The following is a 230,686-nucleotide window of genomic DNA, read 5'->3' on the forward strand; positions in this document are numbered from 1 at the left end:
CGAAGAGGCAGCATGATCTGGGTTACCTGGCGGCACCATCGAACGACGATCCTCGCCGCGGTCGGGTCCGTCCTGCTGCTCACTGTCGTGGCGGCGCTCTGCGGGCTGGTCGACCGGCGTTTCGACGGTCCGACGCCGTACGGCACCTTCTTCGGATGCGGCGTGCCGGGCGGAGGTTCGAAGGGGTGCTGGGCGGAGTCGACACTGACGGCGATCAGCCTGATCACCGTGTTCCTGCCGGTCCTGCTGGGACTGCTGGTCGGCGTCACGGTGTTCTCACGGGACATCGAACGGGGCACGCATGTGCTGGGACTGTCCCAGTCCGTGAGCCGCGCCCGTTGGTACTGGACCCGGGTGTTGGTCGTGTTCGTCCCGGTCACCGCCGCCGTGACGGTTCTCGGTTCCGTGCTCGAGTGGACGCGGTCGGCGGGAATTGCGCCGAACCTCGCCGGCGGCGGCTACGGCGGGTACTCGCCGCTGACCTTCCCGGTGTTCCAGTCGACCGGCCTCGTCGCCGGCGCCTACACATTTCTCGCACTGATCCTGGGCAGTTGCGCTGCACTGGTGCTGCGCAACACAATCGGCGCGATGGTGGTGACGCTGGTCGCGATGTCGGCGGTACTCATCGGGTTCCACGTGGCTGCACGCCCGCACTACGCGACGGCCACCGTCGAGGTGCGGCCCCTCGATCTGTCGAACCAGTTCCTCGCCTACCCGCAAGACACCGCCAACCTGACGTCCTGGCTGCTGGACACGGGCTACGTCGACGCCGAGGGCAGGGCCGTGGCGATCGACTACTCCCGGTGCGCAACAGTCGGCTCCAGCGCAGGCTGGGACCAACGACCCGAGGAGACGTTCGCCCAGTACGAGATCCGCCGGGATGCCCTAGTGGTGGTGGAGCAACGCGAGCACGCCGACTGCCTCCGCGCACAGGGTGCGGACCGCTTCGAGATCAGGTTCCACCCCGACACCCTGCTTCAGCGTTTCCAGCTGACCGAAGCCGCTCTGGCACTGGCACTCTCGGTCGTCCTGTTCGTTCCGTCGTTGTGGGCCCTGCGCAGACTTCGCCCCTGACGCGCACCGTAGGGCCGTCTCGGCGGCACTGCGCCGAGTCGACACACCACCGGATTCGGACGATCATCGTCCGCACCAGTTGCAGGCAGGAGAACCGCATGCGCACCACCCGCATCACGACCAATCTTCGCGTGGCCGACGTCGACGCGGCGAGGTCCTTCTACACCGACTACCTCGGGCTGAGCACCGAGGAGTTCAACATGGGATGGGTCGCCCGCTACACCTCGCCCGAGACGGGGGCGCACGTCCAACTCGTGACTCGCGACGCCAGTGCGCCGGAGGACTCGGTCGTCTCGGTCCACACCGACGACGTCGACGGTGCGTACCGGGAAGCACAGGAACTCGGCTACGAGATCGTGCACCCGCTGACCACGGAGCCGTGGGGCGTGCGGCGGTTCTTCGTCCGGGCACCGGACGGCAACGTCCTCAACATCGTCAGCCACAAGGACTGAACCCCGCGCCGGGCGAGGTTCCCGGATCGCTCGCGCGCGGATTCCGCCTGAAATGTGTGTGAACAGCTGGCGACTTTCGGCCCCGCACAGTTGAACGGACGTCCATCTTCGGGTTTGCTCTTGTCAACGCCCGCCCATTTCGAGACGAACGAGGACACGATGACGGAGTTCCACGGAATCGACCGACGCCGATTCCTGGCCGGTGCGGCGGCCGCAGGTGCCGTCGTCCCCCTCGCCGCGATGACGCCGGCACTCGCCGGAGCGACCGGGGCCACCGCCGGACCGGACAAGTTCCCGTTCCCGACCGATTCCTCGCTGCGGGTCCTCCTCACCGGCGACGCGGGGACCGGCACCCCCGCGCAGTGGGCGGTGACCGACGCGATCCGCGACCTGCACGGCCGCGCTCCCCTGTCGATGGCGCTCGGTCTCGGCGACAACATCTACGAACTCGGCCCCAACGGCGACGACGACGTCCAGTTCAAGACGAAGTTCGAGGACCCGAACCACGGGCTCGACTTCCCGTGGGTGATGGCCCTCGGCAACCACGACAACAGCGCGATCTTCCCCGGCGACGGCGGTTGGCTGCTGCGCGGCGACGACGAGGTCGACTACCACCAGCGTTCCCGCAAGTGGTGGATGCCCAGCCGGTTCTACTCGGTGCGCGTGCCCGAGCAGAATCCGGTAGTCGAGTTCTTCGTCCTCGACCTCAACCCGCTCGCCGCCTACCTCCCGCCGTTGCTCGCCCCGTACTGGGCTCCCGACGGGCAGTTCATGAACGAGCAGCGCGCCTGGCTGGACGCGGCGCTGGCGTCGTCGACGGCGAAGTGGAAGATCGCGGTCACCCACCACCCGTACCTCAGCAACGGGTCCCACGGCGACGCCGGCAAGTACGACGGGATCCCGCTCGAGCCGATGAACGGCGTCCACGCGAAGCGGTTCTACGAGGACCACGTCGTCGGCCGATGCCAGTTCATCCTGTCCGGGCACGATCATTCGCTGCAGATCCTCGAGCCGACGACGGCCTCCAAGGGCACCCGGCAGATCGTGTCCGGGGCTGCGGGCAAGAACAGCCACGGCAAGGCCGGTGCCGAGGTCGGTCGCAACAACCTCTTCCAGAACCACACCGACGTCGGATTCATGGTGATGGACCTCGACCGGGATGCCGTCACCATCCGCGTGTACACCGTCGACATCCCCACCGCGAAGGCGACGGTGGCGTTCGAGCGCCGACTGGCCTGACCGGAACCGGCGACGCCGACGTGATCCTCGGCGCTCGTCACGCCACGCCGAGGACCCGTCCGGTGCGGTCGACGTCCAGGTCGACGGCGTCGGGGTCGGTGTCGGCCCCGCCCCCGACGCCCGGCATGAGCGCCAGGAGTGTCGGCGCCCAGCCCTGGTGGCGGGCCGGGAAGCAGCCGGCCAGCAGATCGAGCATCACGGACGGGGCGATCGAGGCACCGGGTGACGCACCGAGCAGTCCGGCGATGGTCCCGTCGGCGCCGGTGACCAGCTCGGTCCCGAAGGTCAGGACGCCGATCTTGCGGGGGTGCGGTTTGATCAACTGAGCGCGTTGACCGGCCTGGACCAGCTCCCAGTCCGCCGGGTCGGCGCCGGGGTAGAAACGCCTCAGCTGTGCGAACTTCCGTTTCCGCGACGCCAGCAACTCACCGATCAGGTAGCGCACGAGCGGCAGGTTCTGCACGCCGACGGCGAGTAGCGGCGCGATGTTGTGCAGCCGGACGGTGGTGAACAGGTCGACGAGGCGGCCACGCCGCAGAAGGCGGGTGCTGAACGTGGCGTAGGGGCCGAACATCAGCGCGGGGTTGCCCTCCACGACGCGCCTGTCGAGGTGGGGCACCGACATCGGCGGGGCACCGACGGAAGCCTGGCTGTAGACCTTCGCGTCGTGCCGCGCGACGACGTCGGGGTTGCCGGTGCGCAGGAACTGCGCGCCGAGGGGGAAGACCGCGTAGCCGCGGACCTCCGGGACCCTGGCCTTCTGCAGGAGCTTGAGGGCGTACCCGCCCGCGCCGACGAAAACGAACCGGGACCTGATCCCGAAGCGGTCACCGCAGCCGCGGTCGCGGCCCGTCACGGTCCACAGACCGTCGGCTCCCCGGGAGAGCCCGGTGACCTCGTGTCGCAGGCGGACCTGCGCCCCGCGGGCCGTCATCGCGGCGGTCAGGGCGTGGGTCAGCGCGCCGAAGTCGACGTCGGTTCCGCCGGCGTACCGGGTCGCGGCCATCGACTCGGTGCCGGCGCGGCCGTCCATGAGCAACGGTGCCCATCGGCGGATCGTCTCGGGATCCTCGGTGTACTCCATCGCCGAGAACAGCGGCGAGCGCCGCAGGGTGGCGAACCGGCGGCGCAGGTAGTCGACGTCGCGGTCGCCGAAGACGACGTCCATGTGCGGCGTCGGGCTGATGAACGATGCGGGCGCCGGCAGGTCACCGCCCTCGACGAGCGAGGCCCAGAACTGGCGCGAAAGGTGGAACTGACGGCCGATGTCCTCGGCCTTCGCCGAGTCGCCGGGGTCGGGCATGTAGTTGAGCTCGCACAACCCGGCGTGGCCGGTGCCGGCGTTGCTCCACGGACCCGAACTCTCGCCCGCGAGTTCGTCGAGGCGCTCGAGCATGACGATCGACCAGTCGGGCTGCAGCCTGGCGAGCAGTGCTCCCAGCGTCGCGGACATTATGCCCCCGCCGACCAGGACGACGTCGACCACGTCGCGGTCGACACCTGTTCCCGCGCTTACCGATTCACTGTGGTCCATGGGATCGAACTCCTTGTCGCCGACGGTGGACCTCAGGGTGCTCCCCCACAACTCATCCGTCCAATGATCAAATCAAGGTCTTATGATCCGAATATGGATCGGTTCCTGTCGGATGAGGCCGCGGCCACGGTGCCGCTGCTCGCGGCCTTCGACGCCGCCGCCCGCGAGGGCCACATCACCCGCGCGGCGGGCCTGCTCGGCGTGCCACAGTCGTCGCTGAGCCGGCGCCTCAGGGCGTTGGAACAGACGGTCGGCGTGCCCCTGTTCCAGCAGGTCGGCCGCGGGGTCTCCCTCACCACCGCGGGCCGCGAACTCCACGAGCGCACCCGAGACATGGTGTGGGCACTCGACGACGCCGTGAGCGCGGTGCGCAGCAACGCCGACCCCGACAGCGGACTCGTGCGTTTCGGGTTTCCCCACACCCTCGGACCGGTGAGCGTCCCCTCGCTGCTCGCCGAGTTCCACCAGGATGCGCCGAAGATCCGACTGCACCTCGTGCAGGCGCATGGCGAAGCGCTCGCCGGGATGGTGCGCGACGGCCGCCTCGATCTCGCGGTGATGATCCCGCCGCCCGACGACCTTCCCGTGACCGTCCTGGGACACCAGCGCATCCTGCTCCACGTCGCCCGCACCCACCCGCTGGCCGGACGCACACAGGTGGACCTCGCGGAACTCGCACCGGAGCACTTCATCGCCAGTCCGCCGTCGTACCACCTTCGCCAGATACTCGACTCGTCTTGCACCGAAGCAGGATTCACCCCGCACGTGACGTTCGAGATCAGCGACCTGGAAACGATCCGGGCCCTCGTCGGGCACGGCCTCGGCATCGCCGTGCTGCCGACCGCGGAAACCCCGCACCCCGATCTCGTGAGCGTCCCGCTATCCGGGGTGAGCGACCGGGCCATCGGACTCGCCACGGGCAATCACCTGGCGACCGCGGCCGTGGCGCGGCTGCGCGGCCACATCGTCAGCCGAGCAAGCGAATTCATCGCAAACACCGCGGGGCCCGCCACCTGACGATCAGTCGCGCGTGGCGGCACTCCCGAATTCGGTTGTGCGCGTAGGGTCCGGTTCGCGCGATTTGTAACAACTCCGTGCGTCGACTCGATGGACGGGGTACGCGGCGGACGCCTCCGTTCGCGCGGAAATCGGATCAAAAGGGGAGTGATCATGAGTAATCGACCGCTGCGCCGAATGGGCGCCACGGCACTCGCCACCATTGCGCTGGGGACCGCGATGGTGGCCGGAGGGGGCGCCGTCGCCAGCGCGGCGCCCGCGCCGCCGACGTCGACGAACATGACGTGCACGAGCGCGAATCCCCTCTTCTGGGCACCGTCGTTCACCTGGAACATCAACGCCGCGTCCGGGGAGTCGCTGCGTCCCGGCGGAGCCGCACTGGAGCCGGCCATCCTGCTCAGCGGCGGAAACGAACTGCCCGCGCCGCCTCCCGGCCTCCTGCCGAGCTTCGGCGTGAACTGGTACGGCACGCGGGTGCTGGTCGACTGGACCAACAAGACGACAGGTCAGTCCGGCCGCAGCGTCAGCGATGAGCCGGCCCTGCAGCAGAAGCCCGGGATCCCGATCAACCGGACCTGGACCGGAACCGGCGAGGTCGACTTCACCGTCACCGTCCAGACCGGCGGGGGCTGGTGGTTCGTCAACCCGCAGAACGCCGTCTGCAAGGGAACGATCTCCGTGGTGCCCGGACGACCCTGATCGGCCCACAGTCCGGGCCGCCGGCCGCGCGTGTTCACCGCCGGCGGCCCGGATCGCGCCGCGACGGCCGGGCGCTCAGCGGGGCGTGAGGTGCCGGCCCAGCAGGACCCCGAGCTGGGCCTTTGCATCGTCGAACGGCTGGCTCGACTCGAGCGCACGGGCCTGCACGATGGCACCCTCGATCACCGACAACAGCAGCCCCGCCATCGAGCGCGCGGCCGCGGGCTCGATGCCGGCCGCGACCATGCCGTCGGCGAGCCGGGCGGTCCAGTCGGTGAACGCCTGCCCGGCGGCGGACTGCACCGCCGGGTCCAGCTCGTCCAGTGCGGCCGCCATCATGAACGAGCCCAGCCGGTACTCGCTGGACTCGAGCGGTTCGACCCAGAAGGCGAACAGCTCGTCGAGCCACTGCTCCACCGACGGCGCGCTCGCCAGCTTCTCCGCCATCACACTCAGGTGTGAATGAACCACCCTTGACACGATCCGGGTCGCGGTCTCCACGAGCTGACCCTTGCCGGACGGGAAGTGCTGATACAGCGAATTGCGTGACGCATTGCTGCGTTTGAGCAGCTCGCTCAGGCCAGCCGCGTTCACCCCGAGCTCCTGCACCATGGTGATGGTGCTCGACAGGAGTCGAGCTCGCGGTCGTGCCGTGGTCATGCAGGCCCCTTCCGACCTTGTGTGAACCGATTGGTTCATGTTAGATCTCAACAGTATGAACCGATCGGTTCACGTGGAGAGGATCGCCGTGCCCGCCCGTATTGCCACCGCCAACCCCGTCACCCATGCGGCCCTGCTGGGCCTCGGGGTGTACCGGCCCCGCCGCGTCGTCCCCAACGCCGAGATCGTCGACCGCATCGACTCCACCGACGAGTGGATCCAGACCCGGTCCGGCATCAAGGCCCGCCGCTGGGCGGACGCCGACGAGTCCATCGTCTCGATGAGCGTCGCGGCCGCCAACGACGCGCTCGCCGCCGCGGGCCTCGCGGCCGAGCAGATCGACGCCGTCGTGCTCGCCACCTCGTCACAGATGGTGCTGGGACCGTCCGCCGGGGCGATTGTCGCCACCGAGCTCGGCATGCACGACACCGCGGCCTACGACATCTCCGCCGGTTGCGCGGGCTTCTGCTACGCACTCGGCAACGCCGCAAGCCTCGTGCGCGCCGGGCAGGCCCGCCACGTGCTGGTCATCGGTGTGGAGCGGCTGTCCGACCTCCTCGACCCGAGCGACCGGACCTGCGCGTTCATCTTCGCCGACGGCGCCGGCGCGGTCGTGGTCGGTCCCTCCGACACCGAGGGCATCGGCCCGGTCGCGTGGGGCTCGGACGGCAGCCAGACCACCGCGATCAAGCAGGACAAAGACTTCAAGCAGTACTTCGCCGAGGTCGAGGCCGTCGAGGCGGGCGGCGACGCCCCGGAGCGGCCCTACATCCGGATGAACGGCCAGGCGGTGTTCCGGTGGGCGGTGACCTTCCTGGAGAAGGCGTGCCGCGACGCCCTGGAGAAGTCCGGCGTCACGGTGGACGACCTGGATGCCTTCGTGCCGCACCAGGCCAACAGCCGCATCACCGACGCACTGATCCGGACGCTGGGACTGCCCGACGACGTCGCGGTCGCCCGCGACATCGTCGAAACCGGCAACACCAGCGCGGCGTCGATCCCGATGGCCATGGAGCAGCTCATCCGGTCCGGCGGCGCCAAGCCCGGCGACACCGCGTTGCTGCTCGGCTTCGGCGCCGGACTGGCCTACGCCGGACAGGTCGTCCAGCTCCCCGTGATCGCGTGAACCACCGGGCCTGACGGGCCCCCACTGTCATCGCGCGGAGAGCACGACCCGCGATCCGGCCGGCGCTACCCGTCGGCCGGATCGGCGATGGCACGGATCGGGGCTCGAGCCCGGCGGCAGCCCGTCCGGACGTCCCGTTTCATCCGGTGCCCAACCAGTCGATCAGGTTGTCGGTGAGCAGTTCGCCGTCGCCGGCGAGGTCCCCGCCGATCGCACCGAGGTCGAGCAGGCGGACGCTGCGCCGATCCCGCCCGTGGTGCCGCATGAAGAGGCCGCGTCCACCGCTGTCGTCGCCGACCAGCATCCAGTCGGGTGCGTACCGTCGCACCTCGAACGTCTCGTTGCGCTCCTGGATCTGGTGCGGTCCGTACAGGAGCACCCCGTCATCGCGCAGGACGCCGGGCGTCGAGCGCCACAGCGCGGCGATCGTCGGGTTCGGGCCGTCCCGGAGCCCGCGGGCGAGGGCGTCCCGCACCGCGAGGAACCCCGCGAAGGTCTCCGCGACGGGGTACTCGGCGCCGTCGAACCGGTCGCGGCGCACCACGGGCCACTCGCCGTCGGCGCCGCGCCGATCGAGCGCGAAGTGGTGCTCGTCGCCGTCCTCCTCCGTGTGGAAGCACAGCCGGGGCCCCGCCGACCGCCACCCGGCGGTGATCGCCTCGTCGGACTCCTCGGGCGCCACCGTCGCAATGGGGGCACCGCCGAGCCACCCGGCTCCGTACTCGCCGAGCCACCACCGGTAGGACGGGGGCAGCGGACCGAGGCGGGTCTGCGCATTCTCGATCCGGTCCCGCGACGCCGGCCCGGCCGGGCGTTTCGTCAACCCGGGCGACGCGTCGAGCAGGGAGCGCAGCTGTTCGAGATCCGGTCTCACCGGGGCAGCCTATCCGGGGCGTCGGTGCCCTCTCCTACGCTCGGACGGGTGGACTGGGCGAGAGTGGAAGCGGCCGTGCGGGATCAGATCGTCGCGTTCGTGCGCCGGATGCGGGTGGAGCACCCCGGCGATCGGATCTACGGCGCCGCCGTGCACGAGTTCTATGCCGAGGCCGGCGGCATGATCGCCTGGCCGATGATCGGGGTCGTCAGCGAGGAGTCCCTCGCGTCGGCCGCGACCGACCGCCACGATGCCGACGCGTTGCGATGGAGCCCGGCGGACTGGCCGTGGCAGCTCGACCCGGGCGACGCGGAGGACCGCTTGGCCGAGCGCATCGAGGCAGCCGCGACGGCCGATGACGGCGAGCGCTGGCATGCCGTCCACCACCGATTCGAGCGCACTGTCGCCAAGGCCTGTAAGGCGGCGCGCCGCACACTGATCGACGAGAAGATCGTCGGCCGGGAGTTCGTCGCGGTGGCCATGGACGAGGCGTGGGAACTGATTCCGCTGAGCCTGACCAGGACCCAGGTGCGCAGGCACTTCCCCGAACTCGACGAGGAGAAGCGGGCGCTCGACCGGCTCGCCGCGCTGCCGCCCGCGCAGAGGGTGATCGAGTTGATCGCGATCGCCGACTCCCCCGTCCACGCGCCTCCCGGTACCGAACGCGCACGCGCCTGGCTCCGTGAGCTGGGAACCGACGCGGTGTCCGCGATACTGGAACATCTTCCGGTGGCCCGCGAGAAGTGGTTGTGGGCGAAGCTGCTCGGTGAACTCGGCATCCCCACAACGGAAGTGGTCGCAGCACTGGATGCGATCGTGGGCAACCGTCGACTGGGGGAACCCGATCGAGCCTGGGCAGCGGCGGCGCTCTCCCGTCTTGGCCGGATGGATCTGGTGACGGCCCGGCTCGATCGGCTGCCCCGGGAGGTCGCCGTCCGCGGGCTCACCGCCCCGTACACGTCCTTCCGAGATGTCGGCGTCCACCAGCCGTTGGACTACGGCCCCTTGGAGGCTGCGCTGACCGAGCATCCCGCGCTGCACGACGCGGTGTGTGACCGATTGGCTCCCGGCAGCGGGTACTGCACCATCGACACGGACGAGGTCGAGGCGGCGTTCGCGGGGCTCGCCTCGCCGTGGGCGGCGATCCGGCGACACGCCGTGTTCGTGCTCTCGGACACGCCACTGACCCCGAACCAGCGCGAGGGGTACCACGCCGAACTGCACCGGCTGGCGACGGACCCGAACACCCTCGTCCGCGATGCCATCGCCGTGGTCGGCGAACTCGGTACCCCCACAACGGAGGCGGTCAGCCCCGGCGCGGACGGCGCAGGCGGAGCCGGCTGTAGGTGAAGACTGCGAGCACGCAACTGATGAGCACCAGCATGGCGATGCTGAGCAGCCACCACGATGCGGTGTGCTGCCACAGCGTGTCCGGCTCGGTGCCGGTGGCATTCGTGACCAGGTCCACCGTCGAGGCCGCGGCCGAGAACCCCCAGCGGGACGGGAAGAGCCACGCGAACTGTTCGAGTACGGCGCGTCCGGTGATCGTGATCAACCCTCCGCACATCACCAGCTGCGCCATGATCGTGACCACCAGCATCGGCAGTACCTGCTCGTTCGAGCGCGCCACCGACGACAACGCCAATCCGACCAGCACGCAGGAGCAGGTGGTGACGGCGATGTCCACGATCAGTTCGACGGAGCCGGACGGGATCATGCTGCCGTGACCAGGGAAACCCTTGCCCACGAAGACGATCAGCACCATGATCACCGACTGCACGATCGCGGCGGCGCAGAACACGACGATCTTCGCCGTCAGGTAGGCGGACGGCAGCAGCCCGGCGGCACGTTCGCGCTGATAGACCATGCGCTCTCCGACCAGGTCGCGGATGGTCAGTGAGCAGCCCATGAAGGCGGCGCCGAGAATCAGCACCACCAGGATCTGGGTGAGTTCGCCGGATACGTCGGCACCAGACGGCCCGAACCCGGTGTCGCCCGGCACGAGCAGGGCCAAGCCGCCGAGCACGAAGGGCAGCAGCGACAGGAAGATCAGGTAGCCCCGGTCGGCGCGGATCAGCCGAACCTGGCGGCGGGCGACGGTGCTCAACTGTTTGCGCCCCGAGGTGTGCGCGGGAGAGCCGAGCGGCCCGGGCGGGGTCGGGGGTGGCGCCTCCACCACCGGGCGGGTGGCGCGGTACTCGGCGAACACCCCGTCGGGGTCGGATGCGACGCGGGCGAAGATGTCGGCCCAGTCGGTGCTGCCGAGCGCGGCCCCCACCCGGTCCGGCGGGCCGACGTAGGCGGTCTTGCCACCCGGTGCCAGGAGCAGCACCTGATCGCACATCTCGAGGTACGACAACGAATGCGTGACGATGACGACGATGCGGCCCGAATCGGCGAGGCGGCGCAAGGTCGCCATGATCTGCCGGTCGAGCGCGGGGTCGAGACCCGAGGTCGGTTCGTCGAGGATGAGTAGCGATGGACCCGTCAGCAACTCCAGCGCGACGGATGCACGTTTGCGCTGTCCGCCGGACAGGCGGTCGACCCTGGTGGCGGCGTGTTCGGTCAGCTGCAGCTCGTCGAGCACCGTCGCGATCACCTCCTCGCGGTCGGCCCGGCTCGTGTCCGGCGGCAGCCTCAGTTCGGCGGCATAACCGAGCGCCTGCGAGATGGTCAGCTGCCGGTGCACGACGTCGTCCTGGGGGACCATCCCGATGCGAGAACGCAGCACCTGGTAGTCGACGTGCACGCTGCGGCCCTCGAACTCGACCACGCCTTCCGTTGGTCTTTCCGAACCGGAGATGATCTTGGCGACGGTGGTCTTTCCCGCTCCGGAGGGGCCGATCACTGCGGTGAGACTCCCCGGTTGGGCAGCGAAAGTGACGTCCTCGAGCAGCCGCCGCCCGCCTTCGATGGTGAGTCCGACGCCGTCCACACGCAGACCGCCCGCGGTCGGGGTCGTCGCCCGCCGTGGAACGAGTCGGCCTTCCTGCACGCTGAAATCGGTGTTGCCGATCGTGACGACGTCGCCGTCGGTCAGCTGAGCGCGCGACACCCGGGCGCCGCCGACGAACGTTCCGTTGACGCTCCCCAGGTCGTCGATCTCGAGGCCGGACGGCACGTTGTGGACGATGGCGTGATGGCGTGAGGCCAGCACGTCTCGGACGACGATGTCGCTGTCGGGCGACCGCCCCACCGTGAGGGATCCCACCGGGACCGCCTCGTGCGGTGTCGGGGGCGGGGCGCTCGAGGCCCCTACCTCGATCGTGGACTCGTCCCATCGACCGCCCACGTCCTGTCGCGTCGCGTCGGGATCTTCGATCGAGATCCGCACGACGGGCCCCTCGACCGCGTCACCCAGGCGGACGAGGACGTGGCTCGTGACGGGGACCTTTTCTCGGCGCTCGCCGTCGACATAGATCCCGTTCTTGCTGCCGGAGTCGACGAGCTGCCATCCCTCGTCCCACCTGAGCCGTGCATGCTCGCGCGACACCACCGGATCGGCAATCGTGATCTCCAGTTGCGGATCCCGGCCGATGCGTACGGCTTTGCCCGCGCTGTAGCTTGCCCGGCCGTGTTCGGTCTCGACCACGACCCGCGCGTGCTCATTGTTCGCCCGGTCGTCCATCGCCACGGCCTCCGATCAGCGTCGTCGGGTGTAGAGCGTCGGACTCCTCCATGGTCGCACCGGGCTGCCGCGAGCGGTACCGCACCGAACTACACCGACTGGCGACGGACCCGGACGCCCTCGTCCGCGATGCCGTGGCCTCGGCCCGGTGACGTTCGCGGGCGCAGGCTCACACCACCGGACCTTGCCACAGGCGCACCGTTCCCGAAGGCCAGTCACAGCTCGCGCACAATCCGTCGATGCCACCGACGAGACGAGCGTCCGAACCCAGACCGGCCGGCGGATCGAGCTGCCTCCAGGATCCCAGATCCGCTGCGCCGGAAACGAACATCTGATTCTCGTCGTCGCCGACGCACACGACGAGTCGATCCTCGGAACCAACCGCCCAGTGGAAGGGCACGAACTCTTCGATGCCGGAATCGATGTCCCCAGAACGTATCGACACGAACGAATCCGAGTCCACGGTCGACCGCACGCGCATGACATCCGACTCGTGCGTCAGCGTCACGATCGAATCGAACCGGCCGACGTCGAGAACGACCTCTTCGTCGTACACGATCGGATCGAGATCGTTGCCGAGTCGCATCGGGTCGATCCAGTAGACCGCACAGCCGTCCTGCCCTGCGCCGACAGAGAGCCCGAGATGCCCTCTGGGGGTGCGGTAGACGAATGAACCTCCCGCGGTCAGCTCGGTGAGTTCAACGGATGCCACCATCTCTCCGGCACGGACAAGACACCAGCGATCACTATCGTGACCCGGCTCGGTGAACGCGAGCGTCTCGCTGACCGAATCCCAATACGCGGAACCGGTTCCCCACTCCGGCCAACCGTCGTGGACGTGCTCCCACACGATCGATCCGTCGGGCCTGCGCAGCTGCGCCCGGTCCCGAAGGCTGACCGCCGCGTAGTCGAGTGCGTCGGACACCGTCGAAGCACCGCATCCTTCGAATGCCGCCGAAAGCAGCGACCGACCGAAAGTCGAATCGAACACCTCCAACCCTTCGGGCGACGATACGAGCCAGCCGGCCGGATGCGAGGTGACCGTGCTCCGCTCCGGCATCATCAACTCGGCGCCCACAGGCGTCAGGAATCCGTTCGACATGGGCGCAGCCTACAAACACTCGAACCCGGCGCCTGCCCCCGACGGTGGTTGTCGTAGCGGCGAAGTCGACGGGTTCGCCACTCGGCCCGGCCGAGCTCAGCTCAACGCCCTGAGGCTTTCCAACCTGTTCAGGATCGGCGCCCTCCATGCCTCGAGATCCTCCGGCCCGTTCTCGGCCCACAGCTCGTGGAGCTCCGAGGTGTCGCTGTCGGCAATTGCGCGCTCGAGCGTCGTGAGGATCCGCGCGCGCTGCGCCGGGGTCAGGGATTCGGTGTACGCGGCGGCGTCGAAGCCGTCGAGCTGCGGGGGCGCAGGCCGGAGTCCGTGGGCCACCGCGACGACCTCCGCGAGCGCGACCGCTGCCTGCGCGTCGTCCGCCTCGAGGTACTCCTCGCTGACGTGCGCTAGGTAGTCGTCGATGTCGGGGTCGCCGGCCCTGAGCGCCGCGAGCAGGTCGCCCGCCCCGTCGTTTTCGAACGGTCCGTAACCCCAGGTCCCCATTCCCCGCACCTCCCGATCCGCGGGCCGCTCAGCCCGTCGCGCCGACTCTACGATCGACCACCGACGGTCCGCACAGGCGGGCGGCGCTCAGCCCGGGTCGTACTGCTTCAACGGTCTCGTCCCCCCGAGGTACGAGAAGGTTCACTTTGCGTTTGGTCGGGCCTAGACTCGGACGCGATCGGCTACTCGACCAGCCAAAGCTTCTGCGCGAATCCGACGATGGGCGATGCGATGGAGCAAACAAGACACAGCCCGCGGAGCACACCGTGAGCGCCGAAGTCCCCCTCCCCGAACAACCCAGCCCTGCCGCATTCGATGCGCTGTACCGCGGCGACTTCGAGACCTTCAGGCGCGCCGCGCCGCCGTCCGACACCGCGCGGTACACCGAGTTCCAGTTCGACCGCGTGCCGTGGGACATCGGCGAAGCCCAGCCGGTGGTCCGCGATCTGGAGGCCGACGGCCAGATCGCCAGCGAAGTCCTCGACATCGGCTGCGGGCCCGGCGAGAACGCAATCTTCCTCGCCGGCCGCGGATACCAGGTGTGCGGACTCGACGCCGCACCCGCGGCCATCGCCATCGCACGCGAACGCGCCCGGCAGCGCGGGCTCGGGGAGGCCGTCGCCTTCGACGTCGCCGACGCCACCACCATGACCGACTACACCGACCGCTTCACGACCGTCGTCGACAGCGCGCTCTACCACTGCTTCCCCGAGGGCCAGCGCCACGGCTACGTCGCGGCCCTGCACCGTGCCGCCCGCCCGCACGCCCGGCTGCACGTGCTGTGTTTCTCCGACCGGGTCCCCGACGAGTTCCCCGGACCCTTCCGGATCAGCGAGGACAACCTTCGTGGCACGCTCGCCGACGCGGGCTGGGTGGTCCGACGGCTCGAGGCCGCCACCTACACCACCGCGTTCACCCGAGCCGACCTGGCGCAACAGCCCACGTCGTCGCTGGCGGCCGTCGCCTCCGGACTCGGCTTCGACTCCGACGACCGCCTCCTCGCCCCGGCCTGGCTGGCCACGGCCGAACGTTCTTGACCGCGATGAACACGGTGGCACTGGAGTTGGTGCCGTCCGAGCTGCGGGCAGGCGTGGGCCGGGCCGTCGAGGAGGCTCACGCGGCGGCAGAACTCGGCGTCCGCCACGGGCTGGCCGACCGCGTCGGACACGTGATGATCCCGGGGATCATCTCCGAGGACTCGGATCGTCCCGTGGCGCTGACGCCGCGGATGGACGTGCTGGACTTCTGGGAGGCGGCGCGACCGTCGCTCGGCGCCGTCGCCGGCCTGTGCACCCAGGTGACCGTGTTCCAGGACGGGCCGCACCTGGCCGGACGCGTCCGGCGGTTGCGTGACGCCGGCATGGACGGCATCACCTTCGTCGGCAAGCCGCACGGGCTGCCCGCCGCCGACGCTCCCGGCGTGACCCCCGACGAGGCCCTCGTTCGCTGCCGCGATCTGATCCCGCACCGCGGCGTGGTGCTGATCCCCACGCGGCGAGGCGAACACGACAGGTTCGCGGTCAAGTGCGCCAGCGGGGCGACCTTCGCCCTGACCCAGTTGCTGTACTCCGAACGGGTCGTGGGATTCCTGCGTGAGTTCGCGACCCGTTCCGAGCACCGCCCCGAGATCCTGCTGTCGTTCGGGTTCGTCCCCGAGATGGAACACCAGGTGCGACTGATCGACTGGCTCATCCGCGATCCTGGGAACGAGTCGGTCCGTCGGGAGCAGGAGTTTGTCGCAAGCACCGCGACCGGCTCCCCGAAGCAGCGTCGACGCGACCTGCTGGATCTGTACCGCCGTGTCGTCGACGACATGCGCGATCTCGAATTTCCGCTGAGCGTGCATCTCGAGGCGCCCTACGGAATCTCCGGGGCCGCGTGCGAGACCTTCGCCGTGATGCTCGACTACTGGTCACCGCGCGGGGCGGCGGGTCGGTGACGAGACACCCGGTGGCGCGGTGTGCGGCCGGGCACGGCGTTCACCGCACGGCCGAGCGCCGCGCGGGCGGCTGCGGCTCGAAGTCGGCGTCCCGAAGTCGGCGGGTGGCCAACCGGTAGGCAAACGTGAATCCCGGCCAGTTGTTGGTGTTTCGGCCCGAGTCCGTCGTGTACCAGCTGGTGCAGCCGCGATCCCACACCGTGGCACTGATGCGCCGCTGCACCACCGCATTCGACTCGCGCTGGGTCTCGGCACGGACGTCGAGCCGCCGCACCTCACCGCCCGACAGTCGGCCGACTGCCTGCATCACGTAGCGGATCTGCGACTCGAGCATGAACACGATGGAACTGTGCCCGAGGTTCGTGTTCGGTCCGTAGAGCAGGAAGAGGTTCGGGAAGCCGGACACCGTGATGCCCAGATGCGCCTCGGCTCCCTCGGCCCACTGCTCGTGCAGTCCGCGACCGTCGAGTCCGGTGATGTCCATCGGGGCCAGGAAGTCCGTTGCGGCGAAACCGGTCCCGAGGATGATCGCGTCCACCCGGTGCCGCGTACCGTCCCCGGTGACCAGGCCGTCGGGCATGATGGTCGCGATGGCGTCGGTGACGACCTCGACATTCAGTCGGGTCACCGCGTCGTAGAAATCGCTGGACAGCAGGATCCGTTTGCAACCGATCGGGTCGGTCGGTGTGAGCCGGGCGCGCACGTCGGCGTCCCCGACTCCGCGGCGCAGGTGACGCCGGAACCGAAGATCGACCGCGGCCATCAGCCGCGGGACGCGGGTGAACGCGATGGCCCGCGCCTCGAACGTCCAGTAGGTGAACCAGCGCGAGAGCCGTTGCAGGGCAGGAACCCTCGCGAATGCCGCCAGCACGGCCGCAGGATAGGGGTAGTCCGCCTTGGGCAGCACGTGCGCCGCCCCACGCTGGAAGAGCCGGAGTTGGTGCACCCGCGGCGCGATCTGCGGCACGAACTGGATCGCCGAGGCGCCGGTGCCGATCACCGCCACGTCCTTGTCGTCGAGGTCGTACTCGTGATTCCAGTTGGCCGAGTGGAAGATCTCGCCCTCGAATGACTCGATGCCGGGAATCCGCGGCCACGCCGGGCGGCTGAGCTGCCCGCAGGCCGACACCAGGACATCGGTGCGATGGACGGTGCCGTCGGCCAGTCTCACGTCCCAACGGTTGTCCTCGGCGTCGAAGCGCGCGCCGGCAACCTCGGAGCGAAACCGGATGTGCCGCAACACGTCATACTTGGTCGCGCAGTGCCGCAGGTAGTCCAGGATCTCGCGTTGCGGGGCAAACCGGCGGGACCAGTCCGACTTGGGCTCGAAGGAGTACGAGTACAGGTGCGACGGGACATCGCAGGCCGCACCCGGATAGGTGTTCTCCCGCCAGCAGCCGCCGAGGTCGTCGGCCTTCTCGAAGACGGTGATGTCCTCGATGCCGGCCTTCCGCAGGGCGATCGCCATGCCCAGGCCGCCGAATCCACTGCCGATGATCGTCACGGACGGTCTGTGTGATCCCAATTCCCTGCCCCCGTTCGTCCTCGTTCCAGGTATGACGCCATGGGCGCAGCCGCGTGAGCGCTACCACCGGTGCTCCCCGGCCGAGAAGTTACCGGATTCGGCAATGCATGGATCGGCGACGGCGAGGGAGAGGTCCCCGCTCATGCTGCTTGCACAGTCACCGGAAGTGCGACCATCATTCAAAGATGACGGAACTCTCGGCTGCCGATCTGGCTCTCGAGCAGGTGGATGCCGTACGAGAACGACCCGCGAAGCGTCTCGAACTGCTCGCACGGACCTATCACGGCCCGCACGGGCGGGCGCCCGACCACTTGCCCTTCCGCCGTGCTGCTCTCGCGTTCATGCGCTGGGAACTGGCGCGGGGTGTGCTCGCGTCGCTGCACACGACTCCGGCGGGCAGCCCGTGGTGGCGCGCCGTCAACGAGCGCTTGCTGCGGGACGGCTGCGAGGCGGTTGCCCGGAGCGCCGGACTTGGGGGCGCGCCGTCGTCCCCGGTGATACGCCTGTGGATGTCCTTTGTCGCGGATCCTCGTGGCCGGACCTGGTACCGGGCACACAACGCGAGCATCGTTGCCGCCTACCTGGAAAACCGTGGCCTCGCCGAGCAGGAGAACGCGGCCGAGCGCTTCTTCCTCAATGTGATGTTGCTGCGGATGCTCTATGCGCATGCACTGGTGTCCGCGCCCCGGCTGGCCCTGCGGCGATTGAGCGGAATCGGTCCGGCACTGGGCGATCCCACCGTCGCCGTGACCGGAGTCTTCCTCTCCCTCGCTCGCATCGTGCCGGACAGGTATCCGCTGGAGCGCGACGTTCACGAGTACATCGCCGACGAGAACCCCCTGGGCCGGATGCTGGACTACGGGATCATCCAACCCCGATTGCAGCGTCTGTACGAGTGGTCTGCGGAAGAATTGCGCGAACCCGGAGTACTCGGGCTGGTGCGTGACGGAAATCCTGTCTACGCCTGGCCTTTCGAGGACCGGGACGTGTGGGAGCCGGTGCGGCCGACCCGGACCGTCCGCACGCTCCGGCGCCTGCTCCCGGCCGACTGATCACGACCGGACCCGATCGCGGACCGTCCCACAACTTGGACCACCGTCCAGCTCCGGCCGGTCGGCGGGCCCGGCAACACCTAGGCTGGCGCATCGTCCCCAACCGAAGGGAAGTACCGGTGCCTGCAAATCGCCCCGCCTGGCTCGCAACACTCGCAATGAGCGTGCTGGTGATCGCGCAGGCCGCCGCGGATCCGAGCGGCCTGCTGAGTCTGCTCGGCTGGACGGGGGCTCACCTCTGGCCGATCCGGGCGCCCTGGCAGATCGCGCCCTTCGTCGTCTACCTGCCGGTGCTGCTCGGACTCACGTGGTGGACGGTGCGGACGATCGCCGGCTCCCGCTGGCTGTTCGCGGCCACCGCCTCGGGTGTCGTGCTCGCGGTGCTGCTGGCCAAGTTCGCGATGTCACTGGTGGCGGCGGGAAACCTCGCGGCCGCGGCGTGGGGCAGCGGTTTCGCCCTCGCCAAGGCGATTCCGGCCGCATTGATCGTCGCGGGCGTCGTCGCGGTGGCCGGCCGACGGCGCCAGGTCCCCGACCCGCTCCCGCAGGCGCCATCGGTCTGGGTCGGGGCCTTGGCCTTCGGCGACCTCGCCCCCGTCCTGGCGGGACAGTGGTGGGCCGGCGCCCCGTACGACCGGTGGATGCCCGCACCCAACACCCTCAACGGGGCGTTCGCCACGATCGGCGGCGTCGTCGTGCTCGCCCTCGGGGCGATCGGCTGCCAGCGAGTGCTCGGTCGCCGGGTGACGGGCGGGCCTGCCGCGACCTTCCTCGCCGGGTGGTTCGCGGCGATGTGGGCCGGCGCGCTGCTCGCCCTGGCCGCGACGCTCGTCGGACTGCTCTCCGACGACAGCTTCGCCGGTGACCTCTGGCCGCTGATGGCCACCTACATCCGGCTCGCGGACGGCGTCTCCTACGGCGCCTGCACCGGCTGGATCGTCGGGCTCGCGGCCGTGTGGGCCCGGCGTCGTTCGGCGCAGCACGACGCCGAGCAGTCGGCGCCCGATCCGGCCCGCCGCCAATTGGTGCCCGTCGGCGCGGTCGTGCTCGCCGCGATCGTGGTCGCGGTGCCGCTCCTGGCCACTGCGGACGCCGAGCCCGCGCCGCCCGCCACGGCCGACGCGATCGCCGCCGCCGAGACCGGCACCCTTCTCCCCCTGCGTGTCTCGGGTGACACGATCACCGACACCGCGGACCGCGAGGTCCTTCTGCGCGGCGTCAACGTCAACCAGCTCGTCGACTTCTACGCGCCCCGCCCGGAGGTCCCGCCGACCTTGCCGCTGACCGAGCAGGACTTCGCGGGCATCGCCGCGGACGGGTTCAACGTGGTGCGGCTCGGCCTGTCCTGGTCGGCCCTCGAGCCGGACCGCGGCCGTTACGACGAGGCGTACGTCGACCGGATCCGGGGCGCCGTCGCGCAGGCCAAGGCGCACGGCCTCTACACCGTGCTCGACATGCACCAGGACGGCTGGTCGAACGCGCCGTCGCCCGACGACGTCAGCTGCCGGCCTGGCGCCTCGCCGATGTGGGGCTACGACGGCGCCCCCGATTGGGCCACGATCACCGACGGCGCACCGCGCTGCCAGTTCACCGGCCGCGACATCTCCCCGGCGGGCGGCCGCGCGTTCAACAACTTCTACTACGACACCGACGGCGTGCAGGACCGGCTGGTGCAGGCCTGGGCGATGCTCGCGGGCGAGTTCAAGGACGAGCCGGCCGTCGCGGGGTACGACCTGCTGAACGAGCCGAACTTCGGCGAGACCGCGCCGCTCACCTCGTCGCTGCTGCTCGGCCGCTTCTACGACCGGACCATCGATGCCATCCGGGAGGCCGGCGCCGAGCAGATCGTCTACTTCGAGCCGAGCATCCTGTGGTCCGGCCTCGGGTTCGACAGCGGCCCTCCGCCCGGCTTCACCGACGACCGCAACATCGTCTTCTCCCCGCACCTGTACGCGGAGTCGATCACCGTGGACGCCTCGCTGGGCCTGCCGACGATCGTCAGCATCGAACGGGGCTTCACCCTCGCCGACCGGGTGGCCCGCATGTACGGCGTCCCGTACTGGAGCGGCGAGTACGGCTTCTGGGGCGACGATCTCGTCGAGAAGGCCACCCGCTTCGCGACGGCGCAGGACGCGCACGCCCAGGGCGGCGCCTACTGGGTGTGGCGGCAGGCCTGCGGGGACCCGCAGAACGGCATCCAGGAACTGGGCGACGGGCTGATGCCCGTCCTGTGCAGCACCGGGGCCGACGCCCCGCGGAACACCGCCCTGCTCGACCAGCTCACCCGCGCCTACCCGCGATTCGCGCCCGGGCGGATCACCCACCTCGCGGCCGACGGCGACCGACTGGAGCTGACCGGCCGCGCCGGTGAAGGTAGTTGCCGACTCGAGGTCTGGTTCCCCGGCGAGCTCGGCGGCGGCGCCTCGGCCGTCGACACGGTCGGGATCGAGGGCGTCGAGATCGCCCCGGCCGGCGGCGGAATGCTGCTCACCGGTTGCGCCACCGGGGATTACGAGTTGCGGACCGGCGCGACGGGAAGCTGACTAGCGGGCGCCGATCTCGGCGCGGTCCACGGTGACCAGCAGGGCCAACGAGTCGGCGGTACGGGCGCAGAAGGCGTCGGCGTCTGCGAGCCCGCTGGTGAGGCCTCGCATTGTGGTGGCCGCCATCAACAGGTCGAATACGGCCTCGGAGACCGCGGCGTTGGCGTCGCCGGAACGTTCCGGGAAGGCCGCGGCCACCCGCGCGGTCAGCGCGGCGCGGGCGGGGTGCTCGGATCGTGTGACCAGGCGCTCGTAGACACCCTCGTCGGAACGATAGGCGGACAGCAGCCCCGGGATCGCCGCGCGGGTGGCGGGTTCCGCGATCCGCACCAGGAACATCCGGGTCCACGTGAGCAGGTCCGCGTGCAGGTCGTCGGTGACCTCGGGCAGGGCGACGTCCTGCATACCGAAGATCGCGTCCTCGATGAGCGACTCCCGGGTCGCCCAGCGCCGATAGATCGCGGCGGTGCCCAGCTTCGCCCGGCGGGCGATCGCGGTGATGGTGGTCTTCTGGTAGCCGCATTCGACCAGCAATTCCCTGGTGGCGGCGAGGATGGCCTCGTCGACCTGCGGATCGCGAGGTCGTCCCACTCCGGCGGTGCCGGTCCGGCGATCTCTGCGTTCATCCACAACCGCGGACAGTACCGGACGTCTTTCGGCGAAACCAATACGTTGCGGAGCGCTCCGCAATAGATTGTCGTCAGGCATCCATCGACGAAAGGGCAGGCCATGATCACCCCGCACGACGAATTGCTCATCCACCAGCTCCCCACGACCCTCGATCACGTCTCGCAGAGCGACCTGCGCTGGACCGAGCGCATCGTGATGTACGGCTTCGACAAGTCCGGCGAGATCAGCATCATGACCGGCCTGGCGAAGTACCCGAACCGCAACGTCCTCGACGCCTACGCCATGGTCACCCGCAAGGGCGAGCAGGCCCGCGTGGTGCGCATGTCCACCGAGCTGAACCCGCAGACCGGTGCCCTGAACGCGTTCAGCGTCGGGCCGTACACGTACGAGATCGTCGAGCCGCTACGCAAGGTGCGCTCCACCGTCGAGTCCAACGAGCACGGGCTGAGCCTGCAGCTCGACTTCACCGGCGACTTCCCGGTCTACGAGCAGACCGCGGCCTTCCACCGCAGCCGCGGACGGGTCCGCGAGGACGCCCGCCGCTTCTACCAGAACGGCACCATCACCGGCTGGATCGAGATCGACGGCGAGCGCATCGAGATCGACCCCGACAACTGGTGGTTCGGCCGCGACCACTCGTGGGGCGTGCGCCACGGCGGCGGCGGCGGCAGCCTGTCCGAGGGAGGGAACATGCAGCCCTCCGAGGTGCCCGCCGGCGTCCTCTACTACATGGGCATCTTCCAGTTCGAGGACGAGGTGGTGCATTTCGCGCAGCGCGAGACCCACACCGGGGAGCGCTGGCAGTTCGAGGGCGAGGTGCTCTTCCCGATCGACTCCGGCAAGGAGCCGCTGCCGATCATCGACGTCGAGCACGACCTGGACTTCCGCGACGACCTCCGCGTCGTCAAGTCCGGCACGTTCACCGTGCACCGCGCGGACCGCTCGACCGACGTCATCGAGGTCAAGCCGGTGTGCGACTTCTGGCCGGGCCTGGCCGGGTACGACGAGTACAACGGCTACGCGTCGGGCATGTACCGCGGCAAGGACTTCAGCGACAGCTTCGACGTGGACATCACCGACGTCGACGAGATCCGCAAGGTGAGCATGCTCAGCGAGACGCTCTGCGAGGTCCGGATGGGCGACAAGGTCGGGCACGGGCTGGTGGAGATGGTGTTCATGGGCGTGAACCCGCGCTACGGCTACACCGACTGGAGCGCCAACCGATCCGGCGCGGACAATGGCTGAGCGGGTCGCGCCGGAAGACCTGGCGGCAGCCCTCGAACCAATTGTCCAGCAGCGTATTCCGGGTGCACAGAACGCGAAGATCGTCGACTGGAAGCGCACCGAACGCGGGTTCTCCACCGAGACCTACCTGTTCAACCTCGAGGGTGCCGAGCACGAGTCGGCCGGGTACGTCTTCCGCCGGCCGCCCGAGGTCTCGCTGTTCCCGGACTACGACCTGCGGCGCCAGTACCTGGTCTCGGAGCGGCTCGCGACGACCGACCTCCCGGTCCCCAGCGTCCAGTGGATCGACGCGGACGACAACCCGCTCGGCACTCCGTACTACGTGATGGACCGCATCGGTAATGCCGAGGCGCCCAGCGACTTCCCGTCCTACCACACCGCCGGCAACTACTTCGAGGCCGACGAGCAGGGTCGGGCGAAGATGTGGTGGGAGTGCGTGGAGACGATGGCGCAGGTGCATCTCCTCGACCCCGAGGAGCTGCGGCTCGGGTTCCTGGCGATGCCCAAGTTCGGGGACAAGCCGGTCGAGCAGATCGTGAACTACCTCGACTGGGCCGTGCGCTGGGCGGCGCCGGAGCTGCCCCCGGTGATGGAGAAGGCCCTGACCTGGCTCAAGGGCAACCTCTACGAGCCGGAGCACGTGACGCTGGTTTGGGGCGACGCCCGCATGTCGAACATCCTGTACACGCCGGAGCTGTCCGTCGCCGGCGTACTCGACTGGGAGATGGCGTATCTGGGCGACCACGAGGCCGACCTGGCCTGGGTGCTGTTCCTGGACTGGGCGTGCAGCGAGTACGAGGGACACCCGACCCTGCCCGGCACCCCGACGCGGGAGGAGACCATCGCCCGCTACGAGGAACTGACCGGCTGGAAGGTGCAGAACCTGCTGTTCAACGAGGTGCTCGGCGCGGTGCTGCTCTCGGTTCCGCTGCTGCGCCTGTCCACCCATCTGAACCTCGGTGACAACGTCAGCATCAGCGGGTTCTGCATGGCGCGACTCGAACAACTCCTGGGCGAGGCCTAGAAGTTGTTCACCCCCCCGGCGAACTGGATGGAGTTCGCCGGGGGCATGGGCCTCGGGTGTCGGTGTGGGTCGGAAGACACACACCGACACCAGGGGCCTTTCTCACGTGCGCCGAGGGCGGCGACGGCAGCGCCCTACGATGATCACGCGGCGACGATGAGAGACAATCCTGGCCTCCGAGAGGTGATATCGGCCGGCGCTTGTACAGGTGGTAGCCGGGGCTGCTGACCCCGAGCAGACGGCAACAGATCTTGACCGGGTGCCCGGCATCGACAAGTGAATCGATCACCGGGTGAACCCTTTTGGGGCGGGAAGGCTCTCCCCGAGCAGCTTCGAGGCTTCAAGGAGGATCTCGACCTCGGCCTCGAGTTGTCGGATGCGTTTGTTGCTCGAACTTCACACCGAGTTGGGTAAGAAACCTTGGGGTAGGTCATCTCAACCAAACCGGGGGACAGTCCCTTTCAAACTGACCTCAGTCCCTGTGCACTGCCAACCTGCGATGTGTAACAAACCATCGACGCCAACCTATTGTCAGGTCGTGAGCATTCCTAACTATCTCGACGACGCCGCCCGGTTTCGGGTTCGCACCGCACTCGCCTGCTCGATGGCGGTCGTGGGGCTTGCCGCGTCGGCGCCGGCCGCGACGGCCGCACCCGTATCGAGTGCACCCGCCGACTGCGTCCCCTTCGGCACCGCGCAGGTGCCGCCCGGTCTGCCATCGTTCGGAGCCAGGGATGGGTTGGCGGGCCTGCCGGAGTTTGCGGGGTCGGGCGCCCCGGCGAGCGTCGAACTGCGTACCCAGACCACACAGTTCAACAAGTTCTGGGACTACGCACTTGCCGGGAACGCGCTGCTCACCCGGCCCCGGGTGTGGAATGGCGCCAACCCCGAGCCGTGGCGATACGCCCCGCTGCCGACATGTCTGCGCGAGCGCCTAGTCGGGATCTCGGTGGACGACGACGAGTTGGTCGCGGTCGACGAGGACGGATGGATCTACACCATGGACAACGCCTCACAGGCCCCGGTCTTCTGGAACTGGACTTCCTCGTTCGGGGCGCCGCTGTGGACCGGCAAGGGCAAGCAGTTGCCCGGCGGCGACCCCGGAACCTGGGCGTTGAGCGTCGGATCACCCTGGGACAACCAGACTTACGCGGACGTCGCGGGCCGGATCCACTTCTTCGGGCTCGCGAAGATGACAATGGTGCCCGCGCTGACCGGTGACGGCAGCCGGATCACCTACGCGGACCCGTGGCTGCCCGACGACGACAGCTACGAGATCGGCGGACCCGTCGGCGGGCGCTTCCAGTCGATCGCGCTGTCCTCCTCGGCCTCGACAACCTTCGTGATGAACAAGTACGGCGACATGTACACCCGCAACTACGACATCGACGGTACCGGAGGGGATTCGGTGTTCTTCCGCTACAGCTGGGACGATCAGACCGGCAAACCCACCGCGCCGAACTCCGCCTTCGAAGCGTGGTTCAAGAACTACGCCGCGATCCAACTGCCCGCGCAGGACTGGGTGCACCAGCCCAAGATCCCGGGCGAGATCACCTCGGCGATCAGCGTGCACTCCACCGGTGTGGGCCCGGACCGCCGGGAGCTGCGCGTGGCCGGCAAGAGGGACGGACGCACCGGATTCTGGCGCAAGGACCTGACCGCCCCGGTGTGGGAGTTCACACCCACCGGCGCGCCGCTTCCCGGCACCTCAGTGCGGAACTCGCAGGCGGACCGATCCTCGGACACCCTTGCGCCCCCGGCTCCGTGGAACCTGTCTGCGCCGCTGCCCGGCCGCGACACCGTCGTCGACGCGCAGTTGCTCGTCGACTGGCAGGTCCCGTATTCGATCCTCGATCCCCGCCTGCTCGACGAGGCCGGCCTGAAGGCGGGGCCGTCCGGGTACCGGCTGTCCGTCGAGCATTTCGATCCGGCCGCGACCACCCGGCCCGCCACGGTGACTGCACCCGACGGGAAGACGTTCCCGGTACTCCTGCACACCGCGGACGGCCTGCGCCTGGGGCCGCGCGGCGCAGGCCTCGACGATCAGCCCAGGCACCTCGTCGGCGCCATCGAGGTACCCCGCGCCGCCTTCGACGCGCGGGGCGCGGATCCGACCCTCGACGCGTTCGTGCGGGACTGGTCGCGGGGCAAGCGCGTGGCACCCATCACCCTCAGCGCCACCGATCACGACCTGGTCGTGCGATAGCCACGCACGCTCCTTCCGATGATCGCGGATCCACAAAGGGCGCTCTGCCCGAAGCTGACGTCCGCTAGTCGGCCGGCAGGAATGTGATCGATCGGGCCGGCCAGCGTGGCGGCAGCCGGATCGCCGTGCCGCCTCGCCCCGGTTTGATCCGGGGCGAGGCGGATCGCTACATGTACAGCGCGTTGAACACGTCACCGTACTTCTCGTGCACGGCGCGCCTCTTGATCTTCAGGCTTGCGGTGAGCTCCCCGCCTTCCGGTGTCCACTCGGTCGGCAGCACCCGGTAGCGCTTGACCTGTTCCACTCGCGCGAGGTCCTCGTTGGCGAGCTCGACCGCGCGGTCGATCTCCGCGATCACGTCGGGATGCGTCGCGAGGTCCGGCGGCGACGCGACGTCGATGCCCTGCGCGGCAGCCCACGCCGTCACCGCCTCCTGGTCGAGCACGATCAGTGCCACCACGTACGGCCGGCGGTCGCCGTAGGCCAGCGCCTGACCGACCAGGGGGTGCTTGGTCAGCAGCGCCTCCACCGCAGCCGGCGCGATGTTCTTGCCGCCCGACGTGATGATCAGGTCCTTCTTGCGGTCGATGATGTAGAGGTGTCCGTCCTCGTCGACCCGACCGACATCGCCCGAGTGCATCCAGCCCTCGTCGTCGGTCACGGAGACGACGGATCCGTCCTCCTGGAGGTACCCGGCCGCCACGATCGGGCCGCGCACCAGGATCTCGCCGTCCTCGAGCAGCCTGATCTCGGTGCCCGGGATCGGGGTGCCGACCGAACCGAACCGGAAGTCCGTCTCGCTCGTCGAGGTGGCCACTCCGGTGGTCTCGGTCATCCCCCAGGCCTCGACGATCGCGATGCCCTGCTCCCGGAAGTACTCCTGCACGTCCACCGGCAGCGGCGCGGCGGCGCTGCACGCCCAGGTGACCTGGTCGAGTCCGACGTCCGCGAGCGACGAACCCGGTCGCGACCGCAGCGCCGCGGCGAGCTTCTCCCAGATCCGGGGGACGCCGAAGACACTCGTGGGGCGCGTCTGGCGGAGCACCCCGACCAACTGACCCGGATCGGGGCAGAACGTCACGTGGCCGGCCTTGTGGATGGCCATGTAGACCGACACCATGCGTTCGGCGATGTGCGCCAACGGCAGGTAGCAGACACTGCGGAAGTGCTGGGGCGTCGGCGCCGCCGCATCCCTGGCCTCGGCATTGGCGATCACGTTGCGGTGGGTGAGCAGCACGCCCTTGGGCACGCCGGTGGTACCGGAGGTGTAGATCAGCGTCACAGGATCGACCTCGTCGATCTCCCGCCAGGCGGCCTCGAACGCGTCGAGGTCGGTCTCCTCCGTCACCACGTCCGACCACCTGACGAAGCGTTCGTCGTCGGCCACGCACGCCTCGGGATCCAGCACGACCACGCGCTCGAGGTCGGGCAACTGGTCCAGCACCGGCAGCCAGCGTTCGACCTCGGCGGTGCCCTCGAGCACCGCCACCCTGGCCCGGCTGTGCTGGGCGAGGTACGCGATCTGGGAGGACGGCATCGTGCCGTAGACCGTCGCCGGGAGCGCACCGAGATGCACGACCGCCTGGTCCGTCAGCCAGTGTTCGGGACGGCTGGACATCATGATCGCGACGCGATCACCCTTGTGCACGCCCAGGCGGGAGAGCCCCAGCGCGATCCTGGCGATGCCCGTCCGGGTCTCGCTCCAGGTCAGGACATGACCGTCGTGGGACAACGCGGGCATGTCGCCGTACTGCTCGGCGTTGCGGTGGAGTAACTCAGGAATCGTCGACATTGCAGAGCCTTTCACTGAAGTGCGGCCGGAGCCCGGTCGGGTCGGATCGAAGTCCGGAGATGGTGCGTCAGCCGACGGTCACGGACGGCTGGGTGGATCTGGTGCCGGCCTGGCGGCGGTAGTCGGCGCGGCGAAGGAATCGGGTGCGCACCCAGTACGACAACGTCGACTTGGGCCACAGCAGCGTGTTGCGCCCGGTGACGGGATCCTGGTACCAGCTCTTGCATCCACCGGCCTGCCAGACGGTCGAGGAGAGCCTCCCCTGCAGGAACTGGTTGAAGCGGTCCTGGGCGTCCCGCCGAACCTCGATCACGCCGCCGCGTCCCGCGTACCGCAGGCACTTGGCCATGTATCGGGCCTGGGCCTCGATCATGAAGACCTGTGAGTTGTGCCCCAGGCCCGTGTTCGGGCCGCACAGCAGGAAGAGGTTCGGGAACCCCGCCACGGTCGTCCCCAGGTACGCCTCCGGACCCGACTCCCACTGCGAACCGAGGGCCACGCCGTCGCGGCCCCGGATCGGGACCCGGCTGAGGCTGTTCTGGGCGTCGAAGCCGGTGCCGAAGATGAGGACGTCGGCGTCGTATTCGGTTCCATCGGTGGCGACCACGGACTGTGCACGGACCTCCTCGACGCCGGCGGTGACGACGTCAACGTGCGGCTTGGCGAGGGCCGGGTAGTAGTCACTGGAGATGAGCAGTCGCTTGCAGCCGATCTCGTAGTCCGGCGTGAGCTTTGCCCTCAGCTCGGGATCGCGGATCTGCCGCTGGAGGTGCCCCGAGGCGAGGGCCTTCGTGGGACCCATCTTGGACGTGTCCGAGACGAATCCCTTGGCCCGCTTCTCGTGAATCCAGAACAGGCGCGCGCGGCGATTCCATCGCTTGATCGGGTTGCGGCGCATCTCTTCCCGTTCGTCCTCACTGAACGCGCGATTGACCTTGGGAACGATCCACGGGGCGGTCCGCTGGAAAAGCGCGAGCTTGGCGGTCCGGTCGACGATGGCGGGAACGAACTGGATCGCGCTCGCACCGGTGCCCACGACGGCCACCCGCTTGCCGTCGAGGTCGCACGAGTGATCCCAGTGCGCGGAATGGAACACCGGGCCCTGGAAGTTCTCGATGCCAGACAGCTTCGGGTAGGAGGCGTGGTGCAGGACCCCCATCGCGGACACCAGGAATCGTGCCCGGAAGACCGCGCCGTCCTCCGTGTCGACCCTCCAGGACCCGTCCTGCTCGTCCCAGTCGGCACCGGTGACCTTGGTGCCGAAGCGAATACGCTCGGTGATCCGAAGTTCCGCGCTGGTGTCGCGGAGGTACTCCAGGATCTCCTGCTGCGGCGCGAAGAGGTGTCGCCAACCCGGGTTCTGCCGGAAGGAGAACGAGTAGAGCGGCGACGGGATGTCGCAGGCACACCCGGGGTAGGTGTTCTCGCGCCACGCACCGCCCACGTCGTCGCCCTGCTCGAGGAGCAGGTAGTCGAGCCCGCCCGCGCGGGAGATCGTCGCGGCCGCCGCGAGGCCGGAGAAGCCGGCGCCGAGAATGAGCACGTCTGTCCATGTCGAATCATCTTGTGCGTTGGGAGAAGTCATCGTTGATCCTGTTCGATTTGCGGCTCCGGTGGCGCCGGCGGCGGCGGGACGGACTGGCCGAGTGAGCGGTAGATGGCATCTACGAGGGCCCGTCCGCGCTCATTGAGCAGCGTCCCCGGGCCCTGCTTGTTCATGGTGTAGCCGACGCTGAGGCCGAGCTCGGGGTCCGCGAACCCGATCGAGCCGCCCGACCCGCAGTGGCCGAAGGCACGGCTTCCGATCCGCATGCTGTGTCCGTCGCCGAGGTGCGCGCCGTTGTCCATCGACAGCATGAACCCGCCGCGGAACCTGGTCCGCATCAGCAGGGTCGCGTCCAAGCCGTCGGACACCGGCATCGAGTGCGCCAGAGCCGATTCGAGACCTCCGAGGCTTCCCACGACGGGACCACGAAGGACGTTCGCGTACATCTGCGCGAGTCCTCGCCCGTTCGTGACACCGTTCGCCGCGGGGATCTCCGCGGCCCGGCCGGCGCGGGTGTTCACGCCCACGCGAGACCAGTCCCCCGAGTTGAACACGAAAAGATTCGGGATCGAACCACGCTGGTGGAGTGCGGCATCGATGAAGGGCGTGGTGGTCACCTCGCCGGCGATCCCCTTGACGATCGGAGCGACGCGCGGCTCGATCTCCGGCGGCAGGCCGATCCAGAAGTCGAGCCCCTGCGGACCGGCGATCTCCGACGCGAAGAACCCGCCGATCGACGAGCCGGTGACGCGACGCACCACCTCACCGAGCACAAACCCGAAGGTCACCGGGTGGTAGCCGTGCCGCTCGCCCGGCCGCCAGAACGGCGCCTGGTCCGCGATCCGGCCGACCATGTACTCCCAGTCCTCGAGCATGCCGGATCCGAGCGGCTCGCTGAGCACGGGGATCCCTGCCGAGTGATTGAGCAACATGCCTATCGTGATGTCGCCCTTGCCGTTCGCACCGAACTGCGGCCACACCTGCGTCACCGGCATGTCCTCGCGGATCTCGCAAGACGCCAGGAGCAGGTGGACGCAGAGCGCGACCGCGGCCTTGGTGCACGAGAACACGACACCGACCGTGTCCTGTTCCCATGGCCGGCCTGTCTCGGGGTCGGCGACACCGCCCCACAGGTCCACCACCGGCCTGCCGTCCACCAGCACGTGCAGGGACGCTCCCGCCTCGCCGCGCGCGGTGAAGTTCCGGTCGAACTCCTCTGCCACCGCGGCGAAGGCCGGGTCGACCACGCCACTCACCGGCGCTGCGGCTCCTGCTCGATCGCAATTCGTCATTGCGACAGCTCCTTTCATGAGCGACGAGGAAAGGCGGGTCAGCGGTAGAGGCCCTGGGTGTTGATCCCCGCGCCCCCGTCGACCCGCAAGGACTGGCCGGTGATGGCGCCGGCCCCGGACGACATCAGGAACAACACCGACGCCACCACCTCGTCCACCTCGACCAGGCGCTTCATCGCGACGTTCCGCAGCACCCGGTCCCGGGTCTCGTCCGGCATCGAGAGGACCTTGGGGGTGGCGACCAGCCCGGGGACGATCGCGTTGACCCTGATGCCTGCATCGGCCCACTCGGCCGCCAGCGTGCGGACCAGTCCGAGCACTCCCGCTTTGGCGGCCCCGTACGACACCTGACCGGGCAGACCGTCCAGGGCCCCTGTCGAGGAGAACAGGACCAGATTCGCGCGGCTGCTCTCGGCCAGCGCGGCGTAGGCGGCCTGCGCGGTCCAGAACTGGGACATCAGATTCGACTCGATGTCCTGACGGAAGACGCTCGGGGAGAACGACTTGGCGCGGTGGACGGTCGCGACGCTGGCGGCGGCGCCGATCAGGCAGTCCAGCCCCCCGAGGCGGGACACCGCGCCTTCCACCGCGCCCGCCGCGGCCGTCTCGTCCGCGAGGTCGGCCTCGAAGAGCGGGATCGACGCGAGGTCGCCCGGCAGGGCCGTTCCCGGGCGGTCGATTCCGGCGACCTCGCAGCCGAGTGCCGCGAGGGCCCCGATCAGCGCGGCGCCGATCCCGCCGGCCGCACCCGTGACGATGACCTTCACGCCGGGACCCGGGCCCGTTGCGGGACCAACTGATGACAACTCCATGGCGGACAACCGCCTTCCTGTGTACATCGACCTACTGGATGATGTTTGCGCCCAACGGCATTGGGTCGATCAAACGATCGACCGCTCGAATGCGCATCAAGTTACCCACGTCACTGCGACTCCGTCAATGGGGCACGGAGGGGGTAGACAACCACCCCGACCCAAAGCTAAAGTGAATTCAGTTTACCAACGAGAGGTGGAACATGTACGAGACTTTGATCTACTCCGTCGCAGGCCCCGTGGCCACGATCACGTTCAACCGCCCGGATCGCCTGAACACCATCGTTCCGCCGATGCCCGACGAGCTCCAGGACGCGATGACGAAGGCGAATCGCGACCCGGAGGTCAAGGTGGTTGTCGTCCGCGGCGCCGGCCGATCATTCTGTGCTGGTTACGATTTCAGTGGCGGATTCAAGCACTGGGACGACCAGCTGACGACCGACGGCAAGTGGGACGCCGGCAAGGACTTCGTGATGGCGACCGCGCAGTCGGAGTCCCCGACCCAGAAGTTCATGAGCATCTGGCGTAGCCCCAAGCCGGTGATCGCCCAGATCCACGGCTGGTGCATCGGCGGCGGCAGCGAGATGGCCCTCGGCGCCGACATCGTCATCGCCTCCGAGGACGCCCGGATCGGCACCCCGTACGCGCGAATGTGGGGCTGCCACCTCTCCGGCATGTGGATCTACCGACTCGGGCTGGCGAAGGCCAAGGAGTACGCTCTGACCGGCAAGCCGGTCTCGGGCGTGGAGGCAGCGGAGATCGGACTCATCAACAAGGCGGTGCCGTTTGCGGAACTCGAGGCCGAGGTTGCACGGCAGGCCGCGCAGCTCGCCAGCATTCCCGTCTCCCAGCTCTCCGCGATGAAGCTCATCGTGAACCAGGCGTACGAGAACATGGGCCTGGCCAGCACCCAGATGCTCGGACCGATCCTCGACGGCCTGATGCGCAACACCCCCGAGGCGCTGGAGTTCATCGAGCTCGCCGAGAACCAGGGTGTCGGCGCTGTCACCACCCTGCGGGACACGCCGTTCGGGGACTACAGCACCGCACCCAAGGAAGAGCAGCCGGACCCGAACAATGTCATCATCCCCTGACAGATCCCCCCACGCGCTGACGGCCCGAGGTGGCGCCACTCGGTTGCGCCTCATCGAGGCCGCCCGCGCGGAACTGCTGGAGACCGGCGGCACCCTGGAGGTGGCCAAGGTCGCGGCTCGCGCCGAGGCCTCTCCGGGGCTGCTCTACCGGTACTTCGGCGCAAAGGACGGCCTGGTCGCGGCCGTCGTCCACGCCTTCTACGACGCCTATGACGACGCGGTGTTCGCCGTCCCGGTGTCCGCGGACCTGGGCTGGATCGAGCGGGAGCGGCTGCGGTTGTCCAGGGAGATCGACTTCCTGCGCGAGGATCCGCTCGCCCCGATCGTCGTGGGCAGGCGACTGCGCGAGCCGTCGGCCTCCCAGGCCGACGCCGAGCGGCTCGCGACCCAGATCGACATGGCCGCGCGCAACATCGCGCACGCACAACGCAGCGGCGAGGTCGATCCCGCGGTCGACGCACGACTGGCCGCGGCCGCGTTCCTCGGCGCGTTCCGCGAACTCATGGCCGAGGCCATGAGCCGCGAGGTCACCCCCTCACGGCAGGACCTGCTGGACACCATCTGGCGCCTCGGCACCAGCATCATCCCGGGCACCTGAACAACCCGGCGCCTGTAAGGCCCAAAATTTGTCGTGCACAGTCGATTCCATCGGGAACCGACTGTGCACGACGACTATGTGGCTCACCAATCGGTGCTGCCGCCGAACAGCCACGTCCCGGTCATTCGACACCGCCGCACGAGCCATGCCCGCTCGCGTGCGGCCACAGGAGACAAACATGGGAAACCTCGCACTCAACCTCGCGGCCAGCGCCGCGAACACCCCGCATGCGCCGGCCCTCCGACTGGGCGACCTCACGCTGGACTACGCGGCCGTCGATGCCGCCGCCGCACGGGTCGCCGGACTGCTCCGGGACCGGGGAATCCGGCCGGGCGACGTCGTCGGGATCTGCCTGCCGAACGTGCCGTCCTTCGCCATCTGCTACTACGGCGTGCTCAGGGCCGGCGGTGTCGTCGTCCCGCTCAATCCGCTCCTGAAGGAGCGTGAACTGACGTACCATCTCGCCGACTCGGGCGCCAAGGTGCTCTTCGCGTGGGAGGACGTCGCGGAAACTGCCCAGGCCAGTGCCGCCGCCACCGGAACAGAACCGATCATCGTGACCGCCAACGGGTTCGACGAGCTCCTGGCACTGGCCGCGCCCGCGCCCGGGTACGAGGAACGCGACGACGACGACACCGCCGTCATCCTCTACACCTCCGGCACGACGGGCAGGCCCAAGGGCGCCGAGCTGACCCACGCGAACCTCTTGGCCAACTGCGACGTCGTGGCCGAGGTCCTGCTCAACCTCTCGCCGAGCGACGTGGTCCTGGGCGCACTCCCGCTGTTCCACGTCTTCGGCCAGACCTTTGCGTTGAACACGGTCGTCAAGGTCGGTGCCCTCCTCACGATGTTGCCTCGGTTCGACCCGACGGCGGCTCTCGAGGTGCTGGAACGAGACGGCGTCACCGTGTTCGAGGGTGTCCCGACGATGTACACCGCGTTGCTGAACCATCCCGACGGCAAGTCGTTCGACCTGTCCGGTCTGCGGTTGTGCGTGTCCGGTGGTTCGGCGATGCCGGTCGAGGTGATGCGCGGTTTCGAGCAGGCCTTCGGCTGCACCGTGCTCGAAGGGTACGGCCTGTCGGAGACCAGCCCGGTGGTCTCGTTCAACCTCCCCGATCGCGAACGCAAGGCCGGCTCGATCGGACTGCCGGTACCCGGCGTAGAAATGCGCCTGGTCGACGACGCCGGCCTCGAGGTGGGCGGCGACGAGGTCGGCGAGATCGCCATCCGCGGACACAACGTGATGAAGGGGTACTGGGGCAACCCGTCCGCGACCGCCGCGGCGATCCCTGACGGCTGGTTCCGCACGGGCGATCTGGCCCGCCGCGACAGCGACGGCTACTACTTCATCGTCGACCGGAAGAAGGACCTCGTCATCCGGGGCGGGTACAACGTCTACCCCCGCGAGATCGAGGAGGTGCTCTACGAGCACGAGGACGTCGCGGAGGTCGCCGTCATCGGCGTTCCCGACGCGAGACTCGGCGAGGAGGTCTGCGCCGTCGTGGCCCTCAAGCCCGGCGGCACCGCGACTGCCCAGGACCTGGTCGAGCACGCGAAGCACCGGATTGCCGCCTACAAGTACCCACGTCACGTGGTACTCGTCGACGCCCTGCCGAAGGGCGCGACCGGGAAGATCCTCAAGCGGGAGATCGTGGTGCCGTCCGACCTCGGAAGCGATCTGTCCGGCATCCGCTGAGTCTGGCGAATGCCGACCGGTTCCAGGCGTCGGTCGTCCTGCTAGATTTTTTCCTGCAAGACGCCTGGAACCGGTTGGTGGTTCACGTCGGAGGTGAAAGTGGCGAGAAACCTTGGCCTCGAGGCCGGTGTCGACGTGGCCGGGCAGATCAGAGTCGGGGCGGCTCGGCTCTTCCACCAACGTGGGTACGGCACAACCACGATCCGCGAGATCGCCGAGTCCGCGGGAATCTCGTCGTCGACGATGTACCACCACTATCGGAACAAGCAGGATGTGCTGTTCGCGATATCCCGGCAGTTCATGATCGACTTCAACGACGCGCTCCTCCCGGTGCTCGGCGACTCGACGCGTCCGCCACGTGATCGACTCGACGAGGCGATCACGCTCCATCTGAAGATCAGCAGCGCGCGGCGCACCGAACTGCTCACCATTCGGGGCAACCGCGGTGCCCTCTCCCCCGACCAGTTGGAAACCGTCGTCGGTCTGCAGGCCACCTACCAGCGGGCGGTTCGCGACACCGTCGCCGCCATCCGCGGACCGAAGGCCGGCGGAGGCGATGTCGAGATCACCACCCTGGCACTGATGGATCTGATAAACGGGGTGTGCCAGTGGTTCGACCCGTCCGGGCGCCTGTCGATCGACGAGGTCGCGGACCGCTACCGGCACATCGCCCGATCACTGGTGATCGGTGCGGCCCCCTAGCCGGAGGACGGCGCCCGTCCCGGCCGCGGTGACGTAGAACTCCCCCGAACCGGTTGCACCACAACAGATGTTGGTGGGCATGCTGCCCGCGGGCAGACGGTAACTCGCCTCGTGGGCACCCCCGGGACCAATCACGTCGATGCGGTCACCACTGGTGGTCGCGACCCAGAGTCGACCGCCGGCGTCGACGGCGAGCCCGTCGGGATGCCCGTCGGCCACCGTGCCCACAACCTCTCGACTCACGAGACGACCCTGTTTCACATCATATTTCGCTATCTGGCCGCTGACTGTCTCGGTCAGGTAGAGCCGGTCACCGTCAAAGGCGATCCCGTTGACGAAGACCGGACCCTCGAGCTGCAGTTCTGCTTCGCCGCTGTCGATGTCGACCGCCCAGACGCGCCCGGGCAGCGCGCTCTCCGGGTGGGCAAAGTCGACCTCCTCCCGCGAGTCGGTGACCCACAACCGCCCGTCCGGCCCGAAGACCAGGTCGTTGGGCGCGTCCATCCCCGTCGCGAGGTAGGACACCATCCCGTCGCGGATGACCTGGATTCCCGGCTCGGCCGGGCCCTGCGCCGCCCAGATGCCACCGTTCTGGGCGACATAGAGCGCGCCGTCGGGACCGAGAGCGAGACCGTTGGGACCGCCGCCCACCCGGTGCTCGACCGCGACTGTTCCGTCGAGGTCGAGGACGAGCACCGAGCCACGGCTCATCGACACCACGGCGATCCTGTTGCCGGGCAGGACGATCGGCCCCTCGGTGAAGCCGAGGCCATCCGTGAGCAGGGTGACGTCCATGTCAGCGCGGCAGGCCGAGCACGCGCTGGGCGATGACGTTGAGCTGGATCTCGATGGTCCCGCCGCCGATCAGCACCGCCGGGACGCCCAGGTAGTCCTGGACGTACGGCTGCTCAGGGCTGCCGACCAGGCCCAGCGGCCCGAGCAGCCGGATCAGTGCATCGGATCCCTCGCGCTGGGCGATTGCGTGGAAGACCTTCTGCACGCTGGTAGCCGACCCGGTGGCGTCCTCGGTGCCGTGCAGTCGGTGCAGCACGGTCTTCAGGTTCATCGCGCCCACCGAGAGCTCGCGTGCGGTGTTGCGGCCGAGCACCCGGACCACCTCGTCGCGGGTGGCGCCGTATTCACCGCCGTCGAGCAGCTGCCGCACCGTCGCCGCCGCGCCGTGCCCGAACTTTGCCGTGCCCATCTTCAGCCGCTCGTTCGACAGGGTGGTGACGGCCAGGCGCCAGCCGTCACCGGGGCCGGCGACGACGCAGTCGTCGGGCACGAACACCTCGTCGAGGAACACCTCGTTGAACTCCCAGACCCCGGTGGCCTGCTGCAGTGGCCGCACGTCCACACCCGGCGAGGCCATCTCGATCAGGAAGTACGTCAGGCCCTTGTGCTTCGGTGCGTCCGCGTCGGTCCGCGCCAGGCACACGCCCCAGTCTGCCTCCCGCGCTTGCGAGTTCCACACCTTCTGCCCGGTGAGCACCCAGCCGCCGTCGACCCTGCGTGCCTTGGTGGACAGACCCGCGAGGTCCGATCCGGCACCGGGCTCGGAGAACAACTGGCACCAGATGAGCTCGCCGCGCAGCGTCGCGGACACGAACCGGTCCCGCTGCTCGACGGTGCCGTGCGTGATGAGTGTGGGCAGCACCCACTCGGCGATACCCGTGTTGGGCTGGTCGAGGCCGCGGCGCGTGAACTCGTCGGCGATCACCGCCTGCTCCACCGCGCCCGCGTCCTGCCCGTAGGGCAACGGGTAGTGGGGCGCGGCCAGGCCCTCCGCCGCAAGCCGGGCCCGCCGCGCGCCGCCGCGGGTCGGTGCCCAGCCCTCCGTCGCGATCTCGTCGTCGGGAAGAGCAAGAACGTCGTCGAGCACCGCGGCGACCCGCGCCCGCAGCTGCGGCAAGGTGTCCTCGTCGATGAACGAGAAGTCGCGCTGGGTGTGCAGGGCCGCCTCGCCCAGCCGGGTCGACCAGGCGTCCTCGGTGCCCACCGCGGAGGCGACGGCAACCGCCCGCCGCCAGTACAGGTGTGCGTCGTGCTCCCAGGTGAATCCGATACCGCCGAGCATGCTGATGCAGTCGAGCGCCTGGTCGACGCCGGCCGGCGCCGCAGTGAGTGCCGCCTGCGCCGCGACGAGTCGCTGCTGGTCGGAGGCGTCGTCGGCCGCACGGGCCGCGTCCCATACTGCGGCGCAGGCGATCTCCGACCGGACCAGCATCAGTGCGGCCTTGTGCTGGACCGCCTGGAAGCTGCCGACCGGGCGTCCGAACTGGTGCCGGGTGCGCACGTAGTCGACGGCGGTCTCCACACACCACGCCGCGATCCCGCTGGCCTCCGCCCCCAGGAGCGAGGTGACGATCAGGTCGACCCGGGCCGGATCGACCCCGGCCAGCGCCCGGTCGTGCGGAATCGGGTGACCGGCGAGCTCGAGCCGCCCCACCGACCTGGTCGGGTCGAGCGCCTCGCAGGGCGTCACCTTCGCGGTCGTACCGGGCCCGTCGAACTCGGCGCGGTCGAGCCAGAACCACAGGTCCCCGCCGGGCGTGTCCGCCAGTGCGGCACGTACGAGAACCCGTTCGGCACCGGGCAGTCCGAGACTCGGGTCGGAGGTCCCCTTGACCTCCCAGCCGCCGGCCGCCGGCCGCGCCGTCAGCCGGTTCCCGGCGACGAGTGCACCGGTGGCGCCGCCGTCGAAGGCGACGAGCAGACCGTCGGCGCCGTTCGATGCGGTCGCGGCAACGGCACTCGCGAGCACCGTGGGGAGATAAGGACCCGGGAACATGGCCATACCGAGCTGCTCGACCACCACCGCGAGCGCCGGCAGCCCACACTCCGAGCCGCCCACGGCCTCTGGCAGGTGCATGTTGTGCAGGCCTTGACGCACCACTGCGTCCCACACCGGGTCGGGGCCGGTACCGGCGGACAGGGCGTCGAACTGGATGCGGGTCTGCGCGATCGGCGCGCTCCGGCGGGCGAAGGCCGCGACGGAATCCGCGAGCGCCCGCTCGTCCTCGGTCATCGGTAGAGCCATGGGGTCCTCCTAGTGCACGTGGGTGGTCAGCCTGGTGGACAACTCCCACAGGGCTGAGGCGGTCGAGGGGTCGGTGGCGTGGTCGCTGGCCGCGCCGACTCCGCAGTCGGCAAGGTAGGCGCCGCCGACCGCGTCTAGCTCGGGCGCGGTCGCTCCCCACGCCGTCGTCGCCGCGGCGGCGGCGGGGATGGATTTCAGCTTCGTCAACACGTTCGGGGTGCCGGCCGACATCCGCTTCATCTCCGCCATGTCGCCGGAGGACATGTGGCGTGCGAGTCCGGTGGCGCACACCCCCGGATGAACCGAGAAGGCATGCACGCCATGTTCTCCGGTCCGTCGCTCGAGTTCGACGGTCATCAGGACGTTCGCGGACTTCGACTGGCCGTAGGCGACGAACTTGTCGTAGGCGCGGCTCTCGAAGTTCGGATCGACGAGATCGACGGGGTGAGCCCGGTGCGCGTCCGAGGACAGCGTGACCACCCGAGCCGGGACTCCGGATCGGTCGGCGGCGGCCGTCAGCATCGGCAGTAGCAGCGTGGTCAGCGCGAAGTGGCCGAGGTGGTTGGTGCCGAACTGCAGCTCGAACCCGTCCCGGGTGCGTTCGAACGACGTGTACATCACCCCGGCGTTGTTGATCAGGATGTCCACCGACAGCCGCCTCTCGGACAGCCGAACCGCCAGGGCACGAATGCTTTCCAGGTTCGTGAGGTCGACTCCGAACACGTCTGGTTCGGCGGCGGGGTGCGCTTCGCGGATCGCGGACGCCACGGCGCCGGCCGCGGCGGTGTCGCGGGCGGTGAGGACGACGTGTGCGCCCGCGCCGGCGAGCGCCCTGGCCGTCTCGCCGCCCAGACCGCTCGTCACCCCGGTGACGAGGACGGTGCGACCGCTCAGGTCGACTCCGGCGAGGACGTCGTCCGTGGTGAGCGCGGCGCCAGTGGAGCGCTGGGCATCCGGGGTGGTCGCCGTGCGCTCGGTGGGCCGCGTCATGCCGGCGCGACCTCCCGCCACTGCGTGGACAGTCGCGAGGTCCACCGGGGGGCACGACGCTCCGTGAACGCGCGAACGCCCTCGGCGGCATCGGGTTTGCCCATCACCCGCAGGTGCAGCTCCGTCTCGAGGGCCGCCACCTGCTCCGGCCCGTACCCGCGCCGGACGGTCTGCCACAGCAACCTCTTCGACAGCGCGGCCGACATCGGTGCCACATTCACCGCGATGTCACGAGCGATGTCCAGTGCGGCGGGCAGCACTTCGTCCGCCGGCAGGCTACGGCTCGCCAGGCCCAGCCGGACCGCCTCGGCGCCGTCGAAGGTGCGACCCGTCAGCAGGATGTCCGCCGCGGCCGCCATGCCGGCGATGTGCGGAACGGTCCAGTGCGACATGGCATCCGGGATCACCCCGCGGCGGACCTGGGGGATCGAGTACTTGGCGTCGGTGGCGAAGATCCGGATGTCGGCCTGCATCGCGAGCGTCAGCCCGATGCCGATGGCGTGCCCGTTCACCGCGGCGACGACGGGCTTGCGCAGGTCGAAGGCCGGCGGATTGACGGGCGAGGCCGTGAACGTGTCGCTGTCGGGTGCGGCGAAGGTGCCGTCCCCGCCGGCCAGGTCGGCGCCCGCGCAGAACGCCGGGGGCGCGCCGGTGAGGACGATCGCCCGGACGTCGTCGTCGTCGTCGAGTGTCCGATATGCCTCCCCCAGCGCCCGGCCCATCTCCTTGGTGAACGCGTTGCGCCGCTCGGGCCGGTCGAGGGTCACCACCGCGACCCCCTGCTCGACAGTGACGGACACCCCGGTCGTCATCGAGCCGCCTTCACGGCCGAGATCATCTCTGCGACATGCGCATCCGATACCGGATAGCCGGGGAAGTAGCAGCACACCCGGTCCGCGTGGTCGCCGAAGCGGGCAACGATCTGCGCCGCGCACTGCTCGGGTGTGCCGTGCACCGCGAGGGTGCCGAGCATGTCGTCGTCGATCAGCTCCGTCATCGCGGCGAACTCGCCGCGCTTGGACAGCGCGTTGAGTTCCGGCTGCACGTCCGCCCAGCCCTCCACCTCGAGCACCGGCCGGTAGGCCGGGGTGGATCCGTAGAACCCGAGCAGGCCCCGCACACCCCGGGCCGCGGCGGCGAGCTCATCCGGCGTCCGGCCGACACCCACGATCACCTGGGGGTAGATCGAGAGGTCCGATCGCGACCGTCCGCCGCGCTCGAGTCCCTCCTCGATGGCCGGCACGGTCCGCTCGCGGAAGTGCCGAACGCTGTTGAACGGCATCACGAGCAGCCCGTCCGCAACCTCGGCTGCCGCCCGCGTCATCAACGGCCCCAGTGCGCCGAGGCAGATCTCCGGGGGACCGTAGGGATTGGGTCCGGGGTTGAAAGTGGGCGGCATCAGGGTGTGCGTGCTGAACTCGCCCTGAAACTTCAGCGGCGCCTGGCCTTCCCAGGCCGCGAAGATCGCCTTGATCGCGAGCACCGTCTCGCGCATGCGGGCGGCGGGCTTGGACCACTGTGCGCCGTATCGCTTCTCGATGTGCGGCCGGATCTGCGAGCCGAGGCCCAGCCGGAACCGCCCGCGGCTCAGTGTCTGCAGGTCATAGGCGGTGTGGGCCAGGTGCAGGGGGCTTCGAGGCAGTGCGATCGCCACGTTCGTCATCAGGTCCGCCGAGGTCACGGTCGACGCCGCGACGAGCGGGACGAACACGTCGTGGGCGCCCTCGAAGGTGAACAACCCGTCCGCACCCAGCGCGACGAGTTCACGCGCCCGCACGGCCGCGTCCTCGGGGCGGCCGTTCAACTGCACGTCGATCTTCACCGGTGGACCGCCTTGGTGTCCGCCGCCTCGGCCGCGTGCGCGGCCAGGACGTACAGGGCGCCGGCGAGCGAATCGACGAAGCTCGCCTCGTCCGCCGCTCCCCGGGTGAGGCCACGCATCGTCGTGGCGCCGGAGAGCAGGTCGAACAGGAACATCGCATCCGCCCCGGCGTCGATCTCCCCGCGGGCGACGGCGCGGTCCAGCAGGTCCCGGAACGCCTGGCGCACCGGCCCCCCGATGGCGAGCAGGCGCTGGCGCGCCTCCTCGGACTGGGAATCGGCAAGCAGGCCTGGCACCCCGGCGCGCGCGGCGGGACGCGCGGCCCGGACCAGGAAGACCCGTACCCACGTCGCGAGGTCGGCGCGCAGATCTCCGGACTCCTCGGGCAACGGATGCCCGCCCGTGCCGTGCACGGCTTCCTCGATCAATGCCTCACGGGTCGGCCACCGCCGGTAGATGGCCGGTGTGTTCACCTCGGCCATCCGGGCAATTGCGGCCACCGTCGTCTGCTGGTACCCCACCTCTGCCAGCAGGCGACGCGTGGCGGCCAGTACCGCCTGGTCTTTGCTCAGGTCACGTGGACGCCCAGTGCGGGCCGATGTCTCAGGCTTCACCATTACATATTAACCCGTTACATTAGTCGTGACGGACGCTTCGCAGGAATACGAACCGAGACCGACGCAAGACGGTGGATACACCGAGGAGACACGATGAACGACGACCTCGCGGACAAGGTCCCGCCTTCCCGTCGGAACGGACGCTCGTCGAGGAGGCCCGTCGACATCCCCTGCGCCGGCTCGGGCGTCACGCAATCCGGACGAACTCGCCCACTACCGCAGCCCGACCCGTGGCAGACGGGCTCGGCCCTGAGGTGCGTCAACCCCGCAACCCTCGAGCAGATCGGAACCGTCGCGGTCACCACCGCCGATCAGCTCGACGGCATGCTCACGCGAGCGCACCACGCGTTCGCCGGCTGGCGCATCGACCGCGAGGCGCGGCAGCGGTATCTCGCCGACTGCGCCCGCGAGCTCCTGCAGGCCGTCGACACCCTCGCGCCCCTGCTGACCATGGAACAGGGCAAGCCCCTCCGCGAATCCGAGGGCGAGATCCGACTCGCCGCCCAGTGCCTGGCCGATGCCGCCAATATCGGCTGGGACGACGATGCCCTCGCCCACCGCTACGACGGACGCACCGCCGTGGTGGAATACCGGCCGGTCGGGGTCGTCGCCGTACTCGTCCCTTGGGACCTGCCGATCCTCCGCATGGCTGTAAAGGTCGGCCCCGCCCTCGCCGCCGGTAACGCCGTCGTCGTCGAGCCGCCGCCCACCGTTGCGCTCTCGGTCACGCGGACCGTCGAACTCCTGGGCGCAGTGCTCCCGGCCGGAGTCCTCGACGTCTCGGTCGGCACCCGCAGGGCAAGCAGTGCCCTGGTTGCCCACCCGAAGGTTCGCCTGGTCTCCTACGGCGGCTCCCGCGACGGTGCGCAGCGGATCGCCCGCCAGGCGGCTCAGCACCTCACACCGGCGACGGTGACCACGGCCTCCGGCGCGGCCGCACTACTGCTCTGCGACGCACCCGCCGACGACGCAGCAATCGCACTGGCCCGGAGCGCCTTTGCCAACTCGGGGCAGACACTGGACGCCCCCAAGAGTGCCTACGTCCCTGCCGATCTGGTGGACGACTTCTGCGACGCGTTCGTCGAGGCCGTCCGGCCGCTGACCGTCGGCGACGGCATGACCGCCGGCATCACGGTCGGCCCACTGCACAGCGCCGGGCAGCTGGCCGTCACCGAAGACCGTCTCCGCCAGTCCATCGCGTCCGGCGGGGTGCTCGTCACGGGCGGTGGCCGCGGCACCAACCTACCGGGACACTTCCTGGAGCCAACCCTGTTGCAGGACAGGGACGGATCGGCCATCCCCGAGACAGCGAACAGCGGCCCGGTATTCACTGTCATCGGCTACCACGACCTCGACCAGACACTCGACCGCATCAACGAGCCCTCGTATGTCCTCAGCACCTCTGTGTGGGGGTCCGACCTCGACCGAGCCGCCAAGGTTGCCGAGCGCATCGACGCCGAATTCGTGTCGGTCGGCCGGCGCGAAACCACCGGTACGGCATGGCCGTTCGAGGCCTACGCCGACCGCGCCGTCGCCGAGTTCCTGCGCCGCCGCGTCATCACGCACTGACCCGCGGCCCCTGCCCCCATCGCCACCACCAGACCCAACCCACCACAGGAGGAACAACATGCACGACGCCGTCATCGTCGACGCCGTTCGAACGCCCATCGGAAAGCGCGGCGGGTCCCTGTCCGACCTGCACCCGGCCGACCTGTCCGCCCACGTCCTGGCGGCCCTCACCGGCCGCGTCGGCATCGACCCCGCCGAGATCGAGGACGTCATCTGGGGATGCGTCGTCCAGGCCGGTGAGCAGGCGGGCAACATCGCCCGCACCGCCGCGCTGGCAGCCGGCTGGCCCGAGTCCGTCCCGGGTACCACCGTCAACCGTGCCTGCGGCTCGAGCCAGCAGGCGTTGAGCTTCGCCGCCGCATCGGTGATCGCCGGGCACGCGGACTTCGTCGTCGCCGGTGGCGTCGAGTCCATGAGCCGGGTGCCGATGGGCAGCGCGGCAAAGGAGGGCAGTTCGGCCACGCCGCCGAGCGTGCAGGCGCGCTACGGCGTGGACAGCTTCAGCCAGGGCCTGGGTGCCGAGATGATGGCCGAGCGCTGGAACCTCGACCGCCGTACCCTCGACGAGTACGCGCTGCGCTCGCACGAGCTCACCGCCCAGGCCATCGACACTGGCGCCTTCGACTCGCAGCTCGCGCCGGTAGAGGGCCGGCTCGCCGTCGACGAGGGGCTGCGCCGCGGCGGTTCGATCGACAAGCTCGCGACGCTGAAGACCCCGTTCAAGGAGGACGGGGTCATCCACGCGGGCAACGCATCCCAGATCTCCGACGGGGCGGCGGCACTGCTGGTCACGACCGGCAAGATCGCCGCGGACCGCGGCCTGTCCCCCATCGCCCGCATCCACACCGTCGCGGTCACCGGCGACGACCCGGTGATGATGCTCAGCGGCCCCATCTCCGCCACCGCGAAGGCGCTCTCCCGCTCGGGCCTGTCCATCGAGGACATCGGCGCGTTCGAGGTCAACGAGGCCTTCGCCCCCGTGCCGCTCGCCTGGCTGGCCGAGACCGGCGCCGACGAGAAGCGCCTGAATCCGCTCGGCGGCGCCATCGCCGTCGGACACCCGCTCGGTGGTTCCGGCGCGATCCTCATGACCCGGCTCGTCCACCACATGCGCGACAACGGAATCCGTTACGGACTCCAGACCATGTGCGAGGCCGGCGGCATGGCCAACGCGACCATCGTCGAACTTCTCTGACCTCGAAGGACTCTCGCATCATGGAACTCAAGGGAATCTCCGTCGCCGTCACCGGCGGCGCCTCCGGGCTCGGCAACGCGACAGCGAGGCGGCTGATCGACGCCGGCGCCATCGTGACCCTCGTCGACCTGCCGACCTCCGACGGCGACGCCGCCGCACGGGATCTCGGCCCGAACGCACGCTTCGCACCCGCCGACATCACCGACGCGGAACAGTTCGCCGCCGCGCTCGACGCGGCGACCGAGGACGGCGAACTCCGCGGCCTCGTCCACTGCGCGGGCAGCGGCCGCGGCATGCGGATCCTCGACAAGCACGGCAACGCCGGCTCGCTCGAGGACTTCGAGCACGTCATCAAGCTCAACCTGGTCGGATCGTTCAATGCACTGCGTCTTGGCGCCGAGCGCATCGCGAAGACCGACGAGGTCGACGGCGAACGCGGGGCGATCGTGATGACCGCGTCCGTCGCGGCCTTCGAGGGGCAGATCGGCCAGATCAACTACACCGCGTCCAAGGCCGGGATCGTCGGCATGACCCTGACCGCCGCCCGCGACCTGGCGACCCGGCGCATCCGGGTGTGCACTATCGCGCCGGGAATCATGGACACGCCGTTGCTGTCCGGGATGCCCGACGCGATGCGCGCCGGCCTCGAGGCCTCGGTGCCCAACCCGTCGCGACTGGGGCGTGCGGACGAATTCGGCCAGCTCGCGGTGTCGATCCTCGAGAACCGCTACCTCAACGGCGAGACCATCCGGCTCGACGGAGGAATCCGCATGGCGCCCCGGTGACCTGCTGACGCACAAAAACACGCGATCGGTTCCTGCCGCTGGCAGGAACCGATCGCGTGGAAGATCTTCAAGTTGCGCCGATCGCCGGCGCCGCCGGGATCAGCCGGTGATGTTGCTCGCCTGGTTGCTCCAGGCGGTCTGGCTGAAGAGTTCGCCGGTGCCGGAGACGAAGGCGCCGTGCGCGTACTCGTCGCCTTGCAGCTTGTCCATGTTCCAGGCGGTGAGGACACCGAGGAACCCCTGCACGCCGCTGACGCAGCCCGGGTCGTTCGGGGGGCAGCCGGGCTGGCCCTGAATGTCGTTGTGGTTCGGGCCGTTCAGCGTGGCCATCGCCTTCTGCACCGAATCCGGAGTGGCTGCAAAGTAGCCCTGCGCGGACTGGGGGCCGATCTGCTCCAACGGAAGCGGCTGGGTGGACGGCGAGATGGGGCTGCCGGAGCCGTTGACGTAGAGGACGGAGCCGGTGGTGAGTTTCGTGGGATCCGCGCACACGGTCATCGCCGGTTCCAGCTTCGGCATGTTGAGCGTGCACATGAACTGCCCGGGGAGCTCGATCGGGACCGCGGTCTTGATGGCGCCGCCGGAAGTGATGGCGGCGTTCAGGGTGCCGACCGCGCCCTGGGAGTGGCCCATTGCGCCGATGTTGTCGGTGTCCAGCGTCTGGTAGAAGACGCTCGACGGGTCATCGTTCTGACCCTCGAGGAAGTCCACCGCCTGCAACATCTCCTGGCCGGAACCCGTATTGGTGTTGTCGGGTGCGATCACCACGAAACCCCAGGACGCCAGGTGCGAGAGCAGGTAGTCGTACTGGAAGGGATGCGCCCAGGTGCCGTCACCCCAGGTGATGATCGGGTGCTCGGTGCCGTCCGCACCGAGGTCGGTGGGGTACCAGACGTCGAACTTGTGGCCGGAGGAGTCGCAGCAGCCGAACCCCTGCTGCTTGGTCACCTCCCACGGTCCACGTTCGGAGTACGTGGCTTCGACGGACTTCGTCGGCGCGGCGCCCGGCGCGGGTGCACCGGCCTGCGCCGTGGCCCCGGACCCCAGCAGAGCCAGGGTTACCGCGGCGAGGAGCACTACACCTCTACTCAAGCGACTTTTCATACGCCCGAGACTAGCCACCACACCTAACGCCCCTTAGGTCTTGTTATAAAATCGTTATGAAGTCCGGGCCGCCGCAGGTCGCCGCGCCGGAGCGTCCCCCTCGTCGTTAGGCTCGCCTTGTGACTGAGCGACAGCGGGGCGGACGAGCAGCCAAGGCGGAAGCCAGGCGCGAGGCCATCCTCGACGCCGCGATGGCCGAGATCGCGGAGAGCGGGTATCGTGCCACCACGCTCGCCGCGGTGGCCGCGCGCGTCGGACTGACGCAGCCGGGCATTCTGCACTATTTCCCCAGCAAGAAGCACCTGCTGATCGGCGTGCTCGAGGCCCGCGACCAGTGGGACACCGCGGCCATTCTCTCGAGATCGACGGACGTGAAGCTGTCCCACCTCGAACAGATCGTGGAGTTCAATGCGGAACGCCCTGGCGTTGTCCAGACGTACACGGCACTGGCTGCGGAGAGTGCGACGGGACAGCATCCGGCACGCGAGTTCTTCACCGAGCGGTACGCCGCGGCCCGCGCCGCCTTCACCGGCTTCCTGCACCAGGAGTTCGGCGACCGCATGCCGGGCGGACTCACCCCCGAGCAGGCGGCACCGCTGCTCATCGCCGTACTCGACGGCATTCAGATCCAGTGGCTGCTGGCCCCGGACGAGGTGGACATGCCCGCGGCCTTCCGCAACCTCGTCACCCTGCTCACCGCGGCCGAGCGGGCGGAGGACCCGGCCGACCTGCGCTAGCCGAGGCCTCCACTCGATCCGCATCGATAACTTTTTCATAACGACGCCTAATGAATGTTAGGTAAAATGTAGCCTGGCTGTATCGCCGGTCCGGCGGACCCGCGCCCGCGCCCGCGGCGTCGTGGTCGCACCACGAAGGAGTTCACGATGGAAGACGAAGCGATCCGCGAGGCCGTCGAATCGGCGCTCGCCAAGCTGGATCTGGACGCGAAGGCGCGGCTGCTCCAGGGGCAGGACATCTGGACGCTGCCGCCGCTCCCCGAGATCGGTCTCGGCTCCGTCGTGATGTCCGACGGCCCGGTCGGCGTGCGCGGGGCCAGCTGGGGTCCGGAGGACCCGTCGGTCCTGCTGCCCTCCCCGACCGCGATGGCCGCGTCCTGGGATCCCGAACTGATCGCCCGGGCGGGGACGCTGCTCGCGCAGGAAGCGCGCCGCAAGGGTGTGCACCTGCTGCTCGCCCCCACCGTGAACATGCACCGCACCCCCGTCGGCGGCCGGCACTTCGAGGCGTACTCCGAGGACCCGCTGCTCACCGGCGCCATCGGCTCCGGCTTCGTCCGCGGCGTGCAGTCCGGCGGCGTCGGCGCCACCGTCAAGCACTTCGTCGCCAACGACGCCGAGACCGACCGCATGTTCGTCGACAACATCGTCTCCCCCGAGGCCCTGCGCGAGATCTACCTCGCCCCGTTCGAGGCGATCGTCCGCGACGCCGGCCCGTGGGCCATCATGTCCGCCTACAACAGCGTCAACGGCACCACGATGAGCGAGCACGCGGAGCTGCTGCGCGGCGTCCTCCGCGACGAGTGGGGCTTCGACGGCATCGTGGTCTCCGACTGGATGGGTACGCGTTCCACGGTGGGCGCGATCCTCGGCGGCCTCGACGTCGCGATGCCCGGCCCGGTGTCCGTCTACGGCGAGCTCCTGGTCAAGGCGGTCCAGGACGGCGAGGTCGACGAGGCCGTGGTGGACGAGGCCGTGCGCCACGTCCTGCTGCTCGCGGCGCGCGTCGGCCTGCTCGAGGGCGCCCCGGCCGCGGTCTCCGAGCTCCCCGCCAAGGTCGACGGACGCGAGATCGCGCGTGAGGTCGCCCGGCGCTCCTTCGTGCTCGCCCGCAACGCCGAGGTCGACGGCGCCGCCGTGCTGCCGATCGCCCCCGCCGAGACCACCGTCGCCCTCATCGGCCTCGCCGCACGCGAAGCCCGGGTGCTCGGCGGCGGCTCCGCCATGGTCTTCCCCGAGACCGTCGTCTCCCCGCTCGACGGGCTGACGGCCGCGCTGCCCGAGGGCACGCTGAGCTACAACGTCGGCACGGTGCTCAGCGAAGAGATGGGCGTCGCCGACCGCGGGTTCGACCTGCGCGCACGCTGCCTCACCGCGGACGGCTCGCTGCAGCGCGAGCTCCCGCTGGCGGACGGCAACATCATGTGGATGGGCGATCTCCCCGAGGGCATCGACTACCCGTCGCTGCAGACCATCGAGATCCTCGGCACCTTCACGCCGGAGCTGTCCGGCCCGCACCGCTTCGGTACCAAGGGCATCGGCCAGTTCACCCTGTCCGTCGACGGCGAGACCGTGTTCGAGGGCGAGCAGGCCCTGGAGAGCTTCGACCCGTTCGAGATGTTCTTCGGCTCGCCGAAGGACCGCGCTGTCGTCGAGCTCGAGGCGGGGCGGCCCGTCGAGGTCTCCCTGCGGTACGACCCGATGAAGATGGAGGGCGCACCCATCGCCGTCGTCAGCTTCGCCCTGGGCCATCTCGAGCCGCAGCGCGATCCCGAGGAGCTGATGGCCGAGGCCGAGGCCGCCGCGGCCCAGGCCGATGTGGCCGTCGTCGTCGTCGCGACCACCGACAAGGTGGAGTCGGAGGGCTTCGACCGCACCACCCTCGCGCTGCCCGGACGCCAGGACGAGCTGGTCGCCCGCGTCGTCGCGGCGAACCCGCGCACCGTGGTGGTCGTCAACTCCGGCGCCCCCGTGGAGATGCCGTGGCGCGACGACGTCGCCGCGGTGCTGCTGAGCTGGTTCCCCGGCCAGGAGGCGGGCTCGGCGCTGGCCGAGGTGCTCACCGGCGCTGCCGAGCCCGGCGGCCGGCTGCCCACCACCTGGCCCGCCACCCTCGCGGACTGCCCGGTCACCGAGGTCACCCCGACCGACGGCAAGCTCGCCTACACCGAGGACCTGTTCATCGGCTACCGCGCCTGGGACCGGTCCGGCGTCGCGCCCGCGTACTCGTTCGGGCACGGCCTCGGCTACACCACCTGGGAGTACGAGGACGTCGAGTGGGACGGCGAGACCGTCACGGTCCGGGTCCGCAACACCGGATCCCGGCCGGGACGCGAGGTCGTGCAGGTCTACCTCGCCCCGGTCGACGGCGACCCGTCCCGGCCCGTCCGCGCGCTGGTCGGCTTCGCGGGCGTCGAGGCGGCTGCCGGCGAAACCGTGACGGCGACCGTCACCCTGCCGCAGCGCGCCTTCGAGGCATGGGACGAGACGAGCCGGAAATGGGCCTACCGCCCCGGCGCTTATGACCTGATGGTCGGCGGCTCCTCCGCCGACTGCCCCCTCGCCCTGCCCATCGAAGCGGCCGTCTGACAGCTCAGCTGTCGAGCACGGCCCGAGATCGTGCCGGCCCACCGTCCCTCGCGGTGGGCCGGCCTGTGGACCATCCCCGGCACACCGTCCCTCGCGGTAGGACGGGCATGGTCAGGAAATGCCCCGTCCCCGAGCCCGCTGCCTGAAATGGCGCGGGCTCGGTGACGGGGCATTCTTTCGAATCGGGCATCGCATTGAACACTTTGGCGTAATTTGTTCAACATGCTCAGCGGGAACGACGGGGCAGGGATCGCCGACCCACCCCTCGAACTGGTTCGTGTCGCCGCAGAATGCGTGCGGCGCAACGGGGTTCGAGGATTCCGCCTGAGCGAGGTCGCCACCTCGGCCGGGGTGTCCCGGGGGACGGTGTACAACGCCTTCGGTGACAAACAGGCGGCCATCAACGCCGGACTCGCCTACCTCTGCAGCGCCTTCATCGATGGGCTGGCCGCCGCCGTGACGCCCAAGGAGACGCTGCGAAGCCAGGTCGGGGAGGCGGCCGCCCTCATCTACCAACACGCCACCACCCCGCAGGCCCTGGTCCCGCCGCTGCGCACCGAGAGCATCATCGCGACGCTGCTCGAGCACTACGGCGACCAACTCTGCCGCACCTGGGCCGCCTTCTGGGCCACGCTTGTCGCCGACGCCCAGCGGCGCGGCGAGGTGGACGCCGGCCTGGACACGATGCACGCCGGCGACCTGATCGTGCGGGTCCTCCTGAGCCTGGAGATCCTGCCGTTCTCGGTGGCCGGATTCAGCAGCGCGGACGACGCACGGACGCGCATCGGCGACCTCATGCTCGACGGGCTGGCACCACGTCACTGACGACCAACAGGAATGAGTTGGCATGACACACGAGTACGTCGACGTCGCCGTCATCGGCGCCGGGCCGGGCGGCATCACCGCCGCGCACCACCTGCAGAAGGCCGGCATCGAGGACTTCGTCATCCTCGAACGCAGCGACGACTTCGGGGGCAGTTGGCGCGACAACGTCTACCCCGGCCTGTCCGTGGACGTGCCGACGCTGTTCTACCAGTTCCCCTTCGCGCGCAAGCCCGACTGGTCGCGTCTCTTCCCGACGGGCCCGGAGATCCAGGAGTACAACCGGAGGGTCGCCGGCGACCTGAACCTGCACAAGTACTTTCGCGGAAACTGCACCGTCCGCCGAGAGGTGTGGGACGAGTCGGAGCGGCTGTGGGTGCTGCACATCGAGGACGATGCCCCCGTGCGCGCGCGGTTCGTCATCAACGCCGTGGGCGGCTACGTGAACGCCAAGTCCGCGAACGACATCGAGGGACTCGGAGAGTTCGCCGGAACCGTCCTGCGCCCGAACGCCTGGGACCCCCACTACGACTGGTCCGGCAAACGGGTCGCGGTGATCGGCACCGGCTCGAGTTCAGTGCAGATCGTCCCGGCCATCTACCAGCAGGCCCGCAGCGTCGAGATCTACCAGCGGACACCGTCCTGGATCCTGCCCAAGCCCGACGTCGCGCTGTCCGCACGGGCCCACCGCCTCCTCTCGATCCCCGGCGCCGGCGCCGTCGTCAACGGGTCCGCGCTGGCCGCCATGGAACTGCCGATGCAGTTCCTCTGCAACGTGCTGCCACTGCTGCCACGCAAGTTCCTCGCCGCGGTCATGCCGCAGTACGACCGGATCTGGCAGTCGATCTACCGATCCCTGTTGCGGCGCAACGTCACCGACGATGGCATTCGCGATGCTCTGGTTCCCGACTACGGCATCCTCGCCAAGCGGCCGGTGCTGTCGAGCAGCTTCTTCCCCGCGCTCGCGGATCCGTCCGTGTCGCTGGTCGTCGACCCGATCGAACGGGTCACCGCCGACGGCATCCGCACCTCGGACGGCACCGAGCGCCCGTACGACCTGATCGTCGCGGCCACCGGATACGAGTTGTTCACCGACCCGGAGACGTACCTCAGCGGCGCCGTCGTCGGCCCCCACGGGTTCGACCTGGCCGACGACTACCGCCGCAACGGGCTGCGTAGCTACGGCGGCAGCGCGCACCCGGGCCTGCCGAACCGCTGGTCGCTGGTCGCCCCGCAGGGGTACGTCGGCATCGCGTGGCACACATTCGTGGACCTGACCGCGCGGCACGCCGTGCGGGTGATCACCGAGACCGGACGGAGGGGTGCGACGGTGGCACAGGTACGCACCGAGGCGTTCGCCCGGTGGGTGCGCAAGATGCACCGCCACGGCAAGGCAATCAGCGCCTACACCGTGGACAGCAACCCCGGCCTGCGCACCTACTTCGTCAACTCGCAGGGCGAGGCCCTCTACTACCGGCCGCAGACCATCAGCGGTGCCTTCTGGTTCAGCCGGTTCTCATCGTTCGACGACTACGCATTCGACTACACACTCACGGAGGTTCAGACATGAGCTCACTCGCAGGGAAAGTCGCCTATGTGACGGGAGCGGCTCGGGGACAGGGCCGTTCGCATGCGGTTCGAATGGCGCAGGCGGGGGCGGACATCGTGGCCGTCGACGTCTGCGAACAGGTCGCCGAGTTCAGCGGCTACCCGATGGCCGAGCCCGCCGATCTCGAGGAGACCGCGCGGTTGATCGAGTCCGAGGGACGCAAGGTCCTGACCCGGCAGGTCGACGTGCGGGACCTGGCGGGCCAGCAGGCGGTGGTGGCCGACACGATCGAGACCTTCGGCCGTCTCGACGTCGTGGTCGCCAACGCGGGTGTGTGCAACTGGGGCCGAATCTGGGAGATCTCGGCCGAGCAGTTCCAGGAGACCGTGGACGTCAACCTGACCGGGGTGTGGAACACGATCAAGGCGACGGTGCCGGCGATGATCGAGGCCGGCAACGGCGGGTCCATCATCACGGTCGGCTCGTCGGCGAGCGTGAAGGCGCCTCCCGGCTGCGGCCACTACGCCGCGGCCAAGTTCGGGGTCGTCGGCCTGACCAAGGCCCTGGCGGTGGAACTGGGCGAGTTCGGCATTCGCGCGAATTGCGTTCTGCCGTACGGCACCAACACGGCGCTGGGCAACGACACCTCGATGTACAAGCTCTTCGAGCAGTACCCCACGTACGTCTACAGCTACCCGCCCAACCTGCTCGAGACCGACGCTCTGGTGGAGCCGGCGGAGATCTCGGAGGCCGTCGTGTGGCTCGCCGACGACGCCTCGGCCGTGATCACCGGCGCGCAGATACCGGTGGACAAGGGGTTCCTCGCGCGCTGACCGAACCGGGTTCACCCGGTGGGGTCGGCACCGTGCCGACCCCACCGGCACTTCACATGAGCACGAGCTGGCGTACCGACTCGGGCGGCGGGGTGCCCCCGGCCACCCAGGGTGCGGGCACCGGCTCACCGGCGACCGTCCGCAGCGGGACCACGCCGGCCCATCCGCCGGAGTCCGTCGACGGCGCGGGCGGCGGCGCGTCGCGCACCTTGACCGTCCAGCATCCGGGTTCGATGGGCAGGGCCATCGCCAGCGTCGCCGCGAGCTCCTTCTTCAGGTTCGTACGCACCTCCGCGCTACGACCGGGGATCAGCGAATCGGACAGCAGGTCGAGGGCGCTCACCGCCTCGTCTCCGCTGAAGCCGGTCAGGCAACCGCGTACGACGGCCGACCGGTAGTTGGCCGTGGAGTCGAAAAGCGTGTCCGCCACCACGATTCCGTCGAGCATCGTGACGGAGAACGCGGAGGGCGCACCGGCCGCGACGTGTCGCAGTGCACCCGCGCCCGTCGAGCCGTGCAGCACGATGCGGTCGCCGTCGCGGGCGTAGAGCATGGGCACCACCCACGGCATTCCGTCCACCACCGTCGCGAGGGTGCCGACCGCCGCCGCGTCGAGCACCGCGTCGAGGTCGGCCCGGTGGCCACTGGCGAGTTCTGGGTATCTCCTGATCCGGTCCATGCACCGAATCGTGCAGGGTTTCCGGACTGCTCAACAGGTCCAGAACTACACCAAACAGCCAGACCACTAAGTTGGCAGACATGTCCCGTCACTCCCCCGACCTGAACCTCGCGTTGCGACTGCCGGTCAGCGCGTCGCCGCTGCGGCACCGCATCGCGGAGGCGATCGTCGAGCAGGTCCGGCTGGGCCGGCTCGGCCCCGGGGACGCGCTCCCGTCGACGCGCACGCTGGCCGCCGACCTCGCGGTGTCCAGGTCCTCCGTGGTCGACGCCTACGACGAGCTCGTCGCCGCCGGCTACGTCGTCGCGCGTCCGGGTTCCGGCACCCGGATCGCGGAAGGCGCAGACTCCGCGGCCACCGCGGGGGCCGCCTCACACGTCCCGACGACGGCCGCCGTGACCGCGTCGGCGCACCCGCCGCGTCGGCCCCCGCCGACGTGGGATCTCACCCCGGGCCATCCCGACGCCTCCCTCGTCTCGACCACGGACTGGCGCCGGGCCTGGCGGGCGGCCGCCGCCGCACCCGTGCAGTTCACCCCGCCGGGTCCCGGCGGCCACGCCGAGCTCCGGCTCGCCCTGGCCGGACACCTGCGCCGCACCCGCGGCATCGTCGCGGACCCGGACGACCTGGTCATCGTGCCGGGTGTGGCATCGGCCCTGCGCGCCATCACCGTGGCGGCCGGGCTCGCGGGACGCGATGTCGCGTTCGAGGAGCCAGGCTATGTCGACGCCCGCCGGGCGCTCCAGATGTCCGGCGCCCGAACGCGTTCCGTCGAGGTGGACGGCGACGGCCTCGACCCTCGGTCGCTACTCGAGACCGATGCGGCCGTGTACTGCACGCCCGCACACCAGTACCCGCTCGGCGCCCGCCTCCCCGCACCCCGTCGTGCCCGACTGGTCGAATGGGGCGCCGCGACCGGGAGGCTGCTCATCGAGGACGACTACGACGGCGAGTTCCGGTACGACGTGTCCGCGCTGCCGGCGCTGCGCAGCCTGGACGGCGGCCGCGAGTGCGTGACCTACATCGGCACCGCCTCCAAGGTCCTCACCCCGTCGCTGCGGCTGGCCTGGATGCTGCCGCCGCGAGCGCTGCGGGACCCGGTCTCCGAGGCGCTCGCACTCAGCGGCGAAACCGCCTGCGCCGTCACCGGACTGGCGTTCGCCCGGTTCATCGAGTCGGGTGCCCTCACCCGGCACCTCGCGCGGGCGTCACGCACCTACTCCGCACGCCGGACGGCCCTGGTCACCGCGCTCCGGCGGCACGGCACGGGCGTCCGCCTGGACGGCGTCGAGGCGGGGCTGCACCTGGTGCTCCGACTGCCGGACGGATGCGACGACGACGCGATCGCCGCGGCGCTGAGTCGCCGCGGGATCACGGTGCCGCCGCTTTCCGCGTACCTCGCCGACCGGGGCACCTCCCGGGGGCTGGTGTGCGGCTACGCGCGTCTCCCGGAAACCCAGGCGGACACCGTGGCGGCGGTCATCGCCGACGTGGTGCGGCGGCACCTCTGCCGACCGGACAGCTGACGGCCGCGCACCCACCGGCGCAGGTCAGGTCAGGTCGAACCGGTCCAGGTTCATCACCTTGTCCCACGCGGAGACGAAGTCCGCCACGAACTTCGGCTGCGCGTCGTCGCTCGCGTACACCTCGGCGAGCGCCCGCAACTGCGAGTTCGACCCGAAGACGAGATCGACGGCGGTCGCCGTCCACCTGGCCTCGCCCGTGCCGCGAGCGCTGCCCTCGTACACGTTCTCCGACTCGGCGGACGCCTTCCACTCCGTGCCCATGTCGAGCAGGTTCACGAAGAAATCGGTGGTCAGCGCCTCGGGCCGGTCGGTCAGGATGCCGTGGGCGGACTGTCCGTAGTTGACATTCAGAGCGCGCATCCCGCCGACAAGCACCGTCATCTCCGGGGCCGTCAGCGTCAGCAGGTTCGCCTTGTCCACCAGCAGTCGCTCGGCGGGCGTCTTCTCCCCGGCGCGCAGGTAGTTGCGGAACCCGTCCGCCCGGGGCTCGAGCACCTCGAACGCCTCCACATCGGTCTGCTCCTGGGCGGCGTCGGTGCGACCCGGTGCGAACGGGACCGTGACGTCGTGCCCGGCGTTTCTCGCCGCCTGCTCGACGGCCGCGCATCCCGCCAGGACGATCAGATCGGCCAACGAGATCCTGATGCCGTCGGACCGCGCGCCGTCGAAGTCGGCGCGTATCCGTTCGAGGGTCGCCAGCGTCTCCGCCAGCGCGGCCGGGTCGTTGGACTCCCAGTCCTTCTGCGGCGCGAGGCGGATCCGTGCCCCGTTGGCGCCGCCGCGGTTGTCGGTGCCGCGGAAGGTGGCCGCCGACGCCCACGCGACCCCCACCAACCGGGAGACGGACAGCCCCGAGGCGAGGACCGTGGCCTTGAGCGCGGCGATCTCGTCCGGCCCGACCAGGTCGTGGTCGACCGCGGGGACGGGGTCCTGCCACAGCTGCGGCTCCGGCACCCACGGACCGAGATAGCGCGTCACCGGCCCCATGTCACGGTGCAGCAGCTTGTACCAGGCCTTGGCGAACTCGTCGGCCAACTCCTCCGGGTGGTCCAGCCAGCGCCGGGTGATCGGACCGTACGCCGGGTCGAGCCGCAGCGAGAGGTCCGTGACCAGCATCGTCGGGGCCCGCCCCGCCGACGCATCGAACGGGTCGGGAATCGTGCCCGCACCGGCACCGTCCTTGGCCGTGAACTGCCACGCACCCGCCGGGCTCTTGGTCAGCTCCCATTCGTAGCCGTACAGGAGCTCCAGGAAGGTGTTGTCCCACTTCGTCGGCGTGGGCGTCCACACGACCTCGAGGCCACTGGTGATCGCGTCCTTGCCCACGCCGGTGCCGAAGGCACTCTTCCAGCCCAGTCCCTGCTGCTCGATCGGCGCGGCCTCGGGTTCGGGTCCGACGAGGTCGGCCGGGCCCGCGCCGTGGGTCTTGCCGAAGGTGTGACCGCCGGCGATCAGTGCGGCGGTCTCCACGTCGTTCATCGCCATCCGGCGGAAGGTCTCCCGGATGTCGACGGCCGCGGCGATCGGATCCGGCCTTCCGTTGGGCCCTTCCGGATTCACGTAGATCAAGCCCATCTGCACGGCGCCGAAGGGACCGGTGAGTTCCCGGTCGCCGGTGTAGCGCTCGTCGCCGAGCCAGGTGTCCTCCGGCCCCCAGAACACCTCGTCCGGCTCCCAGATGTCGTCACGGCCGAAGCCGAAGCCGAACGTCTTGAACCCCATCGACTCCATCGCGCAGTTGCCCGCGAAGACCAGCAGGTCCGCCCAGGAGAGCTTGCGGCCGTACTTCTGCTTGACCGGCCAGAGCAACCGGCGTGCCTTGTCCAGGCTCGCGTTGTCGGGCCAACTGTTGACGGGGGCGAACCGCTGGGCGCCCTCGCCGGCGCCGCCCCGGCCGTCCGCGATGCGGTAGGTGCCGGCCGCGTGCCAGCTCATCCGGATGAACAGCGGCCCGTAGTGGCCGTAGTCCGCCGGCCACCAGTCCTGCGACGACGTCATCAGCTCGATGACGTCCCGCTTCAACGCTTCCACGTCGAGCGTCTCGAACGCCGCCGCGTAGCTGTAGTCCTCGCCCATGGGATCGGCCAGCGGCGAGGGCTGGCGCAGCGCCTGCAGGTCCACTTGGTTGGGCCACCAGTCCCGGTTGGTCCTGGGCTGGTGTTCCTGCGGCGACGGGGAGTCCATTGCCGGGCATTCGCTTTCACTGTTGGACACGGCGAACCTTCCTTCCGGGAGTGCGTGAATCGGTAGTCACCGACGTGGTCGCGAATCCAGTGATGTCGACTCCGCAGGAGTGGCGGACGAGACGACGGTGGGCCCCGGCACGGGGCTTCTGCCGCGAGACGGTGCCGACGGGTGGACGGTCGCGCACAGCCTCTGGTCGCGCGGCCCGCGGGCGGGTCGCGCGCAGCTCGATCAGACGCAGCGGCGCTGCGTAATCCCCCGTCGAGGGCACACCTACACAATGGCGCGTTTTTCCGGAGTGAGTCAAGAGTTCGGGCGACCGTGGTCGCCCGGCGTCCGCGATTCGAAGGAAGGCAGTTCGAACGGGAGGACGCGGCGGGGACGCGATCGAATCGACGCCCCGCCGCTCACCGCCAGTCCGGGTGCGTCAGGCGGACTCGACCACCGACTGTCCCGCCGGCGTCCGCACGGTCTTCGACGTGGTCACCCCGGCGTTCGGGTTCAGCTTGTCGACGGACCGGAACTGGAATCGCGCCTCGCCAGCGTCGGCCTCGAGCACCCCGTAGCCGTGACTGACCATGTCGACGTGCTTGACGTGCGGGTTCTTGGCCCGTCGGCTGAGCTCCTCGGCCCGCGCGCCGTCGGGGTCGGAGCTGCCGGTGGCGCCGCCGTCACCGGTGTTTCCGGAGGTGACCGACGGGACGACGAACTCGACGCCAGCGCGGCGGGTGCCGGCGGTGTTCCCCTGCGCGCCGCTGACCGTGCCGGGCGCAAATCCGGTGTCCCACAGCTCGCCGGCCCACCCGTCGTGGTCGTCACCGGTGACCAGGACCATGTTCTCGATCGACTGGGCCGCGGTGGACAGGATCTCGTTCCGCTCGGCGCCGTACCCGTCCCAGGTGTCGTAGTAGCCGCGGGCGCCGTCGTCCTCGGTCACCATGCCCATCATCATGCTGGCGTTCGCCACGACCTTCCACCGCGCGTCCGACCCGGTCATGCCGTCGAGCAGCCAGTTCTTCTGAGTCGCGCCCAGCATGGTCCGGCCCGGAGCATCGGCGTCCGGGCAGACGGTGTGGTCCACGTCGCCGCCCGGCTGCACGTCGCGGTACTGCCGGCTGTCCGGCGCGAACAGCTCCACCGTCTTGCCCACCCGAAGCGAGCGGTAGGTCCGCAGCGGGTCGTCGGCGAACCGCGGCACCGGCATGTGCTCGAACCACGACTGCCACGCCCACTGCTTCTTCTGCTGGAATCCGACCGCGCTGTCGATTGGCGCGACCACCGGGAAGGTCCAGCCGTCCTTGCTGTAGTTGTTGCGGAACTCGTGGTCGTCCCAGATCGGGATGAAGGCGTGCTGGCTGTGCATCAGCCGCAGGTCGGCGTCCGCGCGGTACTTGCGGTACTTCGCGCGCATGCCCTCGATGGTCTGCGGGAAGGGGTTGGTGTCAAGGCCCCGGACGCCCGGCTTGGTGAACTCGTACACGTAGTCGCCGAGACACACGACGAAGTCGAGGTCCTCCTCGGCGAGGTGCCGGTGCGCGCCGTAGTAGCCCTCTTCGAAGCCCTGGCAGGTGAACCAGCCGATGCGGACCGGCTCGTTGGAGTCGGCGGGCCGCAGCGTCCGGAACCGACCGACCTCCGACTCACCCCCGTTGCCCCGGAACTGGTAGTAGTAGGACTCCCCCGGAGCCAGCCCGTTCACGTCGAAATGCACTGTGCCATCGTCTTCTTCGCGAACCTGAACCCGCTCGGCGAGCACCGGGCTGGACAGGTCCTCACGCTTGGACACGATCAGGGCCAGCTCGCCGCCCGCCGCGCTGCTGCCGCTGCTACCGGCGCTGCCGGCCCCCAGGCTGCCGGGATCGATGCTGCCGGTCCCCAGGCTGCCGCTGCCGCCCGCGCCACCGACCCGCGTCCACAAGGTCGCCCCATCGGTGCGCGGCACCCCGGCCATGACGCCGTTGCCGAACTCCGGGTTGCGGATCAGCCCCGCCCCTGCGTCCGGGGCCTGGCGCAGCACCGGCGTGGCGCTCGCATTGGCGGGCAGCAGACTCGCGCCGGCGAGCGCGGACAGGCCGGTCAGGAGGGTGCGACGGGAGACGTTGCGGGGCGAAAGAGACACGAGCCACCTCAGGGATGTAGGAGGGTAGACGCTCAGACCCTAATCCCTGATTCACAGTTTGTTGGTCAATTGTTCACCGAACGCGGGTAGCGCCTGGACGAATCCGCCGCGCCTGTGTCGCCGACGGCAACGTCGGGGCAACGGCCCTGACCAGTGCCGTTCCATGGACGACCTCCGCACGTCACGAACGAGCCAGTGAGTTGGTGGTCCAGAGCATCAACGCATGTCAGGACACGACCGCACCCGAGGACACCGCACAGGGCAGAATACCGACCACCATGCTCACCACCGGACCCGTTCCGACGCTCGCCGGCGGGGCGTTGAGGAACGCGAAGCCCTGGGACCCGGTGGTCATGTTGGTCCACTGGACGACGGCACCGTTCCACTTCGACTGCGGCGCCGTGGTGGTGTAGTTGATCCGGTCGGGCGCCACCCGGTCGGCGGTGAACGTGAGCCACTCACCAGGTGCGCAACTCGATATCGAGGACGGCAGGAAGGGGGCGGGAGCAGCCGACGCAGCGGCAGGAACCGCCAGCGAGAGCGCTCCGGCCGCCGCGATCAGGGCCGCCGTTCGACCAAAAGCTTTGCGGGTGAACATTGGAATTCCTTTCGTCGAACCCGGGTTCGCCTGCTCCAGTTCGCGAATCCGCATCACCTAGAGTGGCCGTCGTCCTTCTTCCCGTGGTCCGCAGAGAAGCAAGCGAAGACAATCGTATCCCCGGCCGAACCAGTTGCCGCCCAGCCAAACCCGACCATCCACCTGTACACCGTCGAAACTCACCACATCGAAGCGCCGCGTCCTCCAGCCGAGGAGCGGGCGATGCCGACATGATTGGCCGATGAACCGGAACACGGATCCACGACGGGTCGGTGCGCTGTACACCGTCGAAATTCTCCTCGAGGCAATCTCCGAGTGTGATCGCTGGTCGATTGCGCGCCGGGCAACCGGACCACTGCTGGGACAACTTCTCGCGGCCGAAGGCTCCGGAGGTTCGCACCCGCGCCCGCACCTGCTGGGGGCGCCGCGACTGAGCCTGACCGCACACCCTCTCGCGGTCGTCGACGACGACGTGGCCGTGGTGATCGGCGCCGTGACCGAGGGGACCCGGCCCGACCCGACACCGCTCGTCGCCGTCTTGATCCGCTCGACCATAGATCCGCGGCACTGGCTCGTCGCGGCACTCGAGACCACCGCCGAGATCGCCCAGGACACCCGCCGAGCGGTCGCCCGCGGCGAATACACCGAGTCGGCCGACGCCGCGACCATCGCCGCGCACGGCCCCCTCGACCCGACTGCGACTGCGGTCGACTGGGCCGACCCCACCGCGGTACTGCGCAACCATGCGAACGGAACGGTCACCGTCGCGGACACCCTCGCCCAACTTGCCAACTACGACCGGTCGGCCTGGCCGTCGCTCGCAGACGAGGCAATTACGTTCTGCGGCCAGTACCTTCGCGCCCGGCATCCCGAGCTGGTCCGCGAGTACTGACTCTGGAACCAGTCCGAAGGCAACAACGGGTCAGCTGAGGTCGGTGAGCTTGCGCCGCAGCACTTCCCGCTCACGTTCGTTGCCGCACAACCGAACCGCCCGCTCCAGTTCGGCGCGGGCCTCACCGGTCCGTCCCAGCCGGGTGAGCAGCTCGCCGCGAACCGTCGGCAGCAGGTGCGAGGTCGACAGCGCCCCGGCAGCCGCCAGTTCGTCCACGATCCGCAGCGCCGCCGTCGGCCCCTGCGCCATCGACACCGCCACCGCCCGGTTGAGGTCGACCACCGGCGACGGCGCGAGCCGGCCGAGCGCCTCGTAGAGGAGCACGATCCGCTCCCAGTCCGTCGCCGCGACCGACGTTGCGACGGAATGACATTCGGCGATCGCCGCCTGCAGCCCGTAGGCACCGAGGCCCCGGCCGACCTGCTCTGCCCGGACCAGGGCGGCGCGTCCCCGGCGGATCGCGGCCCGGTCCCAGCGGTGGCGGTCCTGGTGCTCGAGCAGCACCGGCTCACCGTCCGCACCGGTGCGGGCGGGGAAGCGCGCCGCGGTCAGCTCGAGCAGCGCCAGCAGTCCGTGGGCCTCCGGTTCGTTCGGCACCAGCCGAGCCAACACCCTGGCGAGCCGCCGCGCCTCGCTCGCGAGGTCGAACCGGATCAGTTCGCCACCTGAGCTGGCCGAGGACCCCTCGGTGAAGATCAGGTAGACCACACTGAGCACCGAGCCGAGCCGCTCGGCGCGCTCGGGCGCCGGCGGCACCTCGAACGGCACCCGCGCCGCACCGAGGGTCTTCTTCGCCCGGGTGATCCGGGCCTGCACGGTGGCGGTCGGGACGAGGAACGCCCGGGCGATCTCGTCGCTGGTCAGGCCGCCGATCACCCGCAGAGTGAGCGCCACCCTCGCCTCCTTCGACAGCACCGGGTGGCAGGAGACGAACATCAGCGCGAGCACGTCGTCGTCGATCTGGTCCGGATCCCACAGCACGTCCCCCGCGCCGCGGGCGGGATCGGCGGGTGCGCCGCCCGCGACGACGCCGCCCTCGCCCAGGTCGTGGGCGAGAGCGGCGTACCTCTCGTCGAGGGCGGAGCGACGGCGGAACGCGTCGATCGCGCGACGCCGGCCGACGGTGAGCAGCCACCCCGCGGGGTTACGGGGCACGCCGTCGCGAGGCCAGGTCACCAGCGCTTCGGCGAGCGCCTCCTGGGCGAGGTCCTCGGACAGCGCGAAGTCGCCGGTGTACCGCGCGAGCGCACCGACGATTCGCGCGGACTCGATCCGCCAGACGGCGGCGACGGCCTCACGGCCGGTGGGGTCGGCCATCGCCTGCCGGTCCGCTCAGAGCTGGCCGGTGGCTTCGCGCCACGCCCGCTCCTTCTGGATCCACTCGTTGTCCTGCGGGAACTCGTCGACGGACGGGACCCGGCGGATCTCGGTCTTGAAGCCCGGCCCCGCCGACGGGACCCGCTTGGCCCACTCGACCGCCTCCTCCTTCGACGCCACCTCGAGGATGTAGAAGCCGCCGAACAGTTCCTTGGTCTCGCCGTACGGGCCGTCGGTGACCACCGGCGGGTCGGAGGAGTAGTCGACAACCACGCCCTCGGCGGCGTCGTCGAGCCCCTCCGCTGCCACCAGCACGCCCGCCCGGATCAGCTCGTCGTTGAACCGGCCGACGGTCTCGAGCATCTCGTTCATGTCGGCGTTCGCCATCCCCGCGTAGGCCTCGTCCGTCGCGCGCATGATCAGCATGTACTTCATGGTTCTTCTCTCCCTCGGTTGCCGGGCCCTCCCTCGGACCCTCTCACCCATAGGTCGAACGGGAAATGCCGTGGATCGACACCCCCGTCGATCTTCTTTCCCCGTCGAAGCCCGGCCCGGTCGCGACACGCGCGGCGGCCGATAGATTTGGGCCATGGACCTGCGCCAGATGGAGTACTTCCTCGCGGTCGTCGACTTCGGTGGGGTGACCCGCGCCGCCGCGCAGTTGCGGGTGGCGCAGCCGTCGCTCTCGCAGGCGGTGCGCAAGCTCGAGAAGGACCTGGGTACCGAGTTGTTCCACCGCGTCGGCCGCGGGCTCGTCCTCTCCCCCGCCGGTGAGGCGCTCGTGGGTCCCGCCCGCGCCATCCTGCGCGACGTGGAATCGGCGGAGAACGCCGTGCGCGACGTCGGCGCGATGCGCGGCGGCCGCATCGACATCGCCTCGCTGTCCGACCTGTCCTCCGACCCGCTGTCGGTGTGGGTCGCCAAGTTCCGGCAGCAGTACCCGAACGTGCGCTTCCACATCGAGGAGCGCGACGAGACCGCCGACGTGGTCTCGCTCGTCCGGTCCGGTGCCTGCGAGCTGGGCATCCTGTCGCTGCCCCTGCCGACCGACGAACTGGTGGGCGAGGAGCTGATCGACCAGCAGCTGGTGCTGGTGTGCCCGCCGGGCACCGAATCGCGCTGGCCCGACCCGGTGCCGATCAAGGAGCTCTCGCGCGTCCCGTTCGTCATGGGCGAGCGCGGCACCGCGACCCGGGACTTCATCGACCGGTCGCTGCGGATGCACGGCGTCGAGCCGGACGTCGCGGTGGAGGTGCGCCAGCGTGGCGCCGTGCTGCCGATCGTCCTGGCCGGCGGTGGGGTGTCGATCGTCGCGCTCCGCACCGGGCTCGACGCGCTGCCGCGCGGCGGAGTGGTGCGTGAACTCATGCCGCGGCTGACCCGCCGGATGGGTGTGGTCCGTCGGCCCGGGCGGACGTCCGCGGCCTCGACGGCGTTCCTGGCGTGCGCCCGGGACTCGTTCGGGGAGTTCGCCGAGTCCGTCGTCGGCCATATGACCCTCGGCCGGTCGTTGGTCGAGGCCGCGAGGCTGACCCGGGACGCCGGCGACCGCCAGATGCGCGAGCACAATGCCCGGGCCGACCTCGATTCATAGGCAATTGCAGTATTTCTGCAACATTTTTTGTCTTTGACCCAATCGGTCGCTGCACTTTCAATGGTGTGTACCCGATCACACCGCCGCGGCGCGACTGACGATCCACACAGGCAGTCACCTTCCGGTCCTGGCCCACATGCACGCCGCCGGTGTCCCCATCGTTTCCTCCGAAGGGACCACCATGACTCAAACCACCGCGCCGCCGATCGCCGCGACGTCACCACCGAAGCCGACGAACAAGCGGCGTGCCTGGATCGTCGTCGGCCTCCTGGTCCTCTTCATGCTCATCAACCACGCCGACAAATCCGTCATCGCGTTCGCCGGTGTCCAGATCCAGCAGGACCTGGGGCTGAGCTCGCAGCAGTTCGGCCTCCTGCAGAGCAGCTTCTTCTGGCTGTTCGCGGCCGGCGCGCTGTTCTTCGGCTGGCTCTCCTCGCGGGTGAACCTCCGCTGGCTGCTCGCCGGCCTGATGCTGACCTGGGTCGCCACCATGATCCCGCTGCTCGGCACGGTCAGCTTCGGCGTCCTCATCGCCTGCCGGGTGATCCTCGGATTCGCCGAGGGTCCCGCGTTCGCACTGGCCAACCACGCCGCGCACTCCTGGTTCCCACCGGAGAAGCGGGCGATGGCCGGCGGCTTCGTCTCCTCGGGCGCCTCGATCGGCACCCTGATCGCCGCACCGACCCTCACCTTCATCATCTCCAGGTGGAGCTGGCACGCCGCGTTCTACGTGCTGATCGCGATGGGCATCCTGTGGGCGGTGGCCTGGCTGATTTTCGGCCGCACCGCCGGTGACGACGGCGAGGCCCCGGTCTCGACGGTCGTGGTCGAGACGGTCGATGCCCCGTACAAGGCGATTCTCAAGACCGGCACCGTCGTCGGCATCGCCATCCTGATGTTCAGCTCGTACTGGTCGACCACGCTGAAGATCGCCTGGCTGCCCGTCTACCTCCAGGAAGGCCTGGGCTACGACACGGCCACCACCGGTCAGCTGATGATGCTGCCCTACGGGCTCGCCGCCATCGGCGCCATCGCCGCCGGCTGGTTCTCCGGACGGCTGGTCGCGCGGGGCGTCTCCCGCCGGATCGCCCGCGGCTACCTCAGCGCGGTGCTCGTCGCCGGCGCCGGCCTGTCGATGGCCGGGTTCACCTTCCTCCAGCAGGGTATGCCGCAGCTGATCCTGATCGCCCTCGCGTTCTCGCTGAACACCGCGGCCTTCGGCGTCGCACTCTCGGCGATCGCCGACGTGGTCCAGGCAAAGAAGCGCGGGATGGTGCTCGGCATGCTCTCGGCCGTCGCGAGCATCTCCGGGATGGTGGCACCGCTGGTGCTCGGCTTCGCCGTCGGCTCGTCCGTCGACAAGATCACCGGTTACGCGATCGGATTCCAGTCCAGCGGCGCCCTGATGATCGTCGGCGCGGTGATCGCCGTGTTCCTGGTCAACCCCGAGCGCGACATCGCCGTCATCCGCCGCCGCGTCGAACAAGCCGCACGGCCCAGTGTCGAGGAGACAGCATGATCGTCAACAAGCCCCTGGACGGCGTTCGCGTCGTCGACTTCGGACAGTTCATCGCTGCCCCGGCCGCGACCCAGATTCTCGTCGACCTCGGCGCCGACGTGATCAAGGTCGAGCCGCTACACGGCGAGTCCGCCCGCGGCATCGGTCCGGCCGGCGAGGCCATGCTGCAGAACTACAACCGCGGCAAGCGGGCCATCGCGCTTGACCTGAAGGACCCGAAGGCACAGGAGATCGCCCGGAAGCTGATCGCCGGCGCCGACATCGTGGTGCAGAACCTGCGCCCGGGCGTCATGGAGTCGTTCGGGCTCGGCGCCGAGGATGTCCTGGCGGCCCACCCGTGGATGGTCTACGCCACCGTCAGCGGATTCGGCCTGCACGGACCGTCGAAGTACCGGCCCGGGCTCGATATCGCGGCGCAGGCCGAGAGCGGCATGATGTGGGTCACCGGCGAGGCCGACAGCGAGCCGCAGAAGGTCGGCTCCCAGATCGTCGACGCGGCTTCGGGTTACGTCTGCGCGCAGGCGATCCTCGCGGCCTACGTGCGCCGGCTCCGCACCGGCGAGGGCGACACCGTCGAGGTCTCGCTGCTCGAGGTCGCGATCCACCTGCAGGGCACGAACTGGGGCCAGTACCTGATAACCGGCGAGGAGCCCGTGCGCAAGGGCAACGGACAGCCCAGCATCGCCCCCGCCGCGGACGTGATGACGACCAAGGACGGCAGCCTCGTCCTGTCCGCCTACTCCGACGGGCACTTCAGCCGGCTGTGCCGCCTCATCGGGCGTCCCGACGTGGCCGAGGACCCGCGCTTCGCGAGCAACACACTGCGGGTGGCGAACCGGAAGGCGATGCTCGTCGAACTGCGCGGCGCGTTCGGGGCGATGACGAGCGACGAGGCCATGGAGCTCCTGACCACCAACGGCGTTGTCGCGGGCAGGATCAACACCTACCCCGAGGCCATGCGGAGCGCCGATGTCGAGGCGTCCGGGTTGTTCATCGAGGTCAGCGGAACCGACGGGGTGTCGAACACCGCCCTCGGTTCGCCCTGGCACCTGGGCAGCATGCCCAAGCTCTCGACCGAGGGCGACCCGGATCTCGGCCAGCACAGCGCCGAACTGCTCACCGAGCTCGGCTACCCCGCCGACGAGGTCGACGCACTCGTCGCCGACAAGGTCGTCGGCATCCGCTGACCACCGGCACCCACCTGCCGCCATCCACACTTTCGAAGAGGGAAACACCATGCAGCGCAGCATCTTCACCGAAGAACACGACGCCTTCCGCGACTCCGTCCGCCAGTTCATCGCCAAGGAGATCACCCCGAACCTGCCCGACTGGGAGGCCGCCGGTTCCATCCCCCGCGACTTCTACAAGAAGACGGCGGAGATCGGCATCAACGGCCTGCAGGTGCCCGAGCAGTACGGCGGCGGCGGCATCGACAGCTTCCTGTTCAACACCGTCGTCTACGAGGAGATCGGTTACGCCGCAGCCTCTCTCGGCGGGTTCCAGGTGCACCTGAACACCGTGCTGCCGTACTTCCTCGAGTACGCCAACGAGGAGCAGCGCGACCGCTGGTTCCCCGGCTTCGCCGACGGCGGCCTGGTCAGCGCGATCGCCATGACCGAGCCCGGCATCGGTTCCGACCTGGCCGGCGTCACCACCACCGCCGTCCGCGACGGCGACGACTTCATCCTCAACGGCAACAAGACCTTCATCACCGGCGGCATCAACGCCGACCTGGTGATCGTGGTGGCGCGCACCTCGAAGGATCCCGAGAACCGCCGCAAGGGCCTGTCGCTGCTGGTCGTCGAGGGTGACATGCCCGGCTTCATCCGCGGTCGCAACCTGCACAAGATCGGCATGAAGTCGTCCGACACCGCCGAGCTGACGTTCGACAACGTCCGCGTGCCGGCCCGGAACCTGCTCGGCGAGGAGGGCAAGGCGTTCGGCATGCTCGCCCACAACCTGCCGCAGGAGCGACTCTCGATCGCGATCACCGGCCTGGCCACCGCCACCGCCGCCGTGAACCTCGCCATCTACTACGCCAAGGAGCGCCTGGTGTTCGGCAAGCCGCTGGCCGACTTCCAGAACACCAAGTTCGTGCTCGCCGAGTGTGCGACGGAACTGCAGGCCGGGCAGGCGCTGGTCGACCAGGCGCTGATCGCGCTGGACGCCGGCACCCTCACCCCCGCCGACGCCGCCAAGGTGAAGCTGTTCTGCACGGAGATGCAGGCCCGGGTCATCGACAAGTGCCTGCAGGTGCACGGTGGCTACGGCTACATGAGCGAGTACCCGATCGCACGCCTGTACGCCGACGCCCGGGTCACCCGGATCTTCGGCGGCACCAGCGAGGTCATGAAGAGCGTCATCTCGAAGTCGATGGGCCTGTAGGCATCCCATCCGGCCCCGGCGGGCCACACCCCGTTCCCATCCCGGACGCCCCGCGCCCGGACCGCATCGAAGGATCATCGACATGCAGATCAAGGACACCAACGCCGTAATCACGGGCGGCGCATCCGGACTCGGACTGGCCACCGCAACCCGCCTGGTCGAGGCGGGCGCCACCGTCACCCTGCTCGACCTCCCCGGCTCGGCCGGGGCCGAGCAGGCCGCGGCGCTGGGCCCGGCCGCGAAGTTCGTCCCGACCGACGTGACCGACTCCGACGCGGTCGCCGCGGCGTTCGCCGCCGCCGCCGAGCGCGGCCCGGTGCGATCCGTCGTGCACTGCGCCGGTCGCGGCCGGCCCATGCGCATCCTCGACAAGGCCGGCAAGGCCACCGACCTCGAGCCGTTCGAGTCGGTCATCCGGCTCAACGTCATCGGCACGTTCAACGTGCTGCGGTTCGCGGCCGAGGCGATGGCGAAGAACGAACTCCTCGACGGCGACCGGGGCGCGATTGTGCTGACCGCCTCCGTCGCCGCCTACGAGGGGCAGATCGGGCAGATCAACTACGCCACCTCCAAGGCCGGTGTGGTGGGCATGACGCTGCCGGCGGCCCGCGACCTCGCCGGCGTCGCGATCCGGGTGTGCACCATCGCGCCCGGCGTCTTCGCGACGCCCCTGCTTCTCAACGCCCGCGACGACATCCGTGACGCGCTGGCCGCCTCGGTACCGCACCCGCAGCGGCTCGGCGAGCCCTCCGAGTTCGCCGCGCTGGCCGCGCACATCATCGAGAACGGCATGCTCAACGGCGAGACGATCCGCCTCGACGGCGCGATCCGGATGGCCCCGCGGTGACCGACGCGGTACCCGCACCGGTCGTGTTGACCGCGCGGGTGGGACCGGTCCTGGTGATCACGCTCAACCGCCCGCAGGCCCGCAACGCGGTCGACCGTGAGGTCGCACAGGCGGTCGCCGCGGCGGTCGACCTGCTCGACACCGACCCGGGCCTGCGGGTCGGCGTGCTCACCGGATCGGGCGGAAACTTCTGCGCCGGAATGGATCTCAAGGCCTTCCTGCGGGGGGAAAGTCCCCGCATCGAGGGTCGAGGATTCGCCGGACTGGTCGAGGCCCCGCCGAGCAAGCCGCTCATCGCGGCCGTCGAGGGAAGCGCCCTCGCCGGCGGCTTCGAGATCGTGCTGGCCGCCGACCTCGTCGTCGCCGCTCCGACCGCGACGTTCGGCCTGCCCGAGGTCCGGCGCGGCCTGGTGGCCGCGGCGGGCGGGCTCACCCGGCTGCCGGCGCGACTGCCCCGGGCCATCGCGCTGGAGATGGTGCTCACCGGCAAGGCGATGACCGCCGCGCAGCTGCACCCGCTCGGCCTGGTCAACCGCCTCGCCCCCGAGTCCGCGGTGCTGGCGGCCGCGATCGAGCTCGCCGAGGAGATCGCCGCCAACGGACCGCTCGCGGTCCAGGCCAGCAAGCGGGTCGTCGACGAGTCCCCGGCCTGGCCGGTTGCGGAGCACTTCGAACGGACCCGGCAGATCGTGATGCCGGTGTTCGGCTCCAACGACGCGCGGGAGGGGGCGGCCGCGTTCACCGAACGCCGCGCCCCGATCTGGACCGCGACGTGATCACCGAGAACGACAGAACAGGAACACACCATGCGTGATGCAGTCATTGTCGAAGCCGTCCGGAGCCCCGTCGGGCGCCGCAAGGGCGGCCTGGCGGAGGTCCACCCCGTCGACCTGTCCGCGACCGTCCTGAACGCGCTGCTCGACCGGGCGGGCGTCGACGCCGGTCTGGTCGACGACGTCGTGTGGGGCTGCGTCGGCCAGGTCGGCGAGCAGGCCGGCAACATCGCCCGCAACGCCGTCCTCGCCGCGAACTGGCCGGAGTCGGTGCCGGGCACCACGATCGAGCGCCAGTGCGGCTCCAGCCAGCAGGCACTGCACTTCGCCGCCGCGGGCGTGATCTCCGGCCAGTACGACATCGCGGTCGCGGGCGGCGTCGAGTCGATGACCCGGATCCCGATGGGATCGGCGCGACGCGTCGGCCTCGGCGACGCCAACAGCGACGCGATCAAGCAGCGCTACGGCGGAATCGAGTTCAACCAGATTCGCGGCGCCGAGTCCCTCGCCACCAAGTACGAGCTGAGCCGCACCTGGCTCGACGAGTACGCCCTGCGCTCACACCAGCGGGCGGCCCGCGCCGTCGACGAGGGGCGTTTCACCGACGAGATCGAACCGATGACGCTCCCGGACGGAACGAAGCTCGAGTCCGACGAGGGACTTCGCCGCGCCTCGACCCTCGAGAAGCTGGGCCAGCTGGACCCGATCTTCCCCGAGGACGGCCGCATCACCGCGGGCAACGCATCGCAGATCTCCGACGGCGCGGCCGCGCTGCTGGTGATGTCCGGCGAGCGGGCCCGTCAGTTGGGGCTCACCCCGATCGCCCGGGTGCACACCGCGACGGTGGTCGGCGACGACCCCGTCACGATGCTGGCCGGTCCGATCCCCGCCACCGCGCGGGTGCTCGAGCGCGCCGGGCTGACCCTCGACGACATCGGCGCGTTCGAGGTCAACGAGGCGTTTGCCAGCGTCGTCGGCGCGTGGCTGCGAGCCACCGGGGCGCCCGAGGACCGGGTGAACCCCCTCGGCGGCGCGATCGCGCTCGGCCATCCGCTCGGCGGGTCGGGTGCCCGTCTGGCCACCACCCTCGTCCACCACATGCGCGCCGAGGGTGTGCGCTACGGACTGCAGACCATGTGTGAAGGCGGCGGCATGGCCAACGCCACCATCTTCGAGAACCTGGCCGTAGCCAACTGACCCGGTGTCCCGCGCGGGCGTGCCCTCCGCGCGGGACACCACCCCCGGCATCGACGGTCGCGCGGTTGACACCAGTTGTCCTGCTGCCCCTTACTTGTCGAGTGGCAGCGGGACGACTGGACGGACGGGTGGCACTGGTGGCCGGGGCCACCCGCGGCTGTGGGCGGGCGATCGCGGTCGAGCTGGCCCGGGCGGGCGCGCACGTGTACGCGACCGGGCGCAGCAGCAGGGACCACGGCCGCTCCGAGATCGACCGGCCGGAGACCATCGAGGGAACCGGCGACCTCATCGCGGCCGCCGGCGGCAGCGGCACCGCGTTGCGCGTCGACCACCTGGACGTGGACCAGGTCGAGGCGCTGATCGACCGGATCCGGACCGAACGGGAACGCCTGGACGTCCTGGTCAACGACATCTTCGGCGGCGACCGTTACGCCGAGTGGAACAAGCCGATCTGGCAGCACGACCTCGCCGGCGGTCTGCGCATGCTGGAGATGGGCGTGCACACCCACCTGATCACCCTGGCCCGGGCGATGCCGCTGGTCCTGGAGACCGGCGCCGGCCTCGTCGTGGAGATGACCGACGGCACCCACGAGTACAACCAGAACTACCGGCAGCTGGTCGGCCCCTACTACGACCTCGTCAAGGCCAACGTCGAGCGGATCATGACGGGCATGACCGTCGAACTCGCCGACACCGACACCACCTGTGTCGCGGTCACTCCCGGCTGGATCCGGTCGGAGGCAATGCTCGAGATCTACCGGGTGACCGAGCCGACCTGGCGCGACGCCCTCGTCGCGGAACCCGGCTTCGCCATCTCCGAGTCGCCCGCCTTCGTGGCCCGCGGTGTCGCCGCGCTCGCCGCCGATCCCGATCGCCGCCGGTTTGCCGGGCAGGTGCTCACCTCGCACGGGCTGGCAGTCACCTACGGCCACACCGACGTCGACGGCAGTCGGCCGGACTGCTGGGGCCACATGGCCGCCGGCAGCCCCGAACCCGTCGACGACTGGCGCTGAGCGGGCTGGTCCTCGTGATGGGGGTGAGTGGCCCCCCCCGGCTACAGCGGCGCACCGACTGGTCCGGCGGGTGACGCTACGGCCGCAGCCCGCGCCGGAGCATCCACCACGCCCGCGCCGCGACCTCGCGGCGGGTCGGCTCGTCCGCCTCGATCAGGATGGCCGCGAACATCGCCAACGCCAGGACGAAGTCGCCCGCGTCCACGTCCGCATGGACCGCGCCGTCGCGGCGCGCACCGTCGAGCTTGCCGGCCAGCAGTGCGGTCAGCCGCCCGCTGACCTCGATGATGCGGGGATCGTCGGTGCCGATCGGGCGCACCATCGCGATGAACGCGGTCGAGGTGGTGACCTGCTCGACCAGCGCGTCGAGCAGGTCGTCGAGGGTCGAATCGGGCCGGAGTGCCAGCTCCTCGACGACGGCGATGTTCTCCTCGAACACCGCGAGGACGACGCTGTCCCGGCTCGGGAAGTGCCGGTAGAGGCTGCCCTGGCCGACCCCGGCGGTGCGTGCGATCAGGCTCATCGGCACGTCGAAGCCGTGCTCGGCGAACACTTCCCTCGCGGCGGCGACGATCGCGGCGCGGTTCTCCGCGGCGGCCTTGGGTCCTCGGTTGACCCGACGCACAGAGTTCACGCCCACCAGCGTAATGACGCCGAGCACGCGGTCGATGACCGAGGCCGTCGTCGTGGCGGCGAAGCGGGGCCCGGCCCACACTATTGACTCCACGACCCGGTGTGACGCACACTGCATTTCCATCCGGACAGAGGTGTCCGGTTTGAGGGGAATCGAAACGTGAAGTCCTTGAACGCCGTTCGCGCGGTCGCCGGCGCGGCCGCACTGGCGCTGCTGCTACCCGTCGTCAGCGACGCCGCCGCACCCGGACCCGACACCGCCGGGGTGGTGATCGAGTCGCACGAGGTCGGCCGCAGCGTGGCCGCGCCGGCGGACTGCGGGCCCGGCTCACGACCGGAGACGGGCATGCAGGGCGACGTGCCCGCGGCCGACCGGGACAGCGGGCGCAGCACCGAGGGCTACAACTGCAACATCTCCCGGGTCGGCGGGTTCGCCGGCCGCGGCGCCGGCATCGTCTCGGCCAGCTTCGACCACTGCGCCTACCTGGGCACCATCTTCCCCGGCGACCTGCTCGGGCCCGCCCCGGGCGTGCAGGTCCTCGACGTCTCCGACCCCGCCAACCCGGTGCCCACCGTGAATCTGACCGAGCCTGCCATGCTCGCCGGCACGTGGGAGAGCCTGAAGGTCCACTCCGGGCGGAAGCTGTTGGTGGGCACCGGTGTTCCGGCGCTCACCGGCTCCGGCCTGCTCTCGGTGTACGACATCTCCGACTGCGCACACCCACGGCTGCTCAACCCGGGGACCGGCACCAACCTGCAGATGCCCTTGCCCATCACCTCCCACGAGGGCGGGTTCTCGCCCGACGGCATGACCTACTGGTCTGCGGGAGTTGTCCCGGGACTCGTCAGCGCGGTCGACCTGACCGATCCGTCGAATCCGCGGGTGATCTGGCAGGGCCTGTCCGGCCCGTCGTCGCACGGCTTCGGCATGAGACCCGACGGCAACCGCATGTACCTGGCGGACAACGCCGGCGGACTCAGGATCCTCGACACCAGCGCGGTGCAGCGCCGTGACCCGAATCCGCAGGTGCCCGTGCTGGCCCAGATGGCGTGGACCGACGGATTCGCCACCCAGCACAGCGTCCCGGCGACCTACGACGGCCACCCGTACATCTTCACCGTCGACGAGGGCGCGTCCGGCGGCGTCAAACTGATCGACGTGGCCGACGACGCCAACCCGAAGATCGTCGGCGGCATCAAGCTCGAAATCAACCTCCCCGAGAACATCGACAGCCAGATGGCGTCGGCCTCGGGTGGATCGGCGTTCGCCTACGACTCGCACTACTGCACGGCGGACCGGCCGGCGGACCCGACGGCACTCGCTTGCGGCTGGGCATCCTCGGGCATCCGGGTGTTCGACGTGCGGGATCCGTTCGCGGCGAAGGAGATCGGCTACTTCAATCCGCCGGCGATGAAGGGCCGCAACCTGGAGCGCTGGAACTCGCCGCACGCGTTGGCGTCGATCCTCGGATACCCGGCGCTCGCCGGACTCGCCGTGCCGGCAGCCAAGGAGCGCGGAGAGTTCGATCCCGCCCAGGCAGAGAGCCCGCGCACCGGCATGACCCTCGGCGGCGACCTGTCCACCGACTGGTGCATGTCGCCGCCGGAGTGGCGCGGCAACGACCTCTGGGTCACCTGCTCCGACAACGGCTTCCTCGCCCTGCACCTCGACGAGGACGTCTACACCCCGCCGGCGAACCAGCGGTCGACCCTCGGGTCATGACGAGGTCCACCCTCGTGCGCGGGGTCGCGTTCGCGTCGCTGGCAGTGCTGCTGCTGGTGATCGGCGCGGCCCTGCGGCCGTTGGTCGCCCCCGCGGACCCGCCCGCCGCCGACCCGGTGCTCAGCGCCACCGAGATCGGCTTCGTTCAGGACATGGCCGCCCACCACCAGCAGGCCATGCAGATGGCACAGCGCCTCGATTCGGGCGTCGACCCGGGGATCGCCGCGCTGGCCCGACAGATCCACGACAGCCAGTCCGTGGAGATCGGCATGCTCCTCGGCTGGCTTCGCCTCGCCGACGCGTCGCCCACCAACCGGCAGCCCATGTCCTGGATGACGGCGGATGCCGCTGGCGCACACCATCATCCGGAACCCTCGGCCGCATCTGACCCCTCGTCGGGTCTCATGCCCGGCATGGCGACCATGGCCGAACTCGACGCCCTCTCCGCCGCGCGTGGCCGCGACGCCGAGGTGCTGTTCCTCCAGTTGATGTACCGCCACCACCTGGGCGGCGTCGCGATGGCACAGGCCGCCGACGCGATGCTCACCGGCGGACCGGTCAAGCAGGCGGCTCGCGACATGATGGCGACCCAGCGACAGGAGGCCGGGCTGATGAGCGTCCTCCTGGCCCAGCGCGGCGGGCAACCGCTCCCCTAGGTGCTCCGGCCGGCGGATCGGAGTCAGGGGCGACGCGCCGCCCAGGCGGTGCGGCTGCCCCGGACCGTCAGGTCGCCGCGACGCAGGAGCGAGCCGGGGTTCTCGTCGTCCAGGAGGTGGTCGAGCGCGGCCAGGTCGTCGGCGTCCAACTGGCCGTCGAGGAAGGCACGGATGCGGGCGAAGTAGGCGCGCGCATAGAGCCCCGTGCGCGGCGGTGCCGGGTTCGCGTCGACGGCGAAGCTGCGTTGCTCGGCGACCTCGAAGCCGGCCCGGCCGAGGTGCGGCCGCCAGTCCGGGTGTGCGTTCCAGTCCGCCTCGGCCAGCAGCTCGTGGCAGCGTGTCTCCAGCCCGGGCGTGCCCGTCCCCAGGTCGTCCGGCAGGAAGCGCGGCAGCGCGTCCATCTCGACGACCACCAGCAGGCCGCCCGGGTTCAGTGCGTCGTGGATCTCGCGCAGCACCCGGTCGGGGTCGGCGACCTCGTGCAGCGACGAGGCCGCCCAGGCGAGGTCCACCCCACCGACTGCGGCGGGCCAGCCGAGGTCGAGGTCGGCCTGCACGACGCGCATCCGCTCGGCCACGCCCTGCCCGCGGGCGGCCGCCAGGACTCGGTCGAGCATCACCGGCGACCGGTCGATCGCGATCACTTCGGATGCGGGGAACTGCCTCGCCAGCGCCAGGCTGCCGGTGCCCGTCCCCGCGCCGACGTCGACGACCGTGCTCGGCGCGTCGGGAGTGTGGCGTCCCAGCCACTCGGTCAGGTCGCCGAGGTAGGAGCCGTGCACCTCGGCGTCCAGGTCCAGCAGGTCCGCGAGATCCCCGTCGTTGTGATGCCCATGTCCATGCCCATGCCCGTGCTCGTGGCCGTGGCTCCGGTGGCGGTCGTGCTGTGTCATGCCTCCACAGTAGGGCCGAAATGCGTAACAGGCATACCATCTTGCCTATGACGCAAGAAACCGATGTGGACGCCCTGATCCGCCAGCGCATCCGCGGCCTGCGGCTGGCCCGGGGTTGGTCGCTGGACGCGCTTGCCGCCCGCTGCTTTCTGAGCCCCTCCACGCTGAGCCGCATCGAGACCGGGCACCGCCGGATCGCGCTCGACCAGCTGGTCCCCATTGCGCGTGCCCTCGGCACCACGCTCGATCAGCTCGTCGAGTCGGCCGACGACGAGGATGTGGTGATCCGGCCGCAGCCGGAGCACACGCGGGGGCAGACGATCTGGCTGCTCTCCCGCGAGGGCGCCCTGAACGGCGTGACCGTGGCGAAGATGCGCATCACCCCCGAGCGGTCGACCGGCGAAGGTCGGCTGGGTGTGCACCCCGGCCGCGAGTGGTTCACCGTGCTGTCCGGCACGGTGCGGCTGCACCTGGGTGAGCGGACCCTGCTGATCCAGCCGGGTGAGGCAGCCGAGTTCTCGACGATGGTCCCGCACGCCATCGTCGCGCACGACGGTCCCGTGGAGATCCTCACCATCTTCGACCGCGACGGAGAACGGGCCCACCTACACACCTCGGACGACGCTCCGCAGCCGTGATCGTCCGTGCCCCAAGGGAACAGGACCGGTTGGTTACCGCCCGTGCGCGCGCAACTGGTAGAGCCCCGTCGTCACCGCAACGACCACGCCGTCGGCGTCGGTGACCGTCGACTCCAGGGTGAAGTCGGACTTTCCGGCCTCGTCCGCCTCCCGCGTGACGCGGATGATCGTGTCCTCGTCCAGAGTCGCCTCGGCGCACACGTCCGACGTCGCCGGGCGCTTGAACGTGATCCGCAGGTCCTTCACCAACGGGTAGTAGCGGGTCCCGTCGAACGAGGCCACCGCGATCGCCCCACCGAGCATCTCCGCGACCGTGAACAGCACACCCGCGTACATGACGCCGAAGTGGTTGCCGTTCCCCTCGACCGGGACCATGCTCGACGCATACCCCCTCCTGGCCGAGGTCGCCCGCACACCCATGTTGTGCACCACCGGAACCGCCGCCTCGACGACGCCGTTCACGGCCTGGGCGAACTCGGAATTCTCACTGGTAACGGACATCGCTGTGGCGTCCCCTCTGATGGGTGGATCATGGCTGGACAGTTCGTCGACGGCGGCCGGCCGCGGACGAACTGCGCGTCACGGTATCAACTTCGATGCCACCGGTCGGCGACAATGAGGTACTGCCACCGTTGGCAGATTCCCCCTTGGACACGCGGCCTTCCGGGTGTGCAATTGAGGAATGAACACCCTGGAAATCACACCATCCGAACGCCGCCGGACCGCGCGGGCAGCGGTAGAGGCCCTGGGTCCTCAGCGCAGCGACCACGCCCTGGTCCGGGTCACCTGCCCGTCGAGTCATCGGGTGGCCACCGTCTACAAGACGCCCGAAGGCCCCGCGCTGGTGTCCGGGGGCGGACCACACGCACACGGCTCGCGCGACTTCGTCGACACCGCTCATCACGGAGACAGCCTCGGCTCCGAATTCGTCGACATGCTCGCGGCCACCGCGTTCGAGGACGACGCCGTCCCGGCCCGCTGCGCCTGCGGCCCGCACACCCTGTCGCGGCGCGAACTACTGCAGGCCGTCAAATCACACACCCACGTCCTGCCGCTGCCCTGACCGGCCGGCCGCGGCCGCCCGGCCGAGACCCGGCGCGGGCCGCGCCTCGTCCCCCTCCACCGGAGAAGCCCCCGACACTCCGGGGGCTCCATCGCCGTGCGCCCGTGTCACTTCCGGCGCGCCGAGACCAGCATCGGCTCGTGCAGGTCGTGATAGGACACCTCCCCCATCAGCTTCCGCTCCTCCTCGAACAGCGATCGCAGGTCGTCGGGGATCTCCACCTTCTCGTGGGTGCGTGCGTCCGACTCGGAGGTGAAGTACACGGCCTCGACGTAGTCGCCGTCGGCGTCGGCCGCGAGGGTGCCGCCGATGATCTCCGGCCGCAGCCGGTGGACCTGATCGCCCGCCTGCGTCAGCACGTCCCGCAGCCGGCCCGCATCGGGCGTGTGCCCCTCCATGACCTGTACGAAACCCGCGTCGTCCGAGCCGCCACCCATCCACTCGGTGACGTCCGGGCAGTCCATGAAGGTGCAGGGACCGTCGAAGCAGCGCTCCGTCTCGGCCCACCATGCGCCCTGTTCCGGCCGCTCACTGTTCCGGCGAGCTGCGTCCGCGGACTCGAACCGGGCCAGCATGATGAACGTCCCGTCGTCGGACGTTCCGCAGGTGAAGCCCAGGTAGCCGGTCGCCCCCGGCTGCAGTTCCTCGGTCCAGCGGTCCATGCACCGGCGTAGGCCCGCCTCGTCCGCGACCTTTCCCTGAATGACTTGGATGAACATGTCTGCCTCCTCGGGCGGGGCAACACGGGCCCCGCCGTGAGCGCGAGCTCCGGTGGCCGGCACGTCGCGGTCCACCGTTCAGCGGGCACCACACGGCCCGCGGCGGCGGCCACCACAAGACCAATCCTTCGCGCAGGCCCGAGCCGATGCAAGGGCTCACGGACCGCCAGTCAGCTAGACCGCTCGTGAGCGCACTCGCCCCAGGAAGGAGCCTCCGAAAACGCTGTGCCGAAACCTTTTCCGGCGATCGCGACAACCGGGAGACGCAGCCGAACTTGCCGAGCGCGTGCGCCTCCGCAGGGCCGCCGCACCCAGCGTTACGATGCGCTGCCGGTGCCGAACGGCGACTCCAGGACGTCGAATGCCATTGTGGTGGTGGCGGGATCGCCGACCGGCGGAGCGAAGGTGAGAACTGCGACATAGCGGCCGGCCTCGTGCACCGAGGTGGCCACGGTCGCACCACCCAGCGTGAGCGCTGCCGTCAGCGTGCGGCGGTCGCCGTCGGGTTCGGTGATGTCGATGACGACCGGGGTGGATCCGGCCGCACCGACGGGGCTGGGGGCGACCACGACCGCAAGGGTCGTGACGGTGTCGGAGTAGATGGTTCCGATCGGCGGCACGGCGGTGATCTGGTAGCTGGTTGCCGCCGACGCCACGGGCGCAAGGGCAAGGCAGGCCGCGCCGGCAAATACGAATACGGACAATGACTTTCGAGTCATACTCATACGAAATCCCCTACTGTCGGCGGCCCTGCTTCGAGTCATGGAAAGCGCCCCCTGAGGGTATGGCAGCACGCCGGATCCCGCCGAGTTCGACACTCCACCCCGAAGCCGCCCAAATCAGGTGAGACCGAGAGCATCTCGACCCCGCCCCGCGACGGCGCGAGTCGTTCAAACTGCAATCAATTATGAGGAATGATCTGACTCGGAACGGAATCCGCAGGCCCCGGCACGCGGATGCGGGCGGCCACAGCCCTGGCCCCGGCCCTGGCCCTGGCCCTGGCCCTGGCCCTGGCCCTGGCGACAGCGTCTCGGACGACCGACCGGCTACTCGACCGACTGAATTCAGGACCGACCGAAGTGGGGCCGACCGCCCCTCGCCACGGCCCCCGGGAGGCCGGCACCAGTGCAGATATAGCGTTATGTGATGAAGGCCACATAATGCCCCGGAGCACTGCAAACCCGGCGCGGTGAACCTCAAAGCATAGACCCGCCGTAGACGCGGCGGCCGCGAGGTGGCACTCTGTAGTCGAGACCGGGATCCTCGACCTGAGGTTCGGCTCGCAGTAACAGGAGTAAAAAAGTGGCACAAGGCACCGTCAAGTGGTTCAACGGCGAAAAGGGCTTCGGCTTCATCGAGCAGGACGGTGACGGACCCGACGTGTTCGTGCACTACTCCGAGATCCAGGGCAGCGGCTTCAAGACCCTCGACGAGGGCCAGCGCGTGGAGTTCGAGATCGGCCAGGGCCAGAAGGGCCCGCAGGCCACCGGCGTTCGCACCGTCTAAATAGCGACTTCGTCTAGGGGACCTCGCCGACTCGGCGACGCGTCCACCTGACCACCGAAGGGCGCCTCCGTTCACGGAGGCGCCCTTTGCGTTGTTCGCGTCCGCCCCCTGAGCACACACCCCGACAGCACAACTGGGACAGGCGTACAACTGTCCGACTCATTCGCATCATCAACATGGTTAGAACATGTTCTACTTTCTCTCAAATCTCCGCCCATCACCACCTGAGAGACCGGTATACCCATGCCTCGATCCAGCCTGCACCGCACCGCCGCGCCCATCGGCGTCGTCGCCCTCACCGCAGGACTCGCCCTGATCGGCGCCCCCGCGAACGCGGGCACCGTCAACTTCCAGACCGCTTGCCAGGCCACCCCCTCGAAGTTCGCCGGCCCCCAGCACCAGGTCGCCGGCGCGTCCGTCACCGTGACCGCCCCCGCCACCGTCGCCCCTAACGAGACGTTCACGTACCGGATCCAGCACGGTCCCGGCTCCTACCCGGACTCGCAGTCCGGCGGCACCACCACCAACCTGTCCCGGATCAAGTTCGACTTCGAGATCCCGGCCAACACCACCCTGGTCAGCGCCGCGGTGGTCCCCGGCACCGGCGCCAACCTCGACAACATCCCGCCCAGCGTGCTGCGCGTGAACACCGCCGGCAACGTCGACGCCAACGGCCCGATCCTGCGCCTGTCCGGAAACAACGAGGTGATCGGCAACAGCCCGAGCAGCAGCGGTGACAGCGAGGGCGGCATCCGCGCGCCCAAGTGGAAGAAGAACCTCGACGGCACCGCCAACTCCGGCGGCAACAGCGTCTTCCAGCTGCCCGCGGTCGATGTCACCGTCACCGCCGTCGCCCCCGGAACGATCACCCCGAAGCTGCGTACCAGCGGCAACGCCGCCGGCTACAACGCCGACGAGAACTACAGCACCTCGCTGGCCAAGGCGTCGGCACCGGTCGTCGGCACCGTCTGGGCGCCCACCCGCTGCGTGCCCCGGGACAGCCAGGGCGGCGCGCTCAACGCCGGCGCCAAGCCGCTGGCCACGATCCAGGTCGTCGCGCCCGCCGTGGACACCACCACCACGCTGACCGCGCCCGCCGACGCCACGGTTGGGGCCCCGGTCACCCTCTCGGCCAGCGTCGCACCCGCCCCCGCGGGCGGCACCGTCCAGTTCAAGGACGGCGACACCAACATCGGCGCACCGGCCACGGTCGTGAACGGCACCGCCGCGCTGCGCCACACCTTCGCCGCCGAGGGCGCACACACCCTGACCGCGGTCTTCAACGGCGCCGACGGATTCACCGGCTCGACCTCCGCGGCCAAGACCGTCAACGTCACGCCCGCAACGGTCGTGGCCGCCCCGACCGCGACCACGCTGACCGTGCCTGCCACCGCGACCTCCGGGTCCGCGGTCGCGCTGTCCGCGACCGTCTCCCCCGCCCCCGAGGGCGGCACCGTCCAGTTCTCCGAGGACAACACCCCGATCGGCGCGCCGGTCGAGGTCGTCGGCGGCGTCGCCACCCTGTCGCACACCTTCGCCGGCGCCGGACACCGCAACATCACCGCGTCCTACCAGGGCTCGCTCGGCTTCGCGGCCTCGCAGTCGGCCTCGGCCACCGTCGATGTCAGCGCCCCGGCGCCGTCCGACGTCGCGACCGTCACCAAGGTGACGGCCCTGCCCACGGCCACCGTCGGCAAGTCCGTCGACCTGTCCGCCACCGTCTCCCCCGCGTCCGCGGGCGGCACCGTCCAGTTCATGGACGGCACCGACAAGATCGGCGGACCGGTCACCGTGGTCAAGGGCGCGGCGATCCTGCCGCACACCTTCACCACCACGGGCGGTCATTCCGTCACCGCCGTCTACAGCGGTGCGGTCGGCTACGTGAAGTCCACCTCGGCGCCGTTCACCGTGACCGCGTCCAACGCCGCCACGGCTCCCACGAACCCCTTCGGCTCGTGACCACCCGCCACCTCCGCACCACCACCTCAGGAGTTCTCATGTCGCACGCGCCCATGCGCCGCGCAGTGGCGGTCCTCGCGGCCGCCGGGATGGCCACCGGCGGGCTGTTGCTCGCCGCGCCGGCCTCCGCCGCCCCCGTCAACACCGACTTCACCGCCGCCTGCTGGGGCAAGTTCAAGAGCCTGCTCGACACCACCGACAAGACCATCGCCGCCGGCGTCACCGTCGACGCCCCCGCCACGGTGATCACCGGTGACACCTTCACCTACCGGCTGCAGCCGAAGGCGGTGACCCTGCCGGGCAAGGGTGAGAACCTGCGCAACCGCGCCAGCGTCTCGCGGCTGAAGTTCGACTACGAGATCCCCGAGGGCGCCCAGTTCGTCTCCGCCACCGTGGTTCCCGGCACCGCCGTCAACCTCGGCGGCACCGCGCCGACGGTGGAGCGGGTTGCCGAGGACGGCACCCCGAACGCGGAGGGCCCCGTGCTGCGCCTGTCCGGCGGCAACCAGACCGTCGGCAACGGCCCGAGCAGCAACGACGGCGCCGAGGGCGGCATCGTCGTCATCATCAGCGGGGACACCACCTTCCGGCTCCCGGCGATCGAGGTCAAGGCCGTGGCCGGTCCGGTCGGATCCGTCGTGGAACCGAAGATCCGCACCGCGGGCAACGCCGGCAACTACAAGGCGGACGAGAACTTCTACACCTCGCTGATCCGTGAGAAGGACCCGCTCGCCGGGGTGTCCTACTGGTCCGCGACCCGCTGCTCCCCGCGTGACAGCGGCGGTGCGGCCCTGAACGCCGGCGCCGGCGCGCTCGCGACGATCAAGGTCGTCACCCGCCCGGACACCGTCACCACGACCACCCTCGCGGCCCCCGCGACCGCCGCCAACGGCGCGTCCGTCGACCTGACCGCCACGGTCAGCCCGTCCACCGCCGGCGGCTCCGTCCAGTTCAAGGACGGCGGCGTCAACCTCGGCGCACCGGTCCCGCTCACCGCGGGCACCGCTACCCTCCCGCAGGTCTTCGACACCGACGGCGCTCACAGCATCACCGCCGTCTACCTCGGTTCACCCGGGGTCGCGGGATCCACCTCGGAGGCCCGCACGGTCACCGTGAGCACCGTCGTCCGTGACACCACCACCGTGCTGACCACGCCCAGCCACGCCAAGACCGGGGTGGCCGTCAGCCTGGCCGCCACCGTCGACCCGGCCCCGGCCGGCGGCACCGTCCAGTTCTTCGACGGCACCACCGCGATCGGCGCCCCCGTCGCCGTGGCCGGTTCCGTCGCCACGCTGGCGCACGAGTTCGAGACCGCGGGCACGCACAAGATCACCGCAAAGTTCAACGGCACCAAGGGGTTCACGGCGTCCACCGCCGACGCCCGCAGCATCGAGGTGTCGGTCCCGGCGCCGAACGAGACCCGCACCACCACCACGCTCGAGGCCCCGGCCACCGCGGCTCCGGGCGAGGCGGCGACGCTCACCGCCACAGTGGCCCCGGGCCAGGCCGGCGGCACCGTCCAGTTCTTCGACGGCACCACCGCGATCGGCGCTCCGGTCCCGGTGACCGGCGGGACGGCCACGCTGACCCACAGCTTCACCGCGGTCGGCGCGCACGGCGTCACCGCCGTGTACAGCGGCGCGGCCGGCTTCCTCGGCTCGTCGTCGGACGCCTCGGTGGTCAACGTGACCGCCGTCGAGACCCCCGGCGGCGGAACCGGCGGCGCCGGCTCGGCGGACGGCCTCTTCGGATCGTCCTGACCACAGCGCACCACCTCTGATCCCGGCAGCGGGCACGTCACCACGACGTGCCCGCTGCCGGCTTTTTGCCACCGTCAACGGGCTTCCTCCCGCCCCGGCCCGGACTACCCTGAAGGGGACTCTGCACCAAGAGGTGATCAGATGAGGACGGGTCATTCGGTTGGGCGAGACACACGCGCCCGAAGCCATGTACGGGGCTGAGTCGATGTCCGGTCACCCGCACGAGTCCGCGCCGGGCGTCGTGGCGGAACTTCATGCTGCCGGCTTCGTCGACGCCGAGGAGATCGGCCGCGGCGGCTTCGGTGTGGTGTACCGGTGCCGAGAGGCCGCGTTGGACCGTGAGGTCGCAGTAAAGGTGCTCACCGGCGCACTCGACCCGGACAACCTCGAACGGTTCCTGCGCGAACAGCAGGCGATGGGGCGGCTGTCCGGGCATCCCCACATCGTCAACATCCTGCAGGTCGGCGCCACCTCCGACGGCCGTCCGTACATCGTGATGCAGTACCACCCGCGCAACTCCCTGCAAGAACTGCTGAGGAAGCAGGGCCCGCTCGACTGGGCCGCGACGCTGCGGGTCGGGGTGAAGATGGCCGGGGCGCTCGAGTGCGCGCACCGCGCCGACACCCTGCACCGGGACGTGAAGCCGGCGAACATCCTGCTCACCGACTACGGCGAACCGCAGCTGACCGACTTCGGTATCGCGCGCATCTCGGGCGGATTCGAGACCGCCACCGGTGCGGTCACCGGCTCCCCCGCCTTCACCGCCCCGGAGGTGCTCGCGGGACGGACGCCCGACCGCACCGCCGACATCTACAGCCTCGGCGCCACGCTGTTCTGCGCCCTGACCGGGCATGCCGCCTTTGAGCGCCGCGAGGGCGAGAAGGTGGTGTCCCAGTTCCTGCGGATCACCCGCGAACCGATCCCCGACCTGCGCACCGACGGCATCCCGTCCGACGTGTGCACCGTGATCGAAGAGGCGATGGCGCAGGACCCCGAGGTCCGGCCCGCCTCCGCCGCCGAGTTCGGCCACGCGCTGCAGGCGACCGAGCGCAGGCACGGACTCGATGTCGACGAGATGGCACTGCCCAGCGGCACCGAGGCGGAGGTCCTCCCGGACAGCCGCGACGGTGACGCGACCGTCTTGCGGCCCGCGGTCGCGGATACGACGGGCTACCTCTCCGGCCGGTCCCGCCGGTTGTCCTACACCAGCCGCCGCCACACCACGAATCTGACGCCGCCGGCGCCCGCCACGCGCTTCCGGCCGCCCACCCCGGTCCGCGCCCTGGTCTCGCGCGAGCGGCTGATCGACCTGCTGCGGGTCGGAGATCGTCGCCGGCTCACCGTCATCCACGCCCCCGCCGGGTACGGCAAGTCCACCCTGGCCGCGCAGTGGAGCGCCGCGCTGGCCCAGCAGGACGTCGCCGTCGCCTGGCTGACCGTCGACCACGACGACGACAACGTGGTGTGGTTCCTCTCGCACCTCGTCGAGGCGATCCGGCGGGTCCAGCCGACACTCGCCGAGGAACTGGGACAGGTGCTCGAGGACCACGGTGAGGACGCGGAGGCCTACGTGCTGACGGCGCTGGTCAACGAGATCCACTCCGCCGGCCGTCGCGTCGCGCTGGTGATCGACGACTGGCATCGGGTGAGCAGCCCCGCCACCGTCGCCGCGCTGGGCTACCTGATCCAGCACGGCTGCCACCACCTACAGGTGGTTGTGACCAGCCGTAACCGCGCAGGACTGCCGATGAGCCGGATGCGCTTGGACGACGAGTTGGTCGAGATCGACTCCACCGCACTGCGTTTCGATTCCGACGAATCGCGGCAGCTGCTGGTGGACCTCGGTGGCCTGCAGCTCGCCGCCGACGACGTGGAGGGGCTGCTGCGGTCCACCGACGGGTGGGCGGCGGCGCTGCAACTGGCCTCACTGTCGTTGCGGGGCAACGAGCGTCCCGCCCGCCTGGCCGAGATCATCGAGCACCTGGCCGGGCACCAGGCCATCGGCGAGTTCCTCGCGGAGAACGTGCTCAACGCCCTGGAACCGGAGATGCTCGACTTCCTGCTGACCACCTCCGTCAGCGAACAGACCTGCGCGTCCCTCGCCTCGACGCTGGCCGGGGTACAGCGTGGTCAGGCAATCCTCGAGGAGGTGGAGGATCGAGACCTGTTCCTGCACCGTGTCGATGCTCGCGGCGAGTGGTTCCGCTACCACCACCTGTTCGCCGAGTACCTCCGGCGCCGGCTCGAGCGCGATCAACCGGGCCGGACCGCGGAGCTGCACCTCGCCGCGTCCAAGTGGTTCGCGGAGCGGCGCCTGACCGGCGAGGCCGTCGACCACGCCCTGCTCGGCGGCGATCCCGACCGGGCAGTGGAGCTCGTCGAACGCGACAGCTACCACCTGATCGAGCACTCCAGGATGTCGACCCTGCTCGGGCTGGTTGCCAAGCTGCCCGCGGCGAACGTCGCGCGGCCACGGTTGCAGCTCGCGGTGGCCTGGGCGAACGTGCTGCTGCAACGACCTGAGGCCGCACGCGCCGCACTGGACGTCGGCCGCACCGCGGTGCGGGCCCACCCGGGCTCCGAGAACAGAGCAGACCTGCGGATCGAGGCCAATGTGGTGCGTGGCGTGATGGCCGCACAGCTGGACCGGCTGGTGGTGTCCGACAAGCTCGCGGCCGAGTGCCTGGCGCGGCCCGAGGGCCGGCCGCCGTGGGTGGTCGCGGCCGCGGCGAACCTGGCGTCCATCGCGGCGCTGTGCCGGTTCGACTTCGACGGCGTCCGGCACTGGCAGGACTGGAGCGAGGACCACTACCGGCGACTGGGTGGGCCGTTCAGCGCCACGATCGGATTCTGCTTCGCCGGCATCGGGGCCAACGAGCAGCTCGACCTGGTCCGGGCCGAGAAGCTGTTCCGGCAATCACTGCAGCTGGCCCAGGAGTCGGCGGGCCGGCAGTCGCACGCCGCCCGGCTGGCCGGGGCGCTACTCGGCGAGCTGTTCTACGAGCAGGGCAAGGTGGACGAGGCCGAGCAGCTACTCGACGAGAGCTGCGAACTGGGCGCGGAGGGCGGCGCCGTCGACTTCATGCTGGCGCGGTACGTCATCGGCGCCCGGATCAAGGCCCTGCACGGCGACCTGCCGGCGGCGGCGGCCCGGCTGGCGAACGGCGCGCGCGCCGCGGCGACGCTGGACCTGCCCCGGCTGCGGGCCCGCATCGAGAACGAACGCGTCCTCCTCGGGCTCGACGTGACCGTCCCGCCGCGCCCACCGCAGATCGAGACCCTGCGACCGGCCGGGGTCCCCCCGATCGACGGGATCGCCGAGATCACCGCACAGCTCGAGGACGCGACCGCCGCGCGGCTGCTGCTGCGGTCCGGGACCGCGGAGGACGCCGACAAGGCACTGGGCCTGGCCCGCGCATGGGTGGCACGGCTCGCGCCGAGCGGACGGAACCGGGTGCTGCTGCAGGCGAACCGGCTGCTCACCGCCTGCCTGTTCGCGGCGGGCCACGACGACGAGGCCAAGACGGTACTGGCGGCGACCACGGCGACCTGCGCCGACCACGGCATGGTCCGATACCTGGTGGACGGCGGTCCGCTGGTCCACCGGGGCCTGGTTGCGTTGCAGGCGGACATGCGAGCCGGACGGTGGGACGCGAGCCGCCCCGAGGTCCCGGGCGAGTTCCTCGACCGGGTCGTCGCGTTGGCCGAGGCGGAGTCCGGCGGCCCCGGCTCCGGCACTTTCGCCGCCGAGCCCGCCGACGACTGAGGGCGCCCTCCCACGCGGTCGGACCGCGTGGGGGACGCCCCCTGCTGGAAGATCGGGTGTCAGGCCTGCGCGAGCGGCGGCATCTTGACGACCTGGCCGGCGTAGGCCAGCCCGGCGCCGAACGCCAGCAGCAGCGCGGTGTCGCCCGCCTTGGACTTGCCGGTACGGAGCATCTCCTCCATCGCCAGCGGGATCGACGCGGCCGAGGTGTTGCCCGTCTCAGCGATGTCGTTGGACACCGCGACCGTCTCCGGCAGGTGAATGCTGCGGGCGATCACATCGGTGATGCGGGCGTTGGCCTGGTGCGGGATGAACGCGTCCAGGTCCTCCATCGTCACACCGGACCTGTCGAGGGTCTGCAGCGCGATCTTGCCCATTTCGAAGGCCGCCCAGCGGAACACCGAGGTGCCCTCCATCTTGATCCACGGCCGCTGCTGGGCCGGGTTCTCGGCGAAGTCCACCCAGTTCGGCTCCTGGCGGATGGCGGTGCCCTGCGCGCCGTCCGAACCCCACACGACGGGTCCGATCCCGGTCTCCTCGCCGCGGCCGACGACCACGGCGCCCGCGCCGTCACCGAAGATGAAGCGCACCGAGCGGTCGGTGGGCTCGGTCGAGTCGCTCATCCGCTCGACGCCGATCACCAGCACGTAGTCCTGGCTGCCCGCGCGCACGAGGTCGGAGGCGAGGCCCAGCGCGTAGCAGAATCCCGCGCAGCCGGCGGCCACGTCGATCGCGCCCGCGCCCCCGGTGCCGAGCGCGTCCGCGACCAGGGCGGAGCACGCCGGGGTCTGCACCGGGTAGGTGGACGTGGCGACGATGACAGTGCCGATCTGCTGGCTGCTGACGCCCGCGGCCTCGAGCGCCCGGCGACCGGACTCGATCGACATCGCGAGCACCGACTCGTCCTCGCCCGCGAAACGACGGCTCTTGATGCCGGACCGGGACTGGATCCACTCGTCGGTCGAGTCGATCTGCTCGCAGATCTCCTCGTTCGTCACGACACGACGCGGGCGGTACGCCCCCAGACCGAGCATCGCGGAATGCCGAAGCTCCGTTGAGTTGGCGATCACTGCACCCATTTGCCTGTCTCCTCTGTTTCAAAAATGTCGCACCGGATGCTCGGGCACACCCACGAACTCCTCAGGACACCGTACTGTGCACGACCCTCACGCGGTCACGGAGTCGGGCATGAACCTGTGTCAGTTTCTCGATTCGCGCGGCGCCCGAACCCGCGCAATTCACACGAGCCCCGTTGCTCACACGGACAAATGTGTTCCGCATCACTAACATGTGCCCCAGGCGGCGACCCGCTGGTCCCGTCCTGTTCCGACGAGAGCAGACACGGAAAGCCGAGGGGGTTTCGCGTGAACGCAGGGCACGCCAGGACATTCGTACAGGCATCGATTCTCGGGATGGCGACGCTGCTGGCCTTGGCCCCGCCCGCCGCCGCCGACCCCAACACGGTGAACCCGATTCCCGGGCTCAACGGCACGAACGGACTCCCTGACCTGCGCGGACGGACAACCGCCGTGGCCCAGGCGACCGGCATGCTCAGCGCCAACCGCACCCAGGACAGCAATGTCCTCGGCACCGACCTCGGCATCATGTGGGACAACGGCAGCGGCCAGACCCTCACCGCATTCGGCGACTCGGCGGGCCTCGGCGTGCCGAACCTGCTCGCCGGCAGCCTCTGGTCCTGGCGCAGCAACACGCTCTACCGGAGCAACGACCGCAACCTTGCCGACGGCATGGCCTTCGACAGCACACCCCGAGACCTGCTGGGGCAGTCGAAGGAACTCGTTCCCAGTCCGAAGATCCCGTTCATCGAGATCAGCCGGATCCCCACAGCGGGTGTGGCGGTCGACGGAGTGCAGTACATGTCACTGATGTCGGTGAAGAACTGGGGCGACCCGGGGCACTGGGAGACCAACTACTCGAGCCTGGCGGTCTCCACCGACAACGGCGAGAACTGGGTGCAAGCCCCCGAGACCAACCGCCCCAGCGACGGCGCCAACCGGAACTTCCAGATGAACGCCTTCCTCAAGGACGGCGGTTTCGTCTACGAGTACGGCACGCCGCCCGGCCGCGGCGGGCTCGCCTACGTGGCCCGGGTGCCGGAGAAGCAGATTCGCGACCTGGCCGCCTACGAGTACTGGAACGGCACCGAATGGAAGAAGGGCGACGTCAACGCCGCGGCACCGATCGTCTTCGGCGGCGTCGGCGAGCTGTCGGTGCAGTACAACGAGTTCCTCGGTCAGTACCTGATGCTCACCACCGACAACTTCAACTCGGTGGTGATGCGGCGCTCCCCGAGCCCGACCGGACCGTGGGGTCCGGCGGAGGTGCTACTCGACGCCCGCGAACTGCCCACCGCCTACGGGGCGTACATGCACCCGTGGTCGACCGGTCCCGACCTCTACTTCCTCACCACAGTGCACTCGAACTACAACGTGCTGCTGATGCGCACCACGCTCAACCGCTGACCGACGGGGCCGACCCCGCCACTACGGTCACGCGCATGGATGCACACGACTGGGACGCCCGGTACGCGGGCGACGAACTCACCTGGGGCGCGGCCGCCGACCCGACCGTGGTGGCGGTGGCCACGGCCCTCACCGCCGGCCGGGCCCTCGACCTGGGCTGCGGCGAGGGCCGGAACGCCCTGTGGCTCGCCAACCGGGGATGGCGGGTGACGGCGGTGGACTTCTCCACGGTCGCACTGACCAAGGGCCACCGCGCGGCGGCGCATTCGCCCAGGTCGGTGCGCGATCGCGTCGACTGGGTGCGGGCCGATGTGACGCAGGTCGAACTGCCGCCGAACTATGACCTCGTACTCCTCACGTACCTGCATCTGCCCAGGTCGCCGCGGCGTGCGCTGCTGCGCCGGGCGTCGGCCGCGCTGGCCCCCGGCGGCACGTTGCTGCTACTCGGACACGCCGCAGTGGCGCATGCGCACTTCCCCGTGGAACCCGAAACACTCTGCCTCCCAGAGGAACTGACCGAAGACCTCGACGGCACCGGGCTCCGGGTCGTGGCCACGCCGCAGGGCGGGGGCGACGACGCGGGCGTCGCGACGGACCTGGTGGTGATCGCGACAAAACCATCTCTTGGCAGCTAACTGAATCACGAGTAACATCGCCTAAGTTACCGACGAGTAGGTACACTTGGGCGGTACTGACACAGCGAGACCGCACCTCACCGGGAGAGTTAAGAAGACATGGGCCATTACAAGAGCAACGTCCGTGACCTGGAGTTCAACCTCTTCGAGGTGCTGGGTCTCGAGAACGCACTGAACGCAGGCACCTGGGGCGACCTGGACGTCTCGACCATCAAGGACATGCTGTCCGAGGTCGCGCGCCTCGCCGAGGGACCGCTGGCCGAGTCGTTCGCCGACGCCGACCGCAACCCGCCGGTGTTCGACACCGAGACGCACGAGGCGACCCTGCCGGAGCCCTTCAAGAAGTCCTTCAAGGCCATGTGGGACGCCGAGTGGTACCGCATGGGCCTCGACGAGGAGATCGGCGGCGTGCCGGTCCCCCGCGCCCTGGTGTGGGCCATCGCCGAGATGATGCTGGGCGCGCAGCCCGCCGCCTTCATGTACCAGGCCGGCCCGTCGTTCGCGAACGTGCTCTACACCAACGGCACCGACGAGCAGAAGCAGTGGGCGGCCACCTGCGTCGAGCGCGGCTGGGGCGCCACCATGGTCCTCACCGAGCCGGACGCCGGCTCCGACGTGGGCGCCGGACGCACCAAGGCGATCAAGCAGGACGACGGCACCTGGCACATCGAGGGCGTCAAGCGTTTCATCACGTCCGCCACCTCGGACGACCTGTTCGAGAACATCTTCCACCTGGTGCTGGCCCGCCCCGAGGGCGCCGGACCGGGCACCAAGGGCCTGAGCCTGTTCTTCGTCCCGAAGATCCACTTCGACTTCGAGAAGAACGAGCTCGGCGAGCGCAACGGCGTCTTCGTCACCAACGTCGAGCACAAGATGGGCCTGAAGGCGTCCACCACCTGTGAGCTGACCTTCGGCGGCCACGGCGTGCCCGCACAGGGCTGGCTGGTCGGCGAGGTCCACAACGGCATTGCCCAGATGTTCGACGTCATCGAGCACGCCCGGATGATGGTGGGCACCAAGGCCATCTCCACCCTGTCCACCGGCTACCTCAACGCGCTCGACTACGCCAAGGCTCGCGTGCAGGGTGCCGATCTGACGCAGATGACCGACAAGGCCGCGCCCCGCGTGACCATCACCCACCACCCGGACGTCCGTCGCAGCCTCGCGATGCAGAAGGCGTACGCGGAGGGCCTGCGCGCGGTGTACCTCTACACCGCGGCACACCAGGACGAAGAGCTCGCCAAGCTGGTCTCCGGCGCCGACAAGGACACCGCGTTCCGCGTCAACGACCTGCTGCTCCCGATCGTCAAGGGTGTCGGTTCCGAGCGGGCCTACCAGTACCTGACCGACAGCCTGCAGACCTACGGCGGCTCCGGCTTCCTGCAGGACTACCCGATCGAGCAGTACATCCGCGACTCGAAGATCGACTCGCTGTACGAGGGCACCACCGCCATCCAGGCGCAGGACTTCTTCTTCCGCAAGATCGCCCGCGACCGTGGCGTCGCCCTGGCCCACGTCGCCGGGCAGGTCAAGCAGTTCATCGACAGCGAGACCGGCGACGACCGCCTCAAGGGCGATCGCGCCCTGCTCGCCACCGCCCTCGAGGACGTCCAGACCATGGCCGCCACCCTCACCGGGTTCCTGATGGGCGCGCAGGAGCAGCCGACCGAGCTGTACAAGGTCGGCCTCGGCTCCGTCCGCTTCCTGATGGCCGTCGGCGACCTGCTGATCGGCTGGCGTCTGCTGGTCCAGTCCGAGATCGCCCTCGCGGCTCTCGACGGCGGCGCGTCCGACAAGGACAAGGCGTTCTACGAGGGCAAGGTCGCCATCGCGTCCTTCTTCGCGAAGAACGTGCTGCCGGAGCTGACCGCGAGCCGCGCGATCGTCGCCGCCGTCGACAACGACATCATGGAGCTCGACGAAGCCGCGTTCTGAGCCTTCGGTTCACCGCGGGTAGACCCCTGACAACAGCGCTGCCGCGCACCGGATCGTCGGTGCGCGGCAGCGCTGTTTGCGTTGCGGCTGTTGCGCCTACTCGCACTTGACGATGGGCACCGGGTCGTACTTCACCGTGCGGGTGTGACGCGAGATCTCTTCTCCCGTCTTGTGATCGGAGATCACCCGGGTGTCGCTGGTGGTGAATCCCTTCGCGCCGCCGGACGGGACGCAGCCGTCACCCTTGGGCAGGTTCACCGTGTTCGGCGACGTGTCGGCGTAGCGCTCACCGGCAATGGACTCGACCTCCACCGACTTCGTTCCCCAGAACCGCACCGTCACATCGGAACTCGTACCCACCGCCTCGATCACCACTCCGGTCGGTGCGGTGTTGGTGAACTGCAGGTCGATCGCTCCGTCGAAGACGGTGGCCTCGCGGGCCGCGGGGTAGCGCGAGATGTAATAGCTGTGCTCGGTGTGGCCGGCGTCCTTCATGCCCGCGAAGTACGACGCGTTGTACAGCGTCGTCGCGAGCTGACTGATGCCGCCGCCCACGGCCTTGTCCGGTCGTCCGTTGTTGATGATCCCGGACTCGACGTAGCCCTCCGCGGCGCCGCGGGTACCGGTGTGACCGTTGAGCGAGAAGGTTCCTCCCGGCTTGACCAGGGCACCGTTGATCTCGGCCGCGGCGAGCCGGATGTTCACGCCGGACGCGTACTCGAAACCGCCGGTCGTGTACTCCGAGACGACCTCCCGGATGCCGAGCTTGTCCGCGGCTGCGGTGGTGAGCTCCGGTTCCTTGGCCTCGTAGACCGCCGCGACACTGCGGTCGCCGGGGGCGGCCAGCAGGTCCGGCAGGCCGCCGAGGGTCTTGTGCCACTCCACGACGTTGCCGGTGACGGACGGCACCACCTTCGGCGAGCCGCCGGCAAAGCTGAACGTCGCGTCCTTGGGCTTGACCTCGGTCGGCGCCAACTGCGGCGCCAGCAGGGCCGCCGCGGCGTCGACGTTGTACCCGGGGGCCAGTCCGCCGCTGCCGTCCGGCGCGAAGGTCAGTACCGCACCGATGTCGTTGCGGCGCAAGACAGCCGACTTGCCGTCCTTCCCGGTCACCGTGACGTCGGCAGCCGCGGCCGGGGTCGCGATGTCGCGCAGTGCGCGGTCCACGCCGTCCTGGGTCACCGCGACCGGTGCCACGTTCACCGGCACCTCGACGCCGCCGACGGCAGCCCACTGCTCGGCGAGGGCCGAGGCCGCTCCCTCGGCATCGAGAGCCTGGCCGGCGCGCGGCGAGACACCGGTCGGGGTGGGGCCGTCGAAGGCGATGCCGCCCTCGACCGGGGCGCGGTCCACCTGAGGGCGGAGCCCCTCGACTGCGGCGGCCAGTGCCGCCTCGTCACTGGTGGACACGACCCCGATCTCGCGGTGGGAGAACAGTGAGGTCAGCCGGGTGACCGGGTTCAGCGGCTGGGCGCCGGCCCGGTCCAGCGTGGCGGACCAGTCGATGCCCAGGCCGGCCTGCTCCGGCACCACCTGCGCCCGCGCGTCGCCCGCCCGGACCTCGACGGGCTGCTGCACGCGCGGACCGAGCTCGGTGCGCAGCATCGCCTCGGCATCGGCCGGGTTCATCCCGCCCACGTCTACCCCCGCGACGGAGACGCCGCGCGGTACCTGGTCCGAGGACATCGCGTAGTCGACCCCGTAGGCGAGGATGCCGACGGCGAGCGCGGCGGCCGCACCGATCGCGACCTTCACGCCGGTGGACCGACCGGACCCGCCCGCGCGGTCGGCGGGCACCGGGTCGGCGTTGAGTGGCCGAGGCTCCGAGGGCGGCGGGGTCTGAGACTGGGGCTGGGCCTGCTGGGGCCGAGACTGCGAGGGCGGGGTGATCGACCGCGGCGGGGCGACGACGGTGGTCGGAGGCTCCTCCGGTGACTGGGCGGCCGGCGGCTCGACGCGCACCACGGACATCACCTCGGTCTTCACCTCCCCCGGATCAACGGCGGGCGCGGTGAACGTCTCCACCGGCGCGACGGAATCGTCGGGCGCGTCGAGGTCGGAACCTGCGGACGGTGCCGCCGTGGTCGGGTCGGCGTCGGCCGCGGGCCCCGCGTGGGTGGCGACCTCGTTCACGGGCTCTGCGTCGCTCACAGACTCCGTGCCGCGCGCTGCCTCGGCGTCGGCCGCGAGTTTGGTGGAGGTCCCGGACCCGACAACCTCGTCGGCCGTGGACTTCGAGTCGGCCGCGCGCTCGAGGTCGGCGTCCGGTTCCGGCGCGACGGCGTCCGCCCGGGGCTCCGATTCGGTCGCCCTGGTCAGTCGAGCCGTCCGGGCGTCGTCTGCATCGGGCTCACGCGAGATCCGCTCCGTTTGCGCCTCGTCGACATCGGGCGCGGCGTCGTGCGCATCCGATTCGGGGCCGGTTTCCGCCCGTTCGCCCGAGTCTCCACCGATACCGCCGTTGGCGCCGATCATCACGGCCCTCCCACTGATTGCTTCACCCCGCCGGAGCCAGGTCGTTTCCGAGGCTCAAGGGTAGACGGGACAAAACGTGCACCGCCCAGACGATGGCCGGGAGCTCGACGGCGGGGGCACAGAAGACGGCCCGCAGAAATAGGTAGTCCCACGCTGCAGCCGGGTCGGGGGTCTGGCTGCAACGCGGGACTACTTGGGTATCGGGGTCGGCTCACAAGGCGTTACACATCCATCACAAAATATTTCCAAACCGGGTCCCGGCGACGCGATTCGTGCGACTACCAGGCATTACACGTGGATCCCGAGCGGCAACCGCCAGAGTGCTGCGACTGCCGTGCACCCGCCGCGACCGGCCGTCCCCGACGATCCCGGCGTAATCGAGCGGGTGTCTGGGCGGACTCTCGAGGCAGGAGCCGCTCGCCGGAGGTCTGACGCCGAAATCACCAACACGCGTCCATGTCCAACGCGTCACCTCCGGACTGCCGTGTTGCCCGGACAGACGCTGTACATCGTCGCCGGGGGCTGCGGCGCGAACGAACCGACAGAACGGCCAGGGCGACATGAACGGTGGCTGCGCCGCCGGCGCAGCCGACCCGGCGCGAACAGACGCAGGGCCCTCCCGCTCGGCGTGTACCGATCCGTAGGGCCCTGCGTGGTGGGTCGCGTCAGCGCTCGGTCGCGGCGCTCGCTGTCCGCGTTACGGCTGGAGCAGAACGTCCAGGCCGCGCTGGAAGTCCCGCACCCGCCGATCGAGGGCGTGGTGGCCGCCGTTGACGAGCTCGGACACCCGGACGATTCCGGCGGTGTCGGCGACCTGGTTGAGGTTCCTCGAGGTCCAGTACCAGGCGGCGGTGGCGAAGGCGTTCTCCGGTGCCTCGAGAAGCTCGGGCTGCGCGACGAAGTCGACGCCCGTGTACGCGCTCACGCTCTCGTAGTTGTGGCGGCCGGTGATCTGGATGGCGCCGCGGCCCTTGTAGCGCTCCCCGTCGCCCGCGTGGGTGTTTCCGAGGTCCGCTCGACCCTCGTAGGCGCGCCCGGACGCGTACTCCTCGAATGTCCGGAACGAGTCGGACTCGACGGCGAGCTGCGCAATGAAGGCCGCCTGGCGGACGGGGTTGTCGATACCGCCGCGCGTCATCGCCGCGTTCAGAGGCTCGACGTACGCCGCGATCTTCTCCGCGGGCATGCCGGGCACGATGCGCGCCAGCTCGTCCGGGGTCACCGCGAGCGGGGGCGGCGGGGGCGGGGGTGCCGGAGCCGCCTCCGGCGCCGGGGCCGTCTCCACGGCTCCGGGCTGAGCCTGGTCGGCCGACCCCGAGTCGGCGCCGGGAAGGGTGGGGAACTGGAGCACCTTGAACAGGTCCCCGGCTTCGTGGAACCGGACCGGAGCGGCGACGACGCCCGCAGCGGCGGTGTCAGTGGTGTCGGCGCTCGCGACGCCGGGGCCGACGAAACCGACGACACAGGTGGTCAAGGCGGCGGCGGCAATGGCCGCACGGAAATGGCGCGAGTGTGAGACGTGCAAGGTCGTACTCCAAGATTCGGCCGAAAGGCGCGTCGGCCTGGCGATCGGATGCCGCGGGTGTTGCGAAGGACTTCCCCGTCCCTCACAGGTCACCGTCACGCAGCAATTAGGTCACAACCAGGTAACGTCGCAGGTAGCCCAGGTTTCAACCAATCGAGACGAGCATCACATTCTTTCTTCTGGCGTGTCGGGTTGACATTCGGTCGAATCCGATCTGCCCCGAAGGCACTCGGCGTGGCGGCGCTCCGACGCCCGCACTGCCGCGGTCACCCCACCCGTGGGTCGGCGCGTCGAGCGACCGAGAGGACGCCCGGAATTGTTGTACTGCAATTAGATTCGCCCAAAGATCCGACGCGGGCGAGCGGCCCGATCCCCAGCGCTCACGACGGCCGTCAGCGCCGTTCCGCAGCGGCCTCCCACCCCGGGCGCCGGCCACCTTCGCGGCCCGCAGAGGGCGGACACGAGGCACCCGGTCAGTGCCCTACCTAACATCGGCAACCGGTCCGGATGCGGCGCTTGATAACGACGCGAACACCATCCGGAGGGCCCCCGTGACCTTCCCGATACCGAACACCCGCCCCACCCGCCCCAGGCCGGCGCCCCCGAATGTGCGCCCGGGCGGACTCGACGAACGGTTCGCGATACCGAAGTCGGACGAGAACGAAGGGCTTGTTCGCCCTCGCCGTGCAGACCTACGCTGGACGAGGTGACTGTCGTGCGAGGACCGCGGGAGTCGAGCGTCAGACACCGGCCTTCCGGCTCCCGCTACGCCAGCGGCTTCCGAGGGGAACGGAGCTTGCGCGTGACGACATATGACTTCGTCGTGGTCGGGGCCGGCTCTGCCGGCTGCGCGGTTGCCGGGCGGTTGGCCACAGAATCCGCGTCAACCGTTCTGTTGATCGAGGCCGGCGGATCGGATCGGCGGCTGACGATCCGAGCGCCGCTGGCGTACCCCCGACAGTTCGGGACCTCGTTGGACTGGGCCTACGAAACCGATCCAGAGCCCGGCTGCGCCAACCGCCGGATCGCGCAACCGCGCGGACGGGTGCTCGGCGGCTCCAGCGCGATGAACGCGATGATCTGGGTCAAGGGCAGCAGTCTCGACTACGACGGCTGGCAGCTGCCCGGCTGGGGCTGGAATGACGTGGCGCCGGTGTTCGCTCGGATCGAACGGGGCCCGATGCGCGTCACCCGCGTGCCGTATCCCGACGAATTGTCTCGGCGTTTCGTCGCCGCGGCGCGTGCCTCAGGTGTCGGCGCCAACGACGACGTCAGCGGACCCGACCTCGACGGTGCAGCGATCTCCCCCGTCACCATCCACAACGGCCAACGCTGGAGCACGGCGCGCGGCTACCTCCGGCACCAGAAGAATCTGACCGTCGTCACCAAGGCCGAGGTCGGCCGGGTGATCATCCGCGACGGCCGCGCCGTCGGCGTCGAATACCGCCGGCGTGGACGGATCCAGCGGGCATTCGCCGACCGGGAGGTCGTCGTGAGCGCCGGCGCGTTCGGCACGCCGCGACTACTGCAGTTGTCGGGCATCGGTCCGACGGCCCATCTCCGCAGCGTCGGGATCACCCCACTTGTCGACAGCCCCCGCGTCGGTCAGGGCCTGACCGACCACCCGACCGCGTTCGCGATCTGGGCTCTGGCTCCCGGATACGTCGGCTTTGCGGATGCCGGGAAGCCGAAATGGTTGCTGCAGTGGCTGTTACGCCGACGGGGCAAGCTCACCAGTAACGGCGCGGAAGCATTGGCGCACATCCGGTCGACGGCCGGACTCCCGGCATGCGACTTTCAGCTGATCTTCACCCCTTCCTACGCCCTGGCCGACCCCAAGGAACGAAACCTACGGCCCGCGTTGTCCGTGTTGACCTCGTATTGGACACCCAAGAGTCGCGGCAGTGTCCTGGTTCGCTCATCGGATCCCGCGACACCACCGGCGATCCGGCTGAACCTGCTTTCCGAGCGTGCGGACGTCGATGCGCTGGTGCGGGCGCTGGTGCGCACGCGCGAGATCATCGCGACCGAGCCGATCGCATCCACCGTCGGGCGTGAACTTCTCCCCGGCCCGGGCTCGGACATCGAGGCATGCATCAGGGACAACGCGATCACAACAAACCATCAAGCCTGCAGCGTCGCGATGGGTCGTGAACCCGACAGTCCCCTGGACGAGAAGCTCCGTGTCCGAGGTGTGGAGAATCTCCGCGTCGCCGACGCCTCGGCGCTACCGCGGATTCCGCACGCCAACACCAACGCTCCATCGATCATGGTCGGCGAACGCTGCGCGGACTTCCTGCTCGCACAATCGTCTGCCGGGCCGTCAGCTGTGGCGCACCGCTAGGGGTTTGGATTCAGGCCGCTACCGGCCGGCCGCATCCCACCCAAAGGCGCACGGCCCGCGAATCAGACTGATTCCCGGGCCGTGCGCCGACGGCCGAGCAGGGCTCGGCGACCCCCTCTTACTGGGTCCAGCGGTTTTTCGGCCTAGCGCTCGATGATCGCCGTGACGCCCTGGCCGCCCGCGGCGCAGATGGAGATCAGGCCGCGGCCCGACCCCTTCTCCGCCAGCATCTTCGCCAGCGAGGCCACGATCCGGCCGCCGGTCGCGGCGAACGGGTGGCCGGCCGCGAGCGAGGAGCCGTTGACGTTGAGCTTGCTGCGGTCGATGGAGCCGAGGGCGCTGTCCAGACCGAGCCGCTCCTTGCAGTACTCGTCGGACTCGAAGGCCTGCAGGGTCGCGAGCACCACGGAGGCGAACGCCTCGTGGATCTCGTAGTAGTCGAAGTCCTGCAGCGTCAACCCGTTCCGCGCGAGCAGCTTCGGGATCGCGTAGGTCGGCGCCATCAGCAGTCCGTCGGGCCCGTGCACGTAGTCGACGGCGGCGGTCTCGGAGTCCACCAGGTGTGCGAGCACCGGCAGGTTGCGCTCGGCGGCCCACTCGTCCGTGGACAGCAGCGCGGCGGAGGCACCGTCGGTGAGCGGGGTGGAGTTGCCTGCGGTCATGGTGGCGTCGCCGAGCTTGGTGCCGAACACCGGCTTGAGGGTCGCGAGCTTCTCGACGGTCGAGCCGGGGCGCAGGTTGTCGTCGCGGGTCAGGCCGAGGAACGGGGTGATCAGGTCGTCGAAGAAGCCGCGGTCGTACGCGGCGGCCATGTTCCGGTGGCTGGCGGCTGCCAGTTCGTCCTGGTCCTCGCGCCGGACGCCGAATTCCTTGGCGGTGATCGCGGCGTGGTCGCCCATCGACATCCCGGTGCGGGGCTCGCCGTTGCGCGGGATCTCGAGTCCGACCATCGCGGGCCGGAGGTGGCCGAGCAGCTTGACCCGGTCCGCGGTGGTCCTGGCGCGGTTGACGGAGAGCAGGAACTCACGCAGGTCGTCGTTGACGCCGATCGGCGCGTCGGAGGTGGTGTCCACACCGCCGCCGATGCCGGCGTCGATCCGCCCGGCCGCGATGGCGTCGCCGACGGCGACGATCGACTGCAGGCCGGTGCCGCACGCCTGCTGCAGGTCGAAGGCCGGGGTGTACGGGCTCAGCGCGCTGCCGAGGACGCTCTCGCGCATCAGGTTGAAGTCCCGGCTGTGCTTGAGCACCGCGCCGCCGACCACCATGCCGAGCTTCTCGCCCTGCAGGTTGAACCGGCTCACCAGTCCGTCGAGGGTGGCGGTGAACATGTCCTGGTTGGACGCCTGCGCGTACGCCTTGTCGGAGCGCGCGAAGGGGATACGGTTGCCGCCGACGATGGCGACGGGACGAAGTTGCCGGCCGGCGGGCGTGGGGGCTGCACTCTTGGATGCAGCGGCCGGCTTGTTGTTTCGGGCTCTCGGGGTCACGTCGGTCTCCATGTATGTGCGATCCGGCTCGGCGGTGGGATCCTGCCTCGACATTGAACTTACTCCAGAGTAAGTTCAATGTCGACACCGCACCCGGACGCCGGGTGCCCGATCGACGAAGAAGGTGGACCGTGGCAGCCAGCAAGGGCGCTCCCGATCTCTACTCCCAGTTCCTCTCGTCCGCGCCGGGCGCGTTCATCGCCAAGCAGACCGGGCTCCCGCAGCCCGAGAAGCTGCGCCGGTACCGGGCGGGCGAGCCTGCACTGGCCGGCCCGCTGCTGATCGGCGGCAACGGCAGGCTCGTCGAGCCGGTGCGAGAACTGCTCTCCGACTACACGTTCAGCCAGCCGCACGACGACCGCAACGGCGCGCTGGTGTTCGACGCCACCGGCATCAGCCAGGTCACCGAGCTCGAACAGCTCTACGAGTTCTTCGCCCCGCAGATGCGCAAGCTCGCCTCCTGCGCCCGCATCGTCGTCCTCGGCACCACCCCCGAGCAGGCCGGCAGCGTCGACGCCCAGATCGCCCAGCGGGCACTCGAGGGCTTCACCCGCAGCGTCGGCAAGGAACTCCGGCGCGGCGGGACGGCCCAGTTGGTCTACGTCTCCCCCGACGCCGCGACCGGCCTGACCGGGCTCGAGTCCACCCTGCGCTTCCTGCTGTCGGCGAAGTCCGCGTTCGTCTCCGGCCAGGTCATCCGGGTCGGCGCCGCCGACTCCGCCGCTCCGGCCTCGTGGGACCGTCCGCTCGAGGGCAAGGTCGCCGTGGTCACCGGCGCCGCCCGCGGCATCGGTGCCACCATCGCCGAGGTGCTCGCCCGCGACGGCGCGCACGTGGTGTGCGCGGACATCCCGGCCGCCGGCGAGTCGCTGTCGGAGACCGCGAACAAGGTCGGCGGCACCGCCCTCGCCCTGGACGTCACCGCGGCCGACGCCGCCGAACGACTGGCCGCGCACCTGCTCGAGCGGCACGGCGGCGCCGACATCATCGTCCACAACGCCGGCATCACCCGCGACAAGCTGCTCGCCAACATGGACGAGAGCCGCTGGGACCTGGTCATGAACGTCAACCTGCTTGCCCCGCAGAAGATCACCGAGCACCTCGTGGCCAAGGGCGCACTGAAGAAGGGCGGCCGGGTGGTGGACGTCTCCTCCATCGCGGGCATCGCCGGCAACCGCGGCCAGACCAACTACGGCACCTCCAAGGCGGGCGTCATCGGCCTGGTGCAGGCCACCGCCCCGGTGCTCGCCGAGCAGGACATCACCATCAACGCCGTCGCCCCCGGGTTCATCGAGACCGCGATGACCGCGGCCATCCCGTTTGCCACCCGCGAGGCCGGCCGCCGGATGTCCTCGCTGCTGCAGGGCGGGCAGACCGTCGACGTCGCCGAGACCGTCGCGTACTTCGCCAGCCCCGCGTCCAACGCCGTCACCGGGCAGGTCGTCCGGGTGTGCGGCCAGTCGCTGCTGGGCGCCTGATGGCCGCAAAGGTGGTGCGGCTACACGAGCGGCCCGGCACCCTGGACATCTACGCCCGGGCCGCGATGGGCGCGCTGCCGCTGCGCCGCTCGGGCGGCCGCCGGAGCCTGCCGAAGCAGACCCTCGCCCTCGAGGGCCTGCGGGTGGACCCCGACAACCTGGCCGCCTACGCCCGCGCCTGCGGCCTGCGCTTCGGCGACACCCTGCCCGTCACGTACCCGTTCACGCTGGTGTTCCCGCTGGTGATGAAGCTGATGGTCTCGAACGAGTTCCCGTTCCCGGCAATCGGTTCCGTGCACACGGAGAACGTGATCGAGCGGTTCCGACCGATCTCGGTGTCCGAGCCGCTGGACCTGGCGGTGCACGCGGAGAACCTGCGCGCGCACCCCAAGGGCACCCAGGTGGACTTCGTCAGCGAGATCTCGGTGGGACGAGAACTGGTGTGGCGTCAGGTCAGCACGTTCCTGAAGATGCATCCCACGGATGCGCCGAAGGAGCCGCGGGAGGCGCGCACCGAGGAGGCACCGCCGCGGCCGATGCGCACGCTGCGGGTGGACCAGTCGACCATCAGCCGCTACGCCGCGGTCTCGGGCGACCGCAACCCGATCCACGTCTCGTCGTTGGGCGCCAAGGCCTTCGGGTTCCCGCGCACCATCGCGCACGGCATGTGGAGCGCGGCAGCGGTGCTCGGCGCGGTCGAGGGACGGATCGCCGACGCGGTCACCTACCGGGTGAAGTTCGGCAAGCCGGTGGTGCTGCCGGCCACGGTGAACGTGTACGCCGACGAGGTCACCGGCCCGGACGGGTCCGGCTGGGACCTGGCGTTGCGCCACCCCAAGAAGGGCTACCCGCACCTCACCGCCACCCTGCGTTAGGCGGCTCCGCCGCCTGTGCGCCTTTCTGGTTGCTGGAGCAGCCGGAAAGGCGCACAGGCGTGCAGCGCCTAGTGGTCGCGCTTCTTGCCGGCCAGGCCACGCCAGGCCAGGTTCTCCAGCAGGTCCGCCGCCGCGGCGACGGCGATCTCGCCGCCGGCCACGCGGTCCGCGACCGCCTCGCCCGCACCCACCAGCGCCACGGCCATGATGCCGAAGTCAGTGCCCTCCTCGGGGTCCTTGGTGCTGGACTCGAGCAGCTTCGCGGTGAGCTCGATCAGCCGCTCACGGCTGCCGCGCACCTGACTGGCGAACGCCTGCTGCCCCATCGACTGCCGGTACAGCACCATCCAGGACGACCGGTTCGAGTCGACGAAGCCGAGGAACCCCACCAGCGCGGCCCGCAGCTGCTCGCGGGGCGTCAGGTGCGGGTCGGCGGCCGGGGTGATCGCCTCGACGAAGCGCACGCCCTCGCGCTGGATGCACGCCGTGAACAGCTCGTCCTTGGACCCGTAGTACAGGTACAGCATCGGCTTCGATATCTGCGCGGTCGCGGCGATCGCGTCCATCGACGTGTCATGGAATCCGTTGGCTGAGAACACTTCGACGGCCGCGTCGAGCATCTGCTGCTCGCGTACCGCCCGTGGGAGCCGCTTCGTGCCGCCAGCCATGTGTCCTCCAGAGTCGGGGCCCACTGGATGCGGGTACCCCGAGATCGATCTTACTCTAGAGTAAGAATGAGCGTCTGCCGTGGAACATTGTCCCTGACCCGCGGAAACCGTCCGACACCGCCCTCGCCGGTCAGCAGCTGAGCACGCCCTTCGCCCGGGCGACCCGGAGCACCGACGCGTCCACCTGCGCGGCACTGAGTTGGCCCGACGCCATCAGCTGCTGCAGGTGGTCGAGCACCTGCGGTACCTCGGCGGTGGTCAGCCACAACGCCACGTCCGCGCCCGCCGTCAGCGCCGCCCCGACCGCCTGCGGGACGTCCATCCGCGCGGTGATCGCCTTCATCCCGCTGAGGTCGTCGGTGAAGATCGGCCCGTCGAACGGCGGCGCCCCGTAGCCGGTCCCGGTCCGCAGCAGATTCATCGCCGCCGGGCTGATGCTCGCCGGCACGCCGGGCTCGGTCAGCCCCGGCACGTCCAGGTGCCCGACCATCACGCCGACGCCGGTGGTCACCAGCGTCCGGTAGGGCACCAGGTCGCTGGTCTGAAGCTGGTCCAGCGGCGGCGTCGTCACCGCGCCGGTGTGCGAGTCGCCGGACGCGGAACCGTGGCCCGGGAAGTGCTTGATCACCGGGAGCACACCGGCGTCGCGCAGGCCGCGGGCGTACTCGCCGGCGTACTCCGTGACCACGGCCGGGTCGTCGCTGAACGACCGGTCCCCGATCACCGAGTCCGCGGGCTGGGAGCTCACGTCCACCACCGGCGCGTAGTCGACGGTGATGCCGAGGCCGCGCAGGCCGCGGCCCCGGGCGAGGGCCAACTGGTAGGTCTGCTCCGGCGTCATGGTCTCCGCCACCGTCCGCGGCGCGGGATCCTCGCCGAGCAGGTCCGCGACGCGGGACACCCGGCCGCCCTCCTCGTCGATGGTCACCATCAGCGGCACCTCGGCGGCCGCCTGCACCTTGGGCACCTGCCGATCCCGCAGCATCGACTCGTCGGTCCAGCTGCCCACGAAGATGCCGCCGACCTGCTCGCGCCGCACCACGTCGATCGCGTCCGCGGTGGACGCCACGCCGACGTTGAGCAGCTGCGCCAGCTTGTGCCGCTCCGACATCCGGTCGAGGAAGTCGGCGCCGCACACGGCCGGCAGGTTCTGGTCCCGGGCCCCGGTGACCGGGTCCGACCCCGGCGCCGCGGGGGCGGGTTCGACCCTTGTGGACGTCACGGTCGCGGTGTTCTCGGTGGCCGTGTTCTCGGTGGCGGGGGAGCCACATGCGGTGAGCAGGCCCAGACCGAGGAACAGGGCGACGACGCGGGGCAACCGGGTGGACTTCACGACGTCGAGCCTAGGTCAGATCGAGGCCCCGGGACACCGGCCAGCAGGTAGCCTGGCGGGTAGATCGCCCCCGGAACGAGGAGGTCTCGATGCCCGCCGATCTGATTCTCATCGCGTACGACGGATCCGACAACGCGAAGCGCGCCATCGAGTACGCGGGCCGTTTTCTCAGCGCCCAGCGCGCGGTCGTGGTCACCGCCTGGGAACCGATGGTCCGCCAGGCCGCCCGGATGTCCGGGCTCTCGGGCGTCATGCAACCGGAGTGGGTGCCGGACGAGGACAGCGAGGACATCGCCCTCACCGACGCGAAGACCACCAACGCGGAGGGACTCGACCTGGCCTTCGCCGCGGGACTCAACGCGGAGGGCCGCTGCGCGGAGTGCACCGCCACCATCTGGACCACCATCGTCGAGACCGCCGACGACCTGAACGCCGACATCATCGTCACCGGCACCCGCGGCACCACCGGGTTGCGGTCGCTGCTGCAGTCCTCGGTCGCCGACCACGTGCTGCGGCACAGCCACCGGCCGGTGCTGATCGTGCCGCCCGGCAAGTAGCCGCCTGAGCCCGGCACCGGGCGCGCCGACTATCGTCGGGAACCGACATGAACGGTTTCCTGCTCTCGCGCGCCGACCGGACCCTGCGCACCTCCGGCAGCCGGGACCAGTACCGCGGAATCGACGCCGCCGCCGAGGCTCTCGCCCGATGCACGGTGCCGTTGGTGGTCGGCGCGCTGCCGTTCGACCCCGCCGGGCCCGCCGCCCTCACCGCCCCCGAGACCGCGCACCGCAGCGCCGGTCCGTGGCGGCCCGACTCGCTGCCCGCGCTGCCCACGGTCCGGATCACCGGCGAACTGCCCACCCCCGACGAGCACCGGGCCCGGGTGGCGCGGCTGGTGGCGCGGCTGCGCGCCGGCGAACTCGACAAGGTGGTCGCGGCGCGGTCGGTGGTCGTCGAGGCGTCGGAACCAGTGCGACCGTGGTCGCTGCTGGCCCGGCTGGTCGCGCAGGACCCCGTCGGCAACGGCTTCGGGGTGGACCTGAGCCCCGCCGGCGGCGAGTACGTCGGCCGCGCCCTCGTCGGCGCCAGCCCGGAACTGCTGCTGCGGCGCACCGGCCGGGAGGTGGTGTGCTTCCCGCTGGCCGGCACCGCCCCGCGGCACACCGACCCCGCCGCCGACAGCGCCGAGGGCGACCGGCTGCTGGCCTCCGGCAAGAACCGCGCCGAACACGCCTTCGTCACCGACTGGATCCGCGACGCGCTGGCGCCGGTGTGCACCGAACTGACCGTGCCCGACGCCCCGCGGCTGGTCAGCACCCGGCAGGTGTGGCACCTGGCCACCCCGATCAGCGGCGTGCTGCGCGAGCCGGCGCCGACCGCGCTGGAGCTGGCCCGGCTGCTGCACCCCACCCCGGCTGTCGGCGGCACCCCGTTCGCCGCCGCGCTCGCCGCCATCCGTGAGACCGAGGAACCCCGCGGCTTCTACGGCGGCGCGGTCGGCTGGTGCGACGCCGACGGCGACGGCGAGTGGGTGGTCGCGATCCGGTGCGCCGAGGTGGACGCCGACGGACTGCGGCTGCGCGCCTGGGCCGGCGGCGGCATCGTCGCCGAGTCGGACCCCGACGCCGAGCTCGCGGAGACCTCCACCAAGCTGGGCACCCTGCTCGGCGCGCTGGGCGTGTCCGGAACCTCCTGACCCGGGACCCCTGACCTGGGCCCCGGCGCCGATCCAGGCCGCCCGGCGACACCGCCGTTCGCCGTTCCCGCACCTCGTCGTCGTCTCGACGTAGCGTCGTTGCTCGTGTTGACCAAGCCACCGGGAACACCCGCCGAGGCGCCGGTCGTCGGGTGGCCGCTGGTGGCCGCCGCCGCGGTCGCCGCGGTCGGGGTGCTGGTCTTCCACGTGGTCGCGGTGCCGCTGGACAACCCGTTCTACGGACTGTTCAGGAACTACGCGGACCTGGCGATCTACCGCGCGGGCGGCGACGCCGTCGTACAGCGCACCGGTGTCTACGACGGCCCGGTCCTGTTCGGGATGCAGTTCACCTACACGCCGTTCGCCGCGATCGTGTTCGCGCCGCTCGCGCTGATCACCCAGTCCGCCGCGAACGTCCTGTGGTGGTCGGCGACGTTCCTCGCGCTGGCCGCGACCGTCGCACTGAGTTTCAAGAGCCTCGGCTACCGGCTCGACCGCCGGGTGCGGCTGCTCAGCGTGCTGCTCGCGGTGGCCGCCACCGCGCTCGAACCCGTCCGCACCACCGTCTGGCTCGGCCAGGTCAACGTCTTCCTGATGCTGCTGGTGCTGTGGGACCTGACCCGGCCGGACGGGTCCCGCCTCAAGGGCGTCGGCGTCGGCGTCGCCACCGGCATCAAGCTCACCCCAGGCTTCTTCCTGGTCTACCTCGCCGTCACCCGGCAGTGGCGCAGCTGCGTGACCGCATTCGGCGCCCTCGCCGCCACCGTCGCGGTCGGGTTCGCGGTGATCCCCGGCGATGCCTGGTCGTACTGGACCTGCCAGTTCCGCAGCACCGCACGGGTGGGCCCGGTGGACGCGCCGAGCAACCAGTCCGTCAACGGCGTGCTCGGGCAGCTGCTCCGCTTCTACGACGTCGCCCGGTACTCGAACCCGGACAACGCCGGGGTGTTCGAGCCGCCGACCTGGATGTGGCTGCTGTTCGCGGTGCCCGCCGTGGTCCTTGGCGTCGCCGCCGCGCGGGTCGCCCACCGTCGCGGGCACGAACTGCTCGCCATCGTGCTGACCGCGATGACGGCGGCCACCGTCTCCCCGTTCTCGTGGGGACACCACTGGGCGTGGTTCGTGCCGCTGTTCGTGCTGGCCCTGCACTTCGCGCTCACCTCCGCGGCACGACTGCGATGGCTGGTGCCGGTCGCGGCGGCCCTCCCCGCGCTGACCTGGTGGCACGACTACCCCGACCGCCCCGGCCTGCACGGCGCCGAGCACCCGATCGGCATCGGGCTGTTCATGATGCCGATCGACCCCGACCGCTGGTGGGCACACGTCCTGGCGCCGGTCTACGCGGGCTGCTACCCGCTGGCGTTCGCCGTCCTCGCGGCCGCGACCCTGCTGGCCCGACCCCGCGGCGCCGTCGACGACTTCCCGCTGCCGGCCGCCCTCGACGGCGCGCGCCCCGGCGGCAACGCCCTGGAAGGCGCGGCGCCGGAGCCGATCCGGCCGCCGCAACGGGCCGACGAGGGGGAAGCGGACCCGGCACCGACGGCGCGGGTGATACCTTGACGCGACACGTTGTCCAGGCAGCAGCAAATGGGAGATCCGAGATGAAGTTCCTTGTCCCCGGTGTGGCAAGTGCAGTGGTCGGCGCGATCCTCGGCATCGGCGCCGTGTTCGGCGTTACCGCGGCCGCCTCGGACAACACCCGCCCGGACGTCGACACCAGCGGCAACAACACGTCCTCCCTGCTGAACCAGGTCGAGTACGGCAGCCGCTAACCGCTCCACGACGATCCCGGTCACCCGCACCACCGAAGTCTCGACGTCCGAGGCGCCGAACACCGAACCCCTCTCGAGGCGGTGGTTGTTCGGCGCCTCCGTCGTGGCACTGGTGCTCGTCTTCATCCAGTCCCCCGGACTGCTCGTCGCCGACACCAAGTACGACCTCACCGCGAACCCGATCGGGTTCCTCGCCCGCGCCTCCCACCTGTGGAGCAGCCAGGCCCCGCTCGGCCAGGTGCAGAACCAGGCGTACGGCTACTTCTTCCCGCACGGCGCGTTCTTCGCACTCGGCCAGCTCGCGCACGTGCCGCCGTGGATCACCCAACGGCTGTGGTGGGCGTTGCTGCTGGTCGCCGGCTTCTGGGGCGTCGTGCGGGTCGCGGAGGCGCTCGGCGTCGGCAGCCGTAGCTCCCGGATCGTCGCCGCGGTCGCGTTCGCCTTCGCGCCCCGCGTCCTGACCACCCTCGGCTCGATCTCCTCCGAGTCGCTGCCGATGATGCTGGCCCCGTGGGTGCTGCTCCCGGTGATCCTGGCGACTACGTCGCCCGTGCGCCTTTCCGGTAGTCAGCACGACCAGAAGGGCGCACAGGCGCGGAGCGCCTCGATGCCGCGACTGGCCGCGCAGTCCGCGCTGGCCGTCGCGCTGATGGGCGCGGTCAACGCCGTCGCCACCGCCGCCGCCTGCCTGGTCGCCGCCCTGTGGTGGGTGGCGCACCGGCCGAACCGCCGCTGGTGGCGTTTCACCGTGTGGTGGCTGCCGCTGTGCGTCGTCGCCGTCGCCTGGTGGATGGTGCCGCTGCTGCTGCTCGGCCGGGTCAGCCCGCCGTTCCTGGACTACATCGAGTCGTCGGGCGTCACCACCCAGTGGACCAGCCTCGCCGAGGTGCTGCGCGGCACCGACAGCTGGACGCCGTTCGTCTCCCCCGAGCGCATCGGCGGCGCGGTGCTGGTCACCCAGCCGGCCGCGGTGGTCGCGACCGGGCTGATCGCGGCCGCCGGGATGGCCGGGTTGGCGATGCGGGCGATGCCGGCGCGGGGCCGGCTGACGCTGATCCTGTTCGTCGGGCTGGCCGGCCTGGCGGCCGGCTACGTCGGCGAACTCGGGTCCCCGGTCGCGGACACCGTCCGGCAGTTCCTCGACTCCGGCGGCGCCCCGCTGCGCAACGTGCACAAACTCGAACCGCTGGTCCGGCTGCCTCTCGTGCTGGGCCTGGCGCACCTGCTGGCGAAGGTCCCGCTGCCCGGGTCCGTGCCGGGGCCGCGTTGGCGCAGCGCCTTCGCGCACCCCGAGCGGGAGCCGATGGTCGCGGTGACCAGCCTGCTCCTGGTCGCCCTCACCCTCGCCACCTCCGTGGCCTGGACCGGCCGGATCGCCCCGCGCGGCGCCTACCCGGAGGTGCCCGGCTACTGGCAGGAGGCCGCGGACTGGCTCGACGAGCACGCGGGCGGCGACTCACCCGACCGTTCGGACGCGCAGCGCGCGCTGCTGGTGCCCGGCGCCCCGTTCGCCAGCCAGGTGTGGGGCCTGACCCGCGACGAGCCGCTGCAGGCGCTGGCCAGCACCCCGTGGGCGGTCCGCGACGTGGTGCCGCTGGTGCCTCCCGGCGCGATCCGCGCCCTCGACTCCGTGCAGCGGCTGATCGCCGACGGCAGCCCCTCCGCCGGGTTGGCCCCGACGCTGCTCGGGCAGGGCATCAGCTACCTGGTGGTGCGCAACGACCTCGATCCCGACACCTCCCGCTCCACCCGCCCGCTGCTGGTCCACCAGGCGGTCGAGGGTTCGCCCGGGCTGACCAAGGTCGCGGAGTTCGGCGAGGACGTCGGCCCCGGGCACGTGGACGGCTTCGTCTCCGACGGGGACCTGCGGCCGCGGTACCCGGCGATCGAGATCTTCCGGGTCGAGGACCCAGCCCGGCCCGACCCCGTCGCCGCCGGTCCGTACACCGTGGACCTGGCCTCGGTGCCGGTCCTGCAGGGCGGCCCGGAGTCGTTGCTGCGGCTCAACTCCCGGCCCCCGGACGGCGACACGGCAGTCGCGGGGCCGACCGCCGCGCCCGTGCTGCTGGCCGCCGATGCGGCCCGTGCGGGACTGCCCGTCGAGACGGTCACGGTAACCGACACCCCGACCGACCGGGAGACCGACTTCGGCGAGGTGGACAACCACAGCTCCGCGCTGCGCGCCCCGGACGACCCGCGCCGCACCCACAACCGGGTGCCCGACTACGCGGTGGAGGGCGCGCCCCTGGTCACCGGCCAGTGGGACGGCGCCACGATCACCGTCTCGAGTTCGGCGTCGGACGCCACCCAGCTCGGCGGTACCGCACCGGGTGCGGGGCCCGCCGCCACCGTGGACGGCGACGAGTCCACCGGCTGGTTCAGCAACGGACTCGAAAGCGCTCTCGGGCAGTGGCTTCGGGTGGACCTCGACACCCCCATCACCCGCGGGCTGCTGCACCTGCGCACCAGCGCCGCGGCGCTCGGCACCCCCGTGAAGTTGATCGAGGTCACCACCCCGAACGGCAGCACCATGGTGCGGGTGACCGAACCCGGGGCGCAGCTGACGGTCTCACTGCCGCCGGGGCCCACACCGTGGGTGAAGGTGACCGCCGTCAGGACCGAGGACGGCTCGGCGGGAATGCAGTTCGGGATCAGCGAGCTGGGCGTGGACGACTTCTCGGACTCGGACCACGCCGTGCCGGTACCGATCCGGCACCGCACCGTGCTGCCCCCGACCCCCGCCGGTGCGACCGTGGCCGGCTGGGACCTGGGACAGGAACTCCCGGGCCACACCGGCTGCGTGGACGCCGCGGACCGGGTGCGCTGCCAGGCCGGCCTGGCCCTGCACCCCGAGGAGCCCGGGGTGTTCGACCGCACCCTGTCGGTGCCCCACGACACCGCCGTCGCGCCGCGACTGCTGGTGCGGTCCCGGCAGGGCGCGGCGCTCGACGCGCTGCTCGCCGACCCCGACCGGGCACTCGCGGTGGGCAAGGCCGCGATCGGCGACGCCCGCGGCGCCGCCTCCGCCGCCGTCGACGGCGACCCCCGCACCACCTGGATCGCCCCGTCCGAGAGCGCCCGCGGTCGGGGCGCGAAACCGACTCTGACGCTGACGCTTCCGGAGCCCACCCTGGTGACCGGCCTGGACCTGACGGCGAGTCTCGGCACGCTGCCCGCCGCGCCGACCTCGGTCGCGGTGGACCTCGGCACCGGACCGCAGGTGCGAGAAGTAGGCGACGGCAAGGTCATTCGACTCGAACCGGCCGTCACCGACCGAATCGAGCTGAGCATCGTCGGCTGGGAGGACCTGCTGGACCGGACGGCCTTCGGGTTCGCCCAGCAGCAGCCGACCGGACTCGCTGAGGTCGGGGTGCTCACCACGGGCGACCGTCTGGTCGCCGGCACGGGCGACGACCCGTGGTCGGCGACCGAGCGCACCGTCGCCGTCGGCTGCGACGAGGGGCCGGCCGTCTCGTTCGCCGGTCACGTGCTGCGGACCTCCGTCACCGCGACCGTCGGCCAGTTGCGTTCCGGCGCACCGGTGCCCGCGACCGTCTGCTCGGTCGAGGGGCCCGACGGCGCCGTCACCGCCGACCAGGACTCCCCCTCGGGCGGCGTCGACCTGGAGGTCCCCCTGACGGCCGGGCGGCAGGACGTGGTGGTGGTGCCCGGTCCGGCGTTCTCGGTCGACGGCCTGGCGCTCACCGCGACGGGCGTCGCCGCGGCCCCGGCCGTGCCCGCCGCCCTGCCCGCCACCCGGGTGCCCACCGACGGCTGGTCCGCCGACCGCCGCGACCTGCGCGTCGACCCGGCCGCCGCCGACCGGCTGCTGGTGGTCCCGGAGTCGCACAACGTCGGCTGGGTCGCCGCCGCGGCCGACGGCACCGAACTCGCCCCGGTGGTGGTCGACGGCTGGCAGCAGGGCTGGATCCTGCCCGCCGGCACCGACGGCGCCGTCACCCTGACCTACCCCACCGACCGCTGGTACCGGCTCGGCATCGGGGTGGGACTGCTCGCCCTGATCCCGCTGCTGGCGCTCGCGGCGTGGCCGCGCCCTCGTCCGCGCACGGAGGACGGCCTCGGCCCGGCCCCCCGCACCTGGCGCAGCGTCACCGTCGGCTACCTCGGGGTGCTGGCGCTGGCCACCCTCGTCGCCGGCCCGGTCGGCACGCTGGTCGCGGCGGCGGTGACCGCGCTCGCGGTGACGGTCGGGGTGCGGCGCTCGCCCGCGACGGCCGCCCGCGTCCTGGTGGGCATCGCCGGCGCCGGCACCGCGCTCAGCGCCGTGCTGCTCTCCACCGGGCCCTGGCGGTCCCCGACCGGGTACGTCGGGCACTCGGCCCTGGTTCAGCTGGCGGCGCTGGTCTCGGTGGTCGCGGTGGGCCTGGCGGTGCTGCCGATCTCGGCGCGGGCGGCCCGGGCGGCCCGGCGCCGGCTCTCCCAGCCGGCGAGCGCACGCCGCACCGGCTCCTCCACCAGCGCGTAGCTGGCCGACGCCACCGCCAGGCTCAGCACCAGCGTCAGCACCAGCACGAACACGAAGCTGCCGCTGAACGGCGCGATGCCGAACACGGGGAACACGATCGAGAGCACCGCGAGGTGCCAGACGAACAGTCCGTAGGACCAGCGGCCGACGGCGAGCGCGGTCGGGCCGGCCAGCCAACGGTGTTCGCGGGACCCGTCGAGGACGAGCGGCGCGAGCAGCGCGAAGCCCAGCACCGCACCGAGCGCGATCTTGGTCGCGTACTGCCAGGGCGCCGCGCGGGTGAGCCCCTCCGGGCCGGCCAGTTCCGTGCAGGCCAGCCCGAAGGCGAGCACCGCGACCGTCGCCATCAGGCCGCGTCGGCGCGCCAGCCGGTGCACCGGCGAGTCCGGCAGCATCACCAGCTCGGCCAGCACCATGCCCGCGCCGAACCACGGCAGGTACCCGGGCAGCCAGTTGTCGGCGTGGATGCCGTCCGGTGTCGGGATCGGCAGGAACCCCCACGCCAGGCTGAGCGCGGCGACACCGAGCAGCACCGGGACCCTCAGCCGGGCGGACGGCCCGCGCAGCCGCACCATCGCCCACGCGAACAGCGGCAGCAACAGGTAGAAGGCCACCTCCACCGACAGGCTCCACATCTGGGTGAGTCCGTCGGTGAGGGTGAGGGGGACGAACACCTGCACCAACGCCAGGTTCGCCGCCCACACCGTCCCGCCGCCGCCCGCGCCCGGCAGGAACAACAGCACCACGCACACCACCAGCCAGTACACCGGCAGGATCCGGGCCGCGCGGTGCAGCAGGTAGCGACCGGTTCCCGGCGCAGCACCGAGTCCGTGGGCCGCGGCGGCGTGCGGGCGCCAGAGCAGGAATCCGGACAGCGCGAAGAACACCGCCACCGCCAGGTCGAAACGGCCCCACACCCGACCCAGGACGGGCGTCGACGTGGCCCCGGTCTGGAAGGCCACGTGGGTGACGACGACCGCGGCCGCGGCCAGTCCGCGCATGCCGTCGAGCGCGGGAACGAAGCCCCGGGAGGTCGACGTGGGGCGCTGCGCGAGTGCTGCCTGGGTAGCCATTTGGCGTCCAGTCTGCCCCGGACCGGCGGCGCACACGCGCACGGGCGCGTCTTACGGTGCCCAAAATAGAGCGTGCCAGCGCAATCCGGGGCTGGACACTGTTACTGTCTGGCTCACCGAGTGTCCCAGTGCGGGCACTCTTCGCTCGGCGTGGCCTGCGGGCCCCGCCTCGGGGACGTGGCAACGAAGGACTAAGGAGAATCGGTATGGCGGAACGCTCAGGGCCGAGCAGGACACTCGCCTGCATCTTGGTGGGGCTCGGCGCATTCCTACTGGCGGCCGCTCTGCTGATCCCGACCTACACCGTGGGCCAGCTCAAGAAGACCCCGTTGGACCTCGAGGTCACCACGATCGCCGAGGGCAAGGGCGACGTGCTCGACGCGAAGGCCCTGGCCGCGGGCAAGGCCGTCGTCGACACGGGCGTGCCGATCGTCGCGCAGCGCTACGTCACCGTCGTCGACCCGTCGAACGCGGACGAGATCACCGTCCAGGCCGGTCAGTCGGTGCGGCGCACCGACAAGAAGGGCGACACCGGCCTGCTGAGCGCGACCGTGGACACCATCAGCCTCGACCGCGTCAGCTCGATGCCGATCCCGGGTGGCACCAGCACCATCCAGATCGACGCGGACAAGCCCGCCAAGGAGATCCCGGACCGCGACGGGCTGCAGTACAAGTTCCCGTTCGACGCGGAGCAGAAGGCGTACCCGTACTTCGACCTGAACGCGCGCTCCACCCATGACATCGACTTCGTCGAGGAGACGGAGATCAACGGACTGAAGGTGTACCACTACAACCAGAAGGTCGCCCCCGTCGACCTCTCCAAGGTGGCACCGTCCGCGACCAACAAGCTGAGCCTCCCCGCCGACACCTGGGGCGTCCCGGGCGGCGCGGCACCGGTCACGATGAGCCGCTGGTACACCAACGAGCGCGACGTCTGGGTCGACCCGGTCACCGGCGTCATCGTCAAGGGCCAGGAGCAGCTGTACCAGTACTACGCCCGCGAGGCGAACAACCCCGAGGTGACCGTCCTCAAGGTGACCCTGCCGTTCAACGAGGAGACCATCGAGTACCAGGTCGGACAGGCGAAGGACGGCGCTGACAAGCTGTCGACCTTCGGCCGGACCGTGCCGATCATCCTCGGCATCCTCGGCGTGATCGCGCTGGCCGCCGGCATCTTCCTCGGCACCCGCGGTCGCGGCCCGAAGGCCTCGGCCGACAACGCCGAGACCGGCCCGGTGCCCACCGAGCCCGGCAACGCCGCGGAGCCGACCTACGACTCGCACGACTCGCAGGACCCCGCGACGGAGATGATCCCCCGTCAGGACTGGACCGCGGACGAGACCGAGGTCTTCCCGGCCGTCGACCCGCGCGAGCAGGACCCGCCGACCACCCGGCTGTAATCTCGACGAACCACGAGGAGGGCCCGCACTCGACACCGAGTGCGGGCCCTCCTCGTTCCTGCCGCGGGCGTATCTTGGCAATCGGGACGAGGCGCTCGAGAGACCCGGCGTCCGCGACCCCGCCGGACGACGCCGATGCCACCACCCCGACACCACTGCGAGTTCCGCTTCTACGAGGAGCTGAACGACTTCCTGGCGCCCGCGCTGCGCAGGCGGACCTTCCCCCATGCCTTCGACGGCACCCCCTCGGTGAAGGACCGGATCGAGTCGCTGGGCGTCCCGCACACCGAGGTCGACCTGATCCTCGTGGACGGCGTCTCGGTGGGGTTCGGGCACCGGGTGCGCGGCGGCGAGCGGGTGGCGGTGTACCCGGTGTTCGAACGGTTCGACCTGACCGGCGTCACCCGGTTGCGGCCGCTGCCGCTGCGCGAGCCGCTGTTCGTCGCGGACGTGCACCTGGGCCGGCTGGCCGGCTACCTGCGTCTGCTCGGGTTCGACTGCCGGTACCGCAACGACTTCGGCGACGACGAACTGCTCGAGATCTCGCGGGCCGAGCGGCGTACCGTGCTGACCCGCGACGTCGGACTCCTCGAGCACGCCTGCCTCACGCACGGCGCGTTCGTGCACCAGACCGACCCGCGACGGCAGCTGCGCGAGGTGCTCGACCGCTTCGACCTGTGGTCCCGGATCTCGCCGCTGACCCGGTGCGCGCGCTGCAACAGCCCGCTCGAACGGGTGCCCCGCGCGGCCGCACTCGGCCGGGTGCCGGACGCCGTCGCGCGCGAGTACCGCGAGTTCACCCGCTGCCCGGGCTGCGGGCGGCTGTACTGGCCCGGGAGCCATCCGGAGCGGCTGCGGGAGCGGCTCGCCGCCGTCGGGGTGGTGCTGTGATCAGTCGGCGGAGCGCAACGCCGCGACGCTCACGACCGCGGCGGTCAGCGCCGCGGTCACCACCGCGACGGTGATCAGCTGCCGGATGCTCGACACGAACCCCAGGATCAGCCCGACCTCCACCGCCAGCCCCACCCACGCGACCAACGCGATCCGGGTCCGTTCGCGGGCGATCGCGGACAGCAGCGCCCCCTGCAGCACCGCCAGGCACGCGCCGGCGAGGGCGAACGCCCACAGCAGCCCCTGCACCGGGGCGTAGTCCTGCCCAGCCAGCAGCGGCGCCAGCGGCGCGACCAGTGCGGCCCCGACCACCGCCACGGCCCCGAGCCCCACCAGCACGCCGAGCGCGGACCGTACCGCCCTCGCCGAGTCCGCGGGGTTGGCCATCCTCGGGTACAGCACCACCCCGACCGCGGCGGGCAGCCAGAACGCCGCCTTGGTCGCCACCGCGCCCAGCGCGTACTGCCCGGCCTGCGCCTCGTCCAGCACCACCCGGGTCAGCAGCAGGTCCACCGACGACAACGCGATCAGCGCGAGCTGCACCTGCGAGGCCCGCAGCACCGCCGCGACCCCCACCCCCGCAAGCGGGCGGTGCCCCCGCTCCGCCACTCGCTCGCCGGACGGTGCGGCGGCGCCCCGGCCCGCGACCACCCGTGCCCCGACCGCCACCGTCCCCGTCCCGATTGCCGCGGCGGCCAACGCGGCTCCCGGTCCGCCGCCGAGCGCGAGCACCACCACCGCGGGCACCACCTTCGCCAGGCCCGCCGCGGCCAGCACCACACTCAACTCCCCGAACCGGCCGCGGCCCTGCAGCAGCCCCTGTTCGGTGGCCAGCAGGACCAGCATCGGCGCGGTGAGCAGGGCGGCGCCGGTCGCGCCGACCCCGGTGTCGAGGACCGCGGCGACCGGGACCACCAGCAGCGCGGCGATCACCGCGACGATCGCCGCGCACCGGGTGCCCAGCCTGCGCAGCGCGTCGTCACTGCCGCCGAGGACCACCTCCCGCGCGACCACGGTCTGCAGGGCCAGGGCCGGCACCGCGAGGACCAGCTGCGCGGCGAGCAGGCTCGCGAACTCGCTGTAGCCGGCGGGCCCCAGCAGCCGGCTGGCGAGCAGCGCCAGCAGGTACGACGCCACGTTCGCGGTCATCGAGCCGACCGTCACCATCGTCATCCCCGCCACCGCGGACGGGGTGGCGAGGCGAGGTGTCATCCGCCCATGATCGCACCCGTTAGGGTGCGGACATGATCGCGCGGCCCCCGGGGCTCCTCCGGGCCCGGTTCGACGCGCGCGACGCCGTGCCCGCGGCGTACAGCCTGGTGCTGGCCGCGGTGGTCCTCGGGCCGCTGCTCGGGCCCGGCTACCTGCTGTTACGCGACGCGGTGAGCACCCCCCGGTCGTACCTCACCGACTCCGCGCTGGGCCTGACGGACGCGGCCGCCCGGGCGGTCCCGCAGGACGCGTTGCTCGCGGTGGCGTCGACCGTGGTCGACGGCGGTCTGCTCGTCAAGGCGCTGACCCTGCTGTCGCTGTGGCTGGCCGGCTGGGGCGCCGCCCGGATGGTGTCGGCGCTTCTCCCGACGCTGACGCCGGGACCGCTGCTGCTGGCGTCGACGGTGACGATCTGGAACCCCTACGTCGCGGAGCGGCTGCTGCAGGGGCACTGGAGCCTGCTCGCCGGGTACGCGGCGCTGCCGTGGACGGTGCTTGCCGCGCTGCGACTGCGCCGTTCCGCCGCGCCGTGGTCGCCGCGGGCCTGGTGCCCGCTGGGCCTGACACTCGCCGCGGCCGGCCTGACACCGACCGGCGCGATCCTCGCGACCACCGTGGCCCTGGTGCTGCTGGCGCTGCCCGGCGGCGTCGGCGCCCGGACGCCGCGGCTGCTCACCGCCGCCGCGCTGGCCCTCGTCGCGTCGGCCCCGTGGCTGGTCGCGACCGTCTTGTCCGGGGCCGGGGCGCAGGGTTCGGACCCGGCCGGCGTCGCCGCCTTCGCGGCCCGTGCCGAGCCCGGCCTGGCGACCGTCGGCAGCCTCGCCGGGCTCGGCGGGATCTGGAACGCGGACGCGGTGCCGGGCAGCCGGACCTCGCTGTGGGCATTGGTCGGCACGGCGCTGCTGCTGACGGTGGTGGCCGCCGGGGTGCCGACGCTGTGGCGCCGTCGCGGGAACCCGGTGATCGCGGCGCTGGGGGTGACGGCCGCGGCGGCGGTCGCGCTGCCCGCACTCGCCGCCACCGGCTGGGGTCTGCAGGCCGGCGAGTGGGCGGTGGTGCACGTGCCCGGCGCCGGGTTGCTGCGCGACGCCCAGAAGTGGGTGGCGCTCGCAGTCCCCGGCTACGCGCTGGCCGCGGCGGCCGGTGCGGGCGCCCTGGACCGGTTCGGCCGCCGGGTGTTCGGCGACCGTGAGCGGGCCACGCCCTCGCCCGCCCAGACACCCGCCCGAGGCTCCGCCCGAGAACCGAATCCGGCGGCGGCGGCCGTGGTGGGGATCGCCGCGGTGCTGATCGCGCTGCCGGACCTGGCGTGGGGCGTCGGCGGGACGCTGCGTCCCGTGCACTACCCGTCGTCGTGGTCGGAGGTCGCGGCGCGGCTCGAGGGTCATTCCGGGGATGTCGCGGTGCTGCCGTCGGGCACGTTCCGCCGGTTCCCGTACAGCGGCGACGCCCCCGTGCTCGACCCGGCTCCGCGGCTGCTGCCGCTCGACGTGCCGCAGACCGGCCGGCTGCTCGTCACCGACGCCGGGCAGTCCACGGACATCGGGGGCGAGGGGGCCCGCGCCGAACGGGTCGAGGCGCTGCTGATCGGCGGCGGTCCCGCCGACCACCTGCCCGGCCTGGGGGTCGGCTGGGTGCTCGTCGAGCGGGACGCCGCCGGACCGGTCGGTGACGCCGGGCGCACCCTGGCGCAGCTCGAGCCGGTGTTCGCCGACGAGCACCTGGCGCTGTACCGGGTACCGGGCGAACCCGCGCCGCCGCCGCACCGGGCGGGGGCCAGGGCCGCGGCGGTCGCCGCGCACCTCGCGTGGGCGCTGCTGCTAGGCGGTAGCGCGCTCGGCGCCCTGGCCTACCGCGGCCGGACCCGCGCCGACCGGGTCTGAGACGGCCGCCGCGTCCGGCGCCCCGATCAGGCCCGAGACGTAACGGCCGGAGGCCGACTCCGCGAGCACGGTGTGCACGCCCGCCGCGGTCTGCGTCCAGGAGAACTCCGACGCCCGCATCCGCGCCTTCTCGCCGAGATCGCCGCGCAACTCGGCGGCGTCAAGCAGCTCCGACACCGCGATCGTCAACTGTGCGGCGTCGTCCACCAGCAGGCCGGTGACGCCGTCGACGACGGAGTCGGTGAGCCCGCGCGAGCTGCGGTAACCGACGGTCGGGACGCCGTGCTGCGCGGCCTCGATCACCGCCAGGCCCCAGCCCTCCTTGCGGGAGGGCATCACGTGCACCCACGCCCGCGAGAGCAGCTGGTGCTTGCGGTCCTCGGGGACGTGGCCGTGGAAGGTCACCGCGTCGGCGATGCCCAGTTCGCGGGCCCGCTCGCGCAGGTTCTCCTCCCACCAGCCGCCGCCGATCACGTCGAGGTGCAGCCCGGGGGTGCGTCCGCGCAGCGCCGCGACCGCGGACAGCGCGTCCTCGATCTGCTTGTGCGGCACCAGCCGCGACAGCACGCACACGCTCGGATGCGTGGTCCGGGTGGCCTCGTCGCCGGCGGGCACGGCGGCGGGCAGTTCGTCGGCGCCGTTGCGCACCACCGCGACCCGCTCACGGTCCACGCCGAGCGCGGTCAGTTCCTCCGCGGACGGCAGCGAGACCGTCAGGTACTGGTTGCGCCGGTGCACCCGCGGCGAGAGCACGGACTCGACCCACCAGCCGATCCGGCCGACCAGCCGCCCGGCGACCGGCCACTGCTCGCGGTGGCAGTGGTGCACCAGCACGGTGATCGGCGCGCCCGCGACCGCGCGCGCGAAGAAGGGGATGCCGTTCTGGGTGTCGATCACCGCGTCGGGAGCGATGCCGCGGAGCGGGCCGAAACCCAGCCGACCGGCCGTGATCGCGGCCAGCGCCCGCGGGTAGACGGTGAACCGTCCGCCGCCGCGGCTGATCCGGATGCCGTCGACGAACTCCTCCCGCGGCGCACCCGGGTAGCCGGCGGTGCGCAGGGTGACCTTGATGCCGCGGGCCGCAAGTCCGGTGCCGACCTGTTCGAGGTAGCGCTCGCTGCCACCGCCCTGGGGGTGCCCGGTGTCGCGCCAGCACAACAACAGAACCTCGCGCACGGCACTACTCCTGGACCCTCGGGCGGTGACGGCCGCGGCGCGGCCGACGACTACCTTATCGGCTGCACGCTGCGAATTGTTGCGGTCCCGGACCGGGAACCTGCGTCGACGCCGCCGCTCGCTAGGGTTGCTCCCCGTGACCGCCCTCCCCGTGACCCGTGTCTTCGCCCGCCGGGCCACCCTCCGTCGGTCGGTGCGACTGCTCTCGGACTTCCGCTACGAGCAGACCGATCCCGACATCTTCTACGGCGCCCTGGCCCGCGACTCGCTGGAACTGGTCGAGGACCTCTACGCCGGGGCGAACGGGGAATCGCTGTCCGGGCGGATCGTCCTGGACGTCGGCGGCGGGCCCGGCTACTTCGCCGAGGCCTTCCGCGCATCCGGCGCGCGGTACGTCCCCGTCGAGCCCGACCCCAGCGAGATGCACGCGGCGGGCCTGACCGTCGGCGACGCGATCCGCGGGTCCGGGATGGCGCTGCCGATCCGCGATGCCAGCGTCGACATCTGCTTCTCCTCCAACGTCGCCGAGCACGTCCCCGAGCCGTGGACCATGGCCGAGGAGATGCTGCGGGTCACCCGGCCCGGCGGCCTGATGATCCTCTCGTACACCCTGTGGTGGGGGCCGTTCGGCGGCCACGAGACCGGCCCGTGGCACTTCCTGGGCGGCGAGTACGCGGCCCGCCGGTACGCCCGCAAGCAGGGCCACGAGCCGAAGAACCGGTTCGGGGTCTCCCTGTTCGACGTCGGCGCCGCGGACGGGTTGCGCTGGGCACGTTCGACTTCCGAGGGTCGGCTGCTGGCCGCCTTCCCGCGCTACCACCCGCGCTGGGCGTGGTGGATGGTGCGGCTGCCGTGGCTGCGCGAGCTGCTGGTGAGCAACCTCGTCCTGGTGATGCGCAAGCCATGACCGTTCTCGCCCTGGACATCGGCGGCACCAAGTTGGCGGCGGGGGTGCTCTCCCCCGACGGCGAGCTGCTCGGCGAGCAACGCGTCCCGACGCCCGCGGCCGGGGTCTGGGAAGCGACCGAGACGCTGCTGCGCGAGGTCGCGGACGGGCGGCCGGTGACGGCGGTGGGGATCGGCTCGGCCGGCCCGGTCGACGTCGACGCGGGCGTGGTCGGTCCGCTCAACATCCAGCAGTGGCGCACCGGCTTCCCCCTGGTGGACGCGGTCCGGTCGCTGTTCCCCGGCGCCCGCGTGGCGCTGGCCATCGACGGGGCCTGTTGCACACTCGCCGAGCAGCGCTTCGGAGCCGGCCGCGGGACCGCGAACCAGATCGGGATGATCGTCTCCACCGGCGTCGGCGGCGGCCTGGTCCTGGACGGTCGCGTCGTCGGCGGGCGCACCGGCAACGCCGGACACATCGGTCACGTCGTGGTCCCGGGGGCCGAGGACGTGCCGTGTGCGTGCGGCGGATTCGGCTGCCTGGAGGCGGTCGCGAGCGGACCGTCCTCGGTTCGCTGGGCCAACGCCCGCGGCTGGACCGGGACGACGGGCCACGAGCTGTCCGTGTCCGCGGACGCGGGCGACGCGGTGGCACTCGCGGCGCTGCACCGGGCCGGCACCGCGGTCGGCACGGCGATCGCGTCGACCGCCGCACTGCTGGACCTGGACCTGGCGGTGGTCGGCGGCGGCTTCGGGCAGTCCGGCGCGCCGCTGTGGGGCCCGATGCGCGAGGCGGCGGACCGGCACGCGCGGCTGTCGTTCAGCAGGGGCCTGCGGATCGTGCCGGCGGAGCTCGGCGGTCGGGCGACGCTGATCGGCGCTGGCGCGTTGATGCTGCCGGAGTAGCGAAACCCACCCGACATCGGCCCTGGTCGGGCGCGGATTCGGGGTTTCGTTCCAACCCCGACCGAAATGGGGGCTGATTTGCCCGCGAGGGTTCTGTAACGTGTTCTACTGTGCTCCTCACCACACTCGGTTATTTCACCGTCGGACCGCGCCGCGGCCACGGTGACGACGGAACGAGGGCACCGTGAGCACAGCCGACACCGCACCCACCGACGCGCCTCCGGGCGACAACGACAACTACTCCGAGGTCGCTCGGCCCAGCGGTTCCCAACGCGACACCGCCGAACTGGGCCGCGAACTGCAGGCCTGGCTCCGGACCCGACTGCACGACGGCGCCGACCCACAGGTCACCGACGTGCGCCTGCCCGCGGCGAACGGCATGTCCAGCGAGACCATCCTGTTCGACGCGACGTGGACCGAGTCCGCCGAGGACGCCATTCACGAGGCACCCGGGGCACGGCGCACCCACGAACTCGTCGCGCGGGTCGAACCGGCCGCCGCGACGATGCCGATCTTCCCCAGCTACGACATGGTCACCCAGTTCGACGTGATGCGGGTCGTCGGCAAGCTCACCGACGTGCCGGTGCCGGCCACGTACTGGTCAGAGCCCGACGCGACGGCCCTCGGCGCTCCGTTCTTCGTGATGCAGCGCATTGAGGGCATCGTCCCGCCGGACGTGATGCCCTACACCTTCGGTTCCTGGCTGACCGAGGCCACCGCCGAGCAGCGCCGGGCCCTGCAGGACTCCTCGGTGGACGTGCTCGCGAAGCTGCACGGCATCGAGGACCCGTTGCGGCACTTCGACTTCCTGCAGCTGCCCGGCGGCGGCCCCACCGGGGAGCAGGCGTTCCGCGCCTATCTGGCCAACCAGCGCGAGTACTACGAATGGGTCTCGGCAGACGGCCCACGCTCCCCGCTGATCGAGCGCTGCCTGGACCGACTGGAGGCGACGGTCCCGGCCGACGACTCCCCCGCGGTGCTGTGCTGGGGCGACTCGCGGATCGGCAACATGATGTACCGGGACTTCGCGCCGGTCGCGGTGCTGGACTGGGAGATGGCAACGGTCGGACCCCGCGAGGTGGACCTGGGGTGGATGATCTTCCAGCACCGGTTCTTCGAGGACCTTTCGACGCTGGCGGGCCTGCCCGGGCTGCCCGACTTCATGCGACGTGAGGATGTGGAGGCCCGGTACACCCAGGCCTCCGGGCACCGGGCCGAGAACCTCGACTACTACATCCTCTTCGCCGCGCTGCGGCACGCGACGGTCATGTTCCGCGTGCAGGCGCGCGCCATCGCGTTCGGGCAGGCCGCACCCCCGGCCGACCCCGACGACATGATCCTGCACCGTCCGACCCTGGAGGCGATGCTCGACGGCACCTACTGGTCGGGGGTGTCGTGACGCCCACCCGGACCCACGCACCGCCGCCGTAGCCCGCCATCCACGCGACCTTCACACCACGAGCCCGAAATCCCACACCAGCAAGGAAGTTCTCATGACTGACTACGACAAGCTCTACATCGGCGGCCAGTGGGTGGCACCCGCCACCGACGAGCGCCTCGAGGTGTTCTCGCCCGCCACCGAGGAGCGCGTCGGCAGCGTTCCCGTCGCCGCCCCCGCGGACATCGACGCCGCCGTCGCCGCCGCCCGCACCGCGCTCGAGACCGGCCCCTGGCCGCAGACCACTCCCGCGCAGCGGGCCGAGATCCTCGTCAAGGCGGCGAAGCTGATCGAGGAGCGTTCCGACGAGCTGTGCACGCTGATCACGGCCGAGATGGGCGCGCCGCGCGCGGGCGTCGAACTCATGCAGAAGACCCCGTCGCTGGCCGTGCTGAACAGCTACGCGGCACTGGCCGAGACGTTCTCCTGGGAAGAGGAGCGCACCGGACCGTTCGGCGTCTGCAAGGTCCTGCGTGAGCCGGTCGGTGTCGTCGCGGCCGTCATCGCCTGGAACGTCCCGCTGTTCCTGCTGGTCAACAAGCTGGCGCCCGCCATCATCTCCGGCTGCACCATGGTGCTCAAGCCCGCCCCGGAAACCCCGATGAACGCCAACCTCGTCGCGGAGATCTTCGCCGAGGCCGGACTGCCGGAGGGCGTGCTGTCCATCGTCCCCGGTGGCGCCCCCACCGGCGAGTACCTGGTCTCGCACCCCGACGTCGACAAGATCACCTTCACCGGCAGCAGCGCCGTCGGCCGCAAGATCGGCGCCATCGCCGCGCAGAACCTCAAGCGTTGTTCCCTCGAGCTCGGCGGCAAGTCCGCCGCGATCCTGCTCGAGGACATGGACGTCCCGGCGACCCTGCCGATGCTGGTGCTCTCGGGCCTGATGAACTCCGGCCAGGCGTGCGTCGGCCAGACCCGCATCCTGGCGCCGCGCTCGCGCTACGACGAGATCGTCGAGGCCATGGCCAACTTCGTCGGCTTCCTGCCGATGGGCATGCCGGACGACCCGGCCGCGCAGCTCGGCCCGATCATCACCGCCGCGCAGCGTGACAAGGTCCTCGGCTACATCGAGAAGGGCAAGGAGGAGGGCGCCCGCCTCGTCGTCGGCGGCGGCGTGCCGGCCGGCTTGGAGACGGGCTACTTCGTCGAGCCGACCATCTTCGCCGACGTCGACAACTCGATGACGATCGCGCGCGAGGAGATCTTCGGACCCGTCCTGTCGGTGATCGCCTACGACAGCGTCGACGAGGCCATCGCGATCGCCAACGACTCGGACTACGGCCTGGCCGGCTCGGTCTACACCACCGACATCGAGAAGGGCCTCGAGGTCGCCAAGCAGGTCCGCACCGGCACCTACGGAATCAACTGGTACGCCTTCGATCCGGGCTCGCCGTTCGGCGGCTACAAGAACTCCGGCATCGGCCGCGAGAACGGCCCCGAGGGACTCGACGAGTACTGCGAGCTCAAGTCCATCCTGATGCCGCCCGGCTACGGCGCCTGAGCTTCCCGTTGAACGACGAACGCGCGGCGTGCACCTTGACCAGGTGCACGCCGCGCGTTCGTCGTATCCGGACCGATCATCTCATCCGGACTGCGCGGGCTGCGAAAACGTCAGCTGCCGAACGGAATCGACGAACTGCCGTCGCTGCTGCCGCCGGGCAGGAGACCCACCTGCATGACCTGCGGGGAGTCGATGACCGGGTGGGTGACGTCGAGCAGGCTCACGCAGCCGCCGACCACGCCGTAGAGCCCCGCGGGAATGTCGTTGACCGTGTTGGTGACGGTCATTCCCGGCAGCGCGCCGAACAGCGACAGCACGTTGGAGACGTTCGGGTAGACCACGACGCCCGGGTCGAGCAGCTTGGTCGGGTCGGACACCACCGCCGGAACGTCCTTGGCGTTCACCACGAATGCCTGGCAGCCCGTGAGGCTCAGCAGGGTGTTCGGGTTGGTCAGCTTCATGGTGAGGCTGTTGCCCGACGACGTCGCGACGACGGTGGGCGGCGCAACGGTCGGGGCGGCTGCCGCCGTGGCGGGCATTGCCATCGCCACGGCGGCCACCGTTGCGGCGGTGACGGCGACTCCGCCACCGACCCGCGCGAGGCCCTTCCGGGTGAATGTCTGCATGGGGAGACCTTTCGAGTTCTTGCTCAACGGATTCCGGCTTCGCGGCGCTACGGCCTGCGTCGTCGGAGAAGACGTGCAGAGCCTATTGCCTGCACCGAACCCGCTCGGTCGAAATCCACGGATTTCAAGATCAAATATGGCCCGCCCGTCGCCCGGCCGGATCCGGCGCGCGCGCCTATCGTTCGGGGATGAGCCTGTCTGCACCCGGGGCCGACACGACCCCGCCCGCCGCCGTGGACTCCGCCGGGGAGAGCACCCTCACCGTCCTCCTGGCCTTCGGCGCGAATCTCGCCATCGCGATCGCGAAAACCGGTGCGGCAGCCGTCACCGGGTCGGCCTCGATGGTCGCCGAGGCCACCCACTCCTGGGCCGACACGGCCAACGAGGTGCTGCTGCTGATCGCCAACCGGCGGTCGCGACGCCCCGCCGACCGGACGCATCCGCTCGGCTTCGGCCGCGAGGCCTACGTGTGGTCGATGTTCGCCGCGCTGGGACTGTTCGCGCTCGGGGCCGGGGTGTCCATCACGCACGGCGTGCAGGAGCTGTTCCACGCCGAACCCGCCACCGACTTCGGCGTCGCCTACACGGTCCTGGGGATCTCGTTCGTGCTGGAGGCGGTCTCGTTCCGACAGGCGTACCGGCAGATCCGCCGCGAGGCGGCCGGCGCCGACCGCGACCTGCTCGAGCACGCCCTCAAGACCTCCGACCCCACGGTGCGCGCGGTGTTCGCGGAGGACGCCGCCGCGTTGATCGGGTTGGTGATCGCGTTTGTCGGCGTCCTGCTGCACCAGCTGACCGGCTCGCCCGTCCCGGACGCGATCGGGTCGATCGCGGTCGGCGTGCTGCTCGCGGTGATCGCGGGCATCCTGATCGACCGCAACCGCCGGTTCCTGATCGGCGAGGAGGCGTCACCGCAGCTGCGCGCGGCGGGCCTGGCGACCCTCCTCGAACTGCCCGAGGTGGACCGGGTGACGCTGCTCCGGATGGAGTACCTCGGACCCCGGCAGGTCTACCTGGTGGCGGGGGTGGACCTGGTCGGGGACTTCGCCGAGCACACCGTCGCGGAGATCCTGCGGGACCTCGAGTCCCGGCTCGAGCGGCATGAGCACGTCCTGAAGGCGGTGCTCACCCTGTCCACGAGCGACGAACCCAGCCTGACGGCCTGACCAGGACTCAGATGTACATAGCCGGGTCGATGTAGCTGGTCGGGTCCACCAACTGCTCGTGCTGTCTGCCGCTGCGATGACGGACGGTGGCCGGGATGCCGGTGGCGATCGAATCCACGGGGACGTCGCGGGTCACCACCGCATTCGCGCCGATCGCGCTGTCGTCCCCGACGACCACCGGACCGAGCACCTTCGCGCCGGCCCCGATGGTCACCCGGTTGCCGATGGTCGGGTGCCGCTTGGTCTTGGCCACCGACCGCCCACCGAGCGTGACGCCGTGGTAGAGCATCACGTCGTCGCCGATCTCGGCGGTCTCCCCGATCACCACACCCATGCCGTGGTCGATGAAGAACCGCCGGCCGATCGTCGCACCGGGATGGATCTCGACGCCTGTGAGGAACCGGGTGAACTGGGCCAGCACCCGCGCCGGACCGCGCAACGCGGGCACCGCCCACATGCGGTGCGCGACCCGGTGCGCCCAGATGGCGTGCAGGCCCGAGTAGACGACCGCGTTCTCGAGGTTGCTGCGCGCGGCCGGATCGTGGCCGCGCGCGGCCTTCAGGTCCTCGCGAACCGTGCGCAGCACTCCCACGACCGTCAGTCCCGAATGTGTTCGAACAGCGGGGTGGAGATGTAGCGCTCGCCGAAGTCGGGCACCACCACCACGATCAGCTTCCCCGCGTTCTCCGGGCGCTTCGCCAGCTGCAGCGCACCCCACACGTTGGCGCCGGCCGAGATGCCGCCGAGGATGCCCTCGACAGTGCCGAGGTCACGCGCGGTGCGGATCGCGTCGTCGAGTTCGACGTCGATGATCTCGTCGTAGATGTCGCGGTCGAGGATGTCGGGCACGAAGTTCGCGCCGAGGCCCTGGATCTTGTGCGGGCCGGGCTGGCCGCCGGTGAGGATCGGCGAGTCGGCCGGCTCGACGCCGACGATCTGGACGCCGGGCTTGCGCTCCTTGAGGGTGCGGCCGACGCCGGTGAGGGTGCCGCCGGTCCCGATGCCCGCGACGAAGATGTCGACCTCGCCGTCGGTGTCGGCCCAGATCTCCTCGCCGGTGGTGCGCTGGTGGATCGCCGGGTTGGCCGGGTTCGCGAACTGGCGGGCCAGCACGGCGTTCGCTGTCTGCGCGACGATCTCCTCGGCCTTCTTGACCGCGCCGGCCATGCCCTCGGCGCCCGGGGTGAGGACGATCTCCGCGCCGTACGCGCGCAGCATCACCCGACGCTCGGTGGACATCGTCTCCGGCATCGTGAGGATCACCTTGTAGCCACGCGCGGCCGCGACCATGGCCAGGGCGATGCCGGTGTTACCCGACGTGCCCTCGACGATGGTGCCGCCGGGCTTCAGCTCGCCCGCGGCCTCGGCGGCGTCGACGATCGCGACGCCGATCCGGTCCTTGACGCTGTTGGCCGGGTTGTAGAACTCGAGCTTGGCAACCACCTGGGCCTGTGCCCCGGCGGTCACCCGGTTCAGTCGCACCAGCGGGGTGCGTCCGACCAGTTCGGTGACGTTTTCGTAGATCTGAGTCATGGCAGGTCCTCACTGACGCGGCTGCGCCGGGTCTCGCGGTCGTTGCGTGTATTGCACCACTGCCCGCGCCGACCGCTGTGCCCGGCCCGGTTTTCAGCGCCCCGAAACGACCGAATGTCGCATTCGTTCAGTTGAACTGAACAAATGCGACATTCGGTCACACGGTGATGCAGGGGCGACTAGCCCAGGCGGCCCTTGAGCGCCTCGAACTCGTCGCGGATGCCCGAGGGCACCTTCTCGCCGAGGAACTCGAACCACTCCTCGATCAGCGGCAGCTCCTTCTTCCACTCGTCGACGTCGACGGCCAGCGCCTCCTCGACGTCGGCTGCGTCCACGTCGAGACCCGTCAGCTCCAGGTCCGCGGCGGTCGGGACGAAGCCGATCGGCGTGGACTGCGCGCCGCCCTTGTGCTCGATGCGGTCGATGATCCACTTGAGCACGCGGGAGTTCTCGCCGAAACCGGGCCACAGGAACCGGCCGTCGTCGCCACGACGGAACCAGTTCACGTAGAAGATCTTCGGCAGCTTCGACGAGTCGGCGTTCTTGCCGAGGGTGATCCAGTGGTTCAGGTAGTCACCGGCGTTGTAGCCGATGAACGGGATCATCGCCATCGGGTCACGACGCACGGTGCCGACCGCACCCTCCGCCGCGGCGGTCTGCTCGGAGGACAGCGTCGCGCCGAGGAAGGTGCCGTGCTGCCAGTCGAAGGACTCGCTGACCAGCGGGACGGTCGTCTTGCGACGACCGCCGAACAGGATCGCCGAGATCGGCACGCCCTGCGGGTCGTCCCACTCGGGGGCCAGGATCGGGCACTGCGACATCGGGGTGCAGTAGCGCGAGTTCGGGTGGGCGGCCTTCTCGCCGGACTCGGGCGTCCAGTCGTTGCCCTTCCAGTCGGTCAGGTGCTCGGGAGTGCCCTCGAGGCCCTCCCACCACACGTCGCCGTCGTCGGTCTGGCCGACGTTGGTGTACAGCGAGTTACCCGCCTCGAGCGTCTTCATCGCGTTGGGGTTCGAGCCGTAGTTGGTGCCCGGCGCGACGCCGAAGAAGCCGAACTCCGGGTTCACGGCGTAGAGGCGGCCGTCCTCACCGAAGCGCATCCACGCGATGTCGTCGCCGAGGGTCTCGGCGCGCCAGCCGGGGATGGTCGGCTGGATCATCGCGAGGTTGGTCTTGCCGCACGCGGACGGGAAGGCCGCGGCGACGTAGTACGCCTTGTCCTCGGGGGAGATCAGCTTGAGGATCAGCATGTGCTCGGCCAGCCAGCCCTCGTCGTGGGCCATGGCCGACGCGATACGCAGCGAGTAGCACTTCTTGCCCAGGAGGGCGTTTCCGCCGTAGCCGGAGCCGAAGCTCCAGATCTCGCGGTCCTCCGGGAAGTGGGTGATGTACTTGGTGTCGTTGCACGGCCACGGCACGTCGGCCTGGCCCTCGGCGAGCGGCGCGCCCACGGAGTGCAGTGCCTTGACGAACGGCTTGTCGGTGCCGAGCTTCTCGAGCGCCGCGGTGCCCATGCGGGTCATGATGCGCATCGAGACGACGACGTACTCGGAGTCGGTGATCTCGACGCCCAGCTTCGGGTCGTCGGCGCCGAGCGGGCCCATGCAGAACGGGACCACGTACATGGTGCGGCCGCGCATGCAGCCGCGGTAGAGACCGGTCATCAGCGACCGCATCTCCGCCGGGTCCATCCAGTTGTTGGTCGGGCCGGCGTCGATCTCCTCGCGCGAGCAGATGTAGGTGCGCGACTCGACCCGGGCCACGTCCGACGGGTCGGAGTTGCCGACGAACGAGTTCGGCTTCTTCTCGTCGTTGAGCCGGGTGAACGTGCCGGCCTGCACCAGCTTGTCGGTGAGGCGGTCCCACTCCTCGTCCGAGCCGTCCGCGAAGACGACGCGGTCCGGCTGGGTGAGCTCGGCAACCTCTTGCACCCAGGCGAGCAGCTCGCCGTGCTCGGTGGGCGTGCCGTCAGTTCCGTTCAGACCTGGAATGGTCGCTGAGGTCATCAAACTCTCCCTGGGGTGTGCCGGAATCGGATCCTCCGCGGGCGCGGCCTGGTGGCCTCGCGCGGTCGTACCGATTGCCCCCTCTCGGCGGGGTGCATCCCGCTGCTCCGTCGACGCATAGCGAAAACGGAGGACACGGGCGCCGGGTGTCCTACATAAGAGGTTAACGCCGCCTGCATCCGTACTGGCAATCGGGTCTTGTCCGATCAGTCACAGGACCGATTCAGTGACATCCTCCTGCTGCGACGCCTGCCGCCGCAGACAAACGGACACCTCCGTCAGGCGGCCCGGGACCGACGCCCGAGGGCATCCGATCCGCGGCGGGAGGAGACCCTCCCGGCCACCTGACGAAGGTGTCCGTTACTTACCTGTCTGACGCACGCGGCGTCAGACGCTCACACGGCAGACAGGAACTAGCTGCCGTTCTCGAGAACCTTGGTGATGGTGTCGCCGAGGACGTCACTGACCGAGCCGGTGGAGGAGAGCTGGCCCTCCGAGGAGCCCAGGCCGGCCCCGTCCATGCTGCCGGTGACGGCCTCGCCCGGGTTCGGGATACGGACGGTGAAGCAGGCGTTCAGGTTCGGCAGGTCGGTGCCAACGCCGACGGTGCCGCCCACCTTCGTGCCACCGCTGGTGACCTGGGTGCCGGGAGCGATGTTGGCGGGCACCTTGTAGGTGGTCTTGAGGGTGACCGGGTTGCCGGAGTTGACGAACCAGCCGGTGCTGGTGGCCGCGTAACCGCCCCCACCCGGGGTCATGGTGACATCGGCCTCGTGCTGCCCGGTCGGGATGCTCACGGTGTAGGCGGTGACGGTGGCCGAGACCGGCGCGCCGAACCCGGCCGGCGGGATGTCCGTGATCGAGTTGACGTACGGGTTGCCGATGGAGGTGGTGCCGACGACCGTCTTGTAGGTGACCAGCGAGCCGGCGGCGGCCTCGGTGATCTCCTCGCCTGCGGCGTTGGTGACGGTCTTGTTGTAGGTGTGGGTGATCCAGACGGTGCTGGGATCGTTCTTGGTGGCCTGGCTCGACGAGGAGCAGGTCGCGGCGCTTGCGGCACCTGCACCAATGGTCACACCGGCGGTCACACCGCCGGCGACGAGGGCGGCGGAGGCGGCGACGGCGGCGATGCGGCGCATCGGGGTACGAGACATGTAGATCTCCATTTCGATCATTCACATGGCGCCGGGCCCCCCGGGCACGGAACCTTCTTCGAAGTGTTAAACGAGTGACTCAAGCCACACCAGTCGTTTATACGGACGTCCGTCCCACTTCACAACGTTTCACCGAAACCCGCCGGTTAATAGTTGGCGAATTCACCCGAAACCGGGCATCTCGCCACCTGGCGTTCCCCACGGACCCCGAAAACCTGCCCCCTACAGCCGACCGTGATCGGTCCGTTCCCACCGCAACGAGCCGTCGGGCTGCCGGTGCGCCTGCCAGGCCGAGTACTCGCCGTCCGCCTCGACCGACGTCAGGTGATCGGCGGTCCCGTCCACGTCCAGATCCGACGCCACCAGCACCGCGTCGCCGTCCGCGTAGGCCCGAGTGTCGAGGACCCCGTCCCCGTCGAGGTCGACGGTCGGGTCGTGCAGGGCCCACGCCCCCGGATCAGTGTCGACCGGGTTCTCGCCCAACCCGTGCTCGCACAGCAACATGTCGTCCTGCATCATCGCGGGTCCTTCCGCCACCTGGCCCGGCCTCGTCGAAACCGGCTGCTAGGAGGTTGGACGCACCGCCGCCGCCGGCGGTTCCCGTCCCGCCGGCTGCCCCAGCGCGCGGTCGAGCACCGCCAAGTCACGCTCGCAGGCCGACCGTCGCGCCGACGTCCGCTGCGCGTGCTCCCGCAGTCGCCGGTCCAGCGTGGCCAGGCGTTCGTCCGTCGACAACACCAGGCTGCGGTGCCCGGCCAGCACCTGACCGGCGATCCGGGCCTCGGCGTCCACCAGTTGCGCCAGGACCCGCTGTTCGAGGCCGGACCGGACCTGGGCGAGGGCATCGGTGGTCCACGACCGCAGGTGCGCGCGATCCGCGGCGAGGCCCCGTGTGCGGGCCAGCCACCACGCCGCCAGGGCGCCGACCAGCAGCGTGACGGGGATGCTGGCCAGGTCCAGGGTCGGCACCATCGACAGCGGCGCCACCAGCAGTCGGCCGAGACCCAGCCCGGCGGACGCCCCGACCGCGATCATCAACCGGTCCTCCACGCCCCGGTGTCGGGGCTGCGGCGGATCCAACGCCGGGAGGCGTCCTGCCGGGTTGTCGCCCGCGCTCGCCGGGTGGTCCGGACCCAGGACCTCCGCCGCCATCCCCCGGAGCCGCTCGGCCGTCGTCGCGTCGACCGAGTCGGCGAGTCCGACGACCTCCGTTCGCAGGTGGTCGGGGAACACCCCCGCCGCGGCCCGGTCGCCGCGATCGAGCGTGGTCCGCGCCGCGGCCCCCACCTCCCGGACCCGGCTGCCGACCTCGTGCAGCAGGTCCACCCGCGCCAACGCCACCAGCCGGCGCAGCGACGCCGCCGCGTCGGCGCGCCCACCGTCACGGTCCGCGATCACCGCCGCACGCTGCGCCCGCAGGTCGGTCGCCGTCGCGTCGTGGTCCAGTGTCGACGCGGCGGCCCGCACCAGCTCCCGGGTCTGCTCCACCGCGACGCCGGCGCGGCGGCGCATCCACACGTCCCGCTGCGGGGCACCACGCAGGGCTTCGAGCAGCGCCCCGCGCAATTCCGAGATCCCGGTCGAGTCGCCGTCAGGCGGCGCCGACACCGGGTGGATGGGTGCGCCGGCGAACCGGGGCGCGTGTTCGGCGAGCAGTACGGCGTCGCGGCGCAGCACCGAATCCCACCCCGCGTGGACGTCGGTCTTGGTCAAAGCGAACACCGCCCGTTCCAGACCGTCGAGCAGTGCCAACTCCTCCCGGCCGAGCGGAGCCGCCGAGTCGAGCACCACGAGCGTGACGCCGGCCGGGCGCGTCGGGTCTCCGGTGTAGTCCGGCGCGGGTGCGTCCGGTTCCGCGTCCGCCCGCAAGCGCGCGGTCAGGGCCCCGCGACCGCTGCCGCGTGGGCCGAGCACCAGCACCGTCGGCCGGTCGACGCCGGCTGTGCCGGTCTGCAGACCCGTCAGCGCCGCCGGATTCCAGCGGCGCAGCACCTCCGCCGTGTCCCGGTCGAGTGGTTCCGCCGGCCGTTCAGACACGGCCGGCCCACCGCTCCCAGTCCCGCACGTGGTCGCGATGGCGGGCCAGCGCCGCGCGGACCCCGCCGGCGCCGTCGGCCTGGAGCCGGCCCCGCCAGTACCCGGCCGCCGCCAACGGGTCCCCCGGGGGTTCCCCGCTGTCACATCGGGTTCCCTGGGGCTCCCCGCTGTGACATTGGGGAACGCGCGGCTTGAGTCCGGCGGCGACCGCGCCCAGCCGCACGCCCTCGTCGGCGCCCAGATACGCCTCGACCTGGTCCCGGACCGCGGCGGCGCCGGTGAGTCCGCGCAGCACCGACAGCAGCGCGGCCGCCCGCTCCGCTCGCACCTCGTCGATCAGACCCCGCACGACCGCCCGCAACGGGTCGACGCCCGCCCCGGCCGGTCCCGCGCCCGCGGCGACCGGCAGGCACTCGAGCCCCAGCTCCGCGCCGCCGCTCACCGCGACCGCCGCGGGATCGGCGAGCGCATCCGCCTTGTTGAGCACGGCCAACACCCGGGCCGGAGCGGCTCGGACCGCGACCAGGTCCACCGCTCGCGGCGGACCGCACAGCACCAGCACCACCAGGTCCCCGGTCAGCGCCGGGTCCACCGCCCCGGGAACGTCCCACGCGTCGGTCTCCGCGAATCCGACGCCGCCGACTCCGCCTGCGGCGGCAAGCACCGCGAGCACCGCCGACCGCCCCACCCCGGCGCGTCCGGTGACCTGAACGTCGATCCCGCGCCGCTGCACGCGGACCGCGGCATCGAGCGTGACGGCGGCGCCGACGTCGGCTCGCCGGACCGCCAGGCGCAACGCGTCGAGCGCCCTGCCGTCCCATGACGCCCCGCCGTCCCATGAACCAGCGCCGCTCACCCCGCCGTGCTCCCCGTCGACGCCACCGCGTCACCCCCGCCCAAGAAACGAACTGATCCCCCGCGGGCGCGGCTCCCCTCTTTACACCGGCCCGAGGCACCGATGATCGCAGTTCCCGGCCCTTCGCGCGGCAACTATGCGGTGCGGATCGCGCCGATCCGGCGCGCCGAAAGTGTGAGGTACGCCGAGTCTCGCATTTCGCCCCGACAGCAAACGCACTGTTCCAGGCGTTGCAAGGGGCCAGGCGGGGCGCACAGGATCGAGAAAGTCTCAACCGTGACTTCAGACCCAGCTGCCAGAAACCACGGTCATGCGTGACAATGGTGCGGTGAATGACGCTGAACCCAGGGTGACAGGGCCCGCAGAACAAGGCTCCCGTCTGTATCCCCGGGTGACAAGTTTCCGCTCGCGCCGAGGCGCGCTGACCGATTCCCAGCAGTTGACCTGGGACCGGCTGTGGCCGGTGATCGGTGCCGACGTCTCGGACGAGCCACTGGACACCGCGGCCTGGTTCGGCCGTGACGCCCCGACCATCATCGAGATCGGCTGCGGCACCGGCACCGCCACCACCGCGATGGCCAAGGCCGAGCCGCACGTGAACCTACTGGCAGTCGAGGTGTACCGCCCCGGCCTCGCCCAGTTGCTGCAGGCCATCGAGCGCGAGTCGATCCCGAACATCCGGGTGCTGCGTGGCGACGCGATGGACGTGCTGGAGAACATGCTGGCCGCCGAGTCGCTGACCGGCGCGCGGGTCTTCTTCCCCGACCCGTGGCCCAAGGCCCGCCACCACAAGCGACGGCTGCTGCAGGCGCCGACGTTCAAGCTGATCGCCGAGAAGCTGATGCCCGGTGGCGTGCTGCACGTGGCCACCGACCACGCCGAGTACGCGGAGTGGATCGCGGAGACCGGCGACGCGGAGCCGCTGCTGACCCGGCTGAGCTGGGAGGAGCTGGCACAGGGCGCGGCGGAGTCGCCGATGACCCACGAACGTCCGGTCACCAAGTTCGAAGACAAGGCGCACCGCGTCGGCCGGCCGATCACGGAACTGATCTGGGGAAAGGTCCGAGGATGAGTGTGAGCGAGCGGTTGCCCGACACCGAGCCCGGGGCCGTCGCGCCCACCGGAGAGGTCCGCCAGCCGAAGCGCGTGCTGCTGGTCTGGGACGCACCGAACCTGGACATGGGCCTCGGCGCCATCCTCGGAGGCCGGCCCACCGCCGCGTACCGCCCCCGCTTCGACGCGCTCGGACGCTGGCTGCTCAGCCGGACCGCCGAACTCTCCGGTACCAGCGGCGTGCGGCTCGAGCCCGAGGCGACGGTGTTCACCAACATCGCCCAGGGCAGCGCCGACGTCGTCCGTCCCTGGGTCGAGGCCCTGCGCAACGTCGGTTTCGCGGTGTTCGCCAAGCCCAAGGTCGACGAGGACAGCGACGTCGACGACGACATGCTGGCCCACATCGCGCTGCGCGCCCGGGACGGTGGTCTGGCGGGCATCATGGTCGCGTCCGCCGACGGCCAGGCCTTCCGCCAGCCGCTCGAGGACATCGCCGCGACCGGCGTGCCCGTGCAGGTCCTCGGCTTCCGCGAGCACGCCAGCTGGGCGGTCGCCTCGGAGATCCTCGAATTCATCGACCTCGAGGACATCAACGGGGTGTTCCGCGAGCCGCTGCCGCGGGTGAGCCTCGACTCCCTGCCCGACGAGGGCGCCTGGCTGCAGCCGTTCCGACCACTGTCCGCTCTGTTGCTCGGGCGTCAAGGAGTCCAATAGTGTTCGACAGCTGGGGTCGCCTGGTCTACCGCCTCCGATACACGGTCATCGGGGTGATGGTTGCGCTGCTGCTCGGCCTGGGGGCGTACGGACTCGGCTTGGAGAACAACCTCAGCCAGAGCGGATGGGACGACCCGGGGTCCGAGTCGGTCGCGGCCGCGAAGCTCGCGGACGGCACCTTCGGACGCGACACCAAGGCCGACGTGGTCGCGCTGTACACCGCGCCCGAGGGTAAGACGGTCGACGACCCCGCCTTCGGGGCGAAGATCACCCAGAACCTGGACCAGTTGGTCCAGAACAATCCGGACAAGATCCTCGCCGTCAACGGCAGCTACTGGCAGACCAAGCTCGCCGCGCTGGCAGACCCCAGCAAGACCCACGCGATCGCCAGCGTCGGCATCGCCGGCGCCAACGACACCGAGGTCGCGGCGAACTTCAAGGCTGTTCGCGACCAGTTCTACATCGACGGCGTAGACGTGCAGCTGGCCGGCCTGCAGCCGGTCACCAGCACGCTCAACGACACCATGGCCAACGACGTGCATCGGATGGAGATCCTGGCCATCCCCGCGGTCGGGATCCTGCTGTTCTTCATCTTCGGCGGCGTCGTCGCCGCCGCGTTGCCACTGATCGTCGGCGGCCTGACCGTCATCGCCGCCAACGGCGTGGTCAAACTGATCACCGGATTCACCGAGGTCAACGGGTTCGTCGTGCCGGTGGTCTCGCTGATCGGCCTCGGCCTGGCCATCGACTACGGCCTGTTCATGGTCAGTCGGTTCCGCGAGGAGATCGCCGAGGGCTACAGCACCGCTGATGCCGTGCGGCGGACCGTGATGACGGCCGGGCGCACCGTCATCTTCTCCGCGACGATGATCGTCGCCAGCCTCGGCGGCCTGCTCATCTTCCCGCAGGGCTTCCTCAAGTCGGTTGCGTACGGCGCGATCGCCGCGGTCATCCTGGCCGCGGTGGTCTCGGTGACCGTGCTGCCCGCCATCCTCGCCATCCTCGGCCGCCGGGTGGACGCGCTCGGCCTGAAGTGGATGCGCAAGACCAAGACCACCGACGAGATCGAGGACAGTTTCTGGGGCCGGCTGACGCAGTGGGTGATGAAGCATCCGCTCAAGGTCGCCATCCCGATCGTGGTCGGTCTGCTGCTGCTCACCATCCCGATCGCGGGCATCAAGTTCGGCGGGATCAACGAGACCTACCTGCCCCCGGACAACACGACCCGCGTCGCCCAGGAACAGTTCGACGAGCTGTTCCCCAATTCCCGGACCGAGCCGATCAAGCTCGTGGTCTCCGGTGCCGACAGCTCCGAGCTGGGGAAGATCGTCAAGACCGCTAGCGACGCGCCCGGGCTGGTCGAGAAGTTCAGCGTGAACAACCCCACCAAGAACGGCGTGACGGTCCTCAAGGCCGGCCTGGTGGACCGCAACGACTCGGCGTCGACCATCGACTACCTACGCTCGATGAGCGTGCCCGACGGGGTGCAGATGCTGGTCGGCGGTACGCCGGCCATCGAGCAGGACTCGATCGGGGCGCTGCTGGACAGCCTGCCGCTGATGGTGACGATGGTGGTGCTGCTGACCACGCTGCTGATGTTCCTGGCGTTCGGGTCGCTGGTGCTGCCGATCAAGGCCGTGCTGATGACCGCCCTCGGCCTCGGCGCCACCCTCGGCATCCTCACCTGGATCTTCATCGACGGCAACGGTGCCACGATGATGAACTTCACGCCGGGACCGATCATGTCCCCGGTGCTGGTGCTGATCATGGCGATCATCTACGGCCTGTCCACCGACTACGAGGTGTTCCTGCTGTCCCGGATGGTCGAGGCGCGCGCACAGGGCGCCAGCACCACCGAGTCGGTGCGGGTGGGCACCGCACACACCGGCCGGATCATCACCGCCGCCGCGTTGATCCTGATCGTGGTCACCGGCGCGTTCGCGTTCTCCGAGCTGGTGATGATGAAGTACATCGCGTACGGCATGATCGCGGCGCTGATCATCGATGCCACCCTGATCCGCATGTTCCTGGTCCCGGCGACCATGAAGCTGCTCGGCGACGACTGCTGGTGGGCGCCCGCGTGGATGAAGCGCTTCCAGGAGAAGCTCGGCCTCGGCGAGCCGATCCTCGACGAGGCGCGGATGCCCGACAACGTGCCGGAGATCGAGGCGGTCGGGGTGCCCCTGCCCCTGCCCGAGGGCGTCCGCGCATCGGGCCAGCCGTTGACCCGGGACGCGGTCGAACGCGTGCTGCCGGAGCGCACGGCCGCCGCACGCCGGATCGCCGAGACCGTAGAACCGCTGTTCGGCGAGCCGTTGACCGAGCCGATCCCAATGGTGACGCCCCCGGCGCCGCGCCCGGCCCCGCCGGCGCCCCCCGTCCGGCAGGAGGCTCGGCCGACGCCCCCGGCGCCGCGCCCGGCACCCGCGGAACGGCCGATCGAGAGCTGGCTGTCGGACCTCCGGGTACCCGCCCCGGCCCAGTCCCAGGGTCCGGCCGCGCACCCGACGCAGCAGCACGGCATGGCACAGCCGCAGTCCGCCCCGGCCCAGCCGGCGCCGACCCAGCCGGCGCCGGTCCAGTCCGTGCCCACGCATCAGCGGTCGCAGCGCCGAGCCCTTCGTCCCGTCGAGCCCGCGGCCGATCGGAACGGGAGCACCCCGAACGGTGCGCACGGCCCCGCCGAGGACCAGAGCAACGCCGGCAAGCACCGGCACACCGAGGGCGCGCCGACCGTCAGCGTCAGTGAACTGCTGGCCCGGCAGAAGCGCGACTGACCCGAGCGCCTACCGATGTGTCGGCCCGGTCCCCCGGGCCGACACGTCCGTGCCGCCACGGCCGCGAGCGGTCAGCGCAGCATCCGCCGGAAAGTCGTCCCGAACGGGTGCTTCGCCGTGATCGACCCGAATCGCACCCGGCCGCGCACCACCAGGTGCAGCGGTCCCATCGGCGGACCGGTCCGCACCTTGTTGGTTGCGCTGCCGCCGACGGTCTCGACGCCGTTGAGGTCGACGGTGGCCTCCGGCGGCACGATCAGCGAGATGGTGCTGCAGTAGTCGTCCACGATCAGCTCGACCACCTGGGTCTGCATCACGGCCTCGCTGAAGTCGAGGGTCACGGTCGACATCCGGCTGTCCACGTGCAGCGTCGGCGGCACCTGCCAGCGCCCCTTGCGCACCACCGTCGACATCCGGCCGCGCACCACCTGTCCCGACTGCGGTCCCGTCGGCTGCAGGTAGCCGGGCTGCGCATACCCGGGCTGCGGGTGTCCGGGCGCCGGGTACGCAGGCTGCCCGGCGGCCGTCGGCGGCGCGACCGGCTGCCCGTGCTCGCCGACCAACTGCACGCCGGGCAGGTCGTAGAGCACCACGTTCAGTTCGCCCCTGGTCTTCGCGGCCAGCGCCGTGTCCATCCGCTCGGTGAACTCGCCGAGCGAGAGCAAACCCTGCCCGACCGCCCGTTGCAGCATCTCACCGACATGTTCGCGTTCCGCGTCCGAGACCCTCAGGTCTCGCGCGGCCACCGGTTCCCTCGCCTCCATGCGTTCCAGGATAGAGGCAGCTCACCGACTACTTCGGCTCGTCCGGGGTGGCGGGGAACAGCGGGACCTGGGGGTCGTCGATCTCCACCTCGTCGAGGACCGCCTCGGGGTCCGGGGCCAGCAGCGACCGGATCGCGGTGTTCAGCACCGCGACAATGGGCACGGCGAGCAGGCCGCCGACGATCCCGGCCAGCACGATGCCGGCGGTGATCGCCAGCACCACCGCCAGCGGGTGCAGACGGACCGCCCGACCGAGCAGCAACGGCTGCAGCACGTGACCCTCGAGCTGCATGATGCCGATGATGATGCCGAGCACGATCAGCGCCGTGACCAGGCCCTTGGTCACCAGCGCGACGAACACCGCGACGAACCCCGTGAGGAAGGCGCCGACGATCGGGATGAAGGCGCCGATGAACACCAGCGAGGCCAGCGGCAGCGCCAGCGGGACGCCGAGGATCGCCAGACCGGCCCCGATCCCGACCGCATCGGCCGCCGCGACGACGACGGTGGCACGCACGTAGCCGACCAGCGACGCGAAGCCCTGGCTGCCCGCGAGCCGGACCCGTGCGCGGGAGCCGGTGGGGACGATTCGGGTGACGAACTCCCAGACCTGCTCGCCGCCGTAGAGGAAGAAGATCAGGGTGAACAGGGTGAGCAACGCGCCGGTGAAGATCTCGCCGATCACGGTCGCGGTGGTGAGCGCGCCACTGGTCAGTGCCTCACGGTTGTCCTGGACGGCCGTGACCACCGAGTCCCCGGCCTGGCGGATCTGGTCCTCGGAGAAGTGGAAGGGCCCGGCGGTCAGCCAGTCCTGGATCTGCGTGACCGACTGCGTGAACTGGTCGGTGAGCTGGGGCAGGCCCTCGACGAACTGCTGGACGACGAACGCCAGGATCCCCGCGACGACTCCGATGCCCGCGACCAGGACCACCACGACTGCGGCGGAGCGTGGGACGCCACGGCTCTGCATCCAGTCCACCAGTGGCGCCAGCAACGCGGACGCCAGCAGCGCCAGACCCACCGGGATCAGGACCGTCTCGAGTTTCGAGACGATGTAGCCCAGCGTCACCAGGGCCGCGAACAGCACCAACAGCCGCCACGCCCACTCGGCACCGACCCGCACCAGCGGGTGCACCGACGACGCGTCGGCACCCCGGTCCGGGGTCGGAGTCGGCTCGTCCGCCGTCATCCGGGCGAGCCTATCCGGGTACGGACGGGTTCGCCCGGTACTCGCCGCGCGTCGGCGCGCTCCCAGGGAGGGGGCGAGCTGCCGGGACCGGATTCGCGTGGGCCCGCCACGCCCGGAAGGCCGCTGGCAGCACGCGGATCACACGGTGTCGGTGCCACCCCGTTAAATTGGTCGTTGTGCTGGCATCTTCCTATCGAGCGGTCGCGCTGACAATGCGCAGTCGTTGGCCTCTCTACATGGGTTCGATGATCCTGGCGAACTTCATCGGCGCGGTGCTGGTGCTGGCATTCATCCGGTACGGGCTGCCGATCACCGAGTCCGACGCGATCATCGCGGACCGCGTCCGCAACGGCATCATCTTCGGCGTCTACCTGATCGCGGCCGGCGCTGTCAGCCTGGGCGCCGCCGCGATGATGCTGCGTTCGGTGATCCGCTGGCAGCTGCGCGGCGGCCCGCCGACCCGCAGCGAGCAGATGGCCGCGCTGCACGCCCCGCTCCGGCAGGCGATCGTGCACCTGGTGCTGTGGGTGGTCGGCGGCATCCTGTTCGTCGCGCTGACCCTCGCGGACATGCCCTCGCTCGCGATCGCGGTCGTGGTGACGGTGTGCATGGCCGCGACCACCACCTTCGGCTTCACCTACATGCTGGGCGAGCGCATCCTGCGGCCGGTGGCGGCGCGGGCGCTGAGCGAGGGCCGTTTCGACCGGACCCTGGCGCCGGGCGTCGGCACCCGGATGGCGATGACCTGGGGGCTGGGCACCCTGATGCCCGTCATCGGGATCGTGCTGTTGTGTGCGACCCAGCTGAGCACCGACCTGCAGTTCACGACGGACTCGCTGGCGGTGGCGATCCTGCTGCTGTGCGGGATGGCGATCACCGTCGCGTTCGTGCTGTCCATGCTCACCGCCAGCCAGATCTCGGACCCGATCCGGCAGCTGCGGAAGGCCATCGAACGCGTCCAGCGCGGCGCCACCGACGTGCAGGTCGAGGTGTTCGACGGCAGCGAGATCGGCCGGCTGCAGGTGGGCTTCAACCGGATGATGGAGGACGCCGCCGAGCGGCAGGTGCTGCGGGAACTGTTCGGTCAGCACGTCGGCGAGGACGTGGCCCGCCGGGCGTTGCAGTTCGGCACCGAACTGGGCGGCGAGACGCGGTTCGTGGCGGTGCTGTTCGTGGACATGGTCGGCTCGACGGGGGCCGCCGCCGAACGCCCGCCGGGCGAAGTCGTCAACATGCTCAACGAGTTCTTCCGCGTGGTGGTCTCGGTGATCGACGAGCACAACGGGTTCGTCAACAAGTTCATGGGCGACGCGGCCCTGGCGATCTTCGGCGCCCCCCTGGACCGGCCCGACGCCCCGACCGCGGCACTGTCGGCGGCCCGGGAGCTGCGGTTCGCGCTCGACGAGATCACCGGCCTGGACATCGGCATCGGCGTCTCGGCCGGCCTGGCGGTGGCCGGGAACATCGGCGCAGCCGAGCGCTTCGAGTACACCGTGATCGGCGACCCGGTGAACGAGGCGTCCCGGCTCACCGAGCTGGCCAAGCTGCACCCGAGCCGGGTACTGGCCTCCACCAGCGCGTTGTACTTCGCCGACGAGGAGGAACAGTCCGAGTGGGAGCTCGGCGACCAGGTGCTGCTGCGGGGCCGCACCCGGGTCACCGACCTGGCCTCGCCGGTGCGATATCCGTGACATCACGGCGCGCAGGGTTCGGGCAATCTGGGCCCGGTTGGCTAGTCTGACGTAGTGGTAGCGCCGCAGCCCGACCCTCGTGGGGGCGTCCCCCGCAAGCAAGAGGTGCCCGCGCCCGAACGTTCCGGCGGCCGGTTCCGGTGGCTCAAGTGGGTGGCCGGCCTGGCACTGGTCGCACTGCTCGTCGGCGAGGGCGTGTACCTGTGGCCGCGTCTGAACGAGTCCTGGAAGGCGCTCTCCGAGATCCACTGGGGCTGGCTGGCCGCGTGTGTCCTCGCCCAGGCCGTCTCGCTGAGCGGCTACGGCCGGGTGCAGAAGCAGTTGCTCCACGCCGGTGGCGTGCGGGTACGCCAACTCGACTCGGTGTCCGTCGTCTACGCGTCCACCGCGATGGCGGTGACCCTGCCCGCCGGCCAGGTCTTCTCCACGGCCTTCACCTACCGGGAGACCCGGCGCTGGGGTGCGAGCCCTGTGGTCGCGTCGTGGCAACTGGCGATCTCCGGCGTGATCGCGGCGGCCGGCCTGGCACTGCTCGGCGTCGGCGGCGCCATGCTGGTCGGAGGATCGGTCAGCCCGTTCACCCTCGCCTTCTCGGTGGCGGGGCTGATCGCGTTGATCTACGCGGTCCGCTACGTCAGCGCGCACCCGAACTCCATCGAGGCCGCGGCCCGCTGGGTGCTGGTTCGCGTCAATGCGATGCGCCACAAGCCGTCCGAAACCGGGATGCACGCGGTCCGGGAGACGCTCGACCAGCTCGAGTCGGTGCGACTCGGCCGCAAGGACGGGGCACTGGCGCTCTGCTGGTCGGCCGTGCACCGCCTCGGCGACGTCGCGTGCCTGGCCTTCGCCTGCTACGCGATCGGCGCGGACCCGCTCCCGGCGGGACTGCTGATCGCGTTCGCCGCGGGCAAGGCGGTGGCCACCATCCCCCTGGCACCGGGCGGGCTGGTGTTCGTCGACGCCACCCTGATCGCGACGCTGACCACCGCGGCGAGCATCAGCGCCTCGCAGGCCGTCGCCGCCGCATTCGTGTACCGGGGCGTGAGCTTCATCCTGGTGGCGCTGGTCGGCTGGATCGTCTTCCTGGTCCTGTTCCGGGTGCACCAGCACGAGGACCTGCACTTCGACGTCGAACTCGAGCGCAACGAGCAGAAGGCGATGCACGAACGTGACCGCATCGCCGACCCGCTCAACCCGCTGACCGACCCGGCCCCCAAGCGCGCCGACCCCGCCTGACGCCCGCACCCGGCTTGCTCCCCAATGTCACATTGGGTGCCCCAGGGTTCCCCGATGTCACATTGGGGAACCGTGAGGCAGCGCCCCTGGCCCCTCGTGCAGCGCGCCGAGCATCGCGTCGAGGTGCGCCCGGCTGATCCGCACGGCCGCCTCGGCGTCGCCTGCCGCTACCGCCTCCACGAGCAGCTGGTGGTCGTCCGCATCCGGCGCCGGATCGCGGCGGCGCAGGTCCAGCAGCTCGACCATCTCGATCATCGCCTCCGTGAGCCGCGGCACGAAGGTCTCGAACAGCTCGGTCAGCACCGGGTTGTGGGCGGCGACCACCACCGCCCGGTGCACCTCGATGTCGGCCGCCACGAACTCCGCGTCGCCCAGGCCGGATGCCGCGGCCCGCCGGTCGAGGGCACGGCGCATCGACCGCACGTCCGCGTCGGTGGCGCGCTGGGCGGCGAGCCGCGCCGCCTCCACCTCGAGGGCGTTGCGGACCTCGACGACCGCGGCGATGGTCTCCCCCCGCAGCACGCTCGTCCAGCCGTCGCCGAGGGGTTCGGTGCGCTCGACGAAGACACCGACGCCCTGACGGGAACGCAGCAGGCCCCGACCGGCGAGCATCCGCAACGCCTCCCGGACGGTGGACCTGCCGACGCCCAGTTCTGTCGCGAGGGTGGTCTCCCCCGGCAGCCGCGCCCCGACCTCCCACTCGCCCGCGCCCAGCCGGGACAGGAGCAGGTCAGCGGCCTGATCGGCCAGCAGGTTGCGCCGTAGTGGCGACGCCAATTTTTCTCCTCAGGTTGTCAGACAAGTAGATCTCGCATAGCGTACCGCTCGTGGCCACTCGGGTTCTCCTCCTCGGCAGCCGCGGCGGGGCCTGACCGGACCGGCTCCCCGCCGCGGGGTTCCGCCGTGCCGGTCGACCGACCGCCCACATCAGGAGCTTCCCCGTGAACTGGAACCGCCAGACCCCGTCGACCATGCCCTCGCACCGGTACCGTCCGTACACCGAGCGGGTGCCGGTGCCGCTGACCGAGCGCACCTGGCCGTCGAACCGCACCGCCACCGCACCGCTGTGGGTGCCGGTGGACCTGCGCGACGGCAACCAGGCGCTCGCCGAACCGATGGACCCGGCCCGCAAACGCAAGCTCTTCGAGCAGCTGGTTGCCATGGGCTACAAGGAGATCGAGGTTGGCTACCCGTCGGCCAGCCAGACCGACTTCGACTTCGTGCGCGAATTGGTCAGCGCGGACCTCGTTCCGGACGACGTCACGGTCGTGGTGTTCACCGCCGCCCGCACCGACCTGATCGAGCGCACCTACGAGTCGGTACGCGGGCTGCCGAACGTGGTGGTGCACATGTACACCGCGACCGCCCCGACCTGGCGTCAGGTGGTCCTCGGCCACGACCGGGACCGGTTGCACCGCTTGATCTTCGACGCCGCCGAAGATGTCGCCCGCGGCGGCGACCACCAACCCGGCATCCGCTACGAGTTCTCCCCCGAGGTGTTCAACCTGACCGAACCGGACTTCGTGTTGCAGGTGTGCGACAGCCTCACCGAGCTGTGGGACGCCAGCGAGGACCGGCCCGTGATCCACAACCTGCCTGCGACGGTGGAGGTTTCGACGCCAAACGTCTACGCCGACCAGATCGAGTACATGCACCGGAACCTTGCCCGACGCGAGTCGGTGATCCTGTCCGTGCACCCGCACAACGACCGCGGCACCGGCGTCGCGTGTGCGGAACTGGCGGTGCTGGCCGGCGCGCAGCGAGTGGAGGGCTGCCTGTTCGGCAACGGCGAGCGAACCGGCAACGTGGACCTGGTGACGCTCGCGCTGAACCTGCACTCACAGGGCGTGGACCCGATGATCGACTTCTCGGACATCGACGAGGTGCGCCGAACTGTGGAGTACTGCAACAGGATCGTCGTGCACGAGCGACACCCGTACGGCGGCGACCTGGTCTACACCGCCTTCTCCGGGACCCATCAGGACGCCATCAAGAAGGGGTTCGCCCATCACCACACGAGGGCCGCGGCGACCGGCATCGAGCCGGGGCAGGCGCCCTGGGACGTGCCGTACCTGCCCATCGACCCGCGCGATGTCGGCCGCGACTACGAGGCGGTGATCCGCGTCAACAGCCAGTCCGGCAAGGGCGGTATCGCATACCTGCTCCAGGCGGGGTACGGGCTCGACCTGCCGCGACCGTTGCAGATCGACTTCGCGAAGCGAGTGCAGCAGGCAACCGACGGCAGCGGCGTGGAAGTCACCGCGGTGCAGCTGTGGGAATTGCTGCACGCGGAGTACGGCTTCGACGGCGCGCTCGACCGGTGGTCGGTCGAGCACCAGGACGACGGCGACCACCTGCGGGTACATGCCGAGTTCGACGGGACGACGATGACCGGTGCGGCGTCGGGCAGTGGACCGGTGGACGCACTCGCACGGATCCTGTCCGATCACGGCCGCCCCGTCGAGGTGCTCTCGCTCGTGCAGCAGTCCGTGGGCGCAGGCAGTGACAGCCGGGCGGTGACGTACGCGCGGTGCAGCAGCGGCGGGACGGCGCGTTGGGGCATCGGGCTCGACCAGTCTGTGACGGCCTCCGCATTGCGCGCCGTGCTGGCCGCCGCCACCCGGACGGAGGCTACTCAGCCGGCGTGACGATACGGTGCCGGTCGAAACACCCTTCACCCAAGCGTGTTTCGGCCGGCACCACGTGGAGTTGCGGTCAGCTGAGGCTGGAGGACAGCATGCTGCTGCCGGCGCCGCTGGTCAGCAGGTCTGCGATGACGGTGCTGCCGCCGTCCATCTCGAGGGTGGTGCTGCCCAGGTCCAGTGCCTGACCCAGGCTGCCGATGCCGCCCGGCGAGAACACGACCTGGTAGCTGTAGGACAGCACCGCATCCTGTTCGGCACCGTCGACGCACGCGCCGACCACGGCGTACGCACCGGGCGTGATCGGCTTGAGCAGACCCGTGTTGCCCTCGCCTCCGGTGGTGCTCTCCACCGTGGGCGACTCGTCGGTAGTCGGATTTCCGACGTAGTAGACCTTGCTGATGAGTTCGCCGAAGCCGGGCCACTGATCCATCGGTGTCGCGGCGAGAGGCAGTGCATCGTTCGCGGCGAGGACGATGGGCACGCACATGACGCCCTGGCCGGTACTCGTCTGCGTGAGCTTCATGTCGATGACATCACCGTCAGCGCTGGCCGAGATCTTCGGGTTCGGCACCTCGGCGGCAGGGGCCGCGGACGCGATGCCCGGCAGGGCGAGGGCCAGGGCACCGGCGAGTGCCACTGCGGCGCCGGCACAACGGGTAGTGGTCGTCTTCTTTGACAAAGGTTTCTCCTTGGCTTCCATGACGGGGTGCCGATCACGACCCACCACGACCCGAGATCCGTTAGGGCAGAGGTGAATACGTGGCACCCCAAGGGCGCGGACAAAACAGACAAAGCAGCGAAACAAGGCGAACCTACCACGGGAACTTACCGATCAGTAAGAAATCTATTCGATGAATTCCCGACCGGGGCCAGTGACGTGGATCACGCCAAGTTGCGGGAAGAAACCCGCCGGTGGCACGGTTGAGACAACCAGTGCTTCAAGATTCAACTACTTACCTTCAGGAGATCACATGACCACCGCCATCGCCCTGCCCACCCTCACCCCCGGCACCTGGGCCATCGATGCCAGCCACTCCACCGTCGGCTTCTCCGTGCGCCACCTGATGGTCAGCAAGGTCCGCGGCCGCTTCCAGGACTTCTCCGGCGCCATCACCGTCGCCGAGGACGGCACCCCCTCCGTCGAGGCGCAGATCCAGGTCGCGTCCATCACCACCGACAACGAGCAGCGCGACGGCCACCTCAAGACCGCCGACTTCTTCGACGCCGAGCAGTTCCCCACCGCGACCTTCAAGTCCACCTCGGTCACGGCCAAGGGCGAGGACTTCGTCGTCACCGGCGACTTCACCCTGCGCGGCGTGACCCGCCCCGTGGACCTCAAGCTCGAGTTCAACGGCGTCAACCCCGGCATGGGCCACGGCCCGGTCGCCGGCTTCGAGGCCAGCACCGTGATCAACCGCAAGGACTTCGGCATCAGCATCGAGATGCCCCTCGAGGGCGGCGGCGCCGTGGTCGGCGACAAGATCACCCTCACCCTCGAGATCGAGGCCGGCCTCCAGGCCTGATCCCCACACGCAGAACGACGCCCTCCGCCGCGCCCCATCTCCTGGGGTCGCGGTGGAGGGCGTTCTCGCGTCTCTAGCTGCCTGCAGCCATGTCGAGCACCGCGAGATGGCTGAACAGCATGCTGGTACCGATCGGGTTACCGCCGCCGGGATACACGGTGCCGCTCGGCGCGGCCATCGTGTTGCCCGCCGCGTACAGACCCGGGATCGGGTCGCCCGACTTGTCGAGCACCCGCGCCGCAGTGTCCGTGCGCAGCCCGCCCTTGGTGCCGAGATCGGAGATGCCGAACGCGGCCGCATGGAACGGCCCCTGGTCGATCGTGACCAGCGGCGGCTCGCCGCCCGAGAACGCCCGGTCGTACGCCTCGTCGCCACGGCCGAAGTCCTTGTCGATGCCCTCGGCCACGAACTCGTTGAACCGCGCGACGGTGGCGGCCAGGTTCTCTGCGGGGATGCCGATCTTCTCGGCGAGCTCCTCGAGGGTGTCCGCGGTGTGCCACAGGCCGGCCGCCTGATACTTCTCCGCCTCGACCATGGAGACGTTGGTGGCCTTGACCGGCGGCACCTCACCCTCCTTGTTGTCGTAGACCATCCAGTACGGCAGCGTGGCCGTGCCGTCCTCGAGCTGCCGGATCACGTCGCGACCGAGGCGGTCGTACGGCGCGGACTCGTTGACGAACCGCTTGCCGTCCTGGTTGACGAAGATGCCGCCGGTGAACCACAGCGCGAACGCGGAGCGGCCGTCCGGGTGGGTCATGCCCGGCGACCACCAGGCCTCGCCCATCAGGTCGGTGTCGGCGCCGGCCGCGATGCCGGCCTCGTGCGCCTTGCCGAGGTTGGCCCACGGACCCATGGTGTCGCGGGCCTCGCCCGGCACCCCGAACTTCTGCCGCAGCTCGTCGTTGCCCTCGAAGCCGCCGGCCGCGAGCACCACACCCTTACGGGCGCGGATCGCGATGCGCTCGCCGTCCCGCTCGACGATGCCGCCGACCACCGTGCCGTCCTCGACCACCAGCTCGACCAGCGTGGTGTTCAGGTGCAGCGCGGCGTTCGGGTACTTGGCGATCGCCTTGAGGAATCGGGCGATCAGGGCCCGGCCGCCGATGAAGTAGTCGTCGGGCGCGGGCGTGCCGAGCCGGTCGACGTCCAGCGGCCCGCGCACCACCTCGCGCAGCTCAGGAGCCTCCGCGACCGGCAGCACCGACGGCATGGTGTGCCGCTGGCCGTCCAGGCGGGCCTTGGGTGCCTTGCCGAAGTAGTCGGGCCACGGCAGCATCTCGAACTCGAGGTTCTCGTCCTGCTCGAGGTACTCGATCAGGGGGGCGCCGCCGCGGACGTAGGCGTCCTGCAGGTCACGAGGGGTCCGATCGCCGACCACCGAGTGGTAGTACTCGAGCGCGTCGTCGATGGTGTCGTCGGTGCCCGCGCGCGTGAGCACCGGGTTGCACGGGAACCACACCCCGCCACCGCCCGAGTACGCGGTGGTGCCGCCGAACTTGTCGGTGGCCTCCACCAGGACAACCGACAGCCCCTCGCGGGCCGCGGTGTAGGCACCGGTGACGCCACCGCCGCCCGAGCCCACCACCAGGACGTCGCACTCCTCGTTCCACTGGGTCATGTTGCTCACAGCCTCCTGCGTCTGAAGTTCCGATCGGAAGTATCGCGCCACACGCTAGGTACGGCCGGGGAATTTGCCGACAGGCCGTCCCGCGGAGAGGGACATCCGGTCCGGGCCTACGCTGGTCGTCGTGAAGAAGGTGCTGCCAGTCCTCGCCGTCGACGTCGTGCTCGTGATCGTGTTCTGCGCGATCGGCCGCCGCAGCCACGACGAGGCCGACGTCCTCGCCGGGCTCGCGTCGACGGCCTGGCCGTTCCTCGGCGGACTCGCGGTCGGGTGGCTCGCGACGTTCGGTCTGTACCGGAACAAGTTCGACCCCCGCCTGGTGGTGCCGACCGGGGTGCTGGTGTGGCTGTCGACGTTGGTGGTCGGGATGCTGCTGCGCGTCGTCGGTGGCCAGGGCACCGCGTTCAGCTTCGTTCTGGTGGCCGGCACCGTGCTCGCGGTGTTCCTGATCGGCTGGCGCGCGATCTACGGCCGGGTGCGCGCCCGCACCTCCCGCTGACACCGCGCCACTGACACCGCGCCGCTGACACGCGCGGCGTTCGCGCCGGGCGTCCGGCGCTCCGGTGTGGGACGCTTTTCGGATGAGCGAAGTGTCTTCGCTACCTCGGGACCCCAAGTCCGACCGCGGATTCTTCGGTCAGCCGTTTGCGCTGGCCAACCTCTTCGGCGTCGAGATGTGGGAACGGTTCTCGTTCTACGGTATGCAGGGCATCCTGCTGTACTACCTCTACTACTCGGCCGCCGAGGGCGGGCTGGGCGTCTCCGAGGCGGCCGCGGTCAGCATCGTCGGCGCGTACGGCGGCACCGTCTACCTCTCCACGATCCTCGGCGCCTGGGTGGCGGACCGGCTGCTCGGCTCCGAACGCACCCTGTTCTACAGCGCCGTGCTGGTGATGCTCGGCCACGTGGCCTTGGCGGCGATCCCGGGGCTGGTGGGGGTCGGCGTCGGACTCGTCGCGATCGCGGTGGGCAGCGGCGGCCTCAAGGCGAACGCGACGTCACTGGTCGGGGACCTCTACTCCGAGGGCGACGAGCGCCGCGACGCCGGGTTCTCGCTGTTCTACATGGGCATCAACCTGGGCGCCTTCGTGGGGCCGCTGCTCACCGGGTGGGCGCAGAAGAACTGGGGCTTCCACGCCGGCTTCCTGCTCGCCGCGATCGGCATGGCCGTCGGCCTGATCCAGTACACGATCGGGCGCAAGCGGCTGGCGGGCATCGGCGCGACGCCGTCGAACCCGCTGCCCACGGCCGAGCGGTTGCGGTACCTCGCGATCGCGGCGGCGGCGCTGGCGGTCCTCGCGGCCGCGGCGGGCGTCGGGCTGATCACCACCGAGAACCTCTCCGACGTGGTGGTCGGCGTGACTGTCGTCGCCTCGATCGGGTACTTCGTGGTCATCCTGTCGAGCCGGAAGATCACCAGCACCGAGCGCAGCCGGGTGATCGCGTTCATCCCGATGTTCCTGGCCAGCGCCGCGTTCTGGTCACTGTTCCAGCAGCAGTTCACGGTGGTCGCGATCTACGCCGACAAGTACCTCGACCGCAACCTGTTCGGCTGGGAGTTCCCCGCGTCGTGGGTGCAGTCGATCAACCCCGTGTTCATCATCATCTTCGCGGGCGTGTTCGCCGCGATGTGGACCAAACTCGGGCCACGCCAGCCCTCGACGCCGCTGAAGTTCGCCGCGGGCACCACCATCATGGGCCTGGCGTTCCTGTCGTTCCTGCCGTTCTCCGGCGGCGGCGAGAACAGCGCGCCGCTGCTCGGACTGGTGTTCACGCTGCTGCTGTTCACGTTCGCGGAACTGTTCCTGTCCCCGGTCGGGCTGTCGCTGTCGACCAAGCTGGCCCCGCGGGCGTTCCACACCCAGATGGTCGCGCTGTTCTTCCTGTCGGTGGCGCTGGGTTCGTCGATGGCCGGCACCCTGGCGAAGTACTACGACGAATCCGACCAGGCGCCGTACTTCGCCTGGATCGGGGCGGCGTCGATCGGCGTCGGCCTCGTGATGGTGCTGCTCTCGCCGTGGATCAGCAAGATGATGCGCGGGGTGCACTGAGCGGCGCCCTTGTGTGGCATCTCGCCACGGGTGGACGATGGAAAAGAGCCACGACAGGACTGGCTCTTTTCCGCTCGTTCGTCCTCTCCAAGGTGTGAGCATCATGTCCGCCAAGATCACGAAAACCCTCGCCGCTACCGCCATCGCCCTGACCGTCGGCGTCTTCGCCGCCCCCGTCGCCACCGCCAGCGAACTCCCGGTCGTCTCGCCCGCCGTCGGCTCGGTGTCCCTGTGCTTCAGCGTCCCGCTCGGGTCCGCCGCGCTCGTCTGGTGCATCTGAGCCGAGTCGGGCTCGTCAGCCGGAGCGGCGCGACCACCCTCAGCTACTGAAAACGGGCCTCGGGTACGGAACTGATCCGTACCCGAGGCCCGTCAACGTGTCAGTTCGGCGCGACCTGAGCCTGGGCGAGGTCGTAGACGGCCTTCTCCTGGGCCATGAAGTGCGTCGCCGACATGTACGGGCGGGCTGTATTTTTCTGGGGGTGTTGGATGGTCTCCAAGACCGGGGTGCCGCCGTCGGCGTTGACGAAGTGGGAGGTGACGCCGACCTGGATGCCGGTGCCGGTGGCCGGGTCGTACTGCTCGAACCAGGGTCCGCCGCTGGCGCCGGGGCTGATCGCCGCGGGCAGCACATCGAGGTACTTGCCGGTGATGCCGGTCGACTGACCCGAGCTGACCTTGAGGGTACGGCCGTCGAAGGAGCGCTGGAGCGCGGACGGCACCCCGTTCACGTTGGTCTCGCCCGGGCCCGTCCGTGTCGGAACACCGTTGACGTACGGGGTCTTGTACCAGTTGTTGGCGTTGTCGGTGGAGTAGCCGAAGCCGGTCAGCGCCTTGCCCTGGGGCAGGTTGAAGCCGACCTGCTGGCCCCCGGTGACCTGCTGGATCGGCCGGCTGTCGGTGGGGCTGTCGACCAGGAACGCGGCCATGTCGTGCCCGGGGCCTTCACCGAAGTGACTGGCGTCCGCGGCCCATTCGTTGGTGGTCCACTGACGGGTCACCCCCCACACGCCGTAGGGCGCGATGTCGGTGCCGGGCAGCGTGGTCCCGGCGCCGCTGGCAGGGTTCCAGCGGGCTAGAGCGGCACCGTTGAAGCCCGGGATGAAGACCGCCTTGGTGGTCACCCAGTTCTCGAATCCGATGCCGAAGTCCCAGTTTGAGGAGTCCTGCCGGAAGCAGTGGCCGGCGGTGAGCACGACGCTCTGGTTCGCGCTGTTGACGACGTTCGCCGAGCAGGTGGACCATATCCAGCTGTCCTCGTGTCCCGGCACGCTGCGCCGGGTGAACAGCTTCCCGGCGGTCTTGCTGATCAGGCCGGAACCCGTGTAGGTGGCGCTGAGGGCGTCGCCTCCGCCGGTCGGCTCGACGATGACGTCGCTACCCTGCCCCTTCCCGTCGCCGTAGTCGTCGTTGAGACCGGCCAGGGCGAGCCGGTTGACGGTCCAGAAGTTGACATCCGCCTGCAACTCCGCGGCATAGCCACTACCGGCGGCGACCAAGGTCGGCCGCTCGTAGGGGGTCGTATTCTCCGCGCTGGCCGGCGCGGCGGTGGCGAGCAGCGCTGCCGCGGTGGTCACCGCGACAGCCCAGCTGACGCCCGTCAATGTGCGCATCTTCATCAAGCCCCCAAATGAATTTGAATGATTTGGCGAAGATACGGCACTCGGGGCCACGCGACTCGGATATCAGACGATCGAATTTGGTCAATTTGCCTGTGCTGCAACGGATGTCGACGCCGGAGCGGATACCCGAATGGTTGCGGATGCATTGCTGCCAGGCCGAGCCGGACCGTGGACACGTCCGGCGGCGCGCCCTTCACGGACCACGACGAGAGCGACGACATGGCAAGCGATCGCGACCGAATCCACCGGGCCACGGACGCCAGATCTTCCATCCGGCCCGTCGCGCAGACTTGAACAGCCCCAACGGAATCGGCGTCTGCCCCGACGGCACGCGACTCCACGTCGACAAGACCGACACGGCGCGCGCGGGGTGACGACAGGTCACCGGCCTACGCCAGCGCGTCGTGAGCGAGTAGGCTGCTCCAATTCTACTGACCCCAAGGCTGTTTCGTCCTCGACACCGAGACGCAGCTCAATGTCGTCGGCGGAGGCGGCCGAAACCCGGCCACCACCGCGATCCCCATGCGGCAGTGGACGGGCGCCGAGGGCGCGACCACCCCCCCAGCTACCGAAAACGGGCCTCGGGTACGGATCTGATCCGTACCCGAGGCCCGTCAACGTGTCAGTTCGGTACGACCTGGGCCTGGGCGAGGTCGTAGACGTCCTTCTCCTGGTCCGTGAAATGGGCGGCCGACATGTGCGGTTGGGCGGAGTCCCCCCCGGTGATGACGGTCTCGAAGACCGGGAGGCCGCCGTCGGGGTTGACGAAGTGGGAGGTGACGCCGACCTGGATGCCGGTGCCGGTGGCCGGGTCGTACTGCTCGAACCAGGGTCCGCCGCTGGCGCCGGGGCTGATCGCCGCGGGCAGCACGTCGAGGTACTTGCTGGTGATGCCGGTCGTCTGGCCGGAACTGACCTTGAGGGTACGGCCGTCGTAGGAGCGCTGGAGCGCGGACGGCACCCCGTGGCTGTTGGCCGCGCCCGTGCGGGTCGGGACGCCGTTGACGAACGGGGGCGCGTACCAGCTCTTGGTGTTGTCAGCGGGGTAGCCGAAGCCGGTCAGCACCTTGCCCTGGGGCAGATTGAAGCCGACCTGCTGGCCGCCGGTGACCTGCTGGATCGGCCGGCTGTCGGTCGGGCTGTCGACCAGGAACGCCGCCATGTCGTGCCCGGGGCCGTCACCGAACTGGCTGGGGTCGACCCGCCATTCGCTGGTGATCCACTGACGGGTCACCCCCCACACGCCGTAGGGCGCGATGTCGGTGCCGGGCAGCGCCCCGCTCCCCTCCGGAGTGCCGAGGACGTAGCGGGCCAGAGCGGCACCGTTGAAGCCCGGGATGAAGACCGCCCTGTCGGTCGCGACGTTCTCCAACTCGGTGCCGAAGTCCCAGTTGGCGGAGTTCGACTCGAAGCAGTGGGCGGCGGTGAGCACGACGCTCTGGTTCGCGCTTTCGACCACGTTCGCCGAGCAGCTGGACCAGAAGTAGTCGGTGGTTCCCACCTTGCTGCGCTTGAGGAACAACTTCCCGGCGGTCTTGCGGATAAGGCCGGAACCCGTGTAAGTGGCGCTGAGGGCGTCGCCTCCGGCGGTCGGCTCGACGATGACGTCGCTGCCCTGGCCGTTGATCCCGCCTCCTGCCTCACTGATGTCGTCATCACTGAGACCGGCTATGGCGAGCCGATCGACGGTCCAGTAGTTGACCGCATCCTGCAGTTCCGCGGCGTACCCGCTACCGGCGGCGACCATGGCCGGCCGCTCGTAGGGCGCCGTGGACGTCGTGCTGGCGGACCCGGTGCTTGCGGACCCGGAGGTGCCGAGCACGGGCGCCTCAGCGGACCCTGCGCTTGCGGGCGCGGAAGTGGCGAGCAGGGCCGCCGCGGTAGTCACCGCAACAGCCCAGCTGACGCCCGTCAATGTGCGCATTTTCCCCAAACCCCCAAAAAGAACATGAATGATCTGGTGAAGATACGGCACTCGCGGTCATGCGGTCTCGGGTATCGGGAGATAGGTCGGCCCGGTCGTCGACGGCGGAGCGGATACCCAGATGGTGCGCATGGATAGCAGGGTCAGGCCGAACCGGAGGACACGGCCGCATACTGCGGGAGGGCGTGTGGAACTTCCTCACCGGCCAACTTCCGAAGCCGCAGCCGGGCCGGACCGGCACCAGTTCCGTGCGGCATTCGTCAGCTGAGGTCGCCCACTTCGACGACAACCACGCTGAGCCGAAACCCTGCCAACACCAACATGATCCGCTGTGGTTCGGCGGAATCAACTTCACCAGCTACCTGAAACGGGCCTCGGGTACGGACCCGATCCGTACCCGAGGCCCGTCAACGTGTCAGTTCGGTGCGACCTGGGCCTGGGCAAGGTCGAAGACGGCCTTCTCCTGGGCCATGAAATGGGTGGCCGACATGTGCGGGCGGGCGGTGTTCCAGGTTTTGACGAACTCGATGACCGGGGTGCCGCCGTCGGGGTTGACGAAGTGGGAGGTGACGCCGATCTGGATGCCGGCGCCGGTGGCCGGGTCGTACTGCTCGAACCAGGGCCCGCCGCTGGCGCCGGGGCTGATCGCCGCGGGCAGCACATCGAGGTACTTGCCGGTGACGGCGGTCGACTGACCGGAGCTGACCTTGAGGGTACGGCCGTCGTAGGAGCGCTGGAGTGCGGACGGCACCCCGTGCTTGTTGGCCGCGCCCGTGCGGGTCGGGACACCGTTGACGAACGGGGGCGCGTACCAGCTGGCGTTGTTGTCGGATGGGTAGCCGAAGCCGGTCAGAGCCTTTCCCTGGGGCAGGTTGAAGCCGACCTGCTGGCCGCCGGTGACCTGCTGGATCGGCCGGCTGTCGGTCGGGCTGTCGACCAGGAACGCGGCCATGTCGTGCCCGGGGCCTTCACCGAAGTGACTGGCGTCGGCGGCCCATTCATTGGTTATCCACTGACGGGTCACCCCCCACACGCCGTAGGGCGCGATATCGGCGCCGGGCAACGGCCCGTCTCCCCCCGGAGTGCCGAGGACGTAGCGGGCCATAGCGGCACCGTTGAAGCCCGGGATGAAGACCGCGTCGGTTGCCGCCCAGTTTTCGATCCCGATGTGGAAGTCCCAGTTGGAGGAGTTCTGCCGGAGGCAGTGGGCGGCGGTGACCACGACACTCTGGTTGGCGCTTTCGACCACGTTCGCCGAGCAGGTGGACCACTGCCAGCCGGTGGTTCCCACCTTGCTGCGCTTGAGGAACAGCTTCCCGGCGGTCTTGCGGATCAGGCCGGAACCCGTGTAGGTGGCGCTGAGGTCGTCGACTCCGGCGGTCGGCTCGACGATGACGTCGCTGCCCTGGCCGTCGACTCCTGCCTCACTGATGTCGTCATCACTGAGACCGGCTATGGCGAGCCGGTTGACGGTCCAGTAGTTGACATCCGCCTGCAACTCCGCGGCATAGCCACTGCCGGCGGCGACCAAGGCCGGCCGCTCGTAAGGCGTGGTGTTCTCCGCGCTGGCCGGCGCGGCGGTGGCGAGCAGGGCCGCGGTGGTCACCGCAACGGCCCAGCTGACGCCTGTCAGTATTCGCATATTCCCCAAACCCCCAAAGTACGTGAATGATTTGGCGAAGATACGGCACTCGATGTCATGCGGTCTCGGATATAGGGAGATAGGTCAGGCCCAGTTCGCCGGTGACGCAACGGTTGTCGACGGCGGAGCGGGTGCCCAGATGGTGCGCATGGATAGCCGGGTCAGGGCGAACCGAGGGGCACGGCCGCGTACGGCTCGATCGGGGACGGTGCGCGGAACTGCCTCTCCCCGTCCAACTTCCGGATCCGCAGCGCGAGCAGGAGACGGCACCCGGTGCTGCCCGAGGGTCACCGCGGGAGCTGGGCCTGGATCGGCCGCAGGAACCGACCGGCCGCATCGACCGCGGGGGCCGAACTGTCTGCGCCGGCGACGAACACCGCGAACGCGACGTCCCCGTCGATGCCGACGAACCAGCCGTGCGCCGGCCCGCTGTCGACCTCGGCGGTGCCGGTCTTGCCGCGAAGGTCGGGCAGGTCCACGAGCTGGGTCGCGGTGCCGGCGGTGACGGTCTCGCGCATCATCGTGCGCAGTTCGTCTGTCACCTGGACCGGCGCCGCGGCGGGCGTGAGGTTCGCGGTACCGGGCTGGCCGAGGACCAGCATCGGGGCGGGCGCGCTGCCCTTGGCGATGGACGCCGCGACCATCGCCATCCCGAACGGGGAGGCCGTGACCTGCCCCTGCCCGATCGCCGCCTCGACGCGCTGGGCCGGGGTGTCGGCGGCCGGGACACTGCCGGTGACGGTGGTCAGGCCGGGCGTCACGTAGTCCACCCCGAGACCGAACTGCAGGGCCGCGTCGTGCAGCGCGTTCGGCCCCATCGCGACCGCGAGCTGGCCCATGGTGGTGTTGCAGGAGCGGGCGAAGGCGGTGTGCAGCGGCACCGCGCCGAGGTCGAAGTTGTCGTCGTTGGGGATGGTGCGTCCCTCGATGTTCGCGCTGCCGGGGCAGGGCAGCACCGTGTCGGGAGTGACCGAACCCTGTTGCAGCGCTGCGGAGGTGGTGACCGTCTTGAAGGTGGAGCCCGGCGGGTAGAGGCCGGTCAGCGCGATCGGCCCCTGCGCGGTGGCCGGCGCGTTCTGCGCGACCGCGAGCACCGCCCCGGTGGACGGCCGGATCGCGACGATCGCGGCCTGCTGCGGCAGGGCAGCGAGCGCGTCCTGCGCGGCGGACTGGACCGCCGGGTCCAGGGTGCTGGCGATGTCGGGCGCACGGGTGCCCTCGACACCGGCGACCATGTCGGCGGAACCGTTGGCGCGCACCAGTTGTACCGCCCAGCCGGCGGCGGCGTCCTGGCCCTCCTGCCAGAGCTGGCGCAGCCCGTCGAGGGCCGGTGAGGTGTCCGCCTTGTCGACGGTGAGCAGCCGGGTCTGCTTGACCAGTGTGACGCCGGGGACCGCGGCGAGGGCGCCGGCGATGGGTTCGAGGTCGGCGTCGCGCAGGGTGATGACGGTGGCCGTCTTGCCCTGCGCCGCAGCGAGATCCGCCTGCACGGAGGCGGCGGTGAGGGTCGGGGCCACCGTGGCGAGCAGGGGCGCCAGGGCGGCGGCGGTCACGGCGGGGTCCGGGGTCTGCACGGTGTCGACGTTGACCAGGGTGACGGTCTGCTCGGCCATCAGCGGCCGGCCGGCGGCGTCGAGCACCGTCGGCGAGCCGCCGGAAAGGGTGGTGTAGCGCAGCGTCGAGTCGGCGGTCAGGCCCGGGGCGAGCAGCTGCGGGTCCCACGGGATGGCGCCGCCGTCGGCGACGCCGGCACCGCCGCCCGTGGTGGTGTAGGTCCACTTCTCCGGCGGAGCGGGCGCGGGCGCGGGCGCGGTCTCCGGCTCGCCGAGGGTCCAGTCGGCGGCGAGGGTGAAGGTGCCCGCGTCGCTGTCGGTGGTGGCCACGGTGAACCGCACGTCCTGCGGGTCCAGGCCGTCGAACATCTGGGTGATCGCCGCCGCGGCCGCGGCCGGGTCGGAGGTGAGGTCGGCGGCGGCCTGCGCGTTGCGCTGGGTGAGCGCCTCGGCGAACTGCTGCGCCGCCTGCTCGGTGTCGGTCGGCCCGCTGCTGCAGCCCCCCAGCACCAGTGCGAACACACCCACCACGGCAATCCCCATCGATTTGCGCATGGCGTCGAGGGTAGGCGGCTGCGCCACCCGTGCACGGTTGCCGGGTCCCTGGACCCCTGAGCCGCGCACGACATCCTGGCGGCACTCGATCACACGGCGTAGCGTTGTAATCAAGTAATCATTGCAACTGACGAGGTGAGGGCAATGAGGCACGCACCAGGACCCGGCGGGCGACGCTTCGGCTGGCAGCAGGGCGAGGCCCCCGACGCGAGCGACGCCGCCGAGTGGTTCGCCGGCCGGCTACCCGACGACTGGTTCACCGGACCGGCCACCGTGCAGGTCGACCGCGAGGAGATCGTGGTGACCGGCGAGCTGCCGGCCCCCGACGACGCCTCCCCCGCCGCGGCCGACGGTCGGATCTCCCGGTTCCGGGAGGCCACCCGCGCGGAGCGGATGCGGATCGCCGACGAGGCCGAGGCCCGGTACGGACGCAAGGTGGCGTGGGGCGCGACGCTCGGCGAGCGGCACGCCCTGTTCACCCACCTCGCGGTGCCGGTGATGACGCGGCTGCGCCAACCCGAACGGATCGTCCTCGACACGCTGGTCGACGCCGGGGTCGCCCGCTCGCGGGCCGACGCACTCAAGTGGACGGTCCGGCTCGCCGGCCAGCACAGCGAGCAGTGGCTCGCCGAGCTGCGGGAGGCGATGGGCAAGGTGGAGGACCTGCGCGCCGAGGGCCCGCAGATCTAGGACGTGTCTCCTAACCGGTGGTAGCCGGATCAGCGAAACTGCAGCGCAGGTGGACGGTCACCTTGCGGCGCCCGTAGAGCCCTCCTTCGGTGTCGACGGTGCCCAGTAGCGCGTTCGTGACGTGGGCGTCCGAGACTGTTCGCTCCGCCGGCGAAACGGTCTTCCAGTTCCGGTACGCGCGACGGGCGACCTGCACTCCTTGTGTGGTGCGCACTCGGCAGATCGACTCGACCCTGAATTTCCGTGCACGCGGTGCTCGCCCGAACCCACGCGCGGGTTCGGCGCAGGTCCAGCACTTTCAGATCCAACGACGGCTATCGCCGTGATAGCGATTCGGACATTGATCGCAACAACGGGCGCCACGCATGATCATGGCGTGCCAAATCATCTTGCGAAGCATGGTGTCAACTCAACTTCGTCCGCGATGCCGGTCACGTGGCAAACCGGCAACAGGACATTAAAAGGTACCCCGGACACGGCATCATACGGGCTCACCGTGTTGCGCAAACTGAATCTCCGAAGGTCGGTTGCTGTTCATTCATAGGAATCTGGATGCCGGAGAAACACTCCGAACAATTCCATCGACTGTGAGAACCGAGATCCCGTAAGAGTCTGCCCATAATTGGATTGAAAATGATGGAGCCGCGTGAAATGACTTTTGCCGCAACCTCTACCGATCTTCATACCCTCACCATTGCTCAAGCAAGCGAACTCATCGGTTCGCGCGCACTCTCACCGGTCGAGTATGCGCAGGCGCTGATCGCGCGCACCCAAGCCGTGGATGGGCAATTGCAATCATTTGTGACCCGCACCTTTGACCTCGCATTGGAGCGGGCACGGCAAGCGGAGGATGAAATTGCTGGGGGCGGCTATCGCGGTCCTCTGCATGGCATTCCTTTTGCCCTCAAGGATGTTTTCGACACTGCCGACATCCTGACTTCCGGGAATTCCAGGGTTTGCGCGGACAATATACCCGGCCGAGACTCGGCAGTGGCCGAGAAGCTCCATCACGCAGGCGCAGTCCTGATGGGAAAGTTGGCGCTCCACGAGTTTGCACATGGCGGACCGTCGTTTGACGTTCCGTGGCCGCCATCGCGAAATCCATGGGATTCAACCCGGGTCACGGGGGGCTCCTCGAGTGGCTCCGCGGCGGCTGTCGCGGCGGGATTGGTACCTGGAAGCATCGGAACGGACACCGGCGGTTCAATTCGCGCGCCTGCATCGCAGTGCGGTGTGACTGGCCTGATGCCAACTTCCGGACTCGTAAGCCGCGCGGGAGTAATACCTCACTCATTTACGTTCGACCGCTGCGGACCAATGGCCAAGACGAGCGAAGATTGCGCAATACTGCTCCAGGCAGTGGCCGGCCATGACCCGAATGACGCCGGAAGCGTCGCACGCGCCGTCCCGGACTACCTGGCTGCGCTCGGCGAAGATCTGCGTGGAGTGCGAATCGGTGTGCTTCGGCACAACTGGAACAGTGAAGTCGTGGTGTCCGCTGCCCAATGTCAAGTCATGGAAGACGCACTAGCTGTTCTGGCGGAACTAGGTGCCACGCTAGAGGATTGCCAGATCCGGCCGATGCAGAGCTACTACGACATCAAGACCATCATCGGCGAAATCGAAGTGTTCAGTGTCCATCAATCGAACTTGATCACCCGCCCCGAAGACTTTGGCGCCGACATTCTTAGTCGGATGCTACCTGCAATTCTGTTCTCCGGTTACGATTTTGTGCAGGCCAGTCGCGAGCATCGCCGGGCCATCGCAGAAATGCAACCCCTCTATCGAAGATTCGATGCATTCATCACCATCGGCGCCGGGGAGGCGCCGCCCTTCGGCTCGCACGACCCGCTCGCCTTCTGGAAGAATGCCCATCACTTCACCTCGGCTAATGTCACCGGACAGCCAGTTCTCGCTCTGTGCAACGGATTTGGACCCAGTGGGCTGCCGTTGGGAATGCAGATACTTGGACGCCCCTTCGGCGAGGAGACGATTCTGCGCATCGGGCACGCCTATCAAGCAGTGACCGACTGGCATCAGCGCCATCCGGTGCTGGTCGACAATGCGACCGCACCCACTGTAACCGAACCCACATTGTTGGCCGGCACGTCCTCGGAGGCCGATTCGGAGTTACGTGATTTGTGCCTGTCAGCGGCTGGTCGGGCTGGTCTCGAATTAAATGAGAGAATGTTCATGCAGTTACTGGAGGGCGCTCCCCATGCCCTCGCGATGGCTTCTCGAATTTCGCGTGATTACGGTCATGCGGATGTGCCGGCCCACGGATTCGGCGTACCGCCGGCCTGATCGACAACCGAGCACATCCCCTTCTCGCCTTCCCCAAAGGCCATTCCCCACTTTTCGAGTGGTCACCATACCCGCCTTTCCTGCTGAAAACCCTACCGCGAACTTCCTGCACTGTATCTCGAACAGAATTCATGCAGGGTCCAATCTGCCGAAAGGTAGCGCTCTAGAGAGGAAGGAGAATAGCGTGAGTGAGTATCTATGGCTCGTCCAGCTTGACATTCCGGAGGAAATGGAAGACGAGTTCAATCGCATCTATGACACCGAACATGCGCCCAACATTTCCAAAGTTCCAGGCGTGCTTGGTGTGCAGCGCTATGTCCTGGAGAATCCGGTTGCAGGAGTGCAGAAGTACGCAACGCTTTACCGAGTGAACTCGCCGGACTTGCCACAGACCCCCGAGTGGCTTGCCGCGTCTGCAGAAGGCGACTGGAAAACCGTGATTCAACCGTATGCGGTCAACCCCACGTTGTCGATGTTCAGAGCAATTCCTGAGTGATCACCGAGGCTCCGGCCCGCCGTACGCCATGAAAGGCATTGTTCGGCACGGTCTTCGGCAATACCCCATCCCGTCCGAGAACTCATGAAAGTCAGGCCATGACATTGAATCTTGAGCAAGCCAAACTCGTCCTGCAGGGCGCAATCAACAAGGCCAACGAATTTGATATTCGGATCAGCGTGTCAGTCTGTGATGCTGGTGGCCGACTTGTCGCCTTCCAACGAATGGACGGCGGACATTGGGGCGCCGGCTACGGCTCGCAAGGCAAAGCCGTCGCCTCCGCCGGATTCGCGCGGCCCAGCGGTCTCCTCTCGGAGCGAGCTTCGGCTCCCGTCATGCAGGGCATTGCCGCAGCGGAAGGCGGCCACATGTTCTATTCCCAGGGTGCCGTTCCCATATTTGTCGATGGGTTGATGGTGGGCGCGTGTGGTGTCGGTGGCGGCACCGGCGAGCAGGACGAAGAATGCGCGCAGGCTGGCGTTGCTGCGCTTCAGGGCAGCGTGTCCTCGGTCGTGTGACCGGACACCTGTTCATTGCCTAGCGAAAGGATTTGCGAGTGATTTACGAAGTTCGTTCTTACCAAGTAGATCCCGGAAATGTGACAGAGTTTGAGCGAATATTTGGCGACGGCTATGTGCATAGACACGCCTTCTCGCCGCTGACCGCATTCTGGCACACCGTAAATGAGCCTCTGAGCGAAGTGGTACATGTGTGGCCTTACACGGATCTGGACGAGCGGGCCAGCAAGCGCGCTGCTGCTGCCCAGCACCCACACTGGCCACCGGCAACGGGTCAATTTGTCAATCGAATGCAGTCGGAACTGATGATACCTTTCGACTTCGTCTCAGACCCAATGCCTGGCCTCCTCGGACCGATTTACGAAATCCGGTACGACTACTTCAAGGTTTCCGACCTCAGCGCCGGCACCGAGGCATGGGCTAACGCGATACAAGAACGCAGCAAACGCGATTCGCTCGTGCTTGCCGGTCGACTGGAATTCGGGCAGGTCAACGGCATCCTGCAGATCTGGGCATATTCCGACCTGGAAACGCGCAAGCAGGCCCTTGCCGAAGCATCCGAACAGGGAATGTCGCCCCCGGCGGATAGCCCGGCCCCAATTCATCAGGTGACGAAGATGGTGATGCCATCGATGTTCTCGCCACTGCAATAGCGAGACAACACCTTTCATGGCAACAACTGCCGGAAGCATGGATGGAAATCTGTCCATGCTTCCGCCAGGGTCCCGGCAGAGTCGCACGCAAGCTGGTTGACCTGGTGTTTCACCTGGCGTGACACACCGAACCTGCGAGACTTCAGGGCGGGCACGGCAAGTCCGCCGACGATTCGAGTTCTCGCAGAGGCACCATCACGAGGACGCCGTCGTGCTCGCCGATGCATCACCGTCATTGCCGTTTGACGAATCCAACCCGATCCTCGGCGAGGTGTCACTGATTCCGCCCGCCCCGCAGGTGTCGCCGTCCGATTCGAGGTTCGCCACACGGTCATCGCGTTCGACGGCAAGACCCTGCGTGGAGCCATGGACGCAGCCGGCGACCTCACCTTCTCCTCGCCGGGCCCTGCCAACGCACCACAGCGCAGTACCTGGGTCATACCTCGCCGACGGCCGGAGACCGCTCCGGGCGACGGCAGCCACCACGAGGTGGGCACAAGTGGGGCGGCACACAAATCGGTTGCCGACGCACGAAGCCGTCGGTACCGTGGCTGCCGGACCTGTTGTCAACGAAATGGAGAAGGGCCCTTGCTCCTTCAGCGGTAGTGACGCGCCATCGACCGTCGCGTGCTCGTGCACGTCCGACGTCGCCGCACCCACCCTGAGGAGCATTCATGCCACATCTCTCCCTGTCCGACCTCACCTTCACCTGGCCCGACGGCGACCCAGCCTTCGAGGGCCTCGACGCCGTATTCGGCCCCGGCCGAACGGGACTCGTCGGCCGCAACGGCGCGGGCAAGTCGACGCTGCTGCGACTGATCGCCGGCGACCTCACCCCCGACCGCGGCTCGGTGACCGTGCACGGCCGGCTCGCCTATCTCCGCCAGGACCTCACCCTCGACCCGAATCGCACGGTAGACGGCGTCCTCGGCATCGACAACCAGCGAAAAGCGTTACACCGCATCGAATCCGGCGAGGGCACCGAGCAGGACTTCGCCGACGCCACGGGCCACTGGGACGTCGAGGAGCGAGCGGTCGCCACCCTCGACCGGCTCGGCCTCGCGCACGTCGCACCGACCCCGGATGCGTTGGGCCGCACCGTCGGCACCCTCTCCGGCGGCGAGACGATGCTGCTGGGCCTGACCGCCGCCCTGCTCGGCGACCCGGAGGTGCTGCTGCTCGACGAGCCCACCAACAACCTGGACCTGTCCGCCAAGGCCCGCCTGTACGCGGCCGTCGACCAGTTCCCCGGCATCGTCGTGGTGGTCAGTCACGACCGCGCCCTGCTCGACCGGATGGACACCATCGCCGAGCTGCGACGCGGCGAGCTGCGCATGTTCGGCGGCAACTTCGCCCACTACCGCGAAACCGTCGAGGCCGAGCAGGAGGCCGGCCGCGCCGCGGTCCGCGACGCCCGCGCCGACGTCCGCAGGCAGGGCCGCGAGCTGGTCGAGGCGCAGACCAAGATCGACCGGCGCCTGCGCTACGGCAAGCGGATGGTGGCAGAGAATCGGTACCCGAAGATCGTCGGGAACGAACGCAAGAGCCAGGCCCAGGCCTCCGCCGGCAAGCTGCGCGGCAACCACGCCGACAAGCTCGACGAGGCCCGCCGCACCCTCACCGAGGCGGAGGAACTGGTCCGCGACGACCGCGAGATCCGGATCGACCTGCCGGACAGCGTCGTTCACCCGGGCCAACAGGTGGTCGAGGTCGCCGACCTCACCCTCGCCTGCGGCCCCACGGTGTCTCTGGCGGTCACCGGCCCGGAACGGATCGCGCTGGTCGGCCGCAACGGCATCGGTAAGACCACCCTGCTCCGGGCCCTGACGGACATGCCGCCGCGGGTGCCGTGGCGGGCGTTGCCGCAGCGGCTCGACGTCTTCGACGAGACCCGCACCCTCGCGCAGAACCTGGCCGATGCCGCGCCGCACGCCACCGCCGAGCAGATCCGGGGTCGGCTGGCCCGGTTCCTGTTCCGCGGCAACGACTCCGACGTGCTCACCTCGGCACTGTCCGGCGGGGAACGGCTGCGGGCGGCGCTGGCGATGATCCTGCTCGCGGAGCCGGCGCCGCGACTGCTGATGCTCGACGAGCCCACCAACAACCTGGACCTGCCGAGCCTGCAGCACCTCACCGAGGCGTTGGCCCAGTTCCGCGGCGCGTTGATCGTCGCCAGCCACGACCTGCCGTTCCTGCGGGAGATCGGCGCGACCCGCTGGCTCGAGCTCACCGACGACGGGGTGCGGGAGGTGGATCCGCGGTGACCGCACGCCGAATCCGCGCCCGCGCCCTCCCCGGGCTGGCCTAGGGTCGGGGCATGACGGACGACACCCGCATCCACGCCTTCCGCGACGACGCCCTCGGCGACCTCGACGCCACCGGCGTCGCCGAGGCCATCGCCGCCGGCAAGGTCTCCCCCCGCGAGGTGGTGCAGGCGGCGATCGAGCGGGCCGAGGCGGTGCAGGGCTCGCTCAACGGCATCGAGTTCCCCGACTTCGAGCGCGCACTGAGCCTGGCGGAGCGACCCCGCGGCGGCGTCTTCTCCGGGGTGCCGACGATCGTCAAGGACAACGTCGACGTGGCGGGACTGCCGACCGGGCACGGCAGCGCGGCGTTCACCCCGAAGCCCGCCGCCCGGGACAGCGACTGCGTCACCCAGTTCCTGTCCACCGGCCTGGTGCCGCTCGGCAAGAGCCGACTGCCGGAGTTCGGGTTCAGCTGCTCCAACGAGTACGCCGACGCCGAGCCCGTGCACAACCCGTGGAACCCGGCGTACTCGTCGGGCGCGTCGTCGGGCGGGTCCGCCGCGCTGGTCGCGGCGGGGGTGCTGCCGATCGCGCACGCGAACGACGGCGGCGGCTCCATCCGCATCCCCGCGGCCGCCTGCGGCCTGGTCGGGCTCAAGCCGACCCGCGGCCGCACCCTGCCCGACGCCCAGGACAAGACGATGCCGATCCGCATCATCGCGCAGGGCGCGCTGACCCGGACGGTCCGCGACACCGCACGGTTCTACGCGGCGGCCGAGTCCTTCTACCGCAACCCCAGGCTGGCACCGGTCCGCCTGGTCGAGGGGCCGTCCCGGACGAGGCTGCGGGTCGGGGTGATCGTGGACTCGATCACCGGCGTCCCCACCGACGACGAGACCCGCACCGCCGTGCACGCGACCGCGGAACTCCTCGACGGGCTCGGGCACCGGGTCGAGGAGATGCCGCTGCCGTTCGGGCAGGCCTTCGTCGACGACTTCAGCCTCTACTGGGGCTTCCTGTCCTTCGCGGTCTGCAACGGCGGCAAGAAGATGCTCGGAGCCGACTTCGACAAGGCCCGCACCGACAACCTCACCCGAGGCCTGGCCGCCCTGTACCGCAAGAACATCGGGAAGACCCCCCGGATGCTCTACCGCCTGCGGCGCACCCATCAGCAGTACGCGCAAATGTTCCACCACTACGACGTGGTGCTCTCGCCGACGGTCTCGCACACCACCCCGCTGCTCGGGTACCTCTCCCCCACCCAGGACTTCGACGAACTGTTCACCAAGATCATCAATTTCACGGCGTTCACCCCGCTGAACAACGCATCGGGCGGTCCGGCGATCTCGCTGCCCCTGCACCAGAGTGCCGCGGGTCTGCCGATCGCATCGCACTTCTCCGCCGCGCACGGCGACGAGCGGACACTGCTCGAGCTGGCGTTCGAACTCGAGCAGGCCAGGCCGTGGGCGCGGATCCAGGACCCGCGCTGAGTCACCCCCGGCCCCACCGTTGAACGGGGGTTCGGCGTGGCCGGACCGTGCCGCGGCGACGCGGATTGGCACCATGGTCGGGTGAACTCGTACTGGACCCAGTGGTCGGCCTACCTCCCGGTGCTCGTGGCGGCGGCGCTCGTGCTGATCGGGCCGCTGTGGCAGCTGACCCGGCACGCGGTGACGCTCGCCCACGAGGCCGGCCACGCGATCGCCGCCGTCGGCACCGGCCGCCGGCTGACCGGGATCCGCCTGCACTCGGACACCTCGGGCCTGACCCTCTCACGCGGCAAGCCCCGCGGACCGGGGATGGTGCTCACCGCGGCCGCCGGCTACCTCGCGCCCTCGCTGCTCGGTCTCGCGGGTGCGGCGCTGATCGCGGGCGGCCAGCTCACCCTGCTCCTGTGGGGCTCGGTGGGACTGGTCGTGGCGATGGTGCCGTTCATCCGCAACTTCTTCGGGCTGCTGGTGCTGATCGCCGCGGGCGGCGCGTTCGGCACCGTCGCCTACTACGGATCACCCACGCTCCAGCTGAGTTTCGGCTACGTCGTGATCTGGCTGCTGCTGATCGGCAACCTGCGCACCATCGTCGAGGCGGCGCAGAACCGGTCCGGGCGGTCGGACCTGGACCAGCTGCGCACCCTCACCCACCTGCCCCGCCTGGTGTGGACCGTGCTGCTCGTCGCCGTGTCCGTCGGCACCGGGGTGCTGGCGTGGCGGGCGCAGTACATCGGTTAGTCCCGCCCCACTTCTGGCACCTACCTCACCGCGAGGACGTGGAACATGGTGTGCTGCCCACCATCCGGATTGAAGTTGTCGTCAGCGCACAGCACCAAGGTCCGGGTGCCGTCGTCTAGCGTCGGGCCCCAGGTGATGCCCTCGACATTGTCGGGGTTGGCGCCGGTGTCCACGAAGTCGAACAGCAGCCTCTTCGGCATCGGAGTCTCGGTGCCGTCGAGCTTCTCCCTGCCGGTGACGGGGGTCGCGCCGGCGGTGGTGGTCCAGAAGATCTGCACCTCGTTGCCCTTGCCGGGCACCGCGCCGCGCTCGATCACCAGGTATTCGTCGTCGTCGACCGCCAGGATCTCGGTCGCCCCCCGGTCTGCCTTCAACGTCCACCCGGTGGAGTCGACGACGTCCGGGTAGTCGCCGCTGATCGCGTCGACCCGGTAGACAAATTCGTCGACGACGTCACCACTCGCGTTGTCGAACATGAGAACCCTTGAATCGGTGCCGGTCGCGGAAGTCGCGATCGAGCCGTCCTGCAGGAGCGAGTTCTCCGTGAGTGCAACGATCCTCGAGCCGTCGACGGAGAACGTCACACCCTCGAAGGCCAGGTTGTTGCGCACGCCGGACACCGGGGCACCGTCCGGACCCGCCACCGGGGTGTAGTGCGCCGGCACCGGGTAGTCACGGACGAGGGTGCCGTCGACGGTGGCGCGGCGCACGAACGGCGCGAGCAGCTTCGAGGCGTCGCCCTCGCTGGTGTACACGATGTCGGTACTGCCGGGAACACGGCGAATGGACTCCGGATCAACCCCCTTCTTCGGGTAGGGCTGGCCGTCGGCCGCCAGGAGGGTCGTCATCTCGGTGAAGGTCGGTGCATCCGCGGCGAAGGCGCCGTCCGGACCGAGACCGAGAGTCATGGCGTAGGAGCGCGCGGGCCCCTTCTCCGACCGGTCGTCGCTGACTGCAACGTAGCTTCTGGTGTCCTCGTCGTAGTCGATCCCCGAGATCCCGCCGAGCGCCGGCCCGAACGGGCTGAGTCCGTCCGCGACCTGCATCGTGTCGATGTGGGTCACAGCGAGGTCATCCATGCGGGTGGCCGATTCGGCGGTCGAGCAGGCGCCGAGAGCCAGGAGGAGTGGCGGCGTCACGAGCAGGGCGAGAGTTCTTCGTTGCATGTGGCGGACCGTAGGGGTAAGACATGAACGAGTCTTGACCCTAGGGTTACATACTGCGGTCCCCCCTGCCTGCGGCACCGTCGAACCCGCTGATCCTGGTCCGTCAGTACCCCTTGCCCTGCATCCAGGCCAGCACGCCCAGGATCCGCACCGCGGGCACCGAACCGCCCAGCCCGGCGCGGTCCCGCAGGTCGATCAGCCGCCGGTGCAGGGCCCCGTCCCCGTCGCGCAGCGCGAGCCGCACCGGCTCCAGGTGCGCGGCCTTCGTCCCGAGCTGCCGGCCCACGACGTCGTCGTAGATCGGGTACAGCCGCGGGCGTTTGCGCGCGATGAGCTTCGACGCGACGATGCGACCGATCCCGTGAATCTCCCGCAGCGCCGTCTCCAGTTGCCACACAGGCGATTCCGGCGTCATGGTGTCGGATTCGTCGACGAGGTCACGGTCCGGGCCCACCGCCGCGAGCAGTCGGTTCAGCTCCGACCTCGCCTCCCCGAGCATGATCCACGCGCCCTGCGCCGGCACCTGCACCGACAGCAGGGTGATCGCGACCAGGTCGTCCGCGGTGAAGGTGTCGACGTCGGCCTCACGCCTGCCGCTGGGGTCCCACGAGTCCCACCGCGCGCCGGTCCTGATGTGGCCGGTCTTGACGAACGGGCGAGTGAAGTACTCCTGCAGCACGTCGATTGCGCCGGCGTCGTCCCCGTCCCGCAGCACCCGTGGCAGCCGGATCGGCAGGTCGTCACTCATCGGTCGTCTCCTGCGCGAGCACGTGGGCCGCGAACGAGCGGTTGTGGTACTGCGCGTACGGACCACGGCCCTTGGTCACGAGATGCTCGGCGAGGGGCCGGGTGGCCTTGTCCAGCGGCAGCTCGAAGAACTGCTCGTCGGCGCCCTCGTCGGAGAGGAACCAGTCGAGCAGGACGCCGTCCCCGCCCGCGGACTCCATCGGGGTCGGCTGGATCCGCACCAGCGGGGCCCTTAGCGCGAGTTCGTCCAGGCTGCAGCCTGTTTCGGCGGTCAGCGCGGACGCCGACACATACAGCGCGGTCCGGTAGTCCACGACCTCGCCGCCCTCGGTGAACCGTTCGACGAAGAGCACCTCCATCGGCCCGACGTTGAGGGTGAACAGCCGCTGCCGCTCCGCGGAGCTTTCGGTCGACGGCAGCGCGCTCAGCGTCCATCGGTCCACCTCCCCGCCTGCCGGGTCGTCGAACGCGTCGGCGAGGTACCCGGAGATGAGGTCGGTGACCACGTCGAAGAACGGGTCCTGTTGCAGCGTCGCGAAGTTCTCGTCGCTCGCCGAGGGTTGAATGGTCGCCATGGTGTTCATTGTCCCCGAGTCCCTTCGGTGACGGCAGTCAGCGTCGCCCGGAACCCGACGGCGTGTTTGCAGGGGTGACCCGATTGTGCGGCTGTGGAAGACTGGTCGGCGGGAAGACGAGCTGACCCAAGACCTTCCTCTGGCACGGAGAAGTGCGATGTTCCGTTCGGTCCACAACAGCACTCGGGTACGCGATGCGAGAGCGGCGTACGAGCGCGTGCGCGGCGCACACCTCGATGCGGTGCAGGCGGCGTTCGAGGACCACATCCTGCGCCTGGACTGGTCGCGGGAACAGATCGAGCGCTACCGCGAACAGCGGCTGCGGGCGCTGCTCGGATACGCCCGCGAGCGGTCGCCCTTTCACGCACGGCGACTGCGTGGCCTCGATCCGTCCTCCGCCACGGTCGCCGACCTGGCGAGGCTGCCGGTGATGACCAAACAGGACGCGCAGGACGAGTGGGACGCCATCGTGACGGTCCCCGACCTCGACCTCCGCGATGCAGAGCGGGTTCTGGCCGAGCAACTGTGGTTTTCGTACACACCCGGAGGCCGGCAGATCTTCAGCTCCGGCGGGTCGAGCGGCGTGCGGGGCGTCTACGCGTGGGATTGGGAACTGTTCGTGTCCTTCGCCTGCCTTGCCTGGCGATTCCAGGCGCGGGAGGAGCGGCGAGGTCCGCCGCTGCCACGTGCAACTCGCCTCGCCGTGCTCACGGCCGGTGAGCCGCCGCATGCCAGCACGCCGTTGTTCGACATGGCGACCGCAGCGGGGATGGATACCGTCGTGATCCCCGCACGCGCACCGTTCGACGAGGTCCTCGCCGCGGTCGCGGCCGCCCGGCCCACCCATCTCGTCGGGTATGCGACGGTGGTGGGCCGGCTTGCCCGCGCGGCCCTGGCGGGAGACCTGGAGCTCCGACTTGCCCGGGTCAGCACGAACTCCGAGCCCCTGCTCGACGAGGACCGACAGGCCGTGCGTGATGCCTGGCACGTGCCGATCCACAACCTCTGGGGGTCGACCGAGATCGGCGTGCAGGCGGTCGGGTGCGGGCACGCCGGCGGGCTGCACGTGTGCGAAGACGAGGTGATCCTCGAACGCGTCGACGAGGCCGGGGTGCCGGTGGGTGACGACGAGCCCGCCGCCCGGACGCTCGCCACCGGGCTCGCCAACCGCACATTCCCGTTCATTCGCTACGACCTCGGCGACCAGGTCACGATGTTGCCCGAAAAGTGTTCCTGTGGAAGCGGATTCGCGCGGGTGGCCGACATCGCCGGCCGCCGTGACGACGACTTCCGCTATGGCGAGTGCACGGTGCCCGCGAGTGCGTTCCGCCACGTCCTCGGCACCGATCCTCGCGTCTCCGAGTACCAGGTCAGGCAGACCAGCGCCGGGGCGGAGATCCTCGCGGTGGGCCAACCCGACACGGCCACACTGACTTCGTCGATGGTGGCCGCGCTGCGCCGGCATGGGCTGCCGGATCCGGAGGTGCGTGTCCGAGTCGTCGGCCGGCTCGAGCGAAACGAATCGACCGGAAAGCTCCGGCGATTCGTCGCGCTCGACAGTCACCCCGGAAACGCCGGGTAACGACCTGCTCTCGCGGACCAGATCCCGCATTTCGTCGAGCGCCTTCTCGGCCACCGGTCCTGACGACGGCCGAGGCGAGGCGAATCAATCCCCCCGGCGATCCACCCCACGGAGGGCGCCGATCGGATGACCGGCGACCTCCACGGGACGCGGACCGCTACGTCAGGACAACGAACCGAACAGATCGGTCAGGCTGCCGGCACTGCCGGAGCCGCCGTCACCATCGCCACCGCCGGGGCCCGGTTCACCGACCACGATGGTGGCCAGTGCGCCGCCTCCCGCATTCAGGTCCGCCGTGGCGCTGTCCCGCGGCACGCAGTTGGTGGCCGCGAGGACCGGGGTCGTGCCGAGCGCCGCATTGGCCAGGAACGAGTAGTAGTTGGCCGGGTTGTCGTAGGCCCCGGCGTCACCCGAGACCCGCAGCTTCGGGGTGATGTCGGTGCCGACGGCGCCGGCGGTCACGGTGACGTCGACGGCGGGCAGCTGGAAGAAGGTGTCGCCCGCGGCATTCGGGGAACCGTCGAGATTGGTCTTGGTCTTGGGCGCCACGATCCCGCCCTCCACGTCGGCGGCCGCACCGGGACCGTTCACCGACACCTCATTGTTCCCGGACAGTCGCAGGATGCCGCCCGCCGCATCCGGCGCGCCGGTCACGTTGACGCGCTGGACGTCCGGCGCCACGCCGGCGAGGTTCGTGGCGGTGTTGGCGACAACCTCGGCCTTGACGAACGTGGTGTTCGCGGGAATCTCGTAGTCGATCTTGAGCCGCGACAGGTTGACGGTCGTCGCTCCGGTGTCCACGTCGGGATACGACGCCGGCGTCGGCTGAATTCGGTACGTGAAGGTCTCGCCCGCCTCAACCAGATCCGGCGCGTCGACCACCACGCCGCCCTGGACCGTCTTGGGGACTGCGAACCCGAAAGCATGTGCCGCACAAGAGTTCTTGAAGTCGGTCTGGCTGACCGCGGCCGACGCGGGGCTTACCCCGAGGAACAAGCCGGCGATTGCGGCGGCACTGGCGGCCGGAACCGTGTAACGGGGTAGCGAAGATGAAAACATTCTTGCTCCTGTTCTGCGGAATCGAATCCTGACGCACTCGGCACTGTGCTGCGCATCACACATGACCGAAGCCGAAAACTAGCACGTGTTTCATAAGCATTGGTCATCTTCGGTTAAATGGGGAGTAATCAGCCCTCATGCCGTGACAGTGGACGTCTCGAACCGGTAGTCGTCCAGCGGAAAGCTTCGCGCCTCCCGGAATGCATTGCCCGTCGACGTCGGCCGCAGGATCGCCGCCTCACCGTGCTGGTTGAAGTAGTAGCTGCGTGCCGTCCGGCAGTTGCCGCCGTAGAACACCGAGTCGCCCAGCTTCTCGGTCATCCGGTCCAGGAACTCGTCGTTGGCCCGCTCGGTCACCTCGAACACGTCCGCGCCGCGCCGTCGCATCTCGCCGAACAGTCGCTCCATGTGCGCCATCTGCGACTCGATGGTGGTGAAGTACGACAGGCCGCTGTACGAGTACGGGCCGGCCAGGGTCAGGTAGTTCGGGAACTGCGGCACCGAGACGCCCTCGTAGGCCTGGAAACGATTGTCGCGCCACCACTTCCCGAGGCTGCGGCCCTCCCGGCCGATTATCTCGATCGCCGGGAAGTTCACGTCCCACAGGTTGAAGCCGGTGGCCAGGACCAGGGTGTCGATCTCGGTCCGGCGGCCGTCCGCGGTGACGACGGCATCCGGCTCGATGCGCTCGATCGTCTCGGTCTCGAGGTGCACGTGCGGCTTGGTGAAGGTGCGGTAGTAGCTGTTGGAGAAGGTGGGCCGCTTGCACCCGAAGTCGTAGTCCGGCGTCAGCTTTCGGCGCAGATCGGGGTCGGCGACCTGGGCGCGCAGGTGTCCCCGGGACGCCGCGGCGGCGCCCCTGTTCAGCAGCTTCGTCTGACGGAAGTGCAGCACCGCGCTCACCATCACCGCCTCGAGGATCCCCGAGCTCACCGCGCGCGCCGCACGCTGGACCGCCGGCACCCGCGCAAAGAGCCGCTGCACCACACCCGGGATCGCCGTGTCCACCTTCGGCAGCACCCAGATCGGGGTCCGTTGGTAGACGGTCAGTTCCGCGGCCCTGCGGGCCACCTCCGGGATCAGCTGCACGGCGGTGGCACCGGTCCCGACGATCGCGGTCCGGGTGCCGGTCAGGTCGTAGTCCTCGTCCCATGCCGTGGTGTGGATGACCTTCCCGGCGAACGAGTCGATGCCGGCGATGTCCGGCGTGTGTGGCTGCGACAGGAACCCCGTCGCGGTGAGCAGGTACCGGGCCGTGACGGGCGGCTGCCCCTGGACGGACACCACCCAGTGCTGCGCCTCCTCGTCCCAGCGGGCGCCCTCGACGACGGCGCCGAAGCGCATGTGCCGGCGCAGGTCGTACTTGTCGGCGACGTGGTCGGCGTACCGCTTGAGCTCCGCGCCGGGGGCGAACAGTCGCGACCAGTACGGGTTCGGCTCGAACGAGTAGGAGTACGTCACCGACGCGATGTCGACGGCCAGGCCGGGGTAGCGGTTGACGTGCCACGTGCCGCCCAGGTCGTCCTCGCGTTCGAGGATCGCGAGGTTGTCCAGACCCAGTCGTTCGAGCTGGATCGCGGCTCCCATCCCGCCGAACCCGGCGCCGACGATCACCGCGTCGTAGTGCCCCGCCCTGTGGTGCTGTGCCGCCATCGAAAGCCCTCCAACCGAGTTCCGCCACGTCGGTGCCGACACTACGTCGCGCGTACCCCACCTGCCCGGGTATCGCGGGCGACCGCGGAGCCGTTCAGGCCAGCGAGAGCTGGACGATCGGTTCGGTCGTCGGGGACGGCGAACCGGTGCCGGGTTCGACGGTGATCGCGACGGTCTGCGCGTCCCCGAGACCGGTGATGACCTCGCCGGACGGCGGCGGCATGGTGTCCGCGCTCATGGTCCCGGCCGACCGGGCCGACTCGGCCGTCCCGTCCGCCGGCATCAGCCACATCTGGTAGACCTGCCCCGCGGGCGGCGGCGGCACCGACTCGAGCGAGACGACGGCGGCGTCGAGCTGCCGCGACGCGGTGATGCTGACGCTGCCCCCGGCCACCTCGGCACTGGCGGTCAGGGAGTTCGGCTCCGACATGACCTGCGCCACGCTCGGCTGCGCGGGCTGGTTGTCGGAAAGCTGGTTCACGGCCACCGCCCCGCCGACCCCGATCACGACGACGGCCGCCGCGGCCGCGATCACCCGCGTCCAGCGCCGCCGACGCGCGGCCCGGCGGACGTCCAGATCGGTGACGACCCCGCCACTGGCAGCCCCGCCGCCGTCAACCCCGACCCCGTCCTCGTCCACCGCGGCCAGGATCCGGGCCCGCAGGTCCGACGGCGGCGTGGCGGCGTCGAGTACCGACATCCTGGCCGTCGTCTCCCGCACCTCGCGCACGATCCGCGTGAACTGCGCCGAGGTGTCCGCATCCGCCGCGGCGAGCCGCTCGGCGATCTCGCGCCGCTCGGAGTCCGAGACCGCGCCGAGCGCGTACACGTAGGCCAACTCGAGAAGTCCGTCGCCGCCAGGCGGAGTCGTGGTCTCAGGCATCGGTGCTCACCCCCAGGCAGTTCTTCAGTCGTATGAGTCCGTCTCGGATGCGTGACTTGATCGTCGGCAGCGCCACGTCCAGTTGGTCGGCCACCTCCCGGTAGGTCCGGCCGCCGTAGTAGGCCAACCCGATCGCCTCACGCTGCGTCGCGGTCAGGGAGTCCAGGCAGCCCACGACGGCCTGCTCGTCGAGGCGCTGGCCGACCTCTTCGACCACCACGTCGTGGTCGCGGCCCAGTTGCGCGTACCCGTACACGGTGTTGCGGTCCGAGGCGGACTGCTCGGCCCGGACCCGGTCGACGGTGCGTCGGTGGGTCAGCGTCATCAGCCACCCGACCGGGCTGGAGCGGGCCGGGTCGTAGCGTCCGGCGCCCGACCAGATCTGCAGGTACACCTCCTGCGTGACCTCCTCGGCCAGCGCGGGGTTCCGCAGGATCCGGGTCGACAGGCCGAAGACCCGGCTGCAGGTCAGGTCGTAGAAGTCGGCGAACGCGCGGCGGTCCCCATCGGCCACCGCCGCCAGCAGCTCCGTCAGTCGGCGCGCCTGCGCCACGTCACCGGTGACGCCGGTCGGCGTCACCGGGCAGGCTCGGTCACCGTCGGCATCCGCGTGCGAGTCTTCGGAGCCGTCGGTGTCCATCGCACCATTGTCGCTCACGTGCCCGTCGGCACACATGACGTCGCCGCTTCTGCCGTCCACAATCGACACCTCCCGCTTCACGCAGGTGATTCGGAGCCGCTCGGACGGCGGATGGGCCGGCTCCGATCGGCCGGCCCCACCGTGCGTCGTCTACTGAGCGGGCGGCGTCAGCACCGAGTCGATCAGGTAGACGGTCGCATTGGCCGTGTGCACGCCACCGCAGATCACCGCCGCGTCGTTGACCTTCAGGTTGTCGCCGGACCCGGTGACCGTGACCGTGCCGCCCTCCACCGTCGGGTGCTGGCCGTCGATGTTCGCGGGGCCGATCTGCCCCGGGACCACGTGATAGGTGAGCACCTTCGTCAGCGTCGCCGAGTCGGTCTTCAGTGAGTCGACGGTGGCCGGGTCGACCTTCGCGAACGCCGCGTCCACGGGCGCGAACACCGTGAACTGTCCGCCGTTGAGCGTGTCGACCAGGTTGACGTCCGGGTTGAGCTGCCCGGAGACCGCGGAGACCAGCGTGGTCAGCAACGGGTTGTTCGACGCTGCCACCGCAACCGGGTCCTGTGCCATCCCGGTCACCGAGCCGGCCCCGGTCGGCACCGTCGCCGCATACTCCGCGCAGCCCGGGCCGACCAGGTCCGCCGCCGGGTTCGCCTGTGCCCCTGAGGCCATCGTCCCCGAGGTCATCGCCGACCCGGTCATCTCGTCCTGGGTCATCGCGCTCGGGCCCCCGTCGGACGAACTCGAGTCGTTGCTCGAGCAGGCGGACAGGCCCAGGACGCCGACCGCCGCGAGGCTCACCGCGACACATGCCTTGTGCTGAAGATTCTTCATGGACCATTCACTCCTTCGATCGCAACCGGGCCGACCGCCCGACATCTGTTCTGTCGAGGGGTATTCGGTGTGATCGCGGGCGCGGATGGGTCGGATTCGAAAACTCTTCCGGCGAGACTCCGACGCGGAAATCGACACGAACCCAGCCGGGAGTCGGCCGGCTCCGAATACCCGGCATGCAAACACTCGCGCTGATCGGATTTCTCGGCGGGCTGATCACCGGCATCTCCCCGTGCATCCTCCCGGTCCTCCCGGTGATCTTCTTCTCCGGCGTGCAGAACGCCCGGACCGTGCCCGACGCCCCGCCGGGTGCGGTCGCGACCGAGGTCCGGGCCGAGCCCACCCTCGGCGACCGGTTGCGCCCGTACCGCGTGATCGCCGGTCTGGTCCTGAGTTTCAGCGTCTTCACGCTCGCGGGTTCCCTGCTGCTCTCGCTCCTGCACCTGCCGCAGAACGCAGTGCGCTGGGTCGGCCTGGTCGTCCTGACCCTGATCGGCATGGGCCTGATCTTCCCCGCGGTCGAGCGGCTTCTCGAGCGGCCGTTCTCCCGGATCCCGCAGCGTCCGGTCGGCGCCGGGCGGAGCGGCTTCGGTCTCGGACTGGCCCTCGGGGTGCTGTACGTGCCGTGCGCCGGCCCGGTCCTCGCGGCCATCGTGGTCGCGGGCGCCACCGGCGACATCGGACTGCCCACGATCGTGCTCACCCTGTCCTTCGCGGTCGGCGCGGCCCTGCCGCTGCTGGTCTTCTCGCTCGCCGGACGCCGGATTGCCGAGCGGGTCACCGCGTTCCGTCGGCACGAGCGCGGCATCCGCATCACCGGCGGGCTCCTGATGATCGGCCTCGCCGTCGCGCTGGTCTTCAACCTGCCCGCGGTGCTGCAGCGTGCGGTGCCCGACTACACCAGCTCCCTGCAGGACAGTTTCGCCGCCAGCAGCCAGGTCCGCGGCAAGCTCGACCTGGGCGGCATCGTCAACGACCAGAACCGCGACCTGGCGAACTGCACGGACGGCGCCACCGAGCTCGAGAGCTGCGGCACGGCGCCGGACATCACCGGGATCGACGGGTGGCTGAACACGCCGGGCGGCACGCCGGTGGACCTGAAGTCGTTGCGCGGCAAGGTCGTCCTGATCGACTTCTGGGCGTACTCGTGCATCAACTGCCAGCGGTCCGTCCCGCACGTCGCCGACTGGTACGACGCCTACCGCACAGCCGGGCTCGAGGTGATCGGCGTCCACACGCCCGAATACGCCTTCGAACGCGTCGAGTCCAACGTCGTCGACGGCGCCGCCGGACTCGGCATCACCTACCCGGTGGCGCTGGACAACAGCTACTCCACCTGGACCAACTACCGCAACCGGTACTGGCCCGCGGAGTACCTGATCGACGCGTCGGGCACCGTGCGGCACATCAAGTTCGGCGAGGGCGACTACGACGTCACCGAGAAGCTGATCCGTCGGCTGCTCGAGGATGCCAACCCGGACGCGACGCTGCCCGGCGCCACCGCCGGCGCGGACATGACCCCCCAGTCCAGCACCACGCCCGAAACCTATTTGGGGGTAGGCAAAATGGTGAACTACGGCGGCGCGGGACGCTACTCCGAGGGCAGCGCCACGTTCGACTACCCGGCCGTCCTGCCCGACGACAGCTTCGCGTACCGCGGCCGATGGACCCTGGACTTCCAGGGCGCCACCGCCGAGAGCGACGACGCGAGCATCGCGCTCGACTACCACGGCCGCGACGTCTACCTGGTGGTCGGCGGTACCGGCACCGTGACCGTCACCCGGGACGGCAGGCCGAAGGCGATTCCGGTCAGCGGACCACCGACGCTGTACCCGCTCGTCGACGACGACACCGTCAGCCGCGGCCGGCTCGACGTGGCCCTCACCCCGGGACTCCAGGCGTACTCGTTCACCTACGGCTGACCCAGGAGCAGCTCAGCTGCAGGCGTCTTCAGCCCAATTTAGTTAGTGCGCGATCTATTCGTGTACGATTCACGACATGACCCTCGCCGAAGCCACGCACCCGGACGGCGACATGCTCGCCCTGGACCGCCAGGTCTGCTTCGCGCTCGCCGTCGCGAACCGTGCGGTGCTCTCGGTGTACCGCCCCCTGCTCGAACCGATGGGCCTGACGCACCCGCAGTACCTCGTGATGCTGGCCCTCTGGGGCGAGGCTCCGATGTCGGTGAAGGCGATCGGCACGGCCCTGCAGCTCGACTCCCCGACGCTGTCCCCGCTGCTCAAGCGACTGGAGGCGTCGGGCCTGATCACCCGAACCCGCAGCGCCGACGACGAACGTCAGCTGGTAGTCGACCTCACCGACGCCGGCCGCGCACTGCGCACCCAGGCCGAGCGCATCCCCGGAGCCGTCGTCGCCCGCCTCGGTGTCGGGCTGCCCGAACTCGAGGAACTGCACCGCGTCCTCACCAACATCAACCGCGCAGCACTCCAGGCAGGAGCACTGAACTCATGAGCAAAACCCGCCCCAACCCCGTGCAGTGGATCGCGTACGCGTGCGGCGCGAAGCTGCCCGAGTCGATGAACGACTGGGTGCTCAACGACATCACCGGCGACCACTACGTGGTCCGGCACCTGGTCCGGGCGATGGTGCCGTTCGTGCCGCTGTTCGTGATCTTCATGCTGTTCCCGGGGCCGCTGTGGCTGCGCGGCTCGATGGTGCTGCTCGGCGTGCTGCTCGCGTTGTTCTACTCGGTGGTCTACATCCACCAGAACCGGGCTCGGCGACTGCAGAAGAACGGCCTGCCGATGGAACTCGACAACCCGAGGCGCAAGGCCGCCCAGGCCGCCAAGGAGAACTCCTACAGCGACACCTGGCGCTGACGCCCCCGGTCCGCTCTGCGAAGGGCCGGTCGCGCGAAAGCGGGATGCCCGCGCCCAAAACTTCATAGACTGCTGCATCTGGTGATTTCGAAAGTCTCACACTGTCGAAAGGATCCACATGCGCCTACTGAAGGCCGCGGCCGCTGCCGCCGCCCTGGTCGCCGTGCCCGCCATCCTCGCGGCACCCCCCGCTCAGGCGTTGACGCCCCAGACCGTATTCGGGACGCTGACCTGCAAGAAGGGCCCGCAGAACTCGGCCCCGACGGTCGCGTGGGTGCAGAGCGAGAACGGAGAATCCGGTTGGGCGAAGATCAGCGACGCACCCGGGTCCACCTGGCTGAAGACCTACCGGTACACGGCCAATGACGCCGGCCGGTTCAGGCTCGTCGTCGGCTGCGGCGGAAACGACCCGCAGAAGAAGAAGGGCGTCGTGACCGCCTGGATGAACCCGGGCAGGCACAACGTGACCGCGACCTTCTCCTGACACCCACCGGTCGGGTCCGGCAGTCGACGGGCCGACGGGCGTCGGGCGCTCCGCACGTGAGCGGGGGGCTCAGGCGCCCGTCTCGACCGGTCGACCCGAGGCGATCCAGGCGTCGGTGCCGCCCGCGACGTTGACGGCGTTGATGCCCGCGGCACCGAGGAACGACGCCGCCTGCGCACTGCGTCCGCCCATCGCGCAGATCACAAAAACGGCGGGTGCCGAAGGGATCTCGCCGTAACGAGCGGCAAACTCGCTGAGCGGGATCAGGGTCACACCCGGCACGTGGGCCTGCGCGTACTCGTCCGCCTCGCGGACGTCGATCACCGGGGCACCGTCGACCAGCGCCTGCTCGAGCGCGGCCAGATCCACCTGCTGCATGGGTTCCTCTTCTCGTCGGTTGCTCCGATCATACCCAAGGGGGTATAGAGACCGTCCCGCTCGGTGGCACAGAGTCGGTGCCCGGTTCGCTGTTGCCCAGCCACGGTCCTAGCATCAAGACCATGAGCATCGCCTTCGTTCAGTCCACCTGGCACCGGTCCATCGTCGACCGCGCACGGGACGCCTTCGTGGCCCACTGGCGCGAGCTCGGGCACGATCCCGCCGAGATCGAGTTCTTCGAGACCCCCGGCGCCTTCGAGATCCCGCTGCACGCGCTGCGGCTCGCCCGCACCGGCCGCTTCGACGCGATCGTCGCCGCCGGCCTGGTCGTCGACGGCGGAATCTACCGGCACGAGTTCGTCGCGTCCGCCGTCATCGACGGCCTGATGCGGGTGCAGCTCGACACCGACGTGCCGGTGTTCTCGGCCGTCCTCACCCCGCACCACTTCCACGAGCACGCCGACCACGCCGACTTCTTCACCGCACACTTCGACAAGAAGGGCGCCGAGGTGGCCGACGCCTGCTCCGGCACCCTGGCCTCGCTCGCCACGATCAAGTAGTCGCCCCCGAACGCTCCCCAATGTCACATCGGGTACCCCCGGGTTCCCCAATGTGACATTGGGGAACAGGGGCACGGGTGTCGGTGGCCGGTGCAATACTCCGGATCGAGCGGTCGAGGAAGTTCCCGCTCGATCCCGGAACTCCCGAACTCTCCGCCGACGCGCTGAAGGAGCACTGTGCCCGAAACCGAGAAGAAGATCCTGTACGTCGACCTGGACAACACGCTGGTCGACTTCCCGTCCGGCATCAACCGCGCCCACCCCGAAATGCGGGCCAGGCACGACGGCGACTTCGACGAGATTCCCGGCATCTTCGCCACCATGGACCCGCTGCCCGGCGCGATCGAGGCGTACACCGAGCTGGCCGGGCACTTCGACACCTACATCCTGTCCACCGCCCCCTGGGCAAATGCCTCCGCCTGGCACGACAAGGCGCTGTGGGTGCAGCGGCACTTCGGTTTCGGCCCGGACTCCGTCGCCTACAAGCGGCTGATCCTCTCGCACCACAAGAACCTCAACCGCGGCGACTTCCTGGTCGACGACCGGACGGCCAACGGGGCCGGCGAGTTCGAGGGCGAACTGGTCACGTTCGGTTCGCCCGCCTTCCCAGACTGGGCCGCCGTCACGAAGTACCTCCTCGACCGGAAGTGACTGCGCCGCCGCCCTCGGGTCGGCCGAATGTCGCGATTCGTTCACTTCGACGAACGGTTGCGGCATTCGGTCAGTCCAGCAGCATCGGTCAGGCGGGCAGGCCGCCCAGGAACTCGATCATCGCCGCGTTCACCTCGGCCGGCTTCTCCATCTGCACGAAGTGCCCGGCGCCGGGGATCACGTGGGTGGACACCAGCCCGGGCACCAGCTTCCGCATGGCTGCGAACGGGTCCCGGCCCATCATCTCGAGCACCGGATCCTTCTCCCCCGCGATGAAGGTGACCGGCACCTCCACCGGACGCTCGTGCAGCGCCTCGTTCTGCGCCCACACCGCATCCTCGGCGCGGTACCAGTTGAGTCCACCGGTGAACCCGGTGCGCTCGAATTCCGCCACGTAGTAGCCGAACTCGTCTTCGTCCAGCCAGTTCCACGGCAGCGCGGGTGGCTCCGGCAGCACGTCCAGGTAGCCGTTGCCCTCCGACGGGAACTCCCAGCAGTCGAGGTACCGGTTCGCGCCGCTGAGTGCGTGGAAGAGCTTGGCCAGGAACTCCCGGGTGTTCTCGCCCAGCTCCCGGTCCGCGACGCCACGCTCCTGGAAGTAGTGCACGTGCGCAAAGTGCTGGGACGCCAGGTACCGGAATCCGACGCTCGGCTGCACGGGCAGTCGCGGGGTGCGCGGGACGCTGAGCTGCATCAGCGCTGACACCCGGCCGGGCGCCCACGCGGGCAGGTCCCACACCAGGTGGGCCCCGAAGTCGTGCCCCGCGAACACCGCCTGCTCGAGACCCAGCGCGTCGAGCAGGCCGACCATGTCCGCGACGGTGTGCGCCCGGTCGTAGGCCGCGACGTCCGACGGTACCGAGGTGCGCCCGTAGCCGCGCATGTCCGGGGCGATCACCCGGTACCCCGCCGCCGCCAACGCGTCGAGCTGGTGACGCCAGCTGAACCACAGCCCCGGGAATCCGTGGCAGAGCACCACCGGCCTGCCCTCGCCCCGCTCGGCGACGTGCATCTCGATCCCGTTCACCGGCAGGATCCGGTGCGTCACTTCGGTCTTCACGTGCCGCTCCGGACCGGGACGGCGCGCTCGACCGAGCGGGCGAGCGCGGCACGAAAGGACAGGGGCAGCAGCACCCCGGCACCGAGGGTGCCGAAGCGTCGGTGGATCATGTCGCCGGTCAAGGGAAACCTGTTCGGAAGAGGGCGGTCGGGGTCTCGCGACGGTACCCAATCTCCCTGAGGATGCGCGGCCGAACGACGCACTTCGCCCACCTGCGGCTAGTTCAGCAACCGGGACCTGATCTCGTTCTTGAGCACCTTGCCGACCTTGGAACGAGGGAGGTCCGACCAGACCTCCACCTGCTTGGGCGTTTTCACGCCGCCGATGCGTTCCCTGACGAAGGCGATCAGCTCCGCCGACGACACCGCGCGCCCGGTCTGCGGCTGCACCACCGCCACCACTCGCTCGCCCCACTTGTCGTCGGGAAGTCCCACCACCCCGCAGTCCTGGACGTCGGGGTGCTCCATCAGCGCCTGCTCGACCTCCACCGAGTAGACGTTGAACCCGCCGGTGATGATCATGTCCTTGGCGCGGTCGACGATGTACAGGTAGTTGTCCTCGTCCAGGTATCCGATGTCGCCGGTGTGGTGCCAGCCGTGCATCGAGGCCTCCGCCGTGGCCGCCGGGTTCTTGTAGTAGCCGGCCATCACCAGCGAACTGCGGACCACCACCTCGCCGCGCTCACCGACCGGCAGCAGCCGGCCCGCCGCGTCCATGATCGCGACGGTCACCAACGGCGACGGACGCCCGGCGGACGCCAGTCGATTCCGGGCGATCGACCCGTCCGCGAGGAAGTGGTCCTCGGGCGGCATCGTCGAGATCATCATCGGCGCCTCGCTCTGCCCGAAGAGTTGCGCCATGACCGGCCCCAACTTGCCGATGGCCTCCTCGAGCCGAGCGGGTGAGATCGGCGCTGCGCCGTACCAGAAGCATTGCAGCGACGAAAGATCCGTCGACGACAGGTCCGGCTGTTCGAGCAGCATGTAGATCAGCGTGGGCGGCAGGAAGGTGTGCGTGACCCGGTGCCGCGCGACGAGGGCGAGGAACTCGCCGAGGTCCGGCCTCGGCATGATCACCACCTCGCCGCCGAGCGCCAGGATGGGCAGGCTGAGAACCCCGGCCGCGTGGGTCAGCGGTGCCAGGGCCAGGTACACGGGCCTGCCTTCGAACGGATACCCCATCAGCATCAGCGCGGTCATCGTCTCGATGTTCCGGGTGGTGAGCATGACGCCCTTGGGTTTCCCAGTGGTACCGCCGGTGCCGACGAGCATCACGACGTCGTCCGGGGGAACCGAGACGGGGGTGTCGAGCCCCACCGGTGGCGGGTCCGCGGGCCCCAGCCACCGTCCGAGCGACGGCACGTCCGCTCCGTCCCGGTCCAGGCACACCAGCGTGGTCAGCTTCGGCAGATCGTCGCGGATCCGCTCGACGAGCGGTTCGAACGCGGACTGGTAGATCAGGCACTCGCAGTCGAAAAGCTCCAGCAGGTCCCGGTTCTCGGGCGCCTCGTTGCGGGGGTTGACCGGACACCACACCCCGCCGGCCCGCGCAATTCCGAACCCGCAGGTGAACGCGATGGGGTCGTTCGCCGACAGGATCGCCACCTTCGCTCCGGGCCCGACGGACCGGGTCAGGGCCGCGGCGATCCGGCCACTGAGCTCCCGCACCTCCCGATACGACATCGACTCCGATCCCATCGTGAGACAGGGGGCAGAGTCGCCGAGGCTCGCCCCCTTGTCGAGGTAGTCGCTCAACCGCATGACCATCGGTTCGTCAACCCTGCACGGTGACAACGGGTTCCATGACGAGGCCGAAACTCCTCAATACCCCGAGAAGCTCTCGGTGACCGAAGGCCTGGCACGCCGACGCCAGCCCGACGCGCCGCGGAGGCTGCTGCAGCAGACGATACGCGGAGTAGGCCTGCAGCAGGCCCGTCTGCTTGTAGTTGCAGTTCCCGTGGATCACGCAGTGCGCCCGGCCCAACGGTCCGGACGCGTACACCGAGTCCAGCGAGGAGTTCAGCCGCGGGTTCTCCCGCGGCGGCATGCCGGCCTGCACGGACCCGGCGATCTTGGCGAGTGCGGCCTCCTGCTGGTCCAGCGGCAGCGTCTTGATCTGTTCCTCGACCACCTTCTGGGTCTGCACGACGCCCTCCATCACGGTCCGGTCGAAGACCCCGCCGACGGCCCGGCAGTTCGCCACCCGCGGGTCGTCCTTGAACCACACCGGGTGCGAGGTTCCGCCCCAAGGCAGGGCGAGACCGGTCTGGTGCTGGCCTGGGACCACCACCTCGAAGGCACTGCCGGTCGTCCACTTCACGTACTGGTTCTGCTCGAGGTAGTACCAGTCGGCCTTGAGGATCGTGAAGATGGTCTGCATCGACGCGTAGGTGGGAAATCCCTTCCACAGCACCAGGATGTCGAGCGTGTCCAGGCCTGGGTTCTCCAGGCAGATGTTCGCCGCGATCTCCCCGGTGGTGTACATCTGCGCGACCCCAGGCGAGAGCAGCAGGCCCTTGTGCGCGTAGCCGGCGCCGAACTCCGCCTGGGCGGCCAGCACCCAGTCCTGCTCGCCGGTGGTGTCCGTGTAGTGACATCCCGCGGCCAGGGCGGCCTCCACCACCGTCGACCCGAATTTGATGAACGGGCCGACCATGTTGCTGACAACCCTTGCGCCGGTGAACAACTCGGTCAATGCCTCGACCGAGTGCTCGACCTCCACCACCTCGTGGTCGACTGTCTCGATGCCCGGCACCGCGTCGACCACGGCCTGTACGCGGTCGCGGTCGCGTCCGGCGGCGACGAACGGGACGTTGAACTCGCGGAGGTACTCGCACACCAGCCTGCCGGTGTAGCCGGAGACACCGTAGACCACAACAGGTTTGGTACTCATGTCGGTGCTGCCTTCCTGCCCTCGGGGCGAGGGCCGACGCGCTACATGCCCATGCCACCGTCCACCGGGAGCCCGACGCCCGTCACAAATCGGGCCGCGTCCGACGCCAGGAACACCACCGCGTCGGCCATGTCCGCCACCTCGCCGAGCCGTCCGAGCGGGGTCAGTCCGATCACGTCCCCGACCGCTGCTTCCGCGGACGGCCACAGCCCGAGCCTCGCCATGTCCGCGGCGAGCCCCAACCCCATCTCGGTGGCGACCAGCCCGGGAAAGACGCAGTTCACCCGCACGCCGTAGCCGAGCTTGCCGGACTCCTGCGCCGCGACCCGGGTCAACCGGTCCACCGCCGACTTGGTCGCCGAGTACGCGGCGATACCGGGGAACGGGATGGTCGCCGCCACCGACGACACGTTGACGATGACGCCGCCGGCCCCGGCCGCGCCGCCGGGACGCATGGCGCGCAGGCCGTGCTTCATGCCAAGCGCGACGCCGACGATGTTCACCTCGCACATGCGCCGGATGTCGTCGGGGTCCAGGTCGACCACCAGCGAGGAGATCTCGACGCCGGCGTTGTTGACCAGGACGTCCAGGCCGCCCAGCTCCGCCACGGTCGCGGCCACCGCCGCCTGCCAGGAGTCCTCTCGAGTCACGTCGAGCGCGACGAAACCGGACCGCGCCCCGGAGCGGCCGATGGCGTCCGCGGTCTCCCGACCGGCCTCGGCGAGGACGTCGCCGATCATCACCGCAGCGCCTGCCCGCGCGAGCGCCTCCGCCATCCCGGCGCCCAACCCCCGGGCACCGCCGGTGACCAGGGCTGTACGGCCGTTCAGATCAAAGACACTCATGCGACTGCCTCCACCGATGTGGTGTGGATCATACCGCGGGAGGCAGGGCGCTCGCCCGGCTCAGCCGAGCCGCGGCTCCAGCCAGGAGGCCACGTCGTCGAGCACCTTCTGCTGCTCGGGCTCGTTGAACACCTCGTGGAACAGCCCCGCGTACTCGTGGTAGGTCAGGTCCTGAGACCCCGCCGTCGCGGCGATCATCCGGCTCCCGTTCACGTTCACCAGCCCGTCCTCGCCGCCGTGCAGCAGCAGCAACGGAATCCGGAGACCCGGCAGCCGTGTGGGCAGCGACTCGGCGTTGACCACCAGGCCGCGCGCGATGCCGGCCGGAACCTTGCCGTGGTGCACCAGCGGGTCGGCGTTGTAGCGGGCCACCACGTCAGCGTCCCGGGAGACGAGGTTCGAGTCCAGCGCCTGCACCGGCAACGACGGGGCGATCCGGCCGACGACCTTGCCCAGCGCGACCACCACCGCCGGCGTCCCGCTGGTCACGTCCACCGCGGGGCCGGACAGGATGAGGCCGGTGAGCTGGTCCTGGTGCTCGAGCGCGTAGGACAGCGCGATCGCACCGCCCATGCTGTGGCCGAGCAGGTAGCGGTCCAGGCCCGGACGCTCCTCGGCGACGATTCCGAACAGCCGCTCCAGGTCGTCGGTGAAGTCCGACCAGGCCTTGAGCTCCACCCGCTTGCCGCCGGAGCGCCCGTGCCCGCGATGGTCCAGGGCGTACACGACCAGGCCCAGGTCGTCGACGAGCCGCGCGATCACGTGGTCGTAGCGGCGGGCATGCTCGCCGAAGCCGTGTGAAAGCACCAGCGCCGCACGCGGCGGACCCTCCGGGGTCCACACGTCGTAGACGATCCGGGTGCCGTAGTTGCCGGTGAAGGAGGACTCTGTGTGCGCCACGGCCCGAGCATAGGCCGAAGTGCGGGCCGAGCAGGCCGACAACGCGGGGCCGCGTCGCGTCGCGGTCGTGGCAGACTCGTGAAGACGTCGCGATTCCCGCCTGAGGAGGCGCCATGTCCGAACCGACTGCCCCCGCCTGGCCCGCGCTGCGGGTCGCGGACTGGACCGAGACCCGCGAGACGCTGCACATGTGGATGCAGATCGTCGGCAAGATCCGGCTGTCGCTGGCGCCGCTGGTCAATCACTGGTGGCAGGTCACGCTGTACGTGACCCCGCGCGGCCTGACCACCTCGACCATCCCCTACGGGACCCGGGTCTTCGACATCGAGTTCGACTTCCGCGCACACCGGCTGCGCATCGTCACCAGCGACGGCGGCGCGGACGAGGTCGCGCTCGAGCCGCAGTCGGTGGCCGAGTTCCACGCCAAGGTCGGGCGGGCCCTCGACCGACTCGGGATCGAGGTGACCACCCAGGCCACCCCGAACGAGGTCGACCCCGCGATCCCCTTCGCCGAGGACCGCACCCACTGCGCCTACGACGCGACGGCCGCAAATCTGTTCTGGCGGCAACTCGTGCAGGCCGACCGCGTCCTGCACGAGTTCAGGTCCCACTTCATCGGCAAGGTCTCCCCCGTCCACTTCTTCTGGGGCGCCATGGATCTCGCGTGCACCCGGTTCTCAGGCCGGACCGCGCCCACCCACCCGGGCGGCGCGCCCAACTGCGGCGACTGGGTCATGGTCGAGGGCTACTCACACGAGTTGAGCAGCTGCGGGTTCTGGCCGGGCGGCGGCGACGAGGGCGCGTTCTACGCGTACGCCTACCCCGAACCGGACGGGTTCGACGCCTCCCCGATCGGAGCGCCGGACGCCTTCTACAGCAAGGAGTTCCGGCAGTTCCTGCTCCCCTACGAGGCGGTCCGCACCGCGAGCGATCCCGACGCCGTGCTGCTCGACTTCCTGCAGGGCACCTACCGGGCGGCCGCCGAGCTCGGCGGCTGGGACCGCTCCGCACTCGAGTGCGACCCCGACCGATGGGCTGCGCACCGCCAGGGCGTGTCCTAGTCGTCGATGTCGTAGACCACCGAGACCGACACCGTCAGCTCCTGACTGCCCGGTTCGACCGGCGTCGACGGCGCCCGGTCGAACGCCGTCCCGGCCTGCGGGTACGGGCCCGGCGTGCCCGCGGGCACCTCGGTGATCGACCGGACCTCGCCCAGGCGCACCCCGGCCGCGTCGGCGATCTGCCCCGCCTGGTCCTTGGCCTGCTGCACCGCATCAGCGCGGGCCTGCGCCCGCAGTTCGCTGTCGTCGGCGATCGAGAAGGAGGTCTGCTGCACCCGGATCGCGTCGCCCGAGGCGCCTGCCGCCGCGTCGATCAGCCCGCCCGCCTTGCTCACGTCACGCACGGTCGCCGTCACCTGGTTGGTCACCTCGTACCCGGTGATCGCCGAGCCGCCGGGCGCGAAGACCGGCTGCACGGACAGGTTGGAGGTCTGGATGTCCTTCGCCTCCACGCCCTTGCCCTTCAGCGTGTCGATCAGGTCGGTGGCGCGCTGGGCGTTCTCGGCGAGGGCGACATTGGCCTCGGCGCCCTGAGTCTGGACACCGAGGACCACGGTGACGGTGTCGGGGGTGCCGGTCACCTTCCCGGTGCCCTGGGTGCTGATCCCGGGCGGCGCGGAGTCGCCGGACCCGCCGTCGCTGCCGCTGGTACACCCGGTGACCAGCAGTGACACGGCGGCGGCGGTCAGGGCAAGGGCGGCGGTCGATCGTCGTGTCGTCGGCACAACCCCACTATGACCCATCGACGTCCGCTCGTGCGCCCGAAGTTGCCGGAACGCCCGTTCCCCGCCGCACCGTCCACGCGAGCGCCGCGGCGAGCAGCAGCGTGGTCGCCGCGAACACGATCGCGAGGTGCTCCGCGGTGAACACCGCCGCGGAGGAGTCGTCGCCGGACTGCACCACCGCCACCGGGGCGCTGAGCACGGACGAGATCTGTTGCTGCTGAGCGGCATTACGCACCGGGATGGCGTCGACACCCTTGGTCAGCTGGTCGCCGAGCTGCGCAGACACGCTCTTGAGCTGGCCGACACCGGCCAGGATCTGGTCCTTGGTGCTCCCAAGCAACTCGGGTGCCTGCGCGGCGATCGGCCCGATGCCGTCCTGCAGCTGGAGACCGGCGCTGGTGAGCTGCGCGGACACCGCCTCCAACTGGCCGAAGCCGCTGCGCACCGCGTCGCCGAGGTCGGTGTCCGGCCCGACCCCCTCGCCGAGCAGCGCGGTGACGGAGTTCAACTGGGCGGACAGCGCACCGAGGTCGGCGGCCGTCTGTTCCAGCGCGCCGACGGCCCTGCCCACCTCGACGCCCGACGCCCGCAGGACGGCCTCGGCACCGGGGGCGCGCAGCACAGCGACCGCCTCGCCGAGGCCGTCCTGCAGCCGTGCCGTCCCGCGGGTGACGTCGCCGATGCTCAGCCCGAGCGCGGTCAGCCGGTCGGACAGCTCCCCGGCGGGGCCGCTCGCCCCGTCGACCATCCCGGCGACCTGGCCCGCCACGTCCACCAACTGGTTCGCCCCGTCGTTCGCGGTCGCCAGGTAGGGCAGCACCGAGTCCACCCCGGCCAGCAGCTCCTGCGCCTGCTTGTCCGCCGCACCAGTTGCGGCGGTGAGCAGTTGGGCCGGCAGCAAGGTCTGCTGCAGCTGCCCGCGCGCCGACGCGACACCGGCGAGCAGGTCCTTGATGCCGCGGGCGCCGGTCTGCTCCGAGACGGTGGTCATCAGGGCGGTGATGGCCGCGTCGTCGGCCGCGGTGCCGGGCCGGTTGCGGTGCACGGCGAGCTCGGCCTGCCGGGGATCGGTGCCACCCTGGCTGGTCACGGCCTCGGAGAAGTCCGCCGGGACGGTCACCGACGCCAGGTACTTCCGGTCCGCGGCAGTGTCGGCGTCCACCACCTCCCAGTCGAAGTCGTCGGCCTCCTGCAGCGCCGCGACCACCTGGTCGCCGGCCCGCACCGGCTTGCCCGCGGCGCTGGCCCCGGCGTCCTCGTTCACGATGGCGACCAGCCGCGACGGGGTGTCCGACCGGCTCCAGAAGTAGGCGCCCACACCGCCGCCCAGCAGGGCCGCGGTCAGCAGGAGGGCGGTCCACCGCCGTCTGTTTCGGGGCGGATTCGCATGTGTGGCAACCATAGCTGCGACGCTACGGGCGGATTGTGGCGTGTCCCTTGCGTGTGTCTGAGGATTCTCTGAGGTCCTCGAACCGGCATGCACCCGCCTTCCGCGAGGCCACCGTGCGGTAAGGGGATCGGTCAGGCGCCGGCCGGGTGCGGAGAGTCGTCTGCCGACGGTGCCCCGACCACGGGCAGTGACGGCAGGCGGGTCGCCTGGGCGCGGAACCGGCGACGCAGCCACCAGCTGGCGGCGACCACGGCCGCGACCGCCAGCAGCACGGTGGCACCGCCGCCGAGCGCGTGTTCGACCCTCTCGTACGAGTTCCCCGCGAAGTAGCCGAGGAGCACGTTCCCGGTGCCGAACACCACGGCCGCGACCGAGTTGAAGGCCAGGAAGCGCCGGTACGTCATCTCGCTGAGCCCGGCGAGCGGGGGCATCACCGTCCGCACGTACGCCACGAAGCGACCCAGGAACACCGCCGGGCCGCCGTGCCGCGTGAGCAACGCCTGCGCACCGTCGAGCCGGGCGCCGAGGAACGGGACCCGCAACACCCGCGGACCCAGCCGCCGGCCGAGTCCGAATCCGACGGTGTCGCCGAGGATCGCGGCGACGATCACCAGTGCGATCATCAGCCACAGGTTCGCGTCGGTCTGGCTGGCGATCACGCCGCCCATGATCGCGGCGGTCTCGCCGGGGACGAGGAACCCCAACAGCAGCGCATCCTCGGTGAAGACGAATGCGGCTACGACGGCATACCCGACGATCACGTCGAGGGTCTGTAGTCGCTCCAGCAGTTCGCCCATGGTGCGCTCCGCGTCAGTCCGCGTCCGGGAAGGGTTGGCCCGGCCTGGCGAATCCCGCGCCGGCCAGGTCGAATCCGTCGTGCAGCAACTGCTCGAACCGGGCCACCCCCTCGCCCGGCTGCCACGCCCGATACGCGGTGTGCACGACGGCGAAGGCCGAGTTCAGCACCAGCGCGAGATGGAAGGCATCGAGGTCGGTGCCCGCGGTCCGGCACCCGGCCCACTCCCGGACGAAGGTCCGGAACGGCTCGCTGGCCGACCACATCGACTCGAGTGTGGGCGGGGAGGCCACGATGATGTTCTTGCGCAGCAACAGTTTCGGCTCGTCGCGGCCGACGCAGCCGACGATGATCTCCCGCAACGAGTCCCACAGGGGCTCGTCGGCGGGCCTCGCGGCCGCCCGGCACCGCCAGTACGCCTGATCCTCGGGGTCGGGGTCGAGCAGCAACGACTCCTTGGAGTCGAAGTAGTTGAACAGGGTGCTCTTCGAGACGTTCGCGGCGGCCGCGATCTCCTCGACGCACACCGCGTCGTACCCGCGGGCGCAGACGAGTTCGACCGCCGCGGCGCGCAGTGCGCGCCACGTCTCGAGCTTCTTCGCCGCGCGGAGCCCGGCTGGCTGGGTCACGATTCCAGCGTAGGCCCAATGTTGTACTCGGTACAAGTTTGGGCCGGGTTCAGTCAGCGTCTGTGGAATAGATCACCCTCGCCAGACCGTTCCCGGGTCATGACCCATACCGTCGTTGCCCCCGAGTTCGGAGGACCTGAGGTCCTCACCGTGATCGACGAGCAGGTACCGCCGCCCGGCCCCGGCCGGGTCCAGGTCGAGGTGCGCGCGGCGGGCGTCAACCCCGCCGACTACAAGATGTACAACGGTGCCTTCGGCACCGATCCCCGCAGCCTGCCGGTGCGTCCGGGCATCGAGGTGTCCGGCGTGGTGGTCGCGGTCGGCGACGACGGCCCGTTTCGTGTCGGCGACGAGGTGATTGCCTACACCGGCACCGGCGGCTACACCGAGCGGCTGAATGTCGCCGCCACGGACGTCCTCGCCAAACCCGCCGCGCTGCCCTGGGAGCAGGCCGCCGGCCTGCTGACCACCGGCGGCACCGCCGTCGACGCGTTGACCACCACCGCCGTGACAGCCGGTGACACCGTCCTGATCCACGGCGCGTCCGGCGGCGTGGGATCGCTGGCGGTGCAACTCGCCGTCGCGCGGGGTGCCACCGTGATCGGGACCGCCCGGGCGTCGAACCACTCCTACCTGCGCGAGCTCGGCGCCGTCCCGGTCGAGTACGGCGACGGCCTGGCGGACCGGCTGCGCGCGGCCGCACCGGACGGATTCGACGCGGCCGTCGACACCGTCGGCACCGACGAGGCCGTCGACGCCTCATTGGAACTGGTCGCGGACCGTGGCCGGATCGTCACCATCGCCGCGTTCGGCCGGGCGGAGCAGGACGGGTTCCCCGCGATCGGCGGCGGCACCCCGGAGAGCGCCCGGATCCGGCGGGAGGCACGCGCGGGCCTGGTGGATCTGGCCGGGCAGGGGAAGCTCGTAGTCCAGGTCGCGAAGACTTTCCCGCTCGCCGACGCCGCGCGGGCGCACACCGAGCTGGCGGCGCCGCACCCCCGCGGGAAGTTCGTCCTGCTGCCCTGACCCCTGCCCCTACCCGCCGTCGACGAATCCGCCACCCACTGTTCACCGTCACGTTGTCGACCGGACGTCCGGCCCTGCCAACCTCGTAGACATGTACAGCCAAGTTATCGAGAAGAGGGCGATCGCCGTGTCGGTCGTCGACGGCGACCTGAGGCTGACGGTCGACGACGCCGTGGTCGAGGTCGCCGCGGTGTGGCTCCGCGACGCCTGCACCGGCGCCGCGAGCCGCGACGCCGTCAGCGGTCAGCGACTGTTCAACATCGTCGACCTGCCCGAAGACCTCCGGGTCCGCGAGGCCCGCGTTCACGGCGACCGCGTCGAGGTCGAGTTCGCACCCGACGGTCACCGGTCCACCTTCGGCCTCGACGCGCTGATCGCAGCGAAATCACCCGATCCGCTTTCCGACTCGCGCACCGAGCACGGAAAGCGGTTGTGGCGAAAGGCATCCGAGATGTCGCCGCTCCGGTCGTACGACTGGGCAGGGTACCTCACCGACCCGGCCCCGGCACTGCACGACGTGGTCGAGCGCGGATTTGCGTTGCTGCGCGGGGTGCCCACCGAGCCGGGGCAGGTCACGAAGGTGGCCGAGACGTTCGGCTTCGTCCGGGAAACCAACTACGGCAGGCTCTTCGACGTGCGGGTGGAGGAGAACGCGGTGAACCTCGCGTTCACCGGCCTCGCGATCAGTCCGCACACCGACAACCCGTACCGCGACCCGGTGCCGACGCTCCAGCTCCTGCACTGCCTGCACAACGCGTCCGTCGGCGGCGAGTCCGGTCTCGTCGACGGATTCGCGGCCGCGGCGACGCTGCGCGAGCGCAACTTTCGCGCCTTCGAGATCCTCACCCGCACCGCGGTCACCTACCGCTTCGACTCCCCCGTCGCCCACCTGGGCGCGGTGACGCCCCTGATCTCCCTCGACGAGTCCGGCCGCATCCGCGAGATCCGTTTCAACAACCGGTCGATGGTGGTGCCGCGCCGGCATCCCGATCTGGCGCGCGAGTTCTACCGCGCCTACCGCGAGTTCGCCGAACTGTTGTACGCGCCCGAGGCCCAGCTCAACTTCCACCTCGGCGCCGGCGACTGCCTGATCTTCGACAACACCCGACTGCTGCACGCGCGCACCGCCTTTGCCGCCGCCGGCGGCCGCCACCTCCAGGGCACCTACGCGGACCTGGACGGACTACTGAGCACCCTGCAGACCTACCAGGAGACCCGATGACCAACGCCTACGACGCCCTGTCCACGCTGTTCGCCGGAGAGGGCGGGCAGGAGTACCTCGGCGAGCAGGTGTCCATGGCCCAGCACATGCTCCAGACCGGGCGGGCCGCCCGCGCGGCGGGCGCCCCCGCCGAGCTGGTGGTGGCGGCGGTGCTGCACGACGTCGGCCACTTCTCCGGCGCGATCAGCGGCCGGGACCTCATGTCGGGCAACGACAACCACCACGACGCCGTCGCCGCCGAGTGGCTGTCCACGTGGTTCGACGAGGCGGTGACCGAGCCGGTGCGGCTGCACGTGGCGGCCAAGCGCTACCTGTGCGCGACCGACCCCAGCTACTACGACAAGCTGTCCGACGCCTCGAAGTTCACCATGGCGGTGCAGGGCGGAGTCATGGACGCGGCGGAAGTCGCTGCCTTTGCCGCCGAGCCCTATGCCCAGGAAGCGTGCCGGCTGCGCCGGTTCGACGACCTGGGCAAGGACCCCGACGCGCCCGCGGTCACCCTCGCGGACTTCCGCGGCGACATCGACGGGCTGGACCGGACCCTCAGTCCCCGGTCCGCGCGCTGACCCGACTGGTCGCCCCGGCGGCAAGGGAGTTGCGGACCACAAACGCCACGGCCTCGCCGGCGTACAGGTCGATCGAGCACTCGAGGACCTCGCCGACCGGGTCTGTGGTCCGCCGGACCGTCCGCAGCAACGGCGCCCCGGGAGCGAGGTCGAGCAACTCGGCCTCCCGGGGCGTCGCCGCGACGGCGTCGATGGCGTGTTCGGCGTCGGCGAAGACGATGCCGTGGTCCGCCAGTCGGTCGGTGATCGACTCGACGTCCAGGTCGATCACAGAGATCAACGACGCGAGCGACCCCGGGTAGTAGGTGCTCTCCAGCATCGTCGGCACCGCCCCCAAAAGCCGGACACGTTCGACGTGAAAGACGTTGGTGCCCTTCTCGACCCCCAGCTTCTCCGCCACCACGCCGGACGCGGGCGCCAGCGCGGCGCCCAACGTCCGGCTGCTCGGCGTCTCGCCGAGACCCCGCGCCCACCGGGAGAAGCTGACCAGCTCGGTCATCGACTGCACCTTCGGACCGCTCCGCACCTGCCGCCGTGCGCCGCGGCGCGAGGACACCACCCCGGTGGAGCGCAGGAATGCGAAGGCCTGCCGAATGGTCCCGCGGGATACGCCGTACCTCGCCGTCAGCTCGTTCTCCGACGGCATCGTCACCCCGTCGGCGAAGTCGCCGCGTTCGATCGCGGTCTGGATGTCCGCGGCGATCGACCGGTAGAGCGGCAGATCGCTTGCTCCCGCACTCATCTCACTACCGTACCGACCGGGCGGCTCATGCCAGCAGCACCGGGCGGTCGAGCAGGGACACGTGGACTCGGGCGCCGGGCGTCAACGCCCCACCCCGGTGGCTGGCGACGTCGGCAAGCAACTCCGCCCCGTCCGGCCGGGCCAGCCGCAGCCGCGTCGACGCGCCGTAGAAGGTCGCGGCCGTGACGACTGTGTCGCCGTCGACGCCCTCGCGTACCAGCACCGCCTCGGGGCGCGCCAGCACGGTCACCGGACCGGTCCCGGGCCACTCGCCGTCGCAGGCCAGGGTCTGCTCGCCCACCCGGACGGTGCCGCGGTCCACGGCGACGGCCGGTATGTGGTTCATCGTGCCGACGAACTCGGCGACGAACGGCGTCGCCGGGCGGCGGTACACCTCGCTCGGGGGCGCGCACTGTTCCAGCCTGCCGGCCCGCATCACCGCAACCCGGTCCGCGATGGCGAGGGCCTCCTCCTGGTCGTGGGTGACCAGCAGAGTGGTCACGCCCAGGTCCAGCTGGATCCGGCGGATCTCCTCCCGCAGCTGGTACCGGACCTTGGCGTCGAGCGCCGAGAGCGGCTCGTCGAGCAGCAGGACGCGGGGGGCGATCGCCAGCGCCCGCGCCAACGCCACCCGCTGCTGCTGTCCGCCGGAGAGCTGGTGCGGGAACTTGGCGACGTGGTCGGCGAGGCCGACCAGGTCCAGCAGCTCCCGCGCCCGGGCGAGCCGACCGTGCCCGCGCTCGCTGCGACCGCGCAGGCGCAGCCCGAACGCGACGTTGTCCTGGGCGCTCATGGTGGGGAACAGACTGTAGGACTGGAAGACCATCCCCATGTCGCGCCGGTTGGCGGGCAGGCCCGCCGCGTCGGCGCCGCCGACCAGCACCTGCCCGCTGTCCGGCTGGTCGAAACCGGCGAGGATGCGCAGGGCGGTGGTCTTGCCGCACCCGGACGGCCCGAGCAGCGCCACCAGCTCACCCGGGGCGACGTCGAGGTCCAGCCCGTCCAGTGCGTTGACGGCGCCGAAGGTGCGGCGGACGCCGACGAAGCTGACGGCCGTGCCGTCGTTCTCGATTCGGACGCTCGGATTCGTCATGGCTTTGCCTTTCGTGTTCGGCCGGCGACCGCCACCACGATCAGCAGCAGTGCCCACGTGAATGCCAGGCTGAGCAGGGCCAGAGCGACCTGCAGCTGGCCGTCGGTGGCGCCGGACTGGGCGAGCCACACCGGGAAGGTCGGGAAGATGAGGATTTTCGCGATCGTGTACTCGCCCATCACCAACGCGAAGGCGAGGAAGCCCGCGTTGAGCAGCGAGGTCCGCAGGGCCGGGAGCACGACGCGCCACAGCACCGTCGGCCAGCGAGCACCCAGGTTCAGCGCCGCCTCGACCAGGACCGTCACCTTCGAGCCGCGCAGTCCGGCGTCGAGGCTGCGGTAGGTGAACGGCAGGGCGATCACCACGTACATCAGCGCCAGCACCAGGGGCAGGGACTTGTCCTGCAACGCGGTGAACACGGCGGAGACCTCGACGAACTCGCTGCCGTTGCCCCAGCCGAGCACGCCGCGGACGCCGACGACGAGGGCCACCGGCGGAATCACCAGCGGCAGCAGCGAAAACACCTCGACGTAGGGGCGCGCCCGAGGCAGCCGCAGGTGCACCAGCAGCATCGTCGGCACCATCAACGCCAAAGTGATTGCCACCGAGATCAATCCGAGCAGCAACGAACTCGTCATCGAGTCCACGAAGCCGGCCGCAGAGAAGATGCGGGTGTACGCCGCCAGGGTCGGGCCGTCGACCCCGTCCACGGTGAACCAGAAGGCCACCAGGACCGGGCCGAGGAAGTACAGCCCGGCCAGCCCGAGGACCACCCCGCGCCAGTAGCGCACCGGCGGCCCCTCCCGTCGGGTCCGGCCGCGGGGCCGCAGCGGCGCCGTGGTGGGCGCCGGCGGCGCAACGTTCGGCGTCACCGGCGCGTCGATCACTGCAACCATCGCGAACTCCTCCGCTGCATCAGTTGGTAGAGCAGGGTCAGCGGGACCACCACCACGATCATGGACAGGGCCAGGGCCGCCCCCAGGTTCTCCTGCCCGGCAAGGACATTCCCCGACAGCGCGCCGTCGATCCGCAGCGGTGTGATCGCCAGCGTGCCGTTGGTGAGCGCCTCCGCGGTCGCGTACGACGAGAAGGCGGTGCAGAACAGCAGCGCGATGCTGCCGAGGAAGTGCGGCAGCAGCGCCGGTCCCGCGACGTGGCGCCAGTACTGCCAGCCGCGCGCGCCGAGACCGTCGGCCGCCTCCCGCCACTCGGGGCGCAGGCCCTCCAGCGCCGGGGTGATGACGAGGACCATGAGCGGGATCAGGAAGTACAGGTAGACGAACTGGACCCCACCCCGCGAGTACAGGTCCAACCCCAGGTCGTCGCGGAGGGAGAGTCCCAGTCGCTCCTGCACGAAGACGGTGAGCACGCCGGCGTTGCCGATCGCCGCGACGAACAGGAAGGCCAGCGGCAGCCCACCGAAGTTCGCGAGCACCGCCGCGCTGGTGGAGACCAGCCGCGGCAGCACCCCGCCCCGGCTGGTGGCCACCGCGTACGCGAGCACCACCCCGAGCACGGCCGCGATCACCGCACACACCAGCGACATCGTCGCGCTGTTCCACAACGCGTCCAGGTAGGCACCACTGAGCGCGGCGGACATGTTCGCGCCGCCGAACGTGCTGGTGCCGCCCTCACCACGCACCCGGAACGCCGAGTACGCGATGACCGCGGTGGGCAACAGGAAGAAGACACTCACGTAGCCGAAGAACGGCACCAGCCCGAACCAGCTCCACGGCAGGCCCGCGCGGCGCGCGGCAGTCCCGGATCGCACTACTTGACCGTGCTCGCCCATGTCTGCGTCAGGGTGTCCTTCGCCGCGGTTGCCTGTGCATCCGTGGGGAATTCGGCCTTGACGTTGACCGCGGGCAGGTGCTCGGCGAGCGCCGGGTCGACGGTGCCCGCGGCCTGCATCGCAGGCAGGCGAGCCGGGCGGGCGTATCCCGCGAGGTAACCGTTCTGGCCCTCGTCGCTGTAGAGGTATTCCTGCCACAGGCGGGCGGCGGCCGGGTGCGGCGCGGTCGCGCTGATCGCCTGCGCGTAGTACGAGCCGATCGTCGCGTCGCCCGAGACGGCGACGGTCCAGCGCACCCCGGCGTTCGCGAGGTCCTTGGTCTTCGCCGCGTTCAGGTAGTCCCAGTCGACGACGATGGGCGTCTCGCCGGACGCGATCGTGGCCGCGGTCGCCTTGACGGGGACGTAGTTTCCGCTGGCCTTGAGCTTGCCGAAGTAGTCGATGCCGGGCGCGATGTCGTCGACCGAACCCCCGTTGGCCAGGGCCGCGGACCACACGGCCATCAGCGCCGAGTTGCTCTTTAGGGGATCGCCGGTCAGCGCGACCTTGCCCCGGTACTCGGGCTTGGCCAGGTCCGCGAACGAGGCCGGGCACACCGTCACCTTCGCGGCGTCGCAGCCGATCGAGATGTATCCGCCGTAGTCCGCGTACCACGTGCCGTCGGGCGACTTCTGCGACTCGGGGATGCCGTCCCAGGTCGCCACCTTGTACGGCGCGTACAGACCCTCCTGGGCGCCGCTGATGGCGAACGCGGTACCGACGTCGACCGCGTCGGGCGCGCGGTCCTGACCCTTCAGGGACTTGATCGCGTTGACCTCGTCGGCGCTGCTGGCCTCCGGGTTGTCGACGGTCACCGTGATGCCGTACTTGGCGCCGAAGTTGTCGATGAGGTCGCCGTAGCCTGCCCAGTCACGGGGCAGCGCAATGAGATTCAGTGACCCCTCGGCCTTCGCGGCGGCGATCAGCGCGTCCATGCCACCGGCGTCGGCGACCGACGTGGCGGTGGCCGCGGCAGCGGGCGACGCGGTCGCGTCGGCCTTCTTGGTGCAGGCGCTCGAGCCGAGGACCACGGCCCCCGCGACGAGAATGATGCCCGCGTTGCGAATCGATGTTCTGCGCACTTGTCCGACTCCAGGTGAGAATGCTCATCCGCTGCGGCCGAGCGGCCGAGCAGGTCAGACTCTGCGCGGACAAGTTGTATAGCCAAGAGACCGATCGCGACGGTCAGGTGAACGCAACCTGAATGCCTTGGGTCGGCGCCGTCGTCGACGGTCCGTTCAGTCCGCCAGGTACCGGGCGAGTGACTGCGCGACGCACACCGGCTTGTCCTGTGCGTCGCACTCGACGGTCAGGCCGAGCGCCACCTGGACCCCACCGGGGACCTCCTCGACGGACAGCACCCGGCCGTGTCCACGCACCCGCGCACCGGCGGGCACCGGTGCCGGGAACCGTACTTTGTCCAGCCCGTAGTTGACCGCGGCCCGAACACCCCGCACCGCGATGAGGTCCTCGAGGAACACCGACACCAGGGACAGGGTCAGGTAGCCGTGCGCGATCGGCCCTCCGAACGGTCCTGCCGCGGCCCGGACTGGGTCCACGTGGATCCACTGACGGTCCTCCGTGCACTCTCCGAACGCGTCGATCCGATCCTGGCTGATCGTCGTCCACCCGCTCGTTCCGAGGTCGGTCCCCGCCGCGCCGCGCAACTCCTCGATCGAGCCGAAGACTGCCATCACACACCACCCGCCAGCGTGAGCCCGCCGTCGACGACCAGGGTCTGTCCGGTGATCCAACCCGCGTCCCGGGAAGCCAGAAAGGCGACCGCAGAGGCGACATCCTCGGGCTCACCCAGGCGGCCGAGGGGATACCGCGCCACAACCTCGGCCTCCCTGCCTTCGAACAGGGCGCCGGCGAACTTGGTGCGGACCACGGCCGGAGCGACGGCATTGACACGAATGGCCGGGCCGTTCTCCGCAGCCAACTGCGCGGTCAACGCGATGACCGCGGCCTTGCTCACGCCGTACACACCGATGCCGGATGCCGGCCGGACCCCCGCGACGGACGCGACGTTGACCACCACTCCGGGAGCCCCGCTCCAGTGGTCCCGAAGCCGCCGGCTCCAGTTGAGTGCACCGAGGACGTTGACCTCGAAGATCTTGCGCGCCTTTCCGAGATCCGCGTCCAGGGTGGACCCGGCAATCGGGTTGATGCCGGTGTTGTTCACCAGCACATCGATCCGACCGAACCGCTCGACGGTCCGGTCGACCACGTCCTGCTGGTGTGCCTCGTCATCCGCATGACCGGCGACGGCGAGCGCCACGGCCGGGCCGCCGAGTCGTTCGACCGCCTCGTCGAGTGTCTCCTGCCGGCGGGCCGTGACGACCACCCGGGCACCCTCTGCGACCAGGCGTTCCGCCACCGCGAGGCCGATGCCTCGGCTCGCACCGGTGACGATCGCGACCTGGCCTTCGAATCGACCGAGTCCGCACCGCGTGTCCTGAACCGTCATATGGAGATACCGCCGTCCACGGGCACGACGGCACCGGTGACGTACCCCGCCTCGCTGGACGCGAGAAAGGCGACGGCCGAGGCGATCTCGGCGGGATCGGCAAACCGGCCCAGCGGAACCTGAGCGGTCAGTTCGGCACGCTTGGCGTCCGGAATCGAGGCGATCATGCGGGTTTCCGCGTTCGGGGAGATCGCGTTGACGGTGACGCCGAATCCCGCGAGTTCCTTTGCCGCGGTCTTGGTGAATCCGATGATCCCGGCCTTCGCCATCGCGTAGTTCGACTGGCCGACATTGCCACGCAGCCCCGTGTACGAGGTGACGTTGACGACCCGGCCGTGCCGCTGCGCCCGGAAGTGCGGCGTGCACGCCCGGGTGAACCGGAAGGTGCCACCGGCGTGCACGGCCATCACCTGCTCGTAGTCGTCGTCGGTGAGCTTCCACAGCATCCGGTCCCGCAAGATGCCGGCATTGTTGACCAGCACGTCGATCCGACCGGTCTCGGCGACGACCGTGTCGACGACCGTCTGCACCGATGCGGTGTCGCTGACGTCGGCAGCGACGCCGCGACAGCCCAGTTCGGCGGTCGCCTCGTCGAGCGCCCCAGCGTCGAAGTCGACCAGGAAGACGTCGGCACCGGCTTTCACGAAGAGCCGCCCCACCTCGAGTCCGATTCCGCGAGCCGCGCCGGTCACGATCACCGTCTGACCGGCGAAGTCGAAGACGATATTGGATTTAACTGCAGCAGCATTCATTTCAGTGACGTTCATGTCAGCCGACCCTCTCGAAGATGATGGCCATGCCCTGGCCGCCGCCGATGCACATGGTCTCGAGACCGAACTGCTTGTCCCGCTCCTGCAGTGAGTGCAGCAGCGTAGTGGTGATCCGGGCGCCGGTCGCACCGAACGGGTGACCGAGCGCGATACCCCCGCCGTTGACATTCAGCCGGTCGATGTCGACACCGAGGTCCCGGTAGGACGGAATCACCTGTGCGGCAAAGGCCTCGTTGATCTCCACCAGATCGATGTCACCGATCGAGAGACCCGCCCTGGCCAGCGCTCGGCGGGACGCCTCGACGGGGCCGAGACCCATGATCTCCGGCGACAGGCCGCTGACCGCGGTCGCCACCACCCGGGCGAGCGGGGTGAGTCCGAGTTCGGCCGCCTTCCGGTCGCTCATCACCACCACCGCCGCCGCGCCGTCGTTGAGCGGGCAGGCATTGCCGGCGGTCACGGAGCCGGTTCCACGGAACACGGGCCGCAACCCGGCGAGCGCTTCCGCGGTGGTACCGGCGCGCGGGCCGTCATCGGCGTTCACCACGGTCCCGTCCGCCAGGACGATCGGGGTGATCTCCCGCTCGAAGAACCCGTCGGCGATCGCCTTCTCGGCGAGCTGCTGTGACCGCGCGGCGAATTCGTCCTGCTCTGCCCGGCTGACACCGCGGTAGGTGGCGACGTTCTCCGCGGTCTGCCCCATGGTGATGTAGGCGTCGGGGAGCCCGCCGGTCAGACGCGGATTCGTCCATACCGCACCGGTGGCCGCCAACTGCGCTGTGCGCGCCTGCGCCTCCGCAAAGAGCGGGTTCTGGAACTGCTCGTCCCCGGCACCGACGCCGGCCTGCCGCGGGTAGCGCGATACGCACTCGACTCCGGCGGAGATGAAGACCTCACCGTCGCCCGCCTTGATGGCGTTGGCCGCCATCCTGGTCGTCTGGACGCTGGAGGCACAGGCCCTGTTCACGGTGGCGCCGGGCACGGAGTCGAGCCCCAGCTGCAGCGCTACCCGGCGGGCGATGTTCTCGCTCTGCTCGCCGGAGTGTTCCCAGGCCCCCAGGTAGAGGTCCTCCACCGTGTCGGCATCGAGGGCGGGGATCTTGTCCAGCGCGGCGCGGACGATCCGGGCAGCCAGATCGTCCGGACGAATGCCCACGAGCGAGCCCTTGCCCGCGCGGCCGATCGGTGAACGTGCGGTGGAGACGATGACTGCTTCAGTCATGGAGGTCGGCCTTTCGTAGTTGGACCGTGAGGGCGCCGGCTGGGGCACCGGCGAGGTCGATGCGCGAGGGATGCGGCCGACCAGTTCTGTCATGTCCTCGTTGGACCCGGCCGGGATCTTCCGACCCGGCGTCCACCCGAAGACGCTGATTAAGCGCTCGCTTAGTCTGCGGCGAGGGATGCGAGAATGTCAATACCCACGAGACGGCAACACCCGACCCCGACTGCGCCACGACAGGAATCGAGAACCAGGTGACAGGACATCCGCCGGCCGACCCGTCGGCACCCCATGATCGGCCGGGCGCCGATGCGGAACAACGACTGCTCGACTCGGCCCGGGACGCCTTCGCCGCCAAGGGCTACCACGGGACGAGCACCCGGGAGATCGCCGCCGGCGCCGGCATGAGCCCCGCCGCCATGTACATCCACTTCAGTTCCAAGCAGGACGTGCTGCTCCGGTTGATCCTTGCCGGACACGAGTCCGCGCTCGCGACCCTGATCTCGGGCGCCGCCACCACGGGGTCCGCGACAAAGCGCCTCAGATCAGCAGTTTTCTGCTTTGCGAGGTGGCACGCGGAGCAGCACACCACCGGCCGTGTCGCCCAGTACGAACTGCACGCACTCACCGAGGAGAACCAGGCGCAGGTCGTCCGAATCCGCAGGGACACCGTGCGGGTGATGCGGGAGATCATCGCCGACGGCGCCCTGACGGGCGAGTTCGCGGTCGACAACGTGGACACGGCCACCCTGGCCGTCATGTCCCTGTGCATCGACACGGTTCGCTGGTTCCCGTCCCGCGAGCTGCAGACCCACGACGAAGTGGGTGCCGCGTTCGCCAGCATCGCCGAACGCATCGTGAGGTCGTCGGACTGACCCGGAGCCGCCGTCCGATGCAGTCGACTCGACGGCGATCCGAATAAGCGATCGCTCAGCCCGGCGCATTTCGCTTCTTCGACCCGGAAGCGCTGGCGCAAACACCTGTCGCCGAGATATAAGTAATATGAACCTATTGAACCAACCTGTTCGGGTCGAACACCGGACCGCACCGACGCCGAGGAGAAACACATGAGCCTGCCCCCCGTGCTCCAAGACCGGCTCCGCCTGCCCGTGGTGGCGTCGCCGATGTTCATCCTGTCCAATCCGGATCTGGTGATCGCCCAGTGCACTTCGGGCGTCGTCGGTTCGTTCCCCTCCCTCAACGCCCGGCCCCAGCCGATGCTCCGCGAGTGGCTCCTGCGGATCACCGAGGCACTGGCCAAGCACGACGCCAACCATCCCGAGTCGCCCGCCGCGCCCTACGCGGTGAACCTCATCGTGCACAGGAGCAACGACCGCCTCGAGGAGGACCTCGCCACCGTCGTCGAGTTCGAGGTGCCGATCGTTATCACCTCACTCGGCGCCCGCACCGACGTCAACGACGCGGTCCACTCCTACGGCGGCGTCGTGCTCCACGACGTCACCGACAACCGGTACGCCCGCAAGGCGGTCGAAAAGGGCGCCGACGGACTCATCGCGGTGGCCGCGGGCGCGGGCGGGCACGCCGGCACCCAGTCGCCGTTCGCGCTGGTCCAGGAGATCCGCGAGTGGTTCGACGGCCCGCTGCTGCTCTCCGGTTCGATCGCGCACGGGCGCTCGGTCCTCGCCGCCCAGGCCGCGGGCGCCGATCTCGCCTACGTCGGGTCCGCCTTCATCGCCACCGAGGAGGCCGGCGCCGCCGACGCCTACAAGCAGATGGTCGTCGACTCCGCCGCGTCCGACATCGTCTACTCCAACCTCTTCACCGGCGTGCACGGCAACTACCTGCGCGGCAGCATCGAGGCGGCCGGCCTCGACCCCGCCGACCTCGCGGAGTCCGACCCGTCGGCGATGGACTTCGGCACCGGCGAGAAGGCCAACACGCAGGACGGCAGGCCCGAGGCGAAGGCCTGGCGCGACATCTGGGGCGCCGGGCACGGCGTCGGTGCGGTCAAGGCCGTGCTGCCCGCATCCGCGCTCGTCGACCGGCTGGCCGCCGAGTACGCCGCGGCCCGCACGGCGCTGCTCGGATAGGCGCAACCTGTCGAGACGACGCGTCCCGGGCACTGATTAGGGTTCCGGTCATGGACATCAGCAACTCAGGACACGTCGTTCTCGGGATGCTCTTCGTGGGGTCGCGTTCCGGATACGAGATCCGCAAGTCTGCGGAACTCTCGCTCCGTCACTTCTGGTCGATCTCCCCGCCGCAGATCTACACCGAGCTCGGCAAGCTGGAGGAGGCCGGCCTCGTCGAGGGCAGCGACGACCACCAGGGCAACCGGCGCCGACGCCTCTTCACCGTCACCCCGGCCGGCCGCGAGGCGCTGCATCGCTGGGTGCTCGACGAGGGCGACAGCGACTTCGAGATGCGAGACCTGTTGCAGGTCAAGCTGTTCTTCGCCGACGTGCTCGAACCGGACGAGGTGCCCGTACTGCTCGAGCAGATACGGGCGCGGTCGCGGCGGATCCTCCGGAAGTTCGAGCTGGAGGTCTCCCCGGCGGCCCGCAAGACCGTCGAACGGCACGGCGCCGCGTTCCCGCCCAGGGTCGCGGACCTGCACGTGGAGCTGCACCAGTACCTGCTGTCCTGGTGCGATCGGGTGGAGCAGGAGTACCGGCACGGGTCCGACTGACCGGCGCCCCGCACACACCTTCTGTCGGCGGCACACCCCTTCTGCACGTGCAACACCGGTGTGGTCTCGACAACAGGTGTGTGACGGTGCGCCGCGGGAGCACTGCCCACCGCACCGACCACTCCCGGGAATACCTCCGGGCCGACGGTGTTGAGCTACAGTGAACTAGTTGAATCATCAACTACCAAGCCGAAGGAGTCCGCATGCCCGCCGTGACCGTCGACAACATCCTCGCCCTGCCCCGCATCGGCGAGACCGCACCCGACGCCGTCGCCCGCCCGGTGCTCGGCGTGACCACCGCCCCCGTCGGATACGAGGGCGAGGGCTTCCCGGTGCGCCGGGCGTTCGCCGGCGTCGACCTCGAGCACCTCGACCCGTTCATCCACATGGACCAGATGGGCGAGGTCAACTACGCGCCCGGCGAGCCCAAGGGCACCCCGTGGCATCCGCACCGCGGCTTCGAGACCGTCACCTACATGATCGACGGGATCATGGAACACCAGGACTCCAACGGCGGCGGCGGCACCATCGGCGGCGGCGACACCCAGTGGATGACCGCGGGCGGCGGGATCCTGCACATCGAGACCCCGCCCGAGCACCTGGTGGTGAGCGGTGGCCTGTTCCACGGCGTGCAGCTGTGGGTGAACCTGCCGCGCGAGAACAAGATGGCCGCGCCGCGCTACCAGGACATCACCGGCGCCAAGGTCGCGCTGCTGTCCTCCCCCGACGGCGGCGCCCTGGTCCGCGTCATCGCGGGTGAGGTCGACGGCCACCAGGGCCCCGGCTCCACCTACACGCCGATCAGCCTGGTGCACGCGACCGTCGCACCCGGCGCCAGCCTGACCCTGCCGTGGAACCCCGAGTTCAACGCGATCGCCTACGTGCTGGCCGGCGACGGCCTGGTCGGCGCCGAGCGTCGGCCCGTCCGCAGCGGCCAGACCACCGTCTTCGGACGGGGAGACACGCTGACCGTCGCGGCCGCGGACACCCAGGACTCGCGGACCGAGTCGCTCGAGGTGTTCATCCTCGGCGGCAAGCCGATTCGCGAGCCCGTCGCGATGGCCGGACCCTTCGTGATGAACACCAGGGCCGAGGTCATCCAGGCGTTCGAGGACTTCCAGGCCGGACGCCTCGGGTCCATCCCCGCCGCCCACGAGACCCTCGGCTGACGTCATGGCCGAGGTGGCGGTCCAGCGGGCCGGCGACCGCCGGCACCTGAGGTACGGCTGGCTCGACTCGCGACACAGCATGCCCGTCGCGGGCAACTTCGACCCGGCCGAGCACGCCCACGGACTGCTGGTGGTCAACAACGAGGACATCGTCGACGCCGGCGAGGGTTTCGACAGCCACCAGCACCGGGACGCGGAGATCGTCACCTGGGTGCTCAGCGGATCCCTGGTCCACCAGGACTCCGAGGGGCACTCGGGCGTGGTCTACCCCGGTCTCGCGCAACGGATGAGCGCGGGCCGGGGCATCTTCCACTCGGAGCGCAACGACCGCGTGCGCGCCGACGGCTCTCGCGTGGCCGAGCCCGTTCACCTGGTGCAGATGTGGGTTCCGCCGGACGAATTCGGCATCGAGCCGAGCTACCAGGAACTGCCGATCGACGACGAACTCGACGCCGGCAAACTCGTGGTGGTGGCCTCCGGCCTGCCGCGGCACCGCCACGACACGGCCATCGGGCTGCGCAACCGCCACGCGGGCCTGCACGCCGCGCGGCTGCGGCCGGGCGGGTCGGTCACGATCCCCGACGCGCCGTTCGGGCACGTGTTCGTGGCCCGCGGCGCGGTGGACGTCGAGGGTGTCGGCCTTGTCTCCCACGGGGATTCGATCCGGCTGACCGGGACCGGTGGCCAGCGGCTGACCGCCACCGAGGACGCCGAAGTGCTGATCTGGGAGATGCACGCCGAGCTCGGTTCACGACAACGGAGGTAGGCGTCCCCGCCTCCCCGGTCCTGCACGTGCAGATCGAACCCGGATCAGGGCCGCTCGAACAGGTCCACGGCCGTCGTGACGCGGTCGTTGGGCAGTTCCTCGGCGATGTTCCTGCCGGTGCGCAGCCACCCCCCTCGCAATGCCGAACGAAGCCAGTTATCAAGGGCAGCTTGCGTTTCGAAGCGAAGCACGATCACACACACGTCCGAGACACTGCTCTCCTTGAGCCACCCCCCGCCGAGGAAGCCTGGGAAGATCCGGGCCAGGCCGAGGCCGCTCTGAATCCAGTCGGCGAACTCATCGTCACGGCCCGACCTGATCCGGCGCACGATCGTGGTCGTCACGTTCGCGCCGGCCCCTTCGGCCACCCCGCCAGCGGTGTCGGCCGCTCCGACGCCCTCGGTGTTGCTCACTAGTTCCCGCCTCGGCTCCCGCGCACATCCACGCGATGCGACCTCCTCAAAATACCAGCGCAAAAGCCCCGATCACACCGGTCCGATGTGCTGCGCCAGGGCGTAGCCGCGGCCGAGACCCGGTCCAGCAAACGTCAGACGATACGACCGCAAGGTCGCTGGCCTTCCGGACCACCTCCGTACTGTGGAACCCAGGCACCACGAGGAAGGACCCAACCATGACGGCACCCACCACACCGCACGTCGACATCCACCGGGCCGGCGACCGGCTGAAGACCCGGATCGCCTGGTTGGACTCGAAGCACTCCTTCTCCTTCGGCCAGCACTACGACCCCGACAACACCCATCACGGCATGCTGATGGTCAACAACGACGACATCGTGTCGCCGGGACAGGGTTTCGAAACCCATCCGCACCGCGACATGGAGATCGTCACCTGGGTGCTGCGCGGTTCCCTGGTGCACCAGGACTCGATCGGGCACTCCGGTGTCATCTACCCCGGTCTCGCGCAGCGGATGACGGCCGGGTCCGGGATCCTCCACTCGGAGAAGAACGACGCCTGGCGGCTGCCCGGCTCACCCCACGCCGAACACGCCGAACCGGTCCGCTTCGTCCAGATGTGGGTGCTGCCCGACGAATCCGGCATCACCCCCGGCTACGAGCAGCTCGAGATCGACGACGAGCTGATGCGCGGCGGGCTGGTCCCGGTCGCGTCGGGCATGCGCAAACACAAGGGGCAGTCGGCCATCGGCATCGCGAACTCGAACGCCGCGCTGTACGTGGCACGGATGCGCGCCGGCGACACCGTCCAGCTTCCCGAGGCCCCCTACCTGCACCTGTTCGTCGCACAGGGCGAGGTCGCACTCGAGGGCGCGGGCATCCTGTCCGAGGGCGACGCGGTCCGGTTCACCGCGACCGGCGGGCAGCGGCTCAGCGCGGCGCAGCCCGCCGAGGTGCTGGTCTGGGAGATGCACGCACGCCTCGGCGGCTAGGGCCGACCGCCCCATCCGATCCCGCGCCGTCCCGCCAGGCAAGACCCTGAACTACTCGACACCGTCGCGGACTGCTATTGAGATTCCATGACCGCATCCGCAACCCGCCCGCGCGGCGTCGACCCCCTGAACACGATGATGGGCGTCCGCGTACTCGCCATGGCCCCCGCCGGCACCGAGCTGGAGGGCACGATCGGTCCGCGCTTCCACGACCACCGCGGACTGTCCGGGCTGGCCTCGGTCGGCGTGCTCGCCGACACCGCGGTCGCCGGCGCCTTCTACGCCTCGCTCCCCCCGGGCCACCGGACCGTGGTCTCGCAACTCACGGCCGCGGTCGCCGCCCCGCTCCCCTCGGCGGGCGTGGTCACCGCACGGGCCCGCACCGAGCACCTCGACCTCGACGCCGGCACCGGGCTGTCCGCGGGACGGGTCGCCACCGCGGCCGGCACCACCGCGGTGCGCCTGCTCGCCCGCAGCGTCGTCGTGACGCGCGCCGCGCGGAGCGATGTGCACCTCGCCGCCGGCCCCACCCTGGTGATACCGGACCCGGAGCCGGCGGCCCCGGAGTCCCTGACCGGACTCGACGGCCGCGCCGTCGTGGCCGGTATCGCCGCCGGCACCCTCCGTCGCGGCCCCCTGGCGGGACTGCTCGGGATGGAAATCGAATCGGTCGGCGACACAAGCATTTCCGCCCGATTCGCTCCGACCCCGTGGATGAGCAATCAGATCGGTTCGGTGCAGGGCGGAATTCTCTTCTCCGCCGCGGCCCTGACCAGCGGGTTGAGTGCGCAGGCCCTGACCGCCGTCGGGCAGTCGTACCGGCTGCTGGACCTGAAGATCGATTTCGTCCGGTCCCCCGCCGTCGACGGACCACCGATCCGCGTCGAGGCCGAGGTGGTGCGTGCCGGACGCCGGATCGTGCTGATCGAGACCCGTCTGCTCGACGCGGACGGCCATCTGCTCGCCCGCACCGGTTCCAGTGCCCAACTCGAGTGAGGAACACCCGGCTGGTAGACAGGGCCGCATGACCGCGACGGAAACCCTGCGCCTGGATCGCCTCAACGAACTGATGGATGTGCGGGCCCTCGACCTCGAGCCCGGCTCGGTTCGCTTCGAGCAGGAGCTGGGCCCCCGCTTCCACGACCACCGCGGGCGCACCGTCCTCGGCTCGATCGGCGTACTCGTCGACGCCGTCCCCGGCGGCGCGGTCGGCACGTCGATGCCGGCCGGCGCCTCGGTGGTGCTCTCCCAGATCACGGCTGCGATGGCCGCACCGCTGCCGGCGTCCGGCGCGATCGTGGCGCGCGGACAGGCCGTGCACCTCGACCTCGAGACCGGAACCGGACTCGCCACGGGCGAGATGGTCGGGCCGGACGGACAGGTCGCGGTGGTCCTGCAGTCCCGCGGCATGGTGGTCACCCGCCCGGCCACCCACACCGAGGCGATCGCCCGGGGTGAGCGCCTTCCCGTCCCCGCCGCGGAACCCGTCACCGACGCGGCCGAGTTCGCCGGGCACGCCGGCCTCGACGTGGTCACCGGGATCCAGGCCGGCCGGATCGCCCGAGGACCACTGGCCGGCCTGCTCGAGGTGGACCTCGTCGACGTCGAGAAGGGTCGGGTGGCAGGAGAGTTTGCGCCGCGCGAGTGGATGAGCAACCCGCTCGGGTCCATCCAGGGCGGCGTCCTGGTCTCCGCCGCGGACCTCCTGACCGGGCTCGCCGGGCAGAGCCTGACCGCACCCGGCCAGGACTACCGGACGCTGGACCTGCGGATCGACTTCGTCCGCTCCCCCGCCGTCGACGGCCCCCGGATCCGCGCCGAGGCGACGGTGGTGCGGGCCGGACGCCGGCTCGCCCTCGTGGAGACCAGGCTCGAGGACCCGGCCGGCCAGGTGCTGGTGCGCGCGGCCGCCAGCGTCCAACTGGTCTGATCGAGGCGCCCGTTCCCCGCCGGGGTAACTTCCCTTCTCCCGGGGGTTCGGGCGCCGGCCGGCCGGGGCGGAACCGGACGAATCGGCCGGGCGCGGACTATCCTGCAGGGGCGATCAGATTCGGTACTCACGGTTTCGATCGAGGAGAGACGATGACCCAGCCCCCTCAGCCACCGGACGGCCCGCAACCGGGCAACGAACCGCCGTCAGAGGATCAGCCGGGTGGGCAACCGGGTGGGCAACCCGGCGGCCAGCCGAACTACCCGCAGTACCAGCCCCCGTACCCGGGACCGCCGCAGCCTCCGGGGCAGCAGTACCCCGGCCAGCCGCCGCAGTACCCCGGCCAGCCTTACCCAGGACAGCCGCAACAGCCCGGCCAGCCTTACCCGGGACAGCCGCAACAGCCCGGCCAGTACCCGGGACAGCAGTACCCCGCCCAGCCCTACGCTGCCCAGCCCAGCGCACCCGCCGCGCAGAACGGCGCGGGCCTCGCTGCCCTGATCGTCGGAATCCTGGCCCTGGTGACCTCGTGGACCGTCATCGGCGGCGTGGTGCTGGGCATCCTCGCGGTGATCCTCGGGTTCGTCGGCCGCTCGCAGGTCCGCAAGCAGCGCGCCACCAACGGCGGCACGTCCCTGGCCGGCATCCTGCTCGGCGTCCTCGCGGTGATCATCTCGATCGTGCTCGTGGTGGTGGGCATCGGCCTGTTCAACCGCGTCGGAGGCCGGGATTTCGTCGACTGCATGCGTGACGCCGGCAGCAGCGAACGGGCCCAACAGCGCTGCATCGACGAGTTTCAGCAGAACATCGAGGACCGGTTCTCGGTGACCCTGGAGGCCCCCACGGTCGTCCCGCCCCGCTGACCTTCCACACAGCAGACTCACAGCGTTTTCACTGCGACCGGACAGGACCGTCGCAGCGTTCTCGCAGCGGCGCCCGCGAGGGTGGACCGCAACAGCGAGACGGGAGAAAGCGTGAACAAGGACATCGAACGCAGCCGGGCCCGGGTCAGCCGGCGACGCGCCCTGGCCCTCGGCGGCACGGTCGGCCTCAGCGGACTCATCGCGGCCTGCACGGGCAATGGCGCGTCGGGCGGCGGCGCCACCACCACCACGACCTCGGTCGTCACCGACTCGACGGCCGCCGGCGACGACGTGATGGCGCTGCTGGCCCGGGCACCGCAGTGCGTGACCAGCAAGGAGGAGACGCAGGGACCGTACTGGTTCGACGTCGACTCGATCCGCAGCGACATCAGAGAGGACCGGCCCGGCACCACCTTCGAGCTGGCGATCCGGGTCCAGGACAGCACCACCTGCACGCCCGAGGGCGGCGGCGGGACGGCCAACGCCGTGGTCGAGATCTGGCACTGCGACGCCGGTGGGGCGTACTCCGGCTTCGAGTCGGGATCGCAGGCCTCGAACGGCGGCGGCCCACCGGCCGGCGGCGGTCCGGGCGGGCAGCCCCCGACGGGCGCGCCTCCGGCCGGCGGGCCCGGCGGCGGCGATGGTCCGGGCGCCGGCGGTCCGGGCGGCGCCGGATCCGGGGAGACCTCCGACGGCTCCTACAGCGTCGGCGACAGCGAGGCCACCACCACGGACGACGGCACCTACTTGCGGGGCGCGCAGGTCACCGACGCCAACGGGGTCGCCGCGTTCACCACCGTCTTCCCCGGCTGGTACATGGGCCGGACCACGCACATCCACGTCAAGGTGCACGTGGACAAGAAGACCGTGCTGACCACCCAACTGTTCTTCGACGAGGCCCTGCTCGGCGAGGTCTACGCCGGCGCCCCGTACGACGAGCACACCGGCCGCGGGAACAACACGACCAATGCCCAGGACGGCATCTTCGACGAATCCGGCCTGGTGACCGTCGTGAAGACCACGGACGGCTATCGCGGCGCCGTCAACATCGGCGTCTAGGCACTCGTGCTCGTGCGCGGTTGACGGGTCCACGGACCCGTCAACCGCGCACGAGCCGCCGAGCGGCCATGATGGAGGGCATGACGCGCTCCGGAATCGACCTCACCCACCTCGACACGGGCATCCGAGCCCAGGACGACCTGTTCGTCCACGTCAACGGCCAGTGGCTCGACAGCTACGAGATACCCGCCGACCGGGCCGTCGACGGCGCATTCCGCACCCTCTACGACCAGGCCGAGATCGACGTGCAGGCGATCATCACCGAGTCCGCCGCAGCCGCGGGCGCGCCGGGCACCGACTCGCAGCGGATCGGCGACCTGTACAGCTCGTTCATGGACGCCGACGCCGTCGAGCGCGCGGGCCTGGAGCCCATCGCAGCGGAGCTGGCCGAGGTCGACGCCGTCGCCGACGGGTCCGCGCTCGCGGGTCTGCTGGGTCGGCTCGAGCGCGTCGGAGTCGGCGGCGTGGTGGCCAGCTATGTCGACACCGACGCCAAGGACTCCACCCGCTACCTGGTGCACCTCACGCAGTCCGGCATCGGCCTGCCCGACGAGTCCTACTACCGCGAGGACTCCTACGCCGACACCCGCGGGGCCTACCGGGCGCACGTGCAGGCCATGCTCGCCCTCGCCGGCAGACCCGACCCGGCCGGCGACGCGCAGCGCATTCTCGACCTCGAGACCGCGATCGCGGCCGGCCACTGGGACGTGGTCAAGCGGCGTGACGCGGAGCTGAGCTACAACCTGGTGACGTTTGCGGACCTCGCCCGCGAGAACCCCGGGTTCGACTGGGCCGCATGGGTCTCCGGCCTCGGCGGCACCACGGAAACGTTCGCGGAGCTGGTGGTCCGCCAGCCCAGCTTCCTCGCCTCGATGACCGCACTGTGGGCCGAGCGCCCGCTCGAGGACTGGAAGGCGTGGACTGCCTGGCGGGTGATCCACTCGCGCGCACCGTATCTCACCGAGGACGTGGTCGCCGAGAACTTCGACTTCTACGGCAGGACCCTGACCGGCGCGGAGGAGAACCGCGAGCGGTGGAAGCGTGGTGTGACGCTGGTGCAGGACCTGATCGGCGAGGCCGTCGGCAAGCTGTACGTGGAGCGGCACTTCCCCGCCCAGGCCAAGGCGCGGATGCAGGAACTGGTCGCCAACCTGCAGGAGGCGTACCGGCGCAACATCTCCGAACTGGAGTGGATGGGACCCGAGACCCGCAAGGCCGCGCTGACCAAGCTGGAGAAGTTCACCCCGAAGATCGGCTACCCCGACAAGTGGCGCGACTACTCCGGGCTGCAGATCACCGCCGACGACCTGGTCGGCAACTACCGCCGCGGTTACGCCACCGAGCACGACCGCGACCTGGCCAAGCTCGGCGGCCCGGTGGACCGTGACGAGTGGTTCATGACGCCGCAGACCGTCAACGCCTACTACAACCCCGGGATGAACGAGATCGTCTTCCCGGCAGCCATCCTGCAGCCGCCGTTCTTCGACGCGGAAGCCGACGACGCCGCCAACTACGGCGGGATCGGCGCGGTGATCGGCCACGAGATCGGGCACGGCTTCGACGACCAGGGCGCCAAGTACGACGGCGACGGCAACATGGTCGACTGGTGGACCGACGACGACCGCACCGAGTTCGGCAAGCGCACCACCGCGCTGATCGAGCAGTACAACGCGTTCGAGCCGAAGGCACTGCCCGGCCACAAGGTCAACGGAGAGTTCACCATCGGCGAGAACATCGGCGACCTGGGCGGGCTGTCCATTGCACTCGAGGCGTACCGGATCGCGTTGGACGGCAAGCAGGCCCCGGAGATCGACGGGCTGACCGGACTGCAGCGGGTGTTCTTCGGGTGGGCCCAGGTGTGGCGAACCAAGGCCCGCAACGAGGAGGCCCTGCGCCGCCTCGCCGTCGACCCGCACTCGCCGCCGGAGTTCCGCTGCAACGGCGTGGTGCGCAACCTGGACACCTTCCACGACGCGTTCGACGTGACGCCCGGCGACGACCTCTACCTGGAACCCGAACTCCGCGTGCGCATCTGGTAGCAGAGCCGTCGTGTTCGCGCGGAGTTGGCGGGCGGATCGGTCCGCCCGTCAACCTCGCGCAGCGCGCACCCTCCGGTAGTCCCGCCGGTTCTGTTTGCCGTAGCGGACGGCGAACCGCTCGATCGCCGCGTCGAACGCCGCCCCGCTGCCGAGGTACCCGTCTATCGCAATCGGATCCCCGGTGCGGGCGTGGGCGCGGGCCAGCGCGCTCGCACACACCCGCGCGTACACCCGCATGCCCTCCGGACGCATGACGCTGATGTCGAAGCCGCCCTTCTTGTCCCGCAGCTGCCGAACGTAGAAGTCGCGGCCCAGCGGACCGGTCCCGGTGAACCAGCCGAGGAACGGGTCGCTCGCACTCTGGATCAGGCGCTGCCCCTCGACCACCCGCTGCCCCTGGTCCCGGTACTCGACGCCCTCGACGTACGGCGCCAGCACCGATTCCTGTGCCTCCTTGATCTGCAGGAACAGTGGGTCCTGGGTGGTGTCCCCGACGAACAGCACGATGAAGCACATGGTGCCGACGGACCCGACCCCCACTACCTTGCGCGCGATGTCCTGGAAGCGGTACCGCGCCACCAGCTGACGGCGGTCACTGGCGAGGGTGTCCAGGTAGTTGGCATAGGCGTCGAAGAGCAGCTTGGTCGCCTCGGCGTGCCGGTCGTGCGGGAGCCGCACCACCAGCGGCGGATCCTCCTTGATCCGCAGGCCCTCGCTGGTGACGGTCGCGAACCGTGCCAGGTTGTCCAGCGGGGTGCGCCGCTCCGCCTTCGCGAACACCGCCTCGGTCGCGGCGACCGGCCGGGCGCCGACCATCTCCCGCACCAGTTCACGCAGGGCGTCCGCCTCGATCCGTGCGTACCAGATGTCGAGGGAGGTCATGCCTGCCGCGCGCGCCATCGTCTCCCGGTACGCCTGCCCCACCACCCGGGCGGCCGCGCGCGCCTCCCGAGGTTCGTGACCGTCCTCGACGGACGCGACGAACACCGACGCCGCGAGCCGCTTGACGTCCCACTCGAAGGGGCCTCGATGCACCTCGTCGAAGTCGTTGAGGTCGAACACCAGTCGCCGGTCCGGGCCGGCGAAGAGTCCGAAGTTCGCCAGGTGGGCGTCCCCGCAGGCCATGACCATCAGGTCGGTGCGCGGCCCGTGTGCGAGGTCCCACGCCATGATCGCCGCCGACCCCCGCAGGAAGCTGAACGGCGAGGCCAGCATCCGCTGGTACCGCAGCGGCACCAACTCGGGCACCCTGGTGGCGTTCTGCCGGTCGAGGATGCCGGTCGGGTCGGGGCGGTCGGCGGGCGGTGACCACTCGCCGAGTGCCTCCCGCCGGACGGCGGCTCGCAGCCCTTTACCGCGCCGACGTCGAGCATCGGCGGGTTCCGGCGGTTCGAAAACGGCACCTGCCATCGCCCGATGGTACCGCCGCCGAGAACGTTTCCGCAGCTAGACGTGACGATTGTGCAGCGCGGCGGTCAGACGGCGATCGGCTCAGCCGTGCTGATCCGAAGCGCCGCGACCAGTTCCCGGTACAGCGCGTCGGAGCGCAACAGCTCGGCATGGGTGCCGCTGGCCCGAATCCGCCCGTCCTCCATCACCAGGATCCTGTCCGCGTCGATCACGGTGGAGAGCCGGTGCGCGATGGTCACCACAGCACTGTCCTTGGACAGTTCGCGGATCACCTCGTGGATGGCGGCCTCGGTGCGGCCGTCCACCTGGGCGGTGGCCTCGTCGAGCAGCAGCACGTCGGGACGCCGGACAATGGCCCGCGCCACGGCGATTCGCTGTCGCTGGCCCCCGGAAATGCTGGTGCCGGACACATCGCTGTCCAAGCCCTCGTCCAGCGCACGGACCATGTCATCGAGGTGCACCGCGCGCAACGCCTCCCAGACCTCGTCCTCGCTGGCCCCCGGGTGGGTGAACAGCAGGTTCGAACGCATCGTCCCCGGCACGATGGGAGTTTCCTGCTCTACGTACGCCAGCCGCGAGCGCACCTGTTCGTACGAGATCTCCGAGAACGGGACGCCGTCGAGCAGGATCTCGCCGCTCTCGGGGTGGAGGAAGCGCAGCAACAGCGAGAACACCGTGGTCTTACCGGCTCCGGACGGACCGACGATCGCGGTGTGGCCACGCGCGGGGATGCTCGCACTGACCCCCCGCAGGGACGGTTCGGAGCCGGGTGCATATCGTGCGGTGACGTCGACAAGCTCGAGCACCGGCACGTCCGGCGCGGCATGCAGCTGTCGGACCTGGACCTCGTCCTGCTCTTCGGCCTCCATCGCCTGGACCTCGCGGATCCGTCCTGCCGCAGCGATCCCCGCCTGGAAGAGCGTGAAGTTCTGCGTCAGCTCCGTCACCGGCATCATCATCATGAACGCGTACATCAGGAAGGCGACCAGACCGGATACCGCCAGGGCACCGGTGCTGACCCGCCACGCCCCGAAGGCCAGGATTCCGACGATGGCGAGCTGCAGTCCCGCACCGGCGACGGTCCAGACCACCGCGGAGATCCGTGCGACACGCACGCTGTGCAGCTGCGAGTCCTTGGCGTCGACGATGATCCGCTCGGTCTCCCGATCCTCTGCCCGGCTGGACTTCACCGTGCGGATCGCGCGAAGCGCACCCTCGAGCACGCCGCCCAGTCGGCCCACGGATTCCTGCACCTTCCGCTGCGACTTCCCGATCATCGGCATCAGCACCGCCGCGAGCACACCCACCACCGCCAGGGCACCCACCATGGTGCCCAGCAGGACCAGGTCGAGCACCGCCATCATCACCAGCGTGCCGACGATCGCCACCACTCCGTTGACAATGCCCACCAGCGAGGTGGACGTGGCCTCCCGCAGCAACATGGTGTCCGAGGTGACGCGAGTGACCAGCTCACCGGACGGCCGCTTGGTCACGCTTGCCACGGTGGCACGAAAGTAGCTGCGCACCATCGATTCCCGCGCCTCGAACACCACCCGGGCGGCGAGCGAACCCATCAGGTTCAGCTGCACGAACCCGATGCTGCCGGCGGCAAGGAGCAGTAGCACCAGGATGGTGATCGGCCCGCCGAGCCCGCCACCGGTACCCAGCGTGTCGAGAACCACCTTGATCATCATCGGCAACGCGAGCCCGACCGCGGTGAACGCGCACGACAGGACCAGACCGATCGACAGTGCCACCCGGTGCGGACGAATGAAGGACCACAACAGTCGCACGTTCGGCCAGGACTCCTGCGCCGTCGAATCAGTCATGTCCATCAGTGAACCACCAATGTCCCATTTATGTCGTGGTTTGTTCCAGATTGGATCTCAATGCTGTTACCGTCATTCCATGTCCATAGATTCCGCCACCGAATCAGGCACACGGGCCCGGACTCGCCGCGCGATCCTCGACGCGGCATTCCAGACCCTCGGCCGAAACTCGGGTGCGTCGCTCGGAGAGATCGCCGCCGAGGCGGAGGTCGGGCGTAGCACGCTGCATCGCTACTACCCAGAGCGCGCCGACCTGCTGGTCGCGCTCGGCCAGGACGCACTCGACAAGCTCGGCGCGGCACTGGATCGGGCCCGCCCTGTCGACGGGCCGGCCGACGCCGCATTACGTCGGATGAGCCACGAGTGCTTCGACCTCGGCCCCGTCCTGACACTCGTATTCGGCGATCCCCACTCCCTGGCGAACCAGGAGTTCTGGGACCGCCTGGGCACCATCGACGCGCCCCTGATCACGCTGATCGAGCGGGGCCAGCAGGAAGGTTCCATCGGCTGCGCACTCCAGGTCCGCTGGATCCGCAGGATGTTGTGGTGGACGCTGCTCACCGGCTGGGAGAGCTTCGAGCACGAGGGCTACTCGCGGACCGAGGCACTCGAGGCCATCGACATGACGATCTCGGGCATTACGCGAGACTAGGGCTCCGCCCCACCCTCACCGGTTCCAGTCCCCCAGTCCGTCGCGGCCGTCGAGGACACCGCCCGCGGTGTTCTGCACGATCACCGGGTCGCCCTTCTTGGCATTCTCGAAAAACCACCGGCCGTCCTCGGTGCTGACATTGAGGCAGCCGTGACTGACGTTCGTGTAGCCCTGATCCGCGACCGACCACGGCGCCGCGTGCAGGAAGATGCCGCTGTAGGAGATGCGCGTGGCGTACTCCACGTAGGTCCGGTAGCCCTCCGGTGAATCCACCGGAACACCGTAGGTGGACGAGTCCATGTACATCTCGCGCACTCGCTCGCCGACGATGTAGGTGCCGTTGGGCGTCTCGTGACCGGTCTTGCCCATCGAGGTGGGCATCGTCTTGACCACCTCGCCGTTGCGGGTGACCACGATCTGCTTGGTGTTGTCGTCCGCCGTCGCGACCAGGGCGTCGCCGATCCGGAACGCCGACCGCGCCCCGCCCGCCTCGACCACCACGTCGGCGTTCGCCGGCCAGAACGCATTCGGCCGCCACCGGACCTGGCTGTCGTTGATCCAGTAGAAGTGGCCGTCCACCCTCGGGGTGCTGGTGATCCGGACCGCCCGCTCGGCCTGGGCGCGGTCGCCGATGCCCTCGTCGAACCGGATGACGATCGGCTGCGCGACGCCGACGACCTCGCCCTCGGACGGGTCGAGGCGTGGCGCCGAGAAGTTTGCAGGACCCACCGGCGGCTCCACGGGCGCCGGCGAGACCGGCACGGGCAGCCCGGGGACGGTCGGCAACTCAACGGCCGGCAGTGACAACTCCGGCAACTCGGGCTTCGGCAATTCGGGTAGCTGCCACTGGGGCAGGGTCGGCGCCTCAGGCCCACCCGGGAACAGCGGTGCCGCCTGCGCCGTCGGGATCATTACGACCCCGACGGCCACCGCCCCCAGCAGTGCGGCCCCGATTCGCGCCGCCCAGCGGGCCCGTCCGGTCGTCTCGGTACCCATTTCGCCCCCGTCGCTCGGCTGCCGCCGATCCGCCGCGACGAACACGGCCTCCTGCCGACAGTGCCTCAAACTCCTTACCCATGGTAATCAGGTGTCCGATTTGCGCAGGTGTCCCACGCCGGTAGCGGGCTGGGAACTCGAACCAGGCCGAGCCGGCGCCTGCGGTTACGGGCGAGCCGCGATCGCCTGTGCCTTCGCACCGAGACGGGCCAGACGCAGGTCGCCCAGCGCGGTGAGCGCGCTGCCCATCCTGTTGGTGACATAGCCCAACGACAACCCGGTCGCGGGGTCCGCGTACCCGCCGGAGCCGCCGACGCCGTAGTGCCCGAACGCGTACCGCGGCTGGCCGCGGGTGGCGACGATGACCGGGTGGTATCCGAGCCGCCAGTTCACCGGCGCGCCCCCGAGGACGTAATCGCGACGACGGGTCTGGACGGTCCCCATCTGGGCAATCGTCTCCGGCCGCAGAAACTCTCGCCCGTCGATCGTCCCGCCGTTCGCGATGGCGCCGTACATCTTGGCCAGTGCCCGTGCGGTGAACACCCCGTTCCAGCCCGGCATGACCGCATCGTGCACGGCGGGATCCCGGACCAGTTCGTCGAAGCCGTCCGGCATGGCCGCCTCGGCGAGCCCGTTCAGCGGGCGCACCCGGGTGAGCACCGACGACGTCGGACCCCACGGCATGCCGCCGGGGTTGATGTGCGGGAACAGTTTTGCGATCCGGTCCCGCTTCTCCACCGGCACCCGATACCAGAAGTCCGCCACTCCGAGCGGTTCTGCGATCTCGGTGCGCACCACGTCCGTGAACTCACGGCCGGACGCGCGGGCCACGATCTCCGCGACGATCCAGCCGAATGTCACCGCGTGGTACCCCGGCCCGGACAGCCGCCGGGGGTCCGGCGGGCTCGCGGCCAGTGCGGCGACCACCGTGTCGTAGTCCAGCAGCGCACGTTTGCCCGGGACCAAGCCGCGGACCTTGTGCAGTCCGGCGCGGTGGGTGAGCACGTCGCGGACCGTGATCCGCTCCTTGCCTGCCGCCGCGAACTCCGGCCAGTAGGTCGCCACCGGCTCGTCGTAGGACAGCACGCCGCGCTCCGCGAGTCGGTGCACCACGGTGCTGGCGACGCCCTTGCCGGTGGAGAACGACAGCGCCATCGTGTCGTGGGTCCAGCGCCGGTCACGGTCGGCCCAACCGGCCCAGATGTCCAGCACCAGTTCGCCGTCCAGGTACGCCGACAAGGCCCCGCCGCCGTGCTGCGGGCGGCGGTACATCGCGAAGAACCGGTCGGCCAGCGGCAGGAACCGCGGGTCCACGTGCATCTGTGTCGGCGGCCGGGTGATCTCGTCGAGGTGGTGGATCCGGGCGGTGCGCTCACTCATCGTCACACCACGCCGGCGCGTTTCGCCGCGGCACGCACCTGCCAGGCGGCGATCAGCAGCAGCACGCCCTCGATGATCGCGAACACGCCGATCAGCTTGATCAGGCCGATGATGCCGTCCCCCGGGAAGATCACCAGCACCAGGCCGAAGACCACCGCCAGCACACCGATCAGCAGCAGCCAGCCCCAGTGCGCCCCGCCGGCCGCGCGCACCTGGAACGCACCGAGCACCTCGAGCACGCCGATCAGGATCGCCCAGAAGCCCACCAGGTACACGAAGACCAACGCGGTGATCTCGGGCCACACCAGGACCGCGATGCCCGCGGCCACGGAGACCAGCGCGGCGACCAACCACCACACCCACCCCGGGCTGACCGACCGGGCCGCGATCGCACGGGCCGCGGTGACCAGGCCGTCGATGATCCAGTAGATGCCGACCACGAATACCAGCGCATGTACGGTCACCGCGGGCCAGGCGATCGCGACGATGCCGAACACCACGGCGATCACGCCGCGCAGCACCACCGACCACCACACGTCCTTGCCGATTCGCAGGATGGCATCATTGCTGCCGACGAGAGGACTGTCCGTCATCGCAACCTCCGACTGTGTGCGGGACGCCCGGTCGCCGGAGCGCCTGGGCGGGTACCGCGAGCCTACTGTCGACGGGCACACCGAGGGGCCGGAAAGCGGTTACTCAGGGTGGCAAACGGCTTCGGCCCGAACCGGCCGCGGCGTGTGGTCTACCGTGCAGTGATGAGCGTCCCCCGCGAAGGCCGGATCGACCTCGAGACGGTGTCGCTGTCGACCCTCGAATGGGGTCCGCGCGGCGGTCCGCTCGCATTGTGCCTGCACGGATATCCCGACACGGCGTGGACGTGGCGGCATCTCGGCCCGGCCCTGGGCGAGCGCGGCTGGCGGGTGATCGCACCGTTCACCCGCGGCTACGCGCCGTCGTCGATCCCCTCCGACGGCAGCTACCACATCGGCGCACTGATGGACGACGCCGTGGGAATCCACACTGCCGTCGACGCCGACGATTCGGCCGTCCTCATCGGGCACGACTGGGGATCCGTGACGTCGAACGGGCTGGCAGCACATCGTGATTCGCCGTTCGGCCGCGTGGTGTCGATGGCCGTGCCACCGGCGCCCGCATTCGTCCCGCGCCGGTCCCCGTCGGAGCTCCTCGCCGTGCCCCGGCTCCTGGCCACCCAACTGCCGAGAAGTTGGTACATGCTGTTCAACCAGCTGCCCCGGGTGCCGGAACGCTCGCTCGACCGGCTGATCCCCCACCTTTGGCGCCGCTGGTCGCCGGGCTACGACGCCGGCGAGGACCTCGAACATGTTGCGGCGGCACTGAAGTCGACCGCAAGCCGGACCGCGGCCCTCGGCTACTACCGCGCCGCGCTGCGCCCCTTCCCCCGGCCTCCGGCGCGTTACCGCCACTGGCAGTCGGCCCTTCTGCAGGCACCGACCGTGCCGATGCTCTACCTCCACGGCGACGACGACGGCTGCATGACGCCGCGCTACGCGGACCGCGTGCAGGCAGCCCTGCCAGCCGGTAGCCGGGTGGCTCGGATTCCGCGCGCGGGCCACTTCCTGCATCTGGAGCAGCCCGAGACCGTGAACCGGTTGGTCCTCGACTTCGTCGGCGAAGGCTGACCGCTCCGGCGCGACGGGTCACTGCTGCCGCGGTTGTGCCCGCCGCCCGTACCCCGAGCGGGCCAGATGATGTGCGCTGCCCAGGAGTTCACGGATCGCCGGCTCCGTCCGCGACCCCGGATTCACCACCGCCAGCCAGCCCAGCGTGCCGTAGACGGGGTGCGGCATCACCGTGTCGGCCACGCTCGGGTCGACCTCGCTCGTGGTGGCGTCGCGCGGCCTCAGGCCTGTTCGACCGACGAAGGCGTCCGTGCCGGCGAAGAGATTCAGCCGGAAGGTGTCCGGGCGGTTGAGGCGCGATCGCTCGTCGCCCGGGTAGTCCTTCGTCACGATCGTCGCGAACGGCTGGGTCGTCGCGGGAACCTCGCCGTCGGGTGCGTAGTAGAAGAACGTGTCGCCCCAACTGACCTCCGGGGACCCGTCACCGGGGGCCGGCCGGAGGGTGAGAACCCCGCCGAGGCCGTCGAGGAACTCGATGATTTCGTCGATGCTCATGTGTTCCAGCCTTTCATTCATGTCCTTGTGGAGACTTTGGCCGAGATACACCAAGGTGGACGGGTGGGAAGTCGCAAGTCGGCCGGAATCCGGACGATCGATGTCGCGCGCCGGGCCGGGTACTCCGTCCAGCAGGTGCGCAATCTCGAACGGGACGGCGTGCTGCCGCCGGCCGGACGCACCGACGCGGGATACCGGATCTACGACGAGACGCATCTGCGTTCCGCACTGGCCTACCGCGCCCTGGCGGACGGCACCGGGCCGATCGAGGCCAAGGAGATCATGCGCGCGGCGCAGGCACACCGCACTTCGGACCTGCTAGCCCTGCTCGACGCGGCGCACGCCCGGCTCCACACGGAGCGGCGGGAACTCGCGCTGGCCGAGCGGGCGGCCTCGGCAATCTCCGAGGAACCCATCGACGACGTCCGCCCGTCGGACGCGATGAGCATCGCCGAACTCGCAACCGCACTGGGTGTGCGCCCCTCGACGTTGCGGCACTGGGACGCGGAAGGCCTCGTCGTTCCCCGTCGCGACTCCCCTCGGGACCCGCGGCGGTACCTCCCCGGCGACGTGCGGGACGCACGGATCGTCCATCAGCTCCGGATGGCCGGCTACCGCATCGCGCCGCTCCAGGCCTTGCTGCCGCAGCTGCGACGCGTCGAGCGGTGGGACGAAGTGTCGGCCACACTGGCCGCCCGGGGCGCGAGCATCGACGCCCGGTCGAGGGCTCTCCTCGAGGGTGCCGCCGCACTCAGCACCTTGATCTCCCCGACTGTGGCCCCGGCTCCCGGCGTCCGCACGCCAGCCCTGGATTGACCGAGCGGCAGTCGTCAGTGCTTCGGGGCCTTGTCCTGCCCGGTCAGATCCCGGTCCCGGCTCGGCTGCACCCGCTTCGGCTCGCCCGGCATCTTCGGGTACTGCGGGGGATACGGCATGTCCCCGAGACCGTTCGACGCATCCCGCTCGGCCATCTCCAGCAGCCCGTCGAGCGAGTGCACCACGGCGTCGATGCCGGCGGCCGGGTCCCCGCGCCGTGCCACCAGGTCCGGCACCGTCGCGATGGTGAAGTCGTCCGGCTCGACGTCCGCGAGCTCGGCCCAGGTCACCGGCGTCGACACCGTCGCCCGCGGGGTCTTGCGCACCGAGTACGCCGACGCGACCGTCTTGTCCCGCGCGGTCTGGTTGAAGTCCACGAAGATCCGCGCGCCTCGCTCCTCCTTCCACCAGGCGGTCGTCACCCGCGTGGGGTCCCGGCGTTCGACCTCACGGGCCAGCGCGATGACGGCGCGCCGCACCTCGATGAAGTCCCAGCGCGGCTCGATCCGGACGTAGACGTGCACGCCGCGACCACCGGACGTCTTGGGGTAGCCGACCAGGCCGAGTTCGTCGAGCAGCGGCGCGAGCACGTCCAACGCCACCGCCCGGGCCTCGGCGAACCCGGTGCCGGGCTGCGGGTCGAGGTCGATGCGCAGCTCGTCGGGCCGGTCCGGGTCGACCGAGCGCACCGGCCACGGATGGAAGGTCACGTTGCCCATCTGCGCGGCCCACACTATGTCGGCGGGGCTGCGCACCAGCAGCGCGTCGGCGGTCCGACCGTTCGGGTTGGTGACGGTGCAGGTGCCCACGTACTCGGGCCGCTTCGCGGGGATCCGCTTCTGGTAGATCTCCTCGCCCTCGATGCCGTCCGGGAACCGCTGCAGGTGCGTCGGCCGGTCGCGCAGCGCGGTCATGATGCCGCCGCCCTCGTAGAGCGCGATGGTCCGGTAGTACTCCACCAGGTGCCGCTTGGTCCCGCCGTCGGCGCCGAGCTGCGGAAAGTAGATCTTGTCGGGGCTCGACAGCCGGACCACGATGCCGTCCACGTCGAGTTCGACTGCGGCGCCTGCACTCTTGGCTGCCATCACGGCATCCTCAGTCGCGGCAGGGGCACGGTCGTCACGGGGGTACCGCCTTCGAGTTCGTCGGCCAGGTGGACGGCCCAGGCGCACAGGCCGCTGACGTCGAGGGCGTGCGGGGGCCGGGACTCGTAGGCGCCGACGAGATCGGCGCCGCGGCGGAGCTCGCGCGCCGCGCCGGGCCCGTCCCCCACCGCGGCGCTCAGCCCGGCGGCGAGCCGGCCGAGCCCCTCCCACAGTTCCAGCTCGTCGGCGGGGGCGGTGCGCCAGGCGTCGGCGAACAGCCGCTGCGCCTGCGCGGGCTCGCCGTGGTCGAACAACCGCTGGGCCTCGGTCACGACGGCGCCGAGGTCCGTGGTCCCGGTCATGACGCACCGCCCGCCAACACGTCGGTCAGGTCGTATCGCACCGGAACCTCCAGTTGCTCGTAGGTGCATTCGCGCGGTTCCCGGTCCGGACGCCAGCGCAGGAACCGTCCGGCGTGCCGCAGCCGGTCGCCCTCCATCTGGTCGTACGCGACCTCCACCACCAGTTCCGGTCGCAGCGGCACCCACTGCCGGTCCTTGCCAGCGGACCACCGGCTGGCCTCGCCGTCGTTGACGACGTCCTCGCCGAGCCGCAGCGGGTCGAGGATGGCCTGCAGCTCGATCCGCCTGGCCGCGGTGAACGCGGAGGCGCCGCCGATGAAGTGCATCTCGTCGCCGTCGTAGAGGCCGAGCAGCATCGAGCCGATCCCCGGCTGACTCTTGTGCGGGCGGTACCCGATCACCACGCAGTCCGCGGTGCGCGCATGCTTGACCTTGATCATCTCCCGCTTGTTCGGAAGGTAACGCCCGGCAAGCTTTTTCGCGACCACGCCGTCCAGGCCGGCACCCTCGAACGTCGAGAACCACTCCTGCGCGAGGCTCGCGTCGGTGGTCGCGGTGGTGACATGGCAGGACCGGCCTCCGGATCCGACGGCGTCGAGCAGCAGTTCGCGGCGCCGGGCGAACGGCTCCCCGGTCAGGTCCCGGTCGTCGAGCGCGAGCAGGTCGAAACCGACCAGCTGCGACGGCGTCTGCTCGGACAGGAGCGTGACCCGACTGGCGGCGGGGTGGATCCGCTCGGAGAGCGCCTCCCAGTCCAGCCGGGTGCGACCGTCCACCTCGCGCGGGACCACCAGCTCACCGTCCAGCACGCAGCGCGACGGCAGTTCCTCGCGGACCGCCGCGAGCATCTCGGGAAAGTACCGTCCCAGGTCCTTGCCGCTGCGCGAGCTGAGCACCACCTCGTCGCCGTCGCGGAAGACGATGGCGCGGAAGCCGTCCCACTTCGGCTCGTAGGACCACACCGGATCCTCGCCCTCCGGCTGCGCGGGCACGGCGGCGGCAGCCTTCGCGAGCATCGGTTGCAGGGGCGGAGCCAACGGGAGATCCACGCCCCCATACTTGCGCACCGGCCGCGGATCCGCGAGGCAAAACGCCCGCCGCGCCGCCCGACTCGCCTGCGCGGGACTACGCGGAGTCGAGCCGGAACCCCAGCTTGAGCGTCACCTGCACGTGCCCGACCTTGCCGTCCACGATGTGCCCGCGGGTGTGCACCACCTCGAACCACTCCAGGTTGCGGACGGTCTCCCCGGCCCGGGCGATCGCGCCGGCAATGGCGTCGTCGATCCCCTTGGTCGAGGACCCGACCACCTCGGTGACGCTGTAGACGTGGCTGCTCATCGGTCTTCCTCACTCTTCGGTGACGGAGTCCAACCAGCGTAGGACCGGGAGTCTGACCCTGTACAGGTGTCGCCGGCGACCCTCGCCCCGAATAGCGTTGTACGAATTCAAGGAACTGCCGTGCCGGGAGATCTCGAACCGTAGAGTGGCCGACGGCCGCGACACCGTCGCGCCGTATTCACCTGTCCAGAAGGGGACCCCTCGTGGAGAAGATCCGCAACTACGGCCTGCTCGTCAAGTACCTCGTCAGCACCCAGTGGAAGAAGCTGCGCGGCGGCAAGGACACCGCTCAGCAGAACCAGGGCTGAGCCGGCGACACCACCCGTGAGTCCTTCGGCCCACCCAAGGACCGAGGACTCACGGGCGCGAAGCGCCTACAGCCAGCCGCGACGCTTGAAGATCGTGTACAGCCCGCCGCAGGTCAGCATCATCATCCCCAGCGCCATCGGATAGCCGCCCGCCCAGTGCAGCTCCGGCATCGAGTCGAAGTTCATCCCGTAGACCGTGCCGATCAGCGTGGGGGCGAACAGGATTGCGGCCCATGCCGAGACCTTCTTGATCTCCTCGTTCTGCGCATAGCTCGCCTGGGTCAGCGCGGACATCTCCTCGTTCTGCGTCTGCGAGACGAGCGTCGCGTTGACGGTGAGGATGTTGCCCAGCAGCTGCCGGAACCCGTCGGCGCGTTCGACCACCGTGGTGGCGTGGTCGGTGACGTCGCGCAGGTACTTCTGCAGTTCCTCGTCCGTCTTGTACTTCTCGAACCCGGCCGAGAGCCCACTGAGCATGTCGAGCAGCGGCCGGGTGGCGCGCTGGAACTCGATGACCTCGCGGGTCAGCTCGTAGATGCGCCGCGACACCTTCGGGTCGCCGCTGAACACCTCGGTCTCGATCTCGTCGATGTCGTTCTGCAGGCCGGCGACGACGGGTGCGTAGCCGTCGACGACGGCGTCGAGAATCGCGTAGAGCACGGCCTCGGGACCGAGCCGCAGCAGGTCGGGATCGCTTTCCATCCGCGCCCGCACCGCGGACAGGTTCGGCGACTCGCTGTGCCGGACAGTGAGCACGAAGGTCGGACCGCAGAAGATGTGCAGCTCACCGAAGTCGACGCGCTCGGTCTCGTCGAGGTACCGGGCGGCGCGCAGCACCACGAACAGGGTGTCGCCGTATCGCTCGAGCTTGGGCCGCTGGTGCGCGACGATCGCGTCCTCGACCGCCAGCTCGTGCAGCCCGAACTGCTTCGCGGCGGCGTACAGCTGTTCCGCGTCTGGCCGGTACATCCCGATCCAGGCCATCGACGACGCGTCGGGCAGGCTCCGCAAGGCCTCGGCCAGGTTCGACGGCGTCTCGATCCGAAATCCGTCGCGGTAGACGCCGCTGTTGACGACGCTCGCCTCGACCGGGGCGATCGCCGGGGTGGGCGGCGCCTGGTGCGGGGCCATCGAGTGCTCGGGGACGAGTTCGTGCGACGGGTTGGCGGCACGGCTGGGCAGCAGTTCGCGGAAGGGGCGCTTTTGACGCATGGGTTCAGCTTTCGCGTAAGTCGGGGCACGGCGGGCGCCGCTACCACCGCGGCGCCGATGCGGTCGCGAAGCCGTCAACCGCGCGAGCAGGACACGCTCTGCGCGACTAGCGACTTCGGTAGGTACTCGGAGGTTGGCTCACGGCAAGCCACACCTCCTCTTCCCCTCGACCCTGCTCAGCCGGCTCATGCCAGACCCCGACACCCTACTCCGGGCGCTCACACCCGGCCAACCGGGAGCGGACGGTACGGTGGCCCGATCGCCGCGCCGGCGGGACCGGAGGCCGACCGGGTCGGCCGGCGAGTCCCGTCAGATTAGTTCGGCTAATCGAACTTGGGGCACCTCTACCACGAAAAACCAGGAAACTGGACGCTTGGGTTAATTCCTGGTTTACGCTGCCGGACATGACCACACTCATCAGCGCACAGGGCGGCGTCCGGCGCCGCCTGACTGCGATCGGCGGCGCTGTCGCGGCCTTGTTCCTGGCGGCGTTTGCTGCATTGATGATGCCGGCGGCGGCACACGCGGATCCCAACGTGATCTCGTACTCGAACGACAGCGGCGCGACCTGGGGCGGGATGGACAAGATCCCCGCCCTCGAGGGCGAACTGATCCCCGGGGGCGAGGCCGTCAGCACCTTCTGGGCCAAGAACACCACCGCCCAGGGCGGCACCCTGCAGGTATATCTCGGCAACTGGACGATGAACGCCCCGGAGGTCCAGGCCTACGTGCGGGCTGAGATCAACGACATCTCCGGCACTGTCGTCGACCTCGTCAACGACGTGGCCGAGCCGGGCACCGAGCTCGAGTCCATCCACCTGTCCCCGGGCCAGAGCGCCAAGGTGATGCTGGTGGTCGGCATGCCCGAGAGCGCCGGCAACGAGTCCCAGGATGCCTCGATCGACCCGGACTTCGCCCTCGACTTCGAGGTCGACGCCGCGCCGGCGGTCACCACCACCACGGTGACCGGCCCGGCCACCGCCAACACCAGCGCGGGCATAGAGTTGACCGCGACCGTCGCCCCGGCCGACGCCACCGGCACCGTCCAGTTCAAGGACGGCACGACCAACCTCGGCACCCCGGTCACGCTCGTCAACGGCGTCGCGAAGGTCACCCAGATCTTCGAAACCGCGGGTGCGCACAGCATCACCGCCGTCTACTCGGGTGATGCCACCAACGCGACGTCCACCTCCGCGGCGCACGTCGTCACCGTGACCGTCACCGGCGGCGGCAACGGCTCGTCGGGCTCGCTGGACCTGGGTTCACTGGATTCCGGTTCGCTGAGCAACCTCTTCGGTTCGTAACCCGGATAGCCCTGACCGGAACGCCCCCGCCGATTCGGCGGGGGCGTTCTGCGTGCGCCGACCCGACCCGACGTGTACCGACACGGGCCGCATTCGAGGCCGACGACCAACCACACCCGCGTGCACCCACTCGGCACGGCACGCACACGGGCAATCCCCGCGGAACACGCCGGTGAACACCGGGAAGGTTGGTGCACAGAGAAAGAAAGAGAGTCGGGGCGCCCCGACGGGCCAACGAGGTCCAAGGGCTCACCGGCACCTTCGCCGGTCAGGGCGCTCGATGGTGCCCGTCGATCCGGGGAATCACCACGGTGTCCGCCTCGACGAAGCCTCGCCGACCGGCCGGTGGGATCGCAGTGGGCACCGGCGGCCGGTGAGCGCCGTGCCCACCGCCGATGCGCGGCATGACGATCGTGTCCGCCTCGGTCACCGGAGCGCCGTGACGGACGGGTGCGGGGCGACCGAGCGGTGCCTGCGGGTACGGCGGAGTCGGTTGCACGGGCCCCGCGGCGGCCTCGGGGGTCGCGTCGGCGGGGTCGTCCTCGCCCTCGTCCTTGCCCTTGCGGGAGCGGTCCCGGAACCCGCTGACAAACATCCAGCCGGCGTAGGCGAGCAGGCCGCCGACCACGACGACGATCATGATCGACCGCTGCTGGCCGGTGACAACGCTGTTGACGTACCCCATGAACGGGACGCTGTACCAGAGCTTTCCGCGAATCTGTTCCGGCACGACGGGGTTCATGTCGCGGGACGGGTTGGCGTCGCCCTGGGTGACGAAGGACTTCTCGCCGCGGGCGTTCTCGCGGACCT

General features: G+C 70.0%; 203 protein-coding genes and 1 pseudogene (1 of these 204 cut by a window edge). 107 read left to right on the forward strand and 97 right to left on the reverse strand.

Features of this window, described 5'->3' with window-relative positions; all coding sequences use genetic code 11:
• Positions 1–12: 12 nt before the first annotated feature.
• From RT2_RS03995 to RT2_RS04005, 3 genes are all read left to right on the forward strand, one after another.
• Positions 13–1,074, forward strand: a complete 1,062-nt coding sequence (locus tag RT2_RS03995; RefSeq protein WP_072843251.1) for an ABC-2 membrane transporter-related protein — start codon at positions 13–15, stop codon at positions 1,072–1,074.
• Between the two features lie 98 nt (positions 1,075–1,172).
• Positions 1,173–1,526: a VOC family protein gene (locus RT2_RS04000; protein ID WP_072843252.1), complete on the forward strand. Its 354-nt coding sequence runs from the start codon at positions 1,173–1,175 to the stop codon at positions 1,524–1,526.
• Positions 1,527–1,685: 159 nt separating this feature from the next.
• Positions 1,686–2,765 carry a metallophosphoesterase gene (locus tag RT2_RS04005; RefSeq protein WP_072843253.1) on the forward strand — a complete coding sequence of 360 codons (1,080 nt, stop codon included), beginning with the start codon at positions 1,686–1,688 and terminating at the stop codon, positions 2,763–2,765.
• Positions 2,766–2,802: 37 nt separating this feature from the next.
• Here the strand turns inward: RT2_RS04005 and mqo are convergent, their stop codons facing one another.
• Positions 2,803–4,299, reverse strand: a complete 1,497-nt coding sequence (gene mqo / locus RT2_RS04010; protein ID WP_072843499.1) for a malate dehydrogenase (quinone) — start codon at positions 4,297–4,299, stop codon at positions 2,803–2,805.
• Positions 4,300–4,392: 93 nt separating this feature from the next.
• On the opposite strand from mqo, the gene RT2_RS04015 reads away from it, so the two are divergent.
• The gene (locus RT2_RS04015) at positions 4,393–5,316 is read left to right on the forward strand and encodes a LysR family transcriptional regulator (protein ID WP_092775951.1); all 924 of its coding nucleotides are present in this window, start codon (positions 4,393–4,395) and stop codon (positions 5,314–5,316) included.
• Positions 5,317–5,469: 153 nt separating this feature from the next.
• Positions 5,470–6,015 (forward strand): hypothetical protein, encoded by a 546-nt coding sequence (locus RT2_RS04020; RefSeq protein WP_072843501.1) that lies wholly within the window; start codon positions 5,470–5,472, stop codon positions 6,013–6,015.
• A 75-nt stretch (positions 6,016–6,090) separates the two neighbouring features.
• Here the strand turns inward: RT2_RS04020 and RT2_RS04025 are convergent, their stop codons facing one another.
• Positions 6,091–6,675 carry a TetR/AcrR family transcriptional regulator gene (locus RT2_RS04025; protein ID WP_072843254.1) on the reverse strand — a complete coding sequence of 195 codons (585 nt, stop codon included), beginning with the start codon at positions 6,673–6,675 and terminating at the stop codon, positions 6,091–6,093.
• Between the two features lie 88 nt (positions 6,676–6,763).
• On the opposite strand from RT2_RS04025, the gene RT2_RS04030 reads away from it, so the two are divergent.
• Positions 6,764–7,801, forward strand: coding sequence for a beta-ketoacyl-ACP synthase III (locus RT2_RS04030; RefSeq protein WP_072843502.1), 1,038 nt, complete (start codon positions 6,764–6,766; stop codon positions 7,799–7,801).
• A gap of 139 nt (positions 7,802–7,940) precedes the next feature.
• On the opposite strand, the gene RT2_RS04035 is transcribed toward RT2_RS04030, so the two are convergent.
• Complete coding sequence (locus RT2_RS04035) at positions 7,941–8,675, reverse strand: SMI1/KNR4 family protein (RefSeq protein WP_072843255.1); 735 nt, start codon at positions 8,673–8,675, stop codon at positions 7,941–7,943.
• Between the two features lie 48 nt (positions 8,676–8,723).
• On the opposite strand from RT2_RS04035, the gene RT2_RS04040 reads away from it, so the two are divergent.
• Positions 8,724–10,025 (forward strand): DUF4303 domain-containing protein, encoded by a 1,302-nt coding sequence (locus RT2_RS04040; protein WP_217635587.1) that lies wholly within the window; start codon positions 8,724–8,726, stop codon positions 10,023–10,025.
• Here the strand turns inward: RT2_RS04040 and RT2_RS04045 are convergent.
• The 3 genes from RT2_RS04045 to RT2_RS04055 form a co-directional block, all read right to left on the reverse strand.
• Positions 9,982–12,303 carry an FHA domain-containing protein gene (locus tag RT2_RS04045; protein WP_072843503.1) on the reverse strand — a complete coding sequence of 774 codons (2,322 nt, stop codon included), beginning with the start codon at positions 12,301–12,303 and terminating at the stop codon, positions 9,982–9,984. The genes RT2_RS04040 and RT2_RS04045 overlap by 44 nt on opposite strands.
• Before the next feature lie 169 nt (positions 12,304–12,472).
• Positions 12,473–13,405: a hypothetical protein gene (locus RT2_RS04050; RefSeq protein ID WP_072843257.1), complete on the reverse strand. Its 933-nt coding sequence runs from the start codon at positions 13,403–13,405 to the stop codon at positions 12,473–12,475.
• Between the two features lie 96 nt (positions 13,406–13,501).
• Complete coding sequence (locus tag RT2_RS04055; protein ID WP_072843258.1) at positions 13,502–13,906, reverse strand: DUF4259 domain-containing protein; 405 nt, start codon at positions 13,904–13,906, stop codon at positions 13,502–13,504.
• A gap of 266 nt (positions 13,907–14,172) precedes the next feature.
• Here RT2_RS04055 and RT2_RS04060 point away from each other — a divergent pair, with 266 nt between their 5' ends.
• Positions 14,173–14,943: a class I SAM-dependent methyltransferase gene (locus RT2_RS04060; protein WP_072843259.1), complete on the forward strand. Its 771-nt coding sequence runs from the start codon at positions 14,173–14,175 to the stop codon at positions 14,941–14,943.
• A gap of 5 nt (positions 14,944–14,948) precedes the next feature.
• Positions 14,949–15,845 (forward strand): mycobacterial-type methylenetetrahydrofolate reductase, encoded by an 897-nt coding sequence (locus RT2_RS04065; RefSeq protein ID WP_072843260.1) that lies wholly within the window; start codon positions 14,949–14,951, stop codon positions 15,843–15,845.
• Between the two features lie 40 nt (positions 15,846–15,885).
• Here RT2_RS04065 and RT2_RS04070 read toward each other — a convergent pair whose 3' ends face one another.
• The gene (locus tag RT2_RS04070) at positions 15,886–17,349 is read right to left on the reverse strand and encodes a flavin-containing monooxygenase (protein ID WP_255312498.1); all 1,464 of its coding nucleotides are present in this window, start codon (positions 17,347–17,349) and stop codon (positions 15,886–15,888) included.
• 206 nt (positions 17,350–17,555) lie between these two features.
• On the opposite strand from RT2_RS04070, the gene RT2_RS04075 reads away from it, so the two are divergent.
• Positions 17,556–18,422, forward strand: coding sequence for a hypothetical protein (locus RT2_RS04075; protein WP_072843262.1), 867 nt, complete (start codon positions 17,556–17,558; stop codon positions 18,420–18,422).
• A gap of 119 nt (positions 18,423–18,541) precedes the next feature.
• Entirely contained in the window at positions 18,542–20,965 is a 2,424-nt protein-coding gene (locus RT2_RS24965) for a glycoside hydrolase family 5 protein (protein WP_139191155.1), read from the forward strand.
• Here the strand turns inward: RT2_RS24965 and RT2_RS04085 are convergent, their stop codons facing one another.
• The gene (locus RT2_RS04085) at positions 20,966–21,595 is read right to left on the reverse strand and encodes a TetR/AcrR family transcriptional regulator (protein ID WP_245709217.1); all 630 of its coding nucleotides are present in this window, start codon (positions 21,593–21,595) and stop codon (positions 20,966–20,968) included.
• Positions 21,596–21,694: 99 nt separating this feature from the next.
• On the opposite strand from RT2_RS04085, the gene RT2_RS04090 reads away from it, so the two are divergent.
• The 3 genes from RT2_RS04090 to RT2_RS04100 all read left to right on the forward strand — a co-directional run bounded on the left by RT2_RS04090 (position 21,695) and on the right by RT2_RS04100 (position 26,070).
• Positions 21,695–22,840, forward strand: a complete 1,146-nt coding sequence (locus tag RT2_RS04090) for an Rv3169 family protein (RefSeq protein ID WP_072843264.1) — start codon at positions 21,695–21,697, stop codon at positions 22,838–22,840.
• Positions 22,833–23,864: a phosphotransferase family protein gene (locus RT2_RS04095; RefSeq protein WP_072843265.1), complete on the forward strand. Its 1,032-nt coding sequence runs from the start codon at positions 22,833–22,835 to the stop codon at positions 23,862–23,864. The genes RT2_RS04090 and RT2_RS04095 overlap by 8 nt, the downstream gene beginning before the upstream one ends.
• Before the next feature lie 604 nt (positions 23,865–24,468).
• On the forward strand, positions 24,469–26,070 hold the full coding sequence (locus RT2_RS04100) for a hypothetical protein (protein WP_072843505.1): 1,602 nt from the start codon (positions 24,469–24,471) through the stop codon (positions 26,068–26,070).
• A 166-nt stretch (positions 26,071–26,236) separates the two neighbouring features.
• Here the strand turns inward: RT2_RS04100 and RT2_RS04105 are convergent, their stop codons facing one another.
• From RT2_RS04105 to RT2_RS04120, 4 genes are all read right to left on the reverse strand, one after another.
• Positions 26,237–27,862 (reverse strand): AMP-dependent synthetase/ligase, encoded by a 1,626-nt coding sequence (locus RT2_RS04105; RefSeq protein ID WP_072843266.1) that lies wholly within the window; start codon positions 27,860–27,862, stop codon positions 26,237–26,239.
• 67 nt (positions 27,863–27,929) lie between these two features.
• Positions 27,930–29,447 (reverse strand): flavin-containing monooxygenase, encoded by a 1,518-nt coding sequence (locus tag RT2_RS04110; protein WP_072843267.1) that lies wholly within the window; start codon positions 29,445–29,447, stop codon positions 27,930–27,932.
• Complete coding sequence (locus RT2_RS04115) at positions 29,444–30,664, reverse strand: serine hydrolase domain-containing protein (RefSeq protein ID WP_169888147.1); 1,221 nt, start codon at positions 30,662–30,664, stop codon at positions 29,444–29,446. The genes RT2_RS04110 and RT2_RS04115 overlap by 4 nt, the downstream gene beginning before the upstream one ends.
• 74 nt (positions 30,665–30,738) lie before the next feature.
• The gene (locus RT2_RS04120) at positions 30,739–31,467 is read right to left on the reverse strand and encodes an SDR family NAD(P)-dependent oxidoreductase (RefSeq protein WP_245709216.1); all 729 of its coding nucleotides are present in this window, start codon (positions 31,465–31,467) and stop codon (positions 30,739–30,741) included.
• 248 nt (positions 31,468–31,715) lie between these two features.
• Between RT2_RS04120 and RT2_RS04125 the strand changes: the two genes are divergently transcribed.
• From RT2_RS04125 to RT2_RS04140, 4 genes are all read left to right on the forward strand, one after another.
• Positions 31,716–32,606 carry a crotonase/enoyl-CoA hydratase family protein gene (locus RT2_RS04125; protein WP_072843270.1) on the forward strand — a complete coding sequence of 297 codons (891 nt, stop codon included), beginning with the start codon at positions 31,716–31,718 and terminating at the stop codon, positions 32,604–32,606.
• A gap of 43 nt (positions 32,607–32,649) precedes the next feature.
• Positions 32,650–33,204 carry a TetR/AcrR family transcriptional regulator gene (locus RT2_RS04130; protein ID WP_169888149.1) on the forward strand — a complete coding sequence of 185 codons (555 nt, stop codon included), beginning with the start codon at positions 32,650–32,652 and terminating at the stop codon, positions 33,202–33,204.
• A 178-nt stretch (positions 33,205–33,382) separates the two neighbouring features.
• Entirely contained in the window at positions 33,383–34,903 is a 1,521-nt protein-coding gene (locus RT2_RS04135) for a long-chain-fatty-acid--CoA ligase (protein ID WP_072843506.1), read from the forward strand.
• Between the two features lie 99 nt (positions 34,904–35,002).
• Positions 35,003–35,605, forward strand: a complete 603-nt coding sequence (locus RT2_RS04140; RefSeq protein ID WP_169888153.1) for a TetR/AcrR family transcriptional regulator — start codon at positions 35,003–35,005, stop codon at positions 35,603–35,605.
• On the opposite strand, the gene RT2_RS04145 is transcribed toward RT2_RS04140, so the two are convergent.
• Genes RT2_RS04145 through RT2_RS04170 form a run of 6 tightly spaced genes read right to left on the reverse strand, consistent with a single transcriptional unit; the run spans position 35,579 to position 42,071 of the window.
• Positions 35,579–36,400, reverse strand: coding sequence for an SMP-30/gluconolactonase/LRE family protein (locus RT2_RS04145; protein ID WP_072843273.1), 822 nt, complete (start codon positions 36,398–36,400; stop codon positions 35,579–35,581). The two genes, RT2_RS04140 and RT2_RS04145, sit on opposite strands and share 27 nt — an antisense overlap.
• Before the next feature lies 1 nt (position 36,401).
• The gene (locus tag RT2_RS04150; protein ID WP_072843274.1) at positions 36,402–38,645 is read right to left on the reverse strand and encodes an acyl-CoA dehydrogenase family protein; all 2,244 of its coding nucleotides are present in this window, start codon (positions 38,643–38,645) and stop codon (positions 36,402–36,404) included.
• A gap of 9 nt (positions 38,646–38,654) precedes the next feature.
• On the reverse strand, positions 38,655–39,635 hold the full coding sequence (locus tag RT2_RS04155; RefSeq protein ID WP_083577081.1) for an SDR family NAD(P)-dependent oxidoreductase: 981 nt from the start codon (positions 39,633–39,635) through the stop codon (positions 38,655–38,657).
• Positions 39,632–40,447, reverse strand: a complete 816-nt coding sequence (locus tag RT2_RS04160) for an enoyl-CoA hydratase/isomerase family protein (RefSeq protein ID WP_072843275.1) — start codon at positions 40,445–40,447, stop codon at positions 39,632–39,634. Before RT2_RS04160 ends, RT2_RS04155 begins: the two co-directional genes overlap by 4 nt.
• Complete coding sequence (locus RT2_RS04165) at positions 40,444–41,457, reverse strand: TIGR03617 family F420-dependent LLM class oxidoreductase (RefSeq protein ID WP_072843276.1); 1,014 nt, start codon at positions 41,455–41,457, stop codon at positions 40,444–40,446. Before RT2_RS04165 ends, RT2_RS04160 begins: the two co-directional genes overlap by 4 nt.
• Positions 41,454–42,071 (reverse strand): TetR/AcrR family transcriptional regulator, encoded by a 618-nt coding sequence (locus RT2_RS04170; protein WP_245709214.1) that lies wholly within the window; start codon positions 42,069–42,071, stop codon positions 41,454–41,456. The genes RT2_RS04165 and RT2_RS04170 overlap by 4 nt, the downstream gene beginning before the upstream one ends.
• 96 nt (positions 42,072–42,167) lie before the next feature.
• On the opposite strand from RT2_RS04170, the gene RT2_RS04175 reads away from it, so the two are divergent.
• From RT2_RS04175 to RT2_RS04185, 3 genes are read left to right on the forward strand one after another with little or no spacing between them, the layout of a single operon-like run.
• Positions 42,168–43,643, forward strand: a complete 1,476-nt coding sequence (locus RT2_RS04175) for an aldehyde dehydrogenase family protein (protein ID WP_072843278.1) — start codon at positions 42,168–42,170, stop codon at positions 43,641–43,643.
• 58 nt (positions 43,644–43,701) lie between these two features.
• Complete coding sequence (locus tag RT2_RS04180) at positions 43,702–44,838, forward strand: thiolase family protein (protein WP_072843279.1); 1,137 nt, start codon at positions 43,702–43,704, stop codon at positions 44,836–44,838.
• Between the two features lie 20 nt (positions 44,839–44,858).
• Entirely contained in the window at positions 44,859–45,623 is a 765-nt protein-coding gene (locus RT2_RS04185; RefSeq protein WP_072843280.1) for an SDR family NAD(P)-dependent oxidoreductase, read from the forward strand.
• A 99-nt stretch (positions 45,624–45,722) separates the two neighbouring features.
• Here the strand turns inward: RT2_RS04185 and RT2_RS04190 are convergent, their stop codons facing one another.
• Positions 45,723–46,715 carry a poly(ethylene terephthalate) hydrolase family protein gene (locus RT2_RS04190; RefSeq protein ID WP_139191154.1) on the reverse strand — a complete coding sequence of 331 codons (993 nt, stop codon included), beginning with the start codon at positions 46,713–46,715 and terminating at the stop codon, positions 45,723–45,725.
• A gap of 131 nt (positions 46,716–46,846) precedes the next feature.
• Here RT2_RS04190 and RT2_RS04195 point away from each other — a divergent pair, with 131 nt between their 5' ends.
• The 5 genes from RT2_RS04195 to RT2_RS04215 all read left to right on the forward strand — a co-directional run bounded on the left by RT2_RS04195 (position 46,847) and on the right by RT2_RS04215 (position 53,257).
• Positions 46,847–47,464, forward strand: coding sequence for a TetR/AcrR family transcriptional regulator (locus tag RT2_RS04195; RefSeq protein ID WP_072843282.1), 618 nt, complete (start codon positions 46,847–46,849; stop codon positions 47,462–47,464).
• A 147-nt stretch (positions 47,465–47,611) separates the two neighbouring features.
• Positions 47,612–50,053: a beta-glucosidase gene (locus RT2_RS04200; protein ID WP_072843283.1), complete on the forward strand. Its 2,442-nt coding sequence runs from the start codon at positions 47,612–47,614 to the stop codon at positions 50,051–50,053.
• A gap of 222 nt (positions 50,054–50,275) precedes the next feature.
• Positions 50,276–50,878: a TetR/AcrR family transcriptional regulator gene (locus RT2_RS04205; RefSeq protein ID WP_072843508.1), complete on the forward strand. Its 603-nt coding sequence runs from the start codon at positions 50,276–50,278 to the stop codon at positions 50,876–50,878.
• A gap of 22 nt (positions 50,879–50,900) precedes the next feature.
• Positions 50,901–52,445, forward strand: coding sequence for a flavin-containing monooxygenase (locus RT2_RS04210; protein WP_072843284.1), 1,545 nt, complete (start codon positions 50,901–50,903; stop codon positions 52,443–52,445).
• Entirely contained in the window at positions 52,442–53,257 is an 816-nt protein-coding gene (locus RT2_RS04215; protein ID WP_072843285.1) for a mycofactocin-coupled SDR family oxidoreductase, read from the forward strand. The genes RT2_RS04210 and RT2_RS04215 overlap by 4 nt, the downstream gene beginning before the upstream one ends.
• 52 nt (positions 53,258–53,309) lie before the next feature.
• Here RT2_RS04215 and RT2_RS04220 read toward each other — a convergent pair whose 3' ends face one another.
• Positions 53,310–53,936, reverse strand: coding sequence for a pyridoxamine 5'-phosphate oxidase family protein (locus tag RT2_RS04220; RefSeq protein WP_072843286.1), 627 nt, complete (start codon positions 53,934–53,936; stop codon positions 53,310–53,312).
• 80 nt (positions 53,937–54,016) lie between these two features.
• Here RT2_RS04220 and pdxR point away from each other — a divergent pair, with 80 nt between their 5' ends.
• A complete protein-coding gene (pdxR, locus tag RT2_RS04225) occupies positions 54,017–55,462 on the forward strand; it encodes a MocR-like pyridoxine biosynthesis transcription factor PdxR (protein WP_072843287.1) in 1,446 nt (481 codons plus the stop codon).
• A 24-nt stretch (positions 55,463–55,486) separates the two neighbouring features.
• On the opposite strand, the gene katG is transcribed toward pdxR, so the two are convergent.
• The 3 genes from katG to RT2_RS04240 form a co-directional block, all read right to left on the reverse strand.
• Positions 55,487–57,646 carry a catalase/peroxidase HPI gene (gene katG, locus RT2_RS04230; RefSeq protein ID WP_083577059.1) on the reverse strand — a complete coding sequence of 720 codons (2,160 nt, stop codon included), beginning with the start codon at positions 57,644–57,646 and terminating at the stop codon, positions 55,487–55,489.
• A gap of 427 nt (positions 57,647–58,073) precedes the next feature.
• The gene (locus RT2_RS04235; protein WP_072843289.1) at positions 58,074–59,765 is read right to left on the reverse strand and encodes an alkaline phosphatase D family protein; all 1,692 of its coding nucleotides are present in this window, start codon (positions 59,763–59,765) and stop codon (positions 58,074–58,076) included.
• Positions 59,766–59,991: 226 nt separating this feature from the next.
• A complete protein-coding gene (locus tag RT2_RS04240) occupies positions 59,992–60,363 on the reverse strand; it encodes a hypothetical protein (protein WP_072843290.1) in 372 nt (123 codons plus the stop codon).
• A 241-nt stretch (positions 60,364–60,604) separates the two neighbouring features.
• Here RT2_RS04240 and RT2_RS04245 point away from each other — a divergent pair, with 241 nt between their 5' ends.
• On the forward strand, positions 60,605–61,255 hold the full coding sequence (locus RT2_RS04245; RefSeq protein WP_072843291.1) for a hypothetical protein: 651 nt from the start codon (positions 60,605–60,607) through the stop codon (positions 61,253–61,255).
• A gap of 30 nt (positions 61,256–61,285) precedes the next feature.
• Here the strand turns inward: RT2_RS04245 and RT2_RS04250 are convergent, their stop codons facing one another.
• Positions 61,286–62,572, reverse strand: a complete 1,287-nt coding sequence (locus RT2_RS04250; protein ID WP_072843292.1) for an RNA polymerase sigma factor — start codon at positions 62,570–62,572, stop codon at positions 61,286–61,288.
• Between the two features lie 15 nt (positions 62,573–62,587).
• Entirely contained in the window at positions 62,588–63,007 is a 420-nt protein-coding gene (locus RT2_RS04255; protein ID WP_072843293.1) for a YciI family protein, read from the reverse strand.
• Positions 63,008–63,161: 154 nt separating this feature from the next.
• Between RT2_RS04255 and RT2_RS04260 the strand changes: the two genes are divergently transcribed.
• From RT2_RS04260 to RT2_RS04295, 8 genes are all read left to right on the forward strand, one after another.
• The gene (locus RT2_RS04260) at positions 63,162–64,166 is read left to right on the forward strand and encodes a LysR family transcriptional regulator (protein WP_174556663.1); all 1,005 of its coding nucleotides are present in this window, start codon (positions 63,162–63,164) and stop codon (positions 64,164–64,166) included.
• A 181-nt stretch (positions 64,167–64,347) separates the two neighbouring features.
• The gene (locus tag RT2_RS04265) at positions 64,348–65,685 is read left to right on the forward strand and encodes an MFS transporter (RefSeq protein ID WP_083577060.1); all 1,338 of its coding nucleotides are present in this window, start codon (positions 64,348–64,350) and stop codon (positions 65,683–65,685) included.
• A complete protein-coding gene (locus tag RT2_RS04270; RefSeq protein ID WP_072843294.1) occupies positions 65,682–66,872 on the forward strand; it encodes a CaiB/BaiF CoA transferase family protein in 1,191 nt (396 codons plus the stop codon). The genes RT2_RS04265 and RT2_RS04270 overlap by 4 nt, the downstream gene beginning before the upstream one ends.
• A gap of 49 nt (positions 66,873–66,921) precedes the next feature.
• On the forward strand, positions 66,922–68,070 hold the full coding sequence (locus RT2_RS04275; protein WP_072843295.1) for an acyl-CoA dehydrogenase family protein: 1,149 nt from the start codon (positions 66,922–66,924) through the stop codon (positions 68,068–68,070).
• Between the two features lie 82 nt (positions 68,071–68,152).
• Entirely contained in the window at positions 68,153–68,917 is a 765-nt protein-coding gene (locus tag RT2_RS04280) for an SDR family NAD(P)-dependent oxidoreductase (RefSeq protein WP_072843296.1), read from the forward strand.
• Entirely contained in the window at positions 68,914–69,693 is a 780-nt protein-coding gene (locus RT2_RS04285; protein WP_072843297.1) for a crotonase/enoyl-CoA hydratase family protein, read from the forward strand. The genes RT2_RS04280 and RT2_RS04285 overlap by 4 nt, the downstream gene beginning before the upstream one ends.
• Positions 69,694–69,723: 30 nt before the next feature.
• The gene (locus RT2_RS04290; RefSeq protein ID WP_072843298.1) at positions 69,724–70,887 is read left to right on the forward strand and encodes a thiolase family protein; all 1,164 of its coding nucleotides are present in this window, start codon (positions 69,724–69,726) and stop codon (positions 70,885–70,887) included.
• 101 nt (positions 70,888–70,988) lie between these two features.
• Positions 70,989–71,900, forward strand: coding sequence for an SDR family oxidoreductase (locus tag RT2_RS04295; RefSeq protein ID WP_072843299.1), 912 nt, complete (start codon positions 70,989–70,991; stop codon positions 71,898–71,900).
• A 76-nt stretch (positions 71,901–71,976) separates the two neighbouring features.
• Here RT2_RS04295 and RT2_RS04300 read toward each other — a convergent pair whose 3' ends face one another.
• A complete protein-coding gene (locus RT2_RS04300; protein ID WP_072843511.1) occupies positions 71,977–72,534 on the reverse strand; it encodes a TetR family transcriptional regulator in 558 nt (185 codons plus the stop codon).
• Positions 72,535–72,693: 159 nt separating this feature from the next.
• Between RT2_RS04300 and RT2_RS04305 the strand changes: the two genes are divergently transcribed.
• The gene (locus tag RT2_RS04305) at positions 72,694–74,256 is read left to right on the forward strand and encodes an LVIVD repeat-containing protein (RefSeq protein ID WP_072843300.1); all 1,563 of its coding nucleotides are present in this window, start codon (positions 72,694–72,696) and stop codon (positions 74,254–74,256) included.
• Positions 74,253–74,912 (forward strand): DUF305 domain-containing protein, encoded by a 660-nt coding sequence (locus tag RT2_RS04310; RefSeq protein ID WP_072843301.1) that lies wholly within the window; start codon positions 74,253–74,255, stop codon positions 74,910–74,912. The genes RT2_RS04305 and RT2_RS04310 overlap by 4 nt, the downstream gene beginning before the upstream one ends.
• 23 nt (positions 74,913–74,935) lie before the next feature.
• Here the strand turns inward: RT2_RS04310 and RT2_RS04315 are convergent, their stop codons facing one another.
• Entirely contained in the window at positions 74,936–75,805 is an 870-nt protein-coding gene (locus RT2_RS04315; RefSeq protein ID WP_072843302.1) for a class I SAM-dependent methyltransferase, read from the reverse strand.
• A 47-nt stretch (positions 75,806–75,852) separates the two neighbouring features.
• Between RT2_RS04315 and RT2_RS04320 the strand changes: the two genes are divergently transcribed.
• Positions 75,853–76,443 (forward strand): helix-turn-helix domain-containing protein, encoded by a 591-nt coding sequence (locus tag RT2_RS04320; RefSeq protein WP_072843303.1) that lies wholly within the window; start codon positions 75,853–75,855, stop codon positions 76,441–76,443.
• A gap of 33 nt (positions 76,444–76,476) precedes the next feature.
• On the opposite strand, the gene RT2_RS04325 is transcribed toward RT2_RS04320, so the two are convergent.
• The gene (locus RT2_RS04325; RefSeq protein WP_072843304.1) at positions 76,477–76,944 is read right to left on the reverse strand and encodes a PaaI family thioesterase; all 468 of its coding nucleotides are present in this window, start codon (positions 76,942–76,944) and stop codon (positions 76,477–76,479) included.
• 181 nt (positions 76,945–77,125) lie between these two features.
• On the opposite strand from RT2_RS04325, the gene RT2_RS04330 reads away from it, so the two are divergent.
• A complete protein-coding gene (locus RT2_RS04330; RefSeq protein ID WP_072843305.1) occupies positions 77,126–77,506 on the forward strand; it encodes a hypothetical protein in 381 nt (126 codons plus the stop codon).
• Between the two features lie 107 nt (positions 77,507–77,613).
• On the opposite strand, the gene RT2_RS04335 is transcribed toward RT2_RS04330, so the two are convergent.
• Complete coding sequence (locus RT2_RS04335) at positions 77,614–78,225, reverse strand: hypothetical protein (protein WP_072843306.1); 612 nt, start codon at positions 78,223–78,225, stop codon at positions 77,614–77,616.
• 317 nt (positions 78,226–78,542) lie between these two features.
• The gene (locus RT2_RS04340) at positions 78,543–78,881 is read right to left on the reverse strand and encodes a hypothetical protein (protein ID WP_245709213.1); all 339 of its coding nucleotides are present in this window, start codon (positions 78,879–78,881) and stop codon (positions 78,543–78,545) included.
• 646 nt (positions 78,882–79,527) lie between these two features.
• Between RT2_RS04340 and RT2_RS04350 the strand changes: the two genes are divergently transcribed.
• The 4 genes from RT2_RS04350 (at position 79,528) to RT2_RS04365 (ending at position 87,216) form a co-directional block, all read left to right on the forward strand.
• Positions 79,528–79,731: a cold-shock protein gene (locus RT2_RS04350; protein WP_072843309.1), complete on the forward strand. Its 204-nt coding sequence runs from the start codon at positions 79,528–79,530 to the stop codon at positions 79,729–79,731.
• A gap of 243 nt (positions 79,732–79,974) precedes the next feature.
• Positions 79,975–81,690, forward strand: coding sequence for an Ig-like domain-containing protein (locus RT2_RS04355; RefSeq protein WP_072843310.1), 1,716 nt, complete (start codon positions 79,975–79,977; stop codon positions 81,688–81,690).
• Positions 81,691–81,728: 38 nt separating this feature from the next.
• Positions 81,729–83,450: an Ig-like domain-containing protein gene (locus RT2_RS26715; RefSeq protein ID WP_072843512.1), complete on the forward strand. Its 1,722-nt coding sequence runs from the start codon at positions 81,729–81,731 to the stop codon at positions 83,448–83,450.
• Between the two features lie 187 nt (positions 83,451–83,637).
• Positions 83,638–87,216 (forward strand): serine/threonine-protein kinase, encoded by a 3,579-nt coding sequence (locus RT2_RS04365; protein ID WP_083577062.1) that lies wholly within the window; start codon positions 83,638–83,640, stop codon positions 87,214–87,216.
• A 59-nt stretch (positions 87,217–87,275) separates the two neighbouring features.
• On the opposite strand, the gene RT2_RS04370 is transcribed toward RT2_RS04365, so the two are convergent.
• A complete protein-coding gene (locus RT2_RS04370; RefSeq protein WP_072843311.1) occupies positions 87,276–88,295 on the reverse strand; it encodes a beta-ketoacyl-ACP synthase III in 1,020 nt (339 codons plus the stop codon).
• Between the two features lie 333 nt (positions 88,296–88,628).
• Here RT2_RS04370 and RT2_RS04375 point away from each other — a divergent pair, with 333 nt between their 5' ends.
• From RT2_RS04375 to RT2_RS04385, 3 genes are all read left to right on the forward strand, one after another.
• Complete coding sequence (locus RT2_RS04375; protein WP_083577063.1) at positions 88,629–89,699, forward strand: glycoside hydrolase family 183 protein; 1,071 nt, start codon at positions 88,629–88,631, stop codon at positions 89,697–89,699.
• Between the two features lie 35 nt (positions 89,700–89,734).
• Entirely contained in the window at positions 89,735–90,334 is a 600-nt protein-coding gene (locus tag RT2_RS04380; RefSeq protein ID WP_072843313.1) for a class I SAM-dependent methyltransferase, read from the forward strand.
• Between the two features lie 99 nt (positions 90,335–90,433).
• Positions 90,434–92,269, forward strand: coding sequence for an acyl-CoA dehydrogenase (locus RT2_RS04385; RefSeq protein WP_072843314.1), 1,836 nt, complete (start codon positions 90,434–90,436; stop codon positions 92,267–92,269).
• A 96-nt stretch (positions 92,270–92,365) separates the two neighbouring features.
• Here RT2_RS04385 and RT2_RS04390 read toward each other — a convergent pair whose 3' ends face one another.
• Positions 92,366–94,744 carry a VanW family protein gene (locus tag RT2_RS04390; RefSeq protein ID WP_245709212.1) on the reverse strand — a complete coding sequence of 793 codons (2,379 nt, stop codon included), beginning with the start codon at positions 94,742–94,744 and terminating at the stop codon, positions 92,366–92,368.
• A gap of 697 nt (positions 94,745–95,441) precedes the next feature.
• Entirely contained in the window at positions 95,442–96,269 is an 828-nt protein-coding gene (locus RT2_RS04395) for a glycoside hydrolase family 19 protein (RefSeq protein ID WP_072843316.1), read from the reverse strand.
• 802 nt (positions 96,270–97,071) lie between these two features.
• Between RT2_RS04395 and RT2_RS04400 the strand changes: the two genes are divergently transcribed.
• Positions 97,072–98,613, forward strand: a complete 1,542-nt coding sequence (locus tag RT2_RS04400; protein ID WP_072843317.1) for a GMC family oxidoreductase — start codon at positions 97,072–97,074, stop codon at positions 98,611–98,613.
• A 143-nt stretch (positions 98,614–98,756) separates the two neighbouring features.
• On the opposite strand, the gene RT2_RS04405 is transcribed toward RT2_RS04400, so the two are convergent.
• Entirely contained in the window at positions 98,757–100,103 is a 1,347-nt protein-coding gene (locus tag RT2_RS04405) for an acetyl-CoA C-acetyltransferase (RefSeq protein WP_072843514.1), read from the reverse strand.
• A gap of 131 nt (positions 100,104–100,234) precedes the next feature.
• Between RT2_RS04405 and RT2_RS04410 the strand changes: the two genes are divergently transcribed.
• Complete coding sequence (locus RT2_RS04410) at positions 100,235–101,581, forward strand: 3-oxoacyl-ACP reductase (protein WP_072843318.1); 1,347 nt, start codon at positions 100,235–100,237, stop codon at positions 101,579–101,581.
• The gene (locus RT2_RS04415; RefSeq protein WP_072843319.1) at positions 101,581–102,456 is read left to right on the forward strand and encodes a MaoC/PaaZ C-terminal domain-containing protein; all 876 of its coding nucleotides are present in this window, start codon (positions 101,581–101,583) and stop codon (positions 102,454–102,456) included. Before RT2_RS04410 ends, RT2_RS04415 begins: the two co-directional genes overlap by 1 nt.
• Before the next feature lie 68 nt (positions 102,457–102,524).
• Here the strand turns inward: RT2_RS04415 and RT2_RS04420 are convergent, their stop codons facing one another.
• On the reverse strand, positions 102,525–103,124 hold the full coding sequence (locus RT2_RS04420) for a TetR/AcrR family transcriptional regulator (RefSeq protein WP_072843320.1): 600 nt from the start codon (positions 103,122–103,124) through the stop codon (positions 102,525–102,527).
• A 130-nt stretch (positions 103,125–103,254) separates the two neighbouring features.
• Entirely contained in the window at positions 103,255–104,457 is a 1,203-nt protein-coding gene (locus RT2_RS04425) for a glycoside hydrolase family 3 N-terminal domain-containing protein (protein WP_072843321.1), read from the reverse strand.
• 89 nt (positions 104,458–104,546) lie between these two features.
• Here RT2_RS04425 and RT2_RS04430 point away from each other — a divergent pair, with 89 nt between their 5' ends.
• The 5 genes from RT2_RS04430 to RT2_RS26785 all read left to right on the forward strand — a co-directional run bounded on the left by RT2_RS04430 (position 104,547) and on the right by RT2_RS26785 (position 112,411).
• Complete coding sequence (locus tag RT2_RS04430; protein ID WP_072843322.1) at positions 104,547–105,014, forward strand: universal stress protein; 468 nt, start codon at positions 104,547–104,549, stop codon at positions 105,012–105,014.
• A 47-nt stretch (positions 105,015–105,061) separates the two neighbouring features.
• Positions 105,062–106,153, forward strand: coding sequence for an isochorismate synthase (locus RT2_RS04435; protein ID WP_072843323.1), 1,092 nt, complete (start codon positions 105,062–105,064; stop codon positions 106,151–106,153).
• Between the two features lie 105 nt (positions 106,154–106,258).
• Entirely contained in the window at positions 106,259–107,713 is a 1,455-nt protein-coding gene (locus RT2_RS04440; protein WP_072843324.1) for a glycosyltransferase 87 family protein, read from the forward strand.
• Between the two features lie 41 nt (positions 107,714–107,754).
• Positions 107,755–107,925, forward strand: coding sequence for a DUF2613 domain-containing protein (locus RT2_RS04445; RefSeq protein WP_072843325.1), 171 nt, complete (start codon positions 107,755–107,757; stop codon positions 107,923–107,925).
• Between the two features lie 13 nt (positions 107,926–107,938).
• The gene (locus tag RT2_RS26785; protein WP_371851140.1) at positions 107,939–112,411 is read left to right on the forward strand and encodes an alpha-(1->3)-arabinofuranosyltransferase domain-containing protein; all 4,473 of its coding nucleotides are present in this window, start codon (positions 107,939–107,941) and stop codon (positions 112,409–112,411) included.
• Positions 112,412–112,482: 71 nt separating this feature from the next.
• On the opposite strand, the pseudogene RT2_RS04455 reads toward RT2_RS26785, so the two are convergent.
• Positions 112,483–113,484 (reverse strand): annotated as a pseudogene (locus tag RT2_RS04455) (acyltransferase family protein); the annotation flags it as partial.
• Between the two features lie 206 nt (positions 113,485–113,690).
• Between RT2_RS04455 and pgfA the strand changes: the two are divergent.
• Positions 113,691–114,884 (forward strand): cell envelope lipid trafficking protein PgfA, encoded by a 1,194-nt coding sequence (pgfA, locus tag RT2_RS04460; RefSeq protein WP_072843327.1) that lies wholly within the window; start codon positions 113,691–113,693, stop codon positions 114,882–114,884.
• A gap of 135 nt (positions 114,885–115,019) precedes the next feature.
• The gene (locus tag RT2_RS04465) at positions 115,020–115,775 is read left to right on the forward strand and encodes a Mut7-C RNAse domain-containing protein (protein WP_072843328.1); all 756 of its coding nucleotides are present in this window, start codon (positions 115,020–115,022) and stop codon (positions 115,773–115,775) included.
• Here the strand turns inward: RT2_RS04465 and RT2_RS04470 are convergent, their stop codons facing one another.
• A complete protein-coding gene (locus RT2_RS04470) occupies positions 115,776–116,987 on the reverse strand; it encodes a polysaccharide biosynthesis protein (protein WP_072843329.1) in 1,212 nt (403 codons plus the stop codon).
• Positions 116,988–117,019: 32 nt separating this feature from the next.
• Between RT2_RS04470 and RT2_RS04475 the strand changes: the two genes are divergently transcribed.
• The gene (locus tag RT2_RS04475) at positions 117,020–118,870 is read left to right on the forward strand and encodes an MmpA family trehalose lipid delivery protein (RefSeq protein ID WP_245709211.1); all 1,851 of its coding nucleotides are present in this window, start codon (positions 117,020–117,022) and stop codon (positions 118,868–118,870) included.
• Here the strand turns inward: RT2_RS04475 and RT2_RS04480 are convergent.
• A complete protein-coding gene (locus RT2_RS04480; protein ID WP_072843330.1) occupies positions 118,808–120,046 on the reverse strand; it encodes a glycosyltransferase family 4 protein in 1,239 nt (412 codons plus the stop codon). The genes RT2_RS04475 and RT2_RS04480 overlap by 63 nt on opposite strands.
• A gap of 136 nt (positions 120,047–120,182) precedes the next feature.
• On the opposite strand from RT2_RS04480, the gene RT2_RS04485 reads away from it, so the two are divergent.
• The 4 genes from RT2_RS04485 to RT2_RS04500 all read left to right on the forward strand — a co-directional run bounded on the left by RT2_RS04485 (position 120,183) and on the right by RT2_RS04500 (position 124,779).
• Positions 120,183–120,953 carry a class I SAM-dependent methyltransferase gene (locus RT2_RS04485; protein ID WP_072843331.1) on the forward strand — a complete coding sequence of 257 codons (771 nt, stop codon included), beginning with the start codon at positions 120,183–120,185 and terminating at the stop codon, positions 120,951–120,953.
• Positions 120,950–121,837, forward strand: coding sequence for an ROK family protein (locus tag RT2_RS04490; protein WP_072843332.1), 888 nt, complete (start codon positions 120,950–120,952; stop codon positions 121,835–121,837). The genes RT2_RS04485 and RT2_RS04490 overlap by 4 nt, the downstream gene beginning before the upstream one ends.
• 184 nt (positions 121,838–122,021) lie before the next feature.
• Positions 122,022–123,236, forward strand: coding sequence for a phosphotransferase family protein (locus tag RT2_RS04495; protein WP_072843333.1), 1,215 nt, complete (start codon positions 122,022–122,024; stop codon positions 123,234–123,236).
• A 94-nt stretch (positions 123,237–123,330) separates the two neighbouring features.
• Positions 123,331–124,779 carry an aldehyde dehydrogenase gene (locus tag RT2_RS04500; protein WP_072843334.1) on the forward strand — a complete coding sequence of 483 codons (1,449 nt, stop codon included), beginning with the start codon at positions 123,331–123,333 and terminating at the stop codon, positions 124,777–124,779.
• A gap of 110 nt (positions 124,780–124,889) precedes the next feature.
• Here the strand turns inward: RT2_RS04500 and RT2_RS04505 are convergent, their stop codons facing one another.
• On the reverse strand, positions 124,890–125,405 hold the full coding sequence (locus RT2_RS04505; RefSeq protein WP_072843335.1) for a hypothetical protein: 516 nt from the start codon (positions 125,403–125,405) through the stop codon (positions 124,890–124,892).
• 188 nt (positions 125,406–125,593) lie between these two features.
• Here RT2_RS04505 and RT2_RS04510 point away from each other — a divergent pair, with 188 nt between their 5' ends.
• Positions 125,594–126,571 (forward strand): cation diffusion facilitator family transporter, encoded by a 978-nt coding sequence (locus RT2_RS04510; protein WP_072843336.1) that lies wholly within the window; start codon positions 125,594–125,596, stop codon positions 126,569–126,571.
• 7 nt (positions 126,572–126,578) lie between these two features.
• Here the strand turns inward: RT2_RS04510 and epsC are convergent, their stop codons facing one another.
• The 7 genes from epsC to RT2_RS04545 form a co-directional block, all read right to left on the reverse strand.
• A complete protein-coding gene (gene epsC / locus RT2_RS04515) occupies positions 126,579–127,163 on the reverse strand; it encodes a serine O-acetyltransferase EpsC (protein WP_072843337.1) in 585 nt (194 codons plus the stop codon).
• 5 nt (positions 127,164–127,168) lie between these two features.
• Positions 127,169–128,104, reverse strand: coding sequence for a cysteine synthase A (cysK, locus tag RT2_RS04520; RefSeq protein ID WP_072843338.1), 936 nt, complete (start codon positions 128,102–128,104; stop codon positions 127,169–127,171).
• A 179-nt stretch (positions 128,105–128,283) separates the two neighbouring features.
• Positions 128,284–130,110 carry a phosphoenolpyruvate carboxykinase (GTP) gene (locus RT2_RS04525; RefSeq protein WP_072843339.1) on the reverse strand — a complete coding sequence of 609 codons (1,827 nt, stop codon included), beginning with the start codon at positions 130,108–130,110 and terminating at the stop codon, positions 128,284–128,286.
• A gap of 413 nt (positions 130,111–130,523) precedes the next feature.
• On the reverse strand, positions 130,524–131,264 hold the full coding sequence (locus tag RT2_RS04530; protein WP_072843516.1) for a hypothetical protein: 741 nt from the start codon (positions 131,262–131,264) through the stop codon (positions 130,524–130,526).
• Positions 131,265–131,486: 222 nt separating this feature from the next.
• Entirely contained in the window at positions 131,487–131,783 is a 297-nt protein-coding gene (locus RT2_RS04535) for a DUF6802 family protein (protein WP_245709210.1), read from the reverse strand.
• 45 nt (positions 131,784–131,828) lie between these two features.
• A complete protein-coding gene (locus tag RT2_RS04540; RefSeq protein ID WP_072843340.1) occupies positions 131,829–133,301 on the reverse strand; it encodes a GTPase Era family protein in 1,473 nt (490 codons plus the stop codon).
• Positions 133,294–134,157 carry a hypothetical protein gene (locus tag RT2_RS04545; protein WP_139191153.1) on the reverse strand — a complete coding sequence of 288 codons (864 nt, stop codon included), beginning with the start codon at positions 134,155–134,157 and terminating at the stop codon, positions 133,294–133,296. Before RT2_RS04545 ends, RT2_RS04540 begins: the two co-directional genes overlap by 8 nt.
• A gap of 292 nt (positions 134,158–134,449) precedes the next feature.
• On the opposite strand from RT2_RS04545, the gene trmB reads away from it, so the two are divergent.
• Genes trmB through RT2_RS04560 form a run of 3 tightly spaced genes read left to right on the forward strand, consistent with a single transcriptional unit; the run spans position 134,450 to position 138,701 of the window.
• Positions 134,450–135,229: a tRNA (guanosine(46)-N7)-methyltransferase TrmB gene (gene trmB / locus RT2_RS04550; RefSeq protein ID WP_174556666.1), complete on the forward strand. Its 780-nt coding sequence runs from the start codon at positions 134,450–134,452 to the stop codon at positions 135,227–135,229.
• On the forward strand, positions 135,226–135,924 hold the full coding sequence (locus tag RT2_RS04555) for an NYN domain-containing protein (RefSeq protein WP_072843343.1): 699 nt from the start codon (positions 135,226–135,228) through the stop codon (positions 135,922–135,924). Before trmB ends, RT2_RS04555 begins: the two co-directional genes overlap by 4 nt.
• The gene (locus RT2_RS04560; protein ID WP_072843344.1) at positions 135,924–138,701 is read left to right on the forward strand and encodes an MMPL family transporter; all 2,778 of its coding nucleotides are present in this window, start codon (positions 135,924–135,926) and stop codon (positions 138,699–138,701) included. The genes RT2_RS04555 and RT2_RS04560 overlap by 1 nt, the downstream gene beginning before the upstream one ends.
• Positions 138,702–138,772: 71 nt before the next feature.
• Here the strand turns inward: RT2_RS04560 and RT2_RS04565 are convergent, their stop codons facing one another.
• Positions 138,773–139,447, reverse strand: a complete 675-nt coding sequence (locus tag RT2_RS04565; RefSeq protein WP_072843518.1) for a DUF1707 SHOCT-like domain-containing protein — start codon at positions 139,445–139,447, stop codon at positions 138,773–138,775.
• Positions 139,448–139,493: 46 nt separating this feature from the next.
• A complete protein-coding gene (locus RT2_RS04570) occupies positions 139,494–140,654 on the reverse strand; it encodes an AI-2E family transporter (RefSeq protein WP_072843345.1) in 1,161 nt (386 codons plus the stop codon).
• Positions 140,655–140,890: 236 nt separating this feature from the next.
• Between RT2_RS04570 and RT2_RS04575 the strand changes: the two genes are divergently transcribed.
• Both RT2_RS04575 and RT2_RS04580 read left to right on the forward strand, forming a co-directional pair.
• Entirely contained in the window at positions 140,891–142,345 is a 1,455-nt protein-coding gene (locus tag RT2_RS04575) for an adenylate/guanylate cyclase domain-containing protein (RefSeq protein WP_072843346.1), read from the forward strand.
• Between the two features lie 54 nt (positions 142,346–142,399).
• Positions 142,400–143,581, forward strand: coding sequence for a lysylphosphatidylglycerol synthase transmembrane domain-containing protein (locus RT2_RS04580; protein ID WP_371851137.1), 1,182 nt, complete (start codon positions 142,400–142,402; stop codon positions 143,579–143,581).
• Between the two features lie 57 nt (positions 143,582–143,638).
• On the opposite strand, the gene RT2_RS04585 is transcribed toward RT2_RS04580, so the two are convergent.
• Complete coding sequence (locus RT2_RS04585) at positions 143,639–144,358, reverse strand: FadR/GntR family transcriptional regulator (RefSeq protein WP_072843348.1); 720 nt, start codon at positions 144,356–144,358, stop codon at positions 143,639–143,641.
• A gap of 194 nt (positions 144,359–144,552) precedes the next feature.
• On the opposite strand from RT2_RS04585, the gene leuA reads away from it, so the two are divergent.
• Complete coding sequence (gene leuA / locus RT2_RS04590; RefSeq protein WP_169888166.1) at positions 144,553–146,229, forward strand: 2-isopropylmalate synthase; 1,677 nt, start codon at positions 144,553–144,555, stop codon at positions 146,227–146,229.
• 67 nt (positions 146,230–146,296) lie between these two features.
• Here the strand turns inward: leuA and RT2_RS04595 are convergent, their stop codons facing one another.
• Entirely contained in the window at positions 146,297–146,905 is a 609-nt protein-coding gene (locus tag RT2_RS04595; protein ID WP_072843350.1) for a hypothetical protein, read from the reverse strand.
• A 292-nt stretch (positions 146,906–147,197) separates the two neighbouring features.
• On the opposite strand from RT2_RS04595, the gene RT2_RS04600 reads away from it, so the two are divergent.
• Positions 147,198–147,749 (forward strand): YceI family protein, encoded by a 552-nt coding sequence (locus tag RT2_RS04600; protein WP_072843351.1) that lies wholly within the window; start codon positions 147,198–147,200, stop codon positions 147,747–147,749.
• Positions 147,750–147,822: 73 nt separating this feature from the next.
• Here the strand turns inward: RT2_RS04600 and RT2_RS04605 are convergent, their stop codons facing one another.
• On the reverse strand, positions 147,823–149,376 hold the full coding sequence (locus RT2_RS04605; RefSeq protein ID WP_255312502.1) for an FAD-binding protein: 1,554 nt from the start codon (positions 149,374–149,376) through the stop codon (positions 147,823–147,825).
• A gap of 121 nt (positions 149,377–149,497) precedes the next feature.
• On the opposite strand from RT2_RS04605, the gene RT2_RS04610 reads away from it, so the two are divergent.
• The 3 genes from RT2_RS04610 (at position 149,498) to RT2_RS25740 (ending at position 151,704) form a co-directional block, all read left to right on the forward strand.
• Complete coding sequence (locus RT2_RS04610; protein ID WP_072843353.1) at positions 149,498–149,872, forward strand: DUF3054 domain-containing protein; 375 nt, start codon at positions 149,498–149,500, stop codon at positions 149,870–149,872.
• An 82-nt stretch (positions 149,873–149,954) separates the two neighbouring features.
• Complete coding sequence (locus RT2_RS04615) at positions 149,955–151,424, forward strand: peptide MFS transporter (protein WP_072843354.1); 1,470 nt, start codon at positions 149,955–149,957, stop codon at positions 151,422–151,424.
• Positions 151,425–151,527: 103 nt separating this feature from the next.
• Positions 151,528–151,704, forward strand: coding sequence for a hypothetical protein (locus RT2_RS25740; RefSeq protein ID WP_169888157.1), 177 nt, complete (start codon positions 151,528–151,530; stop codon positions 151,702–151,704).
• A gap of 100 nt (positions 151,705–151,804) precedes the next feature.
• Here the strand turns inward: RT2_RS25740 and RT2_RS25265 are convergent, their stop codons facing one another.
• From RT2_RS25265 to RT2_RS04640, 4 genes are all read right to left on the reverse strand, one after another.
• Positions 151,805–153,043, reverse strand: coding sequence for a trypsin-like serine peptidase (locus tag RT2_RS25265; RefSeq protein ID WP_139191152.1), 1,239 nt, complete (start codon positions 153,041–153,043; stop codon positions 151,805–151,807).
• 625 nt (positions 153,044–153,668) lie between these two features.
• Positions 153,669–154,934: a trypsin-like serine peptidase gene (locus tag RT2_RS04630; RefSeq protein WP_169888162.1), complete on the reverse strand. Its 1,266-nt coding sequence runs from the start codon at positions 154,932–154,934 to the stop codon at positions 153,669–153,671.
• Between the two features lie 451 nt (positions 154,935–155,385).
• On the reverse strand, positions 155,386–156,612 hold the full coding sequence (locus RT2_RS04635) for a trypsin-like serine peptidase (RefSeq protein WP_139191150.1): 1,227 nt from the start codon (positions 156,610–156,612) through the stop codon (positions 155,386–155,388).
• Positions 156,613–156,899: 287 nt separating this feature from the next.
• Positions 156,900–158,720: a penicillin-binding transpeptidase domain-containing protein gene (locus RT2_RS04640; protein ID WP_072843359.1), complete on the reverse strand. Its 1,821-nt coding sequence runs from the start codon at positions 158,718–158,720 to the stop codon at positions 156,900–156,902.
• A gap of 144 nt (positions 158,721–158,864) precedes the next feature.
• On the opposite strand from RT2_RS04640, the gene abmR reads away from it, so the two are divergent.
• The 8 genes from abmR (at position 158,865) to RT2_RS04680 (ending at position 167,855) form a co-directional block, all read left to right on the forward strand.
• Positions 158,865–159,410: an ATP-binding transcription factor AbmR gene (abmR, locus tag RT2_RS04645; protein ID WP_072843360.1), complete on the forward strand. Its 546-nt coding sequence runs from the start codon at positions 158,865–158,867 to the stop codon at positions 159,408–159,410.
• A gap of 651 nt (positions 159,411–160,061) precedes the next feature.
• Positions 160,062–161,714 carry an amidase gene (locus RT2_RS04655; protein WP_169888164.1) on the forward strand — a complete coding sequence of 551 codons (1,653 nt, stop codon included), beginning with the start codon at positions 160,062–160,064 and terminating at the stop codon, positions 161,712–161,714.
• A 184-nt stretch (positions 161,715–161,898) separates the two neighbouring features.
• The gene (locus RT2_RS25270) at positions 161,899–162,210 is read left to right on the forward strand and encodes a DUF4286 family protein (RefSeq protein ID WP_139191149.1); all 312 of its coding nucleotides are present in this window, start codon (positions 161,899–161,901) and stop codon (positions 162,208–162,210) included.
• A gap of 98 nt (positions 162,211–162,308) precedes the next feature.
• Positions 162,309–162,728, forward strand: coding sequence for a GlcG/HbpS family heme-binding protein (locus RT2_RS04660; protein WP_072843363.1), 420 nt, complete (start codon positions 162,309–162,311; stop codon positions 162,726–162,728).
• A gap of 38 nt (positions 162,729–162,766) precedes the next feature.
• Positions 162,767–163,381: an NIPSNAP family protein gene (locus RT2_RS04665; protein WP_072843364.1), complete on the forward strand. Its 615-nt coding sequence runs from the start codon at positions 162,767–162,769 to the stop codon at positions 163,379–163,381.
• Positions 163,382–164,055: 674 nt separating this feature from the next.
• Entirely contained in the window at positions 164,056–165,645 is a 1,590-nt protein-coding gene (locus RT2_RS04670; RefSeq protein WP_072843365.1) for an ABC-F family ATP-binding cassette domain-containing protein, read from the forward strand.
• Between the two features lie 53 nt (positions 165,646–165,698).
• Positions 165,699–167,117 carry an amidase gene (locus RT2_RS04675; protein ID WP_072843366.1) on the forward strand — a complete coding sequence of 473 codons (1,419 nt, stop codon included), beginning with the start codon at positions 165,699–165,701 and terminating at the stop codon, positions 167,115–167,117.
• Between the two features lie 81 nt (positions 167,118–167,198).
• Positions 167,199–167,855 (forward strand): M50 family metallopeptidase, encoded by a 657-nt coding sequence (locus RT2_RS04680; protein ID WP_092775945.1) that lies wholly within the window; start codon positions 167,199–167,201, stop codon positions 167,853–167,855.
• Between the two features lie 20 nt (positions 167,856–167,875).
• Here RT2_RS04680 and RT2_RS04685 read toward each other — a convergent pair whose 3' ends face one another.
• The 3 genes from RT2_RS04685 to RT2_RS04695 all read right to left on the reverse strand — a co-directional run bounded on the left by RT2_RS04685 (position 167,876) and on the right by RT2_RS04695 (position 170,343).
• On the reverse strand, positions 167,876–169,021 hold the full coding sequence (locus tag RT2_RS04685) for an esterase-like activity of phytase family protein (RefSeq protein WP_083577067.1): 1,146 nt from the start codon (positions 169,019–169,021) through the stop codon (positions 167,876–167,878).
• A gap of 103 nt (positions 169,022–169,124) precedes the next feature.
• On the reverse strand, positions 169,125–169,769 hold the full coding sequence (locus RT2_RS04690) for a DUF6308 family protein (RefSeq protein ID WP_072843368.1): 645 nt from the start codon (positions 169,767–169,769) through the stop codon (positions 169,125–169,127).
• Entirely contained in the window at positions 169,762–170,343 is a 582-nt protein-coding gene (locus RT2_RS04695) for a hypothetical protein (protein ID WP_072843519.1), read from the reverse strand. The genes RT2_RS04690 and RT2_RS04695 overlap by 8 nt, the downstream gene beginning before the upstream one ends.
• A 157-nt stretch (positions 170,344–170,500) precedes the next feature.
• Between RT2_RS04695 and RT2_RS04700 the strand changes: the two genes are divergently transcribed.
• Positions 170,501–171,925, forward strand: a complete 1,425-nt coding sequence (locus RT2_RS04700) for a phenylacetate--CoA ligase family protein (protein ID WP_072843369.1) — start codon at positions 170,501–170,503, stop codon at positions 171,923–171,925.
• 162 nt (positions 171,926–172,087) lie between these two features.
• On the opposite strand, the gene RT2_RS04705 is transcribed toward RT2_RS04700, so the two are convergent.
• The 5 genes from RT2_RS04705 to RT2_RS04725 form a co-directional block, all read right to left on the reverse strand.
• A complete protein-coding gene (locus RT2_RS04705; RefSeq protein ID WP_139191148.1) occupies positions 172,088–172,984 on the reverse strand; it encodes a hypothetical protein in 897 nt (298 codons plus the stop codon).
• A 135-nt stretch (positions 172,985–173,119) separates the two neighbouring features.
• Positions 173,120–174,637, reverse strand: a complete 1,518-nt coding sequence (locus tag RT2_RS04710) for a flavin-containing monooxygenase (RefSeq protein ID WP_072843371.1) — start codon at positions 174,635–174,637, stop codon at positions 173,120–173,122.
• Positions 174,638–174,731: 94 nt separating this feature from the next.
• The gene (locus RT2_RS04715) at positions 174,732–175,520 is read right to left on the reverse strand and encodes an anti-sigma factor (protein WP_072843372.1); all 789 of its coding nucleotides are present in this window, start codon (positions 175,518–175,520) and stop codon (positions 174,732–174,734) included.
• Positions 175,513–176,160, reverse strand: a complete 648-nt coding sequence (gene sigK / locus RT2_RS04720; RefSeq protein WP_072843520.1) for an ECF RNA polymerase sigma factor SigK — start codon at positions 176,158–176,160, stop codon at positions 175,513–175,515. The genes RT2_RS04715 and sigK overlap by 8 nt, the downstream gene beginning before the upstream one ends.
• Positions 176,161–176,310: 150 nt before the next feature.
• On the reverse strand, positions 176,311–176,997 hold the full coding sequence (locus RT2_RS04725; RefSeq protein WP_072843373.1) for a fasciclin domain-containing protein: 687 nt from the start codon (positions 176,995–176,997) through the stop codon (positions 176,311–176,313).
• A gap of 176 nt (positions 176,998–177,173) precedes the next feature.
• Here RT2_RS04725 and RT2_RS04730 point away from each other — a divergent pair, with 176 nt between their 5' ends.
• The 4 genes from RT2_RS04730 to RT2_RS04745 all read left to right on the forward strand — a co-directional run bounded on the left by RT2_RS04730 (position 177,174) and on the right by RT2_RS04745 (position 180,321).
• The gene (locus tag RT2_RS04730; protein ID WP_072843374.1) at positions 177,174–178,919 is read left to right on the forward strand and encodes a cytochrome c biogenesis protein DipZ; all 1,746 of its coding nucleotides are present in this window, start codon (positions 177,174–177,176) and stop codon (positions 178,917–178,919) included.
• Between the two features lie 76 nt (positions 178,920–178,995).
• Entirely contained in the window at positions 178,996–179,469 is a 474-nt protein-coding gene (locus RT2_RS04735) for a MarR family winged helix-turn-helix transcriptional regulator (protein WP_072843375.1), read from the forward strand.
• Complete coding sequence (locus RT2_RS04740) at positions 179,466–179,837, forward strand: DUF5313 family protein (protein ID WP_072843376.1); 372 nt, start codon at positions 179,466–179,468, stop codon at positions 179,835–179,837. Before RT2_RS04735 ends, RT2_RS04740 begins: the two co-directional genes overlap by 4 nt.
• Positions 179,838–179,955: 118 nt before the next feature.
• Positions 179,956–180,321: a hypothetical protein gene (locus tag RT2_RS04745; protein ID WP_072843377.1), complete on the forward strand. Its 366-nt coding sequence runs from the start codon at positions 179,956–179,958 to the stop codon at positions 180,319–180,321.
• Positions 180,322–180,390: 69 nt separating this feature from the next.
• Here the strand turns inward: RT2_RS04745 and RT2_RS04750 are convergent, their stop codons facing one another.
• Positions 180,391–180,699 (reverse strand): rhodanese-like domain-containing protein, encoded by a 309-nt coding sequence (locus tag RT2_RS04750; RefSeq protein ID WP_072843378.1) that lies wholly within the window; start codon positions 180,697–180,699, stop codon positions 180,391–180,393.
• A 122-nt stretch (positions 180,700–180,821) separates the two neighbouring features.
• Between RT2_RS04750 and RT2_RS04755 the strand changes: the two genes are divergently transcribed.
• Both RT2_RS04755 and RT2_RS04760 read left to right on the forward strand, forming a co-directional pair.
• Positions 180,822–181,259 carry a 6,7-dimethyl-8-ribityllumazine synthase gene (locus RT2_RS04755; RefSeq protein WP_072843379.1) on the forward strand — a complete coding sequence of 146 codons (438 nt, stop codon included), beginning with the start codon at positions 180,822–180,824 and terminating at the stop codon, positions 181,257–181,259.
• 177 nt (positions 181,260–181,436) lie between these two features.
• On the forward strand, positions 181,437–181,910 hold the full coding sequence (locus RT2_RS04760; protein ID WP_072843380.1) for a 5' nucleotidase, NT5C type: 474 nt from the start codon (positions 181,437–181,439) through the stop codon (positions 181,908–181,910).
• Between the two features lie 88 nt (positions 181,911–181,998).
• On the opposite strand, the gene RT2_RS04765 is transcribed toward RT2_RS04760, so the two are convergent.
• From RT2_RS04765 to RT2_RS04785, 6 genes are all read right to left on the reverse strand, one after another.
• Positions 181,999–182,922 carry an alpha/beta fold hydrolase gene (locus RT2_RS04765; protein WP_072843521.1) on the reverse strand — a complete coding sequence of 308 codons (924 nt, stop codon included), beginning with the start codon at positions 182,920–182,922 and terminating at the stop codon, positions 181,999–182,001.
• A gap of 44 nt (positions 182,923–182,966) precedes the next feature.
• Positions 182,967–183,092, reverse strand: coding sequence for a hypothetical protein (locus RT2_RS26285; RefSeq protein ID WP_255312503.1), 126 nt, complete (start codon positions 183,090–183,092; stop codon positions 182,967–182,969).
• A gap of 96 nt (positions 183,093–183,188) precedes the next feature.
• Positions 183,189–184,730, reverse strand: coding sequence for an acyl-CoA synthetase (locus RT2_RS04770; RefSeq protein ID WP_072843522.1), 1,542 nt, complete (start codon positions 184,728–184,730; stop codon positions 183,189–183,191).
• Positions 184,731–184,743: 13 nt separating this feature from the next.
• Positions 184,744–185,862, reverse strand: a complete 1,119-nt coding sequence (locus tag RT2_RS04775; protein WP_072843381.1) for a DUF5938 domain-containing protein — start codon at positions 185,860–185,862, stop codon at positions 184,744–184,746.
• Positions 185,863–185,903: 41 nt separating this feature from the next.
• Positions 185,904–186,707 (reverse strand): SDR family NAD(P)-dependent oxidoreductase, encoded by an 804-nt coding sequence (locus RT2_RS04780; protein WP_072843382.1) that lies wholly within the window; start codon positions 186,705–186,707, stop codon positions 185,904–185,906.
• Between the two features lie 60 nt (positions 186,708–186,767).
• Positions 186,768–187,607 carry an alpha/beta hydrolase gene (locus tag RT2_RS04785; RefSeq protein ID WP_072843383.1) on the reverse strand — a complete coding sequence of 280 codons (840 nt, stop codon included), beginning with the start codon at positions 187,605–187,607 and terminating at the stop codon, positions 186,768–186,770.
• Positions 187,608–187,720: 113 nt separating this feature from the next.
• Between RT2_RS04785 and RT2_RS04790 the strand changes: the two genes are divergently transcribed.
• Entirely contained in the window at positions 187,721–188,668 is a 948-nt protein-coding gene (locus RT2_RS04790; RefSeq protein ID WP_072843384.1) for a DUF5996 family protein, read from the forward strand.
• Here the strand turns inward: RT2_RS04790 and RT2_RS04795 are convergent.
• The 4 genes from RT2_RS04795 to RT2_RS04810 all read right to left on the reverse strand — a co-directional run bounded on the left by RT2_RS04795 (position 188,665) and on the right by RT2_RS04810 (position 192,208).
• Positions 188,665–189,393, reverse strand: coding sequence for an SIMPL domain-containing protein (locus RT2_RS04795; protein ID WP_245709208.1), 729 nt, complete (start codon positions 189,391–189,393; stop codon positions 188,665–188,667). The two genes, RT2_RS04790 and RT2_RS04795, sit on opposite strands and share 4 nt — an antisense overlap.
• A gap of 7 nt (positions 189,394–189,400) precedes the next feature.
• Positions 189,401–190,795, reverse strand: coding sequence for a YhgE/Pip domain-containing protein (locus RT2_RS04800; protein WP_072843386.1), 1,395 nt, complete (start codon positions 190,793–190,795; stop codon positions 189,401–189,403).
• 119 nt (positions 190,796–190,914) lie between these two features.
• Entirely contained in the window at positions 190,915–191,580 is a 666-nt protein-coding gene (locus RT2_RS04805) for a DedA family protein (protein ID WP_072843387.1), read from the reverse strand.
• 13 nt (positions 191,581–191,593) lie between these two features.
• Positions 191,594–192,208 (reverse strand): TetR/AcrR family transcriptional regulator, encoded by a 615-nt coding sequence (locus RT2_RS04810; protein ID WP_072843388.1) that lies wholly within the window; start codon positions 192,206–192,208, stop codon positions 191,594–191,596.
• Positions 192,209–192,307: 99 nt separating this feature from the next.
• On the opposite strand from RT2_RS04810, the gene RT2_RS04815 reads away from it, so the two are divergent.
• From RT2_RS04815 to RT2_RS25275, 3 genes are all read left to right on the forward strand, one after another.
• The gene (locus RT2_RS04815) at positions 192,308–193,234 is read left to right on the forward strand and encodes an NADP-dependent oxidoreductase (RefSeq protein ID WP_072843389.1); all 927 of its coding nucleotides are present in this window, start codon (positions 192,308–192,310) and stop codon (positions 193,232–193,234) included.
• 91 nt (positions 193,235–193,325) lie between these two features.
• Complete coding sequence (locus RT2_RS24980; RefSeq protein ID WP_092775943.1) at positions 193,326–194,456, forward strand: TauD/TfdA family dioxygenase; 1,131 nt, start codon at positions 193,326–193,328, stop codon at positions 194,454–194,456.
• Positions 194,453–195,022, forward strand: a complete 570-nt coding sequence (locus tag RT2_RS25275) for an HD domain-containing protein (protein ID WP_072843390.1) — start codon at positions 194,453–194,455, stop codon at positions 195,020–195,022. Before RT2_RS24980 ends, RT2_RS25275 begins: the two co-directional genes overlap by 4 nt.
• On the opposite strand, the gene RT2_RS04830 is transcribed toward RT2_RS25275, so the two are convergent.
• The 9 genes from RT2_RS04830 to RT2_RS04870 form a co-directional block, all read right to left on the reverse strand.
• Positions 195,000–195,764, reverse strand: coding sequence for a GntR family transcriptional regulator (locus RT2_RS04830; protein ID WP_072843391.1), 765 nt, complete (start codon positions 195,762–195,764; stop codon positions 195,000–195,002). The genes RT2_RS25275 and RT2_RS04830 overlap by 23 nt on opposite strands.
• A gap of 25 nt (positions 195,765–195,789) precedes the next feature.
• Complete coding sequence (locus tag RT2_RS04835) at positions 195,790–196,857, reverse strand: ABC transporter ATP-binding protein (RefSeq protein WP_072843392.1); 1,068 nt, start codon at positions 196,855–196,857, stop codon at positions 195,790–195,792.
• Entirely contained in the window at positions 196,854–197,753 is a 900-nt protein-coding gene (locus RT2_RS04840; RefSeq protein ID WP_217635585.1) for an ABC transporter permease, read from the reverse strand. The genes RT2_RS04835 and RT2_RS04840 overlap by 4 nt, the downstream gene beginning before the upstream one ends.
• Positions 197,741–198,628, reverse strand: coding sequence for an ABC transporter permease (locus tag RT2_RS04845; protein ID WP_245709207.1), 888 nt, complete (start codon positions 198,626–198,628; stop codon positions 197,741–197,743). Before RT2_RS04845 ends, RT2_RS04840 begins: the two co-directional genes overlap by 13 nt.
• Positions 198,628–199,770: an ABC transporter substrate-binding protein gene (locus RT2_RS04850; RefSeq protein ID WP_072843394.1), complete on the reverse strand. Its 1,143-nt coding sequence runs from the start codon at positions 199,768–199,770 to the stop codon at positions 198,628–198,630. Before RT2_RS04850 ends, RT2_RS04845 begins: the two co-directional genes overlap by 1 nt.
• A 156-nt stretch (positions 199,771–199,926) precedes the next feature.
• Positions 199,927–200,382, reverse strand: coding sequence for a MaoC family dehydratase (locus tag RT2_RS04855; protein WP_072843395.1), 456 nt, complete (start codon positions 200,380–200,382; stop codon positions 199,927–199,929).
• Positions 200,382–201,158, reverse strand: coding sequence for an SDR family oxidoreductase (locus RT2_RS04860; RefSeq protein ID WP_072843396.1), 777 nt, complete (start codon positions 201,156–201,158; stop codon positions 200,382–200,384). The genes RT2_RS04855 and RT2_RS04860 overlap by 1 nt, the downstream gene beginning before the upstream one ends.
• Positions 201,155–201,925 (reverse strand): SDR family NAD(P)-dependent oxidoreductase, encoded by a 771-nt coding sequence (locus RT2_RS04865; RefSeq protein WP_245709206.1) that lies wholly within the window; start codon positions 201,923–201,925, stop codon positions 201,155–201,157. Before RT2_RS04865 ends, RT2_RS04860 begins: the two co-directional genes overlap by 4 nt.
• Before the next feature lies 1 nt (position 201,926).
• The gene (locus tag RT2_RS04870) at positions 201,927–203,150 is read right to left on the reverse strand and encodes an acetyl-CoA C-acetyltransferase (protein WP_072843397.1); all 1,224 of its coding nucleotides are present in this window, start codon (positions 203,148–203,150) and stop codon (positions 201,927–201,929) included.
• A 251-nt stretch (positions 203,151–203,401) separates the two neighbouring features.
• On the opposite strand from RT2_RS04870, the gene RT2_RS04875 reads away from it, so the two are divergent.
• The 5 genes from RT2_RS04875 (at position 203,402) to RT2_RS04895 (ending at position 207,732) form a co-directional block, all read left to right on the forward strand.
• Complete coding sequence (locus tag RT2_RS04875; protein WP_072843398.1) at positions 203,402–204,022, forward strand: TetR/AcrR family transcriptional regulator; 621 nt, start codon at positions 203,402–203,404, stop codon at positions 204,020–204,022.
• Between the two features lie 192 nt (positions 204,023–204,214).
• Positions 204,215–205,198 (forward strand): NAD(P)H-dependent flavin oxidoreductase, encoded by a 984-nt coding sequence (locus RT2_RS04880; RefSeq protein WP_072843399.1) that lies wholly within the window; start codon positions 204,215–204,217, stop codon positions 205,196–205,198.
• Positions 205,199–205,248: 50 nt separating this feature from the next.
• The gene (locus RT2_RS04885; RefSeq protein ID WP_072843400.1) at positions 205,249–205,797 is read left to right on the forward strand and encodes a PadR family transcriptional regulator; all 549 of its coding nucleotides are present in this window, start codon (positions 205,249–205,251) and stop codon (positions 205,795–205,797) included.
• A 203-nt stretch (positions 205,798–206,000) separates the two neighbouring features.
• Positions 206,001–206,966 carry a pirin family protein gene (locus RT2_RS04890; protein WP_072843401.1) on the forward strand — a complete coding sequence of 322 codons (966 nt, stop codon included), beginning with the start codon at positions 206,001–206,003 and terminating at the stop codon, positions 206,964–206,966.
• Positions 206,967–206,970: 4 nt separating this feature from the next.
• Positions 206,971–207,732 (forward strand): pirin family protein, encoded by a 762-nt coding sequence (locus RT2_RS04895; RefSeq protein ID WP_072843402.1) that lies wholly within the window; start codon positions 206,971–206,973, stop codon positions 207,730–207,732.
• Positions 207,733–207,776: 44 nt separating this feature from the next.
• Here the strand turns inward: RT2_RS04895 and RT2_RS04900 are convergent, their stop codons facing one another.
• Positions 207,777–208,145 carry an antibiotic biosynthesis monooxygenase gene (locus RT2_RS04900; RefSeq protein WP_245709205.1) on the reverse strand — a complete coding sequence of 123 codons (369 nt, stop codon included), beginning with the start codon at positions 208,143–208,145 and terminating at the stop codon, positions 207,777–207,779.
• A gap of 218 nt (positions 208,146–208,363) precedes the next feature.
• Here RT2_RS04900 and RT2_RS04905 point away from each other — a divergent pair, with 218 nt between their 5' ends.
• The 6 genes from RT2_RS04905 (at position 208,364) to RT2_RS04930 (ending at position 215,028) form a co-directional block, all read left to right on the forward strand.
• Complete coding sequence (locus tag RT2_RS04905; protein ID WP_072843403.1) at positions 208,364–209,137, forward strand: pirin family protein; 774 nt, start codon at positions 208,364–208,366, stop codon at positions 209,135–209,137.
• 87 nt (positions 209,138–209,224) lie between these two features.
• A complete protein-coding gene (locus RT2_RS04910) occupies positions 209,225–210,133 on the forward strand; it encodes a PaaI family thioesterase (protein WP_072843404.1) in 909 nt (302 codons plus the stop codon).
• A 28-nt stretch (positions 210,134–210,161) separates the two neighbouring features.
• Positions 210,162–211,067 (forward strand): PaaI family thioesterase, encoded by a 906-nt coding sequence (locus RT2_RS04915; protein WP_072843405.1) that lies wholly within the window; start codon positions 210,162–210,164, stop codon positions 211,065–211,067.
• 152 nt (positions 211,068–211,219) lie between these two features.
• Positions 211,220–211,930, forward strand: a complete 711-nt coding sequence (locus RT2_RS04920; protein WP_175478199.1) for a DUF4190 domain-containing protein — start codon at positions 211,220–211,222, stop codon at positions 211,928–211,930.
• A gap of 111 nt (positions 211,931–212,041) precedes the next feature.
• Complete coding sequence (locus tag RT2_RS04925; RefSeq protein WP_072843527.1) at positions 212,042–212,989, forward strand: peptidase associated/transthyretin-like domain-containing protein; 948 nt, start codon at positions 212,042–212,044, stop codon at positions 212,987–212,989.
• 71 nt (positions 212,990–213,060) lie between these two features.
• Entirely contained in the window at positions 213,061–215,028 is a 1,968-nt protein-coding gene (locus RT2_RS04930; protein WP_072843528.1) for a M13 family metallopeptidase, read from the forward strand.
• Positions 215,029–215,076: 48 nt separating this feature from the next.
• Here RT2_RS04930 and RT2_RS04935 read toward each other — a convergent pair whose 3' ends face one another.
• Together RT2_RS04935 and RT2_RS04940 are read right to left on the reverse strand one after the other, a co-directional pair.
• Entirely contained in the window at positions 215,077–216,438 is a 1,362-nt protein-coding gene (locus RT2_RS04935; RefSeq protein ID WP_072843406.1) for a DUF2252 domain-containing protein, read from the reverse strand.
• A 65-nt stretch (positions 216,439–216,503) separates the two neighbouring features.
• Positions 216,504–218,267: an ABC transporter ATP-binding protein gene (locus tag RT2_RS04940; protein WP_245709202.1), complete on the reverse strand. Its 1,764-nt coding sequence runs from the start codon at positions 218,265–218,267 to the stop codon at positions 216,504–216,506.
• A 79-nt stretch (positions 218,268–218,346) separates the two neighbouring features.
• Between RT2_RS04940 and RT2_RS04945 the strand changes: the two genes are divergently transcribed.
• Complete coding sequence (locus RT2_RS04945) at positions 218,347–218,919, forward strand: TetR/AcrR family transcriptional regulator (RefSeq protein WP_072843408.1); 573 nt, start codon at positions 218,347–218,349, stop codon at positions 218,917–218,919.
• 15 nt (positions 218,920–218,934) lie between these two features.
• On the opposite strand, the gene RT2_RS04950 is transcribed toward RT2_RS04945, so the two are convergent.
• The 3 genes from RT2_RS04950 to RT2_RS04960 form a co-directional block, all read right to left on the reverse strand.
• Positions 218,935–219,915 carry a L,D-transpeptidase gene (locus tag RT2_RS04950; protein ID WP_072843529.1) on the reverse strand — a complete coding sequence of 327 codons (981 nt, stop codon included), beginning with the start codon at positions 219,913–219,915 and terminating at the stop codon, positions 218,935–218,937.
• A gap of 165 nt (positions 219,916–220,080) precedes the next feature.
• Complete coding sequence (locus tag RT2_RS04955) at positions 220,081–221,295, reverse strand: serine hydrolase domain-containing protein (protein ID WP_072843409.1); 1,215 nt, start codon at positions 221,293–221,295, stop codon at positions 220,081–220,083.
• Positions 221,296–221,297: 2 nt separating this feature from the next.
• The gene (locus RT2_RS04960) at positions 221,298–221,888 is read right to left on the reverse strand and encodes an HdeD family acid-resistance protein (RefSeq protein ID WP_072843410.1); all 591 of its coding nucleotides are present in this window, start codon (positions 221,886–221,888) and stop codon (positions 221,298–221,300) included.
• A gap of 162 nt (positions 221,889–222,050) precedes the next feature.
• On the opposite strand from RT2_RS04960, the gene RT2_RS04965 reads away from it, so the two are divergent.
• Complete coding sequence (locus tag RT2_RS04965; protein WP_072843530.1) at positions 222,051–222,956, forward strand: alpha/beta fold hydrolase; 906 nt, start codon at positions 222,051–222,053, stop codon at positions 222,954–222,956.
• Between the two features lie 18 nt (positions 222,957–222,974).
• Here RT2_RS04965 and RT2_RS04970 read toward each other — a convergent pair whose 3' ends face one another.
• A complete protein-coding gene (locus RT2_RS04970; protein WP_072843411.1) occupies positions 222,975–223,451 on the reverse strand; it encodes a DUF6194 family protein in 477 nt (158 codons plus the stop codon).
• A 63-nt stretch (positions 223,452–223,514) separates the two neighbouring features.
• Here RT2_RS04970 and RT2_RS04975 point away from each other — a divergent pair, with 63 nt between their 5' ends.
• Positions 223,515–224,267, forward strand: a complete 753-nt coding sequence (locus tag RT2_RS04975; RefSeq protein WP_083577069.1) for a MerR family transcriptional regulator — start codon at positions 223,515–223,517, stop codon at positions 224,265–224,267.
• Positions 224,268–224,281: 14 nt separating this feature from the next.
• Here RT2_RS04975 and RT2_RS04980 read toward each other — a convergent pair whose 3' ends face one another.
• From RT2_RS04980 to RT2_RS05000, 5 genes are all read right to left on the reverse strand, one after another.
• Positions 224,282–225,352, reverse strand: coding sequence for a DNA polymerase domain-containing protein (locus RT2_RS04980; RefSeq protein ID WP_072843412.1), 1,071 nt, complete (start codon positions 225,350–225,352; stop codon positions 224,282–224,284).
• Entirely contained in the window at positions 225,352–225,714 is a 363-nt protein-coding gene (locus RT2_RS04985; RefSeq protein ID WP_072843413.1) for a DUF309 domain-containing protein, read from the reverse strand. The genes RT2_RS04980 and RT2_RS04985 overlap by 1 nt, the downstream gene beginning before the upstream one ends.
• The gene (locus RT2_RS04990; RefSeq protein ID WP_072843414.1) at positions 225,711–226,763 is read right to left on the reverse strand and encodes an ATP-dependent DNA ligase; all 1,053 of its coding nucleotides are present in this window, start codon (positions 226,761–226,763) and stop codon (positions 225,711–225,713) included. The genes RT2_RS04985 and RT2_RS04990 overlap by 4 nt, the downstream gene beginning before the upstream one ends.
• A 76-nt stretch (positions 226,764–226,839) precedes the next feature.
• A complete protein-coding gene (locus RT2_RS04995; protein WP_072843415.1) occupies positions 226,840–227,052 on the reverse strand; it encodes a dodecin in 213 nt (70 codons plus the stop codon).
• Between the two features lie 374 nt (positions 227,053–227,426).
• The gene (locus RT2_RS05000) at positions 227,427–228,572 is read right to left on the reverse strand and encodes a magnesium and cobalt transport protein CorA (RefSeq protein ID WP_072843416.1); all 1,146 of its coding nucleotides are present in this window, start codon (positions 228,570–228,572) and stop codon (positions 227,427–227,429) included.
• Between the two features lie 404 nt (positions 228,573–228,976).
• Here RT2_RS05000 and RT2_RS05005 point away from each other — a divergent pair, with 404 nt between their 5' ends.
• Complete coding sequence (locus RT2_RS05005; RefSeq protein WP_072843417.1) at positions 228,977–229,876, forward strand: Ig-like domain-containing protein; 900 nt, start codon at positions 228,977–228,979, stop codon at positions 229,874–229,876.
• A gap of 268 nt (positions 229,877–230,144) precedes the next feature.
• On the opposite strand, the gene RT2_RS05010 is transcribed toward RT2_RS05005, so the two are convergent.
• Positions 230,145–230,686 carry the 3' portion of a signal peptidase I gene (locus RT2_RS05010; RefSeq protein ID WP_083577070.1) on the reverse strand. The gene runs 298 nt beyond the window's last position, so only the last 542 of its 840 coding nucleotides appear in the window; its start codon lies off the right edge, out of view — the gene reads right to left on this strand; the stop codon is at positions 230,145–230,147.

The sequence above is a fragment of the Rhodococcus tukisamuensis NBRC 100609 genome (assembly GCF_001894985.1).
Taxonomy (GTDB): domain Bacteria; phylum Actinomycetota; class Actinomycetes; order Mycobacteriales; family Mycobacteriaceae; genus Rhodococcus_G; species Rhodococcus_G tukisamuensis.

Excerpts from the sequence above, each read along its gene's own strand:
- RT2_RS03995 (WP_072843251.1), top strand. The coding sequence starts at position 13 with ATGATCTGGGTTACCTGGCGGCACCATCGAACGACGATCCTCGCCGCG.
- RT2_RS04000 (WP_072843252.1), top strand. The coding sequence starts at position 1,173 with ATGCGCACCACCCGCATCACGACCAATCTTCGCGTGGCCGACGTCGAC.
- RT2_RS04005 (WP_072843253.1), top strand. The coding sequence starts at position 1,686 with ATGACGGAGTTCCACGGAATCGACCGACGCCGATTCCTGGCCGGTGCG.
- mqo (WP_072843499.1), bottom strand. The coding sequence starts at position 4,299 with ATGGACCACAGTGAATCGGTAAGCGCGGGAACAGGTGTCGACCGCGAC.
- RT2_RS04015 (WP_092775951.1), top strand. The coding sequence starts at position 4,393 with ATGGATCGGTTCCTGTCGGATGAGGCCGCGGCCACGGTGCCGCTGCTC.
- RT2_RS04020 (WP_072843501.1), top strand. The coding sequence starts at position 5,470 with ATGAGTAATCGACCGCTGCGCCGAATGGGCGCCACGGCACTCGCCACC.
- RT2_RS04025 (WP_072843254.1), bottom strand. The coding sequence starts at position 6,675 with ATGACCACGGCACGACCGCGAGCTCGACTCCTGTCGAGCACCATCACC.
- RT2_RS04045 (WP_072843503.1), bottom strand. The coding sequence starts at position 12,303 with ATGGACGACCGGGCGAACAATGAGCACGCGCGGGTCGTGGTCGAGACC.
- RT2_RS04050 (WP_072843257.1), bottom strand. The coding sequence starts at position 13,405 with ATGTCGAACGGATTCCTGACGCCTGTGGGCGCCGAGTTGATGATGCCG.
- RT2_RS04055 (WP_072843258.1), bottom strand. The coding sequence starts at position 13,906 with ATGGGGACCTGGGGTTACGGACCGTTCGAAAACGACGGGGCGGGCGAC.
- RT2_RS04065 (WP_072843260.1), top strand. The coding sequence starts at position 14,949 with ATGAACACGGTGGCACTGGAGTTGGTGCCGTCCGAGCTGCGGGCAGGC.
- RT2_RS04075 (WP_072843262.1), top strand. The coding sequence starts at position 17,556 with ATGACGGAACTCTCGGCTGCCGATCTGGCTCTCGAGCAGGTGGATGCC.
- RT2_RS04090 (WP_072843264.1), top strand. The coding sequence starts at position 21,695 with ATGATCACCCCGCACGACGAATTGCTCATCCACCAGCTCCCCACGACC.
- RT2_RS04095 (WP_072843265.1), top strand. The coding sequence starts at position 22,833 with ATGGCTGAGCGGGTCGCGCCGGAAGACCTGGCGGCAGCCCTCGAACCA.
- RT2_RS04100 (WP_072843505.1), top strand. The coding sequence starts at position 24,469 with ATGGCGGTCGTGGGGCTTGCCGCGTCGGCGCCGGCCGCGACGGCCGCA.
- RT2_RS04105 (WP_072843266.1), bottom strand. The coding sequence starts at position 27,862 with ATGTCGACGATTCCTGAGTTACTCCACCGCAACGCCGAGCAGTACGGC.
- RT2_RS04110 (WP_072843267.1), bottom strand. The coding sequence starts at position 29,447 with ATGACTTCTCCCAACGCACAAGATGATTCGACATGGACAGACGTGCTC.
- RT2_RS04125 (WP_072843270.1), top strand. The coding sequence starts at position 31,716 with ATGTACGAGACTTTGATCTACTCCGTCGCAGGCCCCGTGGCCACGATC.
- RT2_RS04135 (WP_072843506.1), top strand. The coding sequence starts at position 33,383 with ATGGGAAACCTCGCACTCAACCTCGCGGCCAGCGCCGCGAACACCCCG.
- RT2_RS04145 (WP_072843273.1), bottom strand. The coding sequence starts at position 36,400 with ATGGACGTCACCCTGCTCACGGATGGCCTCGGCTTCACCGAGGGGCCG.
- RT2_RS04150 (WP_072843274.1), bottom strand. The coding sequence starts at position 38,645 with ATGGCTCTACCGATGACCGAGGACGAGCGGGCGCTCGCGGATTCCGTC.
- RT2_RS04155 (WP_083577081.1), bottom strand. The coding sequence starts at position 39,635 with ATGACGCGGCCCACCGAGCGCACGGCGACCACCCCGGATGCCCAGCGC.
- RT2_RS04160 (WP_072843275.1), bottom strand. The coding sequence starts at position 40,447 with ATGACGACCGGGGTGTCCGTCACTGTCGAGCAGGGGGTCGCGGTGGTG.
- RT2_RS04175 (WP_072843278.1), top strand. The coding sequence starts at position 42,168 with ATGAACGACGACCTCGCGGACAAGGTCCCGCCTTCCCGTCGGAACGGA.
- RT2_RS04180 (WP_072843279.1), top strand. The coding sequence starts at position 43,702 with ATGCACGACGCCGTCATCGTCGACGCCGTTCGAACGCCCATCGGAAAG.
- RT2_RS04185 (WP_072843280.1), top strand. The coding sequence starts at position 44,859 with ATGGAACTCAAGGGAATCTCCGTCGCCGTCACCGGCGGCGCCTCCGGG.
- RT2_RS04200 (WP_072843283.1), top strand. The coding sequence starts at position 47,612 with ATGGAAGACGAAGCGATCCGCGAGGCCGTCGAATCGGCGCTCGCCAAG.
- RT2_RS04205 (WP_072843508.1), top strand. The coding sequence starts at position 50,276 with ATGCTCAGCGGGAACGACGGGGCAGGGATCGCCGACCCACCCCTCGAA.
- RT2_RS04210 (WP_072843284.1), top strand. The coding sequence starts at position 50,901 with ATGACACACGAGTACGTCGACGTCGCCGTCATCGGCGCCGGGCCGGGC.
- RT2_RS04215 (WP_072843285.1), top strand. The coding sequence starts at position 52,442 with ATGAGCTCACTCGCAGGGAAAGTCGCCTATGTGACGGGAGCGGCTCGG.
- RT2_RS04220 (WP_072843286.1), bottom strand. The coding sequence starts at position 53,936 with ATGGACCGGATCAGGAGATACCCAGAACTCGCCAGTGGCCACCGGGCC.
- pdxR (WP_072843287.1), top strand. The coding sequence starts at position 54,017 with ATGTCCCGTCACTCCCCCGACCTGAACCTCGCGTTGCGACTGCCGGTC.
- katG (WP_083577059.1), bottom strand. The coding sequence starts at position 57,646 with ATGGACTCCCCGTCGCCGCAGGAACACCAGCCCAGGACCAACCGGGAC.
- RT2_RS04240 (WP_072843290.1), bottom strand. The coding sequence starts at position 60,363 with ATGTTCACCCGCAAAGCTTTTGGTCGAACGGCGGCCCTGATCGCGGCG.
- RT2_RS04245 (WP_072843291.1), top strand. The coding sequence starts at position 60,605 with ATGAACCGGAACACGGATCCACGACGGGTCGGTGCGCTGTACACCGTC.
- RT2_RS04250 (WP_072843292.1), bottom strand. The coding sequence starts at position 62,572 with ATGGCCGACCCCACCGGCCGTGAGGCCGTCGCCGCCGTCTGGCGGATC.
- RT2_RS04255 (WP_072843293.1), bottom strand. The coding sequence starts at position 63,007 with ATGAAGTACATGCTGATCATGCGCGCGACGGACGAGGCCTACGCGGGG.
- RT2_RS04260 (WP_174556663.1), top strand. The coding sequence starts at position 63,162 with ATGGACCTGCGCCAGATGGAGTACTTCCTCGCGGTCGTCGACTTCGGT.
- RT2_RS04265 (WP_083577060.1), top strand. The coding sequence starts at position 64,348 with ATGACTCAAACCACCGCGCCGCCGATCGCCGCGACGTCACCACCGAAG.
- RT2_RS04270 (WP_072843294.1), top strand. The coding sequence starts at position 65,682 with ATGATCGTCAACAAGCCCCTGGACGGCGTTCGCGTCGTCGACTTCGGA.
- RT2_RS04275 (WP_072843295.1), top strand. The coding sequence starts at position 66,922 with ATGCAGCGCAGCATCTTCACCGAAGAACACGACGCCTTCCGCGACTCC.
- RT2_RS04280 (WP_072843296.1), top strand. The coding sequence starts at position 68,153 with ATGCAGATCAAGGACACCAACGCCGTAATCACGGGCGGCGCATCCGGA.
- RT2_RS04290 (WP_072843298.1), top strand. The coding sequence starts at position 69,724 with ATGCGTGATGCAGTCATTGTCGAAGCCGTCCGGAGCCCCGTCGGGCGC.
- RT2_RS04310 (WP_072843301.1), top strand. The coding sequence starts at position 74,253 with ATGACGAGGTCCACCCTCGTGCGCGGGGTCGCGTTCGCGTCGCTGGCA.
- RT2_RS04315 (WP_072843302.1), bottom strand. The coding sequence starts at position 75,805 with ATGACACAGCACGACCGCCACCGGAGCCACGGCCACGAGCACGGGCAT.
- RT2_RS04320 (WP_072843303.1), top strand. The coding sequence starts at position 75,853 with ATGACGCAAGAAACCGATGTGGACGCCCTGATCCGCCAGCGCATCCGC.
- RT2_RS04325 (WP_072843304.1), bottom strand. The coding sequence starts at position 76,944 with ATGTCCGTTACCAGTGAGAATTCCGAGTTCGCCCAGGCCGTGAACGGC.
- RT2_RS04330 (WP_072843305.1), top strand. The coding sequence starts at position 77,126 with ATGAACACCCTGGAAATCACACCATCCGAACGCCGCCGGACCGCGCGG.
- RT2_RS04335 (WP_072843306.1), bottom strand. The coding sequence starts at position 78,225 with ATGTTCATCCAAGTCATTCAGGGAAAGGTCGCGGACGAGGCGGGCCTA.
- RT2_RS04355 (WP_072843310.1), top strand. The coding sequence starts at position 79,975 with ATGCCTCGATCCAGCCTGCACCGCACCGCCGCGCCCATCGGCGTCGTC.
- RT2_RS26715 (WP_072843512.1), top strand. The coding sequence starts at position 81,729 with ATGTCGCACGCGCCCATGCGCCGCGCAGTGGCGGTCCTCGCGGCCGCC.
- RT2_RS04365 (WP_083577062.1), top strand. The coding sequence starts at position 83,638 with ATGTACGGGGCTGAGTCGATGTCCGGTCACCCGCACGAGTCCGCGCCG.
- RT2_RS04370 (WP_072843311.1), bottom strand. The coding sequence starts at position 88,295 with ATGGGTGCAGTGATCGCCAACTCAACGGAGCTTCGGCATTCCGCGATG.
- RT2_RS04375 (WP_083577063.1), top strand. The coding sequence starts at position 88,629 with ATGGCGACGCTGCTGGCCTTGGCCCCGCCCGCCGCCGCCGACCCCAAC.
- RT2_RS04380 (WP_072843313.1), top strand. The coding sequence starts at position 89,735 with ATGGATGCACACGACTGGGACGCCCGGTACGCGGGCGACGAACTCACC.
- RT2_RS04385 (WP_072843314.1), top strand. The coding sequence starts at position 90,434 with ATGGGCCATTACAAGAGCAACGTCCGTGACCTGGAGTTCAACCTCTTC.
- RT2_RS04390 (WP_245709212.1), bottom strand. The coding sequence starts at position 94,744 with ATGATCGGCGCCAACGGCGGTATCGGTGGAGACTCGGGCGAACGGGCG.
- RT2_RS04415 (WP_072843319.1), top strand. The coding sequence starts at position 101,581 with ATGGCCGCAAAGGTGGTGCGGCTACACGAGCGGCCCGGCACCCTGGAC.
- RT2_RS04420 (WP_072843320.1), bottom strand. The coding sequence starts at position 103,124 with ATGGCTGGCGGCACGAAGCGGCTCCCACGGGCGGTACGCGAGCAGCAG.
- RT2_RS04430 (WP_072843322.1), top strand. The coding sequence starts at position 104,547 with ATGCCCGCCGATCTGATTCTCATCGCGTACGACGGATCCGACAACGCG.
- RT2_RS04435 (WP_072843323.1), top strand. The coding sequence starts at position 105,062 with ATGAACGGTTTCCTGCTCTCGCGCGCCGACCGGACCCTGCGCACCTCC.
- RT2_RS04445 (WP_072843325.1), top strand. The coding sequence starts at position 107,755 with ATGAAGTTCCTTGTCCCCGGTGTGGCAAGTGCAGTGGTCGGCGCGATC.
- pgfA (WP_072843327.1), top strand. The coding sequence starts at position 113,691 with ATGGCGGAACGCTCAGGGCCGAGCAGGACACTCGCCTGCATCTTGGTG.
- RT2_RS04465 (WP_072843328.1), top strand. The coding sequence starts at position 115,020 with ATGCCACCACCCCGACACCACTGCGAGTTCCGCTTCTACGAGGAGCTG.
- RT2_RS04470 (WP_072843329.1), bottom strand. The coding sequence starts at position 116,987 with ATGACACCTCGCCTCGCCACCCCGTCCGCGGTGGCGGGGATGACGATG.
- RT2_RS04475 (WP_245709211.1), top strand. The coding sequence starts at position 117,020 with ATGATCGCGCGGCCCCCGGGGCTCCTCCGGGCCCGGTTCGACGCGCGC.
- RT2_RS04490 (WP_072843332.1), top strand. The coding sequence starts at position 120,950 with ATGACCGTTCTCGCCCTGGACATCGGCGGCACCAAGTTGGCGGCGGGG.
- RT2_RS04500 (WP_072843334.1), top strand. The coding sequence starts at position 123,331 with ATGACTGACTACGACAAGCTCTACATCGGCGGCCAGTGGGTGGCACCC.
- RT2_RS04505 (WP_072843335.1), bottom strand. The coding sequence starts at position 125,405 with ATGCAGACATTCACCCGGAAGGGCCTCGCGCGGGTCGGTGGCGGAGTC.
- RT2_RS04510 (WP_072843336.1), top strand. The coding sequence starts at position 125,594 with ATGAGCCTGTCTGCACCCGGGGCCGACACGACCCCGCCCGCCGCCGTG.
- cysK (WP_072843338.1), bottom strand. The coding sequence starts at position 128,104 with ATGACTCAGATCTACGAAAACGTCACCGAACTGGTCGGACGCACCCCG.
- RT2_RS04525 (WP_072843339.1), bottom strand. The coding sequence starts at position 130,110 with ATGACCTCAGCGACCATTCCAGGTCTGAACGGAACTGACGGCACGCCC.
- RT2_RS04530 (WP_072843516.1), bottom strand. The coding sequence starts at position 131,264 with ATGTCTCGTACCCCGATGCGCCGCATCGCCGCCGTCGCCGCCTCCGCC.
- RT2_RS04535 (WP_245709210.1), bottom strand. The coding sequence starts at position 131,783 with ATGATGCAGGACGACATGTTGCTGTGCGAGCACGGGTTGGGCGAGAAC.
- RT2_RS04555 (WP_072843343.1), top strand. The coding sequence starts at position 135,226 with ATGAGTGTGAGCGAGCGGTTGCCCGACACCGAGCCCGGGGCCGTCGCG.
- RT2_RS04570 (WP_072843345.1), bottom strand. The coding sequence starts at position 140,654 with ATGACGGCGGACGAGCCGACTCCGACCCCGGACCGGGGTGCCGACGCG.
- RT2_RS04575 (WP_072843346.1), top strand. The coding sequence starts at position 140,891 with ATGGGTTCGATGATCCTGGCGAACTTCATCGGCGCGGTGCTGGTGCTG.
- leuA (WP_169888166.1), top strand. The coding sequence starts at position 144,553 with ATGCCCTCGCACCGGTACCGTCCGTACACCGAGCGGGTGCCGGTGCCG.
- RT2_RS04600 (WP_072843351.1), top strand. The coding sequence starts at position 147,198 with ATGACCACCGCCATCGCCCTGCCCACCCTCACCCCCGGCACCTGGGCC.
- RT2_RS04615 (WP_072843354.1), top strand. The coding sequence starts at position 149,955 with ATGAGCGAAGTGTCTTCGCTACCTCGGGACCCCAAGTCCGACCGCGGA.
- RT2_RS25740 (WP_169888157.1), top strand. The coding sequence starts at position 151,528 with ATGTCCGCCAAGATCACGAAAACCCTCGCCGCTACCGCCATCGCCCTG.
- RT2_RS25265 (WP_139191152.1), bottom strand. The coding sequence starts at position 153,043 with ATGAAGATGCGCACATTGACGGGCGTCAGCTGGGCTGTCGCGGTGACC.
- RT2_RS04635 (WP_139191150.1), bottom strand. The coding sequence starts at position 156,612 with ATGCGAATACTGACAGGCGTCAGCTGGGCCGTTGCGGTGACCACCGCG.
- RT2_RS04640 (WP_072843359.1), bottom strand. The coding sequence starts at position 158,720 with ATGCGCAAATCGATGGGGATTGCCGTGGTGGGTGTGTTCGCACTGGTG.
- abmR (WP_072843360.1), top strand. The coding sequence starts at position 158,865 with ATGAGGCACGCACCAGGACCCGGCGGGCGACGCTTCGGCTGGCAGCAG.
- RT2_RS04655 (WP_169888164.1), top strand. The coding sequence starts at position 160,062 with ATGACTTTTGCCGCAACCTCTACCGATCTTCATACCCTCACCATTGCT.
- RT2_RS04660 (WP_072843363.1), top strand. The coding sequence starts at position 162,309 with ATGACATTGAATCTTGAGCAAGCCAAACTCGTCCTGCAGGGCGCAATC.
- RT2_RS04670 (WP_072843365.1), top strand. The coding sequence starts at position 164,056 with ATGCCACATCTCTCCCTGTCCGACCTCACCTTCACCTGGCCCGACGGC.
- RT2_RS04675 (WP_072843366.1), top strand. The coding sequence starts at position 165,699 with ATGACGGACGACACCCGCATCCACGCCTTCCGCGACGACGCCCTCGGC.
- RT2_RS04685 (WP_083577067.1), bottom strand. The coding sequence starts at position 169,021 with ATGCAACGAAGAACTCTCGCCCTGCTCGTGACGCCGCCACTCCTCCTG.
- RT2_RS04690 (WP_072843368.1), bottom strand. The coding sequence starts at position 169,769 with ATGAGTGACGACCTGCCGATCCGGCTGCCACGGGTGCTGCGGGACGGG.
- RT2_RS04695 (WP_072843519.1), bottom strand. The coding sequence starts at position 170,343 with ATGGCGACCATTCAACCCTCGGCGAGCGACGAGAACTTCGCGACGCTG.
- RT2_RS04700 (WP_072843369.1), top strand. The coding sequence starts at position 170,501 with ATGTTCCGTTCGGTCCACAACAGCACTCGGGTACGCGATGCGAGAGCG.
- RT2_RS04705 (WP_139191148.1), bottom strand. The coding sequence starts at position 172,984 with ATGTTTTCATCTTCGCTACCCCGTTACACGGTTCCGGCCGCCAGTGCC.
- RT2_RS04710 (WP_072843371.1), bottom strand. The coding sequence starts at position 174,637 with ATGGCGGCACAGCACCACAGGGCGGGGCACTACGACGCGGTGATCGTC.
- RT2_RS04715 (WP_072843372.1), bottom strand. The coding sequence starts at position 175,520 with ATGCCTGAGACCACGACTCCGCCTGGCGGCGACGGACTTCTCGAGTTG.
- sigK (WP_072843520.1), bottom strand. The coding sequence starts at position 176,160 with ATGGACACCGACGGCTCCGAAGACTCGCACGCGGATGCCGACGGTGAC.
- RT2_RS04725 (WP_072843373.1), bottom strand. The coding sequence starts at position 176,997 with ATGAAGAATCTTCAGCACAAGGCATGTGTCGCGGTGAGCCTCGCGGCG.
- RT2_RS04730 (WP_072843374.1), top strand. The coding sequence starts at position 177,174 with ATGCAAACACTCGCGCTGATCGGATTTCTCGGCGGGCTGATCACCGGC.
- RT2_RS04735 (WP_072843375.1), top strand. The coding sequence starts at position 178,996 with ATGACCCTCGCCGAAGCCACGCACCCGGACGGCGACATGCTCGCCCTG.
- RT2_RS04740 (WP_072843376.1), top strand. The coding sequence starts at position 179,466 with ATGAGCAAAACCCGCCCCAACCCCGTGCAGTGGATCGCGTACGCGTGC.
- RT2_RS04745 (WP_072843377.1), top strand. The coding sequence starts at position 179,956 with ATGCGCCTACTGAAGGCCGCGGCCGCTGCCGCCGCCCTGGTCGCCGTG.
- RT2_RS04750 (WP_072843378.1), bottom strand. The coding sequence starts at position 180,699 with ATGCAGCAGGTGGATCTGGCCGCGCTCGAGCAGGCGCTGGTCGACGGT.
- RT2_RS04755 (WP_072843379.1), top strand. The coding sequence starts at position 180,822 with ATGAGCATCGCCTTCGTTCAGTCCACCTGGCACCGGTCCATCGTCGAC.
- RT2_RS04765 (WP_072843521.1), bottom strand. The coding sequence starts at position 182,922 with ATGCACGTCGCCGAGCGGGGCGAGGGCAGGCCGGTGGTGCTCTGCCAC.
- RT2_RS04770 (WP_072843522.1), bottom strand. The coding sequence starts at position 184,730 with ATGCGGTTGAGCGACTACCTCGACAAGGGGGCGAGCCTCGGCGACTCT.
- RT2_RS04775 (WP_072843381.1), bottom strand. The coding sequence starts at position 185,862 with ATGAGTACCAAACCTGTTGTGGTCTACGGTGTCTCCGGCTACACCGGC.
- RT2_RS04780 (WP_072843382.1), bottom strand. The coding sequence starts at position 186,707 with ATGAGTGTCTTTGATCTGAACGGCCGTACAGCCCTGGTCACCGGCGGT.
- RT2_RS04790 (WP_072843384.1), top strand. The coding sequence starts at position 187,721 with ATGTCCGAACCGACTGCCCCCGCCTGGCCCGCGCTGCGGGTCGCGGAC.
- RT2_RS04800 (WP_072843386.1), bottom strand. The coding sequence starts at position 190,795 with ATGGTTGCCACACATGCGAATCCGCCCCGAAACAGACGGCGGTGGACC.
- RT2_RS04805 (WP_072843387.1), bottom strand. The coding sequence starts at position 191,580 with ATGGGCGAACTGCTGGAGCGACTACAGACCCTCGACGTGATCGTCGGG.
- RT2_RS04815 (WP_072843389.1), top strand. The coding sequence starts at position 192,308 with ATGACCCATACCGTCGTTGCCCCCGAGTTCGGAGGACCTGAGGTCCTC.
- RT2_RS24980 (WP_092775943.1), top strand. The coding sequence starts at position 193,326 with ATGTACAGCCAAGTTATCGAGAAGAGGGCGATCGCCGTGTCGGTCGTC.
- RT2_RS25275 (WP_072843390.1), top strand. The coding sequence starts at position 194,453 with ATGACCAACGCCTACGACGCCCTGTCCACGCTGTTCGCCGGAGAGGGC.
- RT2_RS04830 (WP_072843391.1), bottom strand. The coding sequence starts at position 195,764 with ATGAGTGCGGGAGCAAGCGATCTGCCGCTCTACCGGTCGATCGCCGCG.
- RT2_RS04835 (WP_072843392.1), bottom strand. The coding sequence starts at position 196,857 with ATGACGAATCCGAGCGTCCGAATCGAGAACGACGGCACGGCCGTCAGC.
- RT2_RS04840 (WP_217635585.1), bottom strand. The coding sequence starts at position 197,753 with ATGGTTGCAGTGATCGACGCGCCGGTGACGCCGAACGTTGCGCCGCCG.
- RT2_RS04855 (WP_072843395.1), bottom strand. The coding sequence starts at position 200,382 with ATGGCAGTCTTCGGCTCGATCGAGGAGTTGCGCGGCGCGGCGGGGACC.
- RT2_RS04860 (WP_072843396.1), bottom strand. The coding sequence starts at position 201,158 with ATGACGGTTCAGGACACGCGGTGCGGACTCGGTCGATTCGAAGGCCAG.
- RT2_RS04865 (WP_245709206.1), bottom strand. The coding sequence starts at position 201,925 with ATGAACGTCACTGAAATGAATGCTGCTGCAGTTAAATCCAATATCGTC.
- RT2_RS04870 (WP_072843397.1), bottom strand. The coding sequence starts at position 203,150 with ATGACTGAAGCAGTCATCGTCTCCACCGCACGTTCACCGATCGGCCGC.
- RT2_RS04880 (WP_072843399.1), top strand. The coding sequence starts at position 204,215 with ATGAGCCTGCCCCCCGTGCTCCAAGACCGGCTCCGCCTGCCCGTGGTG.
- RT2_RS04885 (WP_072843400.1), top strand. The coding sequence starts at position 205,249 with ATGGACATCAGCAACTCAGGACACGTCGTTCTCGGGATGCTCTTCGTG.
- RT2_RS04890 (WP_072843401.1), top strand. The coding sequence starts at position 206,001 with ATGCCCGCCGTGACCGTCGACAACATCCTCGCCCTGCCCCGCATCGGC.
- RT2_RS04895 (WP_072843402.1), top strand. The coding sequence starts at position 206,971 with ATGGCCGAGGTGGCGGTCCAGCGGGCCGGCGACCGCCGGCACCTGAGG.
- RT2_RS04905 (WP_072843403.1), top strand. The coding sequence starts at position 208,364 with ATGACGGCACCCACCACACCGCACGTCGACATCCACCGGGCCGGCGAC.
- RT2_RS04910 (WP_072843404.1), top strand. The coding sequence starts at position 209,225 with ATGACCGCATCCGCAACCCGCCCGCGCGGCGTCGACCCCCTGAACACG.
- RT2_RS04915 (WP_072843405.1), top strand. The coding sequence starts at position 210,162 with ATGACCGCGACGGAAACCCTGCGCCTGGATCGCCTCAACGAACTGATG.
- RT2_RS04920 (WP_175478199.1), top strand. The coding sequence starts at position 211,220 with ATGACCCAGCCCCCTCAGCCACCGGACGGCCCGCAACCGGGCAACGAA.
- RT2_RS04930 (WP_072843528.1), top strand. The coding sequence starts at position 213,061 with ATGGAGGGCATGACGCGCTCCGGAATCGACCTCACCCACCTCGACACG.
- RT2_RS04935 (WP_072843406.1), bottom strand. The coding sequence starts at position 216,438 with ATGGCAGGTGCCGTTTTCGAACCGCCGGAACCCGCCGATGCTCGACGT.
- RT2_RS04940 (WP_245709202.1), bottom strand. The coding sequence starts at position 218,267 with ATGACTGATTCGACGGCGCAGGAGTCCTGGCCGAACGTGCGACTGTTG.
- RT2_RS04945 (WP_072843408.1), top strand. The coding sequence starts at position 218,347 with ATGTCCATAGATTCCGCCACCGAATCAGGCACACGGGCCCGGACTCGC.
- RT2_RS04950 (WP_072843529.1), bottom strand. The coding sequence starts at position 219,915 with ATGGGTACCGAGACGACCGGACGGGCCCGCTGGGCGGCGCGAATCGGG.
- RT2_RS04955 (WP_072843409.1), bottom strand. The coding sequence starts at position 221,295 with ATGAGTGAGCGCACCGCCCGGATCCACCACCTCGACGAGATCACCCGG.
- RT2_RS04960 (WP_072843410.1), bottom strand. The coding sequence starts at position 221,888 with ATGACGGACAGTCCTCTCGTCGGCAGCAATGATGCCATCCTGCGAATC.
- RT2_RS04965 (WP_072843530.1), top strand. The coding sequence starts at position 222,051 with ATGAGCGTCCCCCGCGAAGGCCGGATCGACCTCGAGACGGTGTCGCTG.
- RT2_RS04970 (WP_072843411.1), bottom strand. The coding sequence starts at position 223,451 with ATGAGCATCGACGAAATCATCGAGTTCCTCGACGGCCTCGGCGGGGTT.
- RT2_RS04980 (WP_072843412.1), bottom strand. The coding sequence starts at position 225,352 with ATGGCAGCCAAGAGTGCAGGCGCCGCAGTCGAACTCGACGTGGACGGC.
- RT2_RS04985 (WP_072843413.1), bottom strand. The coding sequence starts at position 225,714 with ATGACCGGGACCACGGACCTCGGCGCCGTCGTGACCGAGGCCCAGCGG.
- RT2_RS04995 (WP_072843415.1), bottom strand. The coding sequence starts at position 227,052 with ATGAGCAGCCACGTCTACAGCGTCACCGAGGTGGTCGGGTCCTCGACC.
- RT2_RS05000 (WP_072843416.1), bottom strand. The coding sequence starts at position 228,572 with ATGCGTCAAAAGCGCCCCTTCCGCGAACTGCTGCCCAGCCGTGCCGCC.
- RT2_RS05005 (WP_072843417.1), top strand. The coding sequence starts at position 228,977 with ATGACCACACTCATCAGCGCACAGGGCGGCGTCCGGCGCCGCCTGACT.